We start from the raw sequence: 225313 nt of genomic DNA, 5'->3' as shown, positions 1-225313 counted from the left end.
CTTCGTTGTCCCAGGCGTTGATCTGGCCAGGGCGGGCGATGTACGGCGCCTCGGGGAACATTTCTTTCAGCTCTGGCATCAGCGGGCCGTTGGGGCCGGTTTCAAAGCTGGTGGTGAGGATGGTGGGCAGCTTGAAGAACTTGGCCAGATCAGCAACGGCCAGCACGTTGTTTTTGAATTTGTCCGGTTCGATGTCGCGAACCAGGGAGAGCAAACCGGCTTGGTGGTCGACCAGCAGAACCACGGCGTTGTCTTTGTCGAGACGGTTGTATTTGTAAGAAGTAGTCATGGTGCGTTCCTCGCTTTCTGATTGGGTGCCGGTTAGTCGGCGGTAAGGGTGTGTTTCGTTTGCCGCTGCGTTTGTGTTCGCTGCGGTATGGGTAAAGCTTAAAATCGACACCCTTTTTGCACTAGACTGCAAAAATTGCCTCTAGCGTTCTATTTGGAGAACGATGTTGGAAGACCTCAACACCCTCTACTACTTCACCCAAGTGGTGGAACACGGTGGCTTCGCCGCTGCCGGGCGCGCGCTGGATATGCCCAAGTCGAAACTCAGCCGGCGTATCACGCAGTTGGAAGAGCGCCTGGGCGTGCGTTTGCTGCACCGCACCAGCCGGCATAACGCGTTGACGGAAATCGGCCAGGCCTATTACCAGCGCTGCGTGGCCATGCGCGTGGAGGCGGAAAGCGCCGCCGAGGTGATCGAGCGCAACCGCAGTGAGCCGCGCGGGCTGGTGCGCCTGGCCTGCCCCACTACGTTGCTCAACTCATGGGTGGGGCCGATGCTGACGCGCTACATGCTCAAGTACCCGCTGGTGGAGCTGGCGATTGAAGCCACCAACCGCCGCGTGGACGTGCTGCACGAAGGCTTCGACATCGCCCTGCGTGTGCGTTTTCCGCCGCTCGAAAACACCGACATGGTGATGAAGGTGCTGGGCAACAGCACGCAATGCCTGGTCGGCCACCCGCAGTACGCGCAGTGCCTGGACGTGGGGTTCGCGCCGGAAGAATTGAGTCGCCTGCCGAGTCTGTTTTGGGGTGGACAGCAGCGCGAGTATCAGTGGGAGTTGTTTAGCGCTGAAGGCGCGAGCCTGCAGATCAACCACCGACCGCGCATGGTCACCGACGACCTGCGCGCCCTACGCGACGCGGCGCTGGCGGGCGTGGGCATTGTGCATTTGCCGAGGGTGGCGGTGCGGGATGATCTGGCCGCCGGCACCTTGGTGGAAATGCTGCCGGGGTGGACGCCGAAATGCGGGATCGTGCACGCCATCTTTCCCTCGCGGCGCGGGTTGCTGCCGTCGGTGCGCACGTTGATTGATTTTCTTGGGGAGGAATTTAGTTTGAGTGATATGGCGTGACGGTCTTCACTCTCCCCGGCCCTCCCGCCGGGAAGAGAGGCTAACCGCAATCGGTGACTAAACGGCGTCGAGGCTCCCCTCTCCCGCTTGCGGGAGAGGGGCTGGGGGTGAGGGCCAGCCGTGACGCGTTATTTGCAAATGTGCTTTGCAGGCCCAGCCAATCGCGGCTAAAGCCGCTCCCACAGATTTGGCACTGGTCGGTTTTCTGTAGGAGCCACCTTGGTGGCGAACCCTGCAAACGAAATTCTCGATCTTCGTTTGCAGGGTTCGCTAGCAAGCTAGCTCCTACGGGGCGGCGTGTGGGTTCAGAGCCTGGTTTGCAGGCCCGGCCAATCGCGGCTAAAGCCGCTCCCACAGTTTTTTTTTTGCTATTTCAATACCGGCGTACGTGGCGGAATCATTCGCTTACTCCCCGTCGCTTCATACGCCGAGGCCAGGCGCAGCAGCGCCGAGTCGTCGTAGGCGCGGCCGGCGAAGGTCAGGCCGACGGGCATGCCGATGTCGGCCATCACGCCCATGGGCACCGTCACGGTCGGCACGCCAAGGTGGCGGATGGCGAGGTTGCCGTTGGCGACCCACACGCCATTGCTCCAGGCGATGTCGGCCGAGGCCGGGTTAACGTCGGCGTCCGCCGGGCCAACGTCGGCCACGGTGGGGAACAGCACGGCGTCGAGCCCCAGGGAATCCATCCAGTCTTCCAGGTCGATACGCCGGGTTTTTTCCAGGCCGCGCAGGCCGTCGGGCAAGGTCGGAATCTGGTCCCACGGGGTAATGCCGCGCTCCGCCATGCGCACGTATTCGTCCATGCCGGCGGCCAAGTCGCCTTCGCGGTTGGGCAAGGTGCCGGGGTCGTGGGGGAAGATTTTTGCGCCATCCACATCCACCAGGCGGTTGAGCGCCGGGTCGCCGTTGGCTTGTAGAAACTCGTCAAAGGCCCAGGCCGACAAGTCCCACAGTTCATGGTGCAGGAACTCCGGCGACACCAGCCCGCGGTTGAATACGGTGGGCGCACCGGGGCGGTCGCCTTCGCAGTTGGAGACCAGCGGGAAGTCCACTTCAAGCACTTCGGCGCCGGCGACTTCCAGCGCCTGGCGCGCCTGTTTCCACAGGTCGATCACCGACGCCCGCGTGTGAATGCGCTGCCCGGTCGGCCCGCCGATGCCCGGCGCCTCGCTGGTGCCGGCCTCGGGATCGGCGTTGATAAACATGCGCGGCACGCCCAGACGTTTGCCGGCCAGCGCTTGCGGGGCGGCGGCGAGCGCCGGGTAAGACGCCGGCCGCACCTCGGCGACGCTGGGGATTGGCACCCACGGTTGCAGACGCCAGAGGTCGCCACGGGTGTCAGGGTCTTCGGCGACGATCTGGTCGAGCACTTCCAGCAGGTCGGCCATGGTGCGGGCGTACGGCACCACCACGTCCATGGTGGGCGTCAGCGGCCAGTTGCCGCGCACGGAAATCACCCCGCGCGATGGCGTGTACGCGCACAGGCCGTTGTTGGAGGCTGGGCCACGACCGCTGGACCACGTTTCTTCCGCTAGGCCAAACGCGGCGAAGCTGGCCGCTGTTGCCGTACCAGCGCCATTGGAGGAGCCGGAGGCAAACGGCGCGGTCAGGTAAGCCGCGTTGTACGGGCTCTCGGCGCGGCCATACACGCCGCGTTGCATACCGCCGTTGGCCATCGGCGGCATGTTGGTTTTGCCCAGGCAAATGGCGCCCGCTGCGCGCAGGCGTTCAATGGTGAAGGCGTCACGCTGGGCAACCAGATTCGCAAACGCGGGGCTGCCGGAAGCGGCGGTCAGGCCTTTGACCAAATAGCTGTCTTTGGCGGTGTAGGGAATGCCGTCGAGTGGGCCGAGGGGTTTGCCGGCGGCGCGGCGGGCGTCTGAGGCGTGGGCTTCATCAAGCGCAGCGGGATTGCGCACGACCACAGCATTAAGGGCAGTGGCGGTGTTGGCGCCGTCGTAGGCGTCGATGCGTGCGAGATACGCCTGCACCAGCTCGACGGCGGTGGTGCGGCCGTTTTCGAGCGCGGCGCGCAGGTCGGCGATGGACGCCTCGGTGACTTCGATCATGCTGGCCTCATAGCGTTGGCAGGTGAGCGCGCGGCGCAGGGGCCACGTGCTTAGGCTGCCTATTCTGCCTCAAGGCCAGGGGATGACAACTCTGAGGAGCGTGACTATGGCTTGCCGAAACGCTTGTTCCATTCGGTGACGACTTCGCCCAGGGTCAGCGGCGCGCCGCTGCGGATCCAGGCTCGGAATTCGCGATTGAGGGTGAATTGGTTCCCGCAGTGCTCAATGAAAAAACGGCGGACGTTTTGCGTGACGCGAAAGTTTTTGCGCAACGGGGTTCCGGTGGTAAGGGGTTCGGAGTGCCAGTCGAAAGCCATGGTGCTGCTCTGCAAATGAAGGGGCGCTCGTTGTACCGCAAAGCAGATACGCGCTAAAGGCTCCGGCCTGTTTCCAGCGCATTCTCAGAACGGACGGGCGCAGCGCACGGGCAGCGTCCGTAGGCTAATGCCCCGTACGGGGCGTTAGCCTACGGCAGGTGCCTGTGCGGGAATCAGCCGGCGATAAAGCTCAGCAGATCTTCGTTCAACTGCTGCGTGTGGGTCGCGGCGAAACCGTGGGGCGCGCCTTTGTACACTTTCAGCTCAGCGCCTTTGATTTGCTGCGCGGCCAGCTTTCCGGTGGTTTCGAACGGCACAATCTGGTCGCCGTCGCCATGAATAACCAGGGTCGGCACGTCGACTTTGGCCATGTCGGGGCGGAAGTCGGTGTCGGCGAACGCGGTTACGCAATCCACGGTGCCTTTGAGCGAGGCCAGCAAGGCGATGTTCAGGGTTTGCGTCAGCACACCCTCGGAAACCACTTGGCCCTGGTTGGTGCCGTAGAACGGGGCGGCGAAGTCGGCGATGAACTGCGCCCGGTCTTTGAGCAGGCCGGCTTTGATGCCGTCGAATACCGAGGCGTCGACGCCTTCAGGGAACGAGGCACTTTTGCCGAAGATCGGCGTTACCGCACCCAGCAGCACCAGTTTGGCGACACGGGCGGTGCCGTATTTGCCGATGTAACGGCTGACGTCGCCGCCACCCATAGAGAAGCCCACCAGGGTGATCTCTTTAAGGTCCAGGTGTTCGATCAACTGGGCAATATCGTCGGCGAAGGTGTTGTAGTCGTAGCCGGTCCACGGCTGGCTCGAACGCCCGAAGCCGCGACGGTCGAAGGCGATGGTGCGGTAGCCACGGGAGCTCAGGTACTCCATTTGGTATTCCCACATGTCGGCGTCCAGCGGCCAGCCGTGGCTGAACAGCACGGGCTTACCGCTGCCCCAATCTTTGTAGTAAATCTCGGTGCCGTCTGTGGTGGTGAATGTGCTCATGCATCTCTCCTGAAGGGTCCGTTTTTCATCTGAACAAGGCGCCGGTAGCGCCTGTACCGCCAGCTACTATCCGCCTGCAATGTGACGACGAATTGCACGGCTGTGCTGGGTTGCGTTTGGCCTGTAGAGGTAAGCACGTGTTCGCAATTTTTGCGTTGCGACCAACGTCGATGATGGCCCTGCGATAAGCTCGCGGCGCGGCCGAGTGGCCCACCCTTTTTCTGCTGCTGGAGCTTTTCATGCGCCCTTCCCCTTCCCTGGCCACGGCCTTTTTTCTGCTGCTGGCCGCGCTGGGCAGCAGCACCAGCGCCGTGGCAAAGGACCACTTTCGCGTGTGCTGGAGCGACTACTCGGGCGCGTTGCCCTGGGGCTATGCGGCGCAGCAAAACGTGCTGGCGCGCTGGGCAAAGAAGTACGGCATCAGCATTGATGTGGTGCGCGTCGACTCCAGCAGCGATGCCGCCAAGCAATACGCCGCCGGCCAGTTCGATGGCTGCACCATGAACGCCCTGGAGGCGCTGACCGTGCCTGCTGCGGCCGGCATTGACACCACCGCGCTGATCCTCAGCGACTTCTCGGCCGGCAATGACGGCGTGCTGCTGCGCGGTCGCAATCAACGCGCGCAAGACCTCAAAGGCAAAACCGTGCAGGTGCAGAAAAACTCGGTGGCGCACTACGTGTTGGTGCGCGCGCTGGAATCAGTGCAGTTGAGCGAAGAGGACGTCACCCTCACGCCGCTGACCGACGAAGGCGCCGCGTTTGCCAGCGGCAACGGCGATGCGCTCGCCATCTCCAATCCGGCGTTGGCGCCGTTACAGGCCGGCAGCGACCGCACGTTGGTGTTTAGCTCGCACCGCCTGCCCGGTGAAGTGGTGCACCTGTTCGCGGTGAATACCGACACCTTGCGCGCCAACCCGGCGCTGGGTCGTGCGCTGACCGGCGCCTGGTTCGAACTGATGAAACGCATGAGCGCCAGCGACGAAAAAGGCGCCGCCACGCTGGCGGCCATTGCCAAAAGCGCCGGCGCCGACCTGCCCGCTTATCAGGACCAACTGAGCAAAACCCGCTCGTTCTACACGCCGCGCAGCGCCGTGGCCTTCGCCGAAAGCCCGGCTCTGCCGGCCGCCATGCAGCGCCTGACAGACTTCGCCTTCAGCCACGGCATGCTCGGCAAAGCCACCAGCGCGCAGAGTATCGGCGTGTCGTTCGCCAACGGCGTGGTCAACGGCAGCCCGGCCAATATCAAGCTGCGCTTCGAGCCGGCGTTTATGCAGGTGGCGGCGGACGGAAAGCTGTAACTAGCGCGCCAAACCGCGCAAATGCAGAAAGCCAAACAGCAGCACTTGCATCCGCTCCAGCCAGGGGAATGCTTGCTGCTTGAGGCGGTTGTTAAACAGCAGCGCTTCGCCGGCATGGGCCAGCAGCAACACGCCGGTCAGCAGCAAGAGCGGCCGATGCAACGGTTCGCCGAACGGGTAAATGATATTGAGCAAGGCCATCAGCCAGAACATGGCCAGCGCGCCTTTCAAGAACGACATCACATGCATGGAAAACATCCGTAGGTTGGGTTGAGCGGAACGCGAAGCCCAACGTGACCTTGCCCGCCTCGTCAAACAGAACAGCTCACCACAGGCTTTAACGTAACGTTGGGCTTCGCTTTAGCTCAGCCCAACCTACGGATTCAGGCCGGCATTTTCTCCCGCACTTTTGTTTGGCCGGGATTAGCGCAGGGTGAGGTTGATGGGGCTGTCGGCGAAGTCAAAGCAGCCGAGGAAGGTTTTGATGTCGAGCAGGTCGCCGTCCACCTTCACGTCGCCCAATACCGCGCCCTTGAGCAGGCTGTTCTGGCCGCTGATTACGGTGTCCAGGTAGGTCTTGTCGAGGGTCAGTTTCAGCGTGGTGCCGTCTGGAATACCGCTGTGCAATTGCACCACGCCACGGCGAATTTCCAGCGCCCATTGTTCGTTGATGTCGGGGAAACTGAAGCCGAGGGTGAGGTTTACGTCGTCGGCTTTGTCCGGGTCGATGCGGGTGACCCAGTTTTGCAGGAACACTTTCACCGGCAGGTTTTTCAACATGTCGGGCGAGAGGAAGGTGCCGCGCAAACGCTTGGCCATTTCCGTGAGTTGGGTTTCGCCCAGGGTGCCTTCCAGTTCCATGGCGCTGGTGAGGTACCAGTTGCGCCAGTTGATGTTCATTTGCGCGTAGCCCAGTTTGCGGAAGCTGCGGGCCTTGATGTCCCGCGCCAGTTTGTCGTCGTGGTCGATGCGGATTACATAGGTGGCCAGCTCGGCAGCCCATTGGTAATCGCCTTTTAGATACGCATCGCCAGCGGCCAGCAGCACCTTGTCGTGGCCGCCCATCAGCTCGACCATGCGCGTGGCTTTCTCTACCGGAGGTATCGGGTTGAGGTCCACCGGGTCGCCTTTGAACCAGCCCAGGTAACCCTCGTAAATTTGCCGGACGCTGTGGCTGACGGTGCCGTAGTACTCGCGCAAATACGGGGTGTAGCCGGCCAGGTGCGGCGGCAGTTTGACCTTTTCCACCAGTTCGTCCGGGGTCAGGCCTTTGTTCATCCAGCGCACGGTTTGGTCGTGAATATAGGCAATGCCGTCGCGGGTCATGCGCAGCACTTCTTCGACGTTTTCAGCGCCGCTGACCGGGCGGCCGTGGGACGGCACCATGAAGTCGGCGTGGTACTCGCGCAGTAAATCGAGGCTGTTCACCCACGCCACCGGGTCGCGGAATTTCGCCCCACGCAGGGTGTGGATGTTAGGCAGGGTCGGGCCTTGGTCCACTTCAGCGCTGAGCAGCACGCGGCTGTCGGGCAGGTACATGACAATCTCGTCCGGCGCCTCGCTCGGTGCCCAGCGCAGTTGCACGCGCAGGCCGGCAATGGTGGTGTCGAGTGTGTCTTTGAAGGTAATGGTGGGCGCGATGAACGTGCTCTGCCCGCCCACGGCAATCGGGCCGATGCCGCCGTTCATGTCTTTACGGTCGGCCTCGTTCAACGCCGCACCAAAGGTGTAAGCCGAGCGCATGGCCAGAATCGGGCCGACTAACGCACCTTGGGTTACCACGTTTTCCAGCAGGGTTTCGTGGGCGTAGATCTGCACCTCGCCGCTTTTCACCTGCTCTTCCGAGACGAAGCCTTTCACGCCGTTGATGTGGTCGGGGTGGAAGTGGCTGTAGACGATGGCCTTCACCGGTTTGTCGGTGATTTTGCGGAATTCGGCGAACACCTTGGCCGACTCTTCCGGCGACTCGCCGGCGTCGAAAATGATCAAGCCTTCGGGGGCGATCACCATCACGCTGTTGGCGATACTCCAGCCTACGGCTGAGTAAACCGAGTCGGTGACTTTGTAGATTTGCTTGTTGAAGACCTTGGTGTGCTCGGCCAGCTCGGTATTGATCGACGGCTGAATGGTTTCGGCAGGCAGCGCTGCCAGGGCAGACAACGGCAAGGCGGCGGCCAGCAGCAGGCCGCTGAAGCGAGTGAGTGCGCGCATGGGAAATGTCTTTTGTTGTTATGGACGCGTGCACCTTGGCAAAGGCAGACTGATAATTCCAATGCAAAATTATCCACTTTCCGATGCGAGAACTGCATGAATGACCTGCGCCAGCTTCGCCATTTTGTTGCCGTTGCCGAACACGGCCACTTCGCCCGCGCGGCCGAGGCGGTCAACCTCAGCCAGCCAGCGTTGTCGCGTAGCGTGCAAGCATTGGAAGCCAGCCTGGGCTGCCAACTGCTCGACCGTGGCCCCCGCCAGGCGGTGCTCACGGCCCATGGCAAGTTGGTACTGGAACACGCGCGCCGGTTGTTGGAAGCCAACCGCTCGCTGCACAACGCCGTAAGCCAGCTGGGCAACCTGGAAGCCGGCGAGCTGCGCCTGGGCGCCGGCCCCTACCCTGCTGCGCACCTGATTCCCCGCGCGCTGGGCAAGCTGGTGAGCCAGTACCCGAAAATCCGCGTACAGCTGGCCATCGGCGATTGGCGCAGCCTGCGCCAGCGCCTGCTTGATGAAAGCGTGGAGCTATTTGTAGCCGACTGCCGCGAACTGCAAGGCGACCCGCTGCTGACCATCGAACCGCTGAAACCGCGCACCGGCGTGTTCTTCTGCCGCCCCGGTCACCCGCTGCTGCAACAGCGCGACCTCACGCCCGAAGCCCTCGCCGCCTACCCGCTGGCGGGTACGTTGTTGCCCGAGGAAGTTGAAACCGCCCTGCGCCAAGTCAGCGGCCGAGAGCAATTGCTGGGCATCGAGTGCGACAACTTTATGGTGCTCAAAGCGCTGGTGGCCTGCAGCGACGTGATCAGCCTGTCGCCCTGGGACGTGGTGGCCGGAGACGTCGCGGCCGGGCGCCTCGACATTTTGCCGCTGGCCAGCGATCGCCCTGCCCAGCAATCGGCCTACGGCGTAGTCATGCGCGCCGGGCACAGCCTGTCGCCGGCCGCGCAAGTGATGCTGGAAGAGATTCGTAAAGAGGATGAACTGGCACAAGCCGCCGCCTGAACACGCCCGACCTGCCTGCCCAGACCTGTAGGAGCGGCTTTAGCCGCGATGCTCTTAGGCGGAGATCACCGCTCCCAGGCCCGCCCAATCGCGGCTAAAGCCGCTCCCACAAAAAAGCGGGTCAAGCCATCGAACCGCAAACTGAGCACCCTGCAGGAGCGGCTTTAGCCGCGATGCTCTTAGGCGGAGATCGCCGCTCCCAGGCCCGGCCAATCGCGGCTAAAGCCGCTCCCACAAGAAAGCATTTTCAGCGCGAGTAATACCCCACGGCCACCAGGTAGTTGCCGACCTTTTGCAGGTACGCATGTTTGTGTTCGTTGCGTTCGGTCACGGGGTTGCGCCAGAGGTATTCCAGTTCGCCGTGGCCGTCGGCGTTCACGGCATCGAGCATGCGTTGGCCGATGGCGGCGCCGTCGGGGGCTTTCAGGTTGGCGAAGTCGGTGCCGATCAGGCGGCGGTTGTAGCCGTGGGCGACGAAGCGCTTGCTGGTGAGGTCGACCACAAAGACGTACAGGTCGTCTTGCAGGTAGCGCGGGTCCAGGTCGTTGATGGCGGTGAAGGTGGTTTTCGCGTCTTTGTCGATGGCGGCCGCCGCTTCGGTGAGCAGTTTTTTCGCTTCTTCAGGCTTGGCCCGTGGCAAGTAATAACCGACGGCGAGAATGCGGTCGTTGATGCGTTGGAAGTAGGTGTGTTTGCGCTCGACTTTGCCGTCCTGGCGGTTGACCCAGCGGTATTCGGCTTCGTGAATTTCGCCTTCCGGCTCGCTGATGGCGCGGGCGAAGGCGGTTTTGGTGTCGGCGTCCAGGGTGGCCGATACGTCGCGCCCCACCAGCATCACCGAGGGTCCACCACTGGCGAGCATCACGCCCTGGGTGTTGACCACGTACACGTACAACTGGCCGGTGACGAATTCTCCCTGGCGGCTGAAGGCGGCCAGCGCGGCGTCGCCGTTTTTCTCGTAGTAGTCCACCGCTTTGAGCAGCAGCGCCTTGGCGTGTTGGGCTTCTTGTTGATACGCCGCATCGGTCTGCGCGAACGCCTGATAGCCAGGCACCAACAGCGACAACACCAACAGCACACGGGTGAGCAACGTCATGGAAGAACTCCGCAGGGTTTGAATGGCTTGCAGTGTAGACGCGCCGCCGACCATTCATCCAACCCGCTGAACCAAAGCGCGACGGCTGTTTCACAACTCAACACCACAACAACAAAGGCCGCCCGCCATGAAAGCCCGACTGCTTGCCCTGCTCTTTTCCAGCGTTGCCTCCACTGGCGTGTGGGCCGAAGCCTGCATGGTCGACACCCGCGCACAGAGCGCGGCGGTGCCGATGGTGGAAGGCAAAACCTGCTACGAATACCAAGGCGCACCGGCCGGCAGTCTCGACTGGTCGTGCAGCAACGAGAGCAAAGAAACCCTGGCCACCAACAAGCACAAAGTCGCCAGCTGCCCGGCAAAACCCAGCGGCACCTGCACCGCCACGCTCACTCAGGAAGCGCTGGCGAACCAGCGCTCCAGCAGCAAGGACAAAAATGCCGACTCGGTGAATATCGCCAAAGGCGCCAAGGTGCTGACCTATTACTACGACCTCAAAGACGCATCGCAGGCGCGCACCGATTGCGAAAAAGCCGGCGGCCAATGGGGCATTCAATAGCCGCTTACTTCGGCCCGCGCGCCATGCTGTGCAGCACGTGGTCACGCCGCACCCAGGCGTGAAACAGCGCGCCGGCCAGATGCAGCAGCACGGTGGCGAACAGCAAGTACGCGAGGTAACGATGGGCTTTGCGCAACACGGCGAAGGTCGGCGCATCGGCGCCAAGCAACGCTGGCAATTGCAGATTGCTGCCCAGCATGACCGGATCGCCAGCCGCCGAAATCATCGCCCAGCCTACCAATGGCAAGGCCAGCATCAGCGCATACAGCAACACATGCGACAGCTTGGCGGCCAGCGCCTGCACGGCGGGTAAATCGGCGGGCAACGGCGGGGTGGTCGAGGCGAAACGCACCACTAACCGCACGATCACCAGCAGCAAAATGGCGATGCCCAATGGCTTGTGCAAATTGATCAGCCACTGATGCCGCTCCGACACCGACGCCACCATGCCCACACCCACAAACAACATGGCGAGGATCATCACCGCCATCAGCCAATGCAGTAGCCGCGCGGGCAAAGAGAAATGCTGAGTGCTCATGGGCGGGACTCCTGCGAGGCGCTGGCCGGCAACGAACTGACTTCACCCGTGCGGCGTTTATACGAAGCCGCATAGGCGGCGGAACGGGCGGCGAGCAATGGGTCGTCGGAGCCTTCGATGCCGCTGGGCAAAATCAGCGGGTCGTAGTTGATGTCGCGGCATTCGCCGCTGTCTTGCGCTTGCTCGCGTTCGAGCACCAGCGTGCCGGCGGTGACGGTGCGGTGTTCGCCGGTCCAGGCTTTGCTGGCGTCGTTGCTCGGGTCGCCGGGGTTGGCGAGCGTCAGCACCAAGTCCCAACGCTGCGCGCCCGCAGCAAGGCGCTGCTGCAAGTCAGGCAGTAGATAGTCCTCAGCTTGCGGCGCCACGCTGTCTGCCGGTGTGGTGGCGACCATGCTCCAACGCACGGTCTGGCGTTGGCCAGCGGCGTTGGTGAGGTAGAAGGCGTTCACGCTGTTATAGGTTTCCGTGACGAAACTGGCGGCCGGTTTCGCGGTTTTCGCCCAGGCCAGAAACGCACCGGTTTCCGGGTGCGAGGCGAAGAAGGCGCCGGCTTTTTGCGGGTCGGGTTTGCCGGTAGCGGGGTCTGGCGCGGTGGCTTGCAGCAAGCCGAAAAATGCTTCGGGCGTGCCCACTGGAAACACCGGCATGCTGTTCATGCCCGTGCGCCATTGCTGACCGTTGGCCTGCTGAAAGCGCAAGGCCATGCTGCGCAGCGGCGCGGCGCTGTCGGGCGAATACGGGTTACCGGTGGGCAAGGAAAACCGCCCCTGCACCGGCGTGCGGGTGGCGCTGAAGATCTCGGCAGAGGACAGCGAGGCCGCCGCGCCGCTGCTCTCGAAGTAACCGGTCACGCACACGCCCTTGGGGTGGTTGCGGCGAAAGCCGGGATGCTCGCCGTTGTTCTTTTCCAACACGTCGACCACGCGGTCGGGGGTCAGGCGCTCGGGGCTGAAATAGCCGCCGGTATACGCCAGCGCGCCCACCAGCACCAGCGCCACCGCGCCAATGGCGCCAAAGCGCAAGGCCAGGCTGAGCGGGCTGAGGGGCGGCCGCGGTTGAGGGTCGTTTGGTGCCATGGGGAACTCCAGAATCAGGCGAAGGTGCAGTCAGACGCCCCGCCTTGGCGTTTATTCCCCGGCCACGAATTAATTTATTTTTGTGGGGCGGCGGGAATAAAGTCGGCCCTGCGTCGTCTCTCGTTCCACACGCTATTTTACTAACGCTACGTTCTGGAACCTGCACCGCCATGCACGGTATCGATGACCAACTGCGCGAGCTGCTGCCCCGCCTGCGGCGCTTCGCCCAGTCGCTGACCCGCAACCCCACCAGCGCCGACGACCTGGTGCAAGCCAGCCTGGAAAAAGCCCTGGGCGCCTGGGCCGGTAAGCAGCCTGAGGGTGACCTGCGCGCCTGGCTGTTTGCGATTGTGTACCGCCAGTTTCTCGATGCGCACCGCAGCGCCAGCCGTTACAAGCGCGTGCTCGAACTGTTTACGGGCAGCCAGGACGACCATTACGCGCCGTCCGCCGAACGTACGGTTGTGGCGCAAACCACCCTCGCTGCCTTCGAACGCCTGCCCCATGAGCAGCGGGCGATTTTGTTGTGGGTAACGGTGGAAGGCCTGCGTTATCAGGAAATTGCCGAGATTCTTAACGTGCCGATCGGCACCGTGATGTCGCGCCTGTCCCGCGCGCGCCAGGCGTTGCGCCAACTCAGCGACGGCGAAATCACCTCACCAGCCTTACGGGTGTTGAAATGAACGAGTTGCCTCCATCCGAACACGAGCTGCACGCCTACGTTGACCGCCAGCTCAACGAGGCCGACCGCGACCGCGTGGCGCGTTATCTCAGCGCCAACCCGGAGTTGGCCGAGCAGGTTCGCGCCTGGCAGCACGACGCCCAGCACCTGCGCGCCGCGCTGAGCGGCGCCCTGCACCTGACGCCCAACCCGCAACTGGACCCCGCCGCCATTCGCCATAACAGGCGCCGTCAGCGCGGCCGGCAATGGGCGACCGCCGCCGCGCTGTTTGTTGCTGTCAGCCTGGGCAGCGTTGGCGGCTGGCACGCGCGCACCGTCAACCTGGCCAGCCACATGCTGCCCATGGCCGACGCCGTGCAGGCCTATCGCATGTTCGCCCTCAAAGACGGCATGGCCAACGACTGGACACTGGCGACCAGCACCGATGCGCAAAGCTGGCTCGACCGCCACTTCGCCCGTGCCGACCGCATTCCGGATCTGGCCGGCGTCGGGTTTACGCCCGTGGGCGGACGAATGATCAGCACCGAACAGGGCGCGGCGGCTATGTTGGTGTATCAGGATGCCAATGGCCGCAAGGTGAGTTTTTACATTCGCCCGCCGGGTCCGCAGCACTACTTGCTCGACCGTGGCGCGCGGCGGGATGGGGAATTGCAGGCGGATTATTGGTCCAGTGATGAGTACAACTACGCGCTGGTGGCGCCGGCGGATGATCCGGCGGTAGAGCCGGTTCGGCGGGGGTTGGGGCGGGCGATTTGATGTTTTCTTGTGAGGATCAAGGGCCCCTCACCCCAGCCCTCTCCCGCAAGCGGGAGAGGGGGCTGACCGCGTGCGACGGTCGTACAAACGCCACCCCTTCTCCGCTACGCCGGCCGGGCTGGGGGAGAGGGGCTTTTAAGCGTCAACGCTGCCCCTCGAACCATTCCACGATCACCTCCCGCGCCGGATGCGCCGCGCCCTGCGCACTCAACCACAACGCATACACCCCGCCCGTCTTCAATGGCTGCCCAAACGGCATCATTAAACTCCCCCGCGCCAAGGCATCCTGCGCCAGCACCTGATCACTCACCGCCACGCCCAATCCCCGGCTCGCCGCGTCCAAGGCCAGATCGTCCAGATTGAACTGGAGATGCTGAAAGCCCTGCCCCGCCTCTTCGCCGTGCGCCTGCAACCAGGTGGTCCACTCGAACCGGCTTGGCGAACCATGAATCAGCGGATGGGCTGCCAACTCGGCCACCGAACGCGGCGGTGGCAGTCCTGTGGCAAGTGTCGGCGCACACACGGGGATCAGGTATTCGTCAAACAGTGGCAACAATTTCCGGTCATCCAGCCCGTCGCGCAGGTACAGCACGTAGGCGTCGCAGTCGCCATCGGTGGCAACCGCTTCACCGCCCACGGTTTCAATCGATAGCGCCAGGCGCGGGTGCGCGGCGTAGAAGCTGGTCAGCCGGGGCAATAACCAGCGCACGGCCAACGACACAAAAATGCGAATTCGAAACGGCCGCTCGGCGGTGGCCGGCAGCAGTGAACGCTCCAGCGCGGTCAGCTCGGCGAGCAGGCGTTGCGCCACGGCCAGCACCTGCTCGCCGCTGGCGGTCAGTGCGACTTGTCGGCTGCTGCGCTCGAACAACGCCACGCCGTAGTGTTCTTCCAGTTGTTGAATCTGCCGGCTCACAGCGCTTTGCGTGAGGTGCAGGCGCGCCGCCGCGTCAGTGAAGCTGCGGGTGTCGGCGACGTGCACCAGGGCATTTAGGGCGGGCAGTGAGGGCACTCGGCGGATCGGTTCCATGGCGCGTCCATCTATGCGTTGAGTGAATAGCTGCATGAATTCTTAGCGTTGGAGTGTACCGCTGCTTTTGCCTATTTTCGCTGCTTTTGCGGCCGTTCACGCTCAGGTCGAGCATGCGGGCAGCGCATAACGGGAGAGTGACATGACAGAGTCGCGCGGAACGGCGTTGGTGGTGGGCGCGGGTGTGGTGGGCATCGCCACGGCCTTGTGGCTGCAGCGGTTTGGTTGGCAGGTAACGCTGCTGGATCGGCAACCGCCCGGCACCGCCACCTCGTTTGGCAATGCCTGTACGTTCGCCACCTACGCCGTAGAGCCGGTGGCGACGCCGGGCATTTGGCGGCAGGCGCCGGCGCTGTTGTTCAAACGAGATTCACCGTTGCGGGTGCGCCCGGCCTACTTGGGCAAAATCGCGCCGTGGCTGTGGCAGTTTCTCTGCCACTCCAGCGAGCAGCGTGTGCACGCAATCAGTCACGATTTGCGCACGCTGCTTACGCCGTGCATGCAGGCGTGGGCCACCTTGTTCGATGACGCGCAGGTGCACGATCTGATTCGCCACGACGGCTCGCTGTATGTGTTCGAGGCCCACGAGCGGCCTGTTGTCCAGGAAATGGTGGCGTATCACCAGGCGTTCGAGGTGCCGATTCGCCTGGTCGAGAATTCGGAGCTGCATGCTTTGGAGCCGGCGCTGAATGCCCGCGCGGCATTGGGCGTGGAGCTGCCGGGGGTGAGCCGCACGCTCGACCCGTATGCACTGAGCGTGCGGTTGTTCGAGCGTTTTCTTCAGCACGGCGGCCGCTTTCTGCGCGGCGAGTTGCTCGCGGTTGAACGCAGCGCCACCAGCGCCGAGCAGGTGGTGGCGCGGTTGGCCAGTGGCGAAACGCTGACGGTGGACCGCCTTGCCCTGTGCACGGGGGCTTGGTCCAAACAGCTTGCCGACACGCTCGGCGACACGTTGCCGCAAGACACCGAGCGCGGTTACCACGTGCTGTTCGAGCAAGCCGGGGCGCTGCTGAACCGGCCGGTGTGCTGGGGCGCCGGTGGCTTTTACCTGACGCCCATGGCGCAGGGGTTGCGCGTGGCCGGCACGGTGGAGTTTGCCGGTACGGCGGCGCTGCCGGATCCGCGCCGCTATCGCTACTTGGCCAATGGCGCGCGGCGCTTTCTCAATTTGCAGCACGAGCCGAGTTCGCAGTGGATGGGCTTTCGCTCATCGATGCCCGACAGCAAACCGGTGGTGGGCGTGGCGCGGTTGATGCCGCAGGTGTTTTACAACTTCGGCCATGGCCACGTCGGCTTAACGCTGGCGTCGATCACCGGCAAACTGGTGGCTGAACAGGCCAGCGGCGTGGCCCCGTCGGTGCCCTTGGCGCCGTTTTCGCCGCGACGCTTTGGCTGACGGTTCGCCGGCAAGGGCTCTGGGCCAGGGCGTGTAGCCTCCATCAATTTCAGCGATATCAACTACCAACACCATGCGTTTCTCAAGGCAGCGGCGAGCACGGAAACTTGGCCCCGAAGTCACTCACAACCCCTTGAGGAACACACCATGAAAACCATCGTTACCGCGTCTTTGCTCACCGCGTTGTTAACCGGCACTGCCTTCGCTGGCGCCGACGTTAACCACGATTATCAAGCTGCCACTGCCAAGCAAACCACCGAGCAAAGCAAAACCACCAAAGCCGATGACACCACCCAAGCCGTCGACAAAAAACTCGATAGCGAAGAGCAACGCTGGGGCCAGCCACGCTGGTGGCATTGATTGATCCGTTACATCACCGGGGCGCCAATTGGGCGCCCCGGTCGTTTCTGCGGGGCCGTTTGACCATTGGTCCTGTTTATCGAACATCGGCGAAACGCCACTACTCCACTTCTAGGTAACTCACAGAAATGGAGCATCAACGATGAGCAAATTACCTTTTACTGCCCTGTTACTCAGCGGAATTATGGCCGCCTCCTCCGCCTCGCTGGTGATGGCAGCGACCGTCACCCCGGGCAACGGCGTGGGCGCACCGGAAGCCGGCACCACTGGTGAAGGCACCGGCAACTCGGCAACCGGCGCCAACGCACCGGGCACCGGCACCGGCACGGGCGCAACCGGCCAAGGCACCACCGGCACCGGCACTGGCGCCCCGGGTGGCGCGGCAGGTGCGACCGGTAACGGCACCTCTGGAACGGGCACCGGCATTGGGACCGGCACCGGCACCACCGGTTCAGGCGCAGGCGCCACCGGCACAGGTGGCACGGGCATCGGTACGGGAACCGGCGCGACTGGAACAGGCACCGGCACCGGCTCGACCGTACCCGGCGGTAGCGGTGGCAGTGGCGGCAGCAGCTCGGGCAGCGGCGGCACTGGCTCCGGCGGCACCGGCACAGGCGGCACCGGCACCAGCGGCACGGGCGGCGGCATGGGCGGCAGCTCGGGCGGAACCGGCGGTGGCGCTGGCGGCTCGGGCGGCGCAGGTGGTGGCGGCGGCGCCGGTGGCGGCAGCTAATGCCGCAACGCAGTAGAAAATGGCCAGCGGGGTTCGCCCTTCTGGCCAATTTTTTTGCCTGTGATTAAGTCGCCAAACCCCAGGCTTACCCCTTAGGCGGTTTACCGGTATAACGGCAGCGCTGCCGTGCAGCTCCCCTTTCCAAGGACAGCCCACCGTAGTCGGGCCGGAGACTTACCGTGATCAAACCCCTGCGTATTGCCATTGTCGGCGCCGGCCCTGCTGGTCTTGCCGCCGCCTTGTACCTGCATCGCAGCGGCCATCAGGTTACGGTGTTCGAACGCTTCGAGCACGCCTCGCCCGTGGGCTCGGGGCTGATCTTGCAGCCTACTGGCCTCACCGTTCTCGACGACTTGGGTTTATTCGACGCTATCTCGCAACTGGGCAGCCGCATCGACCGCTTGTACGGCGCCGACGCGCTGACCGGGCGCACCGTGCTCGACGTCGGTTACGCCGCCATCAAAGGCGGCCGTCATGGCATTGCGGTGCACCGCGCCGCCCTTTTCCATGTGTTGTTCCAGGCCGTCACGGCTGAAGGCATCGCCGTCGAAACCGGGCTGGATGTGCAAAGCCTGGAAACCCGAGGCGACTTGGCCTGGCTGGTGGGCGCCAACGAGCGCAAGGCCGGGCCGTTCGATTTAGTCGTTGATGCCAGCGGTTCGCGCTCCCGGCTAAAGGCGTTTTGCCTGCAACCGAGCGAGCCTAAACCGCTGCTGTACGGCGCGTTCTGGGCCTCGCTGCAAGCCGGCGCCGCCGCGCAGACCAGCACGGCGCTGGTGCAGCGTTATCAGCGCGCCACCACCATGATCGGCGTGCTACCGATTGGCAAAGCCGAGCCGGCAAGCGCGCCGATGAGTGCGTTTTTCTGGAGTACCAAGCCGGATCAGGTCGACACGTTGAAGCGCGCAGGCATTGAGCGCTGGAAGGACGGAATCGCCAACCTGTGGCCCGACTGCGAGTCGTACCTGAAGCAGATCAAGGGTTTCGACGACATGACCCTCGCCCGCTACGGCCATCACACCCTGGCCATGCCGGTGGGCCGCAGCCTGGCGATCATCGGCGATGCTGCGCATTCCACCAGTCCGCAATTGGGCCAGGGCGCCAACATGGCGCTGCTCGATGCCCGCGCGCTGGTGCATGCGTTGAACACCAGCGAGGATCTGGCCAGCGCCCTGCCCCGTTACGCCGCCTCGCGCCGCCGCCATGTGCGCACGTTCCAGGCGCTGTCGGCGGCGTTCACGCCGTTTTATCAGTCCGACTCCCGGGTGCTGCCGATGCTGCGGGATCAGGTGCTGTTCGGCCTGTCGAAAATTCCGCCAGCGCCGCAGATTCTGGCGGCCATGGTGGCCGGCACGCTGGTGGATCCGTTCAAGCCTATCGGCTTGCGCGAACGCACCTGGCAGCCGCAGGCGCAACCGGCGCCGTTGTAAACCCGGCGCTTAGTGCTGGAGGTGGCCGTAGAGCTTGGCGTACAGGCCGCCTTCGGCGATCAGTTGCTGGTGGTCGCCATCTTCAGCAATGCGCCCGCCGTCAAACACCAACACCCGATCCGCTTGCTTAACGGCGGATAGCCGGTGGGCGATGATCAGCGTGGTGCGCCCTTGCAGGAACTGGCCAAGGGCCTGGTGCAGGGCGTATTCGGTGGCGGCGTCGAGGGCGGAGGTGGCTTCGTCGAGAATCACCACGCTCGGCTCGGCCAGCACCATGCGCGCGATGGCCAGGCGCTGGCGTTGGCCGCCAGACAAGCGCACGCCGGAGCGGCCGACGATGCTGTCCAGCCCTTTGGGCAAGGCTTGAATGGTGTGCGCCAGTTGCGCGATTTCCAGCGCGCGCCAGCAAGCGTCGTCGCTGCGCTCGCGACCCATGGTCAGGTTGGCGCGCACGGTGTCGTTGAACAGCGCCGGGTGTTGCAGCACCACGGCCACGTGTTCACGCACGGTTTCCAGGCCGATCTCTTCCAGGCTTTTATCGCCGTAGCGAATGCTGCCGCTTTGCGCGGTATACAGGCCCAGCAGCAATTGCACCAAGGTGCTTTTGCCACCGCCGCTGGCGCCGACAATGGCCACTTTTTCGCCGGGCGAAATATTCAGGTTGAGGCCATCGAGCACCGGCTCATCGTTGTACGCAAAGTTCAGCCCACGCACCTCGACGCCCACGGTGGGTTTGCCGGCAAAGGGATTAGCGCCGCCGGCGTATTGCGGCTCGTCGGCGCGCGCCAGCAGCTCGTTGATGCGCGTTAGCGCGCCACCGGCGGCGTAGTAGGCGTATTGCAGGTTCAGCAGTTGTTCGACGGGGCCGATCATGAACCACAGGTAACTGAACACCGCGAGCATCTGGCCAATCGACAAGTCGGAAAACAGCACGGTGAGCATCGCTGCCGCGCGAAAAATGTCGATGCCGAACTGGAACAGCAACCCGCTGGCGCGGCTGGAGGCGTCGCTTTTCCATTGCGAGGCCACGGCGTAATCGCGCACTTCCTGCGCACGCTGGCCGAGGCGGCCAAGGAAGAAACCTTGGCGGTTGCCGGCGCGCACTTCCTGAATGGCTTCCAGGGTTTCGGTGAGCGCCTGGGTGAAGCGCGAGGTGCTGTCGTTCTCCAGCTTCTTCAGGTGCTTGACCCGTTTGCCGAGCTGCACCGTGGCGTAGATCACCAGCGGGTTGAACAGCAGAATCAGCAGCGCCAGCTTCCAGTGCATCCACATCAGAATGCCGGCGGTGCCGGTCAGGGTGAGCATGGCGACCAAAAAGCGGCTGAGGGTTTCGCCGACAAATTTGTCCAGGGTGTCGAGGTCGGTGACCAGGTGCGTGGTCACCGTGCCGCTGCCCAGGCTTTCATATTCGCCGAGGGAAATGCGCTTGAGGCGTTCGATCAGGCGCACGCGAATGCGGTACACGATGTCTTTCGACAGCCGCGCGAACAGTCGGGCCTGCAGCACGTTGAAGATCAACGCCGAACCGCGCAGCATCAGGGTGATCGCCACCATCAGGCCGATGTAGCCGACCGCGCTCTGCCAGGCGCTAGGTAGCGCGTGGTTCATTACCTTGAGCGCCGCGTCGCCCTGTTTGAGCAGCACTTCGTCCACCAGCAATGGCAGTAGCAACGGGATCGGCACGCTGCACAGGGTGGCGAATACGGCGACCAGGTTGGCGAGGATTAACGACTTTCTATGGCGCAGGGCCAGACGGCGGATTTCTTCCCAGCTCAGGCGATCAAGCATGGGCGCCGTGCTCCAACCAGCGCGCCAACAGCGGCGCCAGTTGTTCCAGCGGTTGATAGCCATTGGTGAGCAAGGCCAGCTGCCCGTTGCGCTCGGCCAGCACGGTGGGAAAACCGGCGATGCCGAGGTTTTGCGTCCACTCGAAATCGGCGGCGGTGGCGGCCTGCTCGGTGGCGCTGTCGAAGGCGGCAGCAAACTCGATGCGCGGCAGCCCGGCCTGTTCGGCCAGTTCCACCAGCACGGCGGCCTGGGTGACGTCGCGGCCTTCCACATAGAAGGCGTGTTGAATCAACTTCACCAGCGGCCAGGCGCTTTCTGCATCCAGATTGCGCGCAGCCACCAAGGCGCGGCAGGCGGGTTCGGTGTCGTACACGAAGCCGTCGGGCAGCGCCCCGTCAAAGGTGAAGGCCTGGCCGGTGCTAGCGTGCACCGATTGCCAATGTTCGAGGATGTAGCGTTTGGTGGTCGGTTCCAGCGCGGCGGCCGTGCCAGCGCGCAAGCCGCCGGCCACCAGATGACTGCTGACACCAGCCGCCAGCGCTTGCTGGGCCAGCGCGTCGAATACCGGAGCGAAGCCCCAGCACCAGGAACACATCGGGTCCATCACATAGATCAGACGTGCGTGCATGCGTGGGCTCCAATTACCGGGACGATCTTGATTGAGAGGCGCGGGCCGCGCGTTTAGTCGCGGCCTTTTTCCCGTGGGTTGTAGCCCAAAGGATGGGGTTGGTTGCGGGCTTTTGCCAGCTCGATCTGCTTTTGCCGCTCACGTGCGCCGGCCCGGGTTTTCTCGCTGAGGCTGTCCCAGCAATGCGGGCAGCTGACGCCAGGCACGTAATGCGGTGATTCACGGTCGGCGATGGAGATGGGGATGCGACACGCGTGGCATTGGTCGTACTCGCCCTCGCTGAGGTCGTGGCGCACGGTGACGCGGTTGTCGAAGACGAAACAGTCGCCCTTCCACCGCGTTTGTTCCTGCGGCACTTCTTCCAGGTACTTAAGAATGCCGCCCTTGAGGTGAAACACTTCGTCGAAACCCTGGCTGAGCATGTAGCTCGAGGCCTTTTCGCAGCGAATGCCGCCGGTGCAGAACATGGCGACTTTCTTGTGCTTGGCCGGGTCGAAGTTCGCTTCGATATAGGCGGGAAAGTCGCGGAAGCTTTTGGTTTTTGGGTCTTGCGCGCCTTCGAAGGTGCCAATGGCCACTTCGTAGTCATTGCGGGTGTCGATCAGCAGCACTTCGGGATCGTCGATCAACGCGTTCCAGTCTTGCGGCTCTACATAAGTGCCCACTTGCTGGTTCGGGTCGACGCCCGGCACGCCGAGGGTGACGATTTCTTTCTTCAGCTTGACCTTGGTGCGGTAGAACGGCTGCTCGTCGCAGAACGATTCTTTGTGGTCGATATCGACAAAACGCTCGTCGCGCTTGAGCCAGGCCAGCAAGCCGTCGATACCTTCGCGGCTACCGGAAACGGTGCCGTTGATGCCTTCGAGGGCGATCAACAAGGTGCCTTTGATGCCGTTGTCGAGCATGGCTTGCAACAGCGGTTCACGCAGCGCTTCGTAGTCAGTCAGGGTGACGAACTTGTACAGCGCCGCCACGACGATGGGGTGGGTCATGGGGAATTCTCCAGGTGGTCACCCTCGCAAAGGGCGGACCGGATTTTGTGTTGAAAATGGCGCCGGCTGGCGCGGCGCGCATTTTATGCGAGTTTCGGGGCGTCGGCCATGCTGCGTTTAGCGCGGCCCCTGTAGGAGCGACTTCAGTCGCGATGGCCGTTATTCGGTCTGGCATTAGAGCGGCGTTTCCAGGAATCGCGACTGAAGTCGCTCCCAAAGGTAGTTTGCGAGCGGCCATAAAAAAACCGCCGCTTGATCACTCAAGCGGCGGTTTCTGGTTCCGGGAACTGCGCGGGGGGTTAGTGCCCGCCTGCGCAGGTCGGCGAAGCTGGGGCGGCGCCGGTGGCGGCCCATTCTTCGGGTGTATAGGTATGCAGCGCCAGTGCGTGGAATTGGCCCATCAGGTCGCCCAATGTGGCGTACACCTTCTGGTGGCGCTTGACCGCATTCAGGCCAGCAAACGCTGGCGTCACCACCACGGCTTTGAAGTGGGTTTCCAGGCCACGGCTGTGCATGTGGCTTTCGTCCTGCACGTCGACGAACGAAGGGTCGAGCGCCGCCAGGGTAGTTTGAATGCGTTCACGCATAGTCATACAAGGCTCCGATTACGGCTTTTTGGCTGGGGCTGGCGCGGCTTTGGCGTCGGCGGGGGCAATTTCTTTGGTCATGTCGGCCAGCAGCTTGTTCACTTCCGGAACAGCACCTTCAAGCTTGGCTTGGGCCATTTGCGCGGACTGTGCGGTTACGCGCGGCATGGTTTCCTGCACTTTCTTGCCCAGTGGCGACTGGTAGAAGGCGATCAGGTCTTTGAGTTCCTGCTCGCTGAAGTTGGTGGTGTAGAGCTTGACCATGTCGGGCTTGAGCTTGTCCCAGGCGACAGCTTTGTCGAGCGAAGCCTTGGCTTTTGCTTTGTAGGTTTCGAGAAGGGCTTTTTTGGTTTCTGGCGCTTGGGCCTGAACGAAGCGTTGATCGAAGAGTTGATCAACTTGGGCGTAGATCGGGGCGGTGAGTTTGTCGGCGTGGGCCAGTTTCAGGAAGGTTTCAGCGTTGGCGGCGTGGCTTTTCGCGTCTGCAAATACGTTGGCGCTCAGGCAGACCATAAAGGCGGCAGTGCAAAGGGTACGAATCGGGGTCATTGGGTGTTTCCTTGGTTTTGAAAGCGGATAGAAAGAGAGAAGTAAAGGCAAATCCCGGAGGCTGGGCATTCTGCGCGTTGCTTGGACACGGCTCAAGCGCAGCGGTTGCACTGCGCTAGCCGGCGGGAAAATCCTGACAGCGGTTGAGGAGATTCCTTTGGTCCGCAAGCGAATTGCCAGCACTTGCAGCACGCCCCTTCGACGGTGCATTCTTCGCGCCAACAAATTGGCTACCCGCCGCGACACGCGCCAGAAAATGCGCCCCGTTTCCCCGGCCCGGTTTCGCCACACCCCATTGAGCAACACACGGACGTGTTCGATGAGCAACCTCAGTACCGCCCTCGCCTCCGACCCTTGGCAACCTTTATGCGATGCCAAGGGCAGGCTCCTGCCGAACGCCGTCGGCTGGTCCAGCCGCCCCCACCTGAACTGCGCCCTGCCCGGGCACTATGGCCGCCGAAAGCGCTGGAACCACTGGTGCATCACCACGCCGGACTGGATGATGGCGCTCACCGTGGCGGACCTCGATTACATCGGTTACGGCGCCGTCTATTTTCTCGACCTGCAAACCGGTCATGCCGTCGCCCACACGCAGCTGCGGCCCCTGGCGCGCGGCTGCGAGATGCCTGACACACCCTTGCAGGGTCACGTCTTCCAGCACTCGCGCCTGAACATTCGCGTAGACGAGCACCCGGGTCGCGCCCGTTTGGTGGCCACGGTGCCGGACATCGGCGGGCAAACCTTGCAGGTGGCGTTGGACGTGCAACGCCCCGGCCACCTCGACTCAGTGAACCTGGTGGTGCCGTTTGCTCAGGGCGGTTTCCACGCCACGTCCCGGCATGTGGGGCTGCCGGCCAGCGGTGACGTGCAGTTGGGCACCACGCAATACCACTGCATACCCGGCAACAGCTTTGCCGCGCTGGACTTCGGCCGCGGCGTGTGGCCGCTCAATACCCACTGGACCCGTGCCGCCTTCGCCGCGCCCGGCGGTATTGCCGGCAACTTTGGCTCCGGCTGGACGGACAACACGGGGCTGTCGGAAAACGCCTTGTGGTTTGGCGGCGAGCTGCAGCATGTCAGCAGCCCCATGACGATCAGCGGCAACCTGCACAACCCCTCCGCGCCCTGGCAGTTAAATAGCGCAGATGACCGCGTGGCTTTGGTGTTCACCCCGCGCCAGCAACATGTGGCGCGGCCGAAGGTCGGCCCGTTCTATGCCGAGACCCGTCAATGGTTCGGTCAATTCGACGGCGTGTTGCGCGGCCCAAAGGGCGAGCGCGTGCCGGTGGACGGCGCCCTCGGCTGGCTGGGCACCACCAACGCGCGGTGGTAGCCCGCCACAGCCGCGAGCAGCGAAGCGCTGTAACGTTTTATGCGCGTTACAGGGAACCTGCCCGCCAGAGCAACGCCTAAACTGCCGGAACAGTCCGCGGAGAAGAACCATGAATCGCATTGAAACCGACAGCATCGGCGCCATCGACGTTCCTGAAGCGGCGTATTGGGGCGCCCAGACGCAACGTTCGCTGATCAACTTCGCCATCGGCCAGGAACGCATGCCGCTGGCCGTGCTGCATGCCCTGGCGCTGATCAAGAAAGCCGCCGCGCGGGTGAACGACCGCATCGGCGACCTGCCGCCCGACATCGCCCGCCTGATCGAACAAGCCGCCGACGAAGTGCTCGCCGGCCAGCACGACGACCAATTCCCGCTGGTGGTGTGGCAAACCGGCAGCGGCACGCAAAGCAACATGAACGTCAACGAAGTGATTGCCGGGCGCGCCAACGAGCTGGCCGGTAAAGGACGTGGCGGCAAGGTGCCGGTGCACCCGAACGACCACGTGAACCGCTCGCAAAGCTCCAACGACGCCTTCCCCACCGCCATGCATATCGCCACCGCGCAAGCGATCACCCACGACCTGCTGCCGGCCATTGCCGAGCTCTCGGGCGGGCTTGCCGAACAGGCTGCGCGGCACATGCACCTGGTGAAAACCGGGCGCACGCACATGATGGACGCCACGCCCGTCACCTTCGGCCAGGAACTTTCCGCCTTTGTCGCCCAGCTGGGTTACGCCGAACGCGCCATCCGCGCCGCGCTGCCCGCCGTTTGCGAGCTGGCCCAAGGCGGCACCGCCGTTGGCACCGGGCTCAACTCTCCGCACGGTTTCGCCGAAGCCATCGCCGCCGAGCTGACCGCCCTTTCCGGCTTGCCGCTGGCCTCTGCGCCGAACAAGTTTGCCGCCCTCGCCGGCCACGAGCCGCTGGTGACCCTGGCCGGCGCGTTGAAAACCCTGGCCGTGGCCTTGATGAAAATCGCCAACGACCTGCGCCTGCTCGGCTCCGGCCCGCGCGCCGGATTGGCTGAAGTGCGCCTGCCGGCCAACGAGCCGGGCAGCTCGATCATGCCCGGCAAGGTCAACCCGACGCAGTGCGAAGCGCTGTCGATGTTGGCCTGCCAAGTGATGGGTAACGACACCACCATCACCTTCGCCGCCAGCCAGGGCCATTTGCAGCTCAACGTGTTCAAGCCGGTGATCATCCATAACCTGCTGCAATCCATTCGCCTGCTGGCCGACGGCTGCCGCAACTTCCAGAAGCACTGCGTGGAAGGCCTGGAGCCGGACGCCACGCAAATGGCCGCGCACCTGGAGCGCGGGCTGATGCTGGTGACCGCGCTGAATCCGCATATCGGTTACGACAAATCCGCGCAAATCGCCAAAAAGGCCTACGGCGAAGGCACTACCTTGCGCGAAGCGGCGGTAGCGCTGGGCTTTGTCACCAACGAGCAGTTCGACGAATGGGTGCGACCAGAAAGCATGCTTGAGGCCGGTAGCCATGAGTGATGAGGTCAGGAGCGGCGCCACGCCATTGGAGGGCGACGGCAAGCGAATACTGCTGATTTTGGGCACGCCCAAGGGCAACAGTTTTTGCAACGCCTTGGCCGAGGCTTACACCGTCGGCGCCCGTGGCCAAGGCCACGTGGTGCGCCAACTGAAACTCGGCGAGCTGCAGTTCGACCCGATCCTGCGCGACGGTTACGACCAAAGCCAGACACTGGAAGCCGACCTGCTCGAAGCCCAGCGCCAGATTCACTGGGCCGAGCATTTGGTGTTCGTTTATCCGGTTTGGTGGGGTGGTATTCCGGCGCTGCTCAAAGGCTTTTTCGACCGCACCTTCCTGCCTGGCTTCGCCTTCAAATACCGCAACCGCTCGCAGCTATGGGACAAACTGTTGACCGGCCGCACGGCTGATCTGCTAGTGACCATGGACACGCCGCCGTGGTACTTCCGCTGGATCTACGGCGCCCCGGCGCACCGGCAAATGACCCGCACCATTCTCGGCTTCTGCGGCATCAAAACCCGCCGTCTGGAGCAGTTCTCACCCATTCGGCCGTCGACCGAAACGCAGCGCCAGGCTTGGCTGCGTAAGGCCGAGTTGTTGGGTTCGAAGATTTAAAGATTTGAAGATTTCACACACTCTGCCGGAGCGGCCGGCAGAAAGCAGTTATTCCCCCGTCGCCCGCCGCGCCCGCAGGTTGGCCATCAGCGACGGCCCAATGGCCGTCACCGCCGAGCCCAACACCACCAGCACCGCACCGACATACGCCAGCCAATTGATCTGCTCGGGATGAACATGCTCGGGCCATAGCTGCGCGGCGGCGGCCACCGACGCAAAGGTCACCAGCGGCGTGATGGCCAGCGTTGCACTTACTCGCGAACCTTCCCAATGCGCCAGCGCTTCGGCAAACGCGCCGTACGCCACCAGCGTGTTCAGGCAGCAGGCAATCAATAACCAGAACTGCAACGCGCTCAGTTGCAACACCTGCGCCGGATGCGCCCACGGCGTGAGCAGCGCTGCGCACGCCAGGTAAATCACCATCATCACTTGCATGGAATTCCAGCGGGTCAGCAGCTGCTTCTGCGCCAGGCCGTAAAAGGTCCACACGAAGGCAGCGAGCAACACGGTGAGCACGCCGACCGTGTAGGTGCCCAGCGACGTCAGCAACTCATGCAAGCGTTGGTTGAAGAACAGGCCGAAGCCGAAAATTAGCACCGCCAGGCCAATTGCCTGGCCGACGCTAAAGCGTTCATGGAACAGCCACACGCTGCCCAGCAGAAACAGAATGGGCGCCACCTGAATCACCAATTGCGTGGTGCCGGGGCTGAGCACTTTCAGGCCGATCAGATACAGCACGTAATTGCCGATCAGGCCCAGCACGGCCACCGCCAGCAGCACCCGACCATTGCCACCGAGCAACTTGAAATCGGGCAGGCGGCGCGTCAACGCCAGGTACACCAAGAGCAGCGAGCCGGAAACGATCAGGCGATACCAAGTCACGGTGATGGGGTCCATCACCTCCAGCACTTCTTTCAATTTGATAGGAAGAACACCCCAGAGCACGGCGGTGATCAGGGCAAGCGTCAGGCCGTAAACCCAACGGCCGGAAGAAGTGTGCATGGCAGCCTCAAGTGAGCAGAGCGCAGCAAACGCTGGCAAAGCCCGCATTCTAGGCAGCCGTCCACCCGCAAACACAGGAACAGTTGAGCGCCGTAACTGTATGGCTCGCCGCCCCGACCTGGAAAACGCCATTACGCTGACGTCAATTAAGTGGAAACAGCTGTTAGTTGGTGGCGATCTACTTGGAAAAGGCCACCATTTATCGGCTAACGTGGCGAACAGGCAAAGTGTGATTACACTCACACAATCCGACTCGCCTATGGAGCCACACCCATGTTCAGCCAACGTACGCAGGATGCCGCCGCCGCTACCCATTACCGCAGTGAGCGGGTGAGCGCGGTGAATGGTCAGTATTTTTTCGCTACCCGCGAAGGCACGTTGGAAGGCCCGTATTTCACTCGCGTGGATGCTGAGCGGGAGATTGCGATGTACGTGCGCCGGCAGTTACAAGGCGACGACATTATCGAGAGCCGCACGTTTATGGATCGGCATGGGACTATTGATCACTAGGCTTCGAGATCACCGTTTTCGTCGGGAGAATCGAGGCTAAAGCCTCTCCTACAGGACGTACGCAGGCGGAGAGAATGGCGTCAGTCTTGATTGACCCCCACGTATCAACGCATAAAAAAACCGCGCCGAAGCGCGGTTTTTTGTGGGCGGCGAAACCTTATTTGTAGGTTTCGAACAGGCCTGTAGCGCCCATGCCACCGCCTACGCACATGGTCACAATGCCGTAGCGCTTGCCGCGACGACGCAGTTCACGCACTAAGTGGCCGACCTGGCGCGAGCCGGTCATGCCGAATGGGTGGCCGATGGAGATTGAGCCGCCGTTGACGTTGTATTTTTCGTTGTCGATTTTCAGAAAATCACGGGCATACAGGCACTGCGAGGCGAACGCTTCGTTCAGTTCCCACAGGTCGATGTCGTCCACTTCCAGGCCACGGGCTTTGAGCAGTTTGGGCACCGAGTACACCGGGCCGATGCCCATTTCGTCCGGCTCACAACCGGCAACGGTGAAACCGCGGAAATATGCCAGCGGTTCCAGGCCCAGTTCCTTGGCTTTATCCAGGCTCATCACCAGGGTCATGGAGGCGCCGTCCGACAGCTGCGAAGCGTTACCGGCCGTCACCGAACCGTCTTCGGCGAACACTGGTTTCAGGCCTTGCAGGCTGGCCAGGGTGGTGTCGGCACGGTTGCAATCGTCGCGATCGACCACGCCTTCAACGATGGATTTTTCGCCGGTGGCTTTGTCTTCCACTTGGTACTTGACGGCCATCGGCACGATTTCGTCGTCGAACAGGCCTTCAGCCTGGGCGCGCGCGGTGCGTTGCTGGCTTTGCAGGGCGTATTCGTCTTGCTGTTCGCGGGTGACGTTGTAGCGGCGAGCAACGATTTCAGCCGTCTGGCCCATCGGGTAATAGATGCCCGGCGAGCTGACTTTCAGCAGCGGGTTGATCAGGTTGTCGGTGTTGACGCTTTTCAGGGTCATGGTGATCGACTCAACACCACCGGCGACGATGATGTCGCTGCAGCCCGAGGCAATCTGGTTGGCGGCGATGGCAATGGCCTGCAGGCCCGAGGAGCAGAAACGGTTGAGGGTCATGCCGGCCACCTGGGTGCCCAGGCCCGACAACACGGCCACGTTGCGGCCAATGTTGTAACCCTGCGCGCCTTCGTTGGAGCCTGCGCCGACGATGCAGTCTTCTACCGAAGCCGGGTCGATCTTGTTGCGTTCCAGCAGGGCATTGACGCAATGCGCGGCCATGTCGTCCGGACGGGTCAGGTTGAACTTGCCGCGAAAGGACTTGGCCAGGCCAGTCCGCACGCTGTCGACGATCACTACTTCACGCATCACGCACCTCGTTTTTGTTCGGGAAAGATCAGGGCTGGAGTGCAGCTGGCCGTTAGGATAAAACCCCCGCAAGCGCCACGGCGATGATTATTCATCCCGTGTATGCGCAGCGATCCTGCCCTTTTCAACGCCTACACGGGTACTGCTGATCAGTCCTTGTTCAACGCGCGCTCAAGGGCGTCGTTGATGGTGCGCAGCACTTTTACCCGGGCGAAGCGTTTGTCGTTGGCCTCCACCAACGTCCAGGGCGCCAATTGCGTGCTGGTGCGGTCGACCATGTCTTCCACGGCGTCGGCGTACTGCGGCCACTTTTCCCGGTTGCGCCAGTCTTCTTCAGTGATTTTGAAACGCTTAAAGGAAATTTCCTCACGTTCCTGGAAACGCTTCAGTTGGGTTTCCGAGTCGATGGAAAGCCAGAACTTCACCACCACCACGCCCGCGCGGGTCAGCTGTTCTTCGAAGTCGTTGATCTCACCGTAGGCGCGCAGCCAGTCGGCCGGGGTGCAAAAGCCCTCAACCCGCTCGACCAGCACGCGGCCGTACCACGAGCGGTCGAACACGGTGAATTTGCCGAGCGCAGGAACGTGCCGCCAGAACCGCCACAAGTACGGCTGCGCCCGTTCTTCTTCGGTGGGCGCGGCGATTGGCACGATTCGGTATTGGCGCGGATCGAGCGCCGCCGCCACGCGGCGAATGGCGCCGCCCTTGCCGGCCGCGTCGTTGCCTTCGAACACGGTGACCAACGAATGCTTGCGAAAGCGTTTGTCGCGCATCAGCCCAGCCAGGCGTGCCTGCTCGGCTGCCAGTTGTTTTTGGTACTGCTCTTTTTCTAGCTGTTGCGTGAGATCGAGGCTGCCCAACAGGCTGCGGTTGTCGATGCTGACCGAGGCCGGCCCGGCGTGCGGATGGCGTTGCGTGCTTTCTTTGACCTTGAGCGCAGCTTGCAGCCCTTCCAGCAGGATTTTCGCCACCGTCAGGTTGCGGTAGTTCTCGTCGGCGCCTTCCACCACATACCAGGGGGCGTAATCGCGGCTGGTTTTGTGCAAAACGCGTTCACCGAAGCGCACGAAACGGTCATAGGTTTCCGATTGCTGCCAATCCAAAGGGCTCAGCCGCCAGCTGCGTTCGGGGTCGTCTTTCAGATTCTTCAGGCGGGCTTTCATCTGTTTCTTCGACAGGTGGAACCAGAATTTAAAAATCAGCGCGCCCTCGTCGCACAGCATGCGCTCCAGGTTTTCCGCGCCGATGATGGCCTGGTCGAGCACCGCGTCTTTGAAATGACCATGCACCCGGCCCTGGATCATCTGGCTGTACCAGTTGCCGAAAAAGATGCCCATGCGCCCTTTCGGCGGCAGTTGCCGCCAGTAGCGCCAGGCCGGCGGATGGGCCAGTTCCTCGTCGGTTTGCTGGTCGAAGGTGTTTACCTGAATCAGCCTGGGGTCCATCCACTCATTGAGCAGTTTGACCGTCTCGCCTTTGCCTGCGCCTTCAATGCCATTGATCAGCACGATCACCGGGAAGCGCGCCTGCTGCTGCAATTCGAATTGCGCCTCGAGCAGCGCCTCGCGCAGCGCAGGGATGGCCGCCTCGTAGTCTTCCTTATCAATGGCGTGGCCAATTTCGGCGGACTCAAACATAAAACCTCGCTCCATTCGTTAACGTGATGGGCACAGCCTAGCGGATTGCGCCGCGCTAGCCATGCCCGGCGGCAGGATCGGCTAGAATGCGCGACTTGCCGCGCCAGAACCGATCATGTCCGACAGCCCTCTTTCCCCCGCAACCAGCACCGCCCAGCTCGATTGGGATGAACTCGGCCAGCCGCATTCGCGGGCCTATGGCGATGTGTATTTCTCCAACAGCGCCGGGCTTGATGAACCGCGCTACGTCTTTCTTGATAACAACGACCTACCCGCTCGCTTCGCCGCCCTACCGGAGCACGGCAAGCTGGTGATTGGCGAAACCGGTTTTGGCACCGGTCTGAATTTTCTCTGCGCCTGGGAGTTGTTTGCGCGCACCGCACCGGCCGGGGCGCAGCTGCATTTTGTCAGTGTCGAAAAATACCCACTCAGCCACGCTGACCTGCAACGGGCGCTGTCGCTGTGGCCAGCGTTGCAGCCGTTTTCCGAGCCATTGCTGGATCAATACGTGGCCTTGCACCCCGGTTTCCAGCGCGTGTTGTTCGACGGCGGCCGCGTGGTGCTGACGCTGTTGATCGGCGATGTAATGGAGCTGCTGCCACAACTCGACGCTGACATTGACGCCTGGTTTCTCGACGGCTTCGCGCCGGCGAAAAACCCGGACATGTGGTCGCCGCAACTGTTTAGCGAACTGGCGCGGCTGTCGACGCCGCGCACGACCCTGGGCACCTTCACCACGGCGGGCGTCGTGCGCCGGGCGCTGAAAGCGGTCGGTTTCAAACTCAAGCGTGTGCCTGGCCTGGGGCATAAATGGGAAGTGTTGAAGGGGCATTTCATTGGCCTGGAAGACGCGCCTGCTACGCCTCCCTCGCCCGCCTGGTACGCCCGCCCCGCGCCGCTCGGCGGCCCGCGCACGGCCCTGGTGGTGGGCGCCGGGCTGGCCGGCTGCGCCACCGCAAACAGCCTGGCAGCGCGCGGCTGGCAGGTGACGCTGCTGGAGCGCCATGGCGAGTTGGCGCAGGAAGGCTCGGGCAATCCGCAGGGCGTGCTGTACCTCAAACTGTCCGCCCACGGCACCACGTTGTCGCGGCTGATCGTGGCGGGTTTCGGTCATACCCGTCGGCAAATCCAACGCTTGCAGCTTGGGCAGGATTGGGACGCTTGCGGCGTGCTGCAACTGGCATTCGATGACAAAGAAGCCGCGCGCCAGGCGAAGCTTGCGGCCGCGTTTCCCGCCGACTTGTTGCATTCGCTGAACCGGGAACAGGCCGAGCAACACGCCGGCATCGCATTGGCCAGCGGCGGGCTGTTCTTTCCGAACGGCGGTTGGGTGCATCCGCCGGCGTTGTGCCAGTTGCTGGCCCAACACCCTGGCGTGCAATTGCTCACCCATCACAACGTGCTCGAACTGCATCAGCACAGCGGCCAGTGGCACGCGCGCGATGGCGAGCGTGAAGTCGCCAGCGCCAGCGTCGTGGTGCTGGCCGGCGCCGCCGATGTGCGCGCGTTTGCGCCCACCGCATCACTACCGCTTAAACGCATTCGCGGCCAAATCACGCGCCTGCCACAAACACCGCAGAGCCGTTCGCTGAGCACTGTGGTGTGCGCCGAAGGCTACGTTGCGCCGGCGCGCGATGGCGAACACACCCTAGGCGCCAGCTTCGACTTTCACAGCGATGACCTGACCGTTAAGGCGAGCGAGCACGCGAGCAATCTGCACATGCTTGAGGACATTTCCAGCGACCTGGCTGAGCGACTCAATGCCCGACAATTGCCGGTGGACGAGCTGCAAGGCCGCGCCGCTTTTCGCTGCACCAGCCCGGATTATTTGCCAATCGTTGGTCCGGTCGCCGACGCTGACGCCTTTGCCAGCGTCTACGCCGTACTGCGCAAAGACGCCCGGCAAAGTCCCGACAGCCCCTGCCCGTGGCTGCCCGGTTTGTATGTGAACAGCGGGCACGGTTCGCGCGGGCTGATCACCGCGCCGCTGGCCGGCGAACTGCTTGCCGCCTGGCTGAACAACGAACCGCTGCCGGTGCCGCGGGATGTCGCCGAAGCCTGTCATCCCAATCGGTTTGCCCTGCGAAAGTTGGTGCGCGGTTAGGGCGGTTCATGCCCGCGTGTGCCGAGCGCGTCACGAATGCCCGCCCGCTGGGCTACGCTTGCATCACTCAGCCCCTAGAACAGGCAACTCCGTGCTATGCAGCGCACGCAAACATTACACATCGATCGGCTACGCGGCCTCACCTACGGCCTGGTGTGTTTTGGTTTGACCGTGGTGCTGGCCCTGGAAGGCTGGCAGCTTTATCAGTCTTATCGCCAAGCGTTTTTCCAGGCCCGTCAAGCGGCCACCAACCTGACGCGGGCCACCGAAACCCATGTAAGGGGCGCCATTCGCCAGGCCGACACCCTGGTGCTAGGCATTGTCGAACGCAGCGAATGGGAAAGCCTTTCCGGCCTGAATGCCGCGCGGATGCAGCTGTACCTCAAAGGCCAGATGACCGTCCTGCCGCAACTGCATGGGCTATTTATTTACGGCCCCAGCGGCGAATGGCTGGTGACCGACAAAGACAGCATCCCGCCCAACGCCAATAACGCCGACCGCGAATATTTCGTGTACCACCGCACCCATTCCGAGCGCGGCGTGCACGTCGGCAAGGTCATCACCAGCCGCTCTACCGGCGAGCTGATCATTCCGGTCTCGCGGCGCATTAACAACCCGGACGGTAGCTTTGCGGGCGTCGCGCTGGCCACGCTCAAGCTCAGCTATTTCAACGACTTTTACGCCCAGTTTCGCACCAGCAAGGAAGACGCCTTCACCCTCACGTATGCCGACGGCACCATCCTGGTCCGTCGCCCGTACGTAGCTGAACTGATCGGCACCAGCATTGCCCATGGCCCCATTTTTACCGAGTACCTGACGCGGCAGAGTTCAGGCTCGGCGCTTATCGAATCATCCGTCGACGGCAAGGAACGCATGTACAGCTATCAACGCTTCAGCGACTTCCCGCTGGTGGCGATTTCCGGCATTTCCGCCAAAGCCATTCGCTTGCCCTGGTGGCGGCAACTGATCGTTGCCAGCGTGGTGTTCGCACTCATTGGCTTGAGCATGTTGGCCTTTGCCCGCGTGCTGCTACAGCAGATTTCGCGCAGCGAACTGGCCGAAAAAGAACGCCACGACGCCCACGAAGCCCTGCAGAAATTCTCGATAGAAGACGCCCTCACCGGCCTGGCCAACCGCCGCCGGCTGGACGAAGTATTGCCTCAGGAATTGGGCCGCGTGCGCCGCACTCAGGCGCCGCTGGGCGTGATCATGTTGGATATCGACCACTTCAAGCTCTACAACGACCGCTACGGCCACGTCGCCGGCGATGCGTGCATTCAGGCCGTGGCAAAAGTGCTGGCGGCCTGGGCCCGCCGTGCCGAAGACCTACCCGCTCGCTATGGCGGCGAAGAAATGATGCTGTTGCTACCCGGTTCTGACCAGGCCAACACCTTGAAAATGGCTGAAGGGATTCGCAAGGCCGTGCAGGAGCTGGCCCGCGAACACCTGGCCAGCCCACTGCAAACCGTGACGGTGAGTATCGGCGTCACGGTGGCGTATGCCCAACAAGCCGAGCAAGACAACGTGCCCGATTTAATCAAGCAAGCCGACACCGCGCTGTACGAGGCCAAGCGTGGCGGACGCAATCAGGTGTGTGTCTACCAGGCGCCTGAGGCGGCCACCCGGCACGGCAGCTAACCACAGCGCGCCCGGCTCGTTACCGTCGCGCTTACACCAACCCTTCGGCCTTTAGCGCCTCGACCACTTTTGGCCGCGCCGCAACGCGTGCCGAAAACGCTTGTACCGCCGGCCACGGCGCCAGGGAAAAACCGACCACGTTGGCCCAGTTGAGCACGGTGAACAGGTACGCATCGGCCACGGTGAATTGGTTGCCGAGCAGGTAGTCGTTATCGGCCAACTGAGCGGTGACGTAGTCCAGGCGCTTGGTCAGCGTGGCGCTGACGGCGGCTTTCCAATCAGCCGATTGCGCCGGGTTGAACATCGAGCCCATCGGCTTGTGAATTTCCGAACCGATAAAGGTCAGCCACTCTTGCAACTGATAGCGCGCAAAGGTGCCGGCCGCCGGTGCCAAGCCGCTTTGCGGGCTTTGGTCGGCGATGTACTGCAGCAACGCCGCGCCTTCGGTCAGCAACTGGCCGTTATCCAAGGTGAGGGCCGGCACGTAGCCTTTTTTGTTGATCGCAGTGAAGTCGGCGCCGCTCGCGGTGACTTTGGCTTTGAGGTCGACCTTCTCGGTCTCGAACGCCAAGCCGGCTTCCAGCAAGGCGATGTGGGGAGCCAACGAGCAGGCGCCTGGGGAGAAATACAGTTTCATAAGCAATCCTTCACTCAGTAATGGAGCGTGGCAGGCGCGTGGGAAGCACGCGTGCACTGAGCTTAGCGATTGCTTTCTCTGGCACAAGTACCCACCTTGCGGTAAGTATGCATTTGATATCTCTGACTAATTTGAAAGCGCCTTTATGCTCGATCAGCACGACCACGCCGCCTGCCGTGCCGGCAATGTATTCAGCGTCACCTGCCCGGCACGCTACGTCCTCGATGTGCTGGCCGATAAATGGGCGCTGTTGCTGATTCACACCCTGGCCCACGGCACACGCCGCACCGCTGAACTGCGGCGGCAAGTGGACGGCATTTCCGAAAAAATGCTGATTCAGACCCTGCGCCGGCTGGAGAAATTCGGCCTGGTTACGCGCACCGCCTACCCCGAAGTACCGCCGCGTGTGGAGTACTCGCTGACGGCGTTGGGTTTGTCGCTGAGCGAACCGATTCGGGCACTGGATCACTGGGTAGAGCGCAACATCGACGCCCTTAACCAAGCCCAAGCCGCGTTTGAAGAAAAGACCGTCGAGGCCTCGGCATGACAGACGCCACGCTCTCGGCCCAGCGCTGGCAAACGCTGTGGCAGCGCCTCGGTGCCGTTGCGCCCGAAGGCAGTTTCGCCACCCTCGCCGCGCATTACGCCGAACCGCAGCGCCATTACCACAACGGCGCCCATATCAACGCCTGCTTGCAGCACCTCGACCATTTCCAGCACCTGGCTGGCGATCTGCCCGCGGTGGAATTTGCCCTGTGGACACACGACGCCATCTACCACACCCAGCGCCAGGACAACGAAGCCGCCAGCGCCGATCTGGCCGAAGCCTGGCTGCGTGAGGCCGGCTTGCCCGAGCACATCGCCAGCGTGCGCCGGCACATTCTCGCCACCGCCCACGTTGAGCCCGCCGCAGCGGATGATGCGGGGCTGGTGGTGGATATCGATTTATCCGTACTCGCCCTGCCCGCCGACGCTTACCACGCCTACACCGAAGCCATTCGCGCCGAATTTGCCTGGGTGCCCGAGGCGCTGTTCAACGCCGGCCGCGCCAAGGTGCTCAACACTTTGTTGGCTATGCCCAACCTTTACAGCCACGAAGAAATTCGCGCGCTGTGGGAAGCCAAAGCACGGGCCAACCTGCAAGCAGAACTGGTGCGATTACTGGCCTGACGCGGCCCGCAGGTCGCGGCTCATTAACGACTGCGGCTTTCCCCAGCGCTCGAACTGTTCAACCATCACCCAGCCGCGCTTGGCGTAATAGTCGGCGCGGTCTTGCGTGTGCAAATACAAGCGTTCCACACCCTCGATTCGCGCCCGCTCACAGACCTTTCCCACCAGCGCCTCGGCGATGCCCTGCCCGCGCGCCTGCGGGGTTACGAACACGCAGGCCAGCCACGGCCCGAGTTCGTCACGGCCGGGGAGATCGTCGCTGGCCAGTGCCGCGCCGCCCAGCAATTGGCCGTTGTCGACAGCCACCACGCTGGGCCAGTCGCCATTGTGCTGGCCGGCAGCAAATTCGTGCTGCCACGCAGCCAACGACTGACCGACGTACTCGTAACTGAATTGCTCGTACAGCCAGGCGGCCATCGTGGGGCAATGCTCCATGTGCTCGTGCAACCAGAAAAACTGCGGCATGAGTAACTCCCTGAAAATGAGGTGCCGAGGGTAAAGCGCGCGCGCCGCTGTGTCATTCAGTGACACAAACGGGTGCACTGCCGCGCTTCGTTTTCGCCCGCGCGCACCAAAACGACGCGCCAGACTGCGCCGCACCGTTGGCCGCGCCTTGCATCGACGCCGCAGCGGCGCGGTCCGGAACTTGCTAGTTAAATGGCTCATTGCCAGCACCGGCAGCCCGACAGCGTTCTGTACAACGGAACGCTGGCAAGATCCTTTGAGGAGTCGTCGTTCATGCAGTCCGTGTTATCCCCTGGGATCCATCTTCTGAGCCGCTTCGGCTTTGCCCGAAAATTCCAACTGCTGTTCCTGCTATTCGCCCTGCCGCTGGCGGGCAGCTTGTGGATGGTCAGCCAAACCTTTCAAGCCAAGCTGGCGGTGATCGCTAAGGAACACAGCGGCGTGCGCCAGCTGTTAGCGCTGGATGCGGTGGACCAGCAGTTGTCAGCCCGGCGCAACCTGGCCGCGCGCTGGAAAGCCGTCGACACCGCCCGCGTGCCCGGCGCCGATGCGCAACAAGCCATTACCCAACTCGACAACTCCATGCCGGCGTTGCGTTCGGCCATGGACACCTTCGCCGAAACGCTGCGCGCAGAAGGCGCCAGCGACGACGTGCAAAAGCGCCTGCAAGAGCTGCTAACCGGCGCCGCGCAATTGGAGTTAGCGAGCCTGCGCACGGTCGGCTGGTGGCCGGATGCGCTCGACCGTTTCACCGCCATGAAGGCGAGCTTGCAAGGGCTGCGCGACCAGATCGCGATCGACAGTGGTTTGACGCTCGACCCGTCGGTGGAAGGTTATTTGCTGATGCAGATCGCCACGCAACAGGCGCCGGAAATGATCGAACGCGTCGGTCGCCTGGCGAGCATGGGCGAAGCGTCGGTTGCGGCCGGTCAGTTCAGCCTGCAAAGCCGTTTGCAACTGCGCGACCTGCGTGCCCGCATCAACGACGCTCGCGCGCAATTGGACAAAACCGGCGCCACCCTGCAAGCCAAGCTGCCGGCCGCGCTCAGCGCGTGGGCCGATCAATACAGCGCCACTCAGCAAACCCTTAACACCGAACTCAAAGCCCTGGACGACGGCTTGTTCGGCGACACCATCAGCATGAAAGGCCCCACTTTCCAGCGCACCATGGACAGCCTGCTCAGCACCCTGTCGGCATTGCGCCAGCAGTCGCTGCAATCGCTCGACGCGCGCCTGGATTTCTACCACAACCGCGCCATCGCCCAAGCCGTTCCAGTGGCCGTGGCTTTTGGCCTGTTGTTGCTGGCGGCCGTGTATTTGTTTGTGTGTCTGCAAAGCTCGATTCGCCGCAGCGCCAGTGGCATTACCACCCTTGCCCAGTCGCTGCGCGACGGCAATTTGTGCGTGGAAGTGGCGGTGCAGGGACGCGACGAACTGGCCGCCATCAGCACCGCGCTGAACGCCGCCGTGGTGCAACTGCGCACCAGCTTGCTGGGTGTGAACCACGAGACGTACCAGCTCAGCGACGCCGTCGTCACCTTAAACTCCCACTCCACCGACACCCTCGGTGAAGTGGAAGCGCAGCAACATCAGATCAGCCAGATCGCCACCGCCGCCACGCAACTGGCCGCCACCTCGCTCGGCGTGGCGAAAAGCTGCGAGCAAGCCTCGGCCAGCGTGCGCCAAACCCGCGCCATCGCCGAAGCCAGCAACCGCGACAGCGAACGCACCACCGCCAGCATTCAGGAACTCAACCAACGCCTGAGCGACACCGCCGAAGCGTTGGGGCGCGTGAGCGATCAGGGCCAGCAGATTCATTCGGTCGTCGACAGCATCCGTGGCATCGCCGAGCAGACAAACTTGTTGGCGCTGAACGCCGCCATCGAAGCCGCCCGCGCCGGCGATCAGGGCCGTGGCTTTGCCGTGGTGGCTGATGAGGTGCGCAGCCTGTCGCAACGTACCCAAGCCTCCACGCTGCAAATCGCCACCACCGTGGAAAGCCTACGCAGCACCGTGCGCCAGGCGGTGGAACTGATGGAAGCGGCGTGCGGCCAAGCGCAGAGCGATGCCACTGCCGTGACCGGGTTGGGCGTCAGCCTCGGTGAAATCGCCAGTGCGGTTCAAGGCGTGAGCGACACCCTGGCGCAAATCGCCACTGCCGTGGAAGAACAAGCCACCACCGCCGATGCCGTCAGCGGCAGCATTCAGCAAGTGGACCAAGCCGCCATCCGCCTGCTCGACGGCGCCCGTGCGGTCAATCAGGCGGCCGACCGTTTAAGCCAAGGCAGCCGCGCGCTGAACGACAACACGGCGCGCTTTAGCCTCGGTTAAAACAAACGAGCCCCCGCGTTTCGGCGGGGGCTCGTGCTTGTTCGACTGCGGTTACTGGCGGGCCAAACGCACCCGCGTCACCCGCCGCTCCGACACCTCGATAGCCGAAAGCGTCCATCCGCCCCACTGCACCTCATCGCCAATCACCGGCAAGCGATCCAGCAGACTCATTACCAGGCCGGCCACGGTTTGGTAGTCGTCGGTGGCGCTGGCGGCAAAGCCGATGCGTTCCTGCACCAGGCTGAGGTTAAGCGCACCGCTGACCAGGTAAGCGCCGTTATCGTCGACGATGTCCGGGCCGTCTACTTCGCTGGCATCGGGCAACTCGCCGGCGATGGATTCGAGGATGTCGGTCATGGTCAAAACGCCCATGAAATCGCCGAACTCGCTGACTACAAAAGCGATGTGCGTCGACTCTTTGCGCATCTGCTCCAGGGCGTTGAGCACGGTGAAGTGCTCCAGCACGTTGATGGTTTGGCGCGCCATGGTGTGCAGATCCGGCCAATTGCCGGCCAGCAGTTCCTTGAGCAACTCCTTCTTGTGCACAAAGCCCAGCGGCTCGTCGACGTGGCCTTCACGCACCAGCGGCAGGCGCGAGTACGAGGAGTTCATCAACTTCTGGCGAATGGCTTCCGGGCTCTCGCCTACGTCGAGGTACAGCACCTCGGCGCGCGGCGTCATTACCGCGCGCACCGGGCGCTCGGCCAGTTGCAACACGCCGCTGATCATCACCCGCTCGCGGCGGTTGAATGCCGGTTGCGCATCGTCGCCCTGCACCAGATCGGCAATGTCTTCGCCCACTTCGTCCACCGTCAACTCACGCCCGCCAAGCAAACGCATCACCGCGTGCGCAGTGCGCGCGCGGCGCGGCAGCGTGCCTTGCGCCGAGCGCTGGCGGCCACGGCGCGCCAACTGGTTGAACAGCTCGATCACAATCGAGAAACCGATGGCCGCGTACAGGTAACCCTTGGGAATGTGGAAGCCCAGGCCTTCGGCGGCCAGGCTGAAACCAATCATCATCAAGAAGCCCAGGCACAGCATGATCACCGTCGGGCGCGCGTTGACGAAGGCGGTCAGCGGCTTGCTCGCCACGATCATCACGCCGATGGACACCACCACTGCAATCATCATCACGCTCAGGTGTTCCACCATGCCGACGGCGGTAATCACCGCGTCCAACGAGAACACCGCATCAAGCACCACAATCTGCGCCACGATAGGCCAGAACAGCGCGTAACCAGCGCCGGCCGAGCGTTCGGCAATGTGGCCTTCGAGGCGCTCGTGCAACTCCATGGTCGCCTTGAACAGCAGGAAGATACCGCCGAACAGCATGATCAGATCACGGCCCGAGAAGCTCTTGTCGAACACCTCGAACAGCGGCTCGGTGAGCGTCACCATCCAGGAAATACTGGCCAGCAAGCCCAGGCGCATGATCAACGCCAGCGACAGGCCGATCAGCCGCGCCCGGTCGCGCTGCTCCGGCGGCAGCTTGTCGGCGAGGATGGCGATAAACACCAGGTTGTCGATGCCCAGCACCAGTTCCAAAACAATAAGCGTGAGCAGGCCTAGCCAGGCCGTGGGGTCAGCTATCCATTCCATGTTTAGAGAACCTGCGTCGAAATAATAAGAAGAGCACGGCAAGCGTGAGCGGCGCGATGGCGCGGCGGGGCAGAACGAGGCGTGAACGGGGCGTGGCTAAAACTGGGAGGTTCCTGAAGCGTGTTCATAAAGGCCAAGAGTGATTTCGGGCGGCCATCCTACCCAATAAGAAACCGTCGCACCGCTGGCCAAGTATTGCGGAATTTGTATTGGCTGCTTGGCGTTAATGGCGCAGCAGGTAAACCCCTAACCCCACCACTGCGCAGCTAAACAGCACCCGAATCACGCCCCACTTGAAGCGAAACAACGCCACCGCCGCCGCAACCGCGATAACCGCCGACGGCCAATCCAGCGAGCCGTCAAAGCCCTTGGGCCACAACACGTGATAGGCGAAAAACACCGCCAGGTTAAGAATCACCCCCACCACCGCTGCGGTGATGGCGGTTAACGGCGCGGTGAATTTCAGCTCGTTGTGGGTCGATTCCACCAGCGGCCCGCCCGCCAAAATGAACAGAAACGAGGGCAGAAAGGTAAACCAGGTAACCAGCGCGGCCGCTACGGCGCCCGCCAAAAACGCGTGCTCGGCACCAAACACCGGCTGCACATAAGCGCCGACAAACCCAACAAACGCCACCACCATAATCAGCGGGCCCGGCGTGGTTTCGCCGAGCGCCAGGCCGTCGATCATCTGCGTCGGCGTCAGCCAGCCGTAATGGCCCACCGCGCCCTGATACACATAGGGCAACACGGCGTACGCGCCGCCAAACGTCAGCAGCGCCGCCTTGGTGAAAAACCAACCCATCTGCGTGAGCGTGCCGTGCCAGCCATACAGCGCAGTCAGCAGCCCCATCGGCAACGCCCACAGCCCAGCGCCCACTACCAGCAACACAACCAGGCGCGACCAGCGAAAGCGCGCGTGCTCGGGCGTGGGCGTGTCGTCATCAATCAGCGCCGGCCCGAACGACTGCTTCGCCGCCCCGTGCCCGCCACCGACAGTGAACACGCCCGGCGCGAGTTTGCCGCCCACGTAACCCAGCAAGGCCGCCGACAGCACGATCAACGGGAACGGCACGCTCAGGGCAAAAATCGCCACAAACGAGGCGGCCGCGATGCCCCACAGCCAATTGTTCTTCAACGCCCGCGAGCCGATGCGATGGGCCGCCTGCACCACAATGGCCGTGACCGCCGGCTTGATGCCATAGAACAAACCGGCCACCACCGGCACCTCACCGAAGGCGATGTACACCCACGACAGCGCGATCAAAATAAACAGCGACGGCAACACAAACAGCCCGCCGGCAATCACCCCGCCCCAGGTGCGGTGCATCAGCCAACCGATATACGTCGCCAACTGCTGCGCCTCGGGGCCGGGCAGCACCATGCAGTAATTCAACGCATGCAGAAAACGCCGCTCGGAAATCCAACGCCGACGCTCGACCAATTCCTGATGCATGATCGCAATCTGCCCGGCCGGGCCGCCGAAACTGATAAAGCCGAGTTTTAGCCAGAACAGCAGGGCTTGGAATAGGGGGATGGGGGTTGGCTGGGGCGTGGGGTTGGTCATGGGGGCGTCGGGATTGGGGCGGTTGTTAGGTGGCTGAAGATAGCGCAGTAAGAGGGCAGAAATGTAGCGTGGGGGTTGGGTTGCTGGAGGGAATTTGCGCGAGTCGTGGAGATCGGCGCTCGACTCACAATTCTGGATCCCCGCGTTCGCGAGGATGACGGATGTTTTTGCCCCTTTCATCCGTCGGACCTGACGAAAAACGCTGAAAAGTTCTCCGTCATCCCCGCGAAGGCGGGGATCCAGAGTCTTTCAGGAGACGCAGTTAGCTCCGCGAGCCGGGATCCCGAATTGTCGGACCACCGCCTTCACGGGGGATAACGGAAAACTCAATAAAACCCCCGCCATCCTCGCAAAGGCGAAGCCCCATCCCCATCCACGCTGCTACGCTACGCCCACCTCGGCCACCGCCCGCTCCCCCAAATGCCCAGCCCCCTAGCCCACTTCCACACCCCAAACCCCACCCTGTCCCCACGCGACACCGCCCCCATGCTCCCGGAAGAACGCGCCCGGGCCCAGGAATGCGCCGCCAGCGAACGCTTCAGTTGGCTCACCGTCTGCGTAGCGCCACTGTGCTTCGGCCCGATACTGCCCTTTCTCGCCTACATCGTCGGCCTGTTGCTCTACCGCACCCTGTTCGACGCACACCTAGACATCGACCACCTCCTCGAAACGACTTACGTCTGGCTAGTGCCGGCCACCCTGCTCTTCACCGCCGCCTGGGTGCTGCTCAACATCCGCCACGCCAAGCGCGACGCGACCAAACGCTACTGGCGAACCTTGCCCGAGCGCGGCGAAGTTGAACTGGAGCGCCACACGTTAGTGACCGCCACCAATGTGTGGTCCAACGCGTACGACCCGGACTGCAACACCCTCAGCGTCTGGAACGGCGAACGCCTGGAAGACGCCTACGACAGCGGCATCACCCAATGGCTGCTGGCAACCACCACCGCCGGCCACTGGCTGGTGCTGAAAAAACACTACCCCGGCAACTTCAGCTACGCCCGCGAAGGCAAACAGCCAGCGCCTGAAAAACACCTGCACGCCCACGCAGAAGTCGCTATCGCGTTCGCCCCGAGAACCAACCTGACCCTGGGCCAACGCTTCGATGGCGCGCCCATTCCCGTGCACAACACTGCCTACTGGCTGAGCACCGACGAGCTTCAGCGTCTTACCGAAGCAGCACACCACTGGGCCTTCGCGCCGCCCGATCAGTACGGCGTTGTTAATGCGCAAGACGCCGCGTGGGTGGAGCAATTAGTCGACAAGGCAAAAGCTTCCTAACCACGCGGTACGCCCCCCACCACCCTGGCTCACCCGCCTGCGCAAACAAGACGGCAATCGACCAACCTGCAAATTCACAGCGACCTCAAATCCCAGGCACTAAAAAGGGGAACACCTCGTTCCCCTTCTTGCACGCAACGGCAAACCCTACGCCGCCCTTCTACCCTGGCAAGCCTTCGTCAGCGCCTTAGCCATTTCACTCAGGGTTTGCACAATGGCCGACTCCTGACTTCTGTCGATAAACGCATCGGCAGCCGACAGGCGTTGGACGTACAACATCAAATCCGCCGCACGTTCCAGCGCATTTTCAACCGGCACGCCGGCATTGACCGCGAACAGCGGAATGTCATCGAGATTGTCGAAGGGTTGGTGGGTGGTGACTTTTGACATGTCATTCAATTGTGAAGCTCCTGCTGTCTAGTGGAGCCGCCACAAATCGTCGCCAAACAATTAGGGTGGCAGCTGTACGCAGGTTGGCGAACCGGGGACAGAGGAACCCGGCATACCCGAAGGTATCCCGCGCACAGCCGCCATAAACACCTAGCAACAGACACAAAAAAAGCGCTGCTATTAGGTGAGAGCGCTGTGCGCCTCATATCTACTCGGATCGCCAAACCCGGTCGCTGAATTGGCAGCGACGGCGGGACTATAGAAGCCACTTCCCTACCCTGCAACGGGTTTTTCCAGCGGCGCTGCGTTGCAAGACATATCCCGCAGGGAATCCGTAAAGAGGATGGGCGAGATTTCTGTTGGCCGTTCACAGTATTGGTTGGACTAGTTAGCGGAGCGTGGACAACGGGAGGGGGGATCAGTAGTGTCCGCAGGGCACCCCGGCCAGTGTCTAAAATCGCCGGTAACAACGGAATGTTCAACGTGGAAATGTAGTATTCAATGACGCGATTTTCTCTTCATATGCGCTTCCTAGCTCAACCTGCCCTAACCCTCGCTGAATCGACACGGCGTTCGGCCAAAACAAAAAAGGGAACAGTTTTATAAACCACTCTAAATTAGACTAAAAATATTATTAATACACCCGCCCCTTTCGTCGCGGAGATTTTATGAATTATTTTATTTGTCCGGGATTTGGATCCATAACTTTTCTATTTGAACACTTCAAATTCATCACATCCTGCGGCTACGTCTGGCTAATGGAAAATAGCAGCGAGCATGTGTTTTATGACGCTTCTCTAGAGAGATTGTTCTTTTATAAAGGCGACATATACGCGGAGTGTTCCAAGGACAGATATTGGCTTTGGCGCGATAGTGAATTTGTCAAAATAAAGAATCGCGCCGTGACGTCCGAGCTACGATCGATTGGCACTCAAGTACAGAGAGGCCCCTATAACTATCGTCGCTATAGTGACAATTTTCCGATAATACGACATGAGCTCTCTGACGGCGAAAAACTGCTGATCGGACATTTAGATAAACATTCATTGATCTCTGCAAGCCGAGATTCACTTGTATTTCACGACTACGGGGCTCACGCGATAATTGAGTATACAACAGACTTTGAGGTGCGCAGGAGTTACACATTTGAAGGTAGTGGTGGCGACGCATTGCATGATCCATCGTGCCCCAATCTGTTGGTAGTGCTCGCACATTCTTCGAACGAGCAGAGTTTTATTTTTATCTTTGATCTTATTGAGTTCACTGTTATTTCCAAAATCGAAATTGGTAGTAATACCCGCGAAATCTACCACTTGCAATCCGCCGACGGGGACCTTTTCTTTCGAGCCGATAGCAAGTTAGTAAAATTTTCCTCCGCTGAAATGAGGCTGTTTCAGCCATTCCAGGATAAGCCCGTCAATAGCGCTTTGATAAAAAAAATCTGGATGTACGTATCTTTCTTGGGCGATTCGAAAATCGATATATATCGTCTTTCAGATAATGCCAAAGCAGCCAGTTTTGAAGGGATCTCTGGATATGAGCCTCAAAACTTCGACTCAGATGGCGAATACAACGGTGCTATCTATGGGATTATTGAAAGTAATATGCGTGCTGGATTGAGTTACGCTGCTTTCTGGAAGGACTCCGATTGTTTGACCTCTGCGTCATCTCAAGTAGAGAAACCCATTTTCGACATTTCCAAAGTGGCGTGTCAAAAGGGATTTTCAATCAATATCTCGATTGATAACACCGAGAACTATTCCATAACAGCTCGGCATGCGCTCGCCGCTCTCGACAAGAGTCTCTATGATCACGGTGATTTCATGGACCGCGCCCATAGTGCTGAGTTCAATGGTGCTATTGCGTGGCAATTCAAGAATGGGGGTTTGCTGTCTGTTGAGCAGCGCGAGCAGCTTACAACCGCAGGTACTTACTTGCTTGAAGAGCAATACACTCTATTCAAAGGCGCAGCGACCGGTGATGACTGCAGCTTGTCTATCAGTTTCGAATAGCTTTAACGGTAGGCTCGGGCCTTGAAATGGGTAGCTTTATCTTTCTTTTAGGCAGTACTGGTTGCGAACAAAGGGGACAATCTGTGCGACTAACGGGGACGGATTTATTAACCAGCTCTAAATAAGAGTCGATTAATAAATCTGTCGCCTTTTCCCTTCCATAAATCCGTCCCCCTTCCCACACAGAGGAAGCAGTACGGAGAAGAGATACCGGGCGGTCTTAAATGATATTTAACTTTCTAGGCGTAATTGGCATTCAAGCTACCGGCAAAGGGCTGCTTTTTGAGAGTCAGGAATCACGTGCCGAGTATTCGAACAATCACTTTGAACTTGAATCGCCGACCCAGGATTTTCTGAAGCTGTCGGTCGGCGACAAGCGCGTTTTCGACACTTACCACGATAACGAGGTGCGAATATTGACCGCGAATTCGCAATGGTCATCTGCTCATTCCGTTCTTGGTGGAAATCAGTCCTACGTTTTTTTTAACGAAGACGCTGATCAGGACTTTTATGTGGCGCGCGCCTGGGATGGTGAGGTTATGTTCCAGATCCCATATTTCAGCGCCGAGCGATATTTCGCTCCAGAGTTGATCGCACTAGGTAACGAGGACATATGGACCATCGTTGATTTGACCGGTCGGAAAATCAACGAAATCACATGTAGCGGATTGAGTGGACGATCTGGACAGGCTCGCTTTACCGACCGGTTGTTTTTGTTTCGAACCGTCAGCGAACCTAGCTACGAAATTTACGATGTTGAAAAACGTGAAATGGTTTCTTCCGTTTCTGTAGTGGACTGCGTGTTTGCCATGCTTGCTACGCCGGAAGGTGGCACGTGGCTAGTGGACGCGGAAGGCGTGAAGTACTTCGACCATTACGGCAGTCCTCATACGGAGCTGCGGACGATTTATCGCTTTTCCACGCCCTTGGACGTTGATCAAAACGATGCTCTTATCTGGCACGACCCCTCACGCATTTATGTGGCATGTAGTCTGGCCCGCGATAGTCAGTTGGTTGTTGCAATTTCTCTGGATGGAAGTCGACTCGTTGAGGAATTACGCTGGTCCCAGACATGGTCAATCACTTGGCGGGGCGGTTATTTGAATGGCTACAACTACCTAACGCTTGGGCGTAGTGATTTGCTCGCTGATAACGCGGTGATGCTATGGACGCCGGACCTGCCGTTGACCGAAGAGTTGGTTCACGTTGACTTGAGCCCTTTGGTGGAAGTGAGCGAAGTGCCCTCTGCGATCAAGGCAAAACATAGTTTTCATATTCGGGTCGAAGACACTTCAAGCAACCGCGCAGTCCGTTCAGCCGCACACGAAATAGGGCGGCTACTCGGGGAGTCTTGCTCCGGTGCTTACAATTACGCGCTGGAGGTACGTGATCGAAAATTTGATGGTCAATTTTATATCGAAATAACCACGCCTTTTGCGCCGAATGATTTCGAACGGGGTTATCTGGCGGCCTATATCCAGTTTTTCCGCAATTCTGGCGGATTGTCTCCAGCCGGAAGCAAGGCACCGCTTGCCGAGCCGATCGTCACTTGGAAAACCAGCGCGTCCTGACGCTGTGGTGAATAACGGGGCAGCAAATGGGTAAAGGGGACAATCTCTGTGTCCCCTTTTTCCCCTGGCGTTGGAAGAATTGCTAACCACGCGGTGGTATTAGGTACGGGGCAGCTTGAATGCCCTCGCGCAATGGCGAAGTACCACCCCAAAACTGCCATCATCCTCGAAAAATCGATGGCCCAGGCTAGTGCAACTAGCCAACGCTTACGACAGGAGCGCAAAACCCCGTTTCTCTCAATAACGCAGAAGTATCGAGCGCCGAAAAAACACCCCGTGAAATAGCTGCCACCAAGAAGGAACCCACCGCCTCAATAAACCGCCACCCAATGAGCCAAGAAATACATGGGCGGCTTGGTCGAGGCCGGTGGAGCGCTAGGCGCTTTTGGGCGAGCCACCTTTGGAGGAATTACCGTTTTGCCGTCGGGCGCTAGTGTGGGCAGGTAGCACTCGGGCATCGGTTGAGGTTCTAGAACAGTCATGTGGTTTCTCCATTTTTTTGCGATACAAATTCGACCCATTGGACCTTGGAAGCATTGATCAACATGGACTCGGCACCGAAACGCCATTCAGCACCTTCAGCGTCCAGCCAGCTTGGCGCTTGAATCAAAAACTGCCCCGCTGACGGAGACGCTGGCCACTGTTCAGGCCACCCGTAAATGCGCTTATCGTTGTAAAGGTGCAGCACAACGAAACCTGCATAGCGCGAAAACGAGCCGAACCACTCGGACGGGTAAGACGTCTGTCGGGTGATTTTTCCCCGCCGCAGCAGTTGATGAAGCTCGTCGTTGTTCGTCAGGTAGCACGAGCCCAAACCGAGCAGCATCGCTACGGCGACCGAGCAAGCAGACCGCGCGGCAATATCCCAACTACCTATCGCGAAAAAGCGGTCGCCCAACCCCGTCAGCCCCCACCCAAGCGCCTCGACGACGCCGTGAATCAGGAACGTAAATATCAGCGCCTGGACGATCTGGCCGAAACTGTCTGGCCGCTTAAACGACGTTAAGGAATAGAAAATCCAGGTCGCAAGAAAGCCGGGAATCAAATATTGCAACAGCGGGATTAGCTCCCTGACCAGGCTATCCATGTCCAATGCCACTCCGTGATTGCGGTCGGAGTGACAGTACCGAAGGCACCGACCGGGAAAAATCGGCCAGCGCCGCTTCAACGGTATGAGATCACCGAGGGCTTGCTGAGATTCGGTGAAGCAATTGAAGGAACTGCGTACGCGCAAGGAACAGCGCTGCCAAATCCCAGCCACAAAAAAGGGGAACACCTTGTTCCCCTTCTATGGGTCGGGCGAGCAGCGGCAGCGTCGATGCGGCCCTTGCTCGCCCCGGAAAAAACGGCCTACCCGACCGCTTCCTCAAAAAACTTACTTAGCCGCCGTCTGCCCACCCGCAGCCTTATTCAGCGCCAGGTGATTAGCGATGCACATGTCAAACGCTTCCACCAAAAACAGGTTGGGTTTCCCTGTTACGGGCGGCACCAGGCAACGGCTGGCTACGCGTTTGCCGAGCATTTCAGTTTCGATGTAGATGACGTTCACCGGCGACTTGCTGGGGTTTTCTTGCTCGGTGAAGTAGGCGCGGGTGTATTCCTCGTCGCCAGCGGTTTTTTCCAGTTGCCCGCTGTCTACCGGCGTCGTGACCACTTGGCTTGACGGGTAGTCAGGCGTGCCCATCACCGCCACACCAATCGGGCCGGTAAGGCCGGCGACGATCGAGGTTTTACGCAGTTGCGATTGCAGGTTGGCGTAGGTGACGAAGTGCAGCACTTTGATGGTGGGCTGGCTGGCCAATTCCGGGAACGACTCGTACGCGCGGTGTGCGAGAAGACGTGGGCCGGTCGGTTTGGTTGCGTCATCGGCGACGCGGTAAATGGCGTAGGCATCGCTGGTGATCATCAGGCTGAAAATTTCTTTCTCAGACTCAGTCTTGGGGCGCAGGTCTTCGATGGTGATTTTGTCTGACTGCTCGATGCCCGGGAACGTGGGCGGTGGCACGGTAGGACCGCTGGCGCAGCCGGTCAGGGCCAGTGCGGTGAAGGCGAGAAGCGTTTTGATAGGGTGCATGAAGACGTCCTGTTGTCATGGGTTTTATCGGTACAGCGCGGGCGATGCTCGCTTAATCGCCCGTAATATTCAATTGCCATTACTGCGGCGAATTGACTGATACACGGGCTTCAGCCCGACGTGGTCAAGCAGCCTCGTACCAACCCCTGGGTAAACTCAAACGCCGTGACCCGCCCTCTTCTCCCCGCACTCAAGGCAAACGCCTGCCCGGCCCACAAGTTGGTGAAGTCCCCGACCCCTTGCGCTTCGCACTTGGCCCGCAACGGCACCAGCGCGCCGCCTGCTGTGGGAAACGCCGGTGCATTGGGGTTGAGCGGCCCCAGTTCGCGCATCAGGCGGTTGACGATGCCGCGCGCCGGGCGGCCGGTGAATAGGGTGGTGAGCGCGGTGTCGCTAGCGCTCGCATTGCGCAAGGCGGTGTGGTGCGGTGGGGTGAGGTTGGCTTCGTCGCAAAAGAGGTAGGCGGTGCCGATTTGTACGCCAGCGGCGCCGAGGGCGAAGGCGGCGTTGATGCCGCGCGAGTCGGCGATGCCGCCGGCGGCGATGACGGGCACGGTGACGGCATCGACGATTTGCGGCACCAGGGCGAAGGTGCCGATTTGGGTGGTCAGTTCGGTGTGCAGAAACATGCCGCGATGGCCGCCGGCTTCATAGCCCATGGCGATGATGGCGTCGCAGCCGTGGGCCTGCAGCCATTGCGCTTCTTCAACCGTGGTGGCCGAGGCCAGCACTTTAGCGCCGGTGGCTTTTACGCGGTTTAGCAGCGGTTCGGCGGGCAGGCCGAAGTGGAAGCTGACGACTTCAGGGCGCAGTTTTTCCACCAGGGCGCAGCTCGCTTCGTCGAACGGGGCGCGGCTTGAGACGGGCGTGGGGGCGTCGAAGTCGGCGCCCACTTCGCGGTAGTAGTCGGCCAGCTGCGCTTTCCAACGGGCCTGGGCGGCGTCGTCTGTCGGGGCGGGTTGGTGGCAGAAGAAGTTGAGGTTCAGCGCTGCGTCGGTGGCGGCGCGAAAGGCGGCTACTTCGCTCTCGACTTGGGCAAGCGTCAAGGTCGCGCAGGCCAGCGAACCCAAGGCGCCGACTTGGGCGGCGCCTGCCATCAAAGCAGCGCCCGCGCCGAGCATGGGCGCTTGAATGATGGGGTGCTGCACGCCGAGCAAATCGGTGAGGCGACGGTCTGGCCAATCTTTCATGTGGGCATCCTTGCAACGGGAGAAACAGGCGCGCCGCGCGGGTGCGCGGCGGCTTGCATGATGGTGGAAAACGGCGGTTGGTTGAAGAGCGCGGGGTTAACTGCTCTACGTTTTCGCGCGAATTCTGGCGTGTCTTCCCTGCCCCGCTATTCAGCTTCGGCTTGCGCTAACCACTTCGCCCACGAAGCTTTCGTAGCGGCGCAGCGGTCGGCCGAGAATGCTTTCCAGGCGTTCCAAAGCACCCGGCGCCGCTTGCATGCCATGGGTCTGGATGGCGGCCATCATCAGGCGCAGGTCGTAGGCCAGCCAGCCGGGCATAAAGGCGCCCATTTGCTGTTCGAAGGCAGCTACGTCGTCGCCGCCGTAGGCGATCGGGCGGCCGAGGGCGTTGCTCCAGATGGCGGCCACTTCGTTGCCGGTAAACGCCTGCGGGCCGACCAGTTCGAGCGTCAGGCTTTCGAGCGCAGTGGCGGCGCGGTCGCGGCGCAGCAGTTCGGCGACGGCGATGTCTGCAATGTCACGGGCGTCGATCATGGCCACGCCTGCCGCACCGATGGGCATGGGGTACACGGCGTAGTGTTCGATGGCTTGCTGCACGGTGTATTCGTTTTGCATGAAGTACGCCGGGCGCAGCACGGTGGCGGCCAGGTTGTGGGTTTCAATCATGCGCTCCACGGTGTGTTTGCCGGTGAAGTGCGGCACCTCGGTGAAGCGGTCGGCGTGGATCACTGACAGGTAAACGATGCGCTCAATGCCCGCTTCCTTGGCCAGGTTCAGGGTGATGAGGGCTTGGGTCACTTCGTCCGGGGTGACGGCGTTAAGCAGGAACAAGGTGCGCACCGAGACCAGGGCGGCGCGCATGGAAGCGACGTCGGTGAGGTCGCCGACCACTTCTTTAACGCCCGCTGGGAATTGACCTTTGCCGGCTTGGCGAACCAGGGCGTGAACCTCGGCGCCCGCATCGCTGAGGCGCTGGATGATCAGGGACCCGACGGTGCCAGTGGCGCCAGTGATGAGAATGCTCATGGTGTATCTCCGCTTGAGTGAAGGGGTACGCGAGCAACATCGGCTGACCTTGCTGCGTTGGCGCCACAGTAGGTCGTTGCGAAATTAAAACGAAGAAGCCACCATCGAGACTCCCCGTTTCATATCTGGAACAGCCATGGACCTTAATGCGCTTATCGATTTCGCCCTTGTCGCCAGTAACGAAGGCTTGGGCAAGGCCAGCCGCGCCAGTGGGCGCAGCAAAGCCACGTTGTCGCGGCGCATTGCCGAGCTGGAGGAGCAACTGGGCGTTCGCCTGGTGGAGCGCAGCGCACGGGGGCTAAAGCTGACCGAGGCCGGCGCGTTGTTGATGGCGCGAACCGAGGGGCCGCTGGGGGAAGTGGCCGAGGCGATGACGGCGGCGCGCGAAGGTTTGTCCACGCCCCGTGGACGCTTGCGCGTGGCGGCGCCGGCACTGTTTTCGCAGTTGGCGATGGGCCGCATTGGCGCCGAGTTCTGCGCGGCTTATCCGGAAATCACGCTGGACGTGGTGGCCGAAGACCGCCTGGTTGACCTTGTCGAGGAACAGTTTGATGTGGCCATCCGCATCAACCCCAGCCCGGACAGCAACCTGGTCGGCCGCTGTTTTGCCAAAGACCGCCTCGTGGTCGTGGCGGCGCCGCACATTGCCATGCCCGCGCCCGGCGCCGTGCAGCCAGTTGCCAGTGTGGTGTTCAGCAATTTTCAGCCGACGCAGTGGAATCTCGACGATGGCCGCTTACTGCTGGAGCCGATTCCACGGCTGAAATTTTCTTCGTTTCTGATGATCCGCGATGCGGCGATTGCCGGCGCTGGCGCGGCGTTGATTCCGCAGTCCATTGCGTGGGAGCAGTTGGCGCGCGGTGCGTTGGTGCAGTGGGGAATTGTGTCTCGCGCCGACGCCGAGTTATGGGTGCTGCACACGTCACGGCGGCTGGCGGCGCCAAAGGTGCGCGCGTTTGTGGACTTTATCTGTGCGCGCTACCCGGACCTCTCGCTGGTGTTGCCGGGTTAGACGGCTCGGCAGGCAACGCCCGGCCGAGCCGTGGTCGTTGTCGCTACAAAGGAAAGTCCCACCCTGCCCCGTTCAATGCCACGGCCAAGGCTTGAATATCGGCCTGACTGCGCGCCGCAAATTCCGGCATATAGGCCAGCGGGTCCGGCAGGCTGCTGGGCTGGCCGAGAAACCCTTCGCTGGCGGCATGCAGGCAATAGGCGCTGTAGGCCGGGTTGTAGCCGCCCTCTTGAACTACCAACAAACGTCCGCCGCAGAGTTCATCGGCCAGCACGCGCGCACGCTGGGCCAGGTGGTTGAAGCCTTTCATGGTCAGCAACTGGCGGCCGTTGGGGTCGAATTGCGAGGCGTCGAGGCCGTTGGCGATGATCAGCAGCTGCGGCGCAAACGCGCGCACGGTGGGTTCGACAAAGCGTGCGAACGCCGCTGCATAGCTGGCATCGCCGGCGCCCATGGGCAATGGAATGTTGAGGTTGCTGCCCTCGCCCGAGCCTTCGCCGCGCTCGTCCACACCACCGGTTTGCGGATGGCTGGGGCCCCAGGCGCCGTGGTCCATGTGCAGGGAAACGGTCAGCACGTTGGGGTCGGCGTAGAAGCCGGCCTGGGTGCCGTTGCCGTGGTGCACGTCCCAGTCGATGATCGCCACCCGCTCGGCGCCGGCTGCCCGCGCGGCTTGGGCAGCAACCGCCACGTTGTTGAAGAAGCAGTAGCCGTCGGCCATGGCCGGTGCGGCGTGGTGGCCTGGCGGGCGCACCAGCGCCATGGCCGGTCGGCTACTGGCGAGGGTACGTTCCAACGCGGCAATGCTGGTGCCTGCCGCTGCCAGCAAGCCGGCCAGGCTGCCGGTGTTCATCAGCGTGGTGCTGCTGAAGCGGCGGCCGTCGGCGTCGGCGCTTTGGATGTCACGCAGGTACGCGGCGGTGTGAAAGCGCAGCAGCTCCTCTTCGCTGGCGTGACGGCCGGCGTGCCAGGTCAGCTGTTTGGCCACCGCGCCGTTGCGCAGCACCGCGCGCATGTTGACCAGGCGCGGGCTGCTTTCGGGGTGTTGGGTTTGTTCGTCCAGCAACGCGCTGGGCGGCGCCTCGAACACCCCGTAGCCGGTGTCGTGGCGCAGCACATCGTCGTGCCAGAACACGTCCATGGTTGCAGTCATGCCGGGCTCCTCAGTCGATCACGTGCAGTTCAGGTGGGATTTCCGACAGGCTCTGCGAGCCGTCTTTGCCGCACAGCACGGTGTCGCCCAGTTTCAGGCCGAAGCCTTCGCTGTAGAGCGACAGGTTCGGTTCGATGGAGAACGACATATTCGGCTGGAACACATGGTCGTCGGCCTCGTCGACCATCATCGCTTCCAGCCAGGTTGGCGGGTAGGCCAGGCCCAGGCTGTAACCGATGCGGTGCACGCGGGTGCGCGAAAGGTCGATGCGGTCGAGAATTTCGTTGCACACGCGGTTGGCCTCGCCCACTGGCGTGCCGGGCTTGGCGATGTCGATGGCGGCGTTGAAGGCTTCGGTGAGCAAGTTCGACACTTCCCGCACCCGCGCGGTGGGTTTGCCGATCACGGCGCTGCGCATGAGGATCGCGTGGTAGCGGTTGCACACGCCGGCGTGTTCCAGAATCACCACGTCGCCGGGGCTGATGGTCAGGCGGTGCGGCATGGCGTGGGTCATGGTGCTGCGTCGGCCGGTGGCGCACATCGGGCTGATGGCCGCGTATTCGCTGCCCGCATCGCCGAGGGCTTTGGCGACGATGCCGGAGATTTGCACTTCCGACATGCCCGGGCGCAGCGCTTCAAAAGCGGCGCGCATGCCTTGGTCGGCCATGCGCGCGGCGGTGCGCTGGTACTCGATTTCTTCGGCGGTTTTGATCAGCCGTTCTTCGGCCACCACCACGGAGGCGTCTTCAAAATGGGCGTTGGGCATATGGCCGAGCAGCGTGGTGTATTGCAGCGCGCTAAAGGTCGAGGCCTGCATTTCCAGGCCGATACGGCCCTGGCTCAGGCCGAGTTCTTCCAGCGAGTCGGCGACGATACGCAGCGGGTCTTGCTTGGCGATGTCGTAAAAAATGCCTTCTTCCAGGCACGACAATTCAAAGGTGCACGGCTCTTCGCTGGTGCGGGTCAGGAAGATCGGGTTGGCCAGTTTTGGCGAGATGATCAGCGCCTGATACCAGAGGAAACCCAGGCTGTCGAAGCCGGTGAGGTAGTTGATGTTGTCGGGGTAGTTGATCACCAGCGCGTCGAGCCCGCGCTCGCTCATGCGGCGTTTTACGGCCTCCATACGTTGGCGGTAAGTGCGCAGTGGAAAAGCAGTCATCATGGCGAATCCCTCCTTAGGGAAAAGGTGCTCGTTTGTTTGGGTTGTCTGAATGGCTCGACGTGGAGCCCGGGCCGGCTAGCGACCCGGTGAGGCGGTGTGGTCGTGGCGGTACAGGCGCACCAGCAAGACCACCAGGGTGATTACCACCATGACCGTGGACAGCGCGGCGATGGCGGGGTCGAGGTTGTAGCGCAGGCCGTCCCATATGCGTTTGGGCACGGTGATCACATGCAGGCCGCTGGTGAACAAGGTCACCACCACTTCTTCCCACGACATGATGAACGCCATGAAGAAGCTGCCCGCCAGGCCACCGCGCACGTTGGGCATCAGCACATGGCGCATGGTCGTACCCAGCCCGGCGCCGAGGGAGCGCGAGGCTTTGTACAGGCTGATGTCGAGCCGGCTGTAGGCCACCAGCATGGCGATCAGCGAGTACGGCAGGGCCATCAATAAATGGCCGTAGCCGACGCCGATCAGCGAGTCGAGTTGCTTCACCTTGGCGCCGAGGTAGTAGATCGACATGGCCGACACCACCTGCGGCACGATCATCGGCAGCAGCACCACCGCGCTGAGCAGCACGCGATACCGCGGCTCCAGCCAGATGCCGGTGGCGAACAGAAACGACAGCACCGTGCTCACCACGCCCACCGCAATCGCCAAGCCCAGGCTTTGCAGAATCGAGCTGAGCCAGGCGGTGTCGAGCAGCGTCAGGTAATGGCGCAGCGACCAGGCGCCGTCGGGAAAGGCCAGGTAGCGCTGGTCGCCAAATGACAGCGGCACAATCACCAGAATCGGCAGCAGCAAGAACAGCGCGGCCAGTAGCAAGCCGACAATCGACAGCCCACGCGCCAGGTTGAGGCGCGGTTTCACCGCCCGTGGAACCGCCAGCAACGGCGTTGCTGCGCCGCTAATTACGCGCCCGCTGTTCATGCGCTTCTCCCCGTAAACCGTGCAAAACCCACCAACTTGCCGAACACCACGGCGCACACCGCCACCATCGCCATCAGCACAATGCTCAAGGCCGCGCCGAGGCCCCAGTTGGAGAGTTGGAACATCTGGATATAGATGCTTTCGGCCAGCATCGCCGCCTTGCCGCCGCCCAGCAGTGCCGGGGTGACGAAGCAACCGAGGCTGAACACAAACACCGTGGCCGACGCCGCCGCCACGCCCGGCACGGTCAGCGGCACGAACACGTCGCGCAACGTCTGCCAGCGCCCGGCGCCCAGGCTGCTCGATGCCCTGAGCAGGCTGTCGTCCACCTGTCGCATCGACGACAACAACGGCAGCACGGCGTACGGCACCATGAAGTGCACCATGCCGATCAACGCGCCCAGTTCGTTGCGCACCAGCGCCAGCGGTTCGTCTACCAGACCGAGCGTCAGCAGGCTCTGGTTGACCAGGCCATCGTTGCGCAGCAGCACCAGCCAGGCGAAGGCGCGAATCAGCATCGACAACCAGAACGGCAGCAGCACAAACAGCTCGATCAGCAGCCGCCCCCGCGCCGAAGCGAAGCGCCAGCGGAAGGCGATCAGGTAGGCAATCGCCACGCTGATTACCGTGGTCAGCAGACAGATGCGGAAGGTGCGCCAGATCACCGTCTGAATCGCCGCGCTGTCGAGCACGGTGGCGTAGTTCTGCAACCCGACTTTCGGCAAGCTCACGCTCCAGCCGAGCACGCCGAGGGTCGGCAGCAGGTAGCCGAGCACGATCAGCAGCGGCAACGGCAGTATCAGCAGCGCATAAATGCGCAGCGTGCCCTGGCTGCTTTTGGGGGCGGTTGTGGCGTGCATATCAACCACCAATCAGCGCCAGGTAACGGTCGAGGGTTTCGCTGTAGTGGTCGGCGTACCAGAGGTTGTTCATGGATACCTGCTTGCTCAAGTTGGCCGGTGCGGTGGGGTTGATGCGCTGCAATTCGGCCGACAACAGGCTGTTCGCCTTGGCGTCCACCGGGCCCATGTTGTAGACCTCCATCAGCCGCGCCTGCACTTCCGGGCGCAAGGCGTAGGCGATGAATTTCATGGCGTTGGCGGCGCCGGCCGGGTTGCCTTTGGGCACGAACCACACGGACGGCGCGACGATGGCGTTATCGAACGTCCAGTCGATGGCGCCGCCGGTGTCTTGCTTCACCAGCTCGGCGCGGGTGTGCCACATCTGGCCCATGCTCACTTCGCCGTCACGCAGCAGTTGCTGCGACTCCGCGCCGGTGGACCAGTGGGTGACCACGTGCGGCATCAGCTCCTCGATTTTGCGCAGGGCGCGGTCAACATCCAGCGGGTACAACTGATCGGCCGGCACGCCGTCGGCAAGCAAGGCGCATTCGAGGTTGGCGCTCATCCATTTGTACAAGGTGCGCTTGCCGGGGAATTTCTTAACGTTCCAGAAATCGGCCCAGCTTTTGGGCGGGTTCTTGCCGAATTTCTTCGCGTCGAAACCGATCACGTAGCTGTAGGTGTAATTGGCCAGGCCGAACTCGTGGATGTCGCCGTAGCCGATCAGTGACTTGTCGATCACGCTGTAATCCAGCGGCGTCAGCACGCCCTCTTTGCCCAGCCGATACGACGAATACATTTCGCCGTCGCACACATCCCAGCGCACCGCGCCGCTGTTCACTTGGGTTTTCACCGCGCCTTCGGTGGGGCCGCTGCCGTCGATCATCAGCTTCAAGCCGCTGTCGGCGTTGAAACCGCCAAAGCTTTTCTCGAACGCCGGCACCGCGTCGCCGCCCCAGTTGGCCACCACCAGCGAGCCGCCGCCGGCAAACGCATGGCGCATCGGGCCCATGCCGGCTGCGGCCGCCAGCACCATGAGCATCTGGTTGAAGCTGCGGCGACTGAGGCTGCCTGCCTCCACGCGCTGCTTAGCAATTTCTACGGCGTCGTCGATAAAGCGCTGTTTGTCTTTCATCCCAGGTTCCCCTTCGAGAGTGGCGGCAGGTGATCGAACTGTTGTTATTAGAAAGCAGCTGTTTTTGTGCGGTGTGCGGTTACGCGGAAATCAGGTGCCCATGTTGGCGCGACCACGCGCACCAGTAAGGCTGGCCCGGTTCGAGGCTGTTCAATAGCGGATGGCTGACCGGAATGCGCAGCGCGATGGCTTGGGCATCGGCGGTGCGCAAGTCCACATTCACGTGGGTGCCGAGGTAGGTGAGGTGTTCCATCTGCGCCACCACGCCGTTGCCGTTACCGGCCTGGGCGAAGGGTTGCAGCTCCACGTGTTCCGGGCGAATGGCCAACCAGGTGTCGCTGCTGGCCGGCGGCAGCGGCTGTTGAATGCCTTGGGTCACCCACAGCGGGCGGTCGTGATAACTGCACACCAGCATGTCGTCGCGGCGGCTGACGTTGCCGACCTTGAGCAAGTTGGTGTCGCCGAGAAAGTTGGCGACAAAGCGACTCGCCGGGCGCTCATACACTTCTTGCGGCGTACCCAATTGTTCCAGGCGCCCGTGGTTGAACACGGCCACGCGGTCGGACAATGCCAGGGCTTCTTCCTGGTCGTGGGTAACGAATACAAAGGTGGTGCCGAACTCTTTATGCATGCGCGCCAGCTCGCCTTGCATCTCCTGGCGCAAGCGGCGATCGAGGGCCGACAGCGGCTCATCCAGAAGCAACAGGGGCGGCTCAAAAACCAGAGCGCGAGCCAGGGCCACGCGCTGTTGTTGGCCGCCGGAAAGCTGTTTGATCTGACGCTGGCCTTTGCCCGCCAGCCCTACCCGTTCAAGCATGCGGCCGACGCGCTCGTTGATCTGCGCGGTGGGCACTTTGCGCACCTTCAAGGGGTAGGCGATGTTCTGCTCGACGGTCATGTGCGGGAACAGCGCGTAGCCCTGGAATACCACGCCGAAATTGCGCTGGTCGGCGGGCAGGCCGGTGATGTCCTGGCCGTTGCACAGAATGCGCCCTTCGCTCGGCTGCTCGAAGCCGGCGAGCATCATCAACGTGGTGCTTTTTCCTGAACCGGAGGGGCCGAGCAAGGTGAGGAATTCGCCGCGCTTGATGTGCAGCGTCAGGTCGCTCAGGGCGCGGGTTTCGCCGTAGGTTTTACCCAACTGTTGCAGGTCGACGAAATGTTCAGGGGAAACGGCCATGCACCTTACCTCTCGCTCGCGGCGCTCGAAGCGCCTTCTTGTGACCCTATCGTCAGGGCAAATTAAATTGACATCAAATGATTTGTTTTCTACCGTTCATGTGAATTTAACTAACCAAAAGCGCGAGAAAATGCCCCTAAAAGCGACACGCCGACTGCCGTCTCTCATAGCCTTGCGCGCTTTTGAGGCATTGGTTCGCCAGGGCAGCACGGGCGCGGCGGCGCTGGAGCTGCACGTCACCCATAGCGCCGTCAGCCATCAAATAAAGAAGCTTGAAGAAGAGTTGCAAGTGGCGCTGGTCGAGCGCCACGCCAAGGGCGTGCACCTGACCTCGGCGGGACGAAAACTCAGCCAACTGGTGAACGGCGCGTTCGAGCAATTGCGCGACATTCACACCGCCCTGCCCACTGCCACGCCGGCCGGCGACTTGCGCATCGCCTGCGCACCGGCCTTGCTGGCGCGCATCTCCGGCATGCTTGAGCGCTTTTTGCGCGACTACCCCGAGGTGTCTTTGCATTTGCTCTCCATTGACCAGGCCAATCAGGACGTGGACATGGTGATTTCCTTCGGCGACAGCGAAGTGGAAGGCCAGCGCATTGCCGCCCTCGGCGACATTCTGTACTTCCCGGTGTGCAGCCCGCGCCTGCTCAATGGCAGTGAACCTTTGCGCAAACCCCGCGACCTGGCGCGCCAGGTATTGCTGCACGAAGACGACGGCTACGACTGGAGCCGCTACTTTCTCGCCGCCGGCATTCCCAGCTTGCGCGGCCGGCAGAACATCTACCTGCCCGATGCCTCGCTGACCATTGCGGCGGCGATTGCCGGCGGTGGTATCACCATCAGCGACCATATTCTGGCCGGCGAACAACTGGCCCAAGGCACGCTGATTCGCCTGTTTGATATCGAATTTCCGGCGCCCCATCCGTACTTCATCATCATGCCGCCGCGCGGCGCCAACGACCTGGCCAAAGCGTTTGCCGATTGGTTGGTGCGTGAGCTGGAATTGATTGAGCGGGTGGGTTAAGAGCATCGCGGCTAAAGCCGCTCCCACAGGTCCAACGATTTAGGGAGCGACTTCATCCCCGCAAAATCATAAATACCTTGCGCACTTTGGTGAGGTTTTCCCAAGTGCCTTTGAACCCTGCCGCCACCACAAAGGTATCGCCGGCTGAGAACTGCTGGCTCACGCCTGCGCTGTCGGTCAGGCGCACCTGGCCTTCGAGCAAATGGCACAGTTCGTCGTAGTCACATTCACAGCGTTCCAGGTGCGGCGGCGCTTCCCAGATGCCGCCGGTGGCCTTCTTGCTCGGCTCCACAAAGTGCCGCCAACTGCGCGCGGTGTACGGCGTGTCGACGGCTTTGGGATCGTCGGTGATGAACTCGACGGGCGCCAGCTGCGGGTTGGCGAAGTCGATAACGTGTTGCGGTGCAGGCGTAGTCATGGTTGCTCCCGTGGGGGTAGAAAAATTCAGGAATCGAAGCCGACGCCCAAGGCATCGAAGCCCTTGAGCAACAGGCTGCGCTCGCCCGTACGGTCTTCATGGGCCAGCGCGCGCTGGGCCAGGCGGATGCCGGCGTAGCGCAACGGTTCGGGCGGAAAAGGAAATGGTGCGGTGGCGGTCATGGCCAGCTGCGTGCGTTCATTGCGCAGGCCTTCAAGCAGGTCCAGCACCGTCAGCGCGGCGAAGCGTGTGGCCGACACGCCCTGGCCGGTAAAGCCCTGGGCGTACGCAACCTGGCCGTTGGCGGCGGTGCCGCAGAACAAAGTGGTGCGCGCCGAGGTGTCGATGATGCCGCCCCAGGCGTGGGTGAACTTCACATCCGCCAGTGCCGGAAAGGTGGCCTGGAACTGCTCGGCCAGGCGCTCGAAGCTTTCCGGGCGTTGGGTAAGCACCTCATCGCGGCGGCTACCGAAGTGGTAGATGGCGTCGTAACCGGCCCACAGCATGCGGTTGTCGGCGGTTTTGCGCAGGTAGTGGAATTGGTTGCCGCTGTCGGCAATGCCGTAGCGCTCGCGCCAGCCGATGGCGGCCAGTTGGACGTCGCTCAGCGGTTCGGTCACCAGCGAATAATCGTAAATCGGCACCACGGCGGATTTGAGTTTGCCCAACAACGGCGGCGCGATATTGGTGGCCAGCACCACTTTGCCGGCGCGCACCGAGCCCAACCGGGTTAGTACGCGCTGCTGATGACCGTCGGTGTGCAGCCCCGTCACGGGTGAGTGCTCAAACAGCGCCACGCCGCGCGCCAGGCAAACGCGCCGTAACTCGGCGACCATTTTGGCTGGGTTGATCAAGGCGTAATTGGGCTCGAACACACCGGCGACATAGGCCGGCGAATTGAGTTTTTCGCGCAGCGCATCGCCTTCAAGAAATTCACACGCCACACCAAAGCGTTGGTAATTGCGCTGCATCGAACGCAAGCCTTCAACTTGCCACGGCTGGCTGGCGACGTTGAGTTTGCCGGCCAGCTCGAACTCCACTTCGAGGCCAAAACGTTGCACGTCTTCGGCGTACGCCGTGAGGTTGTCGCGGCCGATGCGAATCAGTTGTTCGGCTTCGTTTGGCCAGCGGCGCAGGGCATTGGACACACCGTGGGAAATGCTCGGCGCGCAAAAGCCGCCGTTGCGGCCACTGGCCTCGGCGCCGCATCTGCCGGCTTCGATCACCACCACGCTGGCGTTCGGCCAACGTTCAAGGGCCAGCAAAGCCGACCATAAACCGAGAAACCCGCCGCCGACGATCACCAGGTCGGCCTGCATGTCGGCCGTAAGCGGCGGTGCCATGGCGGCACGCTGGCAGGTGTCTTGCCAAAACGGCTGTGGGCGGGCTTCAGCCAGCGCCTGGCGGGGAGAAAGGACGGACATGGTTGTGCTCCATCGCGAAAAGATGTGCACGTTGTAAAGCAAAGACCGGCCACCATGCTTCCCAGCGGGCACGGGCGGAAAAGCGGCCGTTCTGGAATACTCGAGCTCTGGCGTGCCGGGCGCCTGGTGCGCCGGGTTTAATTTGTGTGCTGGAGCTTGCAGTGAACGTCCCGGATTTGCCCACCACTCCCGTGTTCCAACCCGACCCCGCTGGCGCGGCCACGCACGCGGTGATTCTGGCCTACCACCGCGCCTGGCAGAACCGCGACCTGGACGCCCTGATGGCGCTGTACGACCCGGCCATCGACTACCACGACAAATTGCAAAACCGCCGCCTGGGCCATGCCGATTTGCGTGATTACCTGGCCGCGAGCATGCCGGTCGGCGCACAGGAATTGCAGCGGTACACCGAGCGCTTACTCATCGATGGCGACACGGCGGTTCTGCAGTACCAGGTCACGCTCAATGGCAGCGATGGGTTGGTGTCGCTGAACGCCATCGAGGCGCTGTCGGTGCGCGATGGGCTGATTTTCAAGGTCAATGAATACGCGGTGCTGATCAGCAACGTGGCCAGCAAACCGGCCGCTCGTGAAGGCGCCGATCCGGTCAGTCGCCTGGGCTTGTCGGCCCGGCAGGTGGGCGCGCTGGCCAATGACCTGCAAGAGTATTTCCGCCAGAGCAAACCGTACCTAAATCCCTTGCTGGACCTGGCGCAGGTGGCGGCGGCGACCGGCTATACGCGCAACCAGATTTCGTTTTTTCTCAACCAGGTGCGCGGGCAGAGTTTTTACGCCTTTCTCAACCAATTGCGGCTGGATGAAGTGCTGCAACGGGTGCACGCCGACAACGCAACGGCGCGTGTTGATGAGGTGGCGTATGCGGCGGGATTCAACTCGCTGTCGACGTTTTACCGCTGTTTCAAAGAACGCACAGGGATGACGCCCAAGCAATATTTGGCGAGTTTGTAGCGGTTGGGGGAATGGCAGGCTAGTCGTGCGCGCTGCTTGCCCTCACCCTAGCCCTCTCCCGCACGCGGGAGAGGGGACGGATTGCGACATTTGAGAGTCAGGCGATCCCGCTGGTCTCCCCTCGCCCGCTCGCGGGAGAGGGGCTGGGGGTGAGGGAAAGGCCGTGCGCGCTGCTTGCCCTCTCCCTAGCCCTCTCCCGCACGCGGAGAGGGGACGGATAGCGACGTTTGAGAGTCAGGCGATCCCGCTGGTCTCCCCTCGCCCGCTCGCGGGAGAGGGGCTGGGGGAGAGGGTCGGGCGTTACACCTTGAAGCGCCTTACCACGGCAATCAGCTTGTCGTTCGATGCCGCCAGCGCCGCCGTGCTGCGCTCGCTTTCGGTGCCACCGGCCACCAGTTCTTCAACGATATGCCGCACAGCCACCATGTTGCGGTTGATCTCCTCGCTCACCGCGCTCTGCTCCTCGGCGGCCGTGGCGATCTGGGTGCTCAGGTCGTTGATGCGCACCACCGACTCGGCCATTACGTCCAGGCCTTCGTTCACCTTCGAGGTCTTGTCGACGGTGGCCTGGCAGCTCTGTTTGGTTTTCTCCATCGCCACCACGGCAGCGCCCACGCCTTGTTGCAGGCGGGCGAGCATTTCGTTGATTTCCGAGGTGCTGGTTTGCGTACGGCCAGCCAGGGCGCGTACTTCGTCGGCTACCACGGCAAAGCCTCGCCCTTGCTCGCCGGCACGGGCGGCTTCGATGGCGGCGTTCAGCGCCAGCAGGTTGGTTTGCCCGGCAATTTCACCGATTACGCCCAGTACCGAGTTGATGCGCTCGGCATCCTGCTCCATGGAGCGAACCTTGGCAGTCGCCAGTTCCACTTCGCTGATCAGCTCGCGCACGCTGTTCGAAGCATCGTCCACCACCACTTTCGAGTGACGGGCGTTTTCGTTGGCGGTTTGCGTCATGGCGGCAGTCTGCGCCGCGCTGCGGGCCACTTCATCCGCCGTGGAGCTCATTTCGGTGATGGCGGTTACAGCCTGATCGGTCTCGCTAGCGTGACGAATCAGAATCTGGTTGGTGCCACGCGATTGACCGCGCAACTGCTCAATGCCTTGGGCGATGACCGAGGACGACTCCGACACCTCGCCCACCATCTTCTGCAGATAGACGATAAAGCGGTTCACCGAATGGCCCACCGCGCCCACTTCGTCTTCGGCACGAATGACGATGCGCTGGGTCAGGTCGGCATCGCCGGCCGAGAGTTTGTCGATGTTGGCGCGCAGCACATTCAGGCGGTTCATCAATTGGCTGAGGGCGAATACGGTGACCAGCAGCAGCACGATCACCATCGGAATTTGCAGCGCCGCGAGGGTGGTCAGCACTTTGCTGCTCTGCTCGGTCAACAGGCTGGTTTTCTGCGCCACGGCCAGCGACCACGGCGTGCCTTCGATGGGTTGCAGGAACAGGCTGAAGTCGTCGCCGCTGGTGTCCTCGTAGTTGCTCTGGCTCACGCCGTTCGAGGAAGTGCCTTGAAGCGCGCGTTGCACGGCCGCCGCAAACGGGTATTGCTGGGCCAGATCGGAGACGTTTTTCAGCACGTTGTTGCCGGAGATCTCTGGCTGGTTGCTAAGCACCTTGCCGTCTTTCTCGACGATCATGATCAGCGCCTGAATCTCGCGCTCTTTCTGCGCCACCAGGTCGTTGAAAAAGCCCAGCGTCACGTCGATGGTCGATACACCAAACGCCGCGCCGTTTTTGCTGATGGCCATGGCGCAGTTGGTGCGCGGCTCGGGGCTGGCGTCGTCGCGGTAGGCGTTGGCCCAGTTGCACTGGCCGGCCGGTGCCTTCAAGCCGCCAAGGAACCACGGCTGCTCGAAGTAATTGAGCGACTCGGGCGAGTTCCAGTGGGTGTTGACGATGAGTTTGCCGCTGCTGTCGCGGTGGTAGAACGTGCTGTATTTGGCCCGCCCTTCTTCACGCTTGTTGGGCAGCGGCCAGATGCCGCCGCCGAACACTTTGGCTTCGCCGTACTGGTTGACCAGATTGGGCAGCAGGCGGTCGATGCTTTCGTTATCCAGCTGCGGCACGGTTTCGGTGATCACCCGTTGCTGCGCCTGCACACGGGCCAGTTCGGTTTTGATCACATCGCCAATCTGCGCGGCCTGATCGACCAACTGGCGCTGGTCGATGGTGGTGAGGTCCGGCTTGATCCATAGGTTGATACCCACGGCTGTGAGTGCGCCGATCAACAAAACAAAGAGGACGAGCGTGGCCGTGTAACGCGCCTGGATAGTTTTTAGCATGTGCCGAATTCCGCGAGTGCTGGGTGGGTTTACGGCTATCGGCATGGGCGCAAATTACTTGATGGGGCCACGCGAACTGTTGCGCTACCTTGAACGTCTTAGCCATTGCCGCCCTCTTCCGGACCCGTTAACGCCATGAATCCAGTCGATCTGTCCGCCTTTCAACGCATCGTCACCGCCCACGGCAACACCGAGGGCGCTGCGTATTTCGACGCCGAAGAAAGCATCGTTCACGACATCTACCCCGACCGCATCGTGTTCCAGACCAATTTCATGGACAACCGCAGCTACGCCGTCGACATCGCCGACGGCGCGCTGCGCGTACAGATGACCCGGCTGGACAACTACCACCGCGGCCACAAAGCGCAAGTGATTGACGACGACATGGACGAGGACGACTGGGAGGAGTTAGACGCCCTGTGGCAGCGCCTGAGCCAGGACCTCGACCCCGAGACGCCAACAGAACCGTTCGACCCAGCCGACACCCTCGCCGACCTGTTCTTCACCCTGTTCGACGAAGACCGCGCCGAGGCGCTGGTGCAACAGTTACCGCCCGCAACCGGCGCCTGGGACTGGGCCTGGAGCCAGCTCGCCGCCGCGCTTGCCCAGAGCAACCAGTTGGCCGAATTCGAATGGAAAGAATGGGCGACTTACGGCATCGCCGCCGTCAACGCCCTCGCCCCGCTGCGCGAGTTGGGCATCGAAATAACCCCACCGGATAGCAAACAGATCGCCGCTATCAACCGCGCCGACGACTGGGAACGCGCTCTGCTCCAGTACTTCAACGCGCAACTCGACGCTCACGACCTGAAACTGCTGGCCCTCGGCACCCATTTCGACGAATACCAGGCTTTCGCCTGCCTGCCCATGAACGGCCTGGGGCTGGCGAATGCGCTGGAATTGATGGGCAAACTGAAGCTTGTTTACAGGTTTTAAGCCGGGCCGAACGCCGCTGCGGTAAGCCACGGAAAAAAACGTATTAGACAGCGGAACATTTACGCTACTCTGCGGTCAGCGCGAGCCTGTAGGGAGGGAAGCGGTCGGTGTGGTTTGCCATGACCACGCCAGAACAGGACCAGCTTTTCCCTCTAGCGCATCCTTAAATGGAGTTGCGCCTCTCAAGGACGTTTATGGCCACTCCGTTCGCTTTCCCCAAGAAATCCCTTGCTCTGTTGATGACTGCCGCCGCGTTAAGCGCATCGAGCGGCGCATGGGCCGTTGCTTGTCCGTCGCCCAGCGGCGGGCAACTGTTGGTGGATAATCTTTCGGTTGATAGCACGTGCACGGTGGGCAGTGGCGAGAGCGTCGAGGTGACCGGCAGCGGCGAGATCGTCACGGCTTCAACCCCGGCGCTCGTCATTGTTAATGGCGGCAACAGCGGTCAAGTGCTCAACAATGGCCGCATCGAGTCCAGCGGTACTGCGCTGCTGGTAGAAGGCACGGTAAACGGCGATATCACCAACAATAAAACCATTGCCGCCACCGGTAATTCCGCCAGTTCCCAAGCCATCAGCCTGGATAACGGCACGTTGTTGGGTAGCCTTATCAACAACAAAGACATTTCCGCAGTCAAGGGCAATGCCATTGATGTGTCCACAAGCTTGGTCACTGGGGCCATCCAGAACTCCACTGGCGCTTGGATCAGCGGTGGCGGCGGCATTGCGGCCGAAGGTATTGGCATTAGTGTTCAAGGCTCCACGGTGCAAGACGGCATTCGAAACCTGGGCCACATCAATGCGTCCGAAGGTATTCATGTAAACAACGCCTCGATCGGCGCTGGCGGCATCCTGAACGCCAATACTGGCAGCCTAATGGGTGATTACGGATTATGGGCATCGGGCGGGACGATCACCGGCAGCCTGGAAAACCGCGGGCTGATTCTCTCGAACGTCTCGGCCATCCGCCTGGATAACGACGCTTCGGTCGCCACGATCAAGAACTCTGGCACCATCGAAACGCTCCAGGAGAGCATCTTCCTTTTTGCCACGGCGAACGCCGGCAATATCGAAAACACCGGCACGGTCACCTCGCATTTCACCCACGCATTGCACGTAAATGTTTCAACCGTAACCGGCGACATTCACAACGGCGCCAGCGGTGAATTGCTCAGCGGCCAAGGCCAAAATGCACTGATGATTCAGAACACTGCGACCCTCAACGGCGACGTGTTCAACGAAGGCTATATCGGCGCTATCAGCGGCGAAAACGGCAGCGGTTTGCATGTCATCGGCTCGACCATAAACGGCAACGTCCGCAACACCGGCAACATCTTTGCCAACGCCGGCCTTATGGCGCTACGACTCGATAACGCAACGATCACTCAGGATGTGATCAACAGCGGCTCGATTGGCGGCAGCGATGCCGGTGTGGCGATCAGCCTTGAAGGCGCCTCGAGCATCCGCAACATCGTTAACAACAGCAACGCCAACATCACCGCAAACCTGGTGGGTGTGAGCGTGACGAGCGGTTCGACCCTCACCGCCCTCAGCAACAGCGGCACCATTACCGCCAGCAAAGCGCTCGATCTGGCCAACAGCGCCGGCGCCTTTGTCGTCAGCAACAGCGGCGCGCTCAATGGTGACGTGTTGCTGGGCATCAACCAGCTCGACCTGCTGAGTGGCGGCACGGTCACGGGCAACGTGGTGGGCGGGGCCGGCAGCATTCTCAACATCGGCACTGGCGTTAACCTCAACACCTTTACCGCGCAAGGCGACTTCCTCAGCCTGGATCAACTCAATATCCGCGCTGGCAGCCAGCTGAATGCCCGCAGCGGCATGCAAATCAGCAGCAACACGTTGACCAACGCCGGCACGCTGTCCATCGGCGCCGGCGATACCCTCAGCCTCACCGGCAACTACGTGCAGGCCACAGGCGGCGTGTTGCGTATCGGTCTGGCCAGCGCTAACAGCTACGGCAAGCTGGCGGCAAGCGGCAACGTCAACCTCAGCGCCAGCGGCGTCATCGATGTGAACGTTGTTAATTCGCCAGTGCTTGCCGCCGGCACGGTGTTCTCCGATGTGATCACCGCAGGCGGCACCCTGACGGCGAGCACCCTGACCGTCATCGACAACAGCTTTTTGTTTAACCTCGGCGCCGAACAACGTGGCAATGCCATCGACCTGCGCATTCTTGGCGCCACCGCCAATACCGCCGATGACGCGGTCATCAGCACCGACAACAAATCGGCCGAAGGCGCAGCGGCGGTGTTCAGCCAGTTGATCGCCAATGGCGCCACGGGCGACATGCAAACCGTGATCACCGCGCTGGGCTCCCTGGGCAGCGCCGAAGAAGTGTCCGACGCCATCACGCAAACCGTGCCGCTTAGCGCAGCAGCCGGTTCGCAGGCGATTCTGAGCAGCCTCAACGGCGTCAACAACGTGATCGGCTCGCGTCAGGAAGGCGACACGGGCTTGTCGTCCGGTGACGGCTTTCTTGGCAATGAAGTGGTGTGGCTGAAACCGTTCGGCTCATGGGCCAACCAGGATGACCACGACGGTGTGTTCGGCTTCGACGCCCGCTCCCACGGTTTGATCGTGGGTGTGGACGGCCAGAAAGACAAAACCCGCCTCGGCGCTGCATTCGCCTACTCCACCATCGACGTCACCAGCAATGCCGCACACCAGAGCGCCGATGTCGATGGCTACAACGCCGTGTTCTACGGCGGCTACGACCTTGACGAACGCACCAGCATCAACCTGCAAGCCGACGCCGGCTTCTACAAAACCGACGGCGAACGCACCATCAACTTCGGCGGCCTGGACCGTAAAGCCAAGTCGGATTTCGACAGCTGGAGCGGCCACCTCGGCGCCGAACTGGCCCACGACTTGCCGTTGTCCGAAGCCACCGTGTTCACCCCGTCGGTACGCGCCGATTACACCTACCTGAACACCGACTCCTACAAAGAACACGGCGCCGGCGCGCTTAACCTCGACGTCGACAGCAACAGCAGCGAAGCCTTCGTGCTCGGCGTGGACGGCAAGCTGGCGTATGCAGTGGCCACCCGCACCAAAGTGGTGGGCAATCTGGGTGTGGGCTACGACTTCATCAACGACCAGGCCAGCATTACGTCGGCCTATGCCGGCGCGCCGTCGGCCAGCTTTTCCACCCGCGGTATTGATCCCAACCCATGGATTACCCGTGGCGGGCTCGGCGTAATCGGCCAGGTGACCGACACCCTTGAATTGAGCGTGCGCTACGACGCCGAAGTGCGTGAAGACTTCGACAACCAGACCGCGTCGGTGAAGGTGAGTTGGTTGTTCTAGTCGGCAGAGCCGAGCGCACCACGGTGCTCATAGCGCGTGGGTTCGCTCGGCTTGTCACCCTGCTGTGCCTGTCAGCCCTCGGTGCCTGCGCCAGCGTGCCGAGTCACGATTCGCGCGTGGCTAACGCGCAAGCGCTGGCCGCTGCGCAGCACTGGCAAGCCGCGCACATTCCCGGCGAGCTCGACGTCATGGCCTGGGTAAAGCCGAACCTGCAAAAGGGCCAGCCCCTCACGGTGTATATCGAAGGGGATGGCCTGGCGTGGTTGACCGCCACCCTGCCCTCCAGCGACCCCACGCCGGTCACACCTATTGGGTTGCAATTGGCCCTGGCGCAACCGCAAGGCAATGCCGCCTACCTGGGTCGTCCCTGCCAATACGTTCAAGACACTCGCTGCGCCTCGGGCTACTGGACCCACCAGCGCTTCGCCCTGCCGATTATCGACAGCATGAACCACGCGCTGGACGTGCTGATTAAGCAAGCCGGCACGCAGGGCGTGGTGTTGGTGGGGTATTCCGGAGGCGCAGCCGTCACCGCGCTCCTCGCCGAGCGGCGAACGGATGTTGTCGGTTGGATCACCGTAGCCGGCAACATCGACCACAACGCGTGGACGACTTTTCACCGCATCAGCCCGCTGCGTGGATCGTTAAACCCGATGGACAACCCAGCCGCTTTGCGCAGCCTGGCGCAAGTGCACTTCACGGGCGCGCAAGACGCCATCGTGCCGCCTGCACTGACCGAGCAATTCGCTGCTGCTATCGCCCCAGGGTCCGTGCAGGTTGAGCCAGGGTTCGACCATCACTGCTGTTGGCAACAGGCCTGGCCTGGGTTGTTTCGCCAGGCCACAACAGCACTCACGCGCCCCGCTCAACCGTTTCGCGCACCAGCGCCTTAACACACGACAGCAGCGTTTCCAGCGCAAACGGCTTGGTCAGCACTTCGGTGTTGGCCTGCAAATGGCACTGCTCCAGCACGTGACTTTCGGCGTAACCGGTCATAAACACCACCGGCAAACCCGGCCGGTTGCGTCTTGCCATGTCTGCCATCTGCCGGCCATTAACGGCGCCGGGCAGGCCGACGTCGGTCACCAACAGGTCGATGCGCGCATCGGAATTGAGCAGGTTCAAGCCGGCGTTGCTGTCGGTGGCTTCGATCACGTCGTAGCCCAAACCGGTAAGCAATTCGGTGACCAGCAGGCGAATGGAGGATTCGTCCTCAACCACCAGAATCGATTTGCCCGGCGCCACCTGGCCGGCCTGGAGCAACGTCGACGGCCCTTCAGGCACAGCGGCCGCGCCGACATGATGGGGCAGGTACAAGCGCACGGTGGTGCCCTGCCCAACCGTTGAATCCACCCGGATCTGCCCGCCCGATTGCTGGGCGAAACCGTAGATCATCGACAAGCCAAGCCCGGAGCCTTCGCCGGTGGTCTTGGTGGTGAAAAACGGTTCGAAGGCGCGCGCCAGCACGTCTTCGTGCATGCCCACGCCGGTGTCTTTGACGCAAATGGCCAGGTACTCGCCTTCGGCTAAACCGGGGTCCAGCTCCGGCCCCGACTTGAGCAGGCAGTTGTGGGTTTCGATGGCAATGCTGCCGCCATCCGGCATGGCGTCGCGGGCGTTGAGGCACAGGTTGAGCAGCGAGTTTTCCACCTGAGCCGGGTCCACCAGCGCCGCCCACAAGTCCGGAGCCAAGCGCACCTTCACCTCAATTTCGGGGCCCACGGAGCGGCGGATCAGTTCTTCCATGCCACCAATCAAGCCGTTCACATCGGTTGAAACCGGCGCCAGGTTTTGCCGGCGCGAGAACGCCAGCAAGCGATGGGTCAAGGCGGCGGCCCGTTGGGTGGCGCCCTGGGCGATGGCGATATAACGCTCCATGTCGGCGACGCGGCCCTGGGCCACGCGCATTTTCATCAGTTCCAGACTGCCGCTGATGCCGGCCAGCAGGTTGTTGAAGTCATGGGCGATACCGCCGGTGAGCTGGCCCACCGCTTCCATCTTTTGCGACTGGCGCAACGCGGCTTCGGCGATTTCCCGTTCGCTCACCGCTTCGGCGACGCGCTGCTCCAGGGTGCGGTTAAGTTCTTGAAGCGCGGCTTCGGCGTTCTTGCGCGCGGTGACATCGATGGACGAGCCGATCAAACCGATCACCTCACCGGCCTCGTTTAGCAACGGCGCCTTGACCGACAGCCACACGGTTTTAGAGCCGTCCGGCATGTCGACATATTCTTCAATTTGCTCAGCTTTGCCGCTGCGCATAATCCGCCGGTCGTTCTCCATCACCTGGCGGGCCTGTTCTTTGTCTTCGAGAAACTCGAGGTCGGTTTTCCCCAGGTAATAAGCCGGCGGCTTGCCGATCAGTTCGGTCGTGCCCTGGTTGGCCACCAGCATGCGGCCGTCGAGGTCTTTGGCGTACACCACGCCGGGAACGGCGGCGGCAAACACTTCCAGCAGGCTCGACACCCGATCGCGCTCTGCCTCAGCGCGGCGGCGCGGTTCGATGTCGATCAGCACACCGGGGAAGCGCACGGCGTTGCCAAGGGCATCCAACTGGGCGTGGCCGCTGGCTTCAACCCAGCGGTACGAGCCGTCGCTGTGCATCACGCGGTATTCGCACCGGTAGGGCCCGCCACGCGCCATGGCGTCGGTGATGGTGCTTCCAACGCGGGCACTGTCGTGGGGGTGGATCGAGGCAAACGCCTGATCCAACGACAAGCCACTGGCGCACTGTTCTAAAGGAATACCAAAGGTTCGGGCAAAGCGCTCATCGGCATTGATCTGGTCGTTGGGAATGTCCCACACCCACGTTCCAACAATCGCGCCCGCATCCAGGGCCAATTGCAAACGCTCTAGCGGATCAAGTGCCGATGCCGGCTCGTCGATGGTTGCTGGCGGATGAGACGAAGAGATGTTCATGGACGACTGCACACCTGAAGCTGCCACTACTGGCACAGGAAAAAGGAATAAATCGGGAGGCGTTGAGGCTCCGACCGTCGCCGTTGGAAAAGGTTACGGAATTTTGTGATCACATGTCGAAACGCGAATGAAGTCAACCGCTTAAAGCGTTCACGCCTTCGTGAGCAGCGGGCAAACCTGGGCAGCGCGGTCGGCCAGCAGACTGCGCAAGGCGTGCATTTGGGCGATGCGCTCATCAAGCAAGGCGATTTTCTCGCGGAACAAGTCGGCCAACAGCTGCGCCGATGCCGACTCGCTGTTCCATAACAGCGGCAGGTTCTCGCCGATTTCTTTCAGGGAAAAACCGAGCTGCTGCGCCAGCTTGATATAGCCCACCAGCTCCAGCGTTTGCTCGGGATAGAAGCGGTAGCCGTTGGCGGCGCGCTGCGGCTTGATCAGGCCTTTGTCTTCATAAAATCGCAACGCATCCACCGACACCCCGGTGCGGGTTGCCACTTCTCCAATTCTCATCGCACGTGCCCGTATTGACTCTGGACCTAGGACCAGGCTTTAGCCTGCGGGCTCGAACTGTGAGGGAAGGCCATGATTAGCGTAAAGAACAATCTGAACGTCGTGCGCGCCAGTGCCGGCTACGACCTGATCGTGATGCTGGCGTTTGTAACGCCCTGGACAGCCACCTGGCTGTTTGACGTGTTCGCGGCGTTATCACAGGCACTCGCACTCACGCGCCCTACCCCGACGCTCGCTGGCGACGCCATGCTGCTCGCCAACCTGCTGGGCAGCGTGGTGGTGGTGTGGTCGCTGTGGCGCCTGCGAAACCCCAGCCGCAGCGTCGGCCTGTACGACGCATTGGCGCGGCTGCTGTTTACCGTGTGGCAGGTGGTTGCCGTAGTGCATGGCGCGAGCTTTCTGGTGCTGGGTTTTACCGTGATGGAGGTGGTGTTTGGTATTGCCCAGGTGCTGCCGGTCAGGCGGCCGCCATCGCGCTGAATAGCGGGGCGTAGTCGGTCTGCTCATGCAGATTGGCGACAAACCCCAGCACACGCTCCTGGGCGGCGGCGTCGATATGCAGGTCTGCCATGCGGCGGAATTTGCGCTCGAAGTCGGCATCGCTCATGGGCGTTTCCAGCGAGCCGGGGCCGCTGAGTATTTCGCTGACGCGCTGTTCGCCGCAAGCCAGCGTCACCGTTACCCGGTTGGCCAGGTACTGCGGAAACAGCGCCGTCAGGGCCGCATCTTCGCTGACCGTGGTGCACCTCATCAGGGCGATGGCGCGCGGGTCGGCGATCTGCTCCGGTGAGTACGAATTCAGTGTGATGTCCCCATCGAGCAACGCCCGCGCCACGTTGTACGGCAAGCTGTGGTCGGCGGTTTCGCGGGTTTGCGGTCGCCACTTGTCTGGCGAGTCGGCCAGCACGCGGCGGTTGAATTCCGAGGTTTCGATATGAATGGCGGCAATCGAATTTACATCGGCAATCTGCGCGCGCAGGTCAATGCCGGCCCACACGGCAGTGTGCAGTTCGCCATTGGTGGGAAAGGTTTTAGTCAGCGATTTGAGTATCGCGAACTGGCCGTTGGCGGCATTGCCGAAGTGCTCGACATTCAGCTCGAACTCGCCGGTCACCTGTTTGAACACGCCCATGTCGCCTTCAAAAACCGGCGACGGGCCGGTCATGCCATGGCGCGCCAGGCTCGCGGCGAATATGGCATTGCGCGCGGCATTGGCGGCCGAACAACCCTTCCAGTCAGATAGCGAACCCGAGCGTACCTGACGCATGGCCAGGTGGCCGCTAAGGGCAATATTGATCGCCTGCTCGGTACGCGTCTCGTCGAGTTTCAGCAGCCGTGACGCCGCAGCAGCCATGGCCACGTTGATGTAATTCACATGGTCCCAGCCGCGTTTGTTGAGGCTGGCGGCATCCTGCAGGCGCATCTGTATTTCGTAGGCCACCACAATGGCCGCCATCAGCTCGCGACCGCTGGCGCCCTGCGCTTCTGCCAGGGCCAGGCAGGCGGGAATGTTGTCGCTGGGGTGGCCCGGTTCGCGGCCCATGTAGCCGTCGTTGTAATCGAGAAAACGCACCATGGTGCCGTTGGCAAAAGCCGCCAGCTCCGGCGTGGTTTTCAGTGCCGTACCGAACACGCTGGAAGATGCTTGCGGCGTTTGCGCTGCGAGGGCTATCGCAGCCTTGACCGGGCCGGCGTCATAGGCCCCAAGGGCGCAGGCCAGACTGTCCAGAACCCGTTGGCGCACGCAGGCCAGTACCGGCTCGGGCAGCTCATCTGCTTGCAGTTCACAGGCATAACGCGCCAGGCGCCGGGCCAGGGTCGGGGTGTTCATACACGTCTCCTTTTCATCGGCGAAGGCGTTCAGGCCAGCCACGGATTGGCGCTCAGGTGCGCGGCTTCGAACTCACGTATTTGCGCAGTGCGTTGCAGGGTGCTGCCGATGGCATCCAGGCCCAGCAGCAGCGCCTCTTTGCGCAGGGGATCGATGTCGAATGCGACACAGGAGCCGTCGCTCAGCTGAATCTGCTGATGGGCCAGATCCACGCTGAGGTGTGCACCCTCGGGCTTGCTGACGGCTGCGCCGATGCGCTGCACTTCACCCTCATTGAGTTCAATCAGCAGCACGCCATTGCGCTGGCAGTTATCGAAAAAAATGCCGGCAAAACGGCTGCCGATCAGCGCGCGAAACCCCAGCTGTTTGAGGCCCCACACCGCATGCTCGCGGCTGGAGCCGCAGCCAAAATTAGGCCCGACCACAAGAAAGCTGGCCCGATTCCACGGTGCCCGGTTAAGCACGAATTCCGGGTTCGACTGGCCGTTTGGAAGAAAGCGCAGGTCGAAGAACAAACCGCGATCCAGGCCGTTGCGGTCGATGCCTTTGAGAAACTGCTTGGGCATGATCACGTCCGTGTCGATATTGGCCGCAAGCAGCGGCGCGGCAATGCCGCTGACGATGGTGAACGGTTGCATATCAGGCCTCGGCAATAAGCGAACGAACGTCGATGAGGTGCCCGCAAATGGCAGCCGCAGCCACCATCGCCGGGCTCATCAAATGGGTACGCGCGCCGGCACCCTGACGGCCCTCGAAATTACGGTTGGTACTCGACGCGCAGCGGTCGCCAGGGGCGAGTACGTCATCGTTCATCGCCAGGCACATGGAGCAGCCGGACTGGCGCCACTCGAAGCCAGCGTCGCGAAACACCTGGGCCAGCCCTTCGGCTTCGGCCTGATCGCGCACCAGCGTCGAGCCCGGCACGATCATCGCCCGCACATGGCTGGCGACACGGCGCCCACGCACCACGCGCGCCGCATCGCGCAGGTCTTCGATGCGGGCGTTGGTGCACGAGCCGATAAAGGCGTGACTGATGGCTATTTGCGCCAATGGCTGCCCGGCTTCCAGGCCCATGTAGCGCAGGGCACGCTGTAAATCCTGGCGGCGGATAAGGTCCGGTTCATGGGCCGGGTCCGGTACGTGCTCGCCAATGGTGGCGGCCTGATCGGGGCTGGTGCCCCACGTCACCATGGGCTGCAAGGCACTGGCGTCAAGCAGCACCTCTGCGTCGTACTGCGCACCGGCATCACTGAACAGCTCACGCCACGTGAGCAGGGCGCGCTCCCACAGCTCGCCGCGCGGCGCCCGTGGTTTGTCTTGCAGGTAGGCAAACACCTTGTCATCCGGCGCCATAAAGGCGCCGCGGGCGCCGGCTTCGACGGCCATGTTGCAGATGGTCATGCGTGCCTCGACGCTGAGCGCGGCAATGGTCGGCCCGCAGAATTCGATGGCGAAACCGGTGGCGCCGGCAGCGCCGATACGCTGGATCAGCGCCATGATGATGTCTTTCGAGGTAACGCCGGCGCCCAGCTTGCCTTGCACCGTCACGCGCATGCTGCGCTGCTTTTTATAGACCAGCGTCTGGGTGGCGAGCAGGTGTTCGATTTCCGAGGTGCCAATGCCGAAACCAAAGGCGCCCAGCGCGCCGTACGTGGTGGTGTGGCTATCGCCTGCGGCCACCACCATGCCCGGCAGAATAAAGCCCTGCTCCGGCGCCACTACGTGCTCAATGCCCTGACGCTTGTCGAGCACGTCGAACAATTCCAGGCCGAAGTCGCGGCAGTTTTCTTCGAAGTACGACACCTGCCGCGCGCCGCCGGCATCCGGCATGGTGGCGATGCGTTCAGGCGCTGTCGGGTTCACGTGATCGACCACACCGAGCGTCGCCGTGGGCCGCCACACGGCTCGCCCCGCCTCGCGCAAGCCGCTGAAGGCTTGCGGGCTGGTGTACTCGTTGGCCACCTGGCGGTCGATATACAGCAGTACGTGGCCGTGGTCGTCGAGGCGGCACACGGTGTGGCTGTCGATGTGTTTTTCGTAGAGGGTGCGCGGGCGTGTGGTCATGTCATTGCCCTCGCGCATCGCTGCAACGACCATCGGCGATCACGCAGACCGGCGGCGGCGTGTCGCCATCAAGCACCGCCACCACGCATTGCGCCGCCACCCGGTTGGTGCGCTGCAAGCCTTCGTGGGTAGAGGCACCGCTGTGGGGCGTGGCCACCACATTGGGCAACGCCAGCAGCGCTTCGGTGATGGGTCGATAAGTCGGGTCGTTTTCGCTGAGAAATACATCCAGCCCGGCGCCGGCAATGGCCCCGTCGAGCAAGGCCTCCAGCAAGGCGCGGTCATCCACCAGGCCACCTCGTGCGGTGTTGATCAGAAACGCCGTGGGCTTCATGCGGTTGAGCGCCTGGGCGTCGATCAGCAGACGGGTCTCTTCCACCAGCGGCGCGTGCAGCGTTACGTAGTCGCTCTCGGCCAGCAATGTGTCGAGGTCGACAAAGGTCACGCCGGTTTCGTTTGCGTAACGCCAGTCCAGCGTTGGCGAATACGCCAGCACGCGGGCATCGAAACCGGCCAGGCGTTTCGCCACGCCACGGCCAATACGCCCAAGGCCGATGATGCCGACGGTTTTGCCGTACAGATCGCTGCCCAGCACGATGGTCCACTCGCCATTGACCATGCGCGCCTTCGACTCGCCCAGACGCCGGCCCAGCGCCAGCATCATCGCCAGTGCATGGTCCGCGACGCTGGCGTCATTGCCGCCAACGGCGATGGTCGCCACCTTGCCGCTGGCGCGCACGGCATCGACATCGACGCGTTCGTAGCCCACGCCGCGCCGGGAGATCACCTGCAAGCGTGGCAACTGCGCCAGCAACCCGGCGGTGATATGGGCGTGACCGACAATCCAGCCATCGGCCTCAGCGAGCAGCGCAACCAGTTGCGCCTGGCTCAGGTCACCGTCGCCCTGCCCTTCGCAGAGCTCGGCAATCTGCACCGTACAGCCCTGGCTGCGCAGCCAGGCCAAACTTTGCGGGTCGAAAAAGCGCTGGGTGATGACGACGTTACGAGAGAGGTGTTCTGGCATGGTTATCGCCTCATTACAGGACATTCGCCGCCTCGACAGCGGCCTTTCGCGGAGCAAGCCGCCCCCGACTCCCCGCCCGGACCGGACGGGGAATGGCTAAGCAAGGGAGAAGAACTAGAGAATTGCGCCGGTAACCAGCGCCGAGAGAATCAGCACCGCCGAACAGCCCAGCGCCCACAGCAGGCAGTAACGCTGCAGCTCGCCCATGTCGCGCTTGAGCAGGCCGACCAGCAGATACGGCGCGGCTATCAACGGACTCAATGCGTGCACCGGCTGGCCGAGTACCGAAGCGCGGGCGATCAGCAGCGGGTCAACGCCATGCTGCTGCGCCGCGCCATTGAGGATCGGCAAGATGCCGTAGAAAAAGGCGTCGTTAGACATAAAGAACGTAAACGGAATCGCCGCCAGCGAGGTGATCACGCTCATGTACGGCCCGGCGTTTGCCGGCACCACATCGAGGAACGCCTTGGACATGGCATCGACCATGCCCGAGCCGGCGAGAATGCCGGTGAAGGCGCCGGCCGCGAAGATCAGCGCCACCACGTTGAGCACGTTGTCGGCATGGGCGGCGATGCGTTCTTTCTGGTCGGCCAGACGCGGGTAGTTGATCACCAGCGCCAGGGCCAGGGCGATCATCATCAGCACCGGCAGCGGCCCGAGGCCCATGCCCATACTGACCACCAAGCCTACGGTCAGCGCCAGGTTCACCCAAAACAGACGCGGGCGATGGCTGTCCTTGACCTTGCGCTCCAGGACGGGCGCCGTGTCGTCGGTTTGCCCCGGCTGCCAGCCAAGACGCCGCCGTTCGCGCTTGCCCAGCCACCAGGCGGCAGCAAAGGCGTACACCAGCGCGATAAGCATGGCCGGAATCAGGCCGACGAACACGTCCATGGCATCCACGTGCAGCGCGCTGGCCGCACGGGCAGTCGGGCCGCCCCACGGCACAATGTTGATCACGGTGTTGGTCAGCAGCAGCATCACCGCCAGAATCAGCGGGTTCATGCCCAGGCGCAGGTACACCGGCAGAAACGCCGTCACCACCACCAGCACGGTGGTCGCGCCATCGCCGTCCAGGGAAATGACAGTCGATAACGCCGCCGTGCCGAGGGTGATGCGCAGCGGGTCGTTGCCAACCCAGCGGATGATGCGCTTCACCGCCGGCTCGAACAGCCCGGCGTCAAACATCACCGCGAAGTACAGCAAGGCGAACATCAACATCATGGCGGTGGGCGTCACCTTGAGCACGCCGTCCAGCACCATGGTGCCCATCTGCGAACCGAGCCCCAGCGCCAGGGCAAACGCCACCGGCACCAGAATCAGGGCGACAATCGCCGACAAGCGCCGCGTCATGATCAGCGCCATGAACACAGAAACCATCGCAAAACCAACCCAAGCCATTCTCTTATCCTTGTTATGTAGAGCCTTCAGGAAGGGAACGTGCACCCTGTGCAGGCAGCGCCAGATGCAACGTTGGGCAAAACCTACACATTGATTTTTTTCGAGTAAATCTGTATTTGTTTTGTACACCCTCGTGCAGGTGGGTCACTCGCAAAGCTGCGGCAATTCCCCGCAAGCCGAGAACGCCGACCTAGACGCCTCACCCCCTTCACCGCACCGTCAAACAAGGCCGCCATGACTCAACCCGACGAGCTTTATCTTTCCGCCGAAGAGGCCGCCGCCCTGCTCGGCGTGAACCTGCCCACGCTGTACGCCTACGTTGGCCGCAAGAATATTCGCTCGCTCAAGGTTGAAGGCTCGCGCAAGCGCCGCTACTGGGCGGCGGACATCCAGCGCCTGGTCAAAGGCCCGAAAAATGGCGAGCCGGGGGCCAAGCGCAGTGTCGATTCCTACAGCTCGCTGACCCTGCTCACCGAAGACGGCCTTTACTACCGCGGCCGCGACATCCACGAGTTGGTGGAAACCGCCACGGTCGAGGAAGTGGCGGAAATGTTCTGGCAGGTGCCCGGCGCGTTCGGCACCACGCTGCCGCACATGCCGGCCGGCATTGACCAGTTGCTGGCGTTGTATGCCCATACCACGGTGATCGAAAAAGCCATTGCCCTGTTTCCGCTGGTGGAGCGCGCCAACCCGAAAGCCTTTGATCTTTCGCCCGAAGGCTACGCGCGCACCGGTGCCGACGTGGTTCGCTGGTTCGCCGCCCTGGTGGTGGGCAGCAACGTGCCGGACACGCGCCCGCTGCATGAATTCATCGCCGCCTCGTGCGGTGGCGACCCACGCTTGGCCGACCTGATCCGGCGCATGTTGATCTTGTGCATTGACCATGAACTGGACCACTCAACCTACAGCGTGCGCGCCGCTGCCAACACTGGTGTCACGCCCTACTACGCCGCCATCACCGGCCTTGCCACGGCGCGCGGGAGACGGGTCGCCTATGGGCGCAATGAGGCGGTAAGCCATTTGCTCGACGATATCTGCAATGCCAAGGACCCGGCCGAGCCGATTCTTCATTACTACAGCCAGGGCGGCGATATACCGGGCTTTTGCGCCAATGCCCACACCGCCCACTTGGTGCATACCACCGCTGACCCACGCGCCATCAGCCTGAAGAAAACCCTCGACTCGATGTTCGCCGACGACGCCGAATACCGCAGCCTGCTCAAGGCCATGGCCGTAGCCGAAGAACTGGTGCAGCGGCCGGTGGAATTCATCCTGCTGGTGAGTTTTGTCGGTCGCAAACTTAACCTCGGCGGCCAGGAACTGGCACTTGCCGCCGTCGCCCGGCTGATCGGCTGGTTTGCCCACGCCAGCGAGCAATACAACCAACAACCGCTGGTGCGCCACCGCGCCCGCTATACCGGCGCATTGCCGGGGTAAGTCCCTTCACTCGCCTCGCCTGAAAAGCCCCTCTCCCCCAGCCCCTCTCCCACTCGTGGGAGAGGGGTGACGTTTGCTTGCGAGCGCCCACCGGCCGACGCATGCACAAAATCCGTACAGATTTACAACGTATTGGCGTACGTATAGCGTCTTCATGGAGATCAGTTTGTATATGTAGATTATTTTCGTACATATATGACGATCACCAAGCCTAAGGATGTCTCGGAACACGGCTCTGCCGCGCTCCGCATCGAAAACAAAAACAAAGGTGAAGAGACGTGAAAGCAACCATCAAGCGGCCTGGCTTGCCTGGCGCAGCCGTTCTGGCAATGGCAACGGCGAGTTATATGGCCGGCGCCCACGCGGTCAATTTCAATATCGGTGAAGTGGAAGGCCAGCTCGATTCTGCCCTTTCCGTCGGCGCCAGCTGGGCGGTACGCGCGCCAGACCCGGATTTCATTGCCCAGGGCAACGGCGGCCAGGGCGACTCGCGCACCTCCGACGATGCCCGCCTGAACTTCAAGAAGGGTGAAACCTTCTCGAAGATCTTCAAGGGCATTCACGACCTCGAACTCAAGTACGGCGACTCCGGCGTGTTTCTGCGCGGCAAGTACTGGTACGACTTCGAGCTCAAAGACGAAAGCCGCGGCCTGTATGACATTCGCGACGACAACCGCAAACGCGGTGCGCAATCTTCCGGCGTGGAATTGCTCGATGCGTTCGTTTACCACAACTACGAACTCGGCGATCTGCCCGGCTCCGCGCGCGTCGGCAAGCAGGTGGTCAGCTGGGGTGGCAGCACCTTTATCAGCGGCGGCATCAACAGCATCAACCCGCTGGATGCCAACGCCCTGCGCCGCCCCGGTTCCGAGCTGAAGGAAGGCTTGCTGCCGGTGAACATGATTTACCTGCAGCAAACCCTGGCTGAAGCAGTCAGCGTCGAGGCGTTTTATCAGTTGGAGTGGGACCAGACCGTCGCCGACAACTGCGGCACCTTTTTCGCCAGTTCCGACATCGTTGCCGACGGCTGCGATGACCGTTACGTGGTGCGCGGCATGGACATCGAGCCCGGTCAGTCGGACAACAGCGGCCTTAACGGCAACACCATTTACCTGCCACGCGGCGGTGATCGCGACGCCCGCGACAGCGGCCAGTTCGGTGTGGCCCTGCGCTGGTTTGTGCCGGAGCTTAACGACACCGAAATCAGCGCCTACTACCTGAACTACCACAGCCGCACGCCAGTAGGCAGCTCGGAAATCAGCACCGCGCCAAACCCCTTCGCGGCGCCAGGTTTCGGTGCAGCCAACGCCAAGTACTTTCTCGAATACCCGGAAGACATCCGCCTGTACGGCCTGAGCTTCAACACCACCTTTGGCACGGCTTCGGTGGAAGGCGAACTCAGCTACCGGCCAAACATGCCGCTGGCCATCGACGACCTCACCTACGCCACCCTGCGCCTGGCCCCGGTGGTGCCAAGCGTGATTCCCAACTCCGGCGTTCCGGGCGATGAGATTCATGGCTACACCCGCGTGCCCATGACTCAGGGCCAGACCAGCATCACCCAGACCTTCGACCAGGTTCTGGGCGCCAGCCGCCTGAGCTTGCTGGGCGAAGTGGGTTTCACCCACCTCAACGGCATCAACGAAGGCGACTACGGCGAGTACCGCTTCGGCCGCGCCAGCCATTTCGGCCCCGGTGAGTACTTCGATGAAGACGGCAACGACTTGTGCCGAACCCTGCTCAGCAGCCGCCCGGAGTACTGCAACAACAAAGGCTTTTTCACCCGCAATGCCTGGGGTTACCGCCTGCGCGCCGGGCTCACTTACCCCGGTGTGATCGGCGGGCTTGATCTGAGCCCCAGCCTGGCCTGGTCCCACGATGTGGACGGCAACAGCCCGACCTTCACCGAAGGCAGCAAAGCCGTGAGCCTCGGCCTCAGTGCCAAGTACCTGAACAACTACGAAGCCAGCATCAGTTACACCGACTACTTCGGCGGCGATTACACCACCAACGGTGATCGGGATTTCGTCAGCGCCAGCTTTGGCGTGACGTTCTGAGGACTTACCCATGACAAAAAACTATCTATCGCGCTACGCGCTCTCGCTCTGCCTGCCCCTGCTGATCAACCCGGCGTTTGCCGCCGTCGACGCCGCGCAAGCCGGTCAGCTCGGCAGCACGCTCACTCCGGTAGGCGCCGAACGCGCCGGCAATGCCGCCGGCACCATTCCGGAATGGACGGGCGGCCTGCCGAAAAATGCCGGCACCAGCACCGACGGTTTTCGCTCCGATCCGTTCGCCAGCGAGAAGCCGCTGTTCACCATTACCGCGCAGAACCTCGACCAGTACCGCGCGCAACTAACGCCCGGCCAGCAAGCGTTGTTCGCCCGCTACCCGAGCACTTACAAGCTGCCGGTTTACCCGACCCATCGCAGCGTGGCGTGGCCGCAAAAAGCCTATGACGCCGCGGGCAAAAACGCGGTAACCACCACCGTGGTGGAAGGCGGCAATGGTCTGGAGAACTACACCAGTCCGCTGGCGTTCCCGATTCCAAAGAACGGGCTGGAAGTGCTGTGGAACCACATCACGCGCTATCGCGGCGGCAGCTTTACCCGCGAAACCACGGCGTTCATGACCACGCCCAACGGCGAATACACTTGGAAAACCGAGCGTGACCGCCTGGCCTACAGCGAGGAACTGCTGGACTACGACCCGAGCAAATCGAAAAACATCCTCTACTACTTCACCTCCGAAAACATCGCCCCGGCGCGGGACGTAGGCGGCGTACTGCTGGTTCACGAAACCCTCAACCAGGTAAAGGAACCGCGCATGGCCTGGCAGTACAACTCCGGTCAGCGCCGAGTGCGGCGCGCCCCGCAAGTGGCGTACGACAGCCCCGGCCCGGGCAACCTGCGCACCACCGACCAGACCGACATGTTCAACGGCTCGCCCGATCGTTACGACTGGAAGCTGGTGGGCAAGCGCGAGCTGTACGTGCCCTACAACAGCTTCCGCCTGGCCGACCCGAACAACAGCTACGACGAGCTGATCACCCCCGGCCATCTCAACCAGGACAAAACCCGCTACGAGCTGCACCGGGTGTGGGAAATCATCGGCACGCTGAAAGAAGGCCAGCGTCACGTGTACTCCAAACGCCATCTGTTCATTGACGAAGACAGCTGGACCATCGTCGAGGCCGATCACTACGACGCACGCGGCAACCTGTGGCGCGTATCGGAGAACCACATCCTGCCGTTCTACGACGTGCAGACGCAGATCTCCGCCGGTGAGCTGACCTACGACCTCATCTCCGGGCGTTACCTGGGCAACTACATGTTCAACAAAGTGAAAAACGCCTACCAGTTCGGCCTCAAGGCCAAGACCTCCGACTTCACCCCCGCCGCCCTCAGGGCCATGGGCATCCGCTGAGGTTGGCAATGCGCTCCGTATCTCTGGCGCCTTCATCGACCTGACGCCAGAGACTTTGCCGCCCCGCCCCGGGCGGCTTTTTTTCAACGCGCGCACCGACGCGCAGAGACCTTAGGAAGCAGTGATGGAAAACCCAGTCAAGATTCTGATCCCGTGCGGCTCGCTCGGCTCCGGTATCCGCGAAGAAGAAGTGCGCCTGGGCATCGCCCTCGGCGCCCAGGCCATCGCCAGCGATGCAGGCTCCACTGACAGCGGCGCGGCCTACATGATTCAGGGTGTCGGCAAATACCCGCGCGCCACCATCAAGCAGGAACTGGAAATACTGATGAAGGCTCAGGCCGAGGCGAACATCCCGCTGATCATCGGCTCGTGTGGCCAGTCAGGCACCGACGCGGCACTGGACTGGATGCGTGAAATCGTTGTGGAAATTGCCCGCGAAAAAGGCCTGACCCCGAAGATCGCCGTGCTCTATTGCGAGCAAGACAAAGCCACCCTGAAAGCCAAACACGCCGCCGGCAAAATCACCGAACTGCCGCCGCTGGGGCCGATTACCGATGAGTTGATCGACTCGTGCGAACGCATCGTCGCCTCCATGGGCGTGGAACCCTACATCGCCGCGCTGCGCGAAGGCGCCGACATCGTGCTCGGCGGGCGTACCACCGACACCGCCGTGATCGCCTGCTACGCCCTGCTCAAAGGGGCACCGGCCGGCCCGGCCTGGCACGCTGCAAAAATTGCCGAATGCGGCGCGCAGTGCACCGTCGACCCCACCAATGGCAACGGTATTCTGATCACCATCGACGCCGACGGCTTCGAGGTGGAACCGCTGCAAGCCAACAACACCTGCGCGCCGGAAACCGTGTGCGCCCACATGCTCTATGAAAACTCCAACCCCTTCCTGCTCACCGAACCGGGCGGCGTGCTCGACGTGACCGACGCCAAGTACGTGCAGAAGAATGAGCGTGTGGTGCGTGTCACCGGCTCGCGCTGGATTGAAAAGCCCTACACCATGAAGCTCGAAGGTGCGGCGGCCGGCCGCTTTCAGACCCTGATGCTGATCGGCATCGAAGACCCGGAAATTCTGGGCCGCCTCGACGAATTCCACGACCGCATGCACGCCGCGCTGACCGGCCGTGTGCACGCCGTAATGGGTGACGAAGCAGGTGACTTCAACATCTCCTTGCGCGTGTATGGCTGGAACGCGGTGTCCGGCATGAAGCGCCCGGCCGGTACGCCAGCGCCGCTGGAAGTGGGCATTCTGTTCGTTGCCACGGCAGCCACCCAGGCCCTGGCCACGCGCATCGCCAAAACCTGCAACCCGTGGTTCTTCCACTGGCCGCTGGAGCGTAACCGTGAGCTGCCAAGCCACGGCTTCCCCTTCTCCCCCGCCGAACTCGAACGCGGCGCTGTGTACGAATTCAAACTCAACCACGTCGTTCACACCGACGACGGGCACGAGTTGGTACGCAGCAAATGGATCGACCTCGCCCACTCAGCGGAGACCAACTAATGGCCACCCTCAACGACGTAAGCCGCCACGTACGCTCGAAAAATGCCGGGCCATTCTGGGTCACCGTCGACATCTTCTTCGACAGCAAAGAAAGCTTCAGCAAATACGCCACCAGCGAAAAACTGGCGCCCCAAGCGTTCGCCGAACTCTACGGCGCCAACCCCGAGCAGGTGCAGCACCATCTGGTGCCCGACCTGAACATCCTGAAAATCTCCTACCCGCGCAACTGGCCGCAGGGCGGAGAACTGGAGCGCGACATGCACGCGGGGAACCAGTGCAAGCGCTTGCTGGGCATCGAGCTGGATTGAGGTGGAAGCGAAGCACCTGCGGGCCGTGCAGGTGCTTCATCCAGAGGTTTATGCCGTTGGAACCGTACCGCCATCAACGTCCGTGCCGGTTTTGATCCCTGCGCCGCGCTCAAGGCTTTTAACGCCATGGCGCCGCCCTGATCAGGCGATCAGACCCAGCGTCAGCCCTTTCAAGGTCGCCGCTGCCCGCGTGGAGCAGCCCAATTTACGGAAGATGCTTTCCATGTGCGTGCGCACCGTGCTCGGGCTGATGTCCAGCAGGCGCGCCACTTCCTTGTTGCTGCCGCCTTTGCTGATGGCCAGGAGGATGTCGCATTCGCGCGGGCTGAGCAGCGCGCTTTTTGCCTGTGCAAATTTGCGTTCGCCACGGGCGGCGGCGATGACCGCGTCGCAGATTTCGCCGTCGAACAAACCCCGTCGAGCTTCGTCCTTGAGCAGCGCGGCGGCCTCGCTTTCACTATTGGCGGCGCGCCACGGCCGGGGGCCGCGCAATGCCACCCACGCCACGGCGGCGGCAAACAAACGGTTCTCCGGGCACAGCGACTCAGCCGGCGCGCCGCGAAAATAACCGCTGCCGTCGAGGCGCTCATAGGCATGCGCGGCGATGTTGCCCGGTACGCGCAGTTCGTCGATCTCTCGCGTGGCTTTCTGCGTCCAGTACGGCACCAGATGAACACGCTCCGTCGCGCCATAAGGCAGCGGCCCCACCGTGTTCCACACATGGTTGGCCACCGCCGCCCGCCCCAGCCCGTGAATCAGCGCGGCCCTGCCCAGGTCCGTGAGGCTTGGCTCGGACAAACCCCACAGACGCCCCGCTTCCACGGCCACATGGGCCACTTGCCGTGAATGGCCGGCGAGAAACGGCAACTTGAGATCAATCATGTCGCCCACCAGCGTCATGCACACCGGGCGCTGAGCCCCGGCATGGCGGGTAGCGTCCGGCGGCGTGTGCAATTGGCTCAACCACCGGGCACCGTTTTCCACCACCACGTTCGCCAGCGCAGCCGGATAACGTTTGTCGGCTTGCTGACCGATCCAGCGCAGCGCATGGTCCACGCCACGCGCCCGACTGAGAATCTCGAGGTCGCCGGCCAGCACCACCTGATACGCCGCCTGCGGAATCTGCTCACGGCTCAAACCCAGCGGCCGACCGCTGCCGTCGTAGGTTTCGAAAACCCGGCGCAAGGCGGTTTCCACCTCACTGCCAAGTTCGAGGGTTTTGCCGATTTCGCCGGCCACTTCGCAATGCACCACGGCGAGCGGCGCGGCCTGATGCACAGCCTGCATGTCGTCGGCGCTGAGCGTGTTGTCGAGCATGGCGCGGCGACCGGCCACGTCATCGCCCAGCAAATGGGTGAAATCTTCGGCGTTGGCGGTGCAGCCCGACCAGCGCAGCAGTGCCACCTGTTCCACCGCGGCCAGTTGCTCGCCCGACTCACCCGCGGCCTGCGCCAGCTGCCGCGCCAGGCGCCCCACGCGCTGCGAATGGCCCAGGGGCTGGCCCATGCTGAGGTCGCCGACCTGCGAAATGGCATCGAGCGCTGCGCCCAACGAGATGCCGTACTGCCCTGCGCTTTCCATGAAAAAAACTCCCTGGGTCGGATAAATGACCGATACCTGACAACCGGGTCGGTCAGCAAACTGGAGCTACCCAAACAGGAGATCACCCCATGAAAACGTTCAAGCTGAAATCTGCCATTGCCGCCTTCGCTATCGCCGGCGCCTTCGCCACCGCAAGCCACGCCGAGAATACCGCGCCTTCGGTGGTCATCGTACACGGCGCATTTGCCGACGGTTCGGACTGGGCCAAAGTGGTTCCGTTGCTGCAAGCCAAAGGCGTTGCGGTGACCGTGGTGCAGAACCCGCTCACCTCATTGACCGATGACGTGGCCGCCACCCAGCGCGTGTTGCGCAACCAGCCCGGCAAGGTGGTGCTGGTGGGCCACTCCTGGGGCGGCACCGTTATCAGTGAGGCCGGCAATCAGAACAACGTCAGTGCGCTGGTCTACGTCGCCGCCTTCGCGCCGGACGCCGGCCAGGCCACCGGCGAACAAGGCAAAGGTGCGCCAACGCCACCGGGCATCAGCCAGATCAAGCCAGACAGCAACGGCTACCTGTACCTGACGCCCGAAGGCATGGCCAAAGACTTCGCCCAAGACCTGCCGGCCGCGCAAACCGCGATCATGACCGCCACCCAGGGGCCGATCAAAGCCTCGGCCTTTGAAGAGCGCACCACCGTTGCCGCGTGGAAAACCAAACCGTCCTGGTACGTACTGGCTACCAGCGACCGGATGATTCACCCCGACGTTCAGCGCTCTTCAGCCAAGCGCATCGGCGCCCAGATGAGCCAACTGAACACCAGCCACGTGCCGCAGCAATCGCAGCCTGCCGAGGTGGCCGAGGTGATTCTCAAGGCGGTGAAAAGCGTAGAGAACCAGTAATCGCTGGCCGCGATTGCCGGGTGCAAGCCTGACAATTGCGGATGCGTTTGCAGCTTCGGGGCAACAGAAGGCGCCAGGATTAATTACACTGAGCGCCTTCTTCCGCCACTCCAGTGGCCGCCCCAGACAGGAACTCGCGCCCATGGCCTCAGCCGACAAACAACAAAAACGTGCCCAGCGCGCCAAAGCCAAGGCCAAGCAGAACCGCTCGGGCAAGGGCAAACCCTCAGTGGTGCACCCGCTGCTGGCTAATCCGGCGATCAACGAGCCGTTCGATGATGTGGAAATCGACCTGAGCACCTTCGATTTCGCCGACATCGAAGAAAACGGGTTCGACCCGGCGCTGTTCGATGATCTGTTCCAGACCATGAAGGCTGCAGAAGGCATCAGCTTGTTGGCGATGTGTCTGGTGTTCTTGCAGTACCCGGTGCTGGAACTGGTGGTGGCTGAGGAAGCTGAAGAGCCGGCAACCGATTTTATGATGGGCTTGCTTATTGTTTATCGCGGCTTGTTCCACAACGACGACGAAGACGCGGCGGTGGAATGGGTGGGCGGTGAAACCTTTCAGGCGGCGTTCACGGAAGCCTCGCAGATTCTGCAAAAACGCGACGCCCGCAGCGCTCGCCCTTGAAGTCATTTCCTCTGCTGCGCCTGGCGCTGCTCACGGTTATTGCCCTCAGCGCCCCGGCATTGCACGCAGCCACGCCGGTAGCCCCCGAAAACCACCGCATCACCCTGCGTACCCTGGACCCCAACGCCGTGCCTGTCGGCCAATGGCGGCTCAAGGTGTGGGCGAGTTACGCGCCCTTGGAACGAGGCGCGCCTAATACCACTGAAACCACCACGTCGAGCGATAACTGCAAAGGTTCAGGCGCCTTCAACTCGGGGTGGACATTGCGGCGCTGCACCCGTACGTACGACCGAAGCGTGTCCAGAACACTGCCGGCCGCACAGATGCGCGCGGCCGATGCGCGCACGTTGAACCTGGATTTCCCCCCAGTGGTTGAGGACAAAGGCGGCGTCTTTGGTATCGAGGACGTGGTGCTGGAATACACCACCTGTGCCAAAGGCTGCGCGATGGAGCGACTGGACGTGCGGCTGTCGTGCTGGAATGAACAAGTGGAAGCTGGCGAAGTGCTGGCCGAAGGCATGGTGTTCAGCTATTCACGCGGCGCCAAAGCCAACCCGGCTACCGCGCAGTGCGGGCTGCATGTGGGCGACGAAACGACGTGGGCCAACCAGGCCACTGTGATGCAACGGGTGCGCGGCCATTTCGGTGATGACCAACAAATGTTCAGCGACCACATGCTCAACATTTTCACCGCCATTCCCACCCGCGACCACGGCTGGCAATGGAACCCCGCACGCGGTGACCACACCACCCTTTGCCGACTGCCCGATAACCAGCACTACCTCAGCCGCGACCTGGTCGCCACCCTACCCGTCTCGCTCGGCTGGCCTTACCGGCACGAAGTGGAAATACGGGTGACCAGCAAGCCAAACGGCGAGGTGTGCACCATTTGGCTGAGCGGCACGGACGATGAAACCTACCTGCGCTATTTCTACACCTTTGATAACGGCCAACTGGTGATGGTCTCCACCGACGACGAACCGGACGACGTCAAGCGCGAATGGCGCTGGGCCAACGGCGAACCGTGGGAATACACCCGCCGGCAAATGCCCGACTCGGTGGCCGGGCATGACGCGATTTTGTATTGGCACAAGGTGGCGGCTGAGCAGTGGCCGAAGCAGATGGATTATTCGCCGGACTTTAAGGAGTTTGCGGGGTTGAAGGCGTTTGCTGGGGAGTTGGTGGAGCGGTTTGGGAAGTGAGGGGTTTGGTTTTGTGCGGCTTGCGCGTTCCCCTGCACGACTCTGGATCCCCGCGTGCGCGAGGATGACGGTGGATTGGTTGCAGACGCGTGTTTTCCTACACCAGTCGCGCCAAAAACCTCCGTCATCCTCGCGAACGCGGGGATCCAGAATTTCAAGCCTTACGCGCCTCTAAACCCAACCCCCGCAAGCCCTCACTGCCCCAATCCATACTTCCTAACCTTGTCAAACAACGTCGTCTTAGCCATCCCCAACTCCAAACTCGCCTGACTCAAATTCCCCCCGCTGCGCTGCAACGCATCGCTCAACAAATTGCGCTCAAACGCTTCCACCGCTTCAGAAAACGCCAACGGCTGCGCGCTCCCCGCTCCGGTTTTTTTGAACGCGGGCAAACCCAGCGCAAAGCGCTCGGCGACGTTGCGCAATTCGCGCACGTTGCCCGGCCAGTCGTGGCTCATGAGGTGGGACAGCGTCTGGTTATCCAGCTCTGGCACCGCGCGATCAAAGCGCAGGGATGACTGCTGCAAAAAATGCTCGAACAATTGCAGGATGTCTTCGCGGCGCTCGCGCAGTGGCGGCAGTTCCAGCGTCACGACGTTGAGGCGGTAGTACAAGTCGCTGCGAAATTCGCCGGCTTTGCTCGATTCGTCGAGGTCCGCTTTGGTCGCGGCAATCACCCGGCAGTCCACCGCCACGCTCTGGTTTGAGCCCAGGCGTTCAAGGGTGCGTTCCTGCAACACCCGCAGCAGTTTTATCTGCAACGGCAGCGGCATGCTTTCCACTTCGTCGAGGAACAGGGTGCCGCCGTCGGCGTGTTCGATTTTGCCGATACGGCGTTTGCCGGCGCCGGTGAAGGCGTTGGCTTCGTGGCCGAATATCTCGCTTTCAAACAAGTTTTCCGGCAGCCCGCCACAGTTCAGCGCAACGAACTGTTTGCTGTGCCGACGGCTGAAATCGTGCAGGCAGCGTGCGACCAGTTCTTTGCCAGTGCCGGTCTCGCCTTCGATCAGCACGTTGGCCGAGGTGTCGGCGACGTTGGCGATCAGTTCGCGCAGCTGCTGCATGGCCGGCGAGCGGCCGATAATGCGCCCTTCCAGTGAATTGCGTTCGGCCAGTTGCCGACGCAATGACGACACCTCCCGCGCCAGGCTGCGTTGCTCCAGCGCCCGGCGAACCACGTCCACCAGGCGCTCTGGCGAAAACGGTTTCTCCATAAAGTCGTAGGCGCCCTTCTGCATCGCGTCCACGGCCATGGAAATGTCGCCATGACCGGTGATCAACACCACTGGCAGGCTGCGGTCGCGGGCTTTGAGCTGGGTGAGCAGTTGCAGGCCGTCGATGCCCGGCAGACGGATATCGCTGATGACAATGCCGGCAAAGTTGTCGCCCACCTGCGCCAGCGCTTCCTCGGCGCTGCCGACGCCGGTGCAGGGGATGTCTTCCAGGGCCAGGGCCTGCTGGCAGCCGAGCAGGACGTGGGGGTCGTCTTCAACAATCAGCACGCTGAGTTCAGGGTTCATAGAGGCTCGCCAAGGTGGGGGCTCGCTAACGCCAAGCTGAGAACGAATGTGGTGCCACCGTCGGCCGGGTGTTCAACGCCCAGGTGCCCGCCCGTTGCGGCGGCCAGGCTGGCCGACAGCGTCAAGCCAAGGCCCAGGCCTTGCTCGCCGGGCTTGGTGGTGAAGAACGGCTCGAACAGATGTTTACGCGCTTCGGCATCGATGCCGTGGCCATTGTCGCGCACGCGCAGCAGGTATTTGCTCTCTTGCACCTCGCCTTCAAGCCACAGCTCTGGCTTCGGTTGCGCCTGCATGGCGTCGAGGGCGTTGCCGATCAGGTTGACCAGAATCTGTTCCAGGCGCGTTTGGTTGATGAGCAACTGCACATCGGCGAAGTCGCGGTGCACGGTCAGGCGCATGTCGTCCAGCCGGCCACCGAGCAATTGCAGCGCGGCGTCCACGGCTTTGCCGAGCGAGGCCTGGCCCTTGTCGTCGCCGCGCCGGGCGAAGGAGCGCAGGCTGGCGGTGATGCGGCCCATGCGGTCGATCAGTTCGTTGATGGTGGTGAGGTTGGTGCTGGCCACGTCCAACTGCCCGCGCTGCAGAAAGCGCACGGTGTTGCCCGACAACGTGCGCAGCGCCGCCAGCGGCTGGTTCAGTTCATGGGCGATGCTGGTGGACATCTGCCCGATGGCGGCGAGCTTGCCAGCCTGCACCAGCTCGTCCTGATAGCGGCGCAGCGTTTCTTCGGCCTGGCGCCGCTCGCGTATTTGGCCTTTTAGCCGCTCGTTGCTGGCGCGCAGGTCGGCGGTGCGTTCGGTAATCCGACGCTCCAGTTGATTGTTGGCTTCCTGCAAGGCTTCGCGGGCGGCGAGCCGGGTGGCGATGACCTTGCGCCGCTCGTTCCAGGCGATCAGCAGAAACGCCACGAAGGCAAACCCCACCGCCAGCAGAATGCCCTGGTTAATGGCTTGGCGGCGCAGGTCCTGCAGGGGCGTGAGCAAGGTGAAGTTCCACGGCGTGTCACTGAGCGGCCGGGTTTGCGCCAGGTAGCTGATGTTGCCGTCGTCGCCCTCTACTTCGGTGTTGGCAGGAAAGGTGAGTTTCTCTTCGCCTTCGGCCAACTTTTCGCGGTCCAGCGGCTGCAGCTCGTTGAGCGGAAACCAGTAGTACTGCAGGCTGCGGGCGAGTTTTTCTTTGATCTCGTCAGTGAGCGGCAGCACCGACTTCAAGCGCCGCGCCGGATCGCTAGACAAGATGATGATGCCGTTTTCATCGCTGACAAACGCTTCCAGCCGCGCCCGCTGCCAGCGTTCTTCCAGCGGTTCCAAGCGCACTTTCACCACGGCAACACCAATGACTTTGCCGTGTTCTTCAAGGCCATGGGCCAGGTAATAACCGGGTTCGCCGTTGGTGCTGCCGATGCCGTAGAAACGCCCCGGCTGGCTGCGGATGGCGCTCTGGAAATAGGCACGAAACGACAAGTCTTCGCCCAGATAGCTATCCACATCGCGCCAGTTGCTGGTGGCCATGACGCGGCCGGTGGTGTCCATCACGTAAATGGCGCGGCTGCGGCTGCGGCGGTTCAGGCCTTCGAGGTAATCGTTGACGGTTTGCCGATGCTCTGGCGTTGGATCGGCCAGCAGCTCGGAGACGCTGGACTCAAGCTCCAACAGGCTGGGCAAATAGGTGTACTTGCTGATCTCGCTTTCAACCGCGCGGGCATGCAGTTCCAGCTGCCGCTGGCCGTTTTCGCTGAGGCTGCGAATACCCACGTGCTCACTGGCCCAGAAGCCGACAAAGCCCAGGCTGATCATCAGGGCGATGACCAGTGGCGGCAGAAAGAGGTGGCGGATCAGACGGGGTTTCACGGCGAGTGATGGCGACACGGCGCGATGGAGAGAAGAGTCGCATTTCATCACATAACCTTTTCTTGCACCTAGCTACGGCTACTGCGCGAACGCCATCCGCACCCGGGCAGTGCTCGGAATCCTCACGTACTTGAGTACGCTGCGGTTCCTGCGCGCTGGCCGGCTACGGCTGACGTCCGCTCGCTACGCCTCTTACTGTGGGAAAAGCAGAGCGGTGCAGGGGCTTCTCCGCTGCTCTGCTTGCATCAACGCGTAGCAAGCGGATGTCGCGATTATCGGCCAGCCCGCAGATAGCCTCAGTGCTGCAAAATCTTGTTCAAAAAGTGCTGCGTCCGTTCCGCACGCTGGCTGATGTCGCCGAAGAATTCTTCTTTTTTGCAGTCTTCGATGATTTTGCCGGCGTCCATGAAAATCACGCGGTCGGCCACTTTGCGGGCGAAGCCCATTTCGTGGGTTACGCACATCATGGTCATGCCTTCCTGGGCCAGTTGCACCATGACGTCGAGCACTTCGTTGACCATTTCCGGGTCGAGCGCCGAGGTTGGTTCGTCGAACAACATGACGATGGGGTCCATGGCCAACGCTCGGGCAATCGCCACGCGCTGTTGCTGGCCTCCGGAGAGCTGGCCCGGATGCTTGTGGGCGTGCGCCGACAGGCCAACCCGCTCAAGCAATTGCAGGCCTTTGGCGGTGGCTTCTTCCTTGCTGCGGCCCAGCACTTTGATCTGCGCGATGGTCAGGTTTTCGGTGATGGTCAGGTGCGGGAACAACTCGAAATGCTGGAACACCATGCCCACGCGCGAGCGCAGTTTCGGCAAGTTGGTTTTCGGGTCGGCAATGGAGGTGCCGTCGACGACGATGTCGCCCTTTTGAAACGGCTCCAGCGCGTTGACGCATTTGATCAGGGTAGATTTACCCGAGCCCGACGGCCCGCACACCACGATCACTTCGCCTTTCTGGACTTCGGTGCTGCAATCAGTCAGCACCTGGAAGTCGCCATACCACTTGTTGACGTTCTTGATGGAGATCATACGGCGAACCTCTTTTGCAGACGCTTGACCAGCAGCGAGGCGGCAAAGCTGATGGTGAAATAGGTAACCCCGGCGAAAATCAGGAACTCGTTGGAGCGCCCGATGATGTCGCCACTGGCGCGCGAGGCGTTAAGGAAGTCGACCAGGCCAACGGCGTACACCAGCGAGGTGTCCTGGAACAGGATGATGCTTTGCTGCAACAGCAGCGGGGTCATCTTGCGAAAGGCCTGGGGCAGAATAATCAGGCGCATCACCTGGCCGTAGGTCATGCCGAGTGCTTGCGCGGCGCCCATCTGGCCCTTGGGAATCGATTGCACGCCGGCGCGGACGATTTCGCAGAAATACGCCGCTTCAAACATCATGAAGGCGACGATGCACGAAGCGAAGGCACCGATGGGCGTGTCTTCGCCCGTGATCCAGCGCAGCACGAACGGTACCGCCAAGTAGAACCAGGTGATGACCAGCAGCAGCGGAATGGAGCGGAAGTAGTTGACGTAGGCGCCAGCCAAGTTGGCCAGCAGCTTGTTGTGCGACAGGCGCATCAGCGCCAATACGGTGCCGAGAATAATGCCGCCGACCACGCCCAGCGCCATCAGTTGCAGGGTCAGAATCATGCCGTTCCACAAGCCCGGCAAGGCCGGAACGATGCCCGAGAAGTCGAGTTCCATCACTTACCCCCTACGGAAATCAGGCCCGGTACCGCGACTTTTTTCTCCACCACGCGCATCAGCAACATCAAGCTCATGTTCAGGGTGAAATAGATCAGCGTGGCGAGGGTAAACGCCTCGAACAGGTTGGCGGAAAACTCGGCGGTCTGTTTGGTCTGCGCGAGCAATTCCATTAGGCCGATCAAGGACGCGACCGAGGAGTTTTTGAACACGTTCAAGAACTCGGAAGTAAGCGGCGGAATGATGATGCGGTAAGCCTGCGGCAGCAGCACGTTCCAATAGATTTGCGCCAGGCTGAAGCCCATGGCTCGCGCGGCGGATTCCTGGCCACGGGGCAGCGCCTGAATGCCGGTGCGCACTTGCTCGCACACCCGCGCGGCGGTGAACAGGCCCAGGCAAACGACCACGCTCAGGTAAGCCGAGGTGGTGGGATTCAAGTCTTGCTTGTACCAATCCTGCAGGTTTTGCGGCAGCAGATCGGGCACCAGGAAGTACCAGATAAACAGCTGCACCAGCAGCGGCACGTTGCGAAACAGCTCGACGTAACAGGTGGCGATGCCGGCCACCAGCCGGTTTGGCACGGTGCGCATAATGCCCAGCACCGAACCCAACAGCAGCGCGACAATCCAGGCCACGACGGCAATGGCGATGGTCCAGCCCAGGCCGGAAATGAACCAGTCGAGATAGGTCTCGCTGCCCACGCCGGTGGACCTGAAGAACACATTCCAGTCCCATTTGTAATTCATTCGGGTCTCCCCTCAGATCGTTCAATAGACACAGGCCCGCCCGCGACAACGCTCGTCACGCTCAGCGCAAACGGCGCGCAGCACGCAGCGTTCTGCCGAGCGCACAGGGCGCTCGGCAGGCACGGTCAGTGAGGGATCAGGACTTTTTGTCGTCAGCCGCTTTGTCGGTCGGGTTGGCGATCAGGGCCTTGAGTTCTTCGCTCATCGGGAAGTTCAGGTTCAGGCCTTTTGGCGGGATGGGCTTCATAAACCATTTTTCGAAAATGGCATTGATTTCGCCCGACTTGTACACACCGACGATGGCGTCATCGACGGCCTTTTTGAAGGGTTCATCGCCCTTGCGCACCATGCAGCCGTAAATTTCATAAGACTGCGGCGTACCAGTAACAGCCCAGTCATCGGCACGCTTGGCTTTGGCTGCTTCGCCGGCCAGCAAGGCGTCATCCATCATGAACGCCACGGCGCGACCCGACTCCAGCATCTGGAACGATTCGCCGTGGTCTTTGGCCGAGATCACGTTCATGCCCATCTGCTTGTCGGCGTTCATGGACTTGAGAATGCGCTCGGACGTGGTGCCGGCGGTGGTCACCACGTTCTTGCCTTTGAGGTCGGCGAAGTCTTTGTACACCGAGTCTTTCTTCGACAGCAGACGGGTGCCGATTTCGAAAATGCCCACGGAGAAATCGACTTGCTGCTGACGTTCCACGTTGTTGGTGGTGGAACCGCATTCCACGTCGACGGTGCCGTTTTGCACCAGCGGAATACGGGTTTGCGAAGTGACCAGGTTGTACTTGACCTTGAGGTCGGGCATGTCGAGGTCTTTTTTCAGCGCTTCGACAATTTTCAGTTGCAGGTCGTGGGAGTAGCCCATCGGCTTGCCGCTGGCGTCGGCGATGTAGGAGAACGGAATCGAGGCGTCACGGTGACCGAGGGTGATCACGCCGGACTCTTTGATTTTTTTCAGGGTGCCGGTCAGTTCAGCGGCAACAGCGTGGGGAGCAAGCAGAGCGGCGGCCATGGCTGCGCCCAGGAGATGGGGGACGATGCGCATCAAATTTCCTCAATGTTGTTTTTTTTATGGAGCCAGTTCGCTGGCCCTTTTGTGCGTTGCCGGCTCGCCACCTGTAGCGGCTGGCGTAACGAGCAGTCATTGGGGATAGAGCATGTCTTGTGCCAAGGTCATCGCCATCGCTTACATTACTGATTATTAAGGATTTTTTAGAAATACACGGGAAATACCTTACGCGAAATGTACGGATTTCCGAATACCTCCATCAGACCGCGTTCGGAAAACCGAGCGCCGGACGCTGTGCAGATTGACGCGCTGGATCACCTGATTGGCGCGGTCGGGCAAGCCGGTGCGCTGGCCGTTCGGCACACTGCGGAGCACGGATTTTCACCTAGGCTGATTCGACCGACCGTGCCGTGAGCACGACTATGCAGGAGAGCATGATGTCCAGAGGCGTTCCGATTCCCCGTCACCCCGACAACGATTACTCCACCGAACAGGCCACCGTGCGCCGCGAGTTCATCAAGGCGCAAACCGGTGCCTCGCTGGATACCGTCGGCCAATACGCCATCGACCCAGAAGTAACGCGCGGCAACATCGAAAACTTTATCGGCGTGGTGCAAATGCCCCTCGGCCTGGCCGGCCCGCTGCGTATTGAAGGCGAACATGCGCGCGGCGATTTCTACATTCCCATGGCCACCACCGAAGGCACGCTGCTGGCCAGCTACAGCCGTGGCATGCGCGCCATCAGCGCCTCGGGCGGGGTGAAAACCACCGTGGTCAAACACTCCATGCAGCGCGCGCCGGTGTTTATGTTCAACGACGCCTTGCAGGCGCGCGAGTTCGGCGCCTGGCTGGTGAGCGAGTTCGAAACCATCAAGGCCGTCACCGAAACCACCACCCGCAGCGGCAAGCTGTTCGAGATCGAGCAGTACCCGGTGGCGAACATGCTCTACACCCGCTTTTGCTACACCACCGGCGATGCGGCCGGGCAGAACATGACCAGCAAAGCGACTTACGCCGCCTGCGAGTGGATCAAGGCCAACCACCCGCTGAAGCCGCGCTACATTCTTTCCGGCGCCATCGACACCGACAAAAAACACTCGGCCATGAATATGATCCAAACCCGTGGCAAACGGGTGATCGCCGAATTCACTCTTAAGCGCGAAGTGGCCCACGAGCTGCTGCGCGTGGACCCCGCCAACCTGTATCGCTACCGGCAAATTGCTGCGGTCGGCGCCATTCAAGCCGGCGCGGCGTACAGCGGTGCGCACTCGGCCAATGGCTTGGCGGCACTGTTTATCGCCACCGGGCAAGACGCCGCCAACGTGGCCGAATCCCATGGCGGCATTACCTACGGCCAACTGTTGGATAACGGCGATTACTACTGGTCGGTCACCCTGCCCGCCGTCATTTGCGCCACCCATGGCGGCGGCACCAGCCTGCCAACCCAGCGCGAGTGCCTGCAAATGCTCGACTGTTACGGCGCCGGCAAGGCCGACAAGCTGGCGGAAATCATCGCCGCCGTGGTGCTGGCTGGCGATGTGTCATTGACCTCGGCGATTTTGGCTGGCGATTGGGTGAGCAGCCATGAGGCGCTGGGGCGCAATCGCTAAGGCGCTGTAGGCGGATCAAAAGATCGCGGCTGAAGCCGCTCCCACAGGTTGCGTGGGAGCGTGCTTGCTGGCTGCTACAGAGACTTGGCAGTCATTTCCTTGGCCCGCGCCGACTCCTGTTTCTGCGCCGCCACTTCACGCTGGGCGGTGGCCAGGTCAAACGCGTTGTCCCATTTGGCGATGGCGATGGTGCCAATGCCATTGCCGATCAGGTTGGTCACCGCCCGCGCTTCGTTGAGGAAGCGGTCGATGCCCAGCAGCAGCACCAGCCCTACCAGTGGAATGGAGTGGATGGTGGTCAGCGTCGCGGCCAAGGTCACAAAGCCGGCGCCGGCTACCCCGGCCGAACCTTTGGAGGTCAGCAGCAACACGCCCAGCAATACCATTTGGTCCCACATGGTCAGCGGCGTATTGGTGGCCTGGGCGACGAAGATCGCCGCCATGGTCAGGTAGATGCAGGTGCCGTCGGCGTTGAAGGTGTAGCCGGTCGGCAGCACCATGCCCACCACCGATTTCCTGCAGCCCAGCTTTTCCAGTTTGACCATCATGCGCGGCAGCACGGCTTCGGTTGAACAGGTGCCGAGCGTGACCAGGATTTCATCTTTGAAGTAACGCAAAAACTGCAGCAACGGCAGCCCGGACCACCTCGCCACCGTGCCCAGCACCACGACGATAAACACCAGCGTGGTCAGGTACAGCGCGACAAGCAATTGGCCCAGCGACAGCAAAGTGCCAATGCCGTATTTGCCGATGGTGAACGCCATGCCGGCACCGGCGCCGAGCGGCGCCAGGCGCATGACCATGGCGACGATTTTGAACAGCCCTTGCAGGAACAGGTCGATGGTGTTGATCAGCGGCTTGCTCACCTCGCCCATCTGCACCAGCGCCACGCCCATCAGCACCGAGATCAAAATCACCTGCAGCATGGAGCCTTTGGCGAAGGCGTCGATAAAGGTGTGCGGAATGATGTTGAGGAAGAAATCCACCGCGCCGCCCTGCTCGCTTGCGACCTGGGTGTACTTGCCGATGGCGCTGCCATCAAGCGATTCGGTGTTGATGTTCATGCCCACGCCGGGCTTGAGCACATTGACCACCACCAGGCCAATGACCAGGGCGATTGTGGAAAGAATTTCAAAATAGATAAGCGCCTTGACGCCGATGCGCCCCACTTCCTTGATGCTGCCCATTTTGGCGATGCCGACCACCACGGTGCCGAAAATGATCGGCGCCAGGAGCATTTTGATCAGTTTGATAAAGCCGTCTGCCAAGGGTTGCAGGCGGGCTGCGAATTGCGGTTCGACGTAACCCAGTACCGCGCCGATGGCGATACCGATCAGGACCTGAACATACAGCTGGCCGTACCAGCGAGTTCTGGACGTTTGCATATGCACCTCGTTTTATTGTTGTGTTCGGTGGGTGTGACCGGGCGCCTGTGCGGCGCGCTAAAAACGCCACTGCCCCGCATGTGGCGAGGCAGTGGAAATGCTCAATCAGCCCTCGCCCAGTTCGCGCATTACCGCGTACAGCGCCGACTTGGCCTCAAAGCCCACGCCTGGAATATCCGGCAGGCCGACGTAACCGTCTTGCACCTGAATGCCGTCGGCAAAACCGCCGAAGGGCTGGAACACATCCGGGTAGGATTCGTTGCCGCCCAGGTGCAAGCCGGCAGCGATGTTCAGCGACATCTGATGGCCGCCATGGGGCACCACGCGGCGCGACGACCAGCCCAGTTCTTCCATGACCTTGAGCGTGCGCATGTACTCCACCAGCCCGTACGACAGCGCGCAGTCGAACTGCACGTAATCGCGGTCGGCGCGCATGCCGCCGTGGCGCAGCAGGTTGCGCGCGTCCTGGTGAGAGAACAGGTTTTCGCCGGTGGCCATCGGCAGTTCGTAGTGATTGGCCAGCTCGGCTTGCAGGGCGTAGTCCAGCGGGTCGCCGGCTTCTTCGTACCAGAACAGGTTGTACGGCTTGAGCGCCTCGGCGTAGGCAATTGCCGTGCGTTGGTCGAAGCGGCCATTGGCATCCACGGCCAAGCGGCTGCCGTCGCCCACGACTTTGATGACCGACTCGATACGGCGAATGTCTTCGGCCAACGGCACCGCGCCGATTTTCATCTTCACCACGTTGTAGCCGCGGTCCAAGTAGCTGCGCATTTCGTCTTGCAGCTTGGTGTCGTCTTTGCCGGGGTAGTAGTAACCGCCGGCCGCGTACACCCAGACCTTGTCGTCGGCCTGGCCATTGCGGTAACGGTCAGCGAGCAGGCGGTACAGCGGCTTGCCTTCGATTTTAGCCACGGCGTCCCACACCGCCATGTCGATAGTGCCGACCGCCACCGAGCGCTCGCCGTGGCCGCCGGGCTTCTCGTTGGTCATCAGGGTCTTCCAGATGGCGAACGGGTCGAGGTTGTTGTGTTCCTTGTCGATCAGCGACTCCGGGTCGGCTTCGGTGACGCGCGCCAGGAAGCGGTCACGCATCAGCGCGCCCTGACCGTAGCGGCCGTTGGAGTTGAAGCCGTAACCGATTACCGGCTTGCCGTCGCGGATCACATCGGTGACCACCGCCACGACCGAACAGGTCATTTTGGAAAAGTCGATGTAGGCGTTGGCAATGGGCGAGGCAATGGAAACGGTTTTTTCGCGGATGTCGACGATACGCATGGCGCGCTCCTCTTGTTGTTGAGGAGGTCACCGTAAACGTGGCTCCGGAGCGCGCCCAATGCTATTAATGCGGCACCCCATGCACAAACGGCATTGCCCCAATGGAACTCGTCTGGCTCGAAGATTTTGCAGCGCTGGCCACTTATGGCAGCTTCGTTCGCGCCGCCGAAGCGCGGCACATTACGCAACCGGCATTTAGCCGCCGGGTACGTTCACTGGAAACCTGGCTGGGTGTCGAGCTGTTCATTCGCACGCCCCAAGGCGCCACGCTCACCGAGGCAGGCAAGCACATTCTGGCCAGCGCCCAGGACGCCGCCAGCCGGCTGTACCGCATCCGCGCCGAGGCTCAGGAAGTGGCGGGCAAAGCCGCGAAAACGCTGCTGTTTGCCGCCACGCATTCGCTGTCGTTTACGTTTTTCCCGCGTTGGATTCGCAGCGCCGACAAAGGCGCGCCCATTGAAGCGGTGCGCCTGGACTCCGGCAGCATGGCGGTGTGCGAGCACATGCTGGTGCACGGCCAAGTGCAGTTTCTGCTCTGCCATCGCCACCCCGATGTGCCGCCGCTGCTGCCGCCTGAGCAATTCGTTAGCAAGGTGATTGGTCACGACGTGCTGATGCCGCTGATGGGCGCTTCGGCCGAGTTTGGCGACGGCGCCAACGCCCTGCCCTACCTCGCCTACACAGAAGAGTCGGGCCTGGGGCGAATCGTCAGCCACCGCTTGCTGGGCGAACAAGCGCCGCCGTTGGAGCCGCTGTTCAGCAGCCCGTTGGCCGCCGTGCTGATGTCCATGGCGCTGGAAAACAAAGGCATCGCCTGGTTGCCCAAAAGCCTGACGGAGCAGGAAATCGTCGACGCGCGTTTGAAGCGTGCACTGGATGAGCGCTGGGATATTCCGTTGCAGATCCACATCACCCGCCCCGTGGCGCCCATCAGCCCGTCGGCGGAAGCGTTTTGGCAGACACTCGGTTGACGGGTGGTACGCAACAGCATCGCGGCTGAAGGCGCTCCTACAAGGGCGGCGGTAACAGTGATCACTGTAGGAGCGACTTTAGTCGCGATGGGTTCGCACACCCAACGCTGAACAGCCACTTGTCGTCTCGGCCAATCGCCCGCCGCTAGCTGAAGGTCCCTTGCTAAGACGCAATGGCGAGGACCGGCTGATGAGCGCAGATGCACACGACTACACCGCCTTGTTTGATCAACCCGAATCCGCTCCGGTCGGTACCGGGCATGCCGAGCTGGATTGTTTAATCATCGGCGCAGGCCCGGCCGGGCTGACCACGGCGGTTTATCTGAGCCGCTATCACCGCCGCGTACTGGTGGCCGACGGTGGCCGCAGCCGTGCCAGCCTGATTCCGCTGTCGCATAACTACCCAGGTTTCCCGCCCGGCATTTCCGGTAATGAACTGCTCGCCCGCCTGCGGGAACAGGCCACGCGCTATGGCGCCGCCCTCGAAGCCGGCCGCGTGCACAGCCTGGAAAAAACCAGCACCGGGTTCACTGCCCAACTCAACGGCCGCGCGATTACCGCGCGGCGCGTGGCGTTAGCGACGGGCATTGTCGATACCTTGCCGGACATGGACCGGCCCTACGACGGCGTGGCGCAAGCGTCGATCAGGCTTTGCCCTATTTGCGATGGTTATGAGATCGATGGCGACGACGTGGCGGTGTATGGCGAGGCCCATTGCGCGATCAGTCATGGGCTGTTTCTGCGCAACTTTACCGACCGCGTTACGGTGCTGGTGCACGGCGACAGCCAGGCCTGCGAGGAAGCCGTGGCGGTGGCGCGGCACACGGGCATACGACTGATCAGCGACCGCGTGGAGCACATCGAAATCGCTGGCGAACAGGTGCGTGTGGTCACCTGCAACGGCGAGCAATTTCACTTCGATATCGTCTACCCCTCGTTGGGTTCACAGGTGTGTTCGGAGCTTGCCACCCACCTCGGCGCGCAGGCCACTGACGGTGGTTCGCTGCAGGTGGATGCGCACCAGCGCACCTCTGTCGAAGGGCTTTACGCGGTAGGTGATGTGGTGGATTCGCTGAAGCAAATCAGTGTTGCGACGGGCCAGGCGGCGGTCTGTGCAACCGCCGTGCATAACAGCCTTGAAGTGCGTTTGTGGGACCGGGCACGGGACAAAAAAGCCGTGCCCGATTAACCCGCAAGCAGGCGCATTTAGCGCCGTGCCTGAAGCTGCCGGGGTGAGGTGAGAACGTGCTCCAGCTGCGGCTCGTCCACGGCCAGGTGCAAGGCCATATGCTGCGCCTGCTCCCATTGCAGATCAGGGTCCAGCCACTGCATAGCGTGTTCGGCGGTAAAGGCCAGCAGCCGCTGCGAGTAGTCGTTGTGGCTGCAGGTCATAAACGCCATGCCGTCACAGCCGCTGGGCTTCTCGCTGATTTGCGCCAGGCCGGCGAGGAACAATGGCGTGGAACGGCGCGAGGTGGTGTAGCTCAGGCGCAGCGGTTGATCGAGCGGCGCGTCGGTGGGCAGGTCGTACCAGCCGTCCACCGGCACCAATACGCGGCCATTGCTGCGCACGCGATCGAACACTTTCGAGCGCATCACCAGGTGCAACGGCATCTGCGTACGCGGCGGCATGGTGCCCATGGCCCATACCGGCGACCATCCCCAGCGCACTTTCACGCTTTCGATCTCACCGTCACGCTGGCGCAAAACGCTGACCGGCATATTGGGTTTGATCACGCTTTTTTTCTGCCCAGATGTCGCGAACGTAGCCGCCGAATGCCGGCTGCCCATGGCTCTGGATTCGCCGCTGACCAGGCGAGTTTCGGTATGTGCAAATAACTCAGAAAAATCCGTGGATGAAGCGTGTTGAACAATACATTTACACATGGCGAAACTCCGGCAGTCGTTCGTAAAGACGTCGTCGGCATAGTCGCGCTTAGCAGCGGATGACGACGTTGTGTACGTACGAGCGGTTGCCTGGAGCGCCGGTTCGACACTTCCGACCAACAGCCGGTTGGCGAGTGAACTTACCGCAACCCTGCTCAGTGAAACGTGGGAAACCGTTCTTTTACGAGTGCCTGCGCGTCATCGGCGAGCTGATCGAGCAAGCGGTCGCGCTCATACTCCGCCTCGCGCATGGCGGTGTCGCCGTGCTGTTTAAGCAGATATGTATGAATCTGCCGCACCTCTTTGGACTGATAGATGGGCGCCTGATCTTGCACTGCCACCATGCCGCTCGAACGTTGTGCGTGCGTGTTCATCAGCACCTGCGGGCCCTGTGCGGCCAGCACTCGGAAGCCCATGGCCTCGAAGGCCGGCACCTGATTGGCCACGCACGCCAATTCCATATGCGGGCGCTGCTCGATGATTTTCGCCACCATGGCCCGCGCAATCCCACGCCGACGATGGCTGGCTTGCACCGCCATATAAGCCAGGGTGCAGGCTTGGGCATCGTCATGGCTGGGCAAATACAAGGCAAAGCCCAACACCTGTGACGGGTCTTCGTCATCCAAGGCCAACACCAACCGAGGCGCACTCGGTTGCGCCTCGCCCATGTCTTGCAGATACAAGTGCACCTCAAAGCCGATCACGTACTGGTACAGCTGAAACAGCGGATTTGCAGGCGTTAGCGGCACCGGGCTGATATCGGTGAAGTAGTCGACCACCATTTGCAGCACTTGGCCTTTCAGCGACTCGGGCGGCGGGGTGTCCAGGTGTACAAGAGTGAACATGGGCGGCTGGGCTCCGGGGGCGGCAGGGGAAAAAACCGATGGGTCGCTATTGTAGCGTCGGCACCGCGCGCGCTCACAGCGAGCGTTTGCGCACAGGCGCCGAGCGTTTCGGCACAGTGCAGGTGCGGCGCCATTATTAACATCGAGGCTCATCCAACGACCCTGAGTGAGCCTATGAACAGTCGTGTATTGATCGGCGCAATCGCGTTTGCCGCCGCCAGCCTGGCCCAGGCCCAGGGCTTCACCCTGAGCAGCCCGGACATCGCCGACAACAGCCGCCTGGATACGCGCCAGGTGTATCAGGGGTTTGGTTGTGAAGGCGGCAACGTTTCGCCCGCACTGTCGTGGAGCCATGCCCCGGCGGGCACGAAAAGTTTCGCCGTCACCGTTTACGACCCCGACGCGCCCACCGGCAGCGGCTGGTGGCACTGGAGCGTCTTCAACCTGCCCGCCTCTGTCAACGCGTTACCAGCCGCCGCCAACGCCAGCACCTTGCCGACCGGCACTGTGCAAGGGCGCAGCGATTACGGCACCGCGCAGTTCGGTGGCGCGTGCCCGCCGGTGGGCGACAAACCCCATCGCTACCAATTCACCGTGTGGGCATTGAAAGTGGATAAACTGCCGCTCGACAACCAGGCCAGCGGCGCGCTCGTGGGCTACATGCTCAACGCCAATGTTCTGGAAAAGGCCACGCTCACCCCCGTGTACGGACGCTAACTGCCATGCCCTCTTCTGCCGGCATTCAACACCAGGAAAGCCGAATTTCTGCCAGCGTGATCAAGGCTCGCCAGCACCATGCGTTGCAGCGAGTAACCGTGTTCGTCACCACCTTGTGCCGCGTTCGACAGGGCGAAAAAGTGCTGCACTGGGACGGCAAAGAAATGCGCGGCGGGCCTCAGCATCTGGTGCTGTTGCCGGCAGGTTATGAACTGGCGGTCACCAATATTCCCGGCAAGCACGGCCACTACATTGCCGATGCCATCAGTTTCCCCACCGAGCTATTGCGCGATTTTCACGCGCGCTACCGGCAGCAACTGGACGCCCATCGCGGCTCGGCCCAGGACCTCAGCGTGCCGCTCGACGCCCACACCAGCCAAGCCTGGGATCACCTTTTACAGGCCGTGAACGCCGGCGCCCCCGATGCCCTGCGCACCTTATATGGCGAGGCGGTATTGCTTGGCTTGGGGCTAGCGGGCCTTGCCGGCCCGCTTTTCGAAGACCGTCACGACCCGCTGAGCGAGCGCTTGCAGCAACTGATCATGAGCGCCCCGGGCAGTGACTGGACCGTAGAAAGCGCCGCGCGGAAACTGCACCTCGGCGCCTCGACATTGCGACGGCAATTGAACAGCGAACAGCGCAGCTTTCGCGAAATTCTTAAAGAAATCCGACTCGGCACGGCGCTGCATTTGCTACAAACCACCAGCCGACAAGTGAGCGACATCGCCGCGTGCAACGGCTACGCCTCGGCGTCCCGATTTGCCGTGAGTTTTCGCGCGCGCTTCGGCATTTCACCCAGGAATTTGCGCTCAGCCATCGGCCGCTCAGTTGACGAACCACTGCCCGCCATACCACCAGAGCCACCCGCCCAGCGCGAGCCAACTCAACACAATCACACCCGCCATTAACCAGCGCCCCTTCAGCGCCAAGCGTTGCCCCGCCATCGCCTCGGCGGCGGGCAGACAACGCTCTTGCACGGCGGTCGGCGTCAGGCGCAACGCCAGGGCAATGCCCAACGGCAACAGCAGCAGATCGTCCAAATAACCTACCACCGGCACGAAATCCGGAATCAAATCGATGGGGCTGGCCGCGTACGCCAGCGTGGCCAAGGCAACCACCTTCGGCAGCCACGGCATGGCCGCATCGCGGCAGCAGAGCCAGAGCAAAACCAGGTTGGTTTTCAGGCGATGGGCCCAGTGTTTGAGGCGAGTGACAAGGGCGTTCAAGGGAGAAGCCTCGGGGCGTGTTGATAGAGTCACCGATTTTTTAAGTTGGGTTGGGCCGGTGATCGGTGGGTAACAAACACTACCTGTCTCGGACGCCGTCTTGCCGATACAATCGCGCCTTTTTTCACCCTTGAGTTTTCAGCATGGACGCACGTTCTTCACTTCTGGCTGCACTATCGCTCGCTCTGGCGGCCTGTAGCTCAGCACCGTCAAAACCCGCGAAGCAACCAGGTCTCACGGTCTTCGAGAGTGTGATCAACTCGGCGGCCAACCCCGACACGATCATGCGAAGCGGCGATCGCGTTACCTACCTCGTAATCTCTTCCGGCGAACACGCTGCATTGGCGCGCTTCGATGCCTCCTGTAGCGAGCCAACCGCCAGCATGTACTACCTGACATCCGGTGGTTACATGCACGCTTTTTCTGATGATGATTCGGCCCGTCTGCCTGACGCTCAACTTCAGTTACTGCAACGCAGTGAACAACGTCGTGCAGCCTGTGATTATCGTGCGACACCAGACTGGCGAGCCTTGGATACAGCCGAGAACCAGGACTGGCTCTTGCTCGACCGCAACAGCGCGAAGACGGAAAACGGACGCCTGATGCTGTGGACCGCACGCTACCCGGCACGCTATCAGATGGGAGCTGAACGAGCGTTGGTAGCCCAACGGCATGAGCGTTTGGCCGTCGATTGCACACAACGCACATTCAAACGCTTAAGCCAGTTTTCAACCGATGCCAATGGCGCAGTGCTCACCGGCACGCTCTATGGCCAAGCCACGCCGCTGATCGCACCGCAGGGGCAAGATGACCAGCGCCTGATCGAGTCGATCTGTAAGCCGGCAGCCGAGTGGGCAATGCTGCCCAAGCCGCCGGCACGTACGCCACTTATGCCCCAATTGGATACCCCGGTAGCAGCGCCTGCCGTGTTAGCCGCCATCAGTGCCCTTCAGCTTCCGAACCCGCGCTTGACGTTGCAGGCTGTTGACTACCGATACGATGCAACCGTGATGGCGAAGCACACGATTACCGACGTCCATCGTGAAGACGTGTTCACTCAAGATCCCCAAAGCGGCGAGATCCTGGTGCAGCCCAACGATGCGGCGCTGGGTACAGAGCTGCGCCTGACCTTTCGCGGACTGATAGACCTCGCCAGTCGCTCGTTCGACCGCAGCACCGGTGAGCAAGTCAGCGACAAGTCTCCGGTTATCGGCTTGGACTTCAAAGGTGACTGGAAAAACCTGCCGCAAGGCAGCGAGGTCGCTTACTCGTTAACGCAAGCCACTGGCCCGAAGCCCCACACCAGCACTGTGACCTGCCAAGTCGGCTCGGCGCGCGCGGCCAGCCAGATAAACGCGGCTCTGCAAGGCACGGCTAAACCGCTGACCTGCACCAAGCTAAAAACAAAACGCATGGAATGGACTCAACGCTTCGACTATCTCGAGGACTACGGTGTGTTCGTGTTAGCCGCAGAGAACAGCCCGCTCGGTCAATGGACCTGGCGTGTGAAATCGGCGCGCTGAGAGAGCCTTTTCAGCGCGGGTCGCCCCCGCCGCCCCGGCGGCAATCGGACCGTCGGGGTTCGCACAAGGAATGGGGCTCGCCTTTATTTTTGCGTGTCGAACCGAGGCCTCAGAAGCTGCGCACGCTATCGCTGAACACGCCTTGCGCTTGCACGAATGCGTTGTAGGCATCAATAGCGGTGCGATTTTCGGCCGCCGCCTGTGGGAGCGACTTTAGTCGCGATGTTTTTAAATCAAGAGCATCGCGACTAAAGTCGCTCCTACAGATTTGGGCTTCCCCGCTACCTGCGATGTCTCGTTCGTGCTGTGTCTTGGCGGGCGCTTTGGCAGGCGCCTGCGCCAACGTCGTGGAGATAGTGCTGTTCAATTCCTTGGCCTCGTCCATCGTCAAGCAGGCCCGAAGAACACAGGGGCGATCACGTACTCCTCGTACCCAACCCCAGCGCATCGCGTCGGCGTGAATACATACGAGCGCGCCACTTTGTAAGCGGCTTCGTCAAACCTGGAATCGGTCGATCCAACGACGCGCGCAGCCTTCGCCCGCCCCACCTGCGCCGGGGAAATCAACGCCACCCATACTTTTGCTTCTGCATACGCACTGACGCCGGCCGGGCGCAAGGCCGGTCCCATTGAGACAACAGAAAGAGACTCGCAGCCCGTTTCAGGACTGGGTGTCAGGGCAGTTTCGGGGAAGACCGTGCTGAGTTCGCAATCTGCGAATTTGCTGCATTGGTTTGCGTCCTCAAACAATCCGAAATCTTGTGTCAAGGGCTTCATAGGATTGGTGGGGCTGACTGAGTACATGTACATGGCGGGTGCTTCGCTTTGACAGCCGGGCAGTGCTGAAGCGAAACAAAAAATGGCGATGGCGTGCATCGAACGCAGCATGGTTTTGTCTTCTTCGCGGAGGTGAGACACGGTAAGCGGTCAGGGCGCGTGAAGATGTCGGCTTTACCGGACGAAGGTGAAAGACCAATGTGCTGAGGTTGAATGATTCAAGTAAGAAAACGGAGTGTTCAACGCAGCGCAACGGCTTGAGCAGGCGTTTAGATGAGCGGACAAATCGGCACCGCAGCATAGGCATGGGTGAATGCCGCGGCAGTTGCGTGCCTTAAGTGTGGCGATGTGCACGCAACTGCTGTTGCCGAACCCCCCGTTTATTTGCCTGGTGCAACGAGATGCCTAAACGCAAGGAGCGGGCACCTTATAAATCGTCTCCACTCACCCGCAACACCACCTTGCCATGCACATGCTCAGTAGCCAGGTAATCCAACGCAGCGGCCGCCTGCGGCAACTCAAATACCTTGGCAATAACTACCGACACATCATCAGCCTCCACCAGCCCGGCAATCTGCGTCAGTTCCAGCCCGTTGGGCTCGGCCATAAACCGCGTGCCGGTTTTGCCGGCGGCGTCGGGATGGTGGGCGTCGGGCATTTGCAGGGTCGACACCAGCCGCCCGCCCTCGCCCAGCACTTGCCACGAGCGCGCCTGGGTTTCGCCGCCGATGAGGTCGATGACCAAGTCGAAGTCTTGGCAAATGTCTTCGAAACGCTCCTGCTTGTAATCAATCGCACGGTCTACGCCGAGCGACTTGAGAAACGTGAGACTGTCGGTGGAAGCCGTCGCGTACACCTGCGCGCCCTTGATCTTGGCGAACTGAACCGCCAGATGCCCGACCCCGCCCGTGCCGCCATGGATCAACACTTTTTGCCCCGCCTCCAGGCTGCCGTGGGTGACCAATGCCTGCCAGGCGGTGTGACCGGCCAGCGGTAAGCCGGCGGCCTTTTCCCAACTGAGCGACGCGGGAATCTTCGCCAGATTTTTTGCCGCCACCGCAGCGAACTCGGCGAAGCTGCCGTCAGCGCCGAGCATGCCAAACACCCGGTCGCCGATGTTGAAATCGGTGACTCCATCGCCCAGTTGCTCCACCACACCCGTAACCTCGCGACCGAGGGTGAGCGGCAAGTCTTTCTCGGTAATGTCCGGAAATTCCCCTTGGCGAATCTTGTAATCAACGGGATTGGTACCCGCCACCACGACGCGTACCAACACCTCGCCGGAATTGGCCTGCGGCATGTCTACGTCTTCAAAAGACATGACATCCGAGCCACCGAATTGGGAGATTCTGATCGCTTTCATACCGTTCACCTTCTGGTTCGAGAGATCAGCTGTAGAAAGGCGGTGAGGCGCAGAGGTTTAGGGAGATTGCATTGGCCGGCGACGGATGGCAGAACAGGCGCGCCGACCACCGTCAGCGCTATTCTCCTCGCGTCCGGTGCTGTTGCGTCTGCAACAAAAACCCGAAACAAGACGACAAGGTAAAAAGCACAACCGATTCGGCAATCCTGACCAAGGGATAGCCTATTTGAGCCAGCCGGACGCGCTCTGCATCGGGGTCAAGTTTCACCAGAACCAGTCCCAGCAAACAGAACAGCGATGTAAAAGCCGCGCCGGTGATGGCACCGTTTTGGATAGGCTTCTGGTTGCACACATATCCCGTCACAGCGCCACCTACTAGCCAGGGAAGCGCTCGCGCCAACTCGTACAACCCACCCATGAGGGTCCATGTCAGTTGCGAATCGATGTGTGAAATTACGGTGGTCTTAGTCGACAGAATCAGCCGAGCAAGGACATAAGCAACTGCCGCAGCTACGACGCCCATCGCCACTGCTCGCTTATCCATAGACCCAGGCATATTGGAAAAATTGGCACGATTCAAGAACGCATCCCCATCCAGATCACGACTTGCGTCTTCGAAAGAAATGGATCGTGCCGTTTGCGTCTGCGGCGGCGACCATCTTGCCCATCTACACTCGAAAAAACACCCAGTATTACCCTGCCGCCATGCCTCGCATCACCGACACAAATCGCCCCACCATCTCCCCTTTTTCCTTGGTGCACGCCAACGCCACGGTACTCGCCGTTCCCTCATCACTCAGCAGCACAAACGCCACCGACTCATGTGCCAACGCGCGCATGCTGTGCGGCAGCAACGCCACGCCAAAACCGGCCTGAATCAACTGCAACTGCGTGGTCTTGCGCGACACCACTTGCGCGGCGCGCGGGAAGAAACCGGCTTGCATGCACAACGCCGCCGACAGGTAACTCAAGCCCCCGCGCTGGCCGTGGGGAATAGAGATAAAACGCTCTTCGCTGAGCTGACGCAGGTGCACGCTCTTGGCGCCCGCGAGCGGATGGGCAGCGGCAACGGCGAGGTACAGCGGCTCGTCGAACAGTGGGTAAATCTCTACACCGTCGTGCTGGCGAAGCACCGGCAAACGCAGCAGGCCCACGTCGAGCGTACCGTCGGCGATGTCCTGCAGTTGGGCTTCGGAAGATTGCTGGGCGATGTCCAGCGAGACGTCGGCGTTGTCGCTCAGGTAGGCGCTGATGCGTTCGAGCAGCAGGCCGGTAATCGGCACCGTGCTGGAGTGACTAAGCCGCACACTGCCGCGTAAACCCTCGCCAATTTGCTGGGCCAGGCGCTCGGCTTTCTCCAGCTCGGCCAGCACATGACGCGTACGTTCATAGAAGGCCTGGCCCGCAGGCGTCAGACGCGGCTGCCTCGCCGTGCGCTCAAACAGCGAGGTGCCGAGGTGCTGTTCAAGCTCCTTGATGTGCCGGCTCAGCGCCGACTGGGCGACAAACAAGCGCTGCGCCGCGAGCGTGAAGCTGCCGCATTCGGCGATCTCGGCGAAGTAACGCAACTGACGAAGCGAGGTCATGGCGGCTATCTCTTTTCGAGATGACTTGTAAGGGTTTTGCATATTAGTCGGCATGGCTCGCCATTGGCTAACCTGTGCTCCATTCCTTCACAGCGGATTTTCCATGCTCGCCTCTGTCCTCGCTCAACTGCCCTTCTCTGCCCTCGATTGGCTTTTAATCGCCTCGGGCATTGCCGCGGCCTACGTGGTGTTTGGCGTTGCCGGTTTCGGCACGGCGTTAGTGGCTGGGCCGGTGCTGATTCACTTTATGCCGCTGTCGCGGATCATCCCCTTGTTGGTGCTGCTGGACTTCGTCGCCGCCTTCGGCAACTGGCTGCCCGCGCGCAAGGCGGTGGCGCGCAATGAACTGTTCCGATTGCTGCCGTGCATGGCAGTGGGCTGCACGGTGGGCGTGGTGTTTTTGCTGCGGCTCAAGGCGGATGTGCTGCTGTTGCTGATGGGTCTATTTGTCAGCGTCTATGCGCTGTACAGCTTGGCCGTGAAAAGCCGACCGGCTCAGCTCAGCCCCTGGTGGGCGCTACCGGCCGGCTCGGTAGGTGGATTATTTGGCGCGTTATTTGGCAGCGGTGGCTTTTTGTATGCGCTGTATTTAAACGCGCGGCTCGACTCCAGCGAACAGGCCCGGGCCACGCAGAGTGCGCTAATCAGTTGCAGCACCGTGGTGCGGTTGGGGTTGTTTCTGCTGGCGGGCGTGTACGCCGATAGTGCGTTGTTGCTGCTTGCATTGGTGTTGCTGCCGGTGATGGCAGCAGGGCTTTGGGCGGGGCGGCAGCTCACGCGGCGACTGTCGCGCGAGGCGTTTATCCGGCTAGTGACGTGGTTGGTGCTGGCCAGCGGACTGGCATTGATTGTCCGCTACCTGAGTCTGTAGGGCCCGCGACTACGCGTTTGCGATTGCGCTGCCGCCCAGCAGCGCCACGCCCAGATACCACAGCCACAGGAATGGCTTGGCCTCAGGTTGTTTCCTGCCATACACGTAGACATAAAAAGGAATAACAAAGCAGAGCAAGGCGTGCAGAACCGAGTGTTTCGACGCGACGATGACAATCGCGATCTGCATCGCGATGATGAGTCCGAGCCCAGACAACACCAAGAACATAACCATCTGGAATCCGTTCCCCGAAAAAAGCCGGCGAGCTTAACAGCCATTGCTGCGTAACGACGCATTACGCGCGCTGCCTGCTTAGAAAAACCTGTCCCACCTCGGCGCATTTCTCGGTATGTTGGCCGCTCACTTCAAGGACGAACCATGCCCAGCCACTCGCCGAACAGCAACCAAAAACACCTCGCCGTCCTGATCGATGCGGACAACGCGCCTGCATCCATCGTCGAAGGCCTGTTCGAGGAAATTGCAAAATACGGGGTTGCCAACGTCAAACGGATCTATGGCGACTGGACCGGCCCGCAGTTAGGCGGCTGGAAAAAAGTGCTGCTCGACCACTCCATTCAACCCATCCAACAGTTCGCCTATACCAAAGGCAAAAACGCGACAGACAGTTCGCTGATCATCGATGCCATGGACTTGCTGTACACCCGGCGCTTCGATGGCTTTTGCCTGGTCTCAAGCGATAGCGACTTCACCCGCCTGGCCTCGCGATTGCGCGAAGAAGGGCTAACGGTGTACGGCTTTGGCGAAGACAAAACGCCGCAGCCCTTTGTGTCCGCCTGCGATAAGTTCATCTACACCGAACTGCTGCGTGAGGACCTGGTGGTCGTCAGCGAAACCTCCGCCGTTGAAAATGCCGCGGTGTCGCCCGCTAAACCCAGCCCACCGGCGCAACCGAAGAAACCGCCCAAAGCCCCCGTAGAATTCATCGCCAAAATTCTGGACGACATCGCCGACGAGGATGGCTGGGCGCACCTCGGCGCACTGGGCACAAACATCACCAAACTAAGACCCGGCTTCGATCCGCGCGCCCATGGTTTCAAGAAGCTGAGCGACTTGATTAAGGGCCATCCGCACGCCTTCGAATTGCAAATGCGCGGTGGCACGAGCACTGGCGGCCATGTGCTGTACGCGCGGCATAAGCAGCCGGGGAAATGATGGGGAGCAAACCATGAACGACAACCACAGCGGTCAAGTCGCGCTGGTCAGCGGCGCCGGCAGCGAGCACGGCATTGGCTTTGCCATCGCCAAGCGCCTTGGCGACGCGGGGGCGAAGTTGATCGTCACCGGCAGCAGCGCGCGCATTCATGACCGCGTCGCGCAATTGCGCAGTGAAGGCTACGAGGTAGAAGGTCGACCGGCCGACCTCACGCAAGCCGATCAGGTCGCCGACCTGGTGGCGTGGGCTGAATCGCTTTGGGGACGCATCGATGTGCTGGTGAACAACGCGGGCATGGCCGTTCAGGGCGAAGCCGAGGAGTTCGCTGACCTGGCCGACATGAGCCTCGAGGCCTGGAACACCTCGATTGCGCGAAACCTCACCACGGCGTTTCTGCTAACGCGCGCGGTGTTGCCGGGCATGAAGCACCGTGGGTACGGACGTATCGTCCAAATCAGCTCCACCACCGGCACCCGCGTCAGCAACCCTGGCGAGGCGGCCTATGCAGCAGCGAAAGCCGGCATGGTGGGTATGAACATGAGCTTGGCGCTGGAAGTGGCGCCGTATGGCATCACCGTGAACTCCGTGGCGCCTGGATGGATTGCTACCCAGTCGAGCACCGCTGAGGAATTGGTTGCCGCGCAGTACGTGCCAGTTGGGCGTGCCGGCAGGCCGGAGGAAGTTGCTGCAGCAGTGGCGTTTCTGGCTTCGTCTGAGTCGAGCTATATAACGGGCGAGGTGCTGGTGGTCGATGGCGGGAATTGTTTGGCGGAGAACAAGGGGCCGCGGTAAACCGGAAGACAAGAATGTGTTTTTCAACAGGCAGCGCTTGCCCGCGCTCCACATCTGTCCCTTGACTCCAGCCCCGTCGTGAGCAGCTTGGCAAAACGAGCTGCTCATGACGCGCTGATGCCTCGTCCACCGCCTGACTGGCTTCCTCAGACCAACCGTGCGCCGCCATCGATGTTCAGCGTGGCGCCGTTCATAAAGCCGTTGGTCATCAGGAAAACCGTGGCCGCACCCGCCTCTTCGGCGGTGCCGAGACGACGCAAAGGCAAGGTTTTTTCCAGTGCACTCACGAACGCATCGCGGCCTTCGCCCAGCGCTTTGCTGAAGATGGGCGTGTCGATCGGACCGGGCGACAAGGTGTTCACCCGAATCGGTGCCAATTCCAACGCCAGGCCTCGGGCCAAGGCTTCCATCGCCGCCGACGCAGCCGCCAGCACCGCACTGCCATGGGCCGTTGGGCGTTCCGACAACATGCCGGAAATGAAGGTGATGGAGCCGTCTTTGGCCAGGCGCTCGCTCAGGGCGCGAATGGCATGCACGGACGCCCACATGCGCTCGTCAAAGGCGCGGTGCAGCAGACCAATTTCCGCGTCCAGCACGTTGCCCACCACGTAGGTGCCGGCCAGCAGAACCAGGTGATCGACGTGGGGGATATCTGCCAGTGCGGTGTAAATGGCGGCGCTGTCGGTCACGTCGGCGGCGCGCCAGGCGTCCAGGCCGTTGTCGCGGGCGGCGTTTTCGGCGCGGGCGGCATTGGAGCCGATCACGGTGACATGAGCGCCGCTGGCTTTGGCTTGAATGGCGGCGGCCAAACCAATGCCAGAGGTACCGCCGAAAATCACCACGGTGCGGCCGTGCAGGTTACTGGGAAGCGCGTTGTTGAGAGCAGGTGTTGGGGTCATGTCTATCTCCTTGAACGCCCGGATGGCGTCGATGGGAGAAAGCCTAAAGCTAAGCGCGAAGATTGATAATTAGGCCATAAGTCGCTTTACTGATGCCATGAAGGAACAAATAGGGTTAGACCGCCTGACCGGTCTTATTGCCTTTGCCCGCGCTGCGTCGCTGGGCAGTTACACCGCCGCCGCGCGGGATTTGTCGGTGTCGCCCTCGGCAATCAGCAAAAGCGTGCAGCGCCTTGAACAGCACTTCGCGCTCAAGCTGTTCAGCCGCACGACCCGCTCGCTGACGCTCACACCTGAAGGCCGCGATTTGTACGAGCGCGCCCTGCGCATTCTGCGAGAAGTGGAAGCCATTGATCAGGCCGCCGTGGCCTCGCGTGCCGAACCGTCGGGCACGTTGAAAATCACCGCGCCGCCACCGATTGGTTTGAACATTCTGGCTCCGGCCCTACCGCGATTTCGCCAGCGCTACCCCAAGCTCGCCATAGATTTGCGCCTGGGCGACTCGCTCGCCGACATCATCGAGCAAGGCATCGACGTGGCCGTACGCGTGGGCAACCTGGCGGACTCTCGATTGATCTCGAAAACATTGGCGCCCCATCGCATCGCCGCATTCGCCTCGCCCGAGTATCTGGCCCGGCGCGGCACACCGCTGCACCTGAGCGAGCTGGAACAACATGACTGCGTGAACTTCCGCTACCAAAGTTCCGGCCTGGCCTTGCGCTGGCCGTTCAATGTGGAGGGCAACGTCAGCGAATGGGCGCCGGAATCGGGCATCACCATCGATGCCAGCGATGCAGTCGCCGCCGTGGTGGCGGCCGGCGGCGGCATTGGCATTTCGCCTACCTATGTCGCCGCGCCGTATGTAGCGCGCGGTGAACTGACGCCGCTGTTTCCCGAGCACGCCGTAGACCGTTCGTTCATCACCGCTTTATGGCCGGAGAGCCGACGCGGCAGTCCGAATGTGAAGGCGTTTGTAGGTTTTTTGGAGGAGCTGTTTCCCACGCCTACGCCATGGGATGAGCGGGTCCGTGGGGGGTGATTTTTAGTGTGCGGGGTTCGCTAGCAAGCTAACGCCTACGGCGGTTTCGCCTCCTTCGTACAGACGGGTAACGGCTGTGTAGGAGCCACCTTGGCGGCGAACCCTGGAAACAAAATTCCCGCCCCTTCCCCAAGACCACAAAGCTCACGCCAAAACGATTACCCCAACCGTATTGACATATCTAATAATCTCGATATCCTTCTCTCCCCATGGAACTCGTCGAAATCTTCAAAGCCCTCTCCAACCCCATACGCCTTCAAATTTTGAAAGGCCTAAAGGACCCGGAGAAACATTTCCCTCCGCAAGACGAGGGCGACGTTCACACGGTTGGCGTTTGCGTCAGTAGCATTCAGGAAGGCATCGGCCTTTCGCAGTCAACGGTGTCGGCTTATTTGGCGACGTTGCAACGAGTCGGTCTGGTCGACGCCACACGCATCGGTCAGTGGACTTACTACAAGCGCAATGAAGCAAACATCAGTGCTCTGGCCGAGACCATAGGCACAGGTCTCTAATTTTTTTGCTCACGGATATCGAGATTCCTCGATATCCCTTTATCTAGATACGAGGATGTACCATGAAAGCAATGTTGCTCAACGCCTTCGGCGGCCCGCAATCGTTCCAGTTAAGCGAAGTGCCAAAACCCGTACCCGGCGCCGGACAGGTGCTGGTGCGGGTGCATGCCACCTCCATCAACCCCTTGGACTACCAAGTTCGCCGTGGCGACTACGCCGACCTGGTGCCCCTCCCCGCCATAACCGGTCACGACGTATCAGGCGTTGTCGAAGCCGTAGGCCCAGGCGTGACGAGCTTCGCGCCGGGCGATGAGGTTTGGTACACGCCGCAAATTTTTGACGGCCCCGGCAGTTACGCCGAATACCACGTGGCGGCCGAAGCCATCATCGGCAAGAAGCCAGCATCGTTGAGCCATCTGGAAGCCGCGAGCCTCACCCTGGTGGGTGGCACGGCGTGGGAAGCCTTAGTGGTGCGCGCAGCGCTGAGAGTGGGCGAAAGCGTGCTTATCCACGGCGGCGCGGGCGGTGTCGGCCACGTGGCCATTCAACTGGCAAAAGCCATTGGCGCGAAGGTGTACACCACCGCACGTGAGGAAAACGCCGAGTTCGTGCGCAGCATGGGCGCCGATGTGGTTATCGATTACGAGAAAGAAGATTACGTAGCCGCCATCAACCGCGAAACGGCGGGCCACGGCGTCGACGTCGTGTTCGACACCATCGGCGGCGACACGCTCACGCGCAGCCCGGACGTGCTCGCACAGCTGGGCCGCGTGGTGTCGATTGTCGACATCGCCAAGCCGCAAAACGTGATTCAAGCCTGGGGCAAAAACGCGAGCTACCACTTCGTGTTCACCCGACAAAATCGCGGCAAGCTCGACGAATTGAGCGCGTTGGTTGAACGCGGTCAGCTGCGACCTCACGTGGGCGCCGTGTATTCGCTGGCCGACCTCGGTGCCGCCCATGTCCGGCTGGAAGGTCCGAACAACGGTCTTCGAGGAAAAATCGTGATTGCCGTCGAGCCATCACTCATTGCCTAAGCGCGCTTGCGTCTATTGGAGATACACCATGATTTACGAGATCGCTCTGCTGCCGGTCCACCCAGACCGCATCGACAGTTTCCGCCGTGCATTTGCCAGCGTCGCCCCGCTACTCACACGCGCCAAGGGCTACGGCGGCCATCTGCTGGCCCAAGGCATTGAACAGCCGGCGGTGTTCAACCTGATCGTGCAATGGGCGTCGCTCGAAGACCACACGCCAGGCTTCGAAGCGAGTGAAGACCATCGGTTGTTTATGCAGGGGTTGGAGGATTATTTCTCTGACGAACCCAGCGTCTACCACATCGAGGGCGCGGCGTTTGCTGCGGGTGGCGGATTGTTCACGTGAATTAAACGGGCCAGATTTTTTAATCATCCTGAGTCAGGGTCGTTTACAAATCTGGCCCCGTTTACGCCTACCGGCAAAGCGGAGCACCGCCAACCGGCAAAATGATCACGCCACCCTTCCCGGTACGTTCACTCCGGTGCCTTCTGGCAAATACGGTCGTATCGCTTCCAGTTCCTCATCGTTAAGCCGAATGCGCGTGGCGTCGAGCAAGCCGTCCACCTGTTGGCGGCGACGTGCGCCCACAATCGCGCCGGTCACCACCGGCGTTCGCAGCACCCAAGCAATGGCAACTGCCGCCGCGCTCACGTTGTGCCGTGCGCCGATATCGGCCATCACCTGCACCAGCGCCAGGTTTTGGCTCAGGCGCGGTTCCTGGAAATCCGCGCTGCGCGCTTTGCGCCAGTCGTCGTCGGGAAGCTGGGCGATGCGCGCGCGGTTCATGCTGCCGCTGAGCAGGCCCGATTGCAGCGTGGAGTAGGCGATAACGCCGAGCTGCGACGCAGCGCAGTAAGGCAACACCTCGGCCTCGATGTCGCGCATCAGTGCCGAGTACGGCGGTTGCAACGAGGCGATGTCGGTGACGCCTTGGGCGCGCTTGAGCTGCGTGACGTCGAAATTCGAAACGCCAATGGCTCTGATTTTTCCCGCTGCCTTGGCCTCGGCCAGGGTGACCAACGCCTCCTCAATGCCCTCGCTACTGGCTGTGGCCGGGAACGCTGGCCAGTGAATTTGGTAGAGGTCGATGGCGTCTACCTGCAAGCGGCGCAGGCTGTCTTCGATTTCCTTGCGCAGTGAGTGTGGGGCCAGCGAGTGAGAGATAGCGCCGGTCGTAGCGCTCCATACGAGGCTGCCCTTGGTGAACACCAGGGGTCGACGCGACGCTGGCACCTGGCGCAGCAATTTACCCGTTAGCACTTCGGCATGCCCAAGCCCGTAAACCGCCGCCGTATCAATCCAGTTCACCCCCTGCTCAACGGCGTATTCCAACGCTGCCAGGCTGTCACCGTCGTCCTGCGCGCCCCAGCTGAATTCCCAACCTTGACCGGCAATGGCCCACGTGCCCATGCCAATCGGCGAAATAAATAAGTCGGATGTGCCCAAACGGTGCTTCTGCATATAAACCTCAGCTCAGTTGAGGGCGCAGTATCGGAGCGAACGCTACCCTCGATAAGATGGGCAATCTCGCTTGAGCTACTGAATAGAATTCATGAAAGCACTTCCCGACCTGTCCGACCTCGACGCCTTTGCCGCCGTCGCTCGCCATGCCAGTTTTCGCAAAGCTGCTGATGAACGCGGCATCTCGCCCTCTGCCTTAAGCCATGCCCTGCGGACCCTTGAAGAGCGCCTGGGCGTGCGCCTGCTGAACCGGACCACACGCAGCGTGACGCCTACCGAAGCGGGCCATCAATTACTGGCCACGCTGGTGCCAGCCCTGGCGCAAGTGACCGGCGCCTTGCACGAATTGACCTCGCAACAACCCGTGCCCGCCGGCACGTTGCGCCTTAACGTGTCGCGGCCCGCTGCGCGCTTGGTGATTGGCCCTTTGTTAGCGCCCTTCTCGGCGGCGTACCCGCGTATCACCGTGGAGCTGCAAACCGACGACAGCTTGACCGACATCGTCGCCAGCGGTTTCGACGCGGGCGTACGCTTCGGTGAAAGCCTGGCCGCCGACATGATTGCCATGGCCATTGGCGCACCTCAGACATTTGTCACCGTCGCGACGCCGGGCTATCTCAAGCAAAACGGTGTACCGAAAACGCCCCATGACCTGCTGCTACACGCCTGCATCGGCCGGCGCTTTCCGAGCGGAAAACTCTACAAATGGGAGTACCTCGACGGTCGCCAGCCCCTGCGCCTGGCCGTAACCGGCGCACTCGTATTGGAAGACGACAGCCTGATGATTCAGGCCGCGAAAGACGGCGCCGGCATCGCTTACGTCTATGAGGAAATGGCCCGGGAACACCTCGCCAACGGGCAACTGACAGAACTGCTCGCGGACTGCAAAGCACTACCCAGCCGATTTTTCATCTACTACCCCAGCCGCCGACATGTGCCACCGGCACTTAGGGCATTCATCGACTTTGCGCAGGAATGGCGGCGTTGATGGCGCCCTTTTCGTTGCAGCGCGCATCGAACGGCTAGAAAGGATTAGTCAGGCTTGATTGGGTATTAGCGGATGCAAGTCGAATAGCGCAGCTTTCAGGCCTCAAGAAAGGCCAAGCTGTGGAGGTGGCCCATCATGGTGGTGGTTAACATTTTTCAAGGACGTCGACGTCAGTGCGGCTGCGATCAATAGCGCCGTCTGGGCCGATGTAGACAGTGATTTCGGGCCACTTGGGTTTGACCCTGGTGCAGTGCGACTTTCCACCATTGACCCAGTAAAACTCAAAAAAGAAATTTTCGTCCGGGAAGATGTGGCCAACGTCCCCTGTAGTTTCACCCGGGTAAATCTCACCTTTCGAAATAGAGTGCTGAACATTCAAAATGTAACCGAGACGCCCCTGCCCCTTGTCAGAGAAATGGAAGATGACTCGGGGCAGGGCGAAATACCAAACGAAAAGAGGCGCGAGCAACACCGCCAGCACCCAGCGCCAGAAGTGCCGCTTCGGTTTAGTTGCAGATGTGGTCATGTTTGTAATTCCCAGCCTTGAACGTGGCAGCTAAAGGCTGCAGATTTCGGGGTTTATGAAGAAGTAAGACGAGGTTTCGATCCAACGGCTTGATCTGCCAAGCCGTTGGCTTAACTAGACATCAGCGGATTTCGAATAACTCGGAGCTTCACACGTCCCAAAAAGGCAGAGCGTGGAGTTGTTCCGTCAGGGTAGTGGCCCGCATTCTTCAATAACCTTGGCGTCAGTGCGGCTGCGATCGACGGCACCATCTGGGCCGATGTAGATATTGATTTTTGGCCACTTCGGTTTAGCCAAGATGCAGTGCCACTTACCACCGTTGTTCCATTCGAACATCATAAAAAATCCGTCGTTCGGGAAGATGTGCCCGGGCCCACCGGTGGCTTCACCGGGGTAGATCTCGCCTTTGTAGATAACGTCCTGAACATTCAAGATATAACCGAGACGCCCCTCTCCCTCGTCAGAGAAATGGAAGCTCACTTGGGGGGTGGCGAAATACCAAAAGACCAGAGGGGACAGTAATAGCGCTAGAACCCAACGCCAGAAATGCCGCTTCGCTTTATTCGCAGATTTGGTCATGTGGCGTTTCCCAAACTTCAACGTGGCAGCCCTAACGTCTGCTGACGTCGAAGTTTAAAAAGCAGTGGCGCAGTTTTAGTCCAACGACTTGATTTGCCAAGCCGTCGGTTTAACTGGGCATCAGCGGATGCAAGTCGAATCGCTCGGCGCTTCAGGCCTTACAAGGCCAGAATTTTGGGTTCTCCATTACGGTAGGGGCCCACACTTTTCAATAACGCTACCGTCAGTGCGGCTGCGATCAATAGCGCCATCTGGGCCGATGTAAATATTGATCTTGGGCCACTTCGGTTTGGCCATGATGCAGTGCGATTTCCCACCGTTGTTCCAATCCAACTCCATAAAGAATCGCTTGTTCGGGAAGATGTGCCCGGGACCGCCAGAGGCTTCACCGGGGTAGATCGCACCTTTATAGTTGTCGTCCTGAACAATCAAAATGTAGTGCAGAGGCCCCTGGCCCTTTTCAGAGAAATGGAAGTTCACTTGAGGTGTGGCGAAATACCAAAAGACGATTGGAGCCAGTAAAAGCACCAACACCCAACGCCAGAAGTGCCGCTTCGGTTTATTCGCAGATGTGGTCACGTGTGGCACCTCCCCAGCTTAAACGTGGTAATGCCAAAACCTCGTCCATAAGCATCTTTGCTGTAATCCCGCCGCTTGGATGCTGCTCGCACAGTTTGACTCCAATGCTGATAGCCACTCGGTCGCCGACGTCGTCCCACGCTCGCAATCCTTCGATGTCTGCTGAGCGGTGTGGCCAGCTTCGTTCCTCCCAATCGTTAAATTTCCGAATTGAATCTGATGCAATTTGCTCAAGCCCGGCGCCATCTAACAGCACGCCCTCAGAAAGCCCACCAATGCGCCCCACATAGCCGTAATGGATGTTCGACCAGATGTCGTAGAAGTAGTCGACTGGACCTTGCTTATGCCAGTTCGCGCCGAACAGCTTCTCAATCGTCAGCTTGTGATCCCACGGCCGCGTTTGCCCAACCCGCTCCGCCCAAAGCGCCATCGCAGCAACGGTGTTACCAAGCTCCATGGCTTGGAAATCCGGAGTTGAACGACGTAAATACCAAGGAAGCTTTTCAAACTTTTCCCGTTCCGCTGCCGCGTCAAAGCTTGTGAGTTCTTTCATTTTCAGGACGGAGGGATGGGTGATGTTGCGGTTCATTTCCTCGGCGATATAGCGGGCCACTGGCTCCATCATGTCGGGGTGTGTGCATATGGCTGGCGGCGGCGTTTCTTCTGACAGCGCAGGGTTGATGGCGAGGGGGATGCAGGCTTGCTCCGAAGTAGCTGCAAAGGGCGCAACGGTAGGGGCTAATAACTGAGCGCCGGCCGCAGCGGTTTGTGCTGCCGGACGCGCTTCATGGTGATAGGTGGCTGGATAGACAGAAGGGATCAGGCGGGCTTTGCATGGGCAACTGCTGAAGCTGTCCAACGTACCGGCCATCAGCCTGCCATGACTGACCATATGGGAAATGCCACCCACGATCCGGTAAATTTTTCCGTCCTTGCCGCAAGACACCCGATCCCCTTCGCAGGAATGAAGGACACCGAACAGATTGATTCTGCTGTCACCGTCCAGCACTTTTCCGCCGCAGGTGGTTTTATCACCCAGGCCGATGAAATGACCTTCGCTCATTGATTTCTCTCCGCTAATCCCGGGCAGCAGCCTGCGGCGGTAGTTAGCGGAAATAAATCGGACGGCTCCCAAGTTCACGCCCAACCGCCTCGGGTTGCGCTGCAGTAAAACTGCCCGGCTAGCAAGCGAAAACGCGGGAATTTTTATGAGAAATTTATCTGGCAAAAACCTAGAATCCCGGCTTTTAAGCGCCCTTCTCTGGAGCCAAGCCGTGCCGCGTCTTCTCTCTTTGCTTCTACTGCTGCCGAGCATGGCGATAGCAGGCACTACCCTTGAAAAAACCGAGCTTTATACAAAGCTGGCGAGCGACTGCCACGATGTAGACCTCACTACCTGGCAGCACCCGACGCGGTTGGTGTTGGAGAAAAACGGCATCAAGCTGCACCGTTTGCAGCTGTGCAACGGCGGCCACTATCCAATCTTCTTTGTCGATTTGCCGTACGACCCGCAAGGCCAGACGCTGGATTTCTTCATGCCGGTGTATGAGCAAATGCATAAAGCCAACGGCAAATGGCCCTATGCGTTTGTCGCCGGCAGCGACGGCCAAGTGGTGTACATCAGCTACCGCGACGACGGCACCATTGCGCGCGATTTCGAGTTTTTTGTAGAGCCGTAGGTTTAACCGTGGGCCGAACTACGGCCCGGAAAAACCAGGGACACAGTTATTGCTTTGCTAGCAATTAAAATATGCATAGCTAGCAGCAAGACTCCCTTCCCGATGATTGCCAGTTCCAACCGAGCAGTAATTTGCACGCCCCATGCCGAGGCCAGCGCCGCGGGCATGCGGGTTCTCGATGCGGGTGGCACAGCCATCGACGCGATGCTGGCAGCCAGCGCCATGCTGGGCGCGGTGTTCCCCCATATGACCGGCCTGGGCGGCGATGCCCTGTGGATGATCCACGACGACAAAGTGCGCACCATCGTGGGGATTGGTCAGGCCGGACAGCGCTTGCCGGACGGCGGCGCCATCACCTTGCGTGGCCCAGGATCGGTTGCCACCACTGCCGGCGCATTGGCCAGCTGGCAGCTCGCGGCACAGATCAGTCGGCAACAGTGGGGCTCGAAACTGGGCTGGGCGGACGTGCTGGAAGATGCGGCGTTTAGGGCCGACGCCGGCTCGCCGGTGTCGCAGTCACAACTGTTTTGGCAGACGCTTCGCCAGCCGTTGATTGCGCAATTGCCAGACCTGCAACCGCTGTGCATGACTGAGGGCCGTTGGCTGCGTGAGGGCGATTCTTTGCGCCAGCCGCAACTGGCCGACACCCTTCGCCATCTGGCACGCCACGGTGTGCAGGATTTCTATCAAGGCGAACTGGCCCAGGCATTCGCAAATCACCTTCACCGGCGGGCGCGCCATAGCCTCGCCACAAGCCATCACCGCCTTTAATGGCAGCCGCTATGCCTGGGTCAAAAAAGCCTTGGGCAACTTTGACTGGATGGACCGGGGCGACCACACCGTGGTGTATTCCAACGGCACGCTGTTCGGCCAATGGCCCGACGGCAGCAGCTTTTCCGGCAACCGTTATCTGGACCGCTTCGAAGTGCGCGACGGCAAAATCACCCACATGGACGTTTGGAACGACAGCGCCGAGTGGCTGCTAACGCCGCAGATTGCCAAGGCGTAACGGCCCGTTTGCCGAGCTGGGCGTTGCGTTCGATTCACCGCTCGTCGCTTACCAGCGGCGAAGCGGTTACTTTTTGATCGCTAAATCGCTGCTTTTCCTCCTTCTGCGCTCAGTCTCAGCCTCCCTTTCTAACGATCGATAGCGTCCTGCCGTTCAGATTCCCCTCTCGTTTTTCCTATTTGCGACCTCGATTCATTCGTTGCGCTCGCAATCTCATGATCGGCAAATCCCTACACGTTTGGCGTCGACTACCGCTTGATACCAACTTTTACGCATCAGCTCACCCTGTACGCGCCAACCCCCTTTTTGCTCGATTTTCTAGACAGGCCACCGCAGGGCGTTTGCAAAAAACCCAATGAAATCAAGCGAAGCGGCCGTTTATCGGGGACGACTGTTTCGATTTAAAGAAGTTCAATTCAATGTCGAGAAATGCATAAGTGAATCTGGCGCCAATAAAAAACCATGTAGTAGCATCGTGCCATCATCCGATTCGCCTTAGCGCTTTTACCGCCTCAGAAAAAGGAAGTTCGTCGCCGGATATCTGCCGGCTTCGAGAAGTCGCCCACTCGATTTGCCGTTTGGCATGCAGGATTTTATGCGCCCCACGTTCCCCCGCTCGTGCACCCTCGCTGTAAAACGAACTGTTCTCGCCGACGTATTTATTGTGATGTTGGGTGGCTTAACGGCATTGGATGTGGCGGCAGCAACCATTCCTACGCCAGGTTCGGTGCTGAATTCGGTACGCCCGGAAGAGTCGATCATTCCGGCCCCGCAGACTGACTCCATCGAGTTGCCCCAGGCAACGGATAGCCAAACGCTGGACCCCAACGGGAGCCGGGTGCACATCGCGGCGTTTCGTATTGTTGGCAACGACGAAATCGACAGCGCCACGCTGCACGGGCTGATTGATGGCCAAGCCGGCAAGCCGCTCAACCTGTATGAACTGAACCAGGTTGCCCGCCTGATTACCGATCACTACCGCAGCAATGGTTATCCGGTGGCGCGCGCGGTAATTCCGGCGCAGAAAGTCGAGTTCGGCAACGTGACCATCGAGGTCATCGAAGGCCGGATCGACCGTTCGACCTTCACTGGCAACGACCGTTACAGCGACGCTTTTTTGCAGCGGTGGACGCAGTCGCTTGAAGGCCACACGGCCAGAACTGACACCCTCGAAGAGCGTGTGCTGACGCTCAATGACCTGCCCGGCCTGTCGACCCGCGCCGTGCTGACGCCGGGCGCCGAGTACGGCACCACCACCACCGAATTCGTGACCACTGAAAAAGCCTATGAAGGCGAAGTCAGCGTGAACAATTACGGCCGTCGCGAAATTGGCCGGGCGCGTGTGGATGCCGCGCTGAATTTCAATAACCCATTGGGCATTGGCGATCAGGTTGGCGTGCGCAGCAGCTACTCCGAAGCCGGGTTGCTCAAGCTGGGCGGCGTGAATTACAGCCTGCCGCTGAACACCGCCGGCACCCGCCTGGCCTTGAGTTACACCGACATTCGCTACCGCATCGGCGGCGACCTCAGCGTTCTCGATATCAAGGGCAAAAGCCAGTTGGCCAGCGCCACCGTGGTGCACCCGTTCCAGCGCAGCCAGCAGCAGAACGTGTACGGCACGTTTGGTGCGCGCACTTTCCACGGTGAGCAAACCGTGTTGGGTTTTGAAACCTCCGACAACCGCGTTTCGGTCGCCGAATTGGGCACTGCGTGGAACCACGTGGACGATGGCCTCAACGTCGCCACGGCCAGCGCCCGCGCCAGCAGCAACTTCGCCAGCTACAGCGAAACCGACCGCAATGTCGGCCAACGCCTGAAGATTGATGGCGATGCCAGCTACCTCTACAACCTCACTGCGCTGTGGGCCGTGCGCCTCGCCGGTGCGGCGCAGTGGTCGGCCGACACCTTGGCCGACGCGGAAAAATTCAGCCTTGGCGGGCCGTCTTCAGTGCGCGGCTACCCGTCGGCGGACGTGCTCGGTGATCGCGGTCTGTTTGCCAGCCTGGAGCTACGCTATCGCACCCGCATTCTCACCGCGCCGGGCTACTTCAGTGCCTTTGTCGATGGCGGCCATGTGTCGCGCCTCGACCCGGCAGTGGGCAGCGACAAATCGAACTCCATCGGCAGTGCGGGCGTAGGTGCCACGTTCTTCCCGATCAGCGCGCTGCAGCTTGAGCTGCTGGCCGCCGTACCGACCGGCAGTCACGAAACCAGCGACTTCCATGACAGCGGGCGCCTCTGGGCCAACCTGACTACCCGTTTCTGAGCCGGCCTTTTCAAGGCACCTGACGTTCGCCGAGTACATCATGACTAAACACAGCAAAGTTTCCGCTCACGCCACCCTCCCTGTTGCTCCGGCGCTGAAGCCGTTGGTTCGCTCCATCCTTGCCTGGATTCACAGCCCTGTAACGTTGGGCCTGGCGTTCGGTGCCATGCCCATGGTCGCCTTGGCGCAAATGCCCACCGGCGGCCAGGTGATCGCCGGCTCGGCCAACATTGCCACGCCGGACGCCGCGCACACCGTCATCACCCAAGGCTCGGATAAAGCCGTTATCAACTGGCAGTCGTTCTCCATCGGCCAGAACGGCTATGTGCAATTCGTACAGCCAGGCAGCGGCGCGGTGACGTTGAACCGCGTGGTGGGCGTAGACCCGTCGCAAATTCTTGGCCACCTGACGGCCAACGGGCAGATTTTTCTGGTCAACCCCAATGGCGTGTTCTTCAGCCAGAGCGCGGTGGTCGACGTGGGCGGTATCGTGGCCACCACGCTGGACATCAACAACGACGATTTCATGCGCGGTGACTACCGTTTCCAGCGCGCGAACCAGGCGGCGGATCGTGCCACGGTCATCAACGAAGGCAGCATCACCGCGCGCAACGGCGGCTACGTGGTGCTAGCCGGCGACTACGCGGCGAACAAAGGCATTGTGCAGGCGCAGCTCGGCACCGCCATGCTCGCTTCGGGTGATGCCCTGACTCTGCAGACCTCCGGCAGCGGCCTGGTCAGTTACAAAGTCGACAAAGCCACCGTCGCGCAACTGGCCGGCGTGGAAAACAGCGGACAGATTCTCGCCAACGGCGGCCGCGTGATCATGACCGCCGACGTCGCCAATGATCTCGCCGCCACCGTGGTCAATAACTCGGGTCTGGTGCAGGCGCAAAGCCTCGTTGAAAAAGACGGCGCGGTGTATTTCGCGGGCACTGGCGGCAGCGTGGTGAACAGCGGCACCGTCGACGTATCGGCGCACGCAGGCGCCAACGGCGGCAAGGTGGACATCCGCGCCACCGGCGATATCAGCCACGAAGCCGGCAGCCTGATCAACGCCAGCAGCGCGGCCACCGGCACATCGAACGCCGGCACCGTGTACACCTGGGCCGACGGCACCAACCACTACAAGAAAGACGCCAGCATCGTCGCCCGTGGCGGCGCTGAAGGCGGCGATGGCGGCCAGGTCGAGCTGTCGGGCAACACCGTGCTGAACCGCAGCACCGTCGATTTGCGCGCGCCGAAAGGCAAGCTCGGCACCCTGACCCTCGACCCGACGGCCATCACCATCGCCAACGGCGCGGGCATCGATGCCGGCGACCAGAGCACGATTTATGAAGAAAATCTCGAAGCGCAGTTGAAGACCGGCAACATGGTGCTCGCCGCCACCGGCCCGAACGCCAGCATCACCCTCGCCGACCTCACCGACGGCATGCTCGATGGCAGCAACAACGGCGCCGGTGGCTCGTTGACCCTGACCGCCTCGGGCAGCGGCATGCCGACCATCCGCTTCGACAACGTAACCAACACCATCAAGGTCGATAGCGCGTTGAACCTGGCCGTCGACAACGGCGCCGGCAGCCATGCCGTGGGCTCGCTGGCCCTGGGCAATCTCGACGCTGGCACGTCCATCGACCTGAAAGCCGGCAGCATCAGTGCCGGCAACCTCAGCATCGCGAAAACCATCAACAGCAGCACCAACAGCAGCTACAACATCAATGCCCGCGCCTACGCCGGCAACCTCAACCTGGGCAACGTCAAGGTCGATGTCACCAACACGGCAGCAGCCGGCGTCAGAGCGGCGGTCGCCTTGCGTGCCGACGGCGTCATCACGACCGGCGACGTGTCGGCCAAAGCCAAAGGTCTGGGCTACTACAACTACGACTGGAGCACCGCCGGCAACGCCGCACCCAGCTACCTGGGTCAGCAACCGTGGACGCTCGACAGCCAGGGCGACCATGCCATCAAGGCCCAACTGAATATCGAAGCAACCGGCAACGTCAGCACCGGCGCCATCGACGTCAGCGCCATCGACACCAATACCGCGTTCGATACCGACCGCGGTGGTTACTGGCAAACCCAGACCGCCACTCAGCACAACTTCTGGCGTCCGACCGCAGCGTCGGCAAGCGCAACGATTCTGTCGGGCGGCAATGTCAGCATCGGCGGCAAAACCAGCGTCATCGCCGACGGCTACGCCATGAACAGCTACTCGGAAACCGAGAGCTGGCGAACCATGGTCGACAACTTCAACTACACCAGCGGCAGCCAGACGGTTAACACCACCACAACCGACGGCAACGGCCAGCCGGTCAATCAGCAGACGGTGAACAACTACAACAACCTCAAAGGCTCGGTAAAAGGCGCCGGTGGCGACCGCTATATCTGGCAATTCGGCTCGTACACGGTGATCAACGGCGCGAGCGTGAACAACAGCCCGAACATCAACGTGCGCACTGACAGCAGCACCAGCAACCAGACCACCACCCGTTACTCGGGCTTGAGCGGCTTGAGTTCCACACTGGACATAAACGCCGCCGGCTCGGTGAGCATGGATGGCATGGACGTGCGTTCGGTCAACCACTCGGCCTCCGGCAACGCCTCGTACACCGATGCAAACTGGGGCCAGCAAGACACCGCATACGGGTTGAATGGCACCGGTTCGAGCTTCACCTCGGCGAGCCGCGAAGTCGATTACTCCGACACCTTCAACACTGCCTATACCGCTGCGGCGTCCACCTCCACCGCCAACATCACCGCTGGCGGCGCCGTGAACATGGGCGGCGGTTCCAATTACGACGTCATCGCCGGCTTCCCGCAAAGCAGCGTGCCGGGCGCGGCCAGCATGAACGTGCTGGCGCACAACGGGCCGATCTTTATCGGCAGCGACGTCACGGTCAGTGGCTCCAGCGCCAACGACATCACGCTGACCATTCACGCTGACAACGGCGACATCATTGGCTCGGACATGGCCGCCAGCGTTTCCAACGGCTACTACAACGCCGATGCCCGCGCGACCATCAGCACCGATGCCGGCAACATCCACCTGGGCGGTGTGGCGGTAGCGGGTCAGCGCTCGGCATTTGTTGACGTGACCTCGGCCGGCAACCTGAGCATCGACGGCGCCACCAGCGCCGCCTCGATGACTGCCAGCAGCGACGGCATCGCGCAAGCCAACGTCAACCTGTTCGGCACCGGCAATGTGGCCCTTGGTGACGTACTGGCGACGTCCGATCACTTCGTCGACAGCACGGTGTCCGGCTACTACGACGCGGGTCAGGGCCTGGGTTATGACCACCGCGTCTATGGCGGTACTGCGGCTATCAACGTGGCCAGCGGCACCGGCAACGTCGCTCTTAATGGCGATGTAAAAGCCCAGGGTTACGAGACCGCCACCGTGAATGCCACGGCTAATGCGCCAGGCAAAACCCTGACCACCGCAAGCGGCAAAACGCTCAGCACCGCCGCAGTCGGCCAAACCTTTACCACCTCGTCTTACGCTCGCTACCTGCGAGCGCCCACCTACTCGGCCACCACCACGCTCATCGCCGACGGCGGCATGAGCCTGGGCAGCAGCGTTGGCGCGTTAGTCAGCAACGGCAACGGCGCCGGTCTGGTTAGCCTGACCACTAACGGCGGGCCAAGCGCCGCCATTTCTCAGGGCAGCGGCAGCCTGATCAAGGCCAGCGGCAGCACCGGTACGGTCAATGTGAACGCCGGCTCGGCGGCGCCAACGGTCAGCAATGCCGCCACCGTCGACATGCTCGGTGCCATCGTCGGCCAAGGCTCTACCGGCGCCGGCAGCGTGACCGTTAACGCAGCCTCGGGCACCGTCAGCGGCCTGGGCGCCAGCTCCGCCAGCAACACCGCCTCGGTCACCGTCAACGCACTGGACAGCAGCGGCTTGCTGGTACTGGGCGGCAACGGCAGCATCTCCACCAATCTCAACAGCGCCACTGGCGCCCTGCTGACCGTGAACGCCGCCGGCTCGCTGGATTCCAGCGCGGCGACACTCGGTCTGGTCAACTACAACAGCGGCAACGTGGCTGGCGCCCGCGCCGATCTGATCGCCGGCAACGGCTCCAATACCGTCGGTTCGATTGGCGTAAGTGGTTTCAAGGCCGCCGTGCTCAATGCCACCGGCACTGGCGCCGTCATGGCCGCTGGCGCGTCCACGGTCAGCAGCAGCACCCGCGCCGAAGCGAACCTGACATCGAGCAACGCGGGTGTGGGCATCGCTGACGGCGGCTCGCTCGACGTCACCGCACTCAACGCCCTCGCCACCGCCGATGTGAATCTGAGCGGCGTAACCGGCGCCACCCTCAACGGCAACGCCAGCGCCACCGCCAACAACGGCACCGCCAACCTGGCCGTCACGACCACGGGCGGCAGCGGCGCGGCGATCACCCAGGGCGTCAACAGCACCCTGCTGGCACGCGGCGCCACCAGCCTGGTCGCCATCAATGCCGGTGACGCTGCACCCACCTCCGGCAACGCCGCCACCCTGAGTCTGCTGGGCGATGTGCAAGCGCGCAGCGCAGGCGGCACCGCTGGCATCGCCATCACCGGCAAATCGGGCAGCGTGCATGACTTCAGCGTGGAAGGCGGTGCGGCCACCGCCGACATCAACGCGCTGGACGGCGCCCTGGACCTTACCGGTACCGGTTCGATGACCGGGGTTTCGGTGGGCACCCTGAACGCCACCTCCACCGGCAACCTGAGCACCCGTGGCGCCCTCAGCGCATTGCTGAGCAGCCCGGGCAGCACCGCCCTGCTCAATGTCACCAGCACCAACGGCTTACTGCTGGTGGACGCCGGTTCGCACCTGTCGGCCAGCAGCGCGCAAGGCAAAGCGGACGTCAACCTCACGGGCGCCACCGGTCTGACCGTTAACGGCAATGTCACCGCGCAGTCCACTTCAAACGACGCCACGGTCGATCTGCTCACCACCGGCGGCACCAGCGCCACCGTCCGCCAGGGCGCCAACAGCACCGTACTGGCAGACGGTAACCGCGCGGCGGTCAGCCTCAACGCCGGCAATGCCACACCCACATCGGCGAACGCGGCAGACGTAGCGCTGGCTGGTAATCTGAAAGCGCAGGCCACTACCGGCACCGCCGATGTACGGGTTAAAGCAGCGTCTGGCAGCGTGCACGACGTCAGCGCGCAATCGGCCGGCAACGCAGCCACCGTCGCTATCACCAGCCTGGGCGCCAATACGGTGCTGACCCTGAACGGCGCCGGCAGCGTGACCGCCAACGCCAACAGCGGCAGCGCTGCGCTGCTGAACGTTACCAGCGCCGGCTCGCTGCACACGGGCGCCGCCACCCTGAACGCCACTAACCTGAACAGCGGCAGCAACGCCGGCGCGAAGGTAAACCTGGCGGCCAACGGCGGCAGTGCCACCCTGGGCCAGACCACCGTCACCGCTCAAGGCGGCGGTGAAGCTTCGTTACTGGCCAAAGCGGCCGCCAGCCTGACCACCACCGGCAACCTCAGCGCCAGCAACCTGGGCCTGGGCGCCAGTGCAGGCAAGGCTTTGATCGCCCTGCTGACCGTGGGCAACACCAGCGCTGGCGGCAGCATCACGCAGGCCGGCGGCACCACCATCAGCGCCACCACCGCCGGCAATGGCGGCAACGCCACGGTCGACATCCAGGCCAGCGACTGCTGCAGCGCTGCCGTGCAATTGGGCGGCACCGTGAAAGCCAGTGTCGAAACGGGCGCGGGCGATGCCACCGTGGGCGTACGCGGCAATACCGTGGCGGTGAGCACCGTCAGTGCCGCTGCCAAAGGCACCGGCAACGCCATGGTCAACCTTGGCGCGCCGACCTCGCTGGTGCTGAGCGGCCCGCTCAGTGTCAGCGCTGCGGATGCGAGCAAGCGCGCGGATCTGAAACTGGTTTCCGACCGTCTCACCGACAGCGCACCCACCATCACCCTGTCCACCGGCAACGGTCACGTGCAGTTGGCGTCGTTCAACACCAACAACATCATCGGCGTGAACTCCGCCCGCGACTTCGACGCCTCGGTGCAAACCAACTACACGCTCACCACGCTGAAAAAGCTGCTCAATCAGCAGGCCGAAGTGAACTTCGGCGGCGTGTACGATCGCAGCCGCTGGACCCAAGGCACCCCGCAAACCGCTTGGGTTCCAGGCATGGCAGCGTGGGCGAACCAGGTGCAGCAGGTTGGGGACATTCACGTCGCAGGCGACAGCAATATCAACCTGCGCGACGTGAAAATGGTCTTCGACACCACCGGAGTCACCTACTACCACGACAACAACATGAGCACCTGGAGCGTGCCCAACGGCCGCGTGGCAACCTTCGTACAACGGCCGGTGACCAACTACGACCGCTACCTGGACCGCACCGACTTCAGCGTGCAGAACCTCAACCGCGTGGCAGAAGATTCCTTCAACTCAGTTGGCAACAGCTCGTTCGTGGCAACGGCAGGCGGCGCCCAGCGCATTACAGGCAATCTGTTTATGAATGGAGACGGGGTGAACATGGTGCGCACGGCGCTCAAGTCGGATGCGTCGGGCAAAGCGGTAGAGGGCAAAGGCTCAGCGCAAGGCTGTTCCGCAACGGGCGAAGGCAGCGAGCACTGCGGGTTCTAACGCCGAACCCGCAGCTTCTGAATGCAGCGCCGTTTCTGTAGGAGCGGCTTCAGCCTCGATGTTCTTTTTAGAAAAAATCCAGTCCCCCACGTGGTGACTGGATTTTTTTTGCCCTTCAAGCCGATGATCCAGCGGCCGATACGGTGTTCAGAACCACGTAGAAAGGAGGCTCAACGTGATGGACCGAGGCATTCGTAGCGCGGGATTCCAGCAGCTGGAAAACCGTTTTTACGCACGCTTGCTAAGCAAAGCGCCGGACCCCAACGCGAGCAAAATCGCGCCGGTGCCCGAGAACAAAATGCCCACCGTGGGCATCACCTTGTCCATTGGCACCATGCCAAAGGTGGACCCCTACTCCGACGAACCCAAACGGCTTGATGGCTGGCGCTCCAAGCCGCTGCCGGCCGAATTGCTGGCCTCGGTTAACCAGCAGAGTCTGGCCGAAGGCAAAGACGCCGAGGTGTTCAAAGAGAAGCCCGCCAGTGAAGACCCAACGCGTCTGGCGCTCGTCGAGCAGGCCAACCAGTTCCTTCTGGACAAAGCCGACAACCCCTTCTCTGGGCTGAGTCGGGAAACCTTGTCGACCATCAGCTACGACGACACCGGCACCTACACCACCAGCGAAATTGCCGCCGCCATGCGTGAAATGAACGCCGGCGACTCGCGTTTCTGGGACGAAACCTACAAGCGCATCAACGAAGCCGAAATCAAGAACGATAACGACAACGACACCAAACCGATGATGCTCAAAGCCCAGCTCAAATTGCTGACGGGCATGAGCGAGGCGGAAAAGTCCACGCTCGACTACACCACTTCGTCACTGACCATCGAGCTGGCCGATTGGGAAAAGGCAGGCTTCAAGACGCCCGACGCCGTCGACTATCCCCAGCTGGAAGAGCCCGAAGCCAGGGTGCTGGCCGCCACCACCGACAAAGAAGGCAAGGCCATCTGGAAGCAGTACGCGGTCAAGCTGCTTAGCGCCGACACCACCAAACTCTCGCTGCTAAACGCGATGCCCAAAGACGATGCCGCCGCTCAGCCAGAGGCCGGCGCCGCTGCCAAAGGCGAGTGGCTGCAGGTGTACGCGCAGATCGATAAGTTCTAAGCCGGTGCGGGCCAACGTGCTGCGCCCCCACCGCACGGCGGGAGCGGCTTCAGCCGCGATGCGTTAAATCAGCCGCAGAAATCCTCTAGCCCCGAAAGCAAAACCTGAACGCTCGTCCATACTCAGCCAGCTTCGCTCTTGGAAGCGACGGAGACGGGAGGCTGCGTATGCTTGATTACATCGCGTTGGGAATTCTGTTTTTTGCGGGCTTGGTGTTGTTCTACGGAATTATCGTGATGCACGACATCCCGTACGAAATCGCCGTACACCGTAACCATCCTCACCAGGACGCCATTCATGCGGCAGGTTGGGTCAGCCTGTTTACGCTGCATGCGCTGTGGCCGTTCTTATGGATCTGGGCCATGTTGTACCGCAGCGACCGCGGCTGGGGCTTCAACCCGGCAACCGGGGCCGCCCTGCCCTCGTCCGACTTGGAACTGCAACTGAGCGAACTGCGCGAACGCATCGAGCGGCTCGAGCGCGACGCGGCTGAACCTGAGCCGCCGCAGGTGGAGATTCCTACTCCTACACCGACCCAAGCTGCCATCGACAAGGACGTTTAGCCATGGACCTGCTACTAATCCTGACGTACACCGCCATCTGCGTGGCCATCTTCAAAATTTTCCGAATTCCCCTGAACAAATGGACCGTGCCCGCCGCCGTGCTCGGCGGCATTCTGCTGATCGGTGCGCTCATTTTTGTGATGAATTACAACCACCCCTACTCCGAGGTGGCGCGCTCGTATTTCGTCACCACGCCGGTGATTCCGGTGGTCACGGGCAAGGTCATCGAGGTGCCGGTGGAAGGCAACCGCATGATCGAAAAAGGTGACGTGCTATTTCGCATCGATCCCAAGCCATTCGAATGGCGCGTCAAAGCCATCAAGGCGCAGTTGGTGTCCGCCCGCGCGGACCAGAACCGCGCCAGCGAATTGGTCAAACGCGAAGTCGGCAACCGCCGCAACGTCGACCTGGCCACCGCGCAAGTCGACAACCTTGAAGCGCAGTTGGGCCTGGCTCAGTTCGAACTGGACAACACCGTGGTGCGTGCACCCGCGCGCGGCTTCGTCACCCATGTGTCGTTGCGCCCCGGCATGATGGCCAGCCAATTGCCGCTGCGCCCCTCGATGGTGTTCGTGCCGGATGAAGGCCCGTACTTCACCGCGTGGATGCGCCAGAACAGCCAGCTGCGACTGACCGCTGGCGATGAAGCCGAAGTGGCTTTCGATGGCATTCCCGGAAAGGTGTTCACCGGCAAGGTCAAGCAGGTGCTAGGCGTAATTGGCGAAGGCCAGGTGCAACCCTCGGGCACCTTGATCAGCTACAGCGGCTCGCCGCCACCGGGGCGCGTGCCGGTGATCATCGAGATCACCGACCCCGCCTACGCCGAGTACGCCGCGCGCATGCCGGGCGGCGCTTACGGTCAGGCGGCGCTCTACAGCCAGCATTTCCACCACGTGGCCATCATGCGCAAGATTCTGCTGCGCATGGCCGCCTGGATGAACTACATCTTCCCCTTCCATTAACAGCCCCGGCGGAGGAATCACCATGGCCAACGCGAAGAAAAAACCCAGCGCCGAATCGACCGCAGGCGCCGAAAGGCTCAAACGCAAGGTGTACGACGCCGAGCTGAAAAAGCTGCACGTAGAGCTGGTGAAATTGCAGCAGTGGGTGCAGCAGGAAGGCTTGAAGGTGTGCGTGGTATTTGAAGGTCGCGACGGCGCCGGCAAGGGCGGCACCATCAAGGCGTTGACCGAACGGGTGAGCCCGCGCGTGTTCCGCGTGGTGGCGCTGCCGGCCCCGACCGAGCGGGAAAAAAGCCAAATGTATGCGCAGCGCTACATCACCCATTTGCCCGCCGCTGGCGAAGTGGTGATCTTCGACCGCAGTTGGTACAACCGCGCTGGCGTGGAACGGGTCATGGGCTTTTGCACCGACGAGCAGTCGCACACCTTTTTGAAAGTAGTGCCGCTGTTTGAAAAGATGCTCGTGCAGTCGGGCATCATCCTGCTCAAATATTGGCTGGAAGTGAGCGCCGAAGAGCAAACCCGGCGCCTGCAAGAACGCATTACCGATGGCCGTAAGCTGTGGAAACTCACGGCCATGGACGTGAAATCCTATGGACGTTGGGACGACTACACCCGCGCCCGCGACGACATGTTCGCCGCGTCCGACTCCTCTTGGGCGCCCTGGTACATGGCCCGTTCCGAAGACAAACGGCGCGTGCGCCTGAATATCATCAGTCACCTGCTCAAGCAGATTCCCTATAAAGCCGTGGTCGACAAACAGCCGGTGAAACTGCCCAAGCGCGGGAAGATTGGCACGTACAAGGCGGCGCCTTATCCGTTCAGGATGGTGGCTGAGAAATATTGAGGGGTAGCGGTAACCGACAAGCCGTCTAACAGGCCCTGCCGTTTTACCGGGAACGTTCGCCGTTTGCGTCGACTCCACTACGAGCGACCAATTTTGCAAACGGGGAACGCCTACGTTGTCTGACTCACCCAACGCCAACGGCACTCGGTGGCGGTCTTTTGTGGCCGACACGCTTGCCCTGCTGCTGTTCTTCACCACCACCGGCATCATCAACGAGCGCTTCGTCGCGGGCATGAGCTGGCAACAGGTGTTGGAGGCCCGACTTATTGGCGCTGCATTGATGGTGTTTTGCGGACGGCCATATGGCCTGTGGCGAGATTGGGTGATGCGCTTCGCCGGCGCTGGCCGCCTGTCGCAGCTGGCCTGGGATTCCTTTGCCCTGTTGAGTTTTCAGGTGCCCATCTACGCCGCGTTGCTGGCGTTGGCCGGCGCCGACGGCGAGGCCGTGTTGCGCGGCACTCTGGGCGTAAGCGTCATCATGCTGGTACTGGGGCGCCCGTACGGCGCCTTTCTCAACGTGGTTCGACGTGGATTTGGATTGCCTGAGGGTGGCGAACGGCCCATGTCATTGAAGCGTTGAGCGCCCGTACTGGCCCTGCCTGCTGCTTACTGTTCCTGGGAATGCTTGTCCGCCACTACCCCATGCGCCTGCTGCCCGGCCGCCGCGCTGAACATGCCTAACGATTCCAGCGAAGGAACACGGCCCAGGCAATTTCTGCGACACAGCACACCTGATTGCAGCTCCAGAGAAATTCGGCTGAGCGTGTCGGCGTTTTCCATCAAGCCTTGCGCAGCATCCCAGATACGTGTCGCGGTCTGGTTGTCTTGGGCGTAGCGCGACAGCTCCATGAGCAACGTGTAGGCCCGACGGCTCTCCACCGCGTTCTGCTGCAATGACCGAAACATTAACCACGTGGAAGTTGCCATGGGATTCTCCTAAGACTGAACACGCACTGAGCAGCTGCTCGTGCTGATGTGCTTAGTTTTAGGGATGCCGTCCGATCAGCTAGTAGGGAAACGCTCACGCACGCGTAGGAAACGCGGGATAGTTTGTTGATAGCGCACCAGCGCTCGGTAAGTTGCGCCAAACCATGCCCCGGCCTCGTAGCGCACCAGCCCGCTGGAACCCGAACCCCGTGCGCAACCCTCACACCACGCTGTTTCGCTGCAAATCACTGACATGCCCAACGTCGGCCGCAACCAAACGCTCCAGCAACTCAGCGCGCGCCTGACCGCCGCCTGCGCGCACAAATTCCAGTTCCGCGGCGGTCAGCACCACGATGGGCACCAACCTCACGGGTGACAGCGGCATGTCCGCCAGCACGTCATTGAAGTCCGGTTTAGGACCGCCAAGCAGCACGCCCAGAGCGTCGTCTGCGGTGACGAAAAGCGCCGGCAGTGCCGCACCGATGGCGCGCGATTGGCTGACGCCCGGCAGCTCCATCGACAACGCCCCGTATTGCTCTAACTGCGCGGTAATGCCACCGGCGTCCGCCACAATCTGCGCGACGTGTTCGAGCAGTTCAAAGGCCCACGATGCACTTAACGTCGATACATCGCCGGGCGTGCCGCGATGCGCCTCAGCAATGTCTGCCGTTTCAACAAACAGCTCCATTTCAAAGCCGTTGCCGAACCCTTCGGCATCATCGAACGGATCGCTCAGGCCATCGCTGGCCAGAATAATGCGCTCACCACGGCGCACCACGCGGTACGCCTGGCGTGTCGACGGCCACGCCGGCCCGCCTGTGAAGGAAGGACTGAGAAAATACCCCAGCACATCCTTTTCTACCGATCCCACGCTCTGCCAGTGACGGTCCAGCGCGGCATGGGTGGCCCTGCGCGCTTCGTCAGCGCTGTCTACCAGGGAAGGCTCAGCCAGGCAGGCTGCCGGCTCGGCGGTGGATGCGGTGGAGGGGCGAAGTGCGTTACGCAGTTTGTCGAATAAGCTCATGGGCAATCCTTGCATGGAGATATGAAGAGCCGGTCAAACGCGGTCTCTGTAGGAGCGAGCTTGCTCGCGAAGCTTTTAACCAACATAGAAGCGAGCTTGCTCGCGAAGCGTTTCAATCACCCGTCGCGCTAGTCGTAAGCAAACTGGTCAACCAACCCCAGCCTGGGCACCCGGCTGTTGGGCAAGAGCAAAGCGCCCGGAGCGATAACGGCATTTGCGCCGATTTTGCTGCCATCGCCCACCAGCGCGCCGAATTTGTTTACGGCCGTTTCGATCACCTGATCGCCGTGGCGAATCTTAATGGCTGCACCATCCAGCTCATTGCGGTAATTGGCGATGATTGCGCCGGCTTCGATGTTCACGCCCTCGCCAATCAATGAATCGCCTACGAAGTTGAAATGCGCCAACTTGCTGCCCGCCAGCATAAAGCTGCTTTTAACTTCGCAGCTCGGCCCAACAATGCAATGACTGCCGAGGAAAACGCCCCCACGCAAGTACGCGCCCGCCGCAACGAATGCACCTTTACCCACAATGATGGCGCCCTTGAGCACCGCGCCTTCCTCGACGGTGGCGCTTTCGTGAATGGCGCAATCTGCGTAGCGCCGATAGCCCTCCGGAAGCCTCGCCAGCAGCGCTTGTACGTTTTCCTCGCACGCCTGTGTCACTCGCCAAGCGGCAGCGGGAGCCAAGCCAAGCGTGTCCCATCGGGCAATGAATGTACGGATCTCGGGTTCGTTCAACGCAGCGCTTCCTGTCGATTGGGCTCGCAAACGTAGATCGGTGATAGACCAATTAATTCATTCAGTGCACCCATCTGCGGGCACGCCACGCTAGGCCAGGCGCCTTCGCGCTGATCTATGGTTGTTGCACACGCACCGTCATGTCCCGCCAGACGGCACTAATGCTTATTTCCGGCCGGACGATAATTTGCGTACGCCAATAACAAATCGGAAGCCCCCTGCATGCGCCAGCTCAAAATCGCCCCTCGCGCCATCCTCAGTTTTTCCCTCATCGGAGTGCTGGTGATTCTGTTGGGTTTGTTTGCCATGTATCAGCTCCAATCCGTACGTCAACAAGGGGAAGACCTCTCCGATAAAGGCATTCCCAGCCTTTCAGCGCTCAGCAGCGTGAACGAAAGCATGCTGCGCCTGCGCATCACGGCCTACCGCCTGCTGGTTGACCGCGACGCAGACAAACTCGTGGCAACGGTGGCGCGTATTGATGAGCTGAGCGGCCAGGTCGATCAGGCGTTGGCGCGCTATGAAAAACTTATCGACGATGACCAGGAGCGCGCCCAGTACCAAACCTTCCAGCGCGTGGTCGGCGATTACAAAGCAGCCAACCGGGAGCTGGTGCAGCTTTCCAATGCCAACCAGCCCGACGCGATGCGCGCGCTGTTGGGTGGCAACTACAAAAAAGCTTCGGATGAACTGGGCGTGCAGATGGCGCAGCTGATCAAAATCAACCAGGACGGCGCCGCCGATTCCGATAAAAAAGCGGACGACGGATATGCCGCTGCGATGACTGGCGTGATGGTGTTTATCGCCGTCGCCGCAGTGCTCACCGGTTTCATGGCGCTGCTGTTCACCCGCAGTATCACTCGGCCATTAACCGAAGCCGTGGCCGTGGCGCAGGTGATTGCCAAGGGCGATCTCACCGAGTCGTTCGAGGCGACCGGCACCGACGAGCCCGCGCAATTACTGGCCGCGCTGAAGGTGATGCAACAAAACCTGAAGCAGACCATTTCCGCCATCGCCGACTCCTCTAACCAGCTTGCTTCCGCTGCTGAAGAACTCAACGCCGTCACGGAAGATTCCACTCGCGGGCTGCACCAGCAGAGCAACGAAATCGACCAGGCCGCCACGGCAGTGAATGAAATGACCGCTGCGGTCGATGAAGTAGCACGCAACGCCGTCGCCACCTTCGAGGCGTCCAAAGAATCGACCCAGACAGCAAAACATGGTCAGCAACAGGTGACCAAAACCGTCGACTCCATTGGGCTGCTATCGGACGACGTCACCCGTACCGCCGAACAAGTGAGAAACCTGGGCGACGGCGTGAGCAGCATCAGCAAGGTGCTCGATGTGATTCGCGCCATCGCCGAGCAAACCAACCTGCTGGCGCTCAACGCCGCCATTGAAGCGGCGCGGGCAGGCGAAGCCGGACGCGGGTTTGCCGTGGTGGCCGATGAAGTGCGCGCCTTGGCACACCGCACGCAAACCTCGACGCAGGAAATCGAGCAAATGATCGGCACCATTCAGCAAGGCTCAGCAGGCGCCATGAGTGCGATGGAAACCAGCACCCAGCGTGCTCGTCAGACCCTTGAAATTGCCCAGGACGCCGGCGGTGCCTTGCAGCGCATCACCGATGCGATCAGCCAGATCAGTGAACGAAACCTGGTGATTGCCAGCGCCTCGGAAGAGCAAGCCCAGGTGGCTCGCGAGGTTGACCGTAATCTGGTCAATATCCGCGACCTCAGCGTGCAAACCTCAGCCGGCGCCAACCAGACCACCGCTGCCAGTCAGGAACTGTCCCACCTGGCGACCAGCCTGAATGGGCTGGTGAGCCGCTTCAGGGTGTAAACCTCGGCTAAAGCCCCACATAAAAGCCCGGCCGACGCCGGGCTTTTTTGTGGTTACACCGGCGCATCCAACAGCACCCACAGCTCGGTAATCTTGCCGTCCGTAACGTGCGCCACATCGACGCCACTGACCACCACCGGCCCGTTTTTCGGCCCGGCCTGCCAGCGCAAATAACCCAAACCGTGGTGCCCGATCGCGGGGCCGGTCGGGGTGAAAGCGAAGTCGTCGCCAAACTGTTCAAGCAACGCGCCCGCCACCTCGCTGATCGCGGCTTGGCCGTGGACGACGCCGGCCGGTTCATACAGTCTCGGCGCGCTGGCGAACAACTCGCTCACGGCGGTGGCGCGCATAGCCGCGTTACGTTCGTTGAACACGCGCTCAAGGTTGGCGCGCAGCAGCGCGTCGAAGTCGGGTTCGTGGGGTGCTGTGGAGTCGGTCATAAGTCACCTGTTCAGAAGGTTGAAACGTCGCCGGGGTGTCGACGTTGAAAGGGTTGCTGTCAGGCGGTGAAGCCGCCGTCCACAAGCAGTTCAGCGCCGCTGACAAAGCCGGCCTCAGCGCTGGCCAGATAAGCCACGGCGCTGGCGATGTCTTTGCCTTCACCGTAGCGGCCCACGGCAATGTTGGGGCGAACAACGTCGGCAACGGCGCCGTCGGCCGGGTTCATGTCGCTGTCGGTTGGGCCGGGGTGCACGGTGTTCACGGTAATGCCGCGCGGCCCCAGGTCGCGTACCAAGCCACGGCTGAAGCCGGCCACTGCGCCCTTGGTCAGGGTGTACACCGAGGCCGTGGGGAACGCGGCGTACTGCACCATCGAGCTGCCGATGTGAATGATGCGGCCACCCTCACCCATGTGTTTGAGCGCTTGCTGCGTGGCGACGAATACGCCGGTTACGTTGACGGCCAGAATCCGTTGGAAGTCGTCGAAGGCGATGTCTTGCGGTGCGCCGAGCACGCTGATGCCGGCGTTGTTAACCAGAATATCGATGCGACCAAAACGCTCAGCCACGTCCTCGATGGCAGCGCGAACCGAGTTGGCATCGCCCGCGTCGGCGCGCAGCGCCACCGCCTGGCCGCCGGCTGCGGTAATAGCGGCAACCACGGCTTCGGCACTGCTTGCCGAGGCGTTGTAGGTGATGGCGACGGTGGCGCCGTCGGCGGCCAGGCGCTTGGCAATGGCGGCGCCGATGCTGCGCGATCCGCCGGTAACGACGGCGATTTTGCCTGTGAGTGAGCGAGTGTCAGTGGTCATGGTTGAAGCCTCGTGATGGGTTAGTGAGGCTATAAGGCGCTTTTTATTCTTTCGTCAGTAGTGGGGAATCACTAGTATTGCTTTCAAGTAGAACTTGAAGGTAATCAGCCGTGGAAACCTTTGCCAACCTGTTGTCATTCGTACGCAGCGCTGAAAGCGGAAGCTTTTCAGCGGCGGCGCGGCGCCTGGGGCTGACGCCAGCGGCGGTCAGCCGTAACGTCGCGCAGTTGGAGGCCAACCTTGGCGTGCGCCTGTTCCAACGCAGCACCCGGCGCATCACGCTTACCGAAGCCGGCGAGCGTTTTTTACTGACCGTGGGCGGCGGCCTGGAGAGCGTTCAAGCGGCCATTGCCGACGTCACGCAAAATGCCGGCGAGCCAGCAGGCGTGCTGCGTCTGTCGGCGGCGCCAGGATTTGGGCGGGACATTTTGCTGCCGTTGATGCCGGCGTTTCTGCAGCGCTATCCGGGCATCGTTCCGGAGTGGTACCTGGAAAATCGCCAGGTCGATCTGGTAGCCGAAGGGTTCGATGCGGCGATTGGGGGCGGCCTGGAATTGGCGCCCGGGCTGGTGGCGCGTGAACTGGCGCCGGCTCATTTGATTCTGGTGGCGGCGCCGGAACATCTGGCAGCACGCGGGCGTATCAAGCGCTTGGAAGACCTGAGCAAACTGGACCACTTGGCCATGCGCTCGGTGCAAACGGGCAAGGTGCGAAACTGGCTGCTGCAAGGCCCGAAAGGCCAACAGGTGCCGCTTGAATTGTCGCCGCGCCTGTTGGTCAACGACCCGCAGGCGCTGTGCCAAAGCGCCCTGCTGGGTTTGGGCGTGGCGCTGTTGGCGATGTCGGATGTGCTGCCGTATCTGCAAGACGGCCGGCTGCAGCGCTTGCTGCCGGACTGGTATGTGGATGCCGGGCAGATCTCGCTGTATTTCTCTAGCCAAAAATTGCTGCCCGCAAAAACCCGGGCGTTTGTCGACTTTCTGGTCGAGCACGCCCGGGTTCAGCAGTGGGCCACACGCTTTCGCGCGCGGCCTTGAGCACCCGCGAACGCTGCGCTCAGTCTTTGGCTTGCGACAACGGCCGCGCCACCGTTTCCAGCGACTGACGCTCCGCCGCCACGCCCCAGAACGCCTGCACCACCGCCGCCATCACCATCAGCCCAGCGCCAATCAGGTAGCCGATAAACAGGTTGCCGCGTTCGCCACTTTCAATCAGTCGGCCAAACAGCGTCGGCCCGATGATGCCGCCAAGGCCGGTGCCGAAGGCGTAAAACACGGCGATGGCCAGGGCGCGAATTTCCAGGGGGAAGGTTTCCGCCACGGTCAGGTACGCCGAGCTGGCGGCGGCCGAGGCGAAGAAGAAAATCACCATCCAGGCGATGGCCTGCTGGGTGACGTCGAACCAGCCTTGCTGGAAGCAATACCCGCTGATGACCAGCAACACGCCAGAAATCGCATAGGTAGCGCTGATCATCACGCGGCGCCCGACTACGTCGAACAACCGGCCGAGCAACAGCGGGCCGCAGAAGTTACCCAAGGCCAGCGGCAACACGTACCAGCCCACATGCTCGGAAGGCACGTCGTAGAAGTCGGTGAGCACCAGCGCGTAGGTGAAGAAAATCGCGTTGTAGAAAAACGCTTGCGCGGTCAACAGCGTCAAGCCGACCAGGGAGCGCTGGCGGAAGGTGTGAAACAAGGTGTGGAAGATTTCGCTCAACGGCGTGTGGTCGCGGGCGTGCAAGCGCAGCGGTGCGCTGGTGACGGCCGGCAACTCATGGCCGTGCTCAATCATGCGTTGCTCGATGCCTTCGACAATGCGCCGCGCCTCGTCGGGCTGGCCATGAATCAACAGCCAGCGCGGGCTTTCCGGCAGCCACAAACGCATCACCAGAATCACCAGGCCGAGCAGCGCGCCAATGCCGAAGCACAGGCGCCAGCCCATATCGCCGCCCACCACTTGCGGGTCGAGCAACACAATCGCCCCGCCCGCGCCCAATGCCGCGCCCAACCAGAAGGTGCCATTGATCGTCAGGTCGACCCAACCGCGATAGCGCGCCGGGGTGAATTCCTGAATGGTCGAATTGATCGCCGTGTATTCACCGCCAATGCCCATGCCGGTGAGGAAGCGAAACAGCAGAAAGGTTTCCAAGTTGAAGGAAAACGCCGTCGCTGCCGTGGCGCCGACGTACAACCACAAGGTGATAAAGAACAACTTGCGCCGCCCGAGGCGGTCGGTGAGCCAGCCGAACAACAGTGCACCCAGCACCGCGCCGGCAATGTAGACGCCACCGGCCAGGCCGATATCGGCGTTGTCCATGTGCAGTTGCGGGCTGTCTTTCAGCGCCCCGGATACCGAGCCGGCCAGGGTCACTTCCAAGCCATCCAGTAACCAGGTGATGCCCAAAGCGAACACTAACAACGTGTGGAAGCGCCCCCAGGGCAACCGGTCGAGCCGGGAAGGAAGGTCCGTTTCAAATACTTCGCCAGGCTGGTAGGCACGTTCCACTGAATTCATCGCCGCATCCTTCAGGTCTTATTGTTAGGTTGGGGTCCTAAGGTTTAAGAGCCAGCGCAGCGAGCGGGAGTTCAGAGGTTCTTTGTGGGCCTGGCGTCGCACTGAAACGGGTCTGCCCGCTTATAAAATATCGTCCACCACCCCACCATCCACCCGCAGCGCCGCGCCGCTGGTGGCAGAGGCCTGCAGCGAGCACAGGTAGACCACCATATTGGCCACCTCCTCCACCGTCGCGGCCCGTTGGATCAACGACGTTGGCCGGTGCGCCATCACAAATTCGGCGGCAACGGCTTCGAGGGTTTTGCCGGACTTGGCGCGCTGCTCTTCGAGCATGGTGGCCAGGCCGTCCGATAAGGTCGGCCCCGGCAGCACGCTGTTGACGGTGACGCCGCTGCCGGCCACCCGTTTGGCCAAGCCGCGCGAGAGCGCCAATTGCGCGGTTTTGGTGACGCCGTAATGCACCATGTCGGCCGGAATGTTGCGGCCCGACTCGGACGAGATAAACACCACCCTGCCCCACTTGCGTTCGACCATCGCCGGCACCAGCGCGCGGCTTAGGCGCACGCCGGACATGACGTTGGTTTGCCAGTAATTTTCCCAGCAGGCGTCGTCGGTTTCGAAGAAATCCACCAGCCCATAAATGCCGGCGTTGTTGACCAGAATGTCGACGTCGGGCAGCGCGGCGAGCAAGGCGTCGGCGCCGCTGGCATCGCCCAGGTCGGCCGCCACGCCGGTGAGTGTCCCGTGCGGTGATGTTTCGCGCAGGCGCGCCAAGGCTTTGTGCACCGAGCCGTCGCTGCGGCCGTTAATGATCACGTTGGCGCCACTCGCCGCCAGGCCTTCGGCGATGGCGAAACCGATGCCGCCAGTGGAGGCGGTAACCAGGGCTGTCTTGCCGCTCAAGTCGATATGCATGGGGTGTTCTCCGCAAATGCCAGGCGCCGGCCCGGCGGGTGATTAAGTCGCTCACCAGCGTAGTCGCGCATGGGCCGTTCTGCCGGGGCACGCGGTGTCTGGCTCGTACACGTTGGCACCGCGCATAAAGCTTGTGCGTTTTTACCGTTTGCGTAATCCAAACGGGTAACGCGCAACGGAGAAAAACAGGAGGAGTTATGTCGCGTCTTCCGGTAATTGGCGTTACGGCCTGCTCGTATCAGATCGGCCCGCACGCGGTGCAAATCAACGACGATAAAAATTCACAAGCCATTGCCACCACGGCAAAAGGGATGCCGCTGATACTGCCGCAGTTCCCGGATTTGCTGGCGCTGACCGATATCATCGACAGCCTCGACGGGCTGTTTTTCACGGGCGCCCCATCCAATATCGAACCCCGCCGTTACGGCGGCCCACCGAGCGCGCCGGGCACCGAGCACGACCCTGCACGCGACGAACAAGCGCTGGCCTTATGGCGCGCGGCGGTGGATGCCGGCCTGCCCGTGCTCGGTGCATGCCGGGGTTTGCAAGAGCTGAACGTGGCCTTTGGCGGCACGTTGCGCCAGTCCCTTGAAAGCTCGCCCTTGCAGCACGAACCGCCTGATGACGAACCCATCGAAGCGCAATACGCGCGTATTCATACCGTCACCGTGCAGCCGGGTGGCGTGCTGGAACAGTTGGGGCTCAAGGGCGTGCTGAAGGTCAATTCGGTGCATGGCCAAGGCATCGCCGAGGTCGGCAGCGGCCTGCGTATCGAGGCGGTAGCCGAAGACGGCTTGGTGGAAGCGCTGTCGGTGGAAGGCAGCCGCGCGTTTGCACTCGGCGTGCAATGGCATCCGGAGTGGCAGGTGACTGATAACCCCGACTATGCGGTGATTTTCGAAGCGTTTGGGCGGGCGTGCCGGGAGCGGGCGAGTCGGAGCTGAGCTTGGAGAATACCGTTTGCACGTATCGAGGCTGAAGCCTCTCCTACAGGTGCGGTGTTGCTAGGCTATCTGGGCGTCGGGCTCGACAGTCGAGCCAATTTATTCGGCACGTTCGTACTTTCTGTGCTTGGTTACACTAGGGTCACGCCGCGCTTATGGGAGCGCGCGCGAGCAGAGAGACAGGCGATGTCAGAACCGACGCAGAAGCTTCGATTGAGCGCCTTGGTGGCGCTGGTGGTGGGCTCGATGATTGGCGGCGGGATCTTTTCGCTGCCGCAGAATATGGCCGAGCGCGCCGACGCCGGGGCGGTGATGATCGGCTGGTCGATCACGGCGGTGGGCATGTTGGCCTTGGCGCTGGTGTTTCAAACCCTGGCCAACCGCAAGCCGGAGCTGAACTCCGGCGTCTACGCCTACGCCAAGGCGGGCTTTGGCGACTACATGGGTTTTTCCTCGGCGTGGGGCTATTGGATCAGCGCCTGGCTGGGCAATGTCGGTTACTTCGTGTTGCTGTTCAGCACGCTCGGTTATTTCTTTCCGGTGTTCGGCCAAGGCAATACGCCAGTGGCCATCGGCTGCGCGTCAGTGCTGCTGTGGTCGGTACATTTTCTGGTGCTGCGGGGCATTAAAGAGGCAGCGTTCATCAACCAACTGACCACCGTGGCCAAGGTGGTGCCGCTGGTGACCTTTATCGGCATCACCATGATGGCCTTCGACGCCAACATTTTTACCCGCGATATCTGGGGCCGCAGCAGCCCCAACTTCACCAGTGTGATGGACCAGGTCCGCAACATGATGATGGTGACGGTGTTCGTCTTTATCGGCATCGAAGGCGCCAGCGTGTATTCGGCCCGCGCGGAGAAACGCTCGGACATCGGCCGCGCCACGGTGCTGGGTTTTCTGGGCGTGCTGGCGTTGTTGGTGCTGGTCAACCTGTTGTCGCTGGGCATCATGACCCGGCCCGAACTGGCTGCGTTGCAGAACCCGTCATTGGCCGTTGTGCTGGAACACGTTGTCGGGCCATGGGGCGCGTTATTCATTAGCGTCGGCCTGGCCATTTCGCTGCTGGGTGCGTTGCTGTCGTGGGCCCTGCTGTGCGCTGAAATTTTGTTCTCCACCGCCAAAGACAACACCATGCCGGCCTTCCTGAAAAAGGAAAATGCCAACCACGTGCCGGTCAATGCGTTATGGCTGACCAACGCGATGATCCAGGTGTTTTTGCTGATCACCCTGGTGTCGGCGGGCACTTACACCAACCTGATCTACCTCGCCTCGTCGATGATTATGGTGCCGTACCTGTGGTCGGCGGCTTACGCGCTGCTGCTTAGCCAGCGCGGCGAAACCTACGAGCAAGACCCCGGCGCGCGCCGTAAAGACCTGATCGTCAGCGCCATCGCCCTGATTTATGCCGTGTGGTTGCTGTACGCCGGCGGAGTGAAATACCTGCTGTTGTCAGCGCTGCTATACGCACCCGGCGTGTTGCTGTTTGCCAAGGCCAAACGTGAGCAAGGCGAACCGGTGTTTACCACCATCGAGAAGCTTATTTTTGCCGCCGTTATTGGCGCCGCGGCGTTCGCTGCCTATGGGCTGTATAGCGGCGGGCTGTCGCTGTGAAACGGTTGGCGCACCACGCGACCGCCCGTTAACCGAGACAGGTGACAGCCGCCTCGCCCCGTCAGATTTGTGAAAGACCGCCGTCGACCATCAGCTCCACGCCATTCACGTAGCCGGCATCGGCGCTGGCAAGAAACAAGGCGGCGGTGGCGATTTCATGGGGCTGCGCCATGTAGCCCAAGGGCACGATGTGCGCGACATGCTCGCTTAGCGCCTGGATCTGGCGCTCGTCCATCTTCAAACCGTTGTCCATCAATGGCGTTCGCGTGAAGCCAGGGCTGAGCACGTTGGCACGGATCTTTCGGTCCTTTAATTCATTGGCCCAGGTTCGGGCAAACGAGCGCACCGCCGCTTTCGAGGCGTTGTACAGGCTGAGGCCTTCCATGCCGTTGCTGGAACAGATGGACGCGGTGAGCACGATAGCGGCGCCGTCTTTGAGCAGGGGCAGCAAGGTTTGCACGGTGAAAAAAACGCCCTTCACATTGATGTCGAACAGGCTGTAGTAACTGGCTTCGCTGGTACTGCCCAACGGGTTTTTCTCGCAGATGCCCGCGTTGGCGAACACCACGTCGAGGCGGCCGTCCTGCGTTTCAACCAAGGCTTTGAGGGCATCGAGGTCGGCCTGTTGGGTGACATCGGAAACCACCGCGACGGCCTTTTCGCCCAGAGCGCGCGCGGCCGTTTCGAGGGTCGCCGCCGAGCGGCCGGTGAGATAAACGCGCGCGGCACCTTCGGCGATAAGCGCAGCGGCGATGGCAAAGCCGATACCTGTGGAGCCGCCCGTGACCACGGCGACCTGACCGGAAAATTTACCCGACATAACAGAGCTCCTTTTGACGCGTTGATGGTTTTACGAAAGTTGATTGGGCTGCGAACACGGTCTGGCGGCATACACCGAAAGGCCGGCGGCAATGCTCAGGCACACGGCGATGCCCAGCAGCGCGGCAACGAAGCCGTCGGCCAATGACGCGGCGCTGTTGGCCGGCGCGGCCACGGCGTAAAACAGCCCGCCCAACACCGCGACACCCAATGCCGCGCTGATCTGCAATGCAGAGTTGACCAAGCCCGCCGCCATGCCGGCGCCACCGGCCGGCGCGCGGTCGATGACTGTTCGAATCAATGTGGGCAGCGCCCAGCCCTGGCCAAAACCCAGCAGCCCGACAGCCAGCACGACCACCGCATAGGCCGGGCTTTTACCGGGCGGCGCAGCGGCCACCGCCGCGCTCAAGAGCAAACAGCCGAGCACTTCCAAAGCCATGCCCAAGGCCGGCACATAACGGCCGAATCGGCGGATGGCCGCCGGTGTGGTCAACGGGCCGATCACATAACCAATGCCGAACGGCACAAACATCAGGCCGGTGGCCAGCGGCGTAGCGCCGAGGGCGTCTTGCAGGTACACCGAAAACGTCAGGAAAAAGGCCGACACCACGTAGAACAGCAGCACCCCGGTCAGGCCCGCCAGCAACCCCGGCGACTGACTCAGCTGTGGGCTTACCAGTGGCGTGCCGCCGCGCCGCTCCAAGGCAATTTCATAGCGCCAGAAGGCCATCGCCAACACCGGCGCGCTGAGCAACATCACGCACAGCCACCACGGCCAGCCCCACTCTCGCCCCTCCACCAACGGCACCACCAACAGCCCCAACGTGAGGGCGCACAGCAGCACGCCCAGGCGGTCCAGTGGCAGCGGCGTCGGGCTGCGGGTATCAGGCAAAAACGGAATGCCGGCGATGAACACCGCCGCCACGATGGGCAGATTGATCAGGAAAATGATCCGCCAGTGCAGACCAAACAGATTCGCGGCAATCAGCACCCCGCCGAGCGCCTGGGCGAGCACAGCGGCCAAGCCCAGCGCCGCGCCATATACCGCCAAGGCCCGGGCACGTTCCTGTTCGGGAAACAGCGCATGGATGGAGGCCAGGCCTTGCGGCGCCATGGCGGCAGCGCTGAGCCCTTGGAGGGCCCGGCCCGCTATCAGCAGTGTTGGCGTGGTGGCCAGGCCGCAGATCAGCGAGGCCATGCCGAAGCCTGCCATGCCCGCCAGAAACACCCGGCGTCGGCCAAACAGGTCGCCCAGCCGCCCGCCGGTAATCAGGAAAACCGCATAGGTAGCGGCGTATGCCGAGATCACCAACTGCACCTGCGCCGGGCTGGCGCCGAGCCCGCTGCGAATCGAGGGCAAAGCCACATTGACGATGAAAAAATCCAACGGCGGCAAGAACGCGCCGGCCAACAGCACCGCAAAAGCCAGCCACCGATGGGGTTCTGCTGCGCGGGTTGTTGGGGTTGCAAAGGACATGGCAGGCTCCACAAAAAAGGCTCAACGGCTGGCTCGCCGCCCACTGCTATCTGGCGAACCCGGCGTACAGCTACGTACACTGCACCGGCGCTTTTTGAGCGCCCGAACTGCGGCAGTGCCGGCTGAAACTGGAGCGCATTGTCAGCCGCAGCACAGGGCTGGCGGCACTGCCAACGCTGCACATTGCGTGTGCATTTTTGTAAGGGGTACAGCGTGGAATGGGATGACGTGCGGTTTTTCCTGGCCATTGCCAGAGCGGGTTCGCTGGGCGCGGCGGCCAAGCAATTGAGGGTCAGTCACCCGACCGTGGGCAGACGCCTGCAAGCCCTGGAACAGGCCAGCGGGCAGCCATTTTTCCGACGCACACCCGAAGGCCTGGTGCCGACTGACATGGGTGACCGGATTCTGTGCCTGGCCGAAGAAATGGAACGCAGCGCACTGGCCATTGCCCGCCGAGTGGACGGCAGCGCTGAACACCCGGAAGGCCTATTGCGCATCTCATCGGCCGACTGGTTTGCCGGTTATGTGCTGGCGCCGGTGTTGGTGGAGTTGGTACGGCGGTATCCGGCTGTGGTGCCGGAGGTGCTTGCCGGGCACAGGCTGTCCGACCTGACTCGCCGCGAAGCCGATATCGCCTTTCGCATCGTGCCGTTCGACCAGCCGGACATCGTGCAGCGTCGGCTGATGACCATGCCGTATGGCCTGTACACCAGCGCTTCGGCAACGTCGATGCCGCCGGCAGATGGCAGCGGTTGCAAGTTGATTCTGATGAACACCGCCCAAGCGCATTACCCGGACGTGCAATGGCTGCAGCGCATGTTCCCCGCTGCGCAAACCGTCTTCACCAGCAGCAGCCGCACGGTGCAAGCGCAGATGTGCGCCCTCGGCTTGGGCCTGGCCGTGCTGCCGCGTTCGCTAGGCGACCAGCTGCCCACGTTGCGGCGCATCGAACTGAGCGAGACGCCGCCGTCGCGGGAAATCTGGATGGGTTATCACCACGATATGCGGCAAATGGATCGCTTGCGTGCACTGGCCGATTTGGCCAGCGACATGCTGGCCAGCCACTCGCCAGACAACCTCTGACACGGGCTTGGCAGCGAGGTCAGCCGCGCGCGGTTGATCCGCGTCGGCTGACCCGCAACCCGCAGCAGACTTAGATATCCCAAGCCAGCGACAGGTTGATGCCCTGCTGATCGCTGTCGTCGGCGCCACGGTAGCTGTAAGCCCCGCGCAGCGACAAACCGGGCACGAGCGAATGGCTGACGCCGACGCTGGCACGCCAGGTTTTGTCATCCGGCGTGTAGCCTTCCAGGGTGTAGCCGAGCGTCGGCAGGCTGCGCAGGGCCATGTCCACTTCGGTGGCATCGTCCTCGTACTCGCGCTCCATCGCCACTTCACCGAACAGGCGGGTTTGCGCGTTCAGGTTAAACAAACCCTGCACGCCGGCGCCCAGGCGTTTGGAGTCGCGCTTCTGGTCGCCGATGTTGAGCGCAGTGGAGCTGACGCTGTTCTCGGCGTAACCGTCCACCTCGACCCGCGCGTAGTCGGCGCTGACGAAGGGGCTCAGGTGCCACTGGCTGTCTGCGCTTGGCGCAATGTCGTAGCCCACTCGGCCGCTAAGGCCCCATAGCTCGCCATCGGTATCGCCCTTCTCGCTGCGCGTGGCCGGACCAAGATTGAACTGGCGCTTGATGTCGTTGAAGTCGAGGTAGCCAACGCTGGCAGCCAACTCGCCCCACCAACGATTTTGCTGATACTGGGCAAAGCCGGTGGCCAGGTAGCTGCGCAGGTCGTAGTCGGAATCGGCGTCGCCGGCCTCCATGTCTTGCTGATAAAAGCCGCCTGCCAGGCCAACGCGCCAGGCGTCATTAAGTCGGTAGCTGCCACCGACGTTCAGGTTGTAGCCATCGCCGTCGGCATCGCTTTCATAGACGTCATAGCTCTGCCGTTGCCCGCCTGCCGTGGCAAAGGAGCGCCACTGGCCGACCGCTTGCCACGCCTGCCAATCGGCCTGCCACTGCGCGCGCAATTGGTCTTGGTGCGAACGCAAGGTGTCGTGGGCCATCTCCGGCAACAGGCTGAGTTCCCACGGGGCTGCCAGCAGCGAATAGGCGTAGTCGGCGATCAACCGTTGCCCGGTGACGGTCGGGTGAACGCCGTCGTTGTAGAGCAGCTTGGTGGGATCGGGGTTGGTTCCGTTAATGCCATAAATCGGGTTTTGCACCGCGCAGCTGTCGAAGCAGGTGCCGGTCAGGTTCTGCCCGACAGCCAGCCCGTAGCGCCCTGGATCGGCCAGCGTTTCGGCAAGGTTCAACGGCACGTTCAGCGGAATGATTTCGGCATTGATGCCGGCCAGTTGGCTCACCAGCTCCGTGTTGAAAGTGCCGCCGAGCAGGGAAATGGTACCTGCCAACGGCGTACCCGAAATGGCCGGGGTTCTGCCCACGTCCGGCAGCAGCCAAACCATGATGTAGCGAGCGCCCGCCTGCTGCAGCGCCTCAACGCTATCAACCAGACGACCCGCCGAGGCACGGGCAGTCGCCGCGCTGACTACCTGCCCCTGGAGGAAATCGTTGCCGCCGCCAGTGATGTAGTACAGGGCATTGCGGTCGGCGCGAAAGCCCGTGTCCACCAGGTAGCCCGGACGGTTTCTGAGCACTACCCCAGCGCCGGGGCCGCCCGGTGGAATGACGGTTTCGGAGACCGAAGTGATTGAGTTGTAAATCTGGCTGGTGGTATAGCCGCCGACTGCCCAGTTATCACCGTCGACCCAGCCATTGGCCTGATACACCGGCGAGGTTGACGGGCCGAGGCCACCGATGCCGAGACGCCCACCGAGGAGCATGGGCGCAGACGCCCCGATCTCTTCGCCGCTTCCCGCCAGGTAGGTCGGACCTGTGCGGTTGGTAAAGCGCAACGTGGCATTGGCCGGACCGCCGGGATCGGCGAATTGGCCGGCATCGCTCAGGCTGTCGCCGAAGACGATGAGGGCGGAATAGGGAGAGGCATGCGCGGGGGAAAACGAGACGGCGCCAGCCAGCAGACACGCTGCGGCGAGCGGGTTTAAAACACGCTTCATTGAAGGTCCTTTTTCTTGTTATTTGGATGGATCCATGGCGACTGTAGCTCGACTTTTTTCACTGACAAGGGACTGCCCGCGACGCTTATGGCGCTCCATTCATGCCATTGTTGGCGCCCAACTTGCCTGACGCGGCCACGGTGTACGGCGTGTTTTTTTTCACCCTTGACTTAGAGTGCGCTCTAACCAATAGCCTCCGTGTTGCACCGCCAAAAACGGCCTTCGCCGTTGCGCGGTTTAACCACTGGAGCACTGTCATGGCATCAACCACACTCAACGTCGCCACCGGCCTTATGTTGTCTGCACTGGGCATGTCGGCGCAGGCCAGCGAACTGGACGCTCGGCGCGAGAAAGGCATCCAAACCCTGGAAAAAATCACCGGCGCTGCCGGCAACACGGTGGTGAATTCGCTAAGCGATATCTCGCCCGAACTCGGCGCCTGGATTGTCGATTTCGCCTATGGCGATGTGTTCTCGCGGCCCGGCCTTGCGCTGTGCACGCGCGAGCTGGCGACCATCTCGGCTCTCACCGCCATGGGCAACGCGCAACCGCAACTGAAGGTGCATATAGAAGGCGCGCTGAATGTCGGCTGCACGCCACAAGAGATCGTCGAAGTCATTATTCAGATGGCGGTTTACGCAGGCTTTCCCAGCGCATTGAATGGCATCAGCGCCGCCCGTGAAGTGTTTGCCAAACGGGGTATTACCATCGCGGCGGCAAGCCCTGAATAAGCGGCGCCGCCGCATTGCCAAACCGAAAACGAGGATCGCGCTTATGGATGTACACCACACCATCGAGCAAGTCGCCAAGCGCACGGGCCTGACCGCCTACACCCTGCGCTATTACGAGAAAATTGGTCTGCTGGCGCCCGTTGCCCGCGCGGCGGGCGGGCAACGGCTGTATGCGCCGAGCGACATGGCGTGGCTGGAATTCCTGCTACGCCTGCGCACTACGCATATGCCCATCGGCAAGATGCAAACCTTTGCCGCCCTGCGCAGCGCTGGGGACAACACCGTGCCCGAACGCCGTGAAATGCTGGAAAACCATTTAATCGAGGTACAGACGCAAATCGCGGCCATGCAACAGGCGATGACCGCGCTGCAAGAGAAAATCGCCCACTACCGGGCGCTTGAAGCGCGGGCAACCCTTACCGCCGACTAAGCGCCAGGCGCACGGCAAACAGCACGAACACCACGCCGGTCACTCGGTCCATCCAGGCCACCACGTGCTCCCGGCGCAGCCACACCGCCAACGACTGCGTCGCCGTAATCAACGCCGTCGACCACAGCAAACCCAGCACCACATGGATGCTGACCAGGCCGAAGGTCCACGCGATCATCGGCTGGCCTTGCGGAATGAACTGCGGCAGGAACGACACATAAAACACCCCGACCTTGGGGTTCAACACGTTGCCCATCATGCCCTTGAGCAACCAATTGGTTCGGGCATCGGTGCTTGTATCCGCTGTCGCAAATGAGCGCCTTGGACGCAACAGCATGGTCAGCCCCAGCCACGCCAAATACGCCGCGCCGCAATACTTCAACACGTTGAAGGCCAGCTCCGACAACGCAATCAACGCCCCCAACCCAAACGCCACCGCCGCGCCCCACAGCAAGCAACCGAGGTTAATCCCCAGCGCCACCCGAAAGCCCTGCTGCTTCCCTTCAACGGTGGCCGTGCGAAGAATAAGCGCCGTGTCGAGGCCCGGCGTGATGGTCAACAGCGTGGCGGCAAAGGTGAAGGCCAGAAGGTTGTCTGCGATGGTCATGGGAGGCAGTCGTAGGTGGGGTGGACGGTTGGGCGAGGTTAGCAGAATGGGTAAGCCGGTAGATGACGAGTGTTTCCCATACCCCACCGTCATCCTGGCGCACGCGGGGATCCAGAATCGAAGACGATGCCGCGATGCCTGCAAAGCACGGAATCAAAAGCATCGCGGCTAAAGCCGCTCCCACAGGACGGCGTGTGGACTTGAGCGGCGCGCTGGACTCGCGATTCTGGATTCCCGCCTTCGCGGGAATGACGAGTGTTTCCCACACCCCACCGTCATCCTCGCGCACGCGGGGATCCAGGATTTCGAAGATTTAGCCGCGATGCCTGCAAAGCACGGATCAAAAGCATCGCGGCTAGAGCTGCTCCCACAGGACGGCGTGTGGACTTGAGCGGCGCGCTGGAGTCGCAACTCTGGATTCCCGCCTTCGCGGGAATGACGAGTGTTTCCCATACCCCACCGTCATCCTCGCGCACGCGGGGATCCAGAATTTCGAAAATTTAACCGCGATTCCTGCAAAGCATGAAGTCAAAAACATCGCGGCTAAAGCCGCTCCCACAGGACGGCGTGTGGACTTGAGCGGCGCGCTGGAGTCGCAACTCTGGATTCCCGCCTTCGCGGGAATGACGAGTAACTCCAACACCACACCGCCATCCCCGCGCACGCGGGGATCCAGAATTTCGAAAATTTAACCGCGATTCCTGCAAGCATGAAGTCAAAAACATCGCGGCTAAAGCCGCTCCCACAGGACGGCGTGTGGACTTGAGCGGCGCGCTGGAGTCGCGATTCTGGATTCCCGCCTTCGCGGGAATGACGAGTAACTCCAACACCCCACCGTCATCCCCGCGCAGGCGGGGATCCAGCGTCTCGAAGGCGACGCAACTGTAACGGCGGTTAGCGCTGGGTGGTGACTTCCAGGGTATCGGTGTAGGTGACCCAGACACTCTGATCGACTTTAAGGTCTTTGAGCCGCGCCTGATTGTTTGGATCAAGCACGTCGACCACTTTCTGCGCGCCTGCGGGCCCTTCGAAGGTGACTTGGTTCTTGTCGACATCAATGTGTTTGATCTTCAGCTGCACCTGAACCTGGCGATAGGCGTAGCCACCCGGGTGAGCATCACCTTGGGCGGCACGCACCTCGGCGTTTTGCTCTGAGGCCTTGCCGGGGGCTTTGTCCACTTCGGTGTCGAGCATCGTGGCCACCGAGCGGGTGACCACCGTTTTCACCGTGTCGCCGGGTTTCAGTTGGGCGAGGTTTTTGGCGTCGTCACCGAGCTGCAGGGTTACGGGGCGATCATCCGGGCCCTTCAGCACGACAACATGGTTGGCCGCATCCACCGACACCACGGTGGTCACAACCTGGCCCTGTTCAAAGGTGGCGGACAGCGGAATATTCTCGGCGTGGCCGGTTGTGATACCGGCGATTAGCAAGGCGGAAACGGTTGCGATCTGGGTCCATCTGTAAGCGGCTTTCATCGATTTGCTCTCCTTTTTTAATCGAGGCCCGACTACTGAACTGAACCCTTCGTGCGGGGGAACCACCCCGTTTTCGCTTGCCCTGAAATTGCCCGGCGCCAGAGGTTGGCCGCTCCAGAATCAGGATTGTTTACGTGCCGGCAGCGAGTGGGTTGAGGGCGAGTTACCCTCGGCCGCCGACGCGTGTCCGAAGGAGCTTAGGTACAGTTTTGGCCATTCGCTGGAAAAATTTTTTCATCGCCAAACGCTACCGGTGATAGCCACGGTGCCCCAGGGATACAGCACCTGCCCGCTTTCAACAGTGTTCGCCGCACGCCTTATTTGCGGCACGGTGCGCGTAGCTGTGCTAGACCGATTTAGCCCACTGCTGAACACGCTGCGCTATTGCCGCTACCAGCAGCCTTGAAGGGCACCAGCGAAGCGCCACCGACCGTGCTGCCTGGCACAAGGAGAATCGTCATGTATGTCCTTCGCGGCATCTCGATGTGGTCGTTACTGCTCGTGTTGTCTGCGGGACCGTTCTCCCTCTGGGCTGCCGAGCCCGGTGCAGCCGCGAGCTCAGAGCCTGCGTTCGCCGAGCAGGAGTTGGATCAGATGCTCGCACCGCTGGCCCTGTACCCCGACGCTTTGCTCGCGCAGGTGTTGATGGCCGCCACCTACCCCGGCGATGTCGCCGATGCGGCCGCCTGGTCCAAGGCCAACCCGGCGGCCAAAGGCGACGATGCGGTGCGCCAAGTCGCCAGCCAACCGTGGGACCCCAGCGTGCAGTCATTGGTGGCATTCCCGGCGCTGCTGGCCACGCTCGAACAGGACCCCGCGTGGGTCCAGCGAGTTGGCGATGCCTTTTTGGCCCAGCCCGAGGCGGTGATGGAGTCGGTACAGCGCCTGCGTCGGCAGGCCAAAGATGCCGGCAACCTCAATTCCAACGATAAACAGAAGGTCAGCGAGCAGCCGGCAACCACTGCCAACGCATCGAGCAGCCAGACTATCGTGATCGAGTCCGCCGACCCGCAGGTGGTCTATGTGCCCACTTACAATCCGACTGTGGTGTACGGCACCTGGCTCTACCCCGCTTACCCGCCGGTGTATTACCCACCGCCGCCTGGTTATTACCTGGGCGGCGCGGTGGCAGCCGGCATCGGTTTTGCCGTGGGCGTGGCCGTCATCGATTCGCTCTGGGGCGATTGCGACTGGGGCAACAATGACATCGATATCGACGTAAACCGCTACAACACAATCAACGACAACCGCCAGCTGAACATTCAGGACAAAACCTGGAAGCACGACCCGGTGCACCGTGACGGCGTGCCCTACCGTGACCGCGCCAGCCGCGAGCAATACAGCAAGCGGCTGGCCAACAGTGACCAGCGCGAAGCCTTGCGCGGCCGCGATACAGCGCGTGCTGCCGAGCGCGACCGTGCCCGGCAGAGCCTGGAGAAGCGCGGTTTCGAAACCCCGGCGACCAGCAATCGTCAGGCGCGTGACCGCGCCCAGACCGCAGATCGCACGCTGCGCACTTCAGACCCCACGCCACGCCGTGAAACACAGCGCTCGGATACCCGAAGCACCCGCGACAACGCGTTCGCCGGCGCGCGTTCGCCCGAGCGCGACCGTGCCTACCAACAACGCGGGCAAACCAGCCAGGCCGCCGCCCGGCGCCCCCCGTCAGCGCGTGCCAGTGGCCAGCCTGTCAGCCGCCCGGCGGCATCCTCTTCACGCGGTGGCGCCCGGCGGCGCTGACAAGGAGTCCGGCATGAATACAGCCCTACGTTTTGCGCTGATCACGGTGTTGGCACTGACGACCTCGTGGGCGCACGCGCAACAACCGTTCAAAAACCCGCAAGCCGCTGTCGACGCGTTTGTTGCCGCGCTCGGCACTGAGCGAGCCGACGAGCAACGCCTGGCCGCGCTGCTGGGCGATGACTGGCGCCACTACATTCCACTGGTGGGCGTGGAGCGAGAAGACGTCGAAGCGTTTCTCAGCCTGTACCGCGCCAAGCATGAAATACGCAGCCAGGCGCAGGGCTACTCGCTGCTGGCGGTTGGCGAACAGGGCTGGGAATTGCCACTGCCGCTGGTTCACGATAAACAAGGTTGGCGCTTCGACACCAAAGCCGGCGTGCCGCTTATTCGCCAACGTCGGATCGGGCGCAATGAAGAAGCCGTTTTACAGGCCGTACGCGCTTACCACGACGCTCAGGTGGACTACGCCGAAGCGGACCACGACGGCGACGGCGTGCTCGAATACGCGCAGAAATTCGTCAGCAGCGCGGGTCAGCAAGACGGCCTGTACTGGCCTGAACAAAACGGCGAACCCGACAGCCCCCTAGGCCAACTCTTCGGCGATGAACTTCCCAACGGCGGCTGGCACGGCTACCACTACCGCATCCTCATCGCACAAGGTCCATCGGCACCCGGCGCCGCCTACGACTACCGGCTGGGCCCCAACATGAGCCGCGGCTTCGCCCTCATCGCCTGGCCGGTCACTTACGGCGACAGCGGCGTGATGAGTTTTATGATCAGCCACGAAGGCACCGTGTTCGAAAAAGACCTGGGCCCCGACAGCGGCAAGCACGCGCAAGCCATGACCCGCTTCGACCCCGATAGCAGTTGGCAGGCAGTGGAAGAGACCGAGGCTGGCGCCAGTGCCCCCTAACACCGGCGCTAACGCGTCAGGCGTTACATCGGCTTGCTAGGGAAATTGAACGGCGGCCGCGCGGCGGCTGCCTCGGCAAAAACGTTCTTGTTTTTAAGGGCATCGGCCGCCGTGAGTTCCAGCGGCCCCAGGTGGGCCAGGCTGATCTTTAAGCCAAATTTTCTGAATACCGCTTCCAGCGTCGCGAGCGTTGGATTGCCGCTGTCGACCTCCAACTGCGACAGCGCGCGCTTGGAAATTTTGCACGCCATGGCGAAGCGTTCCTGGTTCAGGCCGAGCAGATTCTCACGCAGGCGCTTCACCGCGCCGCCGAGCGTCAACTTGCCTTGAGCAACCTCATCGGCCACTGCCTGAATGTAGGCCTTACGTTCTTCCAGAGGCATATCTTTCATAGCAACCCCCATTCTTTAAGGCGTATATCCAGATTATTGAGCGGGATGCTTTGCGCGTTGCGAACGCTGTCGGGCAGGTTCACGAGCAGATCGGGTAGCGCACGAAACGCCTGCGCTTTGCTACGTAGCGCGTCGAAACACAGATCGCCGTAGGCCTCGCCCGCCAAGCCATAGCAGGCCTGCCTCCAGTCCGGCGCTCCTGCTTTTTCGTGCTTCCACTTTAGAACTCTGGAAATCCCGTCCGGGTCGAGAACCATTGGCGCCAGGTCGTAGATAGGCGCCAGCTTGAGCCTGCCGCCGGCCCGAATGATCGACATGTTTCTTCCATGATTGTCCGAGTTGCCAAGTATGCGATTCAGCAAATCTCTCGCGATGTACTCAACAGCCAAGTCAAATAGCTCATCCGTTTGCCCGGCCATCGTCCAGATTTCGCCAAGCCGACCCAACACAAATTCATGGCCGAGAAATGCACCGTTTTCAGTAACGCCGCACACCGAGTAAATCGACTCCACGGGGTGGCGCACGACGCCCTGCTCAGTGACCTCTCGATCAAAGCGCGGCATCCATAGGCTGGGCTTGTGCTTGCCGTCATCTATCAGCTCAAGCCCATCCAGCGAGATGGTGTTCATCCCGATTTCGCTGACTGCGCGGTAATACTGGTATTCGGCGCGCAGGATGTCCTTGTCGATAGCAGCCGCTCGGTTTCTAGGGAACTTCACAAACCAGTGCCGCTTTGTTTGCTCAGCCGGTAGCGTGGCCTCGGGGAACATCTGGCCGTGGTGATTTTCTGCGAGCAATAGCTTCGGTGCCTCACCGCCCGCACCCGTCGCGCCGCCGATAGCTGCACCTTGTTCGTAGGCGAACTCGAGAAAGTCGGTGCTGCGCTCGGCAACGTCCTGGCGGTCAAAACCCATGGGTTTCCCCTCCTCTAAGAAGGGAAGCGACTGCTTGATTCGCATGTGGCCAATCGGCGAGGGCGTACACCGTTCCAAGAGGAACAGTTCCATGGCAATGTCATCCGGCTTTCGGGTTGCAAAACGCTTCTTCAGCGAACGAAACGCGGCGCCGGCTGGAATGATATCCAGCAGAAAAGGCGGATAGCCTTGCGAGGAAATGATGTTCAAATCCAGCCTATGCAACACGCTTACGGAATGCTCGAAGAACGAGTTTTCCTGCTCCAGGTTGTCGACATAGAACGCACTGAGGTATCCCGCAATGCAGGTTCCCTCACGGGGATTCAGCGGATCCTCAAATCGCAGGCTATAGGCGTCCTGCCAGGCACCCTTAGCGAAGAGTTGAACAATGAGTTGCTTGGCCATGATTAGACCCACTTCAGCGCATTATAATGCGTCGAAGCATAGACTCGAGACCGAAATAGCGCAATTTAATGCGCCAGCTAAACGGTTTCCGCAGAATTCAGCGCATTAAAATGCGCTAACTGTGCTGATTCCTTCGATTTGGCGCATTTAAACGCACTGCCCTCAGCTGCTCGCTACCCCTCTTAATCCGGAGGCACCGATGTACACAGGCACTTGTTTATGCAACGGCATCCAGTTCAGCATTGACTCCGAACTGGAGCCTATTCAGGTATGCCATTGCTCCCAGTGCCGCAAAGCGCAGGGCACACCATTCGCGACGAATACGCCGGTTAGCACAACTGCTTTTCATCTCCTGAGCGGCGCCGAGCTGATTACCGTTTTCGAGTCCTCGCCCGGCAAACAACGCGCCTTTTGTAGCCGCTGCGGTTCGCCGATTTACAGCAAAAGAGACAGCCTGCCCGGCGTGCTGCGCATTCGAGTCGGGCTGATCAATGAGCCGGTTTCGGTTAAGCCCGAAGCGCATTTTCATACCGGGTCGAAAGCCAACTGGTGGGCGATTGAGGATGATTTGCCGCAGTTCGAATAGCGATATGTCGCCGCCCGCCAAGCGCCAGGAACACGAAGCGCCGCTGCTGCGGAGTATTGGCGTAATCAGCCGGATCTGTATCTATTGCCCGCTTCGCCGCCCCGATAGGATTTCGCCTTCCTCCCACAGGCGAAGCACCTATGCAACTCACCGACATCCCGTTTGGCACCACCGACTGGTCCCAAATCGAACCCAGCGTTCATCCCGGCGAAACCGGCACGGCCTACTGGCGCACCTGCCAGTTCGGTAGCGTTCGCGTTCGAATGGTTGAATACAGCGCCGGCTACCTGGCCGATCATTGGTGCCACAAGGGCCATATTTTGCTGTGCCTGGACGGGCAGCTTGAGACTGAGCTTGAGGATGGCCGCACGTTTACGTTGAGTGCCGGCATGAGCTACCAGGTGGCAGACCATGCAGAGGCGCATCGGTCGTCGACCGCCTCGGGCGCCAGGTTGTTTATTGTGGATTGAGAGTGCGGCGACAGAGCGAGAGTAAAACGGTACAGAGTTGTTAAAGGCTCAAACTCGCGCTGTAGCAACGAAGGGGGCTGTCGGCCGCTTTTTTCTGCCCGTCATATCGGAAAAATAATCCCCGTGCGCGACGCCGCATTGCGGATGTGTTCCTGCATGGCTTTGCGCGCAGGTTCGTTGGCGTGGCGGGCGAGTTGGCGAAGGATTTTTCGGTGTTCTTGCCAGGTTTCCATGGCCCGTTCAGGGCGAATGAAGGGCAGCTTTTGGCTTTCGAGGAACACGGTTTCGTTGGCGCTGATGATGTGTTCGATGGCCAGGTTGCCGCTGGCTTGGAGCAGGCGTCGGTGGAATTCGAAGTCTAACCGTGCGGCCGCTTCGAAGTTGGCGGCACGCAGTTCCAGGCGCATGGCTTCGACGTTGTCGTGCAGCTCGTCGATGTCGAGCGCGGTCAGGGTGCTGGCGGCGCGGCCGGCGGCGAAGCCTTCGAGTACGTAGCGCAGCTGGAAGGTGTCGGCGGCCGAAACCTGCTCGGCGTAGGGCCAGGAGAACGCGCGGGCGGCCGGGCTATTGGCGGCTCGGGTCGCTTGCACATACACGCCCTTCCCCGCTTGCACGCTGACCACGCCCAACGCACTCAACGACGACAACGCTTCCCGCAGCGATGCGCGACTAACGCCCAGGCGCTCGGCTAAATCGCGTTGCGAGGGCAAGGCATCGCCAGCTTGATAGCCGCCCTCGCGAATCAGTTTTTGAATGGCCTGAAGGGCCTGTTCGGGCACCGCGCCACGCACTGCTGTATCGGCCATCTGTTCAGACCAGTCAGAAGAAGTTGCTGCTTTTTACGCTGGTTTTTATCCATGAGGCAAGTCACGCACCAGCCTGGAACCCTGGCTGAAACCCTCGCCCTACATGGGTGCGATTAAATCTTGTCGACTTAATCAAAAAGCGCCAACTGTTCAGACCAGTAAGACCTTGATTCGCAACGAGCGAAGGCAATTTGCCCTTCGTTTCGGCAAAAGTGGCATGTCCCGTGCTATCGCCTTTGCACACTTTATTGCGACGCCACGAGGTTTTTCCCATGCGTACAGTTCGTCATTTGCTGCTCTCCGCCCTTCTCGCCAGCGGCGCGTTAATGCACTCGGCGGCGAATGCCGATGCGCTCGCCGACATCCAGGCCAGCGGCACATTGAAGGTGGCAGTGCCGCAAGACTTCCCGCCATTCGGTTCGGTGGGGCCAGACATGCAGCCGCGCGGGCTGGACATCGACACGGCGAAACTGATTGCCGACAAACTCGGGGTGAAACTGGCGCTCACGCCAGTGAACAGCACTAACCGCATTCCTTTTCTCACCACCGGTAAAGTGGACCTGGTGATTTCCAGCCTGGGCAAAAACCCTGAGCGCGAAAAGGTCATCGACTTCTCCAAGGCTTATGCGCCGTTTTACCTGGCAGTGTTCGGCCCGGCTGAAGCCGACATCGCCAGCACCGACGCACTCAAAGGCAAAACCATTAGCGTGACCCGCGGTGCCATTGAAGACATGGAGCTGAGCGCCGTGGCGCCGGAAGGAACGACGATCAAACGCTTCGAAGACAACAACTCGACCATCGCCGCCTACCTGTCCGGCCAGGTCGATTTGATTGCCAGCGGCAGCGTGGTGATGAGCGCCATTGCTGAAAAGAATCCGAAGAAAGTGCCGGTGCTGAAACTGAAGTTGAAAGACTCGCCCGTGTACGTCGGCCTGGCCAAAGAGCAACCAGCACTGCTGGAAAAAGTGAATGGCATTTTGACCGCCGCCAAGGCCGACGGCAGCCTCAATGGCATTGCTGAAAAGTGGCTGAAACAACCCCTGCCTGCTGACCTCTGAGCGGCCGCAGCCGATGGCTTATTCATTTGATTTCGCGGCGGTGTTGGCCCACAGCGATCAGTTGCTCAAGGGCGCGTTGTTCACCCTGGAGCTGACGGCCATCGGCATGTTCGCCGGAGTGGGCATCGGCGTACTGGGCGCGGTAATGCGCGCCTGGCAGGTGCGCCCGTTCAATTGGTTGTTCAGCGCCTATGTGGAGCTGATCCGCAACACGCCGTTCATTGTTCAGCTGTTCTTTATCTTTTTCGGACTGCCCTCGCTCGGCGTGCGCATGACGGAGTGGCAAGCAGCGTCGCTGGCGATGGTGATCAACCTGGGCGCCTACTCCACGGAAATTATCCGCGCGGGTATCCAGGCTATTCCGGCCGGGCAAATCGAAGCGGCGTCGGCCCTGGCGATGACGCGCTATGAAATCTTCCGCCATGTGGTGTTGCGCCCGGCGTTGGCCAAGGTGTGGCCGGCGCTGTCGAGCCAAATCATTATCGTGATGCTCGGCTCGGCGGTGTGTTCGCAAATCGCCACCGAGGAGTTGTCGTTCGCCGCCAACTTTATTCAGTCGCGCAACTTCCGCGCGTTCGAAACCTACCTTCTGACCACCCTGCTCTACCTGTGCATGGCCATCGCCCTGCGCCAGTTGCTGAACCTGGTGGGCCGCCACGTGATTGTGGGGAGACGCTGATGGATTTCACCCTGTGGGACATCATCCGCAACCTGCTAACCGGGCTGCAGTGGACGGTGCTGCTGTCGCTGGTGGCCTTTGTGTGTGGCGGCGTGGCGGGGCTGCTGGTGATGCTTGCGCGCATTTCGCAACTGCCCGCGTTGCGTGTTTTGGCGCGCGGTTACATCGAGTTGTTCCAGGGCACGCCGTTGCTGATGCAACTGTTTTTGGTGTTCTTCGGCATCGCCTTGCTGGGCGTGGATGTGTCGGCCTGGCTGGCCGCTGCCGTGGCGCTGACGCTGTTCACCAGCGCGTATCTGGCCGAGATATGGCGAGGCTGCGTCGAGTCGGTCACCAAGGGCCAATGGGAGGCGTCGGCGAGCCTGGCGCTGAATCGATTGGAACAACTGCGCTATGTGATTCTGCCGCAAGCGCTGCGCATTGCCGTGGCGCCAACGGTGGGTTTTTCGGTTCAGGTGGTTAAAGGCACCGCGGTGACCTCGATCATCGGTTTTACCGAGCTGACCAAGACCGGCAGCATGATCGCCAATGCCACCTTCGAGCCTTTCCTGGTTTATTCGCTGATCGCCCTCGGCTATTTCCTGCTGTGTTTCCCGCTCTCCATGGGCGCCCGCTACCTAGAAAGGAGGTTGCATGTCGCTGCTTAGTATTACGGGCCTGCGCAAGTATTACGGTTCAAACCACGTGCTCAAGGGCGTCGACCTCAAGGTAGAGGAAGGTGAAGTGGTGGCCATTATCGGACGCAGCGGCTCGGGCAAAAGCACGCTGCTGCGCACGCTCAATGGTTTGGAGTCGATTAACGATGGCGTGATTGAAGTGGACGGCCAATACCTCGACGCCCAGCGCTCGGACCTGCGCGCACTGCGGCAAAAAGTCGGCATGGTGTTTCAACAATTCAATCTGTTCCCGCACCTGAGCGTCGGCGAAAATGTGATGCTCGCGCCGCAGGTGGTGAAGAAAACCGACCGCGCTGAATCGCGCCGGCTCGCGGAAAAAATGCTCGAGCGCGTGGGCCTGGCGGACAAATTCAATGCCTTTCCCGAGCAGCTGTCTGGCGGTCAGCAACAGCGCGTGGCCATCGCTCGCGCCTTGGCCATGTCGCCGCGCGTGCTGCTGTGCGACGAGATCACCTCGGCGCTCGATCCGGAATTGGTCAACGAGGTGCTGAGCGTGGTGCGCGAGCTGGCCAAGGAAGGCATGACGCTGATTATGGTCACCCACGAAATGCGTTTTGCCCGCGAGGTCGGCGACAAGCTGGTGTTTATGCACCAAGGGCGCGTGCACGAAGTGGGCGCGCCCAAGGAGCTGTTCCAGGCACCAGGAACCCCGGAGTTGGCGAATTTTATTGGCAGTATCGGTTAGTCCTGCGCGAGCGGCGCACCCCGGCGGAAGAACAGGGTCACCTGGCCCAGCTCGACGCCGAGTTTGCTCATGCTGGAGCGGTTGATGAGGGTGTCTTGGTCCATGAGGTACATCCAGTCGTCGAAGTCGACCACCCAGGTGGAGCCGTCAACGTCCAGGTTCAGCTTGTAGCGCCAGCGCAGGGCATTGCCGGCAATCTCGCCCTCGGCCTCGCCAACCACGTCGCCGGCTGTGCCGCGCCAGTGGCCGTCGCCGGTTGGCACCAGGGTCCAAACGCGTTGTTGGCGAGTGCCGTCGCTGTAGAGGAAGCGTTCGTCAAGAATCAGCTTTTCACCGTCGCGGCGGCTGCTGATATTCACGGTGAAGCGCTTCACCACTTCTCCCGAGCGATTCTGGAAAATGCCCCACGCCTGGACGGGCTGGGAGAAGTAGCCGGGCAAGTCGAGCTGAGGGCGTTCTTGGGCGTAGTGCTCAACGCCCACGCCACCACAACCACTGAACAACAGGCAGCACAGCATTAGTAGTGCGACACGCATGGTCGACTTCCTCATGATTTTTTTCTGGGTAAGGCCGGTTTGGCGGCAACGGGAACAGCTCGAATATTTATACAAATTTCATTTTTTGCATAGGTTTTTGCTTGCCAGCGCCCCCGCTGGAAATTGCCCCGCCACTTCATGCATGGTGTGGCCCTTCGAACCGTGCATTTAAGGCCCCCCATGCGTACCGGCATTGCCCACTGCAACGACGTTGACCTGGCATATGAAGATTGGGGCGACAGCGCCGCGCCGCCGCTGGTGTTGATCATGGGCTTGGGGGCGCAGTTGGTGTTGTGGCCCGATGGCTTTTGCCAGCGCTTGGTGGATTGCGGCTTCCGGGTGATTCGCTTTGATAACCGCGATGTCGGCTTGTCGAGCCGCGTGAACAAGCCCTACACCACCGCGCAGTGGAAACTGTTCGCCCGCGCGCAGTTGGGCTTACGGTCGCCGACGCCCTATTCGCTCGAAGACATGGCTGACGACGTGGCGCAGCTGATGGCCGCGTTGGAGGTGCCCACCGCGCACATTGTCGGCGCTTCGATGGGCGGCATGATTGCGCAGGTCTTCGCCGGCAAATATCCCGACAAAGTGCGCGCGCTGACCATTCTGTTTTCCTCGACGAACCAACCGCTGCTGCCGCCACCGGCGCCAAGCGTGTTTTTCAAACTGATGTCGACACCGCCTGTGGGCGCCAGCGAGGACGTGATTGTGCAGCGCCAGCGCGACCTGATTCGCACGATGGGGAGCGCGGCGTATCCGATGCCGGAGGCGGAGCTGGATGCGTTGATTCGCCTGCAAATCGCCCGTGGCGCTGACTTCAAAGCCACTGCCCGGCAATTCGCGGCGGTGCTGGGTAGCGGCGATTTGCGACCGTATTGCAAACGCGTGCAGGCGCCGACGCTGGTGATTCATGGCCTGGCCGACAAACTGGTGCGCCCTGCCTGCGGCCGCGCGATTGCACGGGCGATACCTGGGGCGCGGTTGCAGTTGATCCCCGACATGGCCCACGACCTGCCCGAGCCGCTGTGGCCGCAGATTATTCAGGGAATTTGTCGGGTGTAAGTCAGGGGGATTGATAGCGTTTGCGGGAATCGCGGCTAAAGCCGCTCCCACAGAAAGATGAAGTCGTAGTTACTTTTGTGGGAGCGGCTTTAGCCGCGATTGGCCGGGCCTGAAAACGGCAATGGTGCTGATCGTTCCGGCACTACGAAAACTGTTCCACGTCCAGCAACGCCCATACCACCAGCCCTTGCCGTTTGATTTCTTGCTCGGCTTCAAGCTTGGCGATGTCGGTGCTGATGGAACGCGATTTGTGTTGGTATTTAAAAGCCGGCCCGCCGCTGGCTTTTCGCACGCTGTAGGTGATCAGCGTGTGGGGAAGCTCCACTCTCTTCTTCTTCACGTCTTCCTTGACTGGAGTAACCACCGGCTCCAATCCAAGGGCGCGGCGCATTTCGTTTTCAGTCAGTTGCATGTGTTGCACTACTCCGGGCTGTCAAAGCCACCTTCATTTAAGCGAATCGTCTGGGTTCGCCTGGCCAGCGTGCGTATCTCATGGCATAGACAGGTCAAAGGTCAACAGTTCAGTAAAAACTTAAGCGCTATTACTCGACTATTTACGACGATTAACGCCAGCAAGAAGACTTTTCATACGCAAAAACCCCGCGTCACGTGAGTGAGGCGGGGCTCCGAAAGCCGCGTTGCAGAGCGGCTAGCCTGGTAAAAGCCCCGCTTTCGCGAGGCGCTGTTGTTACTTTCGTTGCAGGAAGGCCAGCAAATCCTGGTTCAGACGGTCTTTGTGCGTGTCGGCCAGACCATGAGGGGCGCCGGGGTACACGATCAGTGTGGCGTTCTTGATCAGCTTGGCAGCGGCGTGGGCGGAAGCATCGATCGGTACGATCTGGTCGGCATCACCGTGAACGATCAGGGTCGGCACATCGAACTTGGCCAGGTCCGCCCGGAAGTCGGTGGCCGAGAACGCCGCGATGGAGTCGTAGGTGTTCTTGTGACCGGCTTGCATACCCTGCGCCCAGAACGAGTCGATCAGCCCTTGCGACGGTTTTGCGCCTTCGCGGTTGAAGCCAAAGAACGGGCCGCTGGCGATGTCGCGGTACAGCTGCGAACGGTTTTCCAGCGACGCTTTGCGCAGACCGTCGAACACCTCCATTGGCAAGCCGCCTGGGTTGTCTGCGGTTTTCAGCATCAGCGGCGGAACAGCGCTGATCAGGGCCGCTTTCTTCACCCGTTTGGTGCCGTGCCGACCGATGTAGCGCGCCACCTCGCCACCACCGGTAGAAAACCCAACCAGGGTCACGTCTTTGAGATCGAGCGTTTCAATCACAGTCGCGAGGTCGTCGGCGTAGTGGTCCATGTCGTTGCCTTCCCACGGCTGGCTGGAGCGACCATGGCCGCGACGGTCGTGGGCAATCACGCGGTAGCCTTTGTCGGCCAAGAACAGCATTTGCGATTCCCAACTGTCGGAATTCAGCGGCCAGCCGTGGCTGAAGGTGACGATCTGGCCGTCTTTGGGGCCCCAATCTTTGTAGTACAGCTGCACGCCGTCGCGGGTGGTGATGTAGCTGTTGCCACGGGTTGGCGTGCTGTCTGCCAAGGTGAAGTCGGCGGCCAAGGTGGCGAACGCTGCGCTGACGGCCAGAAGTGCGTGGGTGATTTTGCTCATTACAGTTTCCTCAGGTTGATGATCGAAAAGATCGGTTCAAGCGATTACATAGGGGTGTGAACAACGGACTCGTCAGGAGGCGACGGCGGCGCGGCGAATGACGGTTTGGCGGCGGCTGTTGGCTCGGGCCAGCTTGCCGACCAGGCGAATCGCAATGGCGGCGCAAGCGATGCCGAACGGCAGCACGTACCAGTCGCTCATGGGGATGCGTTTGAAGTTGGAGTAGGTGAAGACCGCGACGATGATCCACATGCCGTTCACGTGCAGCGCCTTCCAGGCCTTGGGCCCGATCAGCCGCGCCGGGCCTTTGAATGAGGTCAGGGCCATCAGCAGAATGAACACGTACGCGGTGCTGCCCGGAATGTTGTTGGCCACGGTGCGGCCGGGCCAGAACTCGGTGTTCACTTGTCCGTAGAAGTAAATGAGCACTGCATGGACGAGATGGGAAAAGGCAAACGCCAGGCCGATAAAGCGGCGCTCACGCACCAGCGATTTGGTCAGTGGCGAAGGCACCAGCACGGCGAAGGCCGAGGCGGTGAAGGCAACAACGAACAGCACGAACGAGGAACGGGCGGTGGCGCGGATGGCGCTGCGCAGGCCTTCAACCAGTTCAGGTTGGGCGGCGACGGCCAGGGCGCTCATCACCACAACCAAGGCGGCGATAAAACCGAAAAGCGTCCAGCCTCGAAGGCTGTGGGGTGGGTTGTTCATAGCAAGTTCTCCTTGTTTTGGCTCGCTGTTCGAGTAGCGAGTCGACGGGGAGAATTCTTGCTGGCGCGTGTATACCGGCTATGTCGGCAAGGCGCCGTTATGCAAGCGCATGCGTATGGAGGGGCGTTGGATACAGTGGCTTACAAAACCCTACCCGCGCGCCCTTTCTTAAGGGCGGCGCAGGCAGGAAACGCTCAGGCCGTGGCGGCCAGCGTGAGGGTGACGCACAGGCCGCCGCCGTCGCGGTTGCTGACGCGCAGCGAGCCGCCAATGGCGACCGCCAGTTGCTGAGCAATCGCCAAGCCCAGGCCGGTGCCGCCAGTGCTGCGGTTGCGTGAGCTTTCGACGCGGTAGAACGGCTTGGTGACGTCGGCCAATACCTCGTCAGGAATGCCGGGGCCGCGGTCGAGCACGCTGATGGATAGGCCGGCCTGCTCGGTGCCAGCAATTTCCAGTTCAGCAGTGCCGGCGTACTTGAGGGCGTTGTCCACCAGGTTCGCCAGAATGCGCCGCAGGGCATGGGGGCGGGTTTCAACAACGGCGCCGTTCTTGCCGCTCAGGCTGACATCGTGGCCGGTGTCTTGGTAGTCGAACACTAGGCTGTCGAGGAACGAATCGAGGTTGATGCGGCAACTGTTTTCCGAGGCGCCATGCACGCTGCGCGCATAGGCGACGCCCTCGCGCACCAGGTGTTCAATTTCGCTGAGGTCGCTGTCGAGTTTGTCTTTCTCCGCCGAGTCGGCCATGAACTCGGCGCGCAGTTTCATGCGCGTGATGGGCGTTTGCAGGTCGTGGGAAATCGCCGCCAGCAGTTGCATGCGTTCCTTTAAGTAGTCAGCGATGCGCGCCTGCATGGTGTTGAAGGCACGGGCAGCGTGCGCCACTTCGCGGGGGCCGTTTTCATCCAGCGGCACGGGGTGGGCGTTGGGGTCGAGGTTCTCCACCGCCTCGGCCAGACGACTGAGCGGGCGGGTGGCAATGCCCACCGCCAACCCGGTGCAGATGATCATCAGCACCAGCTGGCCAAGCAATACAACCGGCAGCCACGGCGCCAGCGGTCGAACGGTGGGCCGCACATCAATGGTGACGGGGCTGCCATCGGCCAATTGCAGTTGGGCTTGGAAGTGTTCGCGCGGCCCGGGAATCTGCACGATGGTCAGGTCATAGTCGCGCCCCAGCGAGGCTTCGAGTGATTGCGCGACGGTGGCCGCCAGGTCGTCTGAGGTCAGCGGCATTCCAGGGTCGTGTTCGCGCAGCAGGTAGTCGTAGTTGCGCCGCTGCAGGCGTTTGGTCCAGGCCGGACGCTCGGCGGCGGGCACGCGGTTGAGAATGGCGATGGAGGTGGCGGTGTCGTGTTCAAAGTTGCCGAGCATGGCGTCTTTGGTGCTTTGGTAGCGCTCGTAATATTGCGCCCCGAAGGTCAGCGCCTGGGCCAATACCAAGCCGATCAGGAAAATCAGCCACAAGCGCGAGGCCAGTGTGTGCGGCCAGTGCAGCACTCGCCTCATACCTGTTCCTCAAGCAGTTCAACCGGGAAGGTAAACACATAGCCTTCGCTGCGCACCGTCTTTATATAAGCCGGCTCGCGGGCGTCATCCAGCAGGCGTTGGCGCAGGCGGCTGACCAACAGGTCGATGGAGCGGTCGAACAGATCGGCTTCGCGGCCCTGGGTCAGGTTGAGCAGTTGGTCGCGGCTGAGCACGCGCTGCGGGTGATCGAGAAATACGCGCAAGAGGCGATATTCAGCGCCGCTGAGGGCGACCAACGTGTCGTTGTCATCGAGCAGATGGCGGGCCGTGGTGTCCAGGCGCCAGCGCCCAAAGCGCAGCAGCCGACCGCTTTCGGTCACCACCAGATTGGGCGGCAACATGCGCGTGCGCCGCAGCACGGCGTTGATGCGCGCCAGCAGCTCACGGGCAGCGAAGGGTTTGGTCAGGTAGTCATCGGCGCCCATTTCCAGGCCGATGATGCGGTCGGTTTCATCGGTGCGCGCGGTGAGCATCAGCACCGGCGTGGCCTTGTGTTTGCCCACCCGCAATTCGCGGCACAGCTGCAAGCCGTCATCGCCCGGCAGCATGATGTCGAGCACGATCAGGTCGACCTGGTTGGCATCCAGAAACGCGCGCATCTGGCGGCCGTCGGCCACCACGGTGGTGCGCAAACCGTTCTTTTGCAGGTAGTTGCCGACCAGCTCCCTGATTTCACGATCATCATCAACGATCAATACGTGATCGGTGTGTGCCATTCCTTGTTCTCCGAAGTGTGCGCGTGGGGTGAAATGCCGGCTGCTGCGGGCGTGCTCAGTCTATCTACCGAACCGCGCACCTGCGCGCCAGCAAAAACGGTCGCGATTGTATCGCTGTGTATCTCAGGCGACCGCAGACACGTAATGAATTTAACGGGCGGGTTTCTCGACACAGGCGAGATACCTCAGCGGCATTCAATGAGCCCCATCGAGCGCAGACAACCGGCCTCGACAAACCACATCGAACTCATTGACTGCAAAGGACACCACCATGAACTTCAAAGCCCTTTCCGCCGCTTGCCTGCTGACCGTTCTGAGCGCCGGCGCCCTCCCCGCCTTGGCCCAGGGCGTAAGTGCCGCCAGCCATGTTGCCAGCGAAACCTACACCTACGGCACCCAGCTGGACATCGACCGCGTGTTGTCCGTCAGCGAAGACAGCAGCCATTCCTGCGGGGTAGTCAGTGCGCAAATGGTTTACCTCGATTCCATGGGCGACAAGCGCGCGCTGACGTACAGCAAGCTCGCCGACGCTTGCAACAGCGGCAACTAATCGCCGCTCGCGCCCCTTCAGGCTTGGTCTTTTAACTCAGAGGTAGCGCCATGCTGCTTATCGCATTCCTGGGCGGGATGCTCACCGTCCTCAGCCCCTGCATTCTTCCGGTGGTGCCGTTGTTGTTTGCCGGCATCAGCCATTCACGCCGCTCCATCGCCTTGGTGTTAACGGGCATGGCGCTGACCTTCGCCCTGGTCTCAAGCCTGGCGGTGGTCAGCAGTGAATGGGTGGCGCAAGCCAACGTCGCCGGGCGCCAGGTGGCGTTGGTGATTCTCGGGATGTTTGCCCTGTCGCTGATTTCTGCTCGGCTAGGCACCTGGCTGGCCACGCCCTTTGTCGCGCTGGCCAACCGGCTCGGTTCCGGCGGCAATGGCGGACCGTTTGCAGCGCTGACGGTCGGCGTGACCACCGGCCTGCTGTGGGCGCCGTGCGCGGGGCCGATTCTGGGCGCGATTCTGTCCAGCGCCATGCTGCAAGGCGCCAATACGCACACCAGTTTGCTGCTGTTGGCCTACGGCGCCGGCAGTGCCTGTTCGCTCGGTGTGCTGCTGGTAGCCGGACGCGGCTTGGTCACGCGGCTAAAACCGCTGCTGCCGATTACCTCGTGGTTGCGACGCGCCACCGGTGTGGCGGCGTTGCTGGCCACGGTCGCGATTGCTACCGGCGCCGACCGTTACCTCTATGAACAGGCGTCGTCGCGACGCAGCACAGCAATCGAACAGAGCGTGCTGGAGAACGCACCGAAACTCATCGACTACGTCATCAGCAAAGCCAACGCCGTCTCGCTGATGCCGGCCGACGCCAGCCAGCCAATGCCGTCGCTAAACGGCGCCGTGCAGTGGCTGAACGCCGAGCCGCTTACCACCGAGTCACTGCGCGGCAAGGTGGTGCTGGTCGACTTCTGGACCTTCGACTGCATCAACTGCAAACGCAGCCTGCCCTACGTGAACCAATGGGCGAAGAAATACAAAGACCAGGGCCTGGTAGTGATTGGCGTGCACACACCGGAATACGCCTTTGAAAAAATCATCAGCAATGTGCAGCGCGAAGTGCAAAAGCGCGACATCGCCTACCCGGTGGCGATCGATAACAACTATGCGATTTGGCGCGCCTTCGACAACCAGTACTGGCCCGCTCATTACTTCATCGACGCCAAAGGCCAGGTGCGCTTCAGCCACTTCGGCGAAGGCCGCTACGAGCAGCAGGAGCAAGTCATTCAGCAATTGTTGGAGGAAGCCCGCGCAAGCAATGAGGCGTGAACGGACACTGTTTTGATGTCGGCCGCAATCAAAACCATTGACAGCTTAGATTACGAGCAACATCATAAGCCGCATGTGCCGCTGACCGTAAGGTTCAGCGGCTTTTTCTCATCACAACGGGAACGGCGAAATGAGTCAGCCAACGATGCTGCACAGCCAGCAGAAATCGGCCTGGACGTAAGCGCTCGATCTCAAAGAAAACTGGTAACGCCCCCCGCGTGCCGGCCCGCATTAACTTTTCCGTCCAGAGAGCAGTACCCACCATGAAGGCGTTCACCATTGATCGTTACGGCAAGAAAGAGCCCGGCCGCCTCGCCGACATGCCCGAGCCTGAAGTACGCGACGATGACGTGCTGATTGAGGTGCACGCCGCCAGCGTCAACCCGCTGGACGGCAAGATCAAAAGTGGCGAATTCAAGCTGATTCTCCCCTACCGTCTGCCGCTGATTCTGGGCAATGACGTGGCCGGCAAGGTGCTGCGCGTCGGCGCCAAGGTGACGGATTTCAAGCCGGGCGATGAGGTGTACGCACGCCCCGACGATGACCGCATTGGCACCTTCGCCGAGCGCATTGCCATCAAGGCTTCGTCTGTGGCGCACAAGCCTAAAAGCCTGAGCATGATTGAGGCCGCTGCCATGCCGCTGGTGGGCCTAACCGCCTGGCAAGTGCTGGTCGAGACCGCGAAGTTGAAGAAGGGCCAGAAGGTATTTATTCAAGCCGGCTCCGGTGGCGTCGGCTCGGTCGCCATACAGCTCGCCAAGCACCTGGGCGCGTTTGTTGCCACCAGCACCAGCACGGCCAACGTCGCCTGGGCAAAAGCCCTGGGCGCGGACCTGGTGATTGACTACAAAACCCAAGACTTCGCCACCGTGCTGCACGACTACGACGTAGTGCTCAACAGCCTCGGCAATGACGAGCTGAATAAGTCGCTGAAGCTACTCAAACCCGGCGGTCACCTGATCTCCATCTCCGGCCCTCCCACGCCCGCCTTCGCCACTGCGCGCGGGTTGGCCTGGCCGCTCAAGCAAGTGCTGCGTTTGATCAGTTCCGGCATCCGGCGCAAGGCGAAACAGCGCGGCGTCGCGTACAGCTTTGTGTTTATGCGGGCCGATGGCGCGCAGTTGCGTGAGCTGGCGGCGCTGATCGATGGCGGCGCTATTCGGCCAATCATTGACACCGTTTTTGCCTTTGCCGACACGCAAAAAGCCCTCGCTTATTCAGAGAGCGGGCGCGTGAAAGGCAAGGTTGTGGTGCAGGTTTTTTAGCGGCGCAGCCCTTACTACTGGAGAAGCACATGACCACCACACCTATCCTCGGCACGCGCGCACTGGTCACTGGCGCGTCCAGCGGCATTGGCGCGGCCATCGCGCAAGCGCTCGCTAAACGTGGCATCAACTTGGTACTCACGGCCCGACGCCGCGACGCACTGGAGGCAGTGGCCGCCACGTGTACTGGCGTCAACGTCGAGATCATTACCGCCGACCTCGGCCAGCCCGATGCGGCTCTCGCGTTGTGGCGCGCCGCTACGGTGAACGGCCCGGTAGACATCCTCATCAACAACGCCGGGTTTGGTTATTTCCGCCGTTTCGACGAGGTGGACTGGGCGCGCGATGCGGAGCTGATGCAACTGAACATGACCTCGCTGGTGGCACTGGCGCGCTGCTTCGTTGATGCCCACAGCGGCAACAAGGCGCCGGCGCACATGGTCAATATCGCCTCCACGGGCGCCTATCAATCGGTGCCGAATATGGCGCTGTACGCCGCGTCCAAAGCGTTTGTGCGCAACTTCAGCGAAGCCCTGCATGACGAGCACCGGAGTACGTCGCTGTCGGTGACGTGCATTTGCCCCGGCGGCACCGAAACCGCGTTTCATGCCGCGTCGGGCGGTGGCGATTATTCCTGGATTGCCAACGCTTCCACGAAAAGCGCTGACTTCGTGGCCCACGCCGCCATCGAGGCGATGCTCGACGGTAAGCGCACCGTGGTGCCGGGCGTGTTCAATAAGTTGACGTGCTTTGGCGTGCGCTTGTTGTCCCGCCCGGCAGCCTCGTGGGTGGCCACGCGGGTGCTGGGAAAGCCACGTTTGGCATTGCCAGCGCGCGCATAAAAAAGGACGGATTTAGTCCACGGCGCCAGACGCAGCGCCGCTGAATAAATCCGTCCCTGTGGTGATCGCCTCAGGAGCGAATGCCCAGCCCGGCGGACAAGTCCGTACCCGCGTCATCCTTCGCGGGCGCCGTGCCCTTGGCGTCGTCAGCCTTTCCCTTCATCGCCTGGGCGACCGGCTTGGCCTGCTCTTTCGCCGCCTCGTACACCTGCTCACCCTTGGCCTTCACCGAGGCCAGGGTTTTGTCGCTGGCTTTGCCGAACAGCTGGTCTTCGCGCTTGCTGGGAGGCAGCGCGGCGCCAATGGCAGCGCCCAGGGCGATGCCGATGGCGGCGAGCACCAAGGGCTGCTCTTTCATCACCTGATTAAGCTGACCCTTGAGCTGACTGGCTTGCGCGTTGAGCTGGTTACCCATGTGGTGGACGTTGTCGTTGAAGGCAGTGGAAGACTCGTTCAGCGAGTCGCCGGTACGGTGCAGCGAGTCGCTGGCGCGGTCGCGCATGTGCTGCCCTTTCGCCTTGGCCGAATCTGCGGCGTTGCGCAGGCCATCCCCGGCAGACGACAACGCACCGGTCACGCTATGAAACGCGTCGCCAATCTTCTCGCCCAAACCGGGACCGGAATGCGCCGGGCCCGGGTTGAACGGCTTGTTCTGATTCATCGCCAGCCAGGCCAGGCCGAGGCCGGTCAAGGTGGTGGGCACGGGGTTGTTTTTTAGCGTGGTGCCCAGGTTCTGAAAGAACTCGCCGCCATTGCCTTTGGTGTACGCCAGCGCCTGGTCGATCAGTTGACCGGGCGTGAATCGACTCTCCAGTGAATCGACAATGTTATTGATGCTGCGGCGTTTGGCGTCGATTTCCTGTTCCAGGACTTCCGGGCTTTTGTGCGATTCGTTTTGAAATGAAGTGCTCATGAGACTTTCCTCTTCAAAGCGTCCTTGTCTTGCTGCACGGCATGCAGCGTTCGCTCAGGCGTGAAGTGCGACGGCTCGAATTGTTTTTTGCCGGCCTGCACCATGACAAAACCAACCACCAACGTGACCACCCCAACAATCAGCGCAGCGAGCCACAGCTGCATCAGGGTGCCCAGGCCGTACACCGCCGCCATCAGCAGAATGATTAACCCGGCAAGCAGCACCATGGCGCCACCCGCAACCGCCGCGACGCCGGCTTTGAGCGTGGTCAGGCTGTGCTGTAACTCCGCCTTGGCCAGGGCAATCTCCTTGGTGAACAGCTCCGGCACTTCGCGGCTAAGTTGACGCAACAAGGCGCCGATGGAGGCGTTGTCGTTGGCGGCAGGTCGCGCGTTGGATGACGCGGTATCAAACGGATCAGTGTTCATTTCAAATACCTCGCACATCGCTATCGAGCAGTGGATCGGAAGCCGTGCCGGCGGTCAGCCCCGCCTCACCGTTGGTAAACGAGGAGGACGGAGTGGTCGTCCCGGCAGGCGTGGCGGTCGGCGAGCTGCTGAACGAGGCAGCCGAGGCCGAGGACGAATGGTCTGTCTGCGCTTGGCTGCCATGTTCGGCACTGGCGCGCAGGAAACGTGACAGGCCAAAGCCGATGGCCACGCTGCCGGCGACAAACAGCGCCGGGTTATCGCGAGCCAAGCGCGCGCCTTCGTGAAGCAGGTCTTCGGCGCTCTTGTCGCGCACACGGTCGGCGAATGCGCCCAGGCCGTCAGCGAGTTGCCCCAGGTAGCTGGAAATGCCTAAGGCGTCTTTTCCTTCAAGGGCGGACGCTGCTGAATGCGCGCCTTCGGCCAGCGAGTCGATCTGCTCGGTCGCGCGCTCACGCAGCTGTTCGAACTGCGCCTCGCCTTGACCGGCTGCATCGTTCAGCGTCGCGCCGGCGGCATCGGCAAGGCCCTGAAGATGATGTTGCGTCGAGTCGTTCGGTGCACCTGCACCCGACCCCTGCTGTGGTTGTCCCGATATGCTCATTTTTCGTTCCCCATCGTTTGAAACGCTGGGCAGACTGCACGGCTTGCCGAGCGCATTGGTTTCACTACAGGCATAGGGAAGGACGTGGTTTTTTTGCTGGAAGTTCAGAACATTTGATAGGCGAAGAAGTGCGAGATAGAGCGTCCCGCTTCGCTTAAGCGAAGCGGCTAATAGTAAAACTAGGCGCAAAAAGAGCTCCACGACACGCAAAGAACTTTACCCCTATATTCGTTTACCCATATATTCGCCATCCCGCATTTACCCGGTCTGGCGACGCCATGAATCCCACCCTCTTATTCAAATGCCTGGCAGACGAAACCCGCCTTCGCGCCACGCTATTGGTTGTGAGCGAAGGTGAGCTTTGCGTGTGCGAGCTGATGCATGCGCTGGAAGAAAGCCAGCCCAAAGTGTCGCGCCACCTGGCGCAATTGCGCGCCAGCGGCCTGCTGCTCGACCGCCGCCAAGGCTTGTGGATTTACTACCGCGTTAACCCTGAGGTGCCCGCTTGGGTTCATACCGTGCTGCGCGAAGCGTTGCTGGCCAACACCGATTGGCTGTACGAAAACACCTCGCGACTTCAGCACATGGGCGATCGCCCCGTCCGCGCGGCCTGCTGCTAACACCCCTTCCAATCCGGAGACGCCATCGTGAAAGTGCTGTTTATGTGCACGGCCAATAGCTGCCGAAGCATTCTGTCCGAAGCCATGTTCAACCACCTGGCCCCGGCCGGGTTCGAAGCCGTCAGCGCCGGGAGTTTCCCCAAAGGCCAGGTGCTGCCGCGCACCTTGGTGACGCTTGAAGAAGCCGGCATTTCGACCGTCGGACTTTCAAGCAAAGGCAACGACGCCTTCGAAACCAGCGTGCCCGACGTGGTGATCACTGTATGTGACAAAGCCGCCGGCGAAGCCTGCCCGGTGTACTTCGGTCCCGCACTGAAAGCGCATTGGGGGCTGGATGATCCGTCCGATGTGAAAGGCGACGAAGCGGCTGTCAGCGCTGCGTTTAGCGCCACCCTGGCAACCATTGAAAAGCGCTGCCGGGCGTTTCAAGCGTTGCCATTCGAACGTTTGAGCCGCGATGAATTGCAGCGCGAGCTTGATCGCATCGGCATCCTCTAGTCCGGAGACAACCGTGAGCCACGACCTTCCCAATCTGAACGACACGCTCCTTACGCCCATCGAGACCTCCGCCTCGCGCCCACGCATTCTGCTGCTGTACGGTTCGACCCGGCCGCGCTCCTTCAGCCGTCTTTTGGTGGAAGAAGCGGCACGACTGCTCGAACACCTGGGCGCCGAAACACGCATCTTCAACCCCAGCGGCTTGCCCCTGCCGGATGACGTCCCAACGGAGCACCCCAAAGTGCGCGAGCTGCTCGACCTCATGGTCTGGTCGCAGGGCCAGGTGTGGTGCTCGCCCGAGCGCCACGGCGCGCTGTCCGCCGTGTTCAAAGCACAAATTGACTGGGTGCCATTAGCCCTGGGCGCAGTGCGACCCACTCAAGGCAAAACCCTGGCTGTGATGCAGGTGTGCGGCGGTTCGCAATCGTTCAACGTGGTCAACCAGTTGCGCGTCCTCGGCCGTTGGATGCGCATGTTCACTGTCCCTAACCAATCGTCGGTACCGAAGGCGTTCCTGGAATTCGATGAACACGACCGCATGAAGCCGTCGGCGTATTACGACCGCGTCGTCGACGTGATGGAAGAACTGATGAAATTCACCCTGCTACTGCGCGACCGCCCTGACTTGGTCGACCGCTATTCAGAGCGCAATGAGTCGGCACACGCGCTGTCAGCGAGGGTGAATCAGCGGGAAATTTAGGTGAGCGCACGCGCAACGGCACCCCCGACAGCGATTAAAACCCCGCCTTGCCAATGGACGCACCACCATCCACGAACAGCGTCTGGCCGGTAATAAAGCCGCTGTGTTCGGACAGCAGAAAGGCAATGGCTGCGGCAATTTCTTCGGGCTTGCCGAGGCGCGCCATTGGCACGCCGGCCAGGTAGCGCGCTTCACCGTCGCTGCCCACCGGGTTGCCGGCTCGGAACAGCTCAGTTTCCGTTGGCCCTGGCGCAACGGCGTTGACGGTGATGCCAGTGGTTGCCAACTCCAGCGCCCAGGTGCGGGTAAAACTCACCATGGCCGCTTTGGCGGCGGCATAGGCGGTGCGTTCGGCAACGCCCAATACCGTGAGGCTGGAAATGTTGATCACGCGGCCCCAGCCGCGCTCGCGCATTCCCGGTAGCAGGGCTTGTGTGGCTTGCAGCGCGGCGTGCAGATTTAGCCTCATCACCGCATCAAAATCGTCCAACTCGACCTTGCCCAATGCCTGCGGCCGCACGAGGCCGACGTTATTGACCACGCCGTCGAAGCGGTATTGCCGGGCTAATGCATCGAGTGTGTGCTGGGTCTGTTCGCGGTCGCCCAGGTCGAGCGGCAGCAGAACGCCGGGAAAATCGGCATCGCCAGCCTGGCGAGCAATACCGACAACAGTGTGCCCAGCGTCTGCCAAGGTGTGCGCCAGCGCGCGGCCGATGCCCTTGCTGGCACCGGTAATCAAAAACGTTCGGTTGCTCATGCAAAACCTGCCTGTTCGACGATTTAAAAAGGGCGTGCATTCGCGCCCTGCGGCGCACCTGCGTTACTTCAAGCGCTCAAGCAGCGCCTTGCCAACATCCACCGCCGAGGCCGGGTTCTGCCCGGTGATCAACTCGCGGTCGGTGACCACATGCGCCGTCCAGTTGCTGGTGTTGCTGCTGTACGAGCCGCCGGCTTTTTCCAGCGCAGTTTGCGGGTAGAACTTCATTTCGCCGCCGTTGAGCAGCGCCTTGGCGGCTTGCTCTTCGTTGTTGCTGATGACGGTCATTTTGTAGCCCGCGTAAATCCAGTCGGCGCTGGCGCTCGCCGGTTTCGCCGTCTGCAATTGCGCGGTAAAGCGCTCGGCGTCCGGCAGTGTCGACAGCAACGCAATCGGGCCATGGCACACCAGCGCCGTGGTTTTTTGGCGGGTATGGAAGTCGGTTAGCAAGCGACCCAGGGCACGGTTATGCAGCAGGTCTTGCATGGGCGCATGGCCGCCCGGAATGTAAACGGCGTCGAACTGCTGGTAGCCGATCTGTTCGACCCGCGCGAGGCTGATGACCGGCGATTGCTCAGGGTCTGTCAGTTGCAATTGCTCAAGCAGGCCTTGGTAGGTTTCAAGCGTGGCCGCGTCGTTGTTGAAATACATTTTATCGACGGAGCTTTTGTCTACGGTCGGCGCCTTGCCGTTCGGGGTGGCGAAGGTGACGTGGTGGCCGGCGTCGAGCAGCATCTTCACCGGCTGCAAAGCCTCGTTCAGGTAGAAGCCGGTGGCGAATACCTTGCCGTCTTTCAGGTCCAGGCTGGCGGAGTCGGAGAGCACCACAAGGACGTTCGCGGCATTGGCGGTCAGGCTGCTGCCGACCAGGGCGGTGGCCAGGGCGATGCGGGTCAGTCGTTTCATGTCGAGTCCAAAAATTCGCAGGTGATCGGGCATCACCTCTTGGCTAGACACTGTATTGATGCGTTAAATGGCGATAAACGCCCTTAGGCGCAAATCATTTGGCCCCAGGAAGCAATAATGCCGCGTCAATTCGATCACTTGGGTGATGTGGAAGCCTTTATCCGCGTGGTGGAGCAAGGCACCGTCAGCGCTGCCGCCGTTGCCTTGGGCACTACGCCCTCGGTGCTCAGCCGGGCCTTGGCCAGGCTTGAAGCGCGCCTGGGTGTGCAGTTGCTGCGACGCACCACCCGCCGGCTAAGCCTGACCGACGCCGGCAGCCTGTACCTGGAACAAACGCGCCAAGCGTTCAGCCAGATCGAGCAGGTGGAGCACGCCATTCGTGGCCAGGACGGCGAGTTGAGCGGCCGCGTGCGCATGAGCGTGCCGACCACCTACGGGCACTACCGCCTGCCGCCGCTGCTCAGCGCGTTTGCCCGCCACTACCCTGCCGTGCAGGTGGAACTGAGCATCACCAATCGCAACGTCGACCTCGTGGCCGAGGGCTACGACCTGGCCATTCGCCTGGGCCAGCTGCCTGACAGCGGCCTGGTGGGTCGCACCCTGGAAGCGGCGCGCTTGGCGCTGGTCGCCTCGCCCGACTACCTGGCGCGAGCGGGTCAGCCTGCCACGCTGGAGGCATTAAGCGAGCACGTGTGCCTGCCCTTTATCATGCCCAGTAGCGGCAAAGTCGCGCCGTGGTTGTTTCGGGTTGAGGGTCAGGACGTGGACTGGATACCGCACGCCAACGTGGTGGTCTCGGACGACGTGCTGGGCGTGGTTTCCCTGGCGCAAAGCGGCTTGGGCATTTGCCAAACGTACGACTTCATCAGCCGCGAGCGTGTGCAGCGCGGCGAACTGGTGGAAATTCTGCTGCCGCTGAGCGGGCGCAGCCGGCCCTTCTCCATCATCTATGCGCCGCACCGCCAGCTGTCATCGGCGGCTCGGGCGTTGATTGATTTTATGGCCGGCACTAGCCAGCTGGAACGCGGCGACTAGCGTCACCGGCAAGGCTGACAAGCAAGTGGATATGCCGTCGCGTATCCTTGCACCTCTTGCCCCCACCCGAGGATGACCCATGGCGAAGATGACGTTCCCCTTTGCGTGTGCCCGGCTGAGAGACTACTTCTCACCGTTGGGCTTCGAGGCTGAGCTTGAGTCGCCAACCTCGATGAGCGTACGCGTTTTCGATAGCAAGACCGGCGAAGATTTCGCCGTCCTGGCCGGGTTGCCGTGGGCCGCCAGCGCCAGCGCCACGCAAGAGGACCTGGTAACGATCGTGGAAGCGATTGAATATGAGATGGAAATTCGCGAGCTGGTCTTCGACGCGCCCGCCGCCAACTCACCGACGCAAACTTAAGAAAACGGGGCCTTTGGGGTCAGCTTGCGGCGCCACGGTTAAGCGCTGAAACGAGGACAGGGAGTTCGTTGCATGTTGGTTGGCTATCGGTTTGAACGCACCCCGCAGGGTGACCTGCATATCCACTCGTACAACCGGGCACAAACGATCGCCATCGTTCTGGCAGGCGCGGTCTCCGTCGCCGCGCCCGTGGCGTTTGTGGTGTTTGCCATCGTCAGCGACATTCCGGGACAGATGCACCCGCTGCACTTGCTCACACTCATTCTGGCGCTGCTGCTGATTCCCGCGATCTCGCTGATGATGGCGATCTACATCGGTTCGCGCGAGACGTTCCAGTTCTCCCGCGAAGAGGGTGTGGGCAAGCAGCGTATGCAAAACTTTTTCGGCCGCCGCGAACGCATAACCACCTTTAAAATCCGAGGCCCCAAGCGCCTTGAACTTCGCCGTAATCGCGACGCCAAGCCGATTTACACCCAGCTGTGGCTGGTGATGCGCGACGGTCCCGAGCACCGCCTGACAACCTCCACGGTGCCCGTGGTGCCGGGCAGTAAACGCACGGATACCTGGCTGCGCGAACTTGCCGACTACCTGGAAGTGCCGGTGCCTACCGAAGTCGTCGAGGTGGCCCCGGCAGGCTTGGCAGCCGCCTACCAGCCGGCTCCCGCACCGGCCCAAATGGCCTCAGCCAAGCGCACCCAACACAAGGGCAAAAAGCCGCCGGCGGAGCAAGGGCGCACGGAAAAAATAGGCGTTCCCGGCCGCCTTCTGCTCGCCCTGATCGGCGCGTTCGTAGCCGTGCTGGAGCTGACACAGGTGATCGCCTTGGTGCGTGCGCTGTTTACCGGAGAGCTGCGCTTCAGCGGCGTGCGCTCGGGCACGTCACGCTTCTTCTTCGCCGAGCAACCGTGGACCTTTTCGTTCAACGTGCTGGTCGGCATTGGCGAGGTGTTGCTTCTTGGATTCATCGCCTGGGGCTGCCTGCGTATGGCGGTTCAGGGACGGATGAAAGCTGAACCTTGATGGGCGGGCTTAGCCGCTGCAAATTTCAGATTGAAAAGGCCACGAACTGCTCAATGGCATAACTGACCCGTCAGCGTTTTACGACTTTCCGATACTCGCTTGGTGACTGTCCAAACCAGCGCCGCCGATGATCGGCATCGTTAACCGACGTTACGTGGAAGCCGCGCAGCATCACGAGTAGCGAGCGGCGCGACGATCGGAGCGCAAACCCGAATGCGCTTGCCCACGTTGCGCCTCGTACACGGCGCTGCGTCGTTACTTCACCTCAACCAGCCGCTGCGTCTGCGAGCCTTCCAGCGACAGATGAATAACCGCCGCTTTACTCGGTGAATTCGCCGGGTCGTCGGGGGTGTTTTCCATTGCCGGAATGTCGATCAGCGTTTGTTCACCCGCCGGGTCGCTGACCAGTTTCGCCTCCAGCGTTTCAATCGCTCGCCAACTGTCGCCACCGATTCGCACCACATCGAGCAGGCTGTAATACGGCACGCCTTGTTCGTCTTCGTCCGGGGTAAATGCCGCCAGGTATTGGCTGTAATTGTTGCCCATGCCGAAGCCCTCGACCGTGAAAACCACCAGCGTGACCTGGCTTTCCTCGCCGGTATTGAGCGTTTGCGTCATGGCTGCTTCCGGGTAGCCAGTGGCATAGCTGTCTTTAACCAGCGCCACCAATCGCTCGACCTGCTGCTCCAACGCTTTAGGAAGCGGCGCAGGCTCGGCGCCATGGGCAACGGTACAAACGAACAATAGGCTGGCGGCAAGCACACGCAGGTTCATGGGGAGAATCCGAAAGCGTTGGAGGGGATGGGAATGCTAGCGCTTGGCACGGGCAACGTGCAGTGGCGCGTGGACGTTATTGTGAGGCTGCGCAAGGTCTGCGTTCGGCAATGGCAAGCCGACCTATAAGTCCGCCCGCCTCGCTTGCTCACTGATTAGTTCTCTGTGGATAACAGATTGTGAAGCGTGCAGCGCTCTATCCGGTGAGTAAGAGGCCGTAGCATGGCGACAACTTTTCCAGATGTCGCACTTCCTTTCGACATCATCACTCACGAGGTGAGCCATGCCTAAAGTCGTCCGATTTCACCGTACCGGTGGCGCTGACGTTCTGTCACTCGACGACGTTGCCGTACAAGCGCCGAACAGCAACGAGGTTCAGATCGAGGTGAAAGCCATCGGCTTGAACCGTGCTGAAATTATGTATCGCACTGGGCAATACGTAATCGAGCCGCAGTTTCCGGCAACGCTTGGCTATGAAGCCGCTGGCATCGTGCGGGCCGTTGGCAGTGACGTCAGCGGCTTTGCTGTGGGCGACGCGGTAAGCGTCGTTCCGGCGTTTTCTTTTGCCGATTACGGCATGTACGGCGAAGTGGTCAATGCGCCCGCCCATGCCGTGGTAAAGCATCCTTCCAACCTGAGTTTCGCGGAGGCGGCAGCCAGTTGGATGATGTTCGTCACGGCCTACGGTGCCTTGATTGAGTACGGCAACCTGCAAGCTGGCGAAACGGTTTTAGTTTCAGCCGCATCAAGCAGCGTTGGCCTGGCGGCTATTCAAATCGCCAACATGCAGGGTGCCATCCCCGTCGCACTCACGCGCACCAGCGCCAAGCGTCAGGCTTTGCTGGATGCTGGCGCCAAACACGTCATCGCCACCGAGGAAGACGATCTGGTTGCCGAAGTGGCCAAGATCACTGGCGGCAAAGGCGCGCGCATCGTCTTTGACCCGGTGGGTGGCCCGCAAGCGACCAAACTGATTCAGTCCATGGCCAACGCCGGCATCTTCTTTCAGTACGGTGCTCTTGATCACCGCGATATACCTGTTCCGGTATTCGACATTCTTGGCAAGCACCTGACCGTGCGCGGCTACGAGCTTTTCGAAATCACCATGGACATGGACAAACTCGCCGCTGCCAAGGCTTTCGTAACCAAAGGGTTGGCAGAAGGCACGCTCAAGCCCTTCATCGACAAGGTGTTTTCACTGGCTGACATCGCCGATGCTCATCGTCGAATGGAGTCGAATGCACAGATCGGCAAGATCGTTGTTGTCGTGGATTGATTGTTTTCTGACAACCAGTTGTTTGCCATAAAGCCATCGCTGTTTGCTTCTGACAGCGGTGGCTTTTTTGTGGTTATGCGGGTGGGTCAGGTAAACCTGCTCGGCTATCATCCTCTGTGCCCAAGCCCCCCAGCCCGGTGCACAACCCTGTAGAGGATGGCGATGAATTTAATTGAAGCCATGGAAATGTTTGTGGCGGTGGTTGAGCGTGGGAGCTACACAAAAGCCGCCGAAGCGCTCCATGTCCATCGCCCTGCGCTGTCCAAGGTCATCCAGAATCTGGAACAGGAACTGGGCGTGCAGTTACTGCACCGCACCACGCGCAGAGTGAACACCACGCCGGCCGGCGATGAGTTCTACGAACGCAGCCTGAGGACGCTTGCCGACCTGGCGGAAACGCTGGACTGGTTCTCCCCGACCCGCCCCCCGCGAGGAAAGCTCAATATCGACCTGCAGACCGTACTGGGTCACGCGGTGATCATTCCCCGCCTGCCCGAGTTCCTGGAACGCTACCCTGGCCTGGAGATTTCTTTAGGCACCTCCGACAGCCTCAATGACCTGATTGAGCAAGGGATTGACTGCGCCGTGCGCCTTGGTGATCTGGTTGATTCGAGCCTGATTGCCAAGCGTGTAGGCGAGGTCGCACTGGTTACCTGCGCAGCTCCCGCTTATGTGAAGAAACACGGCTTACCAAACCAGCTGGACGATCTAAAGGAACATAGGGCCGTTAACTTCATGGTTAAACAGCGCCGCCAGATCATGCCCTGGCGGTTCATCGTCGACGGCAAGATTACGGATGTGAAAATGCGCAGCGGCATCGTTGTCGATAATGCCGAAGCCCTGTTGTACTGCGCGCTGGCGGGAATCGGGATTGTTCAGGCGCTACGCCCCGCGTTGCAGCGACACATCGATAGCGGGCGCCTCGTAGAGGTTCTACCGAACGTACCGACGGAGCCAAAAACGGTTTCCGTCCTGTTTCCGGATCGACGAAACCTGTCGCCTAATGTCCGCGTGTTCGTGGACTGGGTGAGCGCCGTGTTTCAGGAACAAAGCGCCAATCCAACTGCGGCGGTGTGAGGGGACGCCATGCGCTGCGTTGAGCGTCGATTTTTGGCAGATAGCTGCGTGCGTGAACTGGGAGCTATCGGCCGGAGGCGGCCTTCTCCAGTTTGCAGAGCCAGACCTGTCCGGTCGAAACACGCGACTACGCCAACAGTCCCCTTTTTCCTTCGACTGAGTGCTGGCGATTATCGCCGCGCACGTACGATCCGGAGTCATCACCGAACAGCTCGATCAAAGTAGTAACGAGCACATCGTTAAGGCCCACCGCGCGTTCCCGCAAACAAGCCGTTTCCGTATGATGACCGAACGGGATATTTGAAAGGCTTCGACGTGAAATCGGCAAAAGGCGCTCCATCCGCAAAGTCTGTAATTAGCAGCTCTAAACTAGACTCGCCTGATGCATTGAGCCAGTTTGCTTGGGACGATCTGCGCATCATCAAAACGCTCAGCGAATGCGGTAGCCGATCCGCAGCTGCAAAGAAGTTGGGCGTCAACGTATCTACAGTTACTCGTCGTGTGGCTCAGGTCGAAAACACACTCGGGATTTCGTTATTTGACCATCGGTGTTCCGGCTACATGCTCACCGCTGAGGGAGCAGAGCTGAAGGCACTCAGTGAGCGTGTGGAGCTCGACATCGTAAGCGTCACCCGACGCATTTCCCGCTCAGGAAAAGGGACCAAAGGCAAAATTCGTATCACCACGAGCGACTCTCTGCTGCTCCATTTTCTCACTCCCATCATTGCTGACTTCAAAGCCGCGAATGAGGGAATAGCAATAGAGGTTCTCGTGGGGAACGAAACACTGAGTCTGGCGCGCGACGAATCTGATATCGCGGTCAGGGCGACGAAGAAACCAGCAGACAGTCTTGTCGGACGTAAGCTCGCAACGATTGCGTGGGCGCCTTACGGCCGGGCTTTGACTCCATTCACATCTTTTCCAGAGCTGTTCGTTGACGGCCAAGCCTGGGTCTCTTACTCCGCAAGCCTCTGCAATTTAAAAGCCGCACGTTATGTCGAATGCAGAGTTAGGGCAGATGATATTTCTTATCGAACCGATTCAGTTGCTGCAGCGTGCGCCGCAATTGAGGCGGGGTTGGGTTTTGGTTTTCTGCCTTGCATGCTAGGCGACATAACGCCTGGATTGGCGCGCGTGGGTGCAGCAGTCGCCGAACTGAACGATGAGCTTTGGTTGCTCACCCACCAAGACATTCGCAAGTCGTGGCGTGTCAAGGCATTCATGGCCTTCTGCTCCGCTGCAGTAGCCGAGCAAAAGGCCTTGATTGAAGGGCAGTTACCTACCCGGGTTGGCGAGTTTGAAGGGGGCGAGTAGCTACTGGGCTTTGACGCCAATTACAGCCCTACAGGCGATCTCAATCAGCTGTGCACGCTGCGCCAATCTCGATACGCCGATAATGTTGCTCGCGCACTGAGGTCGGTCAGTGCCGAAAGCAGTTTTACGAACTCTGCCAACGACGGCGAACGCAGCATCCATATCCAGCACAAAAAGTGTCTCTTCAACGACGTCATGCAGAGTTGCTCCGTATAACGCCAGCAACTTGGAAATATTGTCGTAGGCGGTACGCATTTGCTCTCCCATCGCCGAAAAATCACTAGGTCGACCCTCGCCATTCAGCGGTGCCGGCGCGACCAGATTTCCCTCTTCATCGTGATTGAACTGCCCGGACACGTAGATATCGTTTCCTACCTTTCGGACCTGAGGATACCCATACGCTTCTTCCCATGGGACGCCCCAGTACGCGGTGTCTTTAATGTCCAAGTGCCTTGCTGCCATCGCATTTCTCCATCTGAAAAAGGCCGCCTCGTTCTGCGAAAAGCGGCGTTGTCGGGACGAAAAGGCTAGCACCGCTGACGCAGCAACAATGGCGCAAAAAAGCGCCACGAAGAGTGCAAAAACGCAAACATGTCTGCTGTGATCATCCGCTAACTTAAGCGTTCTCACCGCCAACCATTTCAGGAGACTCTGTTGTGGCGAACTCATCGCGCTCGGACAGTTGTTCCAAATCCAAACCTTTAAGTGAGCCTAAACGGGTGCCAGCGGGCGGAGGGTTGGCTTCCTGGCGGGAGCGCATGGCCAAAAGGATGATTGCGGATAATATCGGCAACAAGCTGACGGTATCGGAGCTTGCGAAGGCATGTCTGATGTCCAGAAGTCATTTCTCCAGAGCATTCAAACGGACCACTGGAATGTCGCCGCAGGAATGGCGACAGCTGCATCGAATCCGTCAGGCGAAGGAAATGATCGTACGAACAGAAAAGACGCTAACGGAGATCGGGGCCGAATGCGGCTTTTGCGATCAGGCGCACTTTTCCCGCTCTTTTCTGAAAGCTGAAGGCACAAATCCGAGCAATTGGCGCGGGGACGCGGTTGGCTGCCAAATAGTACGTCCAGCGTAAGACGGCCGATCTAACTTTCCTCAGTGACTGCTTCTGGCCGATTGCTGCCTGTCGTCAACGTCAGTAAACAGTACATTGAGCAGAGAACACATCTGCCATTATCCACCTGTCCAATTCGCAGGGGGTTTCGCCTTTACTCGCACGCCAGATCAAGCCGGTCGAATGAGGCTCATGTGGTTATAAAGGTGCATCACATGCGCCTCAACGTAATCAGCATGACTCAACGCGCCATAGGCGAAGTGCGGCTGCAATTCGCCCTGATACTCGCTGAAATCGCTAAAGGCCTGCTGCAAACGACTGAGGGCCAAGGCTTGGCTAGTCGGTTCACTGAGCGGCGCTGCACCTGGAATGGCCTCGTGCAACGGATGCCGCATGGCCCCACGCGCGGCAAATACGCTGAACGCCAGCGGGCCCACGCTGCTGCGGAACCAACTTGGTTTGAGCTCGGGATAGCCACTGATGGAGTACTCGATGCTCTGCGCGCAGTGGTTAAACACTTCAGCCGGGGTCCAGCCCTGAACGCTGACCAGCGCCTTGCCCTCCAGCGTACGCAATAGGTCTTGCGCGCCCTCAATGTTCAGCGCCCCCGCGCGGTCGCCGGTCGGCAACGCCCAGAAACCTGCGCCGAGCGCCGCCGCACCGCCGATGGCGCCCAACGTCAAAACTTGTCGTCTGTTCATTCCAGCTCCATAAACTGCGATCAGTGTCAGCCCCAAGGGCGCAGGGCAAACCATGCGCTCGCAGTAGCCCCCCTCCAATTGGCGCGCCATGATATAGGACGGTGCGGCGGTAGACAGTGCCTGGATACAAATGTGTTTTTTACCCACACGGTGCACCTAGCGAGGGCTGGGCGCACGCCCTGTACTCGCTGAGTAGCAGGACAAAGGGGACGGATTTATTCCCGTCACAGCGCGGCTAATCCTTAACGCTGCGGCTGCTTCATCAACCGCTCCACCAAGCGCCAATAGCTCACCGGCATCAGGCGTTCGAATATCGACAGCAGCAACGCGTCCGCTCCCACGATTACCCGGCCCTTATCGCTTTCAATGGCCCGCACGATGATGCGGGCGGCCTTTCCTGCAGGCATTTTCAGCACTTTGTTCATTTCTTTTTTATGCCGTTCGATTTCCAGGGCATCAATGCCTTGCGGCGCTTTCGCGTTGTTGGCGATAGAGGTGGCGATGCCGCCGGGGTGCACCACGGTGACGCCGATCGGGGTGCGTGCTAGCTCGTGGCGCAGGCTGTTTGAAAAGCCCCGCACGGCAAATTTGCTGGCGCTGTAGGCGGCCTGGCCCGGTGGCGAGACCAGCCCGAACAGGCTCGACAGGTTGACGATACGGCCCGGTGCGCCGTTGCCGCGCAGAATGGGCAGGAAGGCGCGCGTGCTGTCGACAACTGCGCGGAAGTTGATGTCCATGACCCAGTCGAAGTCTTCTTCGCTCACCTGCTCGAACGTGCCGCCAAGCGCCACGCCGGCGTTGTTGATGACCAGGTGCACGGTCGGGTGGATGTTGAGTACTTCGCCTGGCAAGTTGCGGATGGCCTGACGATCAACCAGGTCGACCACGTGCGTGCTGTACGTTTTGCCGCGCCGTGGAAGTAAGGCCAGGGTTGCACGCAAGCCGGCTTCATCACGGTCAACCAGCGCCAGGTGACATCCACGCTCAGCCAACACGGTCGCCAATGCGCGACCAATCCCACTGGCTGCACCGGTCAGCACTGCCACCTGATTGTCGAGTTTCATTGTTGTTGTCCTGCATGGCTGTGAATGTGGTTGAGGATCAGCGCTGCAAGGCGTTCACCTTGAGGGGCATCGATTTGATGACGCATGTCTGCGATGACTTCATGGTTTGCGCCGGGTATCGCCCGTGCACTGGCGAGGCCACCGGTGGGGTTCACCATGCGGTCCTGGCCGCCGTGCACGATCAGGGTCGGCGCCTGAATGGTTGTGAGATGCGGGGTGCGGTCGCCGGACTTCAAAATAGCGCCGATCTGGCGGAACAACGCACGGGCATCGGCCCGCTCGCCGTTACGCGTCCAGGCAAGCCGTGCGTAGCTGTCCCACAACGCGTGAGCGCCGGTGGCCGTGGCATCGCCGATGTGCATCATCGTTTGACGAAAGCTTGTTATCGCGTCGGCTTCTGTACGCGGCCCCTTGGCCCGCGCCATACGCCACAAGGTCGACGCTGCGGGCTGGCCCACCTTGCGATTGCCCGTCGTGGAGAAAATGGAAACCAGCGATCTGGCCCTGCGCGGATGGCGATACGACAAGGCCTGGGCAATCATCCCGCCCATCGACATGCCCACCAGGTGCGCGCTCTCGATACCCAGATGTTCGAGCAGAAGCGCGCTGTCGTCAGCCATGTCCTCCAGGCCATAGGCGCCCGCCGGCGCTTTGCCGGTGAGCTGCTGCCATTTGCTTGGGTGAGGCGTCGCCATGCGGGATGACCGGCCGGCATCGCGGTTATCGAAGCAGATGACACGAAAGCCCCCGGCGACGAGTTGGTCGATCAATGTTGCCGGCCAGTAGACCAGCTGCAGCCCCAGCCCGACGATAAGCAAAATGGTGGGAGCCGCTTCATCGCCATGGCTGGCGTAGCAGAGCTTCAGCCCGTTGGGCAGCGTGGCGAACTGTTCGTTATGGGCGGCCAGGCTCATGGCGTCACCGCCTTGGGCAGAAATTGCAACGCCGGGTGATCGACCTCACCGTTGCGCAGAATTTTTACGTCCGCCGCGTAGTTCCACGACATGGTCCAGGGGTACGCCTTGCCCTGCCGCGGCAGTTGCGCCAACGAACGCTGCACGTAACCGGCACCAAAATTCAGCAGCGGCTCGGTTTCCATAGTCGGGTCAGCCTTGGGCGTACATACGGCGTAACCGCGCTCCTCCATATACCCGAGCAGGCGGGTGAAGTGCTCGCAGAGCAGGCCAATCTTCAGGGTCCACGAGGACGCGGTGTAACCCACCGCAATGGCGAAATTCGGAATGCCGCTGAGCAGCATGCCTTTGTAGGCGACATGCTCGGCCAAGCGCAGCTGAACCCCGTCAATCTTCGGCACAATGCCGCCCAACGGCTGCAGGTTCAGCCCGGTCGCGGTGACAATCACATCAGCCTCGATATGCTCGCCCGAGCGCAGTTGGATACCGGCGGGCGTGAAGCGCTCGATCTGGTCGGTGACGATAGACGCCTCGCCGCTGGAGATCACCTTGAACAGATCACCACCGGGCACCGCGCACATGCGCTGCTCCCAAGGGTTGTAGGGCGGATTGAAGTGCACGTCCACGGGGTAGCCGGCCGGCAGCATCTTGGTGTTCATGCTGCGGATCAGCTTGCGGGCGGCCACCGGGTAGCGCTGGCAGAACGCGTACACCCAACGCTGCTTGGCAATATTGAAACGACGCGCCAGCGAGTGAGCGATGGTGGTCCCCAACAGTGGGCGGATGCGCCGCGCAATCGGGTCTCGGGACGGTACGGGCAGCACATAGGTCGGCGTGCGCTGCAGCATGGTCACGTGCGCCGCCTGCTCCGCCAGCGCAGGCACCAGGGTCACGGCGGTCGCGCCGCTGCCGATGACCACAACACGTTTGCCGGCATAGTCCAGGTTTTCGGGCCAGTGCTGCGGGTGCACGATCTGACCTTGGAACAGCGCCTGATCAGCAAAGGCCGGGGTAAACCCCTCCTCATAGCGGTAATAGCCGGCAGCGTTGAAAATCCAGCGCGCTTCGAGAGTTGCCTCCTCGCCCGTGTCTTCCTCGCGCAAGGTGACCTCCCAGCAGCGTTTGGCGCTGTGCCAATTGAGATCGACAACCCGCTGACGGAAGCGAATGTGCTGCGCGATTCCGTTCTCGCGCGCGGTTTCAGCGATGTAGGCCTTGATCGACGGGCCGTCGGCGATGGCTTTTTCGCCTACCCAGGGCTTGAAGTCGTACCCGAACGTGAACAGATCGGAGTCGGAGCGAATGCCGGGATACTTGAACAGATCCCAGGTGCCGCCCAAATCAGCGCGAGCCTCGATGATTGTGTAAGACAGCGTCGGGCACTGCTTGCCCAGGTGATACGCCGCGCCGATGCCAGATAGTCCGGCACCAATAATTAATACGTCGACAGGCGCAAGGCCACGGTGTGCTTCGGTCATGGGGCTCACTCTTATTGTGACAACGTTCGTTCTCACTACTCTGATTGTGGCAACGAGCGTTGTCAACGCTGTACGATTCGCGAATGACAGACACCGCCAATTTCCCAATCGAAAGTTCGACCGAGCGCACCTACTCCGGCATCGCCGTGACCGAGCGCGCAGCCGCCAGGCGCCAACGCTTTATCGAAGTGGGCATCGAACTGTTTGGCACCGTGGGTTTCCACGGCACCACCATGCGCACCCTGACGGCCACGACGGGCCTGACCAATCGCTACTTTTATGAGTCTTTCGAGACCATGGAAGACTTGCTGGTGGCCTGCTACGAGCACCTGATTGGCGACTATCGAGCGCATTTGAGCGAAGTGTTGAGCGACGCCGACGCCGACGTGGAAGCGCGCACGCGGGCCGGCCTGACCTGTTTCTTCGAAGCCATGGCCAACCCACGCTTCGCGCGAATCACCCATAGCGAGGTGCTGGGCGTGAGCCCGCGGGTGGATGCCTTGTACATGCAGTCTGTCGCTGATTTTGCGGCGCTGATGATGGATTTTCTGGGCCGCGCCGGCGTGCCGGTGACGACCCATGACCCACGGGAGATGCAGCTGGTTGGCACCGCACTGGCCGGCGCAGTCATACAGACCGGCATGCTCTGGGTACACAGCCGCTACGAATTGCCCATCGAGCTGGTGGTGGAATCCAACGTAAAGGTGATCCTGGGAACCGTCAGCCAGCTGCACACAGCGCCCGGCAAATAGCGCCGGTTTCTTTTGACGGCTGCTGGGCGATGCACACTCAAGATGGGTAGCCGTATGTCTGTCTGCTTTGCAGTGTGCTAATCAGGGCCGCCAACAAGGTCAACGTAGCGCCCGCGCCGAGGGCAAGCTGAGGCGCAGAATCGACAGGGAACCGATCGAATATCAGCGCCATGATGACTGCGCCAGCAGTTTGCCCGAGCAAGCGAGCGGTGCCCTGCACTCCCCCAGCCGCCCCACTTCGGCTTATCGGAGCCGAGAGGAACATGTTGCGGTTATTGGCCACGTTAAATAGCCCGAAGCCAAGACCGCAAAGCATGGTCAATGGCACAAGCGCCATGAGGCTTTCCTGCAGAGGCCAAAGCGCAGCTCCAGCGAGCCCTGTCGAAAGACACATGCCGCCTATTAAACAAGACCAGGCGGGCGACCATCGGTTTGAAAAGCGACCAGCCAATGGCGCTATCAGCGCGACGGTTAACGGCCAGGGGATCATGTAAAAGCCTGCTGTCATCACCTCTTGGCCAAGGCAGTGCTGAAGGTAGAAAGGCAGCGCCACCAACCCTGCAGTCTGCCCGGCAAAGCAGAGCACAGAGGCAATAACTGAAATGCGGAACGCGCCGGATCTAAGCAAATCAAGCGGAACCAGTGGCGCCGCCTTGTGCGCTTCCCGCCTAACCAAAAGCCTCATCTGGATAACTGAGATGGCCAGCAATGCTGCAGCCGATAGAGGGTGGCTAGAGATGACGCTTGCGCCTATGACCAGCGAAGCAAAGGCGCCGACATTCAGTGCAATGTTCAACAGATCGGGTACGCGCGCGGTGCCGTCCACCGCGGGTAAAGCCCGACTCGCCAGCATCACCCAGAGCCCTAAGGGAAGCAGCGCAACAAACAGCCAAGGCCAGGCTGCCACGCTGAGAATTGCTGCGCCCATTGCGGGGCCTGCTGCTGATGACAGGGCGACCGCAAGCGCATTCCATCCAATGGCGGCGCCCAGTTGCTGGCTCGGTATCACGTGGCGAAGCAGTGCCACTGCGAGCGCCATGATCGCAGCGCCGCCAAGTCCCTGAAGCAATCGCGCTGCGATAAGCCAATACAGCGTAGGGGCCAGTGCACACATCAGCGTGGCGCCCAGAAAAAGCACCAACCCCCACCTGAACACTTTGCGGTAACCAAGGCCTTCACCTAGCGCTGCACAGGGCAGTAAAGCCACCAACAGCGCCGCCTGGTTGGCCGTGATGATCCACATGGACAGCGCAGGTGTCACTTCCAGCGATTGGGCGATGGCCGGCAACGCCATGTTGACTATCGCCGCGTTGAGCACCACTAGCACCATGGCGGCCAGCACTGAGCTAACGGCAGCCAGCTGCCTCGGTTTTGCGCCGACTGATATCGCCTCGACGGCATGCTCCAATGAGGCGGTGCGTTCAATCTGCGTGCCGAGGCGACCGGCTCTTGAGGCTGGGCGGCGCGGCACGATGTCAACCATTGCGCAGTGCGCCGGTTTGCGGAACCCAATCACCACCCTGCTCGATGTACCGTGTCAGCTTGCGGGCCTGTTTATCCTCAATCCTCAAATCCCGCTCGGTGAAGCGAAAGAGCAAAGCCGGTCCGCAGATGCACTGCGTATCGTGAATATCGCCCGGCAGATAGACCTGCGTTTGGCCGGCGCTCACACGGGTGGAACCGCGCTTTACCAGTTTCACCCGGCCATCCGGGGCCTGCACGCTGGCATAGCTACCCATCTCGATTTCACCGCGCTGCACCGCGTAAATAACCCAGCCACGACCGTGATCATGTGGCGGCCGGTAGAGCCCTTCAGGTTCGGTGTGCGCCAACAGCAAAAAACCGTTTACCGGATCTCGATACAGCTCTTGCTGAGCCAATGCCTGCTGGTGGAGGTCGCTCAACCACGGTTCGGTGACAGGCGTTTCTACGAGCTCACCTAATTGCTGCTGGCAGCCTGCGACCACTTCAGAGCTGAGCGGGCCCCAGACTGACTGGACACGCTCAACAAACCTGCTTAACGAATTCATACACCACCTCTTCATCCGCATCGGTACACATTTGCCGATGCAGCGAACTGTATGAAGCTTCCAGGCATGGCGGAAGGCGCACGGCTTGCACTTTATTGTTGCGCCTGACGCCATACATCGAACGAGCTGGGCTACCATACAACCATGTCAAATCCGGACCTCAATCTACTCATTACCCTCGATGCGGTGCTCGCTGAAGGTAGCGTCACGCGCGCAGCCAAACGCCTACGGCTCAGCCCGTCGGCGATGAGCCGGGCACTTGCGCGACTTAGAGAAACCACAGGTGATCCACTATTGGTAAGGGCCGGACGTGGGCTCGTTCCTACTCCCAGGGCGATCGAACTGCGTGAACGTGTTGCTCAGCTTGTTCGCGATGCGCAAGAAGTTTTGCGCCCAACCGAGCTTCTCGATCTGAAAAAACTCGACCGGACATTCGCAATCAGAACCAGTGAAGGTTTTGCTGAAAACTTTGGCCCCGCGCTTATCGCGCGTATTGGAGAAATGGCTCCGGGAGTGCGGCTGTTCTTTATGCACAAGCCAGACAAAGACAGTAAGCCATTACGGGACGGAGTCGTTGATCTCGAAACCGGCGTTATAAATCTGGCCTCTGCTCCCGAACTGAGGGGCCAGTCTTTGTTCAGGGATAAATACGTGGGTGTTGTACGAGCCGGGCATCCGCTAAGTCGCGGCAAAATTACGCCGGAAAAGTACGCAGGAGGTATGCACATCTCCGTGTCGCGGGAAGGGATAGATAAAGGCCCCATAGATGACGAGCTGCGGCCCCTCGGACTGGAGCGAAAGATCGTTACGATCGTCGGTGGCTTTTCGATCGCGCTGGGGCTGGCCCGCGGGTCAGATCTGATCGCCAGTGTTCCCGAACGCCATACCGCGAGCTTGCGCGAGGGCATGCATAGTTTTCCGCTGCCTTTGCCTGTTGCGCAGTTCAGCGTTTCATTGCTTTGGCATCCGAGATTCAGCGCTGATCCCGCTCATCAATGGCTCCGAAACTTGATCCTGGAGGTTTGCGGACGGCGTGAATAGGCGCGCTTACAGTGTGCCCACAGTGAATTTATCGGGCAGTACGATGAAGTGTGCTTCTAGCCGTTTGCAGCCCATCGCGGCAGGCTGCTAACGGCCAAAAGCGGTCGTTTAAGAACGCTCTGCATCACGCTAACATTGAGTACGTCTAGGCAGGATAAATACTCGGGGCGCCAGAAGGCCGAACCCGAAATCACACGTTCAAGCAAACCTCACACTTCAAGGAAGACCCCGTGAAAGCTCTGGATTTTTTACGCTGTGCCATCGTCAGCTTGCTGTTCTCCTTCGTCGCCCCGGCGCTAACCATGGAAATGTCAGGGCCTAAGGAAACAGAGCGATTTGGCGAACGGATTGTCGATGTCTCCGCGCTTTCGGATGAGCAGTTTGATATTTTGAGCGAAGAGGAATTTCAGCAGACTTTGGCCGACGCTCCGCGCAAGGAACCTGAAAGCGAAGTAGCAGAGCTTTTTTCCTTCATTTCCAGTCCATGGTTCCTGCATTTCTATATTCAAGCCGTCCTCTCTTTTCTGCCGTTTATATTCCTTGCAGCGGTCTGCGCTTCTTTTTGGAACAGGCTGTCCGCTAAGCCCTTGAGTAATGTGGGGTAAGGAAAGCTTTTGTGCAGACGTCTAAGCCCTGCCTCTTACCGATGATAGCTACCTGTCGCGGCAGGCTTCTTTCGGCCAGAAGCGGACATTTAGAGCAGAGAAACAAATCTCTCGCTTTTTTCGCACGTGGTTGTTGTGCGCCCCGATGACGAAAACTGGGCGCAGCGCGTGATCGACTCCGTGGCCAAATACCGTACGGCTTGCCTCCTGGGGTAAAAAACCCGCATCGTTAGCCGCAAGGATGCATAAGCGCTTCATATAGAGTATGCCGCGCGCACCAGGGACGTTCGGCGTCCCACTTAAAGCACCGCCTTTTCAGCCTCGATAAGACAGGGACGTCATGATAACCATCGCTCGTTATTCATTAGCCATCGAAGCGCACGTCGCCCGCGCCAAACTGGAATCCGAAGGCATTCCAGCGTTCGTCGCCGATGAACACACCATCACCGCCGACTGGCTCTACTCCAACGCCATGGGCGGCGTCCGACTGCAGGTGCCAAACACCTACGTCGAGCAAGCCCGCGTCATTCTGGCGACCGACTTCAGCGAAGACCTGATCGCCGAGCAAGCGCACGAAACCCCCAACGTGAGTACAAAAAAAACTTTCAAATGGCGGTACGTCATCTTGTTAGCCATCGCGGTTGGCGCAACAGGAAAGTGGATTGTCGGTATCGGGCCGGCATCGTTTCACGCGGCGTCGCTAGCCGAGCAGGCGAGCGCAGAGGTCGAAAAAATCAACGCGAAGACGCCAATACAGGTCGATGAAATCACTGTGCTGACCAAGGCTACATTCACTGACGACTACGTTATTGCCCTAAATATGACACTCATTGATTTCGAGACGTACGAGAAGGAGTTTGATCTCAGCGCACAGCGTGCTTCCGTGGTGGAACAACTATGCGCTGCCCAGAATGGTAGAAACTCACCGTTGAGCATGGGGTTAACGCTTAGGTATGTTTATTCGACAGAAAACGGTCGGCAGCTTAATAGATTTGATATTGATAGGCAGGACTGCCGCTAGAGATTGGCAAGGAGCGGGGCATTTATCTGAATGCTTTAATCTAGAGTCGATTAATAAATCTGTCCCTTTTTCCCCAAACTCGCGTCCGGGACTGGGTGCTATCGGCCAACAGCTGCCATTCGCTGACGGCTGCAATCGGCCAGAAGCGGACGACTAGAGCAAAGAAATATGTCCCCTTTTTCGCTCCAATTCGCTTAGCTGCAATGCAGATAGCCGGTTAACGAATCCTTCCAGCCTTTATCTGAGTCGAATCCGTACTTTAGCCCGTTGGATGTCTGCGCGGAGAAAGCGCCAATTCCGTGTTGGATCATGTAAGCCGGAAGATAGTCCGGTGGGCCTTTGCGCTCTACGGCCGAGCACAACGTGGCCAGTTGGCTGGAGCCTGGGCTTAACATCAATTGCACCGTGCGGACGAAGGTGTCGCGTTGTTCCTTCGTCAAGTCATCCGCATATTTGAGCTGTAAAACGGTTATGGCCTGCCGAGCCGTGCTGTCGGATACGCGCAATTGGTCAAAGCGGCCAAAGGCTCCCGCGACTGCATACAGTTGTGCCGCTTTCTCGTAATCCGCTGCCTTGATGCACGCAGCCATGCCTGGATAGATGTCGGCAGGCGTGTGCTCGTTGGTCACCTCAGAAATAGGCACACAACCTATCGGTGCGTTAGCCTGCAAGTTGCCGGGAGTCTCGAAATTGGTAACTTGTGACGTGGTCGAGATGGCAGGCGTGTGTGGCGAAGAGGTAGTGCATCCAACAAGAGCAGCTGCGGCGAGCGCGATAGCTAAGACACGTTCCATCATCATCCCTTGCGGTAAATTCCAATGTGAAAGACGGCTGAATACCTCAGGCAGCCCCTCCAAGCCGTCGTTCGCTATTACTGCTGTTTAAGTGTCTGAGAACACTGGGTGTTCTTTACGGCAGATCGCTCCGGTGTTTGCCGCCCGGTGACGCCATCGATTCGATACACGTCAATGGAGCACGCCTGGCGACTAGCCCGGTGCACGGCCAAGTAAGACCCGCCTTCTTCGGGCAGAAACTTCATCACTGGCGCGCAGTAGCCTTGAGTGACAACCAAATCGGCCCCCTCAGCTGCTACGTCCTGTACAGGAATCGCAAACACCGAAAAAATAAACGGTTTGCCGGCAGCAATCCTAGTGACGGCTTCGTGGCTAAAGGTATTACCCAGCGCGTAGGAGTTGAGAAAGGCGAACCGTTTTTCAGGGTGATCGGAACAATCTGCTTGTTCGTACTGCACAGCTGGAATGTTGCCGCCGTCGTTCATCTCGGTCACTAACCGAAGCGTCGCGACGGAGCCTGTTACAGGTGGGCTATAAGTCTGCATACAGCCGGCGAGGGCCAACATCACAAGTGCGGCGAAACAGGGCAGAGTGGGGACAGGGGACATTACTCTTCCATGAGAATGAGTTGAGCAACTAGGGGGGCTGCCGAGGGCTTCATTGCCTATGGTCAAGCCAACAGCACCCAGGCTTTTAAGCGACTTTGAAACTAGACAACAGCGTTCAGACTGTCGATCACCCTTAAGGACGATTTTCTCACCATAGGGATTGCTCTAATTTTTCTGCGAGCGAGAGCGTATTTGTACGCTGCTTGAGCTTTTACGCGAAGTAAACGTCCGCTATTGGCCGATAACTGCCTGTCGTGACCGGCATTCATCTGCCAGAAGCAGTCATAACAAGCGGTCCGACGTCATCAACATTTCCGCCATGTTGCTCAAGGTGCCTTATGAGTTTGATACCCGAACTGAACAGCGAAGCCCATGTGCTGATATGCGGCGCCAGCCGAGGCATCGGCTTGGCGCTGTGCGGGGCTTTGCTCGCGCGCCATGATGTGGCTCAGGTATGGGCAGTAGCGCGAAAAGCTAGCACCTGCGCTGAACTGGCAGAGCTTGCAGATCAGTATGGCGAACGCTTGAAGCGAGTCGACTGCGACGCGCGCGATGAGCAATCCCTCGAAGCACTCGTGAGCGAGACGCTTGAGCGATGCGCTCATCTGCACCTTGTCATCAGTACCCTGGGCATTCTTCATCAGGACGGCGCAAAAGCAGAAAAGGGCCTGTCTCAACTTACCCTTGCGAGCATGCAAGCAAGCTTTGCGACCAACACGTTTGCTCCAATCCTGCTGCTTAAGCACCTACTCCCGTTATTGCGCAAACAACCTTCTACCTTCGCGGCGCTCTCGGCGAGAGTTGGCTCTATTGGCGACAATCGACTGGGTGGCTGGTACAGCTACAGGGCCAGCAAGGCCGCGCTGAATCAGTTGCTGCATACGGCCAGTATCGAATTGAAACGTCTGAACCCTGCCTCTACTGTCCTGGCAATACACCCAGGCACGACTGACACGCAGCTGTCTCAACCCTTCCAGGCGAACGTGCCTGATGGCCAACTGTTCGAACCGGCTTTCTCAGCGGCTTGCATAATTGATGTGGTAGGAAAGCATGGGCCGTCCGACAGCGGAACCTTCTGGGACTGGAACGACAAACCCATTGCCTGGTGATTCTTTTAATCGCTGAACGTTAAGAGCTGTCAGCCCGCCCTGCCTCGTCCGACCAGCTGTCCCCGTTGTTCCCACTCCCCTTTGTTCCCATTCAGGAAGTTTTGGCTCGCATGATCCCCGTTGCACTGCCCTCAGTCGAACTACTGCTTTACCTCGCCTTTTTCTTCGCCGCGACGGTTTTCTGGTTCGGGTGGACGATAAGGCTGGTGGTTCGATATTCCACAGGTCGCTGGCGCCGCCCCGTCCTCCTGCCCTACGCGCTTATCACCGCGTGTGCGCTTTTTACCCTGTGGCAGTGCGCGGCTTTTTATCTTCAGATGCGTAGCTCTGAACGGCAGAGAGAGGCAAGTTATCGCCCGGAACTAGTAGAGCCGATGCGCCTTGGCCACATCGACATGCCCAAAGGCACAAAACTCGAGTTAGCCGTTGCGGAACAACCGGAATCCTTCAAGCGAGCCGTATTTCCAAGCCCTGTGCGTATGCTCGACATCGATGCCATCGAAGTAGCCCGCTACATCGCGATTCAAACCAACGAAAAATACGAAACTGTGGGCTTCACGCCACAGAACATGCGGATAACCGGCCACGGCACGACGATGCAAAACGGCTGGCGGTGTAATGCGATGCAACCGGTGGAGTTTGAGCTCAAGCCTGATGGCGGCGTTTCGGCTTTCAGCAGCTGTACGCTTGCCAAGGGCAATGTAGTCGATGGCATCACCTTCCCCGAAGGCACGTCGCTCCGTGCTTCCACCGGCAATGTCTATACCGATGGGTTTGTAGATTCCGACCGCTGGGTTCTCGATACGCCAGAAGGCGTGCCGGTGCGTATCGATAGTTTCGAGCTTGCGGATGCCAGCATTGCGCTCGACGCAGAGCGAAAGCTCTATGAAGTCAAAAGTGCGGTGCTTTCGAACGATGCGGCACTCGCAGAGCGCCGGTATCTGGCGGCAAGCGCTATCCGCTTCAATCCGCGGCATGTTCGGGAAGACTATGCGGATGCCTGGTTGATAACCCCGCCTCCGGGCGCCGACGGCTCACAGGCGGTAGCGCCTAAGACCATCGTGCAGCGCAGGGACGGAAAGGTGTTGGCCACGCTTACTGACTAAACGCGTGATCGTTAATCCATTTCTGCATTTGCGTTTAAGCGTTGGACGAGAGTGAGGAAACTGATCGAGCGGCCGATGAGTTTTTGCGGGCGTTCATGGCAGCGGGGGATGAGGTTTTTGATAATGACGGCCCCAAAAAGCGCGCCGCTATTTCAAGAATGGAATAGTCGATGACGACAGTCCGACGGCGAAAGCTTCTGGCCGATAGCTGCCTGTCGTGACCGTCTGCGAAAAGCCAGAAGGGGACGTTTCGAGTAGAAAAATGAATCTGTCCCCTTATCGCTTTCGAAGGACCGCCATTAGCCGTTGGCGGCCGGTCACGACTGGCAAGTAACGGCCACGAGCGAACGCGGAGAATCAACGAAATCTCAGCACCGCCACCCGTTGCAACAGAACCTTCCAGATGGCTAGGATGGCGGGGCGTTTGCTAGGTCGACAGCCCACTTCAAGGAAGAAACTATGTCCGAAAACCACTTCAAATTCGAGTGTCTCAGCCCGACGCCAGAGGAACTTCTGCCGCTGCTTGCCGAATTGCAAAAGGTGCAGAACAGCATCGGTGTTGAGGACAGTGCATTGCAGCCGTTTCTAGGAGGCTGGGATCAGCCTTGTGTGCGTAGCCCGGCACTTTATGGCAACTTGCTGGTGTTCGTCGTTGTCGCATCCGGGCTAGACACCACGAGCGAGGAGCAGATTCAGGCGCTGCACGAATTGGGGCCTGAATTCATTCGGATATACGCGGAATACACCCAGACTGGCAGCTCCCAAGCGCTGTGTTATCACCGCGGTAAAAAGATTGCGCCCAAGGCCTTTCCAAAGCCTAACCTCGATCAGGCAGGCCAGGCCTATTTCTTCCTACAAGAGCAACGGGACGCGCCTCTCGCCACGCTGGTAAAGGGCGGCCTCGACCCTAACACGTGCTTCAATGGGCGCCCCCTCATCGTTCTCGCCTGCGAGCACTTTCTGGATAAAACTGTCACCGCGCTTCTGAGCGCTGGTGTAGACCTGAATGTGACCAAAGCCTATCCCCTTGAGCTTGCGTACAGCATTTCCCAACTGGAAAGTCTGAGCGACCGCCACGCCTTGCTCAAAGGCGTTATTGCCAGTGGTGCCGACCTTAACAAAGTCTGGACGGCTGCCCGGGGCTTTTACAAAGAGCCAGCCATGACCGCTTTGCTAATTGCGGCGGGTGTGGACATCAACCAGCAGCTTCCCTACCAGGAAGGCTCGCTCCTTTACACGCTACTCGACGACCGGCCAGAACTTGTCGAGCTGTTAGAACGGCATGGGGGCAAGGCGCTGCCACCGGAATCTCAGAGCGATTCCCACCGGCTAGAGCATCTTATCCATGGTGGTCGAGGAGCTGAAACCATCGAACAGTTGCTAGCGGACGGCGTCTCCCCAAACGAACTCGTTGGGGGGCACCCGGCCGCCCTTGTCGCCGTTAGCCACAAGCCCCATGTCGCACTTAGCCTAATGCTGGCAGGTGCGAACTTCAGTGATTGGGTGGAGCCTATGTTCTTTCAGAACGAGGTCCTTTATCCCCTCTCGTTCTACGAGGCTGGCAGGCCGACTAGCGAGCAAGATACCGCTGCGACTCTGGGAATCCTCAAGCTACTGCTGACCCATGGGCTCGATCCCAACATGCACTGCAAAACCTCCCTCTACTACCAGAGCGGTAGCTGCTTTAAGTACGAGGGGCCTCTGTTTCTGATGCTTATGACCACGTCTTGCGCAGATAACAACAAATGGGCTGCGCTGCGTCTGGCGCTCGCCTCGCTGTTTATCGAGCATGGAGTCAACCTTAACGCCGCCGGCGGACGGGGAAGCGGCCTAGTACAACATGCAACGCTCCGTGCGAACCTCTCGCCCGAAGCGGTTGAAACGTTTTCAGCCGCTGGTATAGCAAGCCTACTTCATCACCTTGAGCGTCAAGGAGCTAGCCATGGAATGGAGGAGCTTATCAAGCTGCTGAAGGAGCACGGTGCAGTGTCATTGCGGGTCGAAAACGCACCAGCTTGAAGGTAACGAATGAGGAAGGTTTGGAACAAAGGGGGCGGATTTATTAAAAGCGAACAAAGGGGGCAGCCATCAGCCTAAGGAGGGCTGCCTCCACGTCCCCCAAAAAATCAAAAGTCATCGCGACTGAAGCACTCCCCAGCGTTCGCAAAAACACCCCCCTCACGCGTCGAGCAAGACAACTGCGTACGAATGATCTCCGCCATATCCAATGCTCCCTGGGCAGCGCCCTGCGAAACATGAAGCTCGACCGCGAAATCTGGCAACTTCGGCAGTCCTGAATCATCGCCCAGCACCTGAAAATCATCCGGTACAAGCGAGCGAAGCCACGGCGTCAGTGCCAGGCCGCTTTTTACCGTGGCGAGAGTGGTTTCAACCGAGGAGTTTTCGAATATCACGCGCCAGCTGATGCTGGATTCGCCTAGCAGTGAAAACACGGGACGGCGAAACGCGCAGGTCGGCGTGATGAAACATAGCGGCAAGGGTCGTTGGCTAACCGGCTCTTGTAAGCCGCCTATCCAGACCAGCGACTCCACAGACAGGCGCTCGCCGACCGCTTCGTTCGCCAGGCACTGGCTGACCGTCAAATCGATCTGCCCCTTAGAGAAAGCATTCATCAGCTCGAACGATGAGCCAGGCACAACAATGACTTCGACGTCGGGATGCCTGGCGGCAAAGGCTTTTAGAACGTCCGCAAAATGCGATCCGGCCATGTCATGTGGCACGCCCACCTTGACCGTCTCCGGCACGCTTGCGCCGATCATTTCGCGGCACAGGCTGTCGTTGAGGTCGAGCAGACGCCGCGCGTTGGGTAAGAAGTGCAGGCCGCGATTTGTCAGCCTCGCGCCGCTGGAGTCTCGTTCGAAAAGCTGACATCCAAAGAAGCTTTCGAGCCGTTTGATCTGCTGACTGATACCGCCTTGCGTCAGATGCAACTGGCGAGCGGCGGCGCTGATGCTGCCTGTTTCAGCGATGGTGACAAAGCTGCGAACGAGCACTAAATCGACGGTACGGAGAGGTGCGGGCATGCCGGCATCCATTAGGGTTGCTAATGGCCTTATTATAAACATTCGATACGGGGCGTCGCGCTGCGCACGTATGGTGGGGCTCCTTTTTTGGAGTCTTATTCATGATGCTCAGCGGCAGCAGCACCAACATCGAAGCAGCTTTGGCCAACGTCACCGAGCATTGGTGTCCGCAGGTTATTGGCCAGGTCAACGACCAGTACATCAAAGTGGCCAAGCTCAAAGGCGAGCTGATGTGGCACGCCCACGCGGATGAAGATGAGATGTTCATGGTGGTCTACGGGACGCTGACTATTCAGCTGGAAGACCGCGACATCACTCTGCAGCCCGGCGAATTTTTCGTGATTCCAAAGGGTGTTCGTCACAACCCGGTAGCGTCCGAAGAATGCGGCATTGTGTTGATCGAAACCGTCACCACGCGTCATACGGGAGAGGAAGTCAGCGCCCGGACCGTACCCATCGAGCGCCAACTGAGATGAGGGACGTCGTCTTCAAAAACGCGTTTTTGATTGGGCAGAGCGCAGATTCAATTTGCTCATTCGAAACGTCGGATTTTGGTCGAAGGCTGCCTGTCGATTAGTAAAAAGGGGACAGATTTTCTGCGCTAAGCCTCCGCTTTTGGCCGATTGCGGCCGTCTGCGGCCGTCTGCGGCCGTCTGCGACCGGCAGCTTCCGGCCAGAAGCGGAAATTCGTAAGCGGGCTCGCCGCTTAATCTTTCGGCATCATCTGAGGGTTAAAAACCACCTCCCACAGATGTTCGTCTGGGTCCATAAAATAGCCAGCGTAACCCCCGTAGAAGGTGTCTTGCGCTGCTTTTACCAGCGTGGCGCCAGCCTCGGTGGCCCGTTGCATCACCGCGTCGACGTCCGCTTTTGAAGATACGTTGTGACCAAGGGCGAATTGAGAAAGACCGCCGGCCCTATGCGGAAGTCCCGTGTCAGCAGCCAGGCTGGAGCGAGGCCACAGTGCCAGTTTGAGCCCGCCTTGCAAGTCGAAGAACGCGACGGCGCCGTTGATAAATTCTGTGCCGACTATTCCGTTGGTCGGCAGTCCTAGGCCGTCTCGGTAGAAAGCCACGGCACTGTCCAAATCGTCGACACCGAGGGTGATGACTGAGATTCTAGGTTGCATATGCGTTCCGGAAAGTAAGAGCAACAAAGGGGACAGATTGAACCACCCCCGATATTTCGGACACCCATGAAAGGGGGCAATCCCCGAGGAGGTGTTTGGTGGAACAACGTAATCGGTTCACAGCAGAGTTCAAGCGCGAAGCTGTCCGTCTTTTGAAGACATCCGGCAAGCCAGCCGCCGTCGTCGCTCGCGAGTTAGGCATCCCACGCAACCGGCTCTACAAATGGGCCCAAGACATGCAAGACAAGGGCGATCAAGCGTTCCAAGGCAGTGGGCGACCGAAAGCCAGCAGCGATGAGCTAAGCACCTTGAAACGTGAGAACGCGCGGCTCAAGGAAGAGAACGAGATTCTAAAAAAGGCGGCGGCGTACTTTGCGCGAGAGCTGTCGTGAAGTACGCCTGGATCAGAAGCCAAAAGACTTGCTCGGTACGCAAGATGGGTACGACTCACCCACATAGGTAACAAATCAGTTCAACCACATGGGTAACAGTTTTTAACCTAATGGGGTCTCCCTCAGGAGGGTGCCCTCATGCCGTGGCGAGAACTGAAACCTATGGACGAGAAAGTGTTGTTCATTGCTGATTACCTCAGGCAGGTCAGCAGCTTCACTGCGTTGTGCGAGCACTTCGGCATCAGTCGAAAGACCGGCTACAAGTGGGTGGAACGCTACAACTTAGCCGGCATGGAGGGGTTGGCTGAGCAAAGTCGGCGGCGTCGCGAACAGGTGTGCACGCCATTTGTTATCCGCGAGTACATCCTTGATCTAAGGCGCCGATCTGCGGTTGAACTGGGGCCGAAGAAGATCCAGGCACTCGTGGAGCAGCGATATCCTGGGCAAAGTCCTTCCCGGACCACGATCTACAGCATCCTCAAACAGGCGGGATTGGTCACGCCCCGCCGGCTTCGTAAGCGGGTACCTAGCTATCCAAAGCCGCTTAAATCGACCAACGAACCTAATGAACTCTGGAGCGCCGACTACAAAGGTCAGTTCCTGACTCAGGACGGGAAGTGGTGTTATCCGTTGACGGTGATGGATCACGCCAGTCGTTTTCTGCTGGCTTGCGAAGGCATGTCCGGCACACGGCTAAAGGAGACCAAGTCGGCTTTCGAAGATTTGTTTCGCTGCTACGGATTACCTTCGCGCCTGCGAACAGACAACGGCACCCCCTTCGCTAGCGCTGGCAAAACAGGTCTAAGCCAACTCTCCATTTGGTGGCTACGGCTGGGCATCATTCCTGAACGAATAGCACCTGGCCGCCCCGAACAGAATGGGCGCCACGAACGTATGCATCGGACGCTGAAACGGGCCGTCACTCACCCCTGTTCTGCGCATATGGCGGAGCAGCAAAGGCAGTTCGACCTGTTTCGTCATAATTACAATGAGCAGCGGCCGCACGAAGCGCTAAACCAGAGCACGCCCAAAACCCATTACCAGAATTCGCCACGGCCATACCCGGAACGCTTGCCGGAGCCGACATATCCTGGCTATGTCGAACCGCACCGGGCCGACTGCAGCGGGATCATCAATCGCCACGGTATGCGCATTTATGTGGGGTATCTTTTAAGGCACGAACTAATTGGGCTGGAGCAAATTGGCGATGATCTTTGGGCCGTTCATTTCGGCCCGGTTGTGATAGGTAGGCTGGACGAAAGGGAGCAGAAGGATGGGTATCTATCCTTGAAAGTGTCACCCATGTGATTGAACACTTTTGTTACCCATGTGGTTGTCTCGTACATGCCCCTACCTTGGGTCTCCGCTGCGCTCCGACTTCCCTCCCTCCGTCGCCGCTCCGGGGGCCGTCACAACGGGCCATCCATGGCCCGATGTTCCTTTCGCGGCTCCCGGCCGCTCAACCCCCTACGCGTCGACTCCACTCGGCCTGCGATGAATGGGGCGGGTAGATCACAAGCCAGATCAAAAGCCAGGTCAAAAGCTGTAGAGCAACATCAAAAACTCGCGGCTGAAGCCGCTCCCACAGTTTTACGTGGCTACTGTAGGAGCGGCTTTAGCCGCGATGCTCTTGATCTACATCGCTTCAAACCGCGCCATCAAATCACTCACCCGCTCGGCCTTCTGTTCCACCACGGCCTGGCTGTCCAGCCCTTCCACGTATTCGGCCAACTCGGCCACCGAGCTGCATTCGAACATGGCCCGCAGCGGCACGTTGCGTTGCAGCACGGTTTGCATCCGTGAGGCGATTTGTGTGGCGAGCAGGGAGTGCCCGCCCAGTTCGAAGAAGTTGTCGTGCACGCCGACTCGCTCAAGCTTCAGCACCTGTGCCCAGATGTCGGCCAGTTGCCTTTCAAGGTCGGTACGCGGTGCGACGTAGTGTTGGTTCGGTGCAAGCCCAAGCTCCAGAGCCGGCAAGGCGTTGCGGTCGAGTTTGCCGTTGGCGTTGAGTGGCAGGCGGTCGAGCAGTTGCCAGTGCAGCGGCACCATGTAGTCCGGCAGGTCGGCGCGTAGGCGTTGTTTGATCGGGTCGAACCACGCAGCGGGGTCATGCACGGGCGCAGTCGCCACGAGATAGCCGACCAGGTATTTGCCAGTCGGACCTTCCTGCACGGCGACGGCAGCATCTCGTACGTCGGCCTGTTCATGCAGCCGCGCTTCGATTTCGCCGAGTTCGATACGGAAGCCGCGAATTTTCACTTGATGGTCGATACGCCCGACATATTCCAGCACGCCGTCGGCCCGACGACGGGCCAGGTCGCCGCTGCGGTATAGGCGCTCGCCCGTGGCAAAGGGGTTGGGCACGAAGGCCTGGGCGGTGCGCTGGGGGTCGCCGACGTAGCCGCGCCCGACGCCCGTGCCGGCGATGCACAGTTCGCCTACCGCACCGAGCGGCACCAGTTCGAGGGCGTCGTCCAGCAGGTACAGGCGGTTGTTGTCGGTGGGGCTGCCGATGGGCAGGTAGGTGCTTTGGGTAGACGCCTGGTCCACGCGGAAAAACGCGACGTCATCCGAACACTCGGCCGGCCCGTAGGCGTTTACCAGGCCGACGTTGGGGTAGCGTTGCAGCCATTGGCGCGCCAGTTCCGGTGGCATCGCTTCGCCGGTGGGCAGCATCCAGCGCAGGTTTTCGAGCGGCTGGGCGATGTCTTCGGCAAGCATGCCCTGGATCAGCGACGGCACGCTTTCCAGCACGCTGATGTGCTGCTCGGCGACATGCGCGAGCAGCGCCTGTGGGTCGTGGGCGATGGTGTTGGGCACGATGGCCACGCGCGCGCCAAACAGCGGCGCGGCGAGGAATTGCCAGACGGAAATGTCGAAGCTTTGCGAGGCGGTTTGCGCGATCACGTCGTCGCTGCCGAGGTTCAGGTACGGCACTTTGCTCAGTTGGTTGTTGAGCATGCCGGCCTGCTCGACCATCACGCCTTTGGGCAAACCGGTGGAGCCCGAGGTGTAGATCACGTAGGCCAGGTTGTTTGGCGCGCTGTAGACGCCAGGGTTGTCGAGCGGCCACTGGCTTTCTTGTACGTCTTCCCACACCAGCAGACGCGGACGGCTGCCGCAGCCGAGTTCTTCCAGCAGGGTCATCGCCTGCTCGCGGCACGCGCGGGTGCACACCAGTACCGGCGTGCGGCTCAGTTCGATGATCCGCGTCAGCCGTTGCACGGGGTGGCTGGGGTCCAGCGGCAGGTAGCCGGCGCCGGCTTTGAAGCTGCCGACGATCATGCCCAGCAGTTCCAGGCTCCGCTCGGCCAGCAGCGCTACCGGCTGGTCGAGGCGCACGCCGGCAGCAATCAAGGCGTGGCCGAGACGGTTGGCTCGCCCATTCAATTGTTCATAGGTCCATTGCTGATCCAGGCAACTGGCGACGACGCGCTGCGGCGCGGCGGCCACCTGCGTTTCGAACAGCCGTGCGTAGCCTTGCTCCAGCGGATAGGCGCGCTCGCTGTTGTTGCAGTCGACAGTCAGCAAGCGCCGCTCGCTTTCGCCCAGTAAGGGCAGCTCGGCCATGTCGCCGTGGAAATGCTCAGCCAGGGCCAGCAGCAGCCGTTTGAATTCGGCGAGCAGGCGTTCGATGGTTGCCACGTCGAAGTAGCGCTGGTCGTAGGACAGGTGCAGGCCCAGGTCGTCGCCCGGATAGCACACCACCGTCAGCGGGAAGTTGGTGTGCGTGCGGCCCGAGTCGGAGGTGGCGTTCAGGCTTTGCGCCTGGTCGAGCACGGTGGTTTCCACCGGGGCGTTTTCGAACACGAACAGGCTGTCGAACAGCGGCTGGCCTTTGGGCAATTCGCTGCATTCCTGAATTGCCACCAGCGGCAGGTATTCGTGCTCGCGCAGGTCCATGTTGCTGGCGAACAAGCCGTGCAGCCAGTCGCGCACGCTGCGCTTTTCCCCGGCGGCCGGCAGTTTCACCCGCAGGGCCACGCTGTTGATGAACAGCCCGACGGTGCGCTGCATGGCGGGCATGCCGACCGGGCGACCGGCCACCGTCACGCCAAACAGCACGTCGCGCTCGCCGCTGTAACGGCGCAACACCAGCGCCCAGGCGGCTTGGGCGAAGGTGTTGACGGTGAGCTGATGACGCTGCGCCAACTCGCGCACGTGCGCGCCTTCGCTCGGTTGCAATCGGGTGTAGCAGTCGCCAACGACCATGCCGCCACTGTCGCCGCTGTGGTCCTGAACGATGGGCCGGTCGCTGGGGATGTAGGTGCGGCGCTCGAAGCCGGCCAGGTTGCGTTGCCACCACTGGCGCGCCTGGTTGAGGTCCTGGCGTTGCAGCCAGCTGATGTAGTCGCGATAACGCGGCGCGTCGGGCAATTGCGGCGCGCGCTGTTCGCCCAGGGCGCTGTAGATTTCAAAGAAGTCACTCATCAGCAAGCCCCGGCACCAGGCGTCGATGAGAATGTGGTGGTTGCTCATCATGAACCAGTAGCGCTGCTCGGCCAGCTTGATCAGGCGCAGGTGGAAGGGCGGACGGTTGAGCAAGTCGAAGCCCGCTTCGCGCTCGCGTTTGTGCAGGGCTTGCAGGCGCGCTTCATGCTCGTGTTCGGGCACGGCGCTCCAGTCGAGCAGCTCCAGGTCGGCGGCGCCGGGTTTGTGGATGATCTGCAGCATGGCCTCGCCGGCGTTCCAGGCGAACGAGGCGCGTAGCGCTTCATGGCGCGCGACCACGGCCTGCCAGGCACAGGCGAAACGCTCGGGGTCCAGCGTGCTGTTGATGCGGTAGCGGTCTTGCATGTAATAGATGCCGGTGCCCGGTTCCAGCAGCGTGTGCAGCAGCAGCCCTTCCTGCATGGGCGTGAGCGGGTACAGGTCGTCGATGTCTGTGACCGGCACGGGCAGATTGTCGAGTTGGTGTTGGCTCAGGTGCGCGAGCGGGAAGTCGGACGGCGTAAAGCCGCCCTTGCCGGCGTGCAGGCAATGGTCGATGACGCCGTGCAGCTCGACGATCAGCGCCTCGGCCAACTCCTGAACCGCGCTGGCGTCGTAGCGTTCGCGACTGAAGGTCCAGCGCACGTGCAGCTCACCGTTGTGCACCTGGCCGTCGATGCTCAGCTCGTTGGCCAGTGGCGCCAGCGCGCTGTGGATAGCGCCGGGGCTGTCTTGCAGCAAGGTGAACAGGCCATCGGCGCCGGCATCAAGCTGGCCAAGGTAGTTGAAGGTGACCCTGGCTTCGGGCAACTCGCTAATGGCGGCGCGGCTGACGGAATCGGCGAGGTAACGCAATACGCCATAGCCCAGGCCTTTGTGCGGCACGCTGCGCAGGTGTTCCTTGGTGGCTTTGATGGCGGTGGCGAGGTCGACGTGATGGTCGATGCGCAGCGGATAAGCGCTGGTAAACCAGCCGACGCTGCGGGTTAGGTCGTGGTCGTCGAACAGCGCTTCGCGGCCGTGGCCTTCGAGTTGAATCAGCGCCGAGGCCTGCCCGGTCCAGTGGCACAGCACGCGGCTGAGCGCGGTCAGCAGCAGGTCGTTGACCTGGGTGCGATAGGCCGCGGGCGCCTGCGTCAGCAACTGGCCGGTGCGTTCGGCACTCAGGCGCACGGTGACGGTTTCGGCATCGCGTTCAAGGTTGCTGCCCGCGCGGCGAACGCCGGGCAAATCACCGCCCTGCCCGCCCACTTGCCGCTGCCACCAGCGCAGTTCTTCGCGCAGCGACTCGCTGCTGGCATAAGCGCCGAGGCGCGCGGCCCATTCGCCCATGGCGCTGGTTTTGGCCGGCAGTTGCGGTTCTGTTTTGCCGCTTAGCAACTGCTCATAAGCCGATTGCAAATCATCGAGCAGCACGCGCCACGACACGCCATCGACCACCGTGTGATGAATCGCCAGCAGCAGTTTTTGCCCGTCCACCAGAACGGCACGCAGCAGCGGGCCGTGTTCGAGATCGAGGCTGCGCTGAGCGCTTTCAAACAACGCTTGAGCCTGCTCCGCGCTGGTCTGCCAGAGCAACGACGGGGCCTCGACCTGCTCGCTGTAACTGGCGCGCCATTGACCGTCGCCGAAAACAAAGCGCAGGCGCAAGGCGTCGTGCTGCTGCACCACACGCTGCAGGCTGCGCTGCATCAGGTCGGCATCCAGAGGCTGCTGCGCGTGCAGCACCAGCGCCTGGTTCCAGTGGTTGCGCTCGGCCATGTCGCGACCGAAGAACCAGTGCTGAATGGGCGTGAGTGCAGCCTCACCGGTCAAGGCGCCCTGCTCGCTCAGCACCTGTTGCTGATGCGTGGCGACGCTAGCGAGCGCTTGCACGGTCTGGTGCTGGAACAGGTCGCGCGGGCTGAAGTGGATGCCTTGTTGACGTGCGCGGCTGACCACTTGAATGGACAAGATCGAGTCGCCGCCCAATTCGAAAAAGTTATCCGCCAGGCCCACTTGCTGCACGTTGAGCACGTCGCGCCAGATCGCTGCCAGGCGCTGTTCCATGGCGCTGCGTGGGGCTACGAACTGCTGACGGTTTTGTTCCAGGTCGGGCGCGGGCAAGGCGCGGCGTTCGACCTTGCCGTTGGCGGTCAGCGGCAGGCTCGGCAGCAGCACGGTGAAGGTCGGCAGCATGTGGTCCGGCAGTTGCGCCAGCAGGTGAGCTTTGAGGCTGTCGCGCAGGGTTTGCTGGTGTTCGCTGTCGGCATCTGCCAAGCCGGTGCCGATATAGGCGACCAGCTGTTTGCCGCTGGGGCCATCCAGCGCCAGCACCACACACTCGGTGACCTCGCGGTGTTCGAGCAGGCGCGCTTCGATCTCGCCCAGTTCGATACGAAAGCCGCGCACCTTCACTTGTTGGTCGATACGGCCGACGTATTCCAGTTGCCCATCGGCGCGTTGGCGCACCAAGTCGCCGGTGCGGTACAAGCGCCCGCCTGCGCAACTGTTGGCAAACGGGTTGGGCACGAAACGCTCGGCAGTCAGCGCCGGCCGCGCGTGATAACCACGGGCCAGGCCGGCGCCACCGATATACAGCTCGCCGGTGGAACCGGGCGGCACCAGCGCCAGATCAGCGTCCAGCACATAAGCAGTACGCGCGCCCACAACGCGGCCAATCGCTACGCTGCTGGCGCCTTCGGGCAGGTGCTCCGGCGCCAGGCTGGCGAGCGGCATCACCACCGTTTCCGTCGGCCCATAGGCGTTGAAGAACTGCGCGGGCGCGAAACCTGCGCGGATGCGGTGCAGGTGCTCGCCGGTCAGCGCCTCGCCGCCGGTAATGCACAGGCGCACCGGCAGCTGTTCGCCACGGCTGGCCAGCCATTGCGCCAACTGGCTGCCGTAGCTGGGGGTGAAGCCGAGGATGGTGACGCGGTGCTGGCGGATCAGCGTGCAGATTTCCTCCGCGCCCCACTGGCCCTGCGCCCGCAGCACCACTTCGGCGCCACACAGCAGCGGCGTCAGCAGGCGCTCGCTGGCGGCGTCGAAGTTGATGGAATACACGTGCAGCTCGCAGTCGTCGCTGCGCATCCCGAAGTGGGCAATCACGGCGCGGCAGTGCAGGGCGATTTCACCGTGACTGACGGCGACGCCTTTGGGCTTGCCGGTGGAGCCGGAGGTGTAAATCAGATACGCCTGATGCAGCGGCGAGCTGAGGTCGGCCGGCGCATGGCTGGGATAATCAGCGAGGTTGAGTTCATCCACACAACCGAGCACCACGTTGCCTGGCAAATCGCCAAGGCTTGCCAGCCATTCGGCGTGACCGAGCAGCAGCGCAACGCCGCTGTCTTCGACCATGAACTGCAGGCGCTCCGGCGGGTATTCCGGATCGAGCGGCACATAGGCGCCGCCGGCTTTGAGAATGGCCAGCAGGCCGACGACCAAGTCGGTAGAACGCGGCAAGGCCAGGCCAACCCGCACTTCCGGGCCGACGCCACTGGCGCGCAGCCAGTGGGCCAGGCGGTTGGCCTGGGCGTCGAGTTCGGCGTAAGTCAGCGTGTGTTCGCCCACGGTCAGCGCCCGCGCGTCTGGCGTGGCGGCGGCTTGCGCGGCGAACCGTTGATGCACGGTGGCGTCCAGCGTGTGCTCACCGGGTTCTTCCCCGAGATTGTCTAGCAGTGCGTGCTGCTCGGCCGCCGACAGCAGCGGCAATTCGGCGAGCCGTTGCTGGGGTTGAACGAGCATGGCCTGCAACAGATTGACCAGATGCTCGGCCATGCGCGCGATGCGCGGCGCGTCGAACAAATCGCAGCTGTAGGTGAAGCAGCAACCCAGGCGATGGTCGAGGTCGGTGACTTCCAGGTTGAGGTCGAACTTGGTCGCCCGCGCATCGTTGGCGAGGTATTCCACCGTCATGCCGGCCAGCGTGCGGGTTTGCTGGAATTCCCAGCGCTGCACGTTGCACATCACTTGGAACAGCGGGTTATAGGCGGCGCTGCGAGGCGGTTGCAGAGCGTCGACCAGGTGATCGAATGGCAGGTCTTGGTGCGACTGGCCATCAATCACCGTGTGGCGCACCTGTTCCAGCAATTGCGCCACGCTCAGTTGCCCATCCACTTGGCAGCGCAGCACTTGGGTATTGAGAAAGGCGCCAATCAGCCCTTCACTTTCCGGGCGAATACGGTTGGCCACCGGCGCGCCAATGCGCAGGTCGGTTTGCCCGCTGTAGCGGTGCAGCAACGTGGCCAGAGCGGCGGTCATGGTCATAAACAGCGTCAGGCCATGGGCGGCATTGAACGCGCGCAGGCGCTGGGCCAGCTCCGGCGCGAGATCGAAGCGGTACAACTCGCCGCGATGACTTTGCCGCGCCGGTCGCGGACGGTCGCTGGGCAATTCGAGCACGGGGTGTTCGTGGCCGAGTTGGGCTTTCCAATAGCTGAGCTGACGGTCCCGCTCGCCCCCTTCCATCCACTGGCGCTGCCACTGGCTGTAGTCGAGGTATTGCACCGGCAGCGGCGCCAGTGGCGACTCGTTTCCCTGCACAAAAGCCTCGTACAACGCTGCCAGTTCGCGGGCAAAAATATCCATCGCCCAGCCTTCCGTGGCGATGTGGTGCAGCGTCAGCGCCAGGTAATGCTCGTGCGCAGCGCACTTGATCAGCGTGGCGCGTAGCAGCGGTCCGGTTTCCAGATTGAAGGGCTGGTGGGCATCGGTGTCGGCGAAGTGCTGCAAGCGCTGGGTGCGCTCGGCGGCGTCGAGCGCGGAGAAATCCTGCCAACCCAGGCGCAGGTTGGACTGCGGCGAAACCTGCTGACGAGCGATGCCGTCGGTGCTCGGGAAGGTGGTGCGCAGGGTTTCGTGACGTTCGATCAGCGCCTGCAAGGCCGCCTCGAAACACTCGACGTCTAGCGCCCCACTAAACCTTGCCAGGCCGCCGACGTTGTACGCCGGGCTGTCCGGTTCCAGTTGCCAGAGAAACCACATGCGCTGCTGCGAATAGGACAGCGGCTGCGGCTGCGTGCGGTCGACGATGGCGATGGCCTGCTGGCTGTTGCGCTGCCCGCTCGCCTGTACCGCCGCAACCTGCGCACTGAAACCTGCCAGCGTGCTGGCTTCAAACAAGGCACGCAGCGGCAGCTCGACGTCGCAGGCCTGGCGCACGCGGGAAACGATTTGCGTGGCCACCAGAGAATGGCCGCCCAGCTCGAAGAAATCATCGGCAAGGCCAACCTGCTCAAGCCCCAGCACCTCGCGCCAGATGGCGGCGACCTGCACCTGCAACGGTGTGCTCGGCTCGATGTGTTGACGCTGCTGTACGACGGGTTCGGGCAGCGCTTGGCGATCGAGTTTGCCTGCCGGGTTCAGGGGCATTTTTTCCAGACGCAGCAGGTGCGCCGGCACCATATAGTCCGGCAATTGCGCGACCAGCGCGGCGAGCAACCGGGCGGATTGTTCGGCCTCGTTTTCAGCCGTGGTGCCGGTGTAATAGCCGACCAGTTGCGCGCCGGCATGGCCGTCGCGAATCAGCACCACGGCCTGCCCAACGCCAGCCTCGGCCAGCAGCCGTGCCTGAATTTCTTCCGGTTCGATGCGAAAACCGCGCAGCTTCACTTGCTGGTCAAGACGGCCCAAATACTCCAGCGCGCCATCGGCAACCCAGCGCGCCTGGTCGCCGGTGCGGTACAAACGCGCGCCGGGCTCGCCCAGCGAATCGGCGACAAAGCGCTCGGCCGTCAGCCCCGGGCGCCCGAGGTAACCACGGGCCAGGCCGGCGCCACCAATGCACAGCTCGCCGGCAACGCCGACGGGCACCGGTTGCAGCTCGGCATCCAGCACATGGCAACGCACATTGCCCAACGGCCGGCCGATGGGCGAGCGCTCGCCGTCGCCGATCTGGCAGTGCCAATGGGTGACGTTGATAGCGGTTTCGGTCGGGCCGTAGCGGTTGTGCAACGCCACCTGTGGCAACGCCGCCAAGACGCGGTCACGCAAGGCAGCGGGCAAGGCTTCGCCACCGCTGAACAGTCGGCGCAGGCTGGTGCACTGCGTCACATCCGGCTCCTGCACAAACAGCTGCAGCAGCGGCGGCACGAAGTGCACGGTGGTCACGCCAAACTCGCGCACCAGCTGCACCAGGCGCTGAGGATCGCGGTGCTCGCCGGGCGCGGCCAGCAGCAAGCGGGCGCCAGTAATCAGCGGCCAGAAGCATTCCCACACCGATACATCGAAACTCACCGGCGCCTTTTGCATCAGCACATCGCAGGCATCCAGCGCGTAGGTGCGTTGCATCCAGTTCAGGCGCTCGGCCAGCGCTGCGTGGGTAACGCCGACGCCCTTGGGCTGGCCGGTGGAACCGGAGGTGTAAATCACATAGGCCAGGTTGTCACCGCGCACGCCCGACACCGGCGCGGCGCAGGGTTCGCTGTCCTCCTCCAGGGCGTCCAGCTCCAGCACTTGAATGCCGCTCGGCACGGCCAGGGTTTGCGCGAGGTGACGTTGCGTGAGCAGCAGCTTCGCGCCGCTGTCGTGGAGCATGAACGCCAGGCGCTCGGCCGGATAATCGGCATCCAGCGGCACATAGGCGCCGCCGGCTTTGATGATCGCCAGCAAGCCGATCAGCAACTGCGGCGAGCGTTCGGCGGCAATGGCGACGCACACATCCGGGCCGACGCCAAGGCCGCGCAACCTGTGGGCCAGGCGGTTGGCCTGGGCGTGCAAGTCGGCGTAACTCAGGCTGCCGTTTTGCCAGAGCAGCGCCGTGTGCTCGGCGTTGTAGTGCGCCAGCCATTCGGGCAGCAAATGCTGAGCTGTCGGCATCGGCGCACGACTCCACTCGGCCAGTTGCTGCTGTTCGGCGGCGCTGATTATTTCCAACGCGCCGAGGTTGATGTCCGGCTGCTCCGCCACCTGCTGCAACAGGCTGACGAAACGCTCGGCGAGGCGCTCGATGCTGGCAGCGTTGAACAACTCATCGGCGTAGTCGAATGACAACGTCAGCCTTCCACGGGCGTCTTCTTCGCTGTGCAGTTGCAAGTCGAACTTGGCTTCGCGGCTATGCCACGGCAGTTCCTGGGCGAGCAAACCGGGCAGCCGACGCAGGCTGCCGAGGTCGCGCTGCTGGTGGTTGAACATCACCTGAAACGGCGTTTCGCCACCGAGGGCGTGCACCACCTGATCGAACGGCACGTCTTGATTGGCTTGTGCGTGCAAGGTGGCGGCGCGGGTGTTTTCCAGCACGTCGGTGAAGCGCTGGCGGGGGTCGAGCTGGGCGCGCAGCACCAGCGTGTTGATAAAGAAGCCGAGCAAACCCTGGGTTTCCAGGCGCTGACGGTTGGCGCCGGGCACGCCGATGCGCACGTCGGTTTGCCCGGTATGACGCAGCAGCAGGGTTTGGAAACTGGCGAGCAGCAGCATAAACAGCGTGGCGTTCTGGCCGTTGGCGACCTGGCGCAGGCGCTGGCTCAGGGCGTCGTCCAGCTTGAAGCGATAACGCGCGGCACTGTGGCGGCGCTGGTGGCTGCGGGGTTGGTCGAGGGGCAATTGCAGGGCCGGCGCCTCATCGGCCAGGTGCGCAGTCCAATAGTCGAGCTGGCGCTGCCCTTCTCCGTCCGCCAGCCACTGGCGCTGCCAACTGGCGAAGTCGGCGTAGCCCAGCGGCAGCACCGGCAAGTCGGCCGGCTGGCCGCCGCAGGCTTCGGCGTACAGGCGGGCAAATTCGTCGAGCAGAATATTCAGCGACCAACCGTCGGCCACGATGTGGTGCAGGGTTACCAGCAACTGCTGCTCATCGTCAGCCAGGCGCAGCAGCGTTACGCGCAGCAGCGGGCCGGTGGTGAGGTCGAACGGCGCGCTGGCTTCCTGCTCACGTTCGCGTTCTGCCTGCTCGGTTTGCGCAGCTCCGCTTAGGTGGCGCAGGTCGATTTCGCGTATGTGCAGCGCGGCGTCGGGCTGCACCCGTTGTAGGGCCTGGCCGTCGCGTTCGAGGAACACCGTGCGCAGCGCTTCGTGACGCTGAATCAAGCGCGCAAAGCTGGCGTGCAGGGCGTGGTCATCCAGGTCACCGCGCAGGTGCAGGCCGCCTGGAATGTTGTAGGCGGCGCTGGTGGGGTTCAGTTGCCAGAGGAACCACAGGCGATTTTGTGCGGGCGATTGCGGCAGATCCTGGTTGCGCGATAGCCGGGTTATCCCATCGACTTTGCCGCCGCCGAGGGCGATGTGTTCGGCCACGTTGTGGGTAAAGCCAGCAAGGTTCGGGCTTTCAAACAAGTCGCGCAATTGCAGGTTGATGCCCAGCTGTTCACGCAACTGAGCCATAACCTGCGCGGCAGAAATTGAGTTGCCGCCGAGCAGGAAAAAGTTGTCGGCGCCGCTGACGCTAGGTACGTGCAGATGCTCGGCCCAGACGGCAGCGATCTGTTGTTCAAGCCCTGCGGCACCTGGCGTTTCGCCCGTTTTCTTGGCTTCAGCCGAGGGAAAATGCGCGTAGCTGTCGAGGCTGCCATCGGCCAGGCCGAGCGCGCACGCCGAACGCTGCAACTTGCCGCTGGAGGTTTTCGGCAAGGCGCCGGGGTTGAGCAACACCACCGCCTGCGGCGCTTGCTGATACGCCCCGGCGACGGCCTGGCGAATGTCATTTATTACCTCGTCAGCCGGCACATTTTTCTGCACGCTGCGGCCGATTTCGGCGGCGACGCCGATGCCCTCTTCGCCGTTATGGCGCACGGCAAACGCCGCCACCCGCCCTTTGCGCACGTGGGCCACTTCGGTTTCGACGGTGCGTTCGATGTCCTGCGGGTACAGGTTTTGGCCGCGCACGATAAGCATGTCTTTCAGCCGACCGCTGACAAACAGCTCGCCGTTGCGCAAGGCGCCGAGGTCGCCGGTGCGCAGCCAGGTTTGGCCGTCTTGCTGGATAAATGTCTCGGCGCTGGCGTGCGGATTGCGCCAGTAGCCGTGGGCGATGCTCGGGCCGCTGGCCCAGATTTCGCCGACCTGGTTGTCGCGCAGTCCGGTGCCGCTAACGGGCTCGACAATGCGCACCTCGTGCAACGGCCGCACGCTGCCGCAACTGAGCAGAACGCTGTCGCCGCCGGGTTCTATGCGGTGTTGCGCCAACCCCTGAGCGCTCACGCCCAGGGCGGCGATGCCCTGCCCGCGCGTGCCGCTGGTGACATACAACGTGGCCTCGGCCAGGCCGTAGCAGGCGAGGTAGCTGCTGGCGGAAAAACCTCTGGCGGCGAATTTCTCGGCGAAGCGCTCGAGGCTGTCCTGACGGATCGGTTCGGAGCCGGAAAACGCCACGCGCCAGCGGCTGAGGTCGAGGCCAGCAGTTGCCGATGCGCTGACCCGCTCGCTGCATAGGCGGTAGGCGAAATCCGGACCGCCGCTTACGGTGCCGCCGTAACGGCTGATGGCTTCGAGCCAACGCAGCGGCCGTTCGAGGAATGATTTGGGCGACATCAACACGCACGGCACGCCGCTGAAGATCGGTTGCAGCAGGCCGCCGATCAGGCCCATGTCGTGGTACAGCGGCAGCCAGCTGACGATCACGTCGTCGGCCTGAATGCCGAAGCCCTGGCGAATCAGCAGCTCGTTGGCGACCAGATTGCCGTGGGTGACTTGCACGCCTTTGGGCAGCGCCGTGGAGCCGGAGGTGTATTGCAAAAAGGCGATGTCGTCGGCGGCCAGCTCGGGCGCTTGCCACTGGGCGGCCAGCGCGGGGTTGAGGGCGTCGACGAGCAACAACGCGGGCGCGTTATCGAGGTGCTGCAAGGTGGCACGCCCGTCGCTGCTGGTGAGCAGCACGCTGGGTTCGGCGTCGGACAGAATCGACAGCAACCGCAGCTGATGCTGGTGGCGCGACGACTCGGGCGGATACGCCGGCACGGCAATCACGTCCGCGTACAGGCAGCCAAAAAATGCAGCGACGTAATCAGGGCCGCTGGGAAACAGCAGCACGGCGCGGTCGCCCCGGCTGGTTTGCGCTTGCAGTGCGGCGGCGATGGTACGCGCGCGCCCGTCGAGTTCGGCGTAGGTGAGCACCACGCCTTCGCCATCGTCGCCGTCCAGAAAACGCAGGGCCAGGGCGTGCGGCTGCTCGGCGGCGCGGCGTTGCAAAGCGTGAACCAGAGTGCGGGGACGTTCGAACGAAGGCATGACGGAATCCTGCTGAAATCGGGCGGGCGGCGGACGGAGCGTTGGGGTTTCGGTTAACTGGCTACGCGGGGAACGGGCCGGGTCTGTTGCGCGCGATGGCGCAGCAGGTGTTGCTCGGCGTAACGGCGGATGCAGCGCAGCAACGGCGCTTCCTGGCTCTGCAAAAAGAAGTGGCCGCCACTGAACATATCGAGGGAAAAGCCGCTGGCGGTTTCGCATTGCCAATCGAGCAATTCATCGACGCTGATGCTGTCGTCTTTGCCGCCGAACACATGAATCGGCGCTTGCAGCGGCGCGCGCTCGGCGTACTGGTAACTGCCGGCGACGAGAAAGTCGGCGCGCAGAATCGGCAGCATCAGATCGAGCAATTCCTGGTTGGCCAGGGCGTCTTCGGGCGTGCCTTGCAGGCTGCGCAATTTAGCCACCAGCTCGGCATCGGACTTGGGCTCGCGGTATTCGCTGACATCACGGCGCGCCGGGCCGGCGGTGGCTGACACCAGCACGCACAGCGGCTCGGGCAGGCCACGGGCTTTCAACGCATGCACCAGTTCAAAGGCCAGCAAGCCGCCGAGGCTGTGGCCGAACAAGGCGTACGGCGCGGCGAGGTCGAGCGCAATTTCGTCGGCGAGTTGGTTGATCAGCGCGTCGAGATTGCGCTGCAAGGGCTCGTCCATGCGCAGGCCGCGGCCGGGCAATTCCAGCGGCTGCACGTGCAGCCATTCGGGCAGCCGTTTGCGCCAGCGGTGGTAGAACATGGCGCTGGCGCCGGAGTACGGCAGGCACAGCAAACGAAAGGTGGCGGGCGCGCTCATGTCAGGCGCTCACGGCGTCCTGGTCCATCTTCTGGCGCAGGCTCAGGGGGCGCATGTCGGTCCAGTGCTGCTCGATGTACGCCAGGCACTCTTTCTTCAAACCGCTCATGCCCACGGTGCGCCAGCCGGCAGGAATGGCTTTGTAATCGGGCCACAACGAGTACTGCTCTTCGTCGTTGATCACCACTTGGAAAATCACGTCATCACGATCGAACACCATGGTCGCTCTCCATTGCGCCCGTGCCGGTTGCGCGGGCCTTCACAGTGGAGAACGGACGGCGGCGGAAAATAATTAGCGGATTTCGACGGGTGTTTTTGCCATGCAAACATCACGTTTGGGTCACGGCTTCGCAACCAGACGAAATCATTATCTCTCGCAATTGACAATCATTATCATTGGACATAGTTTGTTACCCCGCTCGCAGGCAGCCTCCTGCAAGCGCTTAACTGCCCCCGGTAGCAAGGTGAATTCCATGACGGAACAACTGTCCACAAGCAGGTGCGATACACCCCTATTCCAAGCATTCGTTGATAAC

210 protein-coding genes and 2 pseudogenes (2 of these 212 running past the window's edge) are annotated in these 225313 nt (G+C 61.3%); 103 read left to right on the top strand and 109 right to left on the bottom strand.

Annotated features, from left to right (window positions below; genetic code table 11):
- Nucleotides 1–289: the 5' end (the start) of an isochorismate family cysteine hydrolase YcaC gene (gene ycaC / locus ACZZZU_RS23865; RefSeq protein WP_122495088.1), read on the bottom strand. Its footprint begins 344 nt before the window's first position; only the first 289 of its 633 coding nucleotides appear in the window; its start codon is at nt 287–289; its stop codon lies beyond the left edge, outside the window.
- A gap of 163 nt (nt 290–452) precedes the next feature.
- Here ycaC and ACZZZU_RS23860 point away from each other — a divergent pair, with 163 nt between their 5' ends.
- Nucleotides 453–1361 carry a LysR substrate-binding domain-containing protein gene (locus tag ACZZZU_RS23860; RefSeq protein WP_463552039.1) on the top strand — a complete coding sequence of 303 codons (909 nt, stop codon included), beginning with the start codon at nt 453–455 and terminating at the stop codon, nt 1359–1361.
- 368 nt (nt 1362–1729) lie between these two features.
- Here the strand turns inward: ACZZZU_RS23860 and ACZZZU_RS23855 are convergent, their stop codons facing one another.
- The 3 genes from ACZZZU_RS23855 to ACZZZU_RS23845 form a co-directional block, all read right to left on the bottom strand.
- On the bottom strand, nt 1730–3433 hold the full coding sequence (locus ACZZZU_RS23855; protein ID WP_463552038.1) for an amidase: 1704 nt from the start codon (nt 3431–3433) through the stop codon (nt 1730–1732).
- Between the two features lie 104 nt (nt 3434–3537).
- Entirely contained in the window at nt 3538–3750 is a 213-nt protein-coding gene (locus tag ACZZZU_RS23850) for a DUF6434 domain-containing protein (protein WP_463552037.1), read from the bottom strand.
- A 173-nt stretch (nt 3751–3923) separates the two neighbouring features.
- Entirely contained in the window at nt 3924–4742 is an 819-nt protein-coding gene (locus ACZZZU_RS23845; RefSeq protein WP_463383114.1) for an alpha/beta fold hydrolase, read from the bottom strand.
- 239 nt (nt 4743–4981) lie between these two features.
- On the opposite strand from ACZZZU_RS23845, the gene ACZZZU_RS23840 reads away from it, so the two are divergent.
- Entirely contained in the window at nt 4982–6040 is a 1059-nt protein-coding gene (locus tag ACZZZU_RS23840; protein WP_463552036.1) for a putative urea ABC transporter substrate-binding protein, read from the top strand.
- Here ACZZZU_RS23840 and ACZZZU_RS23835 read toward each other — a convergent pair whose 3' ends face one another.
- Complete coding sequence (locus ACZZZU_RS23835) at nt 6041–6289, bottom strand: DUF1145 domain-containing protein (RefSeq protein WP_463552035.1); 249 nt, start codon at nt 6287–6289, stop codon at nt 6041–6043. It abuts the gene before it with no gap.
- Between the two features lie 174 nt (nt 6290–6463).
- The gene (locus tag ACZZZU_RS23830) at nt 6464–8251 is read right to left on the bottom strand and encodes an alkyl/aryl-sulfatase (protein ID WP_463552034.1); all 1788 of its coding nucleotides are present in this window, start codon (nt 8249–8251) and stop codon (nt 6464–6466) included.
- A gap of 96 nt (nt 8252–8347) precedes the next feature.
- Between ACZZZU_RS23830 and ACZZZU_RS23825 the strand changes: the two genes are divergently transcribed.
- Nucleotides 8348–9256: a LysR family transcriptional regulator gene (locus ACZZZU_RS23825; protein ID WP_463552033.1), complete on the top strand. Its 909-nt coding sequence runs from the start codon at nt 8348–8350 to the stop codon at nt 9254–9256.
- 247 nt (nt 9257–9503) lie between these two features.
- Here ACZZZU_RS23825 and ACZZZU_RS23820 read toward each other — a convergent pair whose 3' ends face one another.
- Nucleotides 9504–10352, bottom strand: a complete 849-nt coding sequence (locus tag ACZZZU_RS23820; protein ID WP_463383120.1) for a cache domain-containing protein — start codon at nt 10350–10352, stop codon at nt 9504–9506.
- Between the two features lie 127 nt (nt 10353–10479).
- Here ACZZZU_RS23820 and ACZZZU_RS23815 point away from each other — a divergent pair, with 127 nt between their 5' ends.
- Complete coding sequence (locus tag ACZZZU_RS23815) at nt 10480–10908, top strand: hypothetical protein (protein ID WP_463552032.1); 429 nt, start codon at nt 10480–10482, stop codon at nt 10906–10908.
- A 4-nt stretch (nt 10909–10912) separates the two neighbouring features.
- On the opposite strand, the gene ACZZZU_RS23810 is transcribed toward ACZZZU_RS23815, so the two are convergent.
- A complete protein-coding gene (locus tag ACZZZU_RS23810; RefSeq protein ID WP_463552031.1) occupies nt 10913–11446 on the bottom strand; it encodes a cytochrome b in 534 nt (177 codons plus the stop codon).
- Complete coding sequence (locus ACZZZU_RS23805) at nt 11443–12522, bottom strand: catalase family peroxidase (protein ID WP_463552030.1); 1080 nt, start codon at nt 12520–12522, stop codon at nt 11443–11445. The genes ACZZZU_RS23810 and ACZZZU_RS23805 overlap by 4 nt, the downstream gene beginning before the upstream one ends.
- 170 nt (nt 12523–12692) lie before the next feature.
- On the opposite strand from ACZZZU_RS23805, the gene ACZZZU_RS23800 reads away from it, so the two are divergent.
- Together ACZZZU_RS23800 and ACZZZU_RS23795 are read left to right on the top strand one after the other, a co-directional pair.
- Nucleotides 12693–13205, top strand: coding sequence for an RNA polymerase sigma factor (locus ACZZZU_RS23800; RefSeq protein ID WP_463552029.1), 513 nt, complete (start codon nt 12693–12695; stop codon nt 13203–13205).
- Complete coding sequence (locus ACZZZU_RS23795; protein WP_463552028.1) at nt 13202–13960, top strand: anti-sigma factor family protein; 759 nt, start codon at nt 13202–13204, stop codon at nt 13958–13960. The genes ACZZZU_RS23800 and ACZZZU_RS23795 overlap by 4 nt, the downstream gene beginning before the upstream one ends.
- A 142-nt stretch (nt 13961–14102) precedes the next feature.
- Here the strand turns inward: ACZZZU_RS23795 and ACZZZU_RS23790 are convergent, their stop codons facing one another.
- Nucleotides 14103–14990 carry a LysR substrate-binding domain-containing protein gene (locus ACZZZU_RS23790; RefSeq protein ID WP_463552027.1) on the bottom strand — a complete coding sequence of 296 codons (888 nt, stop codon included), beginning with the start codon at nt 14988–14990 and terminating at the stop codon, nt 14103–14105.
- A 142-nt stretch (nt 14991–15132) separates the two neighbouring features.
- Between ACZZZU_RS23790 and ACZZZU_RS23785 the strand changes: the two genes are divergently transcribed.
- The 4 genes from ACZZZU_RS23785 to ACZZZU_RS23770 all read left to right on the top strand — a co-directional run bounded on the left by ACZZZU_RS23785 (nt 15133) and on the right by ACZZZU_RS23770 (nt 18909).
- Nucleotides 15133–16386 carry an NAD(P)/FAD-dependent oxidoreductase gene (locus tag ACZZZU_RS23785; RefSeq protein ID WP_463552026.1) on the top strand — a complete coding sequence of 418 codons (1254 nt, stop codon included), beginning with the start codon at nt 15133–15135 and terminating at the stop codon, nt 16384–16386.
- Between the two features lie 147 nt (nt 16387–16533).
- Complete coding sequence (locus ACZZZU_RS23780) at nt 16534–16746, top strand: hypothetical protein (protein WP_463552025.1); 213 nt, start codon at nt 16534–16536, stop codon at nt 16744–16746.
- A gap of 142 nt (nt 16747–16888) precedes the next feature.
- Nucleotides 16889–17479, top strand: a complete 591-nt coding sequence (locus ACZZZU_RS23775) for a hypothetical protein (protein WP_463552024.1) — start codon at nt 16889–16891, stop codon at nt 17477–17479.
- A 179-nt stretch (nt 17480–17658) separates the two neighbouring features.
- Nucleotides 17659–18909 carry an FAD-dependent oxidoreductase gene (locus ACZZZU_RS23770; RefSeq protein ID WP_463552023.1) on the top strand — a complete coding sequence of 417 codons (1251 nt, stop codon included), beginning with the start codon at nt 17659–17661 and terminating at the stop codon, nt 18907–18909.
- A gap of 9 nt (nt 18910–18918) precedes the next feature.
- Here ACZZZU_RS23770 and ACZZZU_RS23765 read toward each other — a convergent pair whose 3' ends face one another.
- The 5 genes from ACZZZU_RS23765 to ACZZZU_RS23745 form a co-directional block, all read right to left on the bottom strand.
- The gene (locus ACZZZU_RS23765) at nt 18919–20697 is read right to left on the bottom strand and encodes an ABC transporter ATP-binding protein (protein WP_463383131.1); all 1779 of its coding nucleotides are present in this window, start codon (nt 20695–20697) and stop codon (nt 18919–18921) included.
- Entirely contained in the window at nt 20690–21292 is a 603-nt protein-coding gene (locus tag ACZZZU_RS23760; protein WP_463384718.1) for a DsbA family protein, read from the bottom strand. Before ACZZZU_RS23760 ends, ACZZZU_RS23765 begins: the two co-directional genes overlap by 8 nt.
- An 86-nt stretch (nt 21293–21378) precedes the next feature.
- On the bottom strand, nt 21379–22317 hold the full coding sequence (trhO, locus tag ACZZZU_RS23755; RefSeq protein ID WP_463552022.1) for an oxygen-dependent tRNA uridine(34) hydroxylase TrhO: 939 nt from the start codon (nt 22315–22317) through the stop codon (nt 21379–21381).
- A gap of 299 nt (nt 22318–22616) precedes the next feature.
- Nucleotides 22617–22910, bottom strand: a complete 294-nt coding sequence (locus ACZZZU_RS23750) for a BolA family protein (RefSeq protein ID WP_463383132.1) — start codon at nt 22908–22910, stop codon at nt 22617–22619.
- A gap of 12 nt (nt 22911–22922) precedes the next feature.
- Nucleotides 22923–23453, bottom strand: coding sequence for a DUF2059 domain-containing protein (locus ACZZZU_RS23745; RefSeq protein WP_122495045.1), 531 nt, complete (start codon nt 23451–23453; stop codon nt 22923–22925).
- Nucleotides 23454–23772: 319 nt separating this feature from the next.
- Here ACZZZU_RS23745 and ACZZZU_RS23740 point away from each other — a divergent pair, with 319 nt between their 5' ends.
- The 3 genes from ACZZZU_RS23740 to ACZZZU_RS23730 all read left to right on the top strand — a co-directional run bounded on the left by ACZZZU_RS23740 (nt 23773) and on the right by ACZZZU_RS23730 (nt 26903).
- Nucleotides 23773–24786 (top strand): DUF2804 domain-containing protein, encoded by a 1014-nt coding sequence (locus tag ACZZZU_RS23740; protein WP_463552021.1) that lies wholly within the window; start codon nt 23773–23775, stop codon nt 24784–24786.
- Nucleotides 24787–24895: 109 nt separating this feature from the next.
- A complete protein-coding gene (locus tag ACZZZU_RS23735; RefSeq protein WP_463383134.1) occupies nt 24896–26290 on the top strand; it encodes a class II fumarate hydratase in 1395 nt (464 codons plus the stop codon).
- A complete protein-coding gene (locus ACZZZU_RS23730; protein WP_463552020.1) occupies nt 26283–26903 on the top strand; it encodes an NAD(P)H-dependent oxidoreductase in 621 nt (206 codons plus the stop codon). Before ACZZZU_RS23735 ends, ACZZZU_RS23730 begins: the two co-directional genes overlap by 8 nt.
- 48 nt (nt 26904–26951) lie before the next feature.
- Here the strand turns inward: ACZZZU_RS23730 and ACZZZU_RS23725 are convergent, their stop codons facing one another.
- On the bottom strand, nt 26952–27905 hold the full coding sequence (locus ACZZZU_RS23725) for a DMT family transporter (RefSeq protein WP_463552019.1): 954 nt from the start codon (nt 27903–27905) through the stop codon (nt 26952–26954).
- A gap of 273 nt (nt 27906–28178) precedes the next feature.
- Between ACZZZU_RS23725 and ACZZZU_RS23720 the strand changes: the two genes are divergently transcribed.
- Entirely contained in the window at nt 28179–28415 is a 237-nt protein-coding gene (locus ACZZZU_RS23720) for a DUF6316 family protein (protein WP_122495035.1), read from the top strand.
- Between the two features lie 157 nt (nt 28416–28572).
- Here ACZZZU_RS23720 and ACZZZU_RS23715 read toward each other — a convergent pair whose 3' ends face one another.
- Together ACZZZU_RS23715 and pap are read right to left on the bottom strand one after the other, a co-directional pair.
- The gene (locus ACZZZU_RS23715) at nt 28573–29757 is read right to left on the bottom strand and encodes a thiolase family protein (protein ID WP_463383137.1); all 1185 of its coding nucleotides are present in this window, start codon (nt 29755–29757) and stop codon (nt 28573–28575) included.
- 149 nt (nt 29758–29906) lie between these two features.
- A complete protein-coding gene (gene pap / locus ACZZZU_RS23710; RefSeq protein WP_122495031.1) occupies nt 29907–31394 on the bottom strand; it encodes a polyphosphate:AMP phosphotransferase in 1488 nt (495 codons plus the stop codon).
- Nucleotides 31395–31509: 115 nt separating this feature from the next.
- Between pap and mnmC the strand changes: the two genes are divergently transcribed.
- Nucleotides 31510–33498 carry a bifunctional tRNA (5-methylaminomethyl-2-thiouridine)(34)-methyltransferase MnmC2/FAD-dependent 5-carboxymethylaminomethyl-2-thiouridine(34) oxidoreductase MnmC1 gene (gene mnmC / locus ACZZZU_RS23705; RefSeq protein WP_463552018.1) on the top strand — a complete coding sequence of 663 codons (1989 nt, stop codon included), beginning with the start codon at nt 31510–31512 and terminating at the stop codon, nt 33496–33498.
- Between the two features lie 96 nt (nt 33499–33594).
- The gene (locus ACZZZU_RS23700; RefSeq protein WP_463552017.1) at nt 33595–35136 is read left to right on the top strand and encodes a sensor domain-containing diguanylate cyclase; all 1542 of its coding nucleotides are present in this window, start codon (nt 33595–33597) and stop codon (nt 35134–35136) included.
- 31 nt (nt 35137–35167) lie between these two features.
- On the opposite strand, the gene gstA is transcribed toward ACZZZU_RS23700, so the two are convergent.
- Nucleotides 35168–35773: a glutathione transferase GstA gene (gene gstA / locus ACZZZU_RS23695; protein WP_122495025.1), complete on the bottom strand. Its 606-nt coding sequence runs from the start codon at nt 35771–35773 to the stop codon at nt 35168–35170.
- Nucleotides 35774–35918: 145 nt separating this feature from the next.
- On the opposite strand from gstA, the gene ACZZZU_RS23690 reads away from it, so the two are divergent.
- Both ACZZZU_RS23690 and ACZZZU_RS23685 read left to right on the top strand, forming a co-directional pair.
- A complete protein-coding gene (locus ACZZZU_RS23690; protein ID WP_463383140.1) occupies nt 35919–36320 on the top strand; it encodes a winged helix-turn-helix transcriptional regulator in 402 nt (133 codons plus the stop codon).
- A complete protein-coding gene (locus ACZZZU_RS23685) occupies nt 36317–36943 on the top strand; it encodes an HD domain-containing protein (protein ID WP_463552016.1) in 627 nt (208 codons plus the stop codon). The genes ACZZZU_RS23690 and ACZZZU_RS23685 overlap by 4 nt, the downstream gene beginning before the upstream one ends.
- Here ACZZZU_RS23685 and ACZZZU_RS23680 read toward each other — a convergent pair.
- Nucleotides 36932–37408 (bottom strand): GNAT family N-acetyltransferase, encoded by a 477-nt coding sequence (locus tag ACZZZU_RS23680; RefSeq protein WP_463552015.1) that lies wholly within the window; start codon nt 37406–37408, stop codon nt 36932–36934. The genes ACZZZU_RS23685 and ACZZZU_RS23680 overlap by 12 nt on opposite strands.
- Nucleotides 37409–37600: 192 nt before the next feature.
- Between ACZZZU_RS23680 and ACZZZU_RS23675 the strand changes: the two genes are divergently transcribed.
- Nucleotides 37601–39739: a methyl-accepting chemotaxis protein gene (locus ACZZZU_RS23675; protein ID WP_463552014.1), complete on the top strand. Its 2139-nt coding sequence runs from the start codon at nt 37601–37603 to the stop codon at nt 39737–39739.
- 51 nt (nt 39740–39790) lie between these two features.
- On the opposite strand, the gene ACZZZU_RS23670 is transcribed toward ACZZZU_RS23675, so the two are convergent.
- Together ACZZZU_RS23670 and chrA are read right to left on the bottom strand one after the other, a co-directional pair.
- On the bottom strand, nt 39791–41338 hold the full coding sequence (locus tag ACZZZU_RS23670) for a TerC family protein (protein WP_463552013.1): 1548 nt from the start codon (nt 41336–41338) through the stop codon (nt 39791–39793).
- A 223-nt stretch (nt 41339–41561) separates the two neighbouring features.
- Nucleotides 41562–42902 (bottom strand): chromate efflux transporter, encoded by a 1341-nt coding sequence (gene chrA, locus ACZZZU_RS23665; RefSeq protein WP_463552012.1) that lies wholly within the window; start codon nt 42900–42902, stop codon nt 41562–41564.
- A gap of 486 nt (nt 42903–43388) precedes the next feature.
- Between chrA and ACZZZU_RS23660 the strand changes: the two genes are divergently transcribed.
- Nucleotides 43389–44183, top strand: a complete 795-nt coding sequence (locus ACZZZU_RS23660; RefSeq protein ID WP_463552011.1) for a hypothetical protein — start codon at nt 43389–43391, stop codon at nt 44181–44183.
- A gap of 147 nt (nt 44184–44330) precedes the next feature.
- Here the strand turns inward: ACZZZU_RS23660 and ACZZZU_RS23655 are convergent, their stop codons facing one another.
- Entirely contained in the window at nt 44331–44573 is a 243-nt protein-coding gene (locus tag ACZZZU_RS23655; protein WP_463552181.1) for a DUF3077 domain-containing protein, read from the bottom strand.
- A gap of 668 nt (nt 44574–45241) precedes the next feature.
- Between ACZZZU_RS23655 and ACZZZU_RS23650 the strand changes: the two genes are divergently transcribed.
- Together ACZZZU_RS23650 and ACZZZU_RS23645 are read left to right on the top strand one after the other, a co-directional pair.
- The gene (locus ACZZZU_RS23650; protein ID WP_463552010.1) at nt 45242–46585 is read left to right on the top strand and encodes a hypothetical protein; all 1344 of its coding nucleotides are present in this window, start codon (nt 45242–45244) and stop codon (nt 46583–46585) included.
- A gap of 224 nt (nt 46586–46809) precedes the next feature.
- A complete protein-coding gene (locus tag ACZZZU_RS23645) occupies nt 46810–48156 on the top strand; it encodes a hypothetical protein (RefSeq protein ID WP_463552009.1) in 1347 nt (448 codons plus the stop codon).
- A gap of 478 nt (nt 48157–48634) precedes the next feature.
- Here the strand turns inward: ACZZZU_RS23645 and ACZZZU_RS23640 are convergent, their stop codons facing one another.
- The 4 genes from ACZZZU_RS23640 to ACZZZU_RS23625 all read right to left on the bottom strand — a co-directional run bounded on the left by ACZZZU_RS23640 (nt 48635) and on the right by ACZZZU_RS23625 (nt 52446).
- The gene (locus ACZZZU_RS23640) at nt 48635–49243 is read right to left on the bottom strand and encodes a DUF6338 family protein (RefSeq protein WP_463552008.1); all 609 of its coding nucleotides are present in this window, start codon (nt 49241–49243) and stop codon (nt 48635–48637) included.
- 288 nt (nt 49244–49531) lie between these two features.
- Nucleotides 49532–50230, bottom strand: a complete 699-nt coding sequence (locus ACZZZU_RS23635) for a hypothetical protein (RefSeq protein WP_463552007.1) — start codon at nt 50228–50230, stop codon at nt 49532–49534.
- 110 nt (nt 50231–50340) lie between these two features.
- Complete coding sequence (locus ACZZZU_RS23630; protein WP_463552006.1) at nt 50341–51420, bottom strand: NAD(P)H-dependent flavin oxidoreductase; 1080 nt, start codon at nt 51418–51420, stop codon at nt 50341–50343.
- 150 nt (nt 51421–51570) lie between these two features.
- Nucleotides 51571–52446, bottom strand: a complete 876-nt coding sequence (locus ACZZZU_RS23625; RefSeq protein ID WP_463552005.1) for an SDR family oxidoreductase — start codon at nt 52444–52446, stop codon at nt 51571–51573.
- Between the two features lie 136 nt (nt 52447–52582).
- Here ACZZZU_RS23625 and ACZZZU_RS23620 point away from each other — a divergent pair, with 136 nt between their 5' ends.
- On the top strand, nt 52583–53458 hold the full coding sequence (locus ACZZZU_RS23620; RefSeq protein ID WP_463552004.1) for a LysR family transcriptional regulator: 876 nt from the start codon (nt 52583–52585) through the stop codon (nt 53456–53458).
- 43 nt (nt 53459–53501) lie between these two features.
- Here the strand turns inward: ACZZZU_RS23620 and ACZZZU_RS23615 are convergent, their stop codons facing one another.
- The 6 genes from ACZZZU_RS23615 to ACZZZU_RS23590 all read right to left on the bottom strand — a co-directional run bounded on the left by ACZZZU_RS23615 (nt 53502) and on the right by ACZZZU_RS23590 (nt 59860).
- A complete protein-coding gene (locus ACZZZU_RS23615; RefSeq protein WP_463552003.1) occupies nt 53502–54611 on the bottom strand; it encodes an arginase family protein in 1110 nt (369 codons plus the stop codon).
- A 10-nt stretch (nt 54612–54621) separates the two neighbouring features.
- The gene (locus ACZZZU_RS23610; protein ID WP_122494986.1) at nt 54622–55773 is read right to left on the bottom strand and encodes a M24 family metallopeptidase; all 1152 of its coding nucleotides are present in this window, start codon (nt 55771–55773) and stop codon (nt 54622–54624) included.
- Nucleotides 55774–55848: 75 nt separating this feature from the next.
- The gene (locus tag ACZZZU_RS23605; protein ID WP_463552002.1) at nt 55849–56703 is read right to left on the bottom strand and encodes an ABC transporter permease; all 855 of its coding nucleotides are present in this window, start codon (nt 56701–56703) and stop codon (nt 55849–55851) included.
- Entirely contained in the window at nt 56700–57563 is an 864-nt protein-coding gene (locus ACZZZU_RS23600) for an ABC transporter permease (RefSeq protein ID WP_463552001.1), read from the bottom strand. Before ACZZZU_RS23600 ends, ACZZZU_RS23605 begins: the two co-directional genes overlap by 4 nt.
- 1 nt (nt 57564) lies before the next feature.
- A complete protein-coding gene (locus tag ACZZZU_RS23595; protein WP_463552000.1) occupies nt 57565–58680 on the bottom strand; it encodes an ABC transporter substrate-binding protein in 1116 nt (371 codons plus the stop codon).
- 79 nt (nt 58681–58759) lie between these two features.
- Nucleotides 58760–59860: an ABC transporter ATP-binding protein gene (locus ACZZZU_RS23590; protein ID WP_463551999.1), complete on the bottom strand. Its 1101-nt coding sequence runs from the start codon at nt 59858–59860 to the stop codon at nt 58760–58762.
- Between the two features lie 172 nt (nt 59861–60032).
- Here ACZZZU_RS23590 and ACZZZU_RS23585 point away from each other — a divergent pair, with 172 nt between their 5' ends.
- Nucleotides 60033–60884 (top strand): LysR substrate-binding domain-containing protein, encoded by an 852-nt coding sequence (locus ACZZZU_RS23585; protein ID WP_463551998.1) that lies wholly within the window; start codon nt 60033–60035, stop codon nt 60882–60884.
- Between the two features lie 52 nt (nt 60885–60936).
- Here the strand turns inward: ACZZZU_RS23585 and ACZZZU_RS23580 are convergent, their stop codons facing one another.
- Nucleotides 60937–61302, bottom strand: a complete 366-nt coding sequence (locus ACZZZU_RS23580) for a cupin domain-containing protein (protein ID WP_463551997.1) — start codon at nt 61300–61302, stop codon at nt 60937–60939.
- A 26-nt stretch (nt 61303–61328) separates the two neighbouring features.
- Nucleotides 61329–62726: an NAD(P)/FAD-dependent oxidoreductase gene (locus ACZZZU_RS23575; RefSeq protein ID WP_463551996.1), complete on the bottom strand. Its 1398-nt coding sequence runs from the start codon at nt 62724–62726 to the stop codon at nt 61329–61331.
- Nucleotides 62727–62887: 161 nt separating this feature from the next.
- Between ACZZZU_RS23575 and ACZZZU_RS23570 the strand changes: the two genes are divergently transcribed.
- Nucleotides 62888–63694, top strand: coding sequence for a helix-turn-helix domain-containing protein (locus ACZZZU_RS23570; RefSeq protein WP_463551995.1), 807 nt, complete (start codon nt 62888–62890; stop codon nt 63692–63694).
- A 300-nt stretch (nt 63695–63994) separates the two neighbouring features.
- Here the strand turns inward: ACZZZU_RS23570 and ACZZZU_RS23565 are convergent, their stop codons facing one another.
- Both ACZZZU_RS23565 and ACZZZU_RS23560 read right to left on the bottom strand, forming a co-directional pair.
- Nucleotides 63995–64837 carry a methyl-accepting chemotaxis protein gene (locus ACZZZU_RS23565; protein ID WP_463384722.1) on the bottom strand — a complete coding sequence of 281 codons (843 nt, stop codon included), beginning with the start codon at nt 64835–64837 and terminating at the stop codon, nt 63995–63997.
- Nucleotides 64838–64852: 15 nt separating this feature from the next.
- Nucleotides 64853–65986: pseudogene (locus tag ACZZZU_RS23560) on the bottom strand (HAMP domain-containing protein); the annotation flags it as partial.
- Nucleotides 65987–66121: 135 nt separating this feature from the next.
- Between ACZZZU_RS23560 and ACZZZU_RS23555 the strand changes: the two are divergent.
- The 3 genes from ACZZZU_RS23555 to ACZZZU_RS23545 all read left to right on the top strand — a co-directional run bounded on the left by ACZZZU_RS23555 (nt 66122) and on the right by ACZZZU_RS23545 (nt 71141).
- Nucleotides 66122–66922: a DUF6630 family protein gene (locus ACZZZU_RS23555; protein WP_463551994.1), complete on the top strand. Its 801-nt coding sequence runs from the start codon at nt 66122–66124 to the stop codon at nt 66920–66922.
- Nucleotides 66923–67116: 194 nt separating this feature from the next.
- The gene (locus ACZZZU_RS23550) at nt 67117–70248 is read left to right on the top strand and encodes an autotransporter family protein (protein ID WP_463551993.1); all 3132 of its coding nucleotides are present in this window, start codon (nt 67117–67119) and stop codon (nt 70246–70248) included.
- A gap of 116 nt (nt 70249–70364) precedes the next feature.
- Complete coding sequence (locus ACZZZU_RS23545; protein ID WP_463551992.1) at nt 70365–71141, top strand: alpha/beta fold hydrolase; 777 nt, start codon at nt 70365–70367, stop codon at nt 71139–71141.
- Here the strand turns inward: ACZZZU_RS23545 and ACZZZU_RS23540 are convergent.
- Nucleotides 71101–73164, bottom strand: a complete 2064-nt coding sequence (locus tag ACZZZU_RS23540) for a hybrid sensor histidine kinase/response regulator (RefSeq protein ID WP_463551991.1) — start codon at nt 73162–73164, stop codon at nt 71101–71103. The genes ACZZZU_RS23545 and ACZZZU_RS23540 overlap by 41 nt on opposite strands.
- Before the next feature lie 150 nt (nt 73165–73314).
- Nucleotides 73315–73674, bottom strand: a complete 360-nt coding sequence (locus tag ACZZZU_RS23535; protein ID WP_463551990.1) for a MerR family transcriptional regulator — start codon at nt 73672–73674, stop codon at nt 73315–73317.
- A 72-nt stretch (nt 73675–73746) separates the two neighbouring features.
- Between ACZZZU_RS23535 and ACZZZU_RS23530 the strand changes: the two genes are divergently transcribed.
- A complete protein-coding gene (locus ACZZZU_RS23530) occupies nt 73747–74154 on the top strand; it encodes a hypothetical protein (RefSeq protein ID WP_463551989.1) in 408 nt (135 codons plus the stop codon).
- Here ACZZZU_RS23530 and ACZZZU_RS23525 read toward each other — a convergent pair.
- From ACZZZU_RS23525 to ACZZZU_RS23505, 5 genes are all read right to left on the bottom strand, one after another.
- Nucleotides 74132–75505 (bottom strand): MmgE/PrpD family protein, encoded by a 1374-nt coding sequence (locus tag ACZZZU_RS23525; RefSeq protein ID WP_463551988.1) that lies wholly within the window; start codon nt 75503–75505, stop codon nt 74132–74134. The genes ACZZZU_RS23530 and ACZZZU_RS23525 overlap by 23 nt on opposite strands.
- A gap of 29 nt (nt 75506–75534) precedes the next feature.
- Nucleotides 75535–76143, bottom strand: a complete 609-nt coding sequence (gene leuD, locus ACZZZU_RS23520) for a 3-isopropylmalate dehydratase small subunit (protein ID WP_463551987.1) — start codon at nt 76141–76143, stop codon at nt 75535–75537.
- A 1-nt stretch (nt 76144) separates the two neighbouring features.
- Nucleotides 76145–77569 carry a 3-isopropylmalate dehydratase large subunit gene (gene leuC, locus ACZZZU_RS23515; RefSeq protein ID WP_463551986.1) on the bottom strand — a complete coding sequence of 475 codons (1425 nt, stop codon included), beginning with the start codon at nt 77567–77569 and terminating at the stop codon, nt 76145–76147.
- A 1-nt stretch (nt 77570) separates the two neighbouring features.
- The gene (locus ACZZZU_RS23510) at nt 77571–78593 is read right to left on the bottom strand and encodes a phosphoglycerate dehydrogenase (protein WP_463551985.1); all 1023 of its coding nucleotides are present in this window, start codon (nt 78591–78593) and stop codon (nt 77571–77573) included.
- A 114-nt stretch (nt 78594–78707) separates the two neighbouring features.
- Nucleotides 78708–79991 (bottom strand): CitMHS family transporter, encoded by a 1284-nt coding sequence (locus tag ACZZZU_RS23505; RefSeq protein WP_463551984.1) that lies wholly within the window; start codon nt 79989–79991, stop codon nt 78708–78710.
- 234 nt (nt 79992–80225) lie between these two features.
- Between ACZZZU_RS23505 and ACZZZU_RS23500 the strand changes: the two genes are divergently transcribed.
- From ACZZZU_RS23500 to ACZZZU_RS23480, 5 genes are all read left to right on the top strand, one after another.
- Nucleotides 80226–81428 (top strand): citrate/2-methylcitrate synthase, encoded by a 1203-nt coding sequence (locus ACZZZU_RS23500; RefSeq protein WP_463551983.1) that lies wholly within the window; start codon nt 80226–80228, stop codon nt 81426–81428.
- Nucleotides 81429–81706: 278 nt separating this feature from the next.
- On the top strand, nt 81707–83485 hold the full coding sequence (locus ACZZZU_RS23495; RefSeq protein WP_463551982.1) for a DUF1302 domain-containing protein: 1779 nt from the start codon (nt 81707–81709) through the stop codon (nt 83483–83485).
- 10 nt (nt 83486–83495) lie between these two features.
- Nucleotides 83496–84854 carry a DUF1329 domain-containing protein gene (locus ACZZZU_RS23490; RefSeq protein ID WP_463383176.1) on the top strand — a complete coding sequence of 453 codons (1359 nt, stop codon included), beginning with the start codon at nt 83496–83498 and terminating at the stop codon, nt 84852–84854.
- 124 nt (nt 84855–84978) lie between these two features.
- On the top strand, nt 84979–86364 hold the full coding sequence (locus ACZZZU_RS23485) for an acyclic terpene utilization AtuA family protein (protein ID WP_122494946.1): 1386 nt from the start codon (nt 84979–84981) through the stop codon (nt 86362–86364).
- Nucleotides 86364–86672: a DUF4387 domain-containing protein gene (locus ACZZZU_RS23480; RefSeq protein ID WP_122494944.1), complete on the top strand. Its 309-nt coding sequence runs from the start codon at nt 86364–86366 to the stop codon at nt 86670–86672. The genes ACZZZU_RS23485 and ACZZZU_RS23480 overlap by 1 nt, the downstream gene beginning before the upstream one ends.
- A gap of 141 nt (nt 86673–86813) precedes the next feature.
- On the opposite strand, the gene ACZZZU_RS23475 is transcribed toward ACZZZU_RS23480, so the two are convergent.
- Nucleotides 86814–88253: an HD domain-containing phosphohydrolase gene (locus tag ACZZZU_RS23475; protein WP_463551981.1), complete on the bottom strand. Its 1440-nt coding sequence runs from the start codon at nt 88251–88253 to the stop codon at nt 86814–86816.
- Between the two features lie 89 nt (nt 88254–88342).
- On the opposite strand from ACZZZU_RS23475, the gene ACZZZU_RS23470 reads away from it, so the two are divergent.
- The 3 genes from ACZZZU_RS23470 (at nt 88343) to ACZZZU_RS23460 (ending at nt 90946) form a co-directional block, all read left to right on the top strand.
- Nucleotides 88343–89113: an alpha/beta hydrolase gene (locus ACZZZU_RS23470; RefSeq protein ID WP_463551980.1), complete on the top strand. Its 771-nt coding sequence runs from the start codon at nt 88343–88345 to the stop codon at nt 89111–89113.
- 142 nt (nt 89114–89255) lie between these two features.
- Complete coding sequence (locus ACZZZU_RS23465) at nt 89256–89744, top strand: hypothetical protein (RefSeq protein WP_463551979.1); 489 nt, start codon at nt 89256–89258, stop codon at nt 89742–89744.
- Complete coding sequence (locus tag ACZZZU_RS23460) at nt 89741–90946, top strand: hypothetical protein (RefSeq protein ID WP_463551978.1); 1206 nt, start codon at nt 89741–89743, stop codon at nt 90944–90946. Before ACZZZU_RS23465 ends, ACZZZU_RS23460 begins: the two co-directional genes overlap by 4 nt.
- Nucleotides 90947–91140: 194 nt before the next feature.
- Here the strand turns inward: ACZZZU_RS23460 and aauR are convergent, their stop codons facing one another.
- The 6 genes from aauR to ACZZZU_RS23430 all read right to left on the bottom strand — a co-directional run bounded on the left by aauR (nt 91141) and on the right by ACZZZU_RS23430 (nt 97812).
- Complete coding sequence (aauR, locus tag ACZZZU_RS23455; RefSeq protein WP_463551977.1) at nt 91141–92466, bottom strand: two-component response regulator AauR; 1326 nt, start codon at nt 92464–92466, stop codon at nt 91141–91143.
- Nucleotides 92463–94364, bottom strand: a complete 1902-nt coding sequence (gene aauS / locus ACZZZU_RS23450) for a two-component sensor histidine kinase AauS (protein ID WP_463551976.1) — start codon at nt 94362–94364, stop codon at nt 92463–92465. Before aauS ends, aauR begins: the two co-directional genes overlap by 4 nt.
- A 248-nt stretch (nt 94365–94612) precedes the next feature.
- Nucleotides 94613–95347, bottom strand: a complete 735-nt coding sequence (locus ACZZZU_RS23445) for an amino acid ABC transporter ATP-binding protein (RefSeq protein WP_463383183.1) — start codon at nt 95345–95347, stop codon at nt 94613–94615.
- Entirely contained in the window at nt 95344–96015 is a 672-nt protein-coding gene (locus tag ACZZZU_RS23440; protein WP_463539392.1) for an amino acid ABC transporter permease, read from the bottom strand. The genes ACZZZU_RS23445 and ACZZZU_RS23440 overlap by 4 nt, the downstream gene beginning before the upstream one ends.
- Nucleotides 96015–96761 (bottom strand): amino acid ABC transporter permease, encoded by a 747-nt coding sequence (locus ACZZZU_RS23435; RefSeq protein WP_463551975.1) that lies wholly within the window; start codon nt 96759–96761, stop codon nt 96015–96017. The genes ACZZZU_RS23440 and ACZZZU_RS23435 overlap by 1 nt, the downstream gene beginning before the upstream one ends.
- A gap of 136 nt (nt 96762–96897) precedes the next feature.
- On the bottom strand, nt 96898–97812 hold the full coding sequence (locus ACZZZU_RS23430) for a glutamate/aspartate ABC transporter substrate-binding protein (protein ID WP_463551974.1): 915 nt from the start codon (nt 97810–97812) through the stop codon (nt 96898–96900).
- Between the two features lie 401 nt (nt 97813–98213).
- Between ACZZZU_RS23430 and ACZZZU_RS23425 the strand changes: the two genes are divergently transcribed.
- The gene (locus ACZZZU_RS23425; protein ID WP_463551973.1) at nt 98214–99386 is read left to right on the top strand and encodes a hydroxymethylglutaryl-CoA reductase; all 1173 of its coding nucleotides are present in this window, start codon (nt 98214–98216) and stop codon (nt 99384–99386) included.
- Nucleotides 99387–99460: 74 nt separating this feature from the next.
- Here the strand turns inward: ACZZZU_RS23425 and dctA are convergent, their stop codons facing one another.
- Nucleotides 99461–100771 (bottom strand): C4-dicarboxylate transporter DctA, encoded by a 1311-nt coding sequence (gene dctA / locus ACZZZU_RS23420; RefSeq protein ID WP_463551972.1) that lies wholly within the window; start codon nt 100769–100771, stop codon nt 99461–99463.
- Nucleotides 100772–100876: 105 nt separating this feature from the next.
- Complete coding sequence (locus tag ACZZZU_RS23415; RefSeq protein ID WP_463551971.1) at nt 100877–102046, bottom strand: mandelate racemase/muconate lactonizing enzyme family protein; 1170 nt, start codon at nt 102044–102046, stop codon at nt 100877–100879.
- Between the two features lie 101 nt (nt 102047–102147).
- Here ACZZZU_RS23415 and ACZZZU_RS23410 point away from each other — a divergent pair, with 101 nt between their 5' ends.
- Together ACZZZU_RS23410 and ACZZZU_RS23405 are read left to right on the top strand one after the other, a co-directional pair.
- Nucleotides 102148–103017, top strand: a complete 870-nt coding sequence (locus tag ACZZZU_RS23410; RefSeq protein WP_463551970.1) for a LysR family transcriptional regulator — start codon at nt 102148–102150, stop codon at nt 103015–103017.
- A gap of 190 nt (nt 103018–103207) precedes the next feature.
- Entirely contained in the window at nt 103208–104206 is a 999-nt protein-coding gene (locus ACZZZU_RS23405) for an NAD(P)/FAD-dependent oxidoreductase (RefSeq protein ID WP_463551969.1), read from the top strand.
- Between the two features lie 17 nt (nt 104207–104223).
- Here ACZZZU_RS23405 and ACZZZU_RS23400 read toward each other — a convergent pair whose 3' ends face one another.
- Together ACZZZU_RS23400 and ACZZZU_RS23395 are read right to left on the bottom strand one after the other, a co-directional pair.
- Entirely contained in the window at nt 104224–104808 is a 585-nt protein-coding gene (locus ACZZZU_RS23400; RefSeq protein ID WP_463551968.1) for an SOS response-associated peptidase family protein, read from the bottom strand.
- Nucleotides 104809–105059: 251 nt separating this feature from the next.
- Complete coding sequence (locus tag ACZZZU_RS23395) at nt 105060–105749, bottom strand: GNAT family N-acetyltransferase (protein WP_463551967.1); 690 nt, start codon at nt 105747–105749, stop codon at nt 105060–105062.
- Nucleotides 105750–105923: 174 nt separating this feature from the next.
- On the opposite strand from ACZZZU_RS23395, the gene ACZZZU_RS23390 reads away from it, so the two are divergent.
- The gene (locus tag ACZZZU_RS23390) at nt 105924–106466 is read left to right on the top strand and encodes a kinase inhibitor (RefSeq protein WP_463551966.1); all 543 of its coding nucleotides are present in this window, start codon (nt 105924–105926) and stop codon (nt 106464–106466) included.
- Nucleotides 106467–106471: 5 nt separating this feature from the next.
- Nucleotides 106472–107374 carry a helix-turn-helix transcriptional regulator gene (locus ACZZZU_RS23385; protein ID WP_463551965.1) on the top strand — a complete coding sequence of 301 codons (903 nt, stop codon included), beginning with the start codon at nt 106472–106474 and terminating at the stop codon, nt 107372–107374.
- Here ACZZZU_RS23385 and ACZZZU_RS23380 read toward each other — a convergent pair.
- Nucleotides 107291–107692 carry a YkvA family protein gene (locus ACZZZU_RS23380; protein ID WP_463551964.1) on the bottom strand — a complete coding sequence of 134 codons (402 nt, stop codon included), beginning with the start codon at nt 107690–107692 and terminating at the stop codon, nt 107291–107293. The genes ACZZZU_RS23385 and ACZZZU_RS23380 overlap by 84 nt on opposite strands.
- Nucleotides 107693–107835: 143 nt before the next feature.
- Between ACZZZU_RS23380 and ACZZZU_RS23375 the strand changes: the two genes are divergently transcribed.
- Nucleotides 107836–109215, top strand: coding sequence for a hypothetical protein (locus ACZZZU_RS23375; protein WP_463551963.1), 1380 nt, complete (start codon nt 107836–107838; stop codon nt 109213–109215).
- Between the two features lie 109 nt (nt 109216–109324).
- On the opposite strand, the gene ACZZZU_RS23370 is transcribed toward ACZZZU_RS23375, so the two are convergent.
- The 5 genes from ACZZZU_RS23370 to ACZZZU_RS23350 all read right to left on the bottom strand — a co-directional run bounded on the left by ACZZZU_RS23370 (nt 109325) and on the right by ACZZZU_RS23350 (nt 112941).
- Entirely contained in the window at nt 109325–109600 is a 276-nt protein-coding gene (locus ACZZZU_RS23370) for a type II toxin-antitoxin system CcdA family antitoxin (protein WP_463551962.1), read from the bottom strand.
- A gap of 2 nt (nt 109601–109602) precedes the next feature.
- Nucleotides 109603–110103, bottom strand: coding sequence for a hypothetical protein (locus ACZZZU_RS23365; protein WP_122494903.1), 501 nt, complete (start codon nt 110101–110103; stop codon nt 109603–109605).
- 316 nt (nt 110104–110419) lie between these two features.
- The gene (locus ACZZZU_RS23360; RefSeq protein ID WP_463551961.1) at nt 110420–111355 is read right to left on the bottom strand and encodes an NADP-dependent oxidoreductase; all 936 of its coding nucleotides are present in this window, start codon (nt 111353–111355) and stop codon (nt 110420–110422) included.
- Between the two features lie 118 nt (nt 111356–111473).
- The gene (locus tag ACZZZU_RS23355) at nt 111474–111935 is read right to left on the bottom strand and encodes a hypothetical protein (RefSeq protein WP_463383201.1); all 462 of its coding nucleotides are present in this window, start codon (nt 111933–111935) and stop codon (nt 111474–111476) included.
- A 112-nt stretch (nt 111936–112047) separates the two neighbouring features.
- Nucleotides 112048–112941, bottom strand: coding sequence for a LysR family transcriptional regulator (locus ACZZZU_RS23350; protein WP_463551960.1), 894 nt, complete (start codon nt 112939–112941; stop codon nt 112048–112050).
- Between the two features lie 103 nt (nt 112942–113044).
- Between ACZZZU_RS23350 and ACZZZU_RS23345 the strand changes: the two genes are divergently transcribed.
- Nucleotides 113045–113812, top strand: a complete 768-nt coding sequence (locus ACZZZU_RS23345) for a sulfite exporter TauE/SafE family protein (protein ID WP_463551959.1) — start codon at nt 113045–113047, stop codon at nt 113810–113812.
- 9 nt (nt 113813–113821) lie between these two features.
- Here ACZZZU_RS23345 and ACZZZU_RS23340 read toward each other — a convergent pair whose 3' ends face one another.
- Entirely contained in the window at nt 113822–114046 is a 225-nt protein-coding gene (locus ACZZZU_RS23340; RefSeq protein ID WP_122494893.1) for a hypothetical protein, read from the bottom strand.
- A gap of 144 nt (nt 114047–114190) precedes the next feature.
- On the opposite strand from ACZZZU_RS23340, the gene ACZZZU_RS23335 reads away from it, so the two are divergent.
- A complete protein-coding gene (locus ACZZZU_RS23335) occupies nt 114191–114985 on the top strand; it encodes an NYN domain-containing protein (protein ID WP_463551958.1) in 795 nt (264 codons plus the stop codon).
- Between the two features lie 13 nt (nt 114986–114998).
- Nucleotides 114999–115778, top strand: coding sequence for an SDR family NAD(P)-dependent oxidoreductase (locus tag ACZZZU_RS23330; protein ID WP_463551957.1), 780 nt, complete (start codon nt 114999–115001; stop codon nt 115776–115778).
- A gap of 146 nt (nt 115779–115924) precedes the next feature.
- On the opposite strand, the gene ACZZZU_RS23325 is transcribed toward ACZZZU_RS23330, so the two are convergent.
- Nucleotides 115925–116677: an SDR family oxidoreductase gene (locus ACZZZU_RS23325; protein WP_463551956.1), complete on the bottom strand. Its 753-nt coding sequence runs from the start codon at nt 116675–116677 to the stop codon at nt 115925–115927.
- A 97-nt stretch (nt 116678–116774) separates the two neighbouring features.
- On the opposite strand from ACZZZU_RS23325, the gene ACZZZU_RS23320 reads away from it, so the two are divergent.
- From ACZZZU_RS23320 to ACZZZU_RS23305, 4 genes are all read left to right on the top strand, one after another.
- Nucleotides 116775–117716, top strand: a complete 942-nt coding sequence (locus ACZZZU_RS23320) for a LysR family transcriptional regulator (RefSeq protein WP_463551955.1) — start codon at nt 116775–116777, stop codon at nt 117714–117716.
- Nucleotides 117717–117925: 209 nt separating this feature from the next.
- On the top strand, nt 117926–118228 hold the full coding sequence (locus tag ACZZZU_RS23315) for an ArsR/SmtB family transcription factor (RefSeq protein ID WP_122494877.1): 303 nt from the start codon (nt 117926–117928) through the stop codon (nt 118226–118228).
- Between the two features lie 62 nt (nt 118229–118290).
- Nucleotides 118291–119265 carry a zinc-dependent alcohol dehydrogenase family protein gene (locus tag ACZZZU_RS23310; protein WP_463551954.1) on the top strand — a complete coding sequence of 325 codons (975 nt, stop codon included), beginning with the start codon at nt 118291–118293 and terminating at the stop codon, nt 119263–119265.
- Nucleotides 119266–119293: 28 nt separating this feature from the next.
- The gene (locus ACZZZU_RS23305) at nt 119294–119611 is read left to right on the top strand and encodes an antibiotic biosynthesis monooxygenase family protein (protein ID WP_122494873.1); all 318 of its coding nucleotides are present in this window, start codon (nt 119294–119296) and stop codon (nt 119609–119611) included.
- 105 nt (nt 119612–119716) lie between these two features.
- Here the strand turns inward: ACZZZU_RS23305 and ACZZZU_RS23300 are convergent, their stop codons facing one another.
- Nucleotides 119717–120727, bottom strand: coding sequence for an aldo/keto reductase (locus tag ACZZZU_RS23300; RefSeq protein ID WP_463551953.1), 1011 nt, complete (start codon nt 120725–120727; stop codon nt 119717–119719).
- A gap of 91 nt (nt 120728–120818) precedes the next feature.
- On the opposite strand from ACZZZU_RS23300, the gene ACZZZU_RS23295 reads away from it, so the two are divergent.
- Nucleotides 120819–121715 carry a LysR family transcriptional regulator gene (locus ACZZZU_RS23295; RefSeq protein ID WP_463551952.1) on the top strand — a complete coding sequence of 299 codons (897 nt, stop codon included), beginning with the start codon at nt 120819–120821 and terminating at the stop codon, nt 121713–121715.
- Nucleotides 121716–121860: 145 nt separating this feature from the next.
- Here ACZZZU_RS23295 and ACZZZU_RS23290 read toward each other — a convergent pair whose 3' ends face one another.
- The 4 genes from ACZZZU_RS23290 to ACZZZU_RS23275 form a co-directional block, all read right to left on the bottom strand.
- On the bottom strand, nt 121861–122241 hold the full coding sequence (locus ACZZZU_RS23290) for a hypothetical protein (RefSeq protein WP_463551951.1): 381 nt from the start codon (nt 122239–122241) through the stop codon (nt 121861–121863).
- A 186-nt stretch (nt 122242–122427) separates the two neighbouring features.
- Nucleotides 122428–122820, bottom strand: coding sequence for a hypothetical protein (locus tag ACZZZU_RS23285; RefSeq protein WP_463551950.1), 393 nt, complete (start codon nt 122818–122820; stop codon nt 122428–122430).
- A 186-nt stretch (nt 122821–123006) separates the two neighbouring features.
- Entirely contained in the window at nt 123007–123399 is a 393-nt protein-coding gene (locus tag ACZZZU_RS23280) for a hypothetical protein (protein ID WP_463551949.1), read from the bottom strand.
- Nucleotides 123380–124627, bottom strand: a complete 1248-nt coding sequence (locus ACZZZU_RS23275; protein WP_463551948.1) for a polymorphic toxin type 44 domain-containing protein — start codon at nt 124625–124627, stop codon at nt 123380–123382. Before ACZZZU_RS23275 ends, ACZZZU_RS23280 begins: the two co-directional genes overlap by 20 nt.
- 46 nt (nt 124628–124673) lie before the next feature.
- On the opposite strand from ACZZZU_RS23275, the gene ACZZZU_RS23270 reads away from it, so the two are divergent.
- The 10 genes from ACZZZU_RS23270 to alaE all read left to right on the top strand — a co-directional run bounded on the left by ACZZZU_RS23270 (nt 124674) and on the right by alaE (nt 139032).
- Complete coding sequence (locus tag ACZZZU_RS23270; protein ID WP_463551947.1) at nt 124674–125078, top strand: hypothetical protein; 405 nt, start codon at nt 124674–124676, stop codon at nt 125076–125078.
- A 102-nt stretch (nt 125079–125180) separates the two neighbouring features.
- Complete coding sequence (locus ACZZZU_RS23265) at nt 125181–125849, top strand: gamma-glutamyltransferase (RefSeq protein ID WP_463551946.1); 669 nt, start codon at nt 125181–125183, stop codon at nt 125847–125849.
- A 31-nt stretch (nt 125850–125880) separates the two neighbouring features.
- On the top strand, nt 125881–126087 hold the full coding sequence (locus ACZZZU_RS23260) for a hypothetical protein (protein WP_463551945.1): 207 nt from the start codon (nt 125881–125883) through the stop codon (nt 126085–126087).
- Between the two features lie 595 nt (nt 126088–126682).
- The gene (locus tag ACZZZU_RS23255) at nt 126683–128353 is read left to right on the top strand and encodes a ShlB/FhaC/HecB family hemolysin secretion/activation protein (protein ID WP_463551944.1); all 1671 of its coding nucleotides are present in this window, start codon (nt 126683–126685) and stop codon (nt 128351–128353) included.
- Nucleotides 128354–128393: 40 nt separating this feature from the next.
- Nucleotides 128394–134975: a two-partner secretion domain-containing protein gene (locus tag ACZZZU_RS23250; protein ID WP_463551943.1), complete on the top strand. Its 6582-nt coding sequence runs from the start codon at nt 128394–128396 to the stop codon at nt 134973–134975.
- A 175-nt stretch (nt 134976–135150) separates the two neighbouring features.
- The gene (locus tag ACZZZU_RS23245) at nt 135151–136080 is read left to right on the top strand and encodes a hypothetical protein (RefSeq protein ID WP_463383223.1); all 930 of its coding nucleotides are present in this window, start codon (nt 135151–135153) and stop codon (nt 136078–136080) included.
- Nucleotides 136081–136247: 167 nt separating this feature from the next.
- On the top strand, nt 136248–136643 hold the full coding sequence (locus tag ACZZZU_RS23240; protein ID WP_463383224.1) for a DUF3302 domain-containing protein: 396 nt from the start codon (nt 136248–136250) through the stop codon (nt 136641–136643).
- Nucleotides 136644–136645: 2 nt separating this feature from the next.
- Complete coding sequence (locus tag ACZZZU_RS23235) at nt 136646–137605, top strand: HlyD family secretion protein (protein ID WP_463551942.1); 960 nt, start codon at nt 136646–136648, stop codon at nt 137603–137605.
- Nucleotides 137606–137627: 22 nt separating this feature from the next.
- On the top strand, nt 137628–138452 hold the full coding sequence (ppk2, locus tag ACZZZU_RS23230; RefSeq protein ID WP_463551941.1) for a polyphosphate kinase 2: 825 nt from the start codon (nt 137628–137630) through the stop codon (nt 138450–138452).
- Between the two features lie 115 nt (nt 138453–138567).
- On the top strand, nt 138568–139032 hold the full coding sequence (gene alaE / locus ACZZZU_RS23225) for an L-alanine exporter AlaE (protein WP_463551940.1): 465 nt from the start codon (nt 138568–138570) through the stop codon (nt 139030–139032).
- A 26-nt stretch (nt 139033–139058) separates the two neighbouring features.
- Here alaE and ACZZZU_RS23220 read toward each other — a convergent pair whose 3' ends face one another.
- The 3 genes from ACZZZU_RS23220 to ACZZZU_RS23210 all read right to left on the bottom strand — a co-directional run bounded on the left by ACZZZU_RS23220 (nt 139059) and on the right by ACZZZU_RS23210 (nt 141143).
- Nucleotides 139059–139379 (bottom strand): hypothetical protein, encoded by a 321-nt coding sequence (locus ACZZZU_RS23220; protein WP_463551939.1) that lies wholly within the window; start codon nt 139377–139379, stop codon nt 139059–139061.
- Nucleotides 139380–139599: 220 nt separating this feature from the next.
- A complete protein-coding gene (locus tag ACZZZU_RS23215; protein WP_463551938.1) occupies nt 139600–140403 on the bottom strand; it encodes a suppressor of fused domain protein in 804 nt (267 codons plus the stop codon).
- A gap of 128 nt (nt 140404–140531) precedes the next feature.
- Nucleotides 140532–141143: an LbetaH domain-containing protein gene (locus ACZZZU_RS23210; RefSeq protein WP_463551937.1), complete on the bottom strand. Its 612-nt coding sequence runs from the start codon at nt 141141–141143 to the stop codon at nt 140532–140534.
- 222 nt (nt 141144–141365) lie between these two features.
- On the opposite strand from ACZZZU_RS23210, the pseudogene ACZZZU_RS23205 reads away from it, so the two are divergent.
- Both ACZZZU_RS23205 and ACZZZU_RS23200 read left to right on the top strand, forming a co-directional pair.
- Nucleotides 141366–142130, top strand: a pseudogene (locus tag ACZZZU_RS23205) (MCP four helix bundle domain-containing protein); the annotation flags it as partial.
- Nucleotides 142122–142985, top strand: a complete 864-nt coding sequence (locus tag ACZZZU_RS23200) for a methyl-accepting chemotaxis protein (RefSeq protein ID WP_463542215.1) — start codon at nt 142122–142124, stop codon at nt 142983–142985. The pseudogene ACZZZU_RS23205 and the gene ACZZZU_RS23200, both read left to right, overlap by 9 nt.
- 53 nt (nt 142986–143038) lie before the next feature.
- Here ACZZZU_RS23200 and ACZZZU_RS23195 read toward each other — a convergent pair whose 3' ends face one another.
- Both ACZZZU_RS23195 and ACZZZU_RS23190 read right to left on the bottom strand, forming a co-directional pair.
- Nucleotides 143039–143425, bottom strand: coding sequence for a nuclear transport factor 2 family protein (locus tag ACZZZU_RS23195; RefSeq protein WP_463551936.1), 387 nt, complete (start codon nt 143423–143425; stop codon nt 143039–143041).
- Between the two features lie 59 nt (nt 143426–143484).
- Complete coding sequence (locus tag ACZZZU_RS23190; protein ID WP_463551935.1) at nt 143485–144237, bottom strand: 3-oxoacyl-ACP reductase family protein; 753 nt, start codon at nt 144235–144237, stop codon at nt 143485–143487.
- A 110-nt stretch (nt 144238–144347) separates the two neighbouring features.
- Here ACZZZU_RS23190 and ACZZZU_RS23185 point away from each other — a divergent pair, with 110 nt between their 5' ends.
- Complete coding sequence (locus tag ACZZZU_RS23185) at nt 144348–145274, top strand: LysR family transcriptional regulator (RefSeq protein WP_463551934.1); 927 nt, start codon at nt 144348–144350, stop codon at nt 145272–145274.
- Between the two features lie 19 nt (nt 145275–145293).
- Here the strand turns inward: ACZZZU_RS23185 and ACZZZU_RS23180 are convergent, their stop codons facing one another.
- Together ACZZZU_RS23180 and ACZZZU_RS23175 are read right to left on the bottom strand one after the other, a co-directional pair.
- The gene (locus ACZZZU_RS23180; protein ID WP_122494827.1) at nt 145294–146751 is read right to left on the bottom strand and encodes an MFS transporter; all 1458 of its coding nucleotides are present in this window, start codon (nt 146749–146751) and stop codon (nt 145294–145296) included.
- A 120-nt stretch (nt 146752–146871) separates the two neighbouring features.
- Entirely contained in the window at nt 146872–147666 is a 795-nt protein-coding gene (locus ACZZZU_RS23175) for an SDR family NAD(P)-dependent oxidoreductase (RefSeq protein ID WP_463383233.1), read from the bottom strand.
- A 197-nt stretch (nt 147667–147863) separates the two neighbouring features.
- Between ACZZZU_RS23175 and ACZZZU_RS23170 the strand changes: the two genes are divergently transcribed.
- Both ACZZZU_RS23170 and arcD read left to right on the top strand, forming a co-directional pair.
- Nucleotides 147864–148610 carry a gamma-glutamyl-gamma-aminobutyrate hydrolase family protein gene (locus tag ACZZZU_RS23170; protein ID WP_463551933.1) on the top strand — a complete coding sequence of 249 codons (747 nt, stop codon included), beginning with the start codon at nt 147864–147866 and terminating at the stop codon, nt 148608–148610.
- Between the two features lie 186 nt (nt 148611–148796).
- Nucleotides 148797–150224 (top strand): arginine-ornithine antiporter, encoded by a 1428-nt coding sequence (gene arcD, locus ACZZZU_RS23165; RefSeq protein WP_463551932.1) that lies wholly within the window; start codon nt 148797–148799, stop codon nt 150222–150224.
- Nucleotides 150225–150285: 61 nt separating this feature from the next.
- Here arcD and ACZZZU_RS23160 read toward each other — a convergent pair whose 3' ends face one another.
- Both ACZZZU_RS23160 and ACZZZU_RS23155 read right to left on the bottom strand, forming a co-directional pair.
- Nucleotides 150286–151044 (bottom strand): SDR family oxidoreductase, encoded by a 759-nt coding sequence (locus tag ACZZZU_RS23160; RefSeq protein ID WP_463551931.1) that lies wholly within the window; start codon nt 151042–151044, stop codon nt 150286–150288.
- A 30-nt stretch (nt 151045–151074) separates the two neighbouring features.
- The gene (locus tag ACZZZU_RS23155; RefSeq protein ID WP_463551930.1) at nt 151075–152520 is read right to left on the bottom strand and encodes an MFS transporter; all 1446 of its coding nucleotides are present in this window, start codon (nt 152518–152520) and stop codon (nt 151075–151077) included.
- 213 nt (nt 152521–152733) lie between these two features.
- Between ACZZZU_RS23155 and ACZZZU_RS23150 the strand changes: the two genes are divergently transcribed.
- A complete protein-coding gene (locus ACZZZU_RS23150) occupies nt 152734–153603 on the top strand; it encodes a LysR family transcriptional regulator (RefSeq protein WP_463551929.1) in 870 nt (289 codons plus the stop codon).
- 70 nt (nt 153604–153673) lie between these two features.
- On the opposite strand, the gene estP is transcribed toward ACZZZU_RS23150, so the two are convergent.
- Nucleotides 153674–155599 carry an esterase EstP gene (gene estP, locus ACZZZU_RS23145; RefSeq protein ID WP_463551928.1) on the bottom strand — a complete coding sequence of 642 codons (1926 nt, stop codon included), beginning with the start codon at nt 155597–155599 and terminating at the stop codon, nt 153674–153676.
- Nucleotides 155600–155910: 311 nt separating this feature from the next.
- Here estP and ACZZZU_RS23140 point away from each other — a divergent pair, with 311 nt between their 5' ends.
- Nucleotides 155911–156330: a carboxymuconolactone decarboxylase family protein gene (locus tag ACZZZU_RS23140; RefSeq protein ID WP_463384726.1), complete on the top strand. Its 420-nt coding sequence runs from the start codon at nt 155911–155913 to the stop codon at nt 156328–156330.
- Nucleotides 156331–156373: 43 nt separating this feature from the next.
- Nucleotides 156374–156760: a MerR family transcriptional regulator gene (locus ACZZZU_RS23135; RefSeq protein ID WP_463551927.1), complete on the top strand. Its 387-nt coding sequence runs from the start codon at nt 156374–156376 to the stop codon at nt 156758–156760.
- Here the strand turns inward: ACZZZU_RS23135 and ACZZZU_RS23130 are convergent.
- Entirely contained in the window at nt 156747–157367 is a 621-nt protein-coding gene (locus tag ACZZZU_RS23130) for a LysE family translocator (RefSeq protein WP_122494810.1), read from the bottom strand. The two genes, ACZZZU_RS23135 and ACZZZU_RS23130, sit on opposite strands and share 14 nt — an antisense overlap.
- 894 nt (nt 157368–158261) lie before the next feature.
- Nucleotides 158262–158843, bottom strand: a complete 582-nt coding sequence (locus tag ACZZZU_RS23125) for a hypothetical protein (RefSeq protein ID WP_463551926.1) — start codon at nt 158841–158843, stop codon at nt 158262–158264.
- 459 nt (nt 158844–159302) lie between these two features.
- Here ACZZZU_RS23125 and ACZZZU_RS23120 point away from each other — a divergent pair, with 459 nt between their 5' ends.
- Both ACZZZU_RS23120 and ACZZZU_RS23115 read left to right on the top strand, forming a co-directional pair.
- Complete coding sequence (locus tag ACZZZU_RS23120; RefSeq protein WP_463551925.1) at nt 159303–160583, top strand: DUF3300 domain-containing protein; 1281 nt, start codon at nt 159303–159305, stop codon at nt 160581–160583.
- Between the two features lie 13 nt (nt 160584–160596).
- Nucleotides 160597–161499, top strand: a complete 903-nt coding sequence (locus ACZZZU_RS23115; RefSeq protein WP_463551924.1) for a DUF2950 domain-containing protein — start codon at nt 160597–160599, stop codon at nt 161497–161499.
- 23 nt (nt 161500–161522) lie between these two features.
- Here the strand turns inward: ACZZZU_RS23115 and ACZZZU_RS23110 are convergent, their stop codons facing one another.
- Complete coding sequence (locus ACZZZU_RS23110; protein WP_241000559.1) at nt 161523–161891, bottom strand: helix-turn-helix domain-containing protein; 369 nt, start codon at nt 161889–161891, stop codon at nt 161523–161525.
- Nucleotides 161888–163210 carry a HipA domain-containing protein gene (locus ACZZZU_RS23105; RefSeq protein WP_463551923.1) on the bottom strand — a complete coding sequence of 441 codons (1323 nt, stop codon included), beginning with the start codon at nt 163208–163210 and terminating at the stop codon, nt 161888–161890. The genes ACZZZU_RS23110 and ACZZZU_RS23105 overlap by 4 nt, the downstream gene beginning before the upstream one ends.
- 199 nt (nt 163211–163409) lie before the next feature.
- On the opposite strand from ACZZZU_RS23105, the gene ACZZZU_RS23100 reads away from it, so the two are divergent.
- Nucleotides 163410–163796, top strand: a complete 387-nt coding sequence (locus ACZZZU_RS23100; protein ID WP_463551922.1) for a GFA family protein — start codon at nt 163410–163412, stop codon at nt 163794–163796.
- Nucleotides 163797–163936: 140 nt separating this feature from the next.
- Nucleotides 163937–164266, top strand: a complete 330-nt coding sequence (locus ACZZZU_RS23095) for a DHCW motif cupin fold protein (protein ID WP_122493588.1) — start codon at nt 163937–163939, stop codon at nt 164264–164266.
- Between the two features lie 101 nt (nt 164267–164367).
- Here ACZZZU_RS23095 and ACZZZU_RS23090 read toward each other — a convergent pair whose 3' ends face one another.
- Nucleotides 164368–165072, bottom strand: coding sequence for a FadR/GntR family transcriptional regulator (locus ACZZZU_RS23090; protein ID WP_122493589.1), 705 nt, complete (start codon nt 165070–165072; stop codon nt 164368–164370).
- A 272-nt stretch (nt 165073–165344) separates the two neighbouring features.
- On the opposite strand from ACZZZU_RS23090, the gene ACZZZU_RS23085 reads away from it, so the two are divergent.
- Genes ACZZZU_RS23085 through ACZZZU_RS23070 form a run of 4 tightly spaced genes read left to right on the top strand, consistent with a single transcriptional unit; the run spans nt 165345 to nt 168171 of the window.
- Nucleotides 165345–166130 carry a transporter substrate-binding domain-containing protein gene (locus ACZZZU_RS23085; protein ID WP_122493590.1) on the top strand — a complete coding sequence of 262 codons (786 nt, stop codon included), beginning with the start codon at nt 165345–165347 and terminating at the stop codon, nt 166128–166130.
- A 13-nt stretch (nt 166131–166143) separates the two neighbouring features.
- Nucleotides 166144–166809 (top strand): amino acid ABC transporter permease, encoded by a 666-nt coding sequence (locus ACZZZU_RS23080; protein WP_463383248.1) that lies wholly within the window; start codon nt 166144–166146, stop codon nt 166807–166809.
- A complete protein-coding gene (locus ACZZZU_RS23075) occupies nt 166806–167456 on the top strand; it encodes an amino acid ABC transporter permease (protein WP_463552180.1) in 651 nt (216 codons plus the stop codon). The genes ACZZZU_RS23080 and ACZZZU_RS23075 overlap by 4 nt, the downstream gene beginning before the upstream one ends.
- Entirely contained in the window at nt 167443–168171 is a 729-nt protein-coding gene (locus tag ACZZZU_RS23070; protein WP_463551921.1) for an amino acid ABC transporter ATP-binding protein, read from the top strand. The genes ACZZZU_RS23075 and ACZZZU_RS23070 overlap by 14 nt, the downstream gene beginning before the upstream one ends.
- Here ACZZZU_RS23070 and ACZZZU_RS23065 read toward each other — a convergent pair.
- Nucleotides 168168–168707 (bottom strand): DUF3833 domain-containing protein, encoded by a 540-nt coding sequence (locus ACZZZU_RS23065; protein ID WP_463551920.1) that lies wholly within the window; start codon nt 168705–168707, stop codon nt 168168–168170. The genes ACZZZU_RS23070 and ACZZZU_RS23065 overlap by 4 nt on opposite strands.
- A gap of 180 nt (nt 168708–168887) precedes the next feature.
- Between ACZZZU_RS23065 and ACZZZU_RS23060 the strand changes: the two genes are divergently transcribed.
- Entirely contained in the window at nt 168888–169769 is an 882-nt protein-coding gene (locus tag ACZZZU_RS23060) for an alpha/beta fold hydrolase (RefSeq protein ID WP_463551919.1), read from the top strand.
- A 142-nt stretch (nt 169770–169911) separates the two neighbouring features.
- Here the strand turns inward: ACZZZU_RS23060 and ACZZZU_RS23055 are convergent, their stop codons facing one another.
- The 5 genes from ACZZZU_RS23055 to ACZZZU_RS23035 form a co-directional block, all read right to left on the bottom strand.
- Nucleotides 169912–170181 carry a hypothetical protein gene (locus tag ACZZZU_RS23055; RefSeq protein WP_206000595.1) on the bottom strand — a complete coding sequence of 90 codons (270 nt, stop codon included), beginning with the start codon at nt 170179–170181 and terminating at the stop codon, nt 169912–169914.
- 276 nt (nt 170182–170457) lie between these two features.
- On the bottom strand, nt 170458–171387 hold the full coding sequence (locus tag ACZZZU_RS23050; protein ID WP_463551918.1) for an alpha/beta fold hydrolase: 930 nt from the start codon (nt 171385–171387) through the stop codon (nt 170458–170460).
- A 72-nt stretch (nt 171388–171459) separates the two neighbouring features.
- Entirely contained in the window at nt 171460–172098 is a 639-nt protein-coding gene (locus ACZZZU_RS23045) for a ferric reductase-like transmembrane domain-containing protein (protein ID WP_463551917.1), read from the bottom strand.
- Between the two features lie 194 nt (nt 172099–172292).
- Nucleotides 172293–173606 carry a sensor histidine kinase gene (locus ACZZZU_RS23040; RefSeq protein WP_122493598.1) on the bottom strand — a complete coding sequence of 438 codons (1314 nt, stop codon included), beginning with the start codon at nt 173604–173606 and terminating at the stop codon, nt 172293–172295.
- Nucleotides 173603–174343, bottom strand: coding sequence for a response regulator (locus ACZZZU_RS23035; protein ID WP_122493599.1), 741 nt, complete (start codon nt 174341–174343; stop codon nt 173603–173605). Before ACZZZU_RS23035 ends, ACZZZU_RS23040 begins: the two co-directional genes overlap by 4 nt.
- A 271-nt stretch (nt 174344–174614) precedes the next feature.
- On the opposite strand from ACZZZU_RS23035, the gene ACZZZU_RS23030 reads away from it, so the two are divergent.
- From ACZZZU_RS23030 to ACZZZU_RS23015, 4 genes are all read left to right on the top strand, one after another.
- Nucleotides 174615–174893 carry a DUF2790 domain-containing protein gene (locus ACZZZU_RS23030; protein WP_463551916.1) on the top strand — a complete coding sequence of 93 codons (279 nt, stop codon included), beginning with the start codon at nt 174615–174617 and terminating at the stop codon, nt 174891–174893.
- Between the two features lie 50 nt (nt 174894–174943).
- A complete protein-coding gene (locus ACZZZU_RS23025) occupies nt 174944–176155 on the top strand; it encodes a cytochrome c biogenesis protein DipZ (RefSeq protein WP_463551915.1) in 1212 nt (403 codons plus the stop codon).
- A 263-nt stretch (nt 176156–176418) separates the two neighbouring features.
- The gene (locus tag ACZZZU_RS23020) at nt 176419–177420 is read left to right on the top strand and encodes an NADP-dependent oxidoreductase (RefSeq protein ID WP_463551914.1); all 1002 of its coding nucleotides are present in this window, start codon (nt 176419–176421) and stop codon (nt 177418–177420) included.
- A gap of 29 nt (nt 177421–177449) precedes the next feature.
- The gene (locus ACZZZU_RS23015; RefSeq protein WP_463551913.1) at nt 177450–178262 is read left to right on the top strand and encodes an SDR family NAD(P)-dependent oxidoreductase; all 813 of its coding nucleotides are present in this window, start codon (nt 177450–177452) and stop codon (nt 178260–178262) included.
- A gap of 70 nt (nt 178263–178332) precedes the next feature.
- Here ACZZZU_RS23015 and ACZZZU_RS23010 read toward each other — a convergent pair whose 3' ends face one another.
- The 3 genes from ACZZZU_RS23010 to ACZZZU_RS23000 are packed head-to-tail and all read right to left on the bottom strand — an operon-like array spanning nt 178333 to nt 180207.
- Nucleotides 178333–179175 (bottom strand): DUF3618 domain-containing protein, encoded by an 843-nt coding sequence (locus ACZZZU_RS23010; protein WP_463551912.1) that lies wholly within the window; start codon nt 179173–179175, stop codon nt 178333–178335.
- On the bottom strand, nt 179172–179603 hold the full coding sequence (locus tag ACZZZU_RS23005; RefSeq protein ID WP_241000560.1) for a phage holin family protein: 432 nt from the start codon (nt 179601–179603) through the stop codon (nt 179172–179174). Before ACZZZU_RS23005 ends, ACZZZU_RS23010 begins: the two co-directional genes overlap by 4 nt.
- A 1-nt stretch (nt 179604) precedes the next feature.
- The gene (locus ACZZZU_RS23000) at nt 179605–180207 is read right to left on the bottom strand and encodes a hypothetical protein (protein ID WP_463551911.1); all 603 of its coding nucleotides are present in this window, start codon (nt 180205–180207) and stop codon (nt 179605–179607) included.
- Between the two features lie 278 nt (nt 180208–180485).
- Between ACZZZU_RS23000 and ACZZZU_RS22995 the strand changes: the two genes are divergently transcribed.
- The 3 genes from ACZZZU_RS22995 to arsH are packed head-to-tail and all read left to right on the top strand — an operon-like array spanning nt 180486 to nt 182025.
- A complete protein-coding gene (locus ACZZZU_RS22995; RefSeq protein WP_122493607.1) occupies nt 180486–180827 on the top strand; it encodes a metalloregulator ArsR/SmtB family transcription factor in 342 nt (113 codons plus the stop codon).
- Between the two features lie 27 nt (nt 180828–180854).
- The gene (locus tag ACZZZU_RS22990) at nt 180855–181325 is read left to right on the top strand and encodes an arsenate reductase ArsC (RefSeq protein ID WP_463383263.1); all 471 of its coding nucleotides are present in this window, start codon (nt 180855–180857) and stop codon (nt 181323–181325) included.
- A gap of 13 nt (nt 181326–181338) precedes the next feature.
- Nucleotides 181339–182025 (top strand): arsenical resistance protein ArsH, encoded by a 687-nt coding sequence (gene arsH, locus ACZZZU_RS22985; protein ID WP_122493609.1) that lies wholly within the window; start codon nt 181339–181341, stop codon nt 182023–182025.
- Nucleotides 182026–182059: 34 nt separating this feature from the next.
- Here the strand turns inward: arsH and ACZZZU_RS22980 are convergent, their stop codons facing one another.
- Together ACZZZU_RS22980 and ACZZZU_RS22975 are read right to left on the bottom strand one after the other, a co-directional pair.
- Nucleotides 182060–182782, bottom strand: a complete 723-nt coding sequence (locus ACZZZU_RS22980) for an SDR family oxidoreductase (RefSeq protein ID WP_463551910.1) — start codon at nt 182780–182782, stop codon at nt 182060–182062.
- Between the two features lie 63 nt (nt 182783–182845).
- Entirely contained in the window at nt 182846–183688 is an 843-nt protein-coding gene (locus ACZZZU_RS22975; RefSeq protein WP_463551909.1) for a type 1 glutamine amidotransferase domain-containing protein, read from the bottom strand.
- A 117-nt stretch (nt 183689–183805) separates the two neighbouring features.
- Here ACZZZU_RS22975 and ACZZZU_RS22970 point away from each other — a divergent pair, with 117 nt between their 5' ends.
- The 3 genes from ACZZZU_RS22970 to ACZZZU_RS22960 all read left to right on the top strand — a co-directional run bounded on the left by ACZZZU_RS22970 (nt 183806) and on the right by ACZZZU_RS22960 (nt 186104).
- Nucleotides 183806–184723, top strand: a complete 918-nt coding sequence (locus ACZZZU_RS22970; protein WP_463551908.1) for a LysR family transcriptional regulator — start codon at nt 183806–183808, stop codon at nt 184721–184723.
- Nucleotides 184724–184802: 79 nt separating this feature from the next.
- The gene (locus ACZZZU_RS22965; protein WP_463551907.1) at nt 184803–185084 is read left to right on the top strand and encodes a DUF1652 domain-containing protein; all 282 of its coding nucleotides are present in this window, start codon (nt 184803–184805) and stop codon (nt 185082–185084) included.
- 72 nt (nt 185085–185156) lie between these two features.
- Entirely contained in the window at nt 185157–186104 is a 948-nt protein-coding gene (locus tag ACZZZU_RS22960; RefSeq protein WP_463551906.1) for a hypothetical protein, read from the top strand.
- Between the two features lie 255 nt (nt 186105–186359).
- Here the strand turns inward: ACZZZU_RS22960 and ACZZZU_RS22955 are convergent, their stop codons facing one another.
- Nucleotides 186360–186878 carry a hypothetical protein gene (locus tag ACZZZU_RS22955; protein ID WP_463551905.1) on the bottom strand — a complete coding sequence of 173 codons (519 nt, stop codon included), beginning with the start codon at nt 186876–186878 and terminating at the stop codon, nt 186360–186362.
- A 283-nt stretch (nt 186879–187161) separates the two neighbouring features.
- Here ACZZZU_RS22955 and ACZZZU_RS22950 point away from each other — a divergent pair, with 283 nt between their 5' ends.
- From ACZZZU_RS22950 to ACZZZU_RS22940, 3 genes are all read left to right on the top strand, one after another.
- Complete coding sequence (locus ACZZZU_RS22950; protein ID WP_122493622.1) at nt 187162–188154, top strand: zinc-dependent alcohol dehydrogenase family protein; 993 nt, start codon at nt 187162–187164, stop codon at nt 188152–188154.
- A gap of 162 nt (nt 188155–188316) precedes the next feature.
- Nucleotides 188317–189231: a LysR family transcriptional regulator gene (locus tag ACZZZU_RS22945; RefSeq protein ID WP_463551904.1), complete on the top strand. Its 915-nt coding sequence runs from the start codon at nt 188317–188319 to the stop codon at nt 189229–189231.
- A 354-nt stretch (nt 189232–189585) separates the two neighbouring features.
- Nucleotides 189586–190545 (top strand): LysR family transcriptional regulator, encoded by a 960-nt coding sequence (locus tag ACZZZU_RS22940; protein ID WP_463552179.1) that lies wholly within the window; start codon nt 189586–189588, stop codon nt 190543–190545.
- Here ACZZZU_RS22940 and ACZZZU_RS22935 read toward each other — a convergent pair whose 3' ends face one another.
- A complete protein-coding gene (locus ACZZZU_RS22935; protein WP_463552178.1) occupies nt 190546–191007 on the bottom strand; it encodes a RidA family protein in 462 nt (153 codons plus the stop codon).
- A 194-nt stretch (nt 191008–191201) separates the two neighbouring features.
- Here ACZZZU_RS22935 and ACZZZU_RS22930 point away from each other — a divergent pair, with 194 nt between their 5' ends.
- Nucleotides 191202–191630 (top strand): helix-turn-helix domain-containing protein, encoded by a 429-nt coding sequence (locus ACZZZU_RS22930; protein ID WP_463551903.1) that lies wholly within the window; start codon nt 191202–191204, stop codon nt 191628–191630.
- 149 nt (nt 191631–191779) lie between these two features.
- On the opposite strand, the gene ACZZZU_RS22925 is transcribed toward ACZZZU_RS22930, so the two are convergent.
- From ACZZZU_RS22925 to ACZZZU_RS22910, 4 genes are all read right to left on the bottom strand, one after another.
- A complete protein-coding gene (locus tag ACZZZU_RS22925) occupies nt 191780–192310 on the bottom strand; it encodes a DUF1569 domain-containing protein (RefSeq protein ID WP_463551902.1) in 531 nt (176 codons plus the stop codon).
- A 242-nt stretch (nt 192311–192552) separates the two neighbouring features.
- Nucleotides 192553–193374 carry an SDR family NAD(P)-dependent oxidoreductase gene (locus ACZZZU_RS22920; RefSeq protein WP_463551901.1) on the bottom strand — a complete coding sequence of 274 codons (822 nt, stop codon included), beginning with the start codon at nt 193372–193374 and terminating at the stop codon, nt 192553–192555.
- Nucleotides 193371–194288, bottom strand: a complete 918-nt coding sequence (locus ACZZZU_RS22915) for an alpha/beta fold hydrolase (protein ID WP_463551900.1) — start codon at nt 194286–194288, stop codon at nt 193371–193373. Before ACZZZU_RS22915 ends, ACZZZU_RS22920 begins: the two co-directional genes overlap by 4 nt.
- On the bottom strand, nt 194285–195766 hold the full coding sequence (locus tag ACZZZU_RS22910; protein ID WP_463551899.1) for a flavin-containing monooxygenase: 1482 nt from the start codon (nt 195764–195766) through the stop codon (nt 194285–194287). Before ACZZZU_RS22910 ends, ACZZZU_RS22915 begins: the two co-directional genes overlap by 4 nt.
- Before the next feature lie 83 nt (nt 195767–195849).
- Here ACZZZU_RS22910 and ACZZZU_RS22905 point away from each other — a divergent pair, with 83 nt between their 5' ends.
- Entirely contained in the window at nt 195850–196518 is a 669-nt protein-coding gene (locus ACZZZU_RS22905) for a TetR/AcrR family transcriptional regulator (RefSeq protein ID WP_463551898.1), read from the top strand.
- A 37-nt stretch (nt 196519–196555) separates the two neighbouring features.
- On the opposite strand, the gene ACZZZU_RS22900 is transcribed toward ACZZZU_RS22905, so the two are convergent.
- Nucleotides 196556–198001 (bottom strand): MFS transporter, encoded by a 1446-nt coding sequence (locus tag ACZZZU_RS22900; protein ID WP_463551897.1) that lies wholly within the window; start codon nt 197999–198001, stop codon nt 196556–196558.
- The gene (locus ACZZZU_RS22895; protein ID WP_463551896.1) at nt 197994–198548 is read right to left on the bottom strand and encodes a hypothetical protein; all 555 of its coding nucleotides are present in this window, start codon (nt 198546–198548) and stop codon (nt 197994–197996) included. The genes ACZZZU_RS22900 and ACZZZU_RS22895 overlap by 8 nt, the downstream gene beginning before the upstream one ends.
- A 144-nt stretch (nt 198549–198692) precedes the next feature.
- Between ACZZZU_RS22895 and ACZZZU_RS22890 the strand changes: the two genes are divergently transcribed.
- From ACZZZU_RS22890 to ACZZZU_RS22880, 3 genes are all read left to right on the top strand, one after another.
- Nucleotides 198693–199589 (top strand): LysR family transcriptional regulator, encoded by an 897-nt coding sequence (locus tag ACZZZU_RS22890; RefSeq protein ID WP_463551895.1) that lies wholly within the window; start codon nt 198693–198695, stop codon nt 199587–199589.
- 230 nt (nt 199590–199819) lie between these two features.
- Nucleotides 199820–200194: a hypothetical protein gene (locus ACZZZU_RS22885; protein WP_463551894.1), complete on the top strand. Its 375-nt coding sequence runs from the start codon at nt 199820–199822 to the stop codon at nt 200192–200194.
- Between the two features lie 340 nt (nt 200195–200534).
- On the top strand, nt 200535–201215 hold the full coding sequence (locus ACZZZU_RS22880) for a putative signal transducing protein (protein WP_463551893.1): 681 nt from the start codon (nt 200535–200537) through the stop codon (nt 201213–201215).
- A 194-nt stretch (nt 201216–201409) separates the two neighbouring features.
- On the opposite strand, the gene ACZZZU_RS22875 is transcribed toward ACZZZU_RS22880, so the two are convergent.
- On the bottom strand, nt 201410–202009 hold the full coding sequence (locus tag ACZZZU_RS22875) for a hypothetical protein (RefSeq protein WP_463551892.1): 600 nt from the start codon (nt 202007–202009) through the stop codon (nt 201410–201412).
- 77 nt (nt 202010–202086) lie between these two features.
- The gene (locus ACZZZU_RS22870) at nt 202087–202503 is read right to left on the bottom strand and encodes a hypothetical protein (RefSeq protein WP_463551891.1); all 417 of its coding nucleotides are present in this window, start codon (nt 202501–202503) and stop codon (nt 202087–202089) included.
- Between the two features lie 452 nt (nt 202504–202955).
- Between ACZZZU_RS22870 and ACZZZU_RS22865 the strand changes: the two genes are divergently transcribed.
- From ACZZZU_RS22865 to ACZZZU_RS22855, 3 genes are all read left to right on the top strand, one after another.
- Complete coding sequence (locus tag ACZZZU_RS22865) at nt 202956–203726, top strand: SDR family NAD(P)-dependent oxidoreductase (protein WP_463551890.1); 771 nt, start codon at nt 202956–202958, stop codon at nt 203724–203726.
- Nucleotides 203727–203836: 110 nt separating this feature from the next.
- Nucleotides 203837–204832, top strand: a complete 996-nt coding sequence (locus ACZZZU_RS22860; protein WP_463551889.1) for a hypothetical protein — start codon at nt 203837–203839, stop codon at nt 204830–204832.
- 459 nt (nt 204833–205291) lie between these two features.
- Entirely contained in the window at nt 205292–206851 is a 1560-nt protein-coding gene (locus ACZZZU_RS22855) for a hypothetical protein (RefSeq protein WP_463551888.1), read from the top strand.
- A gap of 107 nt (nt 206852–206958) precedes the next feature.
- Here the strand turns inward: ACZZZU_RS22855 and ACZZZU_RS22850 are convergent, their stop codons facing one another.
- The gene (locus tag ACZZZU_RS22850; RefSeq protein ID WP_463551887.1) at nt 206959–207876 is read right to left on the bottom strand and encodes a LysR family transcriptional regulator; all 918 of its coding nucleotides are present in this window, start codon (nt 207874–207876) and stop codon (nt 206959–206961) included.
- A 101-nt stretch (nt 207877–207977) separates the two neighbouring features.
- On the opposite strand from ACZZZU_RS22850, the gene ACZZZU_RS22845 reads away from it, so the two are divergent.
- Entirely contained in the window at nt 207978–208352 is a 375-nt protein-coding gene (locus ACZZZU_RS22845; protein WP_463551886.1) for a cupin domain-containing protein, read from the top strand.
- Between the two features lie 230 nt (nt 208353–208582).
- On the opposite strand, the gene ACZZZU_RS22840 is transcribed toward ACZZZU_RS22845, so the two are convergent.
- Nucleotides 208583–209005 (bottom strand): VOC family protein, encoded by a 423-nt coding sequence (locus tag ACZZZU_RS22840; RefSeq protein WP_463551885.1) that lies wholly within the window; start codon nt 209003–209005, stop codon nt 208583–208585.
- Between the two features lie 98 nt (nt 209006–209103).
- Between ACZZZU_RS22840 and ACZZZU_RS22835 the strand changes: the two genes are divergently transcribed.
- Both ACZZZU_RS22835 and ACZZZU_RS22830 read left to right on the top strand, forming a co-directional pair.
- Nucleotides 209104–209397: a transposase gene (locus tag ACZZZU_RS22835; protein ID WP_463549378.1), complete on the top strand. Its 294-nt coding sequence runs from the start codon at nt 209104–209106 to the stop codon at nt 209395–209397.
- 138 nt (nt 209398–209535) lie between these two features.
- Nucleotides 209536–210705, top strand: coding sequence for an integrase core domain-containing protein (locus tag ACZZZU_RS22830; protein ID WP_463549367.1), 1170 nt, complete (start codon nt 209536–209538; stop codon nt 210703–210705).
- Nucleotides 210706–211032: 327 nt separating this feature from the next.
- Here the strand turns inward: ACZZZU_RS22830 and ACZZZU_RS22825 are convergent, their stop codons facing one another.
- Genes ACZZZU_RS22825 through ACZZZU_RS22815 form a run of 3 tightly spaced genes read right to left on the bottom strand, consistent with a single transcriptional unit; the run spans nt 211033 to nt 224997 of the window.
- Nucleotides 211033–223965 (bottom strand): non-ribosomal peptide synthase/polyketide synthase, encoded by a 12933-nt coding sequence (locus tag ACZZZU_RS22825; RefSeq protein WP_463551884.1) that lies wholly within the window; start codon nt 223963–223965, stop codon nt 211033–211035.
- 53 nt (nt 223966–224018) lie between these two features.
- Entirely contained in the window at nt 224019–224777 is a 759-nt protein-coding gene (locus tag ACZZZU_RS22820) for a thioesterase II family protein (protein ID WP_463551883.1), read from the bottom strand.
- Nucleotide 224778: 1 nt separating this feature from the next.
- On the bottom strand, nt 224779–224997 hold the full coding sequence (locus ACZZZU_RS22815) for an MbtH family protein (protein WP_122497043.1): 219 nt from the start codon (nt 224995–224997) through the stop codon (nt 224779–224781).
- Between the two features lie 253 nt (nt 224998–225250).
- On the opposite strand from ACZZZU_RS22815, the gene ACZZZU_RS22810 reads away from it, so the two are divergent.
- A protein-coding gene (locus ACZZZU_RS22810; protein WP_122497040.1) for an RNA polymerase factor sigma-70 crosses the window boundary here: on the top strand, nt 225251–225313 show its 5' portion. 471 nt of this gene lie beyond the right edge of the window; only the first 63 of its 534 coding nucleotides appear in the window; the start codon lies at nt 225251–225253; the stop codon falls past the right edge of the window.

This window comes from Pseudomonas sp. AC136, from assembly GCF_979258585.1.
Note: the sequence above shows the minus strand (reverse complement) of the source record. Positions and strands in the feature narration are given on the sequence as shown.

Coding starts and splice junctions, on each gene's coding strand:
- ACZZZU_RS23440 (WP_463539392.1), bottom strand. CDS start 96,015: ATGGAACTCGACTTCTCGGGCATCGTTCCGGCCTTGCCGGGCTTGTGG.
- ACZZZU_RS23330 (WP_463551957.1), top strand. CDS start 114,999: ATGAACGACAACCACAGCGGTCAAGTCGCGCTGGTCAGCGGCGCCGGC.
- ACZZZU_RS23350 (WP_463551960.1), bottom strand. CDS start 112,941: ATGACCTCGCTTCGTCAGTTGCGTTACTTCGCCGAGATCGCCGAATGC.
- ACZZZU_RS23430 (WP_463551974.1), bottom strand. CDS start 97,812: ATGCGCATCGTCCCCCATCTCCTGGGCGCAGCCATGGCCGCCGCTCTG.
- ACZZZU_RS23405 (WP_463551969.1), top strand. CDS start 103,208: ATGAGCGCAGATGCACACGACTACACCGCCTTGTTTGATCAACCCGAA.
- ACZZZU_RS23415 (WP_463551971.1), bottom strand. CDS start 102,046: ATGCGTATCGTCGACATCCGCGAAAAAACCGTTTCCATTGCCTCGCCC.
- ACZZZU_RS22935 (WP_463552178.1), bottom strand. CDS start 191,007: ATGGCAGCAAGGCACTTGGACATTAAAGACACCGCGTACTGGGGCGTC.
- ACZZZU_RS22915 (WP_463551900.1), bottom strand. CDS start 194,288: ATGAGCCTGGCCGCCCATAACGAACAGTTCGCCACGCTGCCCAACGGG.
- ACZZZU_RS23635 (WP_463552007.1), bottom strand. CDS start 50,230: ATGCACCCTATCAAAACGCTTCTCGCCTTCACCGCACTGGCCCTGACC.
- aauS (WP_463551976.1), bottom strand. CDS start 94,364: ATGAAATGCGACTCTTCTCTCCATCGCGCCGTGTCGCCATCACTCGCC.
- ACZZZU_RS23265 (WP_463551946.1), top strand. CDS start 125,181: ATGATTGCCAGTTCCAACCGAGCAGTAATTTGCACGCCCCATGCCGAG.
- trhO (WP_463552022.1), bottom strand. CDS start 22,317: ATGACCCACCCCATCGTCGTGGCGGCGCTGTACAAGTTCGTCACCCTG.
- ACZZZU_RS23290 (WP_463551951.1), bottom strand. CDS start 122,241: ATGACCACATCTGCAACTAAACCGAAGCGGCACTTCTGGCGCTGGGTG.
- ACZZZU_RS22845 (WP_463551886.1), top strand. CDS start 207,978: ATGATGCTCAGCGGCAGCAGCACCAACATCGAAGCAGCTTTGGCCAAC.
- ACZZZU_RS23110 (WP_241000559.1), bottom strand. CDS start 161,891: ATGAAAGATATGCCTCTGGAAGAACGTAAGGCCTACATTCAGGCAGTG.
- ACZZZU_RS23720 (WP_122495035.1), top strand. CDS start 28,179: ATGTTCAGCCAACGTACGCAGGATGCCGCCGCCGCTACCCATTACCGC.
- ACZZZU_RS23550 (WP_463551993.1), top strand. CDS start 67,117: ATGGCCACTCCGTTCGCTTTCCCCAAGAAATCCCTTGCTCTGTTGATG.
- ACZZZU_RS23575 (WP_463551996.1), bottom strand. CDS start 62,726: ATGTCCGTCCTTTCTCCCCGCCAGGCGCTGGCTGAAGCCCGCCCACAG.
- ACZZZU_RS23010 (WP_463551912.1), bottom strand. CDS start 179,175: ATGAGCACTTCATTTCAAAACGAATCGCACAAAAGCCCGGAAGTCCTG.
- ACZZZU_RS22945 (WP_463551904.1), top strand. CDS start 188,317: ATGAATTTAATTGAAGCCATGGAAATGTTTGTGGCGGTGGTTGAGCGT.
- ACZZZU_RS22825 (WP_463551884.1), bottom strand. CDS start 223,965: ATGCCTTCGTTCGAACGTCCCCGCACTCTGGTTCACGCTTTGCAACGC.
- ACZZZU_RS23395 (WP_463551967.1), bottom strand. CDS start 105,749: ATGTTCACTCTTGTACACCTGGACACCCCGCCGCCCGAGTCGCTGAAA.
- ACZZZU_RS23810 (WP_463552031.1), bottom strand. CDS start 11,446: ATGAGCACTCAGCATTTCTCTTTGCCCGCGCGGCTACTGCATTGGCTG.
- ACZZZU_RS22860 (WP_463551889.1), top strand. CDS start 203,837: ATGATCCCCGTTGCACTGCCCTCAGTCGAACTACTGCTTTACCTCGCC.
- ACZZZU_RS23130 (WP_122494810.1), bottom strand. CDS start 157,367: ATGACCATCGCAGACAACCTTCTGGCCTTCACCTTTGCCGCCACGCTG.
- ACZZZU_RS23530 (WP_463551989.1), top strand. CDS start 73,747: ATGATTAGCGTAAAGAACAATCTGAACGTCGTGCGCGCCAGTGCCGGC.
- ACZZZU_RS23670 (WP_463552013.1), bottom strand. CDS start 41,338: ATGGAATGGATAGCTGACCCCACGGCCTGGCTAGGCCTGCTCACGCTT.
- ACZZZU_RS23645 (WP_463552009.1), top strand. CDS start 46,810: ATGATATTTAACTTTCTAGGCGTAATTGGCATTCAAGCTACCGGCAAA.
- ACZZZU_RS23840 (WP_463552036.1), top strand. CDS start 4,982: ATGCGCCCTTCCCCTTCCCTGGCCACGGCCTTTTTTCTGCTGCTGGCC.
- ACZZZU_RS22900 (WP_463551897.1), bottom strand. CDS start 198,001: ATGGTTGACATCGTGCCGCGCCGCCCAGCCTCAAGAGCCGGTCGCCTC.
- ACZZZU_RS23500 (WP_463551983.1), top strand. CDS start 80,226: ATGACTCAACCCGACGAGCTTTATCTTTCCGCCGAAGAGGCCGCCGCC.
- ACZZZU_RS22970 (WP_463551908.1), top strand. CDS start 183,806: ATGCCGCGTCAATTCGATCACTTGGGTGATGTGGAAGCCTTTATCCGC.
- ACZZZU_RS23845 (WP_463383114.1), bottom strand. CDS start 4,742: ATGAGCACATTCACCACCACAGACGGCACCGAGATTTACTACAAAGAT.
- ACZZZU_RS23030 (WP_463551916.1), top strand. CDS start 174,615: ATGAACTTCAAAGCCCTTTCCGCCGCTTGCCTGCTGACCGTTCTGAGC.
- ACZZZU_RS23685 (WP_463552016.1), top strand. CDS start 36,317: ATGACAGACGCCACGCTCTCGGCCCAGCGCTGGCAAACGCTGTGGCAG.
- ACZZZU_RS23830 (WP_463552034.1), bottom strand. CDS start 8,251: ATGCGCGCACTCACTCGCTTCAGCGGCCTGCTGCTGGCCGCCGCCTTG.
- ACZZZU_RS23625 (WP_463552005.1), bottom strand. CDS start 52,446: ATGAGCATTCTCATCACTGGCGCCACTGGCACCGTCGGGTCCCTGATC.
- ACZZZU_RS23345 (WP_463551959.1), top strand. CDS start 113,045: ATGCTCGCCTCTGTCCTCGCTCAACTGCCCTTCTCTGCCCTCGATTGG.
- ACZZZU_RS23820 (WP_463383120.1), bottom strand. CDS start 10,352: ATGACGTTGCTCACCCGTGTGCTGTTGGTGTTGTCGCTGTTGGTGCCT.
- ACZZZU_RS23775 (WP_463552024.1), top strand. CDS start 16,889: ATGAGCAAATTACCTTTTACTGCCCTGTTACTCAGCGGAATTATGGCC.
- ACZZZU_RS23475 (WP_463551981.1), bottom strand. CDS start 88,253: ATGGAAAGCGCAGGGCAGTACGGCATCTCGTTGGGCGCAGCGCTCGAT.
- ACZZZU_RS23195 (WP_463551936.1), bottom strand. CDS start 143,425: ATGACCGACTCCACAGCACCCCACGAACCCGACTTCGACGCGCTGCTG.
- ACZZZU_RS23860 (WP_463552039.1), top strand. CDS start 453: ATGTTGGAAGACCTCAACACCCTCTACTACTTCACCCAAGTGGTGGAA.
- ACZZZU_RS23700 (WP_463552017.1), top strand. CDS start 33,595: ATGCAGCGCACGCAAACATTACACATCGATCGGCTACGCGGCCTCACC.
- ACZZZU_RS23240 (WP_463383224.1), top strand. CDS start 136,248: ATGCTTGATTACATCGCGTTGGGAATTCTGTTTTTTGCGGGCTTGGTG.
- ACZZZU_RS23595 (WP_463552000.1), bottom strand. CDS start 58,680: ATGAAAGACAAACAGCGCTTTATCGACGACGCCGTAGAAATTGCTAAG.
- ACZZZU_RS22950 (WP_122493622.1), top strand. CDS start 187,162: ATGCCTAAAGTCGTCCGATTTCACCGTACCGGTGGCGCTGACGTTCTG.
- ACZZZU_RS23620 (WP_463552004.1), top strand. CDS start 52,583: ATGGACCTTAATGCGCTTATCGATTTCGCCCTTGTCGCCAGTAACGAA.
- ACZZZU_RS23040 (WP_122493598.1), bottom strand. CDS start 173,606: ATGAGGCGAGTGCTGCACTGGCCGCACACACTGGCCTCGCGCTTGTGG.
- ACZZZU_RS23525 (WP_463551988.1), bottom strand. CDS start 75,505: ATGAACACCCCGACCCTGGCCCGGCGCCTGGCGCGTTATGCCTGTGAA.
- ACZZZU_RS22815 (WP_122497043.1), bottom strand. CDS start 224,997: ATGGTGTTCGATCGTGATGACGTGATTTTCCAAGTGGTGATCAACGAC.
- ACZZZU_RS23005 (WP_241000560.1), bottom strand. CDS start 179,603: ATGAACACTGATCCGTTTGATACCGCGTCATCCAACGCGCGACCTGCC.
- ACZZZU_RS22925 (WP_463551902.1), bottom strand. CDS start 192,310: ATGAACAGACGACAAGTTTTGACGTTGGGCGCCATCGGCGGTGCGGCG.
- ACZZZU_RS23065 (WP_463551920.1), bottom strand. CDS start 168,707: ATGCGTGTCGCACTACTAATGCTGTGCTGCCTGTTGTTCAGTGGTTGT.
- ACZZZU_RS23255 (WP_463551944.1), top strand. CDS start 126,683: ATGCGCCCCACGTTCCCCCGCTCGTGCACCCTCGCTGTAAAACGAACT.
- ACZZZU_RS23300 (WP_463551953.1), bottom strand. CDS start 120,727: ATGCAGAAGCACCGTTTGGGCACATCCGACTTATTTATTTCGCCGATT.
- ACZZZU_RS23790 (WP_463552027.1), bottom strand. CDS start 14,990: ATGGAACCGATCCGCCGAGTGCCCTCACTGCCCGCCCTAAATGCCCTG.
- ACZZZU_RS23465 (WP_463551979.1), top strand. CDS start 89,256: ATGGCCTCAGCCGACAAACAACAAAAACGTGCCCAGCGCGCCAAAGCC.
- arcD (WP_463551932.1), top strand. CDS start 148,797: ATGTCAGAACCGACGCAGAAGCTTCGATTGAGCGCCTTGGTGGCGCTG.
- ACZZZU_RS23335 (WP_463551958.1), top strand. CDS start 114,191: ATGCCCAGCCACTCGCCGAACAGCAACCAAAAACACCTCGCCGTCCTG.
- aauR (WP_463551977.1), bottom strand. CDS start 92,466: ATGAACCCTGAACTCAGCGTGCTGATTGTTGAAGACGACCCCCACGTC.
- ACZZZU_RS23315 (WP_122494877.1), top strand. CDS start 117,926: ATGGAACTCGTCGAAATCTTCAAAGCCCTCTCCAACCCCATACGCCTT.
- ACZZZU_RS23105 (WP_463551923.1), bottom strand. CDS start 163,210: ATGGCCAAGCAACTCATTGTTCAACTCTTCGCTAAGGGTGCCTGGCAG.
- ACZZZU_RS23630 (WP_463552006.1), bottom strand. CDS start 51,420: ATGAAAGATTGGCCAGACCGTCGCCTCACCGATTTGCTCGGCGTGCAG.
- ACZZZU_RS23800 (WP_463552029.1), top strand. CDS start 12,693: ATGCACGGTATCGATGACCAACTGCGCGAGCTGCTGCCCCGCCTGCGG.
- ACZZZU_RS22820 (WP_463551883.1), bottom strand. CDS start 224,777: ATGAGCGCGCCCGCCACCTTTCGTTTGCTGTGCCTGCCGTACTCCGGC.
- ACZZZU_RS23555 (WP_463551994.1), top strand. CDS start 66,122: ATGAATCCAGTCGATCTGTCCGCCTTTCAACGCATCGTCACCGCCCAC.
- ACZZZU_RS23055 (WP_206000595.1), bottom strand. CDS start 170,181: ATGCAACTGACTGAAAACGAAATGCGCCGCGCCCTTGGATTGGAGCCG.
- ACZZZU_RS23850 (WP_463552037.1), bottom strand. CDS start 3,750: ATGGCTTTCGACTGGCACTCCGAACCCCTTACCACCGGAACCCCGTTG.
- ACZZZU_RS23675 (WP_463552014.1), top strand. CDS start 37,601: ATGGCTCATTGCCAGCACCGGCAGCCCGACAGCGTTCTGTACAACGGA.
- ACZZZU_RS23025 (WP_463551915.1), top strand. CDS start 174,944: ATGCTGCTTATCGCATTCCTGGGCGGGATGCTCACCGTCCTCAGCCCC.
- ACZZZU_RS23760 (WP_463384718.1), bottom strand. CDS start 21,292: ATGTGTTCCTGGTGCTGGGGCTTCGCTCCGGTATTCGACGCGCTGGCC.
- ACZZZU_RS23365 (WP_122494903.1), bottom strand. CDS start 110,103: ATGCTGCGTTCGATGCACGCCATCGCCATTTTTTGTTTCGCTTCAGCA.
- ACZZZU_RS23200 (WP_463542215.1), top strand. CDS start 142,122: ATGCAACAAAACCTGAAGCAGACCATTTCCGCCATCGCCGACTCCTCT.
- ACZZZU_RS23115 (WP_463551924.1), top strand. CDS start 160,597: ATGAATACAGCCCTACGTTTTGCGCTGATCACGGTGTTGGCACTGACG.
- ACZZZU_RS23070 (WP_463551921.1), top strand. CDS start 167,443: ATGTCGCTGCTTAGTATTACGGGCCTGCGCAAGTATTACGGTTCAAAC.
- ACZZZU_RS23425 (WP_463551973.1), top strand. CDS start 98,214: ATGTCCAGAGGCGTTCCGATTCCCCGTCACCCCGACAACGATTACTCC.
- ACZZZU_RS23505 (WP_463551984.1), bottom strand. CDS start 79,991: ATGGCTTGGGTTGGTTTTGCGATGGTTTCTGTGTTCATGGCGCTGATC.
- ACZZZU_RS23680 (WP_463552015.1), bottom strand. CDS start 37,408: ATGCCGCAGTTTTTCTGGTTGCACGAGCACATGGAGCATTGCCCCACG.
- ACZZZU_RS23050 (WP_463551918.1), bottom strand. CDS start 171,387: ATGAGCAAAATCACCCACGCACTTCTGGCCGTCAGCGCAGCGTTCGCC.
- ACZZZU_RS23370 (WP_463551962.1), bottom strand. CDS start 109,600: ATGGACGAGGCCAAGGAATTGAACAGCACTATCTCCACGACGTTGGCG.
- ACZZZU_RS23745 (WP_122495045.1), bottom strand. CDS start 23,453: ATGACCCCGATTCGTACCCTTTGCACTGCCGCCTTTATGGTCTGCCTG.
- ACZZZU_RS23825 (WP_463552033.1), top strand. CDS start 8,348: ATGAATGACCTGCGCCAGCTTCGCCATTTTGTTGCCGTTGCCGAACAC.
- ACZZZU_RS22910 (WP_463551899.1), bottom strand. CDS start 195,766: ATGACCGAAGCACACCGTGGCCTTGCGCCTGTCGACGTATTAATTATT.
- ACZZZU_RS23480 (WP_122494944.1), top strand. CDS start 86,364: ATGGCCACCCTCAACGACGTAAGCCGCCACGTACGCTCGAAAAATGCC.
- ACZZZU_RS22875 (WP_463551892.1), bottom strand. CDS start 202,009: ATGGAACGTGTCTTAGCTATCGCGCTCGCCGCAGCTGCTCTTGTTGGA.
- ACZZZU_RS23015 (WP_463551913.1), top strand. CDS start 177,450: ATGACCACCACACCTATCCTCGGCACGCGCGCACTGGTCACTGGCGCG.
- ACZZZU_RS22890 (WP_463551895.1), top strand. CDS start 198,693: ATGTCAAATCCGGACCTCAATCTACTCATTACCCTCGATGCGGTGCTC.
- ACZZZU_RS23100 (WP_463551922.1), top strand. CDS start 163,410: ATGTACACAGGCACTTGTTTATGCAACGGCATCCAGTTCAGCATTGAC.
- ACZZZU_RS23795 (WP_463552028.1), top strand. CDS start 13,202: ATGAACGAGTTGCCTCCATCCGAACACGAGCTGCACGCCTACGTTGAC.
- ACZZZU_RS22960 (WP_463551906.1), top strand. CDS start 185,157: ATGTTGGTTGGCTATCGGTTTGAACGCACCCCGCAGGGTGACCTGCAT.
- ACZZZU_RS23715 (WP_463383137.1), bottom strand. CDS start 29,757: ATGCGTGAAGTAGTGATCGTCGACAGCGTGCGGACTGGCCTGGCCAAG.
- ACZZZU_RS23155 (WP_463551930.1), bottom strand. CDS start 152,520: ATGTCCTTTGCAACCCCAACAACCCGCGCAGCAGAACCCCATCGGTGG.
- ACZZZU_RS23035 (WP_122493599.1), bottom strand. CDS start 174,343: ATGGCACACACCGATCACGTATTGATCGTTGATGATGATCGTGAAATC.
- ACZZZU_RS22865 (WP_463551890.1), top strand. CDS start 202,956: ATGAGTTTGATACCCGAACTGAACAGCGAAGCCCATGTGCTGATATGC.
- ACZZZU_RS23580 (WP_463551997.1), bottom strand. CDS start 61,302: ATGACTACGCCTGCACCGCAACACGTTATCGACTTCGCCAACCCGCAG.
- ACZZZU_RS22830 (WP_463549367.1), top strand. CDS start 209,536: ATGCCGTGGCGAGAACTGAAACCTATGGACGAGAAAGTGTTGTTCATT.
- ACZZZU_RS23535 (WP_463551990.1), bottom strand. CDS start 73,674: ATGAGAATTGGAGAAGTGGCAACCCGCACCGGGGTGTCGGTGGATGCG.
- ACZZZU_RS23660 (WP_463552011.1), top strand. CDS start 43,389: ATGCTCCCGGAAGAACGCGCCCGGGCCCAGGAATGCGCCGCCAGCGAA.
- ACZZZU_RS23780 (WP_463552025.1), top strand. CDS start 16,534: ATGAAAACCATCGTTACCGCGTCTTTGCTCACCGCGTTGTTAACCGGC.
- ACZZZU_RS23180 (WP_122494827.1), bottom strand. CDS start 146,751: ATGAATTCAGTGGAACGTGCCTACCAGCCTGGCGAAGTATTTGAAACG.
- ACZZZU_RS23445 (WP_463383183.1), bottom strand. CDS start 95,347: ATGATCTCCATCAAGAACGTCAACAAGTGGTATGGCGACTTCCAGGTG.
- ACZZZU_RS23765 (WP_463383131.1), bottom strand. CDS start 20,697: ATGCTTGATCGCCTGAGCTGGGAAGAAATCCGCCGTCTGGCCCTGCGC.
- ACZZZU_RS23285 (WP_463551950.1), bottom strand. CDS start 122,820: ATGACCAAATCTGCGAATAAAGCGAAGCGGCATTTCTGGCGTTGGGTT.
- estP (WP_463551928.1), bottom strand. CDS start 155,599: ATGAAGCGTGTTTTAAACCCGCTCGCCGCAGCGTGTCTGCTGGCTGGC.
- ACZZZU_RS22965 (WP_463551907.1), top strand. CDS start 184,803: ATGGCGAAGATGACGTTCCCCTTTGCGTGTGCCCGGCTGAGAGACTAC.
- ACZZZU_RS23835 (WP_463552035.1), bottom strand. CDS start 6,289: ATGCATGTGATGTCGTTCTTGAAAGGCGCGCTGGCCATGTTCTGGCTG.
- ACZZZU_RS23000 (WP_463551911.1), bottom strand. CDS start 180,207: ATGAGCATATCGGGACAACCACAGCAGGGGTCGGGTGCAGGTGCACCG.
- ACZZZU_RS23250 (WP_463551943.1), top strand. CDS start 128,394: ATGACTAAACACAGCAAAGTTTCCGCTCACGCCACCCTCCCTGTTGCT.
- ACZZZU_RS23605 (WP_463552002.1), bottom strand. CDS start 56,703: ATGAACAGCGGGCGCGTAATTAGCGGCGCAGCAACGCCGTTGCTGGCG.
- ACZZZU_RS23215 (WP_463551938.1), bottom strand. CDS start 140,403: ATGAGCTTATTCGACAAACTGCGTAACGCACTTCGCCCCTCCACCGCA.
- ACZZZU_RS23590 (WP_463551999.1), bottom strand. CDS start 59,860: ATGGCCGTTTCCCCTGAACATTTCGTCGACCTGCAACAGTTGGGTAAA.
- ACZZZU_RS23815 (WP_463552032.1), top strand. CDS start 10,480: ATGAAAGCCCGACTGCTTGCCCTGCTCTTTTCCAGCGTTGCCTCCACT.
- ACZZZU_RS23320 (WP_463551955.1), top strand. CDS start 116,775: ATGAAGGAACAAATAGGGTTAGACCGCCTGACCGGTCTTATTGCCTTT.
- ACZZZU_RS23160 (WP_463551931.1), bottom strand. CDS start 151,044: ATGTCGGGTAAATTTTCCGGTCAGGTCGCCGTGGTCACGGGCGGCTCC.
- ACZZZU_RS22975 (WP_463551909.1), bottom strand. CDS start 183,688: ATGAAACGACTGACCCGCATCGCCCTGGCCACCGCCCTGGTCGGCAGC.
- ACZZZU_RS23310 (WP_463551954.1), top strand. CDS start 118,291: ATGAAAGCAATGTTGCTCAACGCCTTCGGCGGCCCGCAATCGTTCCAG.
- ACZZZU_RS23725 (WP_463552019.1), bottom strand. CDS start 27,905: ATGCACACTTCTTCCGGCCGTTGGGTTTACGGCCTGACGCTTGCCCTG.
- ACZZZU_RS23565 (WP_463384722.1), bottom strand. CDS start 64,837: ATGGTGGGCGAGGTGTCGGAGTCGTCCTCGGTCATCGCCCAAGGCATT.
- ACZZZU_RS23060 (WP_463551919.1), top strand. CDS start 168,888: ATGCGTACCGGCATTGCCCACTGCAACGACGTTGACCTGGCATATGAA.
- ACZZZU_RS22980 (WP_463551910.1), bottom strand. CDS start 182,782: ATGAGCAACCGAACGTTTTTGATTACCGGTGCCAGCAAGGGCATCGGC.
- ACZZZU_RS23470 (WP_463551980.1), top strand. CDS start 88,343: ATGAAAACGTTCAAGCTGAAATCTGCCATTGCCGCCTTCGCTATCGCC.
- ACZZZU_RS22880 (WP_463551893.1), top strand. CDS start 200,535: ATGATAACCATCGCTCGTTATTCATTAGCCATCGAAGCGCACGTCGCC.
- ACZZZU_RS23600 (WP_463552001.1), bottom strand. CDS start 57,563: ATGCACGCCACAACCGCCCCCAAAAGCAGCCAGGGCACGCTGCGCATT.
- ACZZZU_RS23640 (WP_463552008.1), bottom strand. CDS start 49,243: ATGGATAGCCTGGTCAGGGAGCTAATCCCGCTGTTGCAATATTTGATT.
- dctA (WP_463551972.1), bottom strand. CDS start 100,771: ATGCAAACGTCCAGAACTCGCTGGTACGGCCAGCTGTATGTTCAGGTC.
- ACZZZU_RS23170 (WP_463551933.1), top strand. CDS start 147,864: ATGTCGCGTCTTCCGGTAATTGGCGTTACGGCCTGCTCGTATCAGATC.
- ACZZZU_RS23220 (WP_463551939.1), bottom strand. CDS start 139,379: ATGGCAACTTCCACGTGGTTAATGTTTCGGTCATTGCAGCAGAACGCG.
- ACZZZU_RS23540 (WP_463551991.1), bottom strand. CDS start 73,164: ATGAACATCTCTTCGTCTCATCCGCCAGCAACCATCGACGAGCCGGCA.
- ACZZZU_RS23510 (WP_463551985.1), bottom strand. CDS start 78,593: ATGCCAGAACACCTCTCTCGTAACGTCGTCATCACCCAGCGCTTTTTC.
- gstA (WP_122495025.1), bottom strand. CDS start 35,773: ATGAAACTGTATTTCTCCCCAGGCGCCTGCTCGTTGGCTCCCCACATC.
- ACZZZU_RS23735 (WP_463383134.1), top strand. CDS start 24,896: ATGAATCGCATTGAAACCGACAGCATCGGCGCCATCGACGTTCCTGAA.
- ACZZZU_RS23390 (WP_463551966.1), top strand. CDS start 105,924: ATGAACAGTCGTGTATTGATCGGCGCAATCGCGTTTGCCGCCGCCAGC.
- ACZZZU_RS22895 (WP_463551896.1), bottom strand. CDS start 198,548: ATGAATTCGTTAAGCAGGTTTGTTGAGCGTGTCCAGTCAGTCTGGGGC.
- ACZZZU_RS23090 (WP_122493589.1), bottom strand. CDS start 165,072: ATGGCCGATACAGCAGTGCGTGGCGCGGTGCCCGAACAGGCCCTTCAG.
- ACZZZU_RS23175 (WP_463383233.1), bottom strand. CDS start 147,666: ATGCATATCGACTTGAGCGGCAAGACAGCCCTGGTTACCGCCTCCACT.
- ACZZZU_RS23385 (WP_463551965.1), top strand. CDS start 106,472: ATGCCCTCTTCTGCCGGCATTCAACACCAGGAAAGCCGAATTTCTGCC.
- ACZZZU_RS22995 (WP_122493607.1), top strand. CDS start 180,486: ATGAATCCCACCCTCTTATTCAAATGCCTGGCAGACGAAACCCGCCTT.
- ACZZZU_RS23375 (WP_463551963.1), top strand. CDS start 107,836: ATGGACGCACGTTCTTCACTTCTGGCTGCACTATCGCTCGCTCTGGCG.
- ACZZZU_RS23325 (WP_463551956.1), bottom strand. CDS start 116,677: ATGACCCCAACACCTGCTCTCAACAACGCGCTTCCCAGTAACCTGCAC.
- ACZZZU_RS23020 (WP_463551914.1), top strand. CDS start 176,419: ATGAAGGCGTTCACCATTGATCGTTACGGCAAGAAAGAGCCCGGCCGC.
- ACZZZU_RS23750 (WP_463383132.1), bottom strand. CDS start 22,910: ATGACTATGCGTGAACGCATTCAAACTACCCTGGCGGCGCTCGACCCT.
- ACZZZU_RS23650 (WP_463552010.1), top strand. CDS start 45,242: ATGAATTATTTTATTTGTCCGGGATTTGGATCCATAACTTTTCTATTT.
- ACZZZU_RS23305 (WP_122494873.1), top strand. CDS start 119,294: ATGATTTACGAGATCGCTCTGCTGCCGGTCCACCCAGACCGCATCGAC.
- ACZZZU_RS23740 (WP_463552021.1), top strand. CDS start 23,773: ATGAGCAACCTCAGTACCGCCCTCGCCTCCGACCCTTGGCAACCTTTA.
- ACZZZU_RS23095 (WP_122493588.1), top strand. CDS start 163,937: ATGCAACTCACCGACATCCCGTTTGGCACCACCGACTGGTCCCAAATC.
- ACZZZU_RS23435 (WP_463551975.1), bottom strand. CDS start 96,761: ATGAATTACAAATGGGACTGGAATGTGTTCTTCAGGTCCACCGGCGTG.
- ACZZZU_RS23045 (WP_463551917.1), bottom strand. CDS start 172,098: ATGAACAACCCACCCCACAGCCTTCGAGGCTGGACGCTTTTCGGTTTT.
- ACZZZU_RS23410 (WP_463551970.1), top strand. CDS start 102,148: ATGGAACTCGTCTGGCTCGAAGATTTTGCAGCGCTGGCCACTTATGGC.
- ACZZZU_RS23610 (WP_122494986.1), bottom strand. CDS start 55,773: ATGATGACTGCTTTTCCACTGCGCACTTACCGCCAACGTATGGAGGCC.
- ACZZZU_RS23655 (WP_463552181.1), bottom strand. CDS start 44,573: ATGTCAAAAGTCACCACCCACCAACCCTTCGACAATCTCGATGACATT.
- ACZZZU_RS22855 (WP_463551888.1), top strand. CDS start 205,292: ATGTCCGAAAACCACTTCAAATTCGAGTGTCTCAGCCCGACGCCAGAG.
- ACZZZU_RS22955 (WP_463551905.1), bottom strand. CDS start 186,878: ATGAACCTGCGTGTGCTTGCCGCCAGCCTATTGTTCGTTTGTACCGTT.
- chrA (WP_463552012.1), bottom strand. CDS start 42,902: ATGACCAACCCCACGCCCCAGCCAACCCCCATCCCCCTATTCCAAGCC.
- ACZZZU_RS23190 (WP_463551935.1), bottom strand. CDS start 144,237: ATGACCACTGACACTCGCTCACTCACAGGCAAAATCGCCGTCGTTACC.
- ACZZZU_RS22850 (WP_463551887.1), bottom strand. CDS start 207,876: ATGCCCGCACCTCTCCGTACCGTCGATTTAGTGCTCGTTCGCAGCTTT.
- ACZZZU_RS23615 (WP_463552003.1), bottom strand. CDS start 54,611: ATGACTGCAACCATGGACGTGTTCTGGCACGACGATGTGCTGCGCCAC.
- ACZZZU_RS22840 (WP_463551885.1), bottom strand. CDS start 209,005: ATGCAACCTAGAATCTCAGTCATCACCCTCGGTGTCGACGATTTGGAC.
- ACZZZU_RS23135 (WP_463551927.1), top strand. CDS start 156,374: ATGGATGTACACCACACCATCGAGCAAGTCGCCAAGCGCACGGGCCTG.
- ppk2 (WP_463551941.1), top strand. CDS start 137,628: ATGGCCAACGCGAAGAAAAAACCCAGCGCCGAATCGACCGCAGGCGCC.
- ACZZZU_RS23235 (WP_463551942.1), top strand. CDS start 136,646: ATGGACCTGCTACTAATCCTGACGTACACCGCCATCTGCGTGGCCATC.
- ACZZZU_RS23690 (WP_463383140.1), top strand. CDS start 35,919: ATGCTCGATCAGCACGACCACGCCGCCTGCCGTGCCGGCAATGTATTC.
- ACZZZU_RS23485 (WP_122494946.1), top strand. CDS start 84,979: ATGGAAAACCCAGTCAAGATTCTGATCCCGTGCGGCTCGCTCGGCTCC.
- ACZZZU_RS23855 (WP_463552038.1), bottom strand. CDS start 3,433: ATGATCGAAGTCACCGAGGCGTCCATCGCCGACCTGCGCGCCGCGCTC.
- ACZZZU_RS23085 (WP_122493590.1), top strand. CDS start 165,345: ATGCGTACAGTTCGTCATTTGCTGCTCTCCGCCCTTCTCGCCAGCGGC.
- ACZZZU_RS23125 (WP_463551926.1), bottom strand. CDS start 158,843: ATGAAAGCCGCTTACAGATGGACCCAGATCGCAACCGTTTCCGCCTTG.
- ACZZZU_RS22920 (WP_463551901.1), bottom strand. CDS start 193,374: ATGAAACTCGACAATCAGGTGGCAGTGCTGACCGGTGCAGCCAGTGGG.
- ACZZZU_RS23080 (WP_463383248.1), top strand. CDS start 166,144: ATGGCTTATTCATTTGATTTCGCGGCGGTGTTGGCCCACAGCGATCAG.
- ACZZZU_RS23120 (WP_463551925.1), top strand. CDS start 159,303: ATGTATGTCCTTCGCGGCATCTCGATGTGGTCGTTACTGCTCGTGTTG.
- ACZZZU_RS23400 (WP_463551968.1), bottom strand. CDS start 104,808: ATGGGCAGCCGGCATTCGGCGGCTACGTTCGCGACATCTGGGCAGAAA.
- leuD (WP_463551987.1), bottom strand. CDS start 76,143: ATGCAACCGTTCACCATCGTCAGCGGCATTGCCGCGCCGCTGCTTGCG.
- mnmC (WP_463552018.1), top strand. CDS start 31,510: ATGTCCGACAGCCCTCTTTCCCCCGCAACCAGCACCGCCCAGCTCGAT.
- ACZZZU_RS23360 (WP_463551961.1), bottom strand. CDS start 111,355: ATGAAAGCGATCAGAATCTCCCAATTCGGTGGCTCGGATGTCATGTCT.
- ACZZZU_RS23140 (WP_463384726.1), top strand. CDS start 155,911: ATGTCGGCGCAGGCCAGCGAACTGGACGCTCGGCGCGAGAAAGGCATC.
- ACZZZU_RS23490 (WP_463383176.1), top strand. CDS start 83,496: ATGACAAAAAACTATCTATCGCGCTACGCGCTCTCGCTCTGCCTGCCC.
- ACZZZU_RS23805 (WP_463552030.1), bottom strand. CDS start 12,522: ATGGCACCAAACGACCCTCAACCGCGGCCGCCCCTCAGCCCGCTCAGC.
- ACZZZU_RS23785 (WP_463552026.1), top strand. CDS start 15,133: ATGACAGAGTCGCGCGGAACGGCGTTGGTGGTGGGCGCGGGTGTGGTG.
- ACZZZU_RS23340 (WP_122494893.1), bottom strand. CDS start 114,046: ATGGTTATGTTCTTGGTGTTGTCTGGGCTCGGACTCATCATCGCGATG.
- pap (WP_122495031.1), bottom strand. CDS start 31,394: ATGTTTGAGTCCGCCGAAATTGGCCACGCCATTGATAAGGAAGACTAC.
- ACZZZU_RS22905 (WP_463551898.1), top strand. CDS start 195,850: ATGACAGACACCGCCAATTTCCCAATCGAAAGTTCGACCGAGCGCACC.
- ACZZZU_RS23730 (WP_463552020.1), top strand. CDS start 26,283: ATGAGTGATGAGGTCAGGAGCGGCGCCACGCCATTGGAGGGCGACGGC.
- ACZZZU_RS23295 (WP_463551952.1), top strand. CDS start 120,819: ATGAAAGCACTTCCCGACCTGTCCGACCTCGACGCCTTTGCCGCCGTC.
- leuC (WP_463551986.1), bottom strand. CDS start 77,569: ATGACCACACGCCCGCGCACCCTCTACGAAAAACACATCGACAGCCAC.